General features: G+C 65.9%; 213 protein-coding genes and 5 tRNA genes (1 of these 218 cut by a window edge). 104 read left to right on the forward strand and 114 right to left on the reverse strand.

Features of this window, described 5'->3' with window-relative positions; translation table 11 throughout:
• Positions 1-279: 279 nt before the first annotated feature.
• Complete coding sequence (locus tag C8J39_RS01715; protein WP_243649683.1) at positions 280-1,458, forward strand: aspartyl/asparaginyl beta-hydroxylase domain-containing protein; 1,179 nt, start codon at positions 280-282, stop codon at positions 1,456-1,458.
• A 34-nt stretch (positions 1,459-1,492) separates the two neighbouring features.
• Here C8J39_RS01715 and C8J39_RS01720 read toward each other — a convergent pair whose 3' ends face one another.
• Together C8J39_RS01720 and C8J39_RS01725 are read right to left on the reverse strand one after the other, a co-directional pair.
• Complete coding sequence (locus tag C8J39_RS01720; protein ID WP_120299066.1) at positions 1,493-2,782, reverse strand: aspartyl/asparaginyl beta-hydroxylase domain-containing protein; 1,290 nt, start codon at positions 2,780-2,782, stop codon at positions 1,493-1,495.
• A 19-nt stretch (positions 2,783-2,801) separates the two neighbouring features.
• A complete protein-coding gene (locus tag C8J39_RS01725) occupies positions 2,802-3,065 on the reverse strand; it encodes a hypothetical protein (protein ID WP_056062779.1) in 264 nt (87 codons plus the stop codon).
• Positions 3,066-3,198: 133 nt separating this feature from the next.
• On the opposite strand from C8J39_RS01725, the gene C8J39_RS01730 reads away from it, so the two are divergent.
• Positions 3,199-4,260 carry a hypothetical protein gene (locus C8J39_RS01730; protein WP_243649684.1) on the forward strand — a complete coding sequence of 354 codons (1,062 nt, stop codon included), beginning with the start codon at positions 3,199-3,201 and terminating at the stop codon, positions 4,258-4,260.
• Between the two features lie 142 nt (positions 4,261-4,402).
• On the opposite strand, the gene C8J39_RS01735 is transcribed toward C8J39_RS01730, so the two are convergent.
• Positions 4,403-7,501, reverse strand: a complete 3,099-nt coding sequence (locus C8J39_RS01735; RefSeq protein WP_120299067.1) for a TonB-dependent receptor domain-containing protein — start codon at positions 7,499-7,501, stop codon at positions 4,403-4,405.
• A gap of 219 nt (positions 7,502-7,720) precedes the next feature.
• Here C8J39_RS01735 and C8J39_RS01740 point away from each other — a divergent pair, with 219 nt between their 5' ends.
• The 4 genes from C8J39_RS01740 (at position 7,721) to C8J39_RS01755 (ending at position 13,070) form a co-directional block, all read left to right on the forward strand.
• Complete coding sequence (locus C8J39_RS01740) at positions 7,721-8,260, forward strand: hypothetical protein (RefSeq protein ID WP_147420648.1); 540 nt, start codon at positions 7,721-7,723, stop codon at positions 8,258-8,260.
• A 209-nt stretch (positions 8,261-8,469) separates the two neighbouring features.
• Positions 8,470-10,392: a S9 family peptidase gene (locus C8J39_RS01745; protein WP_120299069.1), complete on the forward strand. Its 1,923-nt coding sequence runs from the start codon at positions 8,470-8,472 to the stop codon at positions 10,390-10,392.
• Between the two features lie 38 nt (positions 10,393-10,430).
• Complete coding sequence (locus tag C8J39_RS01750; protein ID WP_120299070.1) at positions 10,431-11,411, forward strand: MBL fold metallo-hydrolase; 981 nt, start codon at positions 10,431-10,433, stop codon at positions 11,409-11,411.
• 120 nt (positions 11,412-11,531) lie between these two features.
• Positions 11,532-13,070 (forward strand): L,D-transpeptidase family protein, encoded by a 1,539-nt coding sequence (locus tag C8J39_RS01755; protein ID WP_120299071.1) that lies wholly within the window; start codon positions 11,532-11,534, stop codon positions 13,068-13,070.
• On the opposite strand, the gene C8J39_RS01760 is transcribed toward C8J39_RS01755, so the two are convergent.
• Positions 13,067-14,401: a chloride channel protein gene (locus tag C8J39_RS01760; RefSeq protein WP_120299072.1), complete on the reverse strand. Its 1,335-nt coding sequence runs from the start codon at positions 14,399-14,401 to the stop codon at positions 13,067-13,069. The genes C8J39_RS01755 and C8J39_RS01760 overlap by 4 nt on opposite strands.
• Positions 14,402-14,545: 144 nt before the next feature.
• Here C8J39_RS01760 and C8J39_RS01765 point away from each other — a divergent pair, with 144 nt between their 5' ends.
• Positions 14,546-15,709: an endo-1,4-beta-xylanase gene (locus C8J39_RS01765; RefSeq protein ID WP_243649685.1), complete on the forward strand. Its 1,164-nt coding sequence runs from the start codon at positions 14,546-14,548 to the stop codon at positions 15,707-15,709.
• A 27-nt stretch (positions 15,710-15,736) separates the two neighbouring features.
• Here the strand turns inward: C8J39_RS01765 and proC are convergent, their stop codons facing one another.
• The 5 genes from proC to C8J39_RS01790 all read right to left on the reverse strand — a co-directional run bounded on the left by proC (position 15,737) and on the right by C8J39_RS01790 (position 19,019).
• Complete coding sequence (gene proC, locus C8J39_RS01770) at positions 15,737-16,540, reverse strand: pyrroline-5-carboxylate reductase (protein ID WP_120299074.1); 804 nt, start codon at positions 16,538-16,540, stop codon at positions 15,737-15,739.
• Complete coding sequence (locus C8J39_RS01775) at positions 16,537-17,040, reverse strand: YbjN domain-containing protein (RefSeq protein ID WP_120299664.1); 504 nt, start codon at positions 17,038-17,040, stop codon at positions 16,537-16,539. The genes proC and C8J39_RS01775 overlap by 4 nt, the downstream gene beginning before the upstream one ends.
• A 100-nt stretch (positions 17,041-17,140) precedes the next feature.
• Entirely contained in the window at positions 17,141-17,428 is a 288-nt protein-coding gene (locus tag C8J39_RS01780; protein ID WP_120299075.1) for an accessory factor UbiK family protein, read from the reverse strand.
• A gap of 51 nt (positions 17,429-17,479) precedes the next feature.
• Positions 17,480-17,998, reverse strand: a complete 519-nt coding sequence (locus C8J39_RS01785; protein ID WP_120299076.1) for a TspO/MBR family protein — start codon at positions 17,996-17,998, stop codon at positions 17,480-17,482.
• A gap of 220 nt (positions 17,999-18,218) precedes the next feature.
• A complete protein-coding gene (locus tag C8J39_RS01790) occupies positions 18,219-19,019 on the reverse strand; it encodes a TlyA family RNA methyltransferase (RefSeq protein ID WP_120299077.1) in 801 nt (266 codons plus the stop codon).
• Positions 19,020-19,204: 185 nt separating this feature from the next.
• Between C8J39_RS01790 and C8J39_RS01795 the strand changes: the two genes are divergently transcribed.
• A complete protein-coding gene (locus C8J39_RS01795) occupies positions 19,205-19,876 on the forward strand; it encodes an alpha/beta hydrolase (RefSeq protein ID WP_056047792.1) in 672 nt (223 codons plus the stop codon).
• A 146-nt stretch (positions 19,877-20,022) separates the two neighbouring features.
• On the opposite strand, the gene C8J39_RS18605 is transcribed toward C8J39_RS01795, so the two are convergent.
• Both C8J39_RS18605 and dxs read right to left on the reverse strand, forming a co-directional pair.
• Positions 20,023-20,190, reverse strand: coding sequence for a hypothetical protein (locus C8J39_RS18605; protein WP_165895102.1), 168 nt, complete (start codon positions 20,188-20,190; stop codon positions 20,023-20,025).
• Positions 20,187-22,109 (reverse strand): 1-deoxy-D-xylulose-5-phosphate synthase, encoded by a 1,923-nt coding sequence (gene dxs, locus C8J39_RS01800; protein WP_120299078.1) that lies wholly within the window; start codon positions 22,107-22,109, stop codon positions 20,187-20,189. The genes C8J39_RS18605 and dxs overlap by 4 nt, the downstream gene beginning before the upstream one ends.
• An 89-nt stretch (positions 22,110-22,198) precedes the next feature.
• Here dxs and C8J39_RS01805 point away from each other — a divergent pair, with 89 nt between their 5' ends.
• Positions 22,199-22,732 carry a GNAT family N-acetyltransferase gene (locus tag C8J39_RS01805; protein WP_404969311.1) on the forward strand — a complete coding sequence of 178 codons (534 nt, stop codon included), beginning with the start codon at positions 22,199-22,201 and terminating at the stop codon, positions 22,730-22,732.
• Positions 22,733-22,896: 164 nt separating this feature from the next.
• Here the strand turns inward: C8J39_RS01805 and C8J39_RS01810 are convergent, their stop codons facing one another.
• Entirely contained in the window at positions 22,897-23,364 is a 468-nt protein-coding gene (locus C8J39_RS01810) for a Fur family transcriptional regulator (protein ID WP_120299080.1), read from the reverse strand.
• 41 nt (positions 23,365-23,405) lie between these two features.
• Entirely contained in the window at positions 23,406-23,789 is a 384-nt protein-coding gene (locus C8J39_RS01815; protein ID WP_120299081.1) for a MerC domain-containing protein, read from the reverse strand.
• 306 nt (positions 23,790-24,095) lie between these two features.
• Here C8J39_RS01815 and C8J39_RS01820 point away from each other — a divergent pair, with 306 nt between their 5' ends.
• From C8J39_RS01820 to rpsI, 3 genes are all read left to right on the forward strand, one after another.
• Positions 24,096-25,148 carry a COX15/CtaA family protein gene (locus tag C8J39_RS01820; RefSeq protein WP_120299665.1) on the forward strand — a complete coding sequence of 351 codons (1,053 nt, stop codon included), beginning with the start codon at positions 24,096-24,098 and terminating at the stop codon, positions 25,146-25,148.
• A 124-nt stretch (positions 25,149-25,272) separates the two neighbouring features.
• Positions 25,273-25,752 carry a 50S ribosomal protein L13 gene (gene rplM / locus C8J39_RS01825; RefSeq protein ID WP_082441436.1) on the forward strand — a complete coding sequence of 160 codons (480 nt, stop codon included), beginning with the start codon at positions 25,273-25,275 and terminating at the stop codon, positions 25,750-25,752.
• Positions 25,752-26,309: a 30S ribosomal protein S9 gene (gene rpsI, locus C8J39_RS01830; RefSeq protein ID WP_082443995.1), complete on the forward strand. Its 558-nt coding sequence runs from the start codon at positions 25,752-25,754 to the stop codon at positions 26,307-26,309. Before rplM ends, rpsI begins: the two co-directional genes overlap by 1 nt.
• Before the next feature lie 413 nt (positions 26,310-26,722).
• Here rpsI and C8J39_RS01835 read toward each other — a convergent pair whose 3' ends face one another.
• A complete protein-coding gene (locus tag C8J39_RS01835; protein ID WP_120299082.1) occupies positions 26,723-27,706 on the reverse strand; it encodes a polysaccharide deacetylase family protein in 984 nt (327 codons plus the stop codon).
• Positions 27,703-29,601 (reverse strand): HAMP domain-containing sensor histidine kinase, encoded by a 1,899-nt coding sequence (locus tag C8J39_RS01840; RefSeq protein ID WP_259457488.1) that lies wholly within the window; start codon positions 29,599-29,601, stop codon positions 27,703-27,705. Before C8J39_RS01840 ends, C8J39_RS01835 begins: the two co-directional genes overlap by 4 nt.
• A 167-nt stretch (positions 29,602-29,768) precedes the next feature.
• On the opposite strand from C8J39_RS01840, the gene C8J39_RS01845 reads away from it, so the two are divergent.
• Positions 29,769-30,236 (forward strand): Lrp/AsnC family transcriptional regulator, encoded by a 468-nt coding sequence (locus tag C8J39_RS01845; protein ID WP_055880606.1) that lies wholly within the window; start codon positions 29,769-29,771, stop codon positions 30,234-30,236.
• A gap of 221 nt (positions 30,237-30,457) precedes the next feature.
• Here the strand turns inward: C8J39_RS01845 and C8J39_RS01850 are convergent, their stop codons facing one another.
• On the reverse strand, positions 30,458-31,750 hold the full coding sequence (locus C8J39_RS01850) for a hypothetical protein (protein ID WP_120299083.1): 1,293 nt from the start codon (positions 31,748-31,750) through the stop codon (positions 30,458-30,460).
• A gap of 163 nt (positions 31,751-31,913) precedes the next feature.
• Here C8J39_RS01850 and yaaA point away from each other — a divergent pair, with 163 nt between their 5' ends.
• From yaaA to C8J39_RS01875, 5 genes are all read left to right on the forward strand, one after another.
• The gene (gene yaaA, locus C8J39_RS01855) at positions 31,914-32,663 is read left to right on the forward strand and encodes a peroxide stress protein YaaA (RefSeq protein ID WP_120299084.1); all 750 of its coding nucleotides are present in this window, start codon (positions 31,914-31,916) and stop codon (positions 32,661-32,663) included.
• A complete protein-coding gene (locus tag C8J39_RS01860) occupies positions 32,660-33,346 on the forward strand; it encodes an SDR family NAD(P)-dependent oxidoreductase (RefSeq protein ID WP_120299085.1) in 687 nt (228 codons plus the stop codon). The genes yaaA and C8J39_RS01860 overlap by 4 nt, the downstream gene beginning before the upstream one ends.
• Positions 33,347-33,573: 227 nt before the next feature.
• The gene (locus C8J39_RS01865; RefSeq protein WP_120299086.1) at positions 33,574-33,858 is read left to right on the forward strand and encodes a hypothetical protein; all 285 of its coding nucleotides are present in this window, start codon (positions 33,574-33,576) and stop codon (positions 33,856-33,858) included.
• A 120-nt stretch (positions 33,859-33,978) separates the two neighbouring features.
• Positions 33,979-36,744 (forward strand): DNA gyrase subunit A, encoded by a 2,766-nt coding sequence (gene gyrA / locus C8J39_RS01870; protein ID WP_056062720.1) that lies wholly within the window; start codon positions 33,979-33,981, stop codon positions 36,742-36,744.
• A complete protein-coding gene (locus C8J39_RS01875) occupies positions 36,741-37,091 on the forward strand; it encodes a DUF952 domain-containing protein (protein WP_120299087.1) in 351 nt (116 codons plus the stop codon). Before gyrA ends, C8J39_RS01875 begins: the two co-directional genes overlap by 4 nt.
• Positions 37,092-37,345: 254 nt before the next feature.
• Here C8J39_RS01875 and C8J39_RS01880 read toward each other — a convergent pair whose 3' ends face one another.
• Positions 37,346-38,293 (reverse strand): alpha/beta fold hydrolase, encoded by a 948-nt coding sequence (locus C8J39_RS01880; RefSeq protein ID WP_207896921.1) that lies wholly within the window; start codon positions 38,291-38,293, stop codon positions 37,346-37,348.
• A gap of 118 nt (positions 38,294-38,411) precedes the next feature.
• Here C8J39_RS01880 and C8J39_RS01885 point away from each other — a divergent pair, with 118 nt between their 5' ends.
• Positions 38,412-39,341, forward strand: coding sequence for an alpha/beta hydrolase (locus C8J39_RS01885; RefSeq protein WP_165895103.1), 930 nt, complete (start codon positions 38,412-38,414; stop codon positions 39,339-39,341).
• A gap of 9 nt (positions 39,342-39,350) precedes the next feature.
• On the opposite strand, the gene C8J39_RS01890 is transcribed toward C8J39_RS01885, so the two are convergent.
• Positions 39,351-39,427: transfer RNA gene (locus tag C8J39_RS01890), tRNA-Arg, on the reverse strand.
• Between the two features lie 50 nt (positions 39,428-39,477).
• Positions 39,478-39,554 (reverse strand) — tRNA-Arg (locus C8J39_RS01895).
• Between the two features lie 94 nt (positions 39,555-39,648).
• On the opposite strand from C8J39_RS01895, the gene C8J39_RS01900 reads away from it, so the two are divergent.
• Positions 39,649-40,158 carry a hypothetical protein gene (locus C8J39_RS01900; protein WP_120299090.1) on the forward strand — a complete coding sequence of 170 codons (510 nt, stop codon included), beginning with the start codon at positions 39,649-39,651 and terminating at the stop codon, positions 40,156-40,158.
• A 41-nt stretch (positions 40,159-40,199) separates the two neighbouring features.
• Here the strand turns inward: C8J39_RS01900 and C8J39_RS01905 are convergent, their stop codons facing one another.
• From C8J39_RS01905 to hemB, 3 genes are read right to left on the reverse strand one after another with little or no spacing between them, the layout of a single operon-like run.
• Positions 40,200-42,440: a fused MFS/spermidine synthase gene (locus C8J39_RS01905; RefSeq protein WP_243649688.1), complete on the reverse strand. Its 2,241-nt coding sequence runs from the start codon at positions 42,438-42,440 to the stop codon at positions 40,200-40,202.
• The gene (locus tag C8J39_RS01910) at positions 42,433-42,972 is read right to left on the reverse strand and encodes a GNAT family N-acetyltransferase (protein WP_120299091.1); all 540 of its coding nucleotides are present in this window, start codon (positions 42,970-42,972) and stop codon (positions 42,433-42,435) included. The genes C8J39_RS01905 and C8J39_RS01910 overlap by 8 nt, the downstream gene beginning before the upstream one ends.
• On the reverse strand, positions 42,969-43,961 hold the full coding sequence (hemB, locus tag C8J39_RS01915; protein ID WP_120299092.1) for a porphobilinogen synthase: 993 nt from the start codon (positions 43,959-43,961) through the stop codon (positions 42,969-42,971). Before hemB ends, C8J39_RS01910 begins: the two co-directional genes overlap by 4 nt.
• A 91-nt stretch (positions 43,962-44,052) precedes the next feature.
• Here hemB and C8J39_RS01920 point away from each other — a divergent pair, with 91 nt between their 5' ends.
• Positions 44,053-44,937: a diacylglycerol kinase family protein gene (locus C8J39_RS01920; protein ID WP_056062698.1), complete on the forward strand. Its 885-nt coding sequence runs from the start codon at positions 44,053-44,055 to the stop codon at positions 44,935-44,937.
• A gap of 238 nt (positions 44,938-45,175) precedes the next feature.
• On the opposite strand, the gene C8J39_RS01925 is transcribed toward C8J39_RS01920, so the two are convergent.
• Positions 45,176-45,796, reverse strand: a complete 621-nt coding sequence (locus C8J39_RS01925) for a peptidylprolyl isomerase (RefSeq protein WP_120299093.1) — start codon at positions 45,794-45,796, stop codon at positions 45,176-45,178.
• Positions 45,797-45,910: 114 nt separating this feature from the next.
• On the opposite strand from C8J39_RS01925, the gene C8J39_RS01930 reads away from it, so the two are divergent.
• The 6 genes from C8J39_RS01930 to C8J39_RS01955 are packed head-to-tail and all read left to right on the forward strand — an operon-like array spanning position 45,911 to position 51,032.
• Entirely contained in the window at positions 45,911-46,816 is a 906-nt protein-coding gene (locus tag C8J39_RS01930; RefSeq protein ID WP_120299094.1) for a RimK family alpha-L-glutamate ligase, read from the forward strand.
• Positions 46,816-47,832 carry an LLM class flavin-dependent oxidoreductase gene (locus C8J39_RS01935; RefSeq protein ID WP_120299095.1) on the forward strand — a complete coding sequence of 339 codons (1,017 nt, stop codon included), beginning with the start codon at positions 46,816-46,818 and terminating at the stop codon, positions 47,830-47,832. The genes C8J39_RS01930 and C8J39_RS01935 overlap by 1 nt, the downstream gene beginning before the upstream one ends.
• Complete coding sequence (locus C8J39_RS01940; RefSeq protein WP_056062685.1) at positions 47,829-48,563, forward strand: methionine ABC transporter ATP-binding protein; 735 nt, start codon at positions 47,829-47,831, stop codon at positions 48,561-48,563. Before C8J39_RS01935 ends, C8J39_RS01940 begins: the two co-directional genes overlap by 4 nt.
• On the forward strand, positions 48,560-49,222 hold the full coding sequence (locus tag C8J39_RS01945; protein WP_060524190.1) for a methionine ABC transporter permease: 663 nt from the start codon (positions 48,560-48,562) through the stop codon (positions 49,220-49,222). Before C8J39_RS01940 ends, C8J39_RS01945 begins: the two co-directional genes overlap by 4 nt.
• Before the next feature lie 8 nt (positions 49,223-49,230).
• Positions 49,231-50,025 (forward strand): MetQ/NlpA family ABC transporter substrate-binding protein, encoded by a 795-nt coding sequence (locus C8J39_RS01950; protein ID WP_120299096.1) that lies wholly within the window; start codon positions 49,231-49,233, stop codon positions 50,023-50,025.
• A 38-nt stretch (positions 50,026-50,063) separates the two neighbouring features.
• Complete coding sequence (locus C8J39_RS01955; protein WP_120299097.1) at positions 50,064-51,032, forward strand: magnesium and cobalt transport protein CorA; 969 nt, start codon at positions 50,064-50,066, stop codon at positions 51,030-51,032.
• A 123-nt stretch (positions 51,033-51,155) separates the two neighbouring features.
• Here the strand turns inward: C8J39_RS01955 and C8J39_RS01960 are convergent, their stop codons facing one another.
• On the reverse strand, positions 51,156-52,145 hold the full coding sequence (locus C8J39_RS01960) for an NADP-dependent oxidoreductase (RefSeq protein WP_120299098.1): 990 nt from the start codon (positions 52,143-52,145) through the stop codon (positions 51,156-51,158).
• A gap of 141 nt (positions 52,146-52,286) precedes the next feature.
• On the reverse strand, positions 52,287-53,669 hold the full coding sequence (locus C8J39_RS01965) for a DUF2171 domain-containing protein (RefSeq protein ID WP_183037921.1): 1,383 nt from the start codon (positions 53,667-53,669) through the stop codon (positions 52,287-52,289).
• 236 nt (positions 53,670-53,905) lie between these two features.
• Between C8J39_RS01965 and C8J39_RS01970 the strand changes: the two genes are divergently transcribed.
• Positions 53,906-53,981: transfer RNA gene (locus tag C8J39_RS01970), tRNA-Ala, on the forward strand.
• A gap of 111 nt (positions 53,982-54,092) precedes the next feature.
• The gene (locus tag C8J39_RS01975) at positions 54,093-54,509 is read left to right on the forward strand and encodes an HIRAN domain-containing protein (protein WP_120299099.1); all 417 of its coding nucleotides are present in this window, start codon (positions 54,093-54,095) and stop codon (positions 54,507-54,509) included.
• Positions 54,510-54,534: 25 nt separating this feature from the next.
• On the opposite strand, the gene C8J39_RS01980 is transcribed toward C8J39_RS01975, so the two are convergent.
• Positions 54,535-55,293 (reverse strand): molybdopterin-binding protein, encoded by a 759-nt coding sequence (locus tag C8J39_RS01980; RefSeq protein WP_120299100.1) that lies wholly within the window; start codon positions 55,291-55,293, stop codon positions 54,535-54,537.
• A gap of 51 nt (positions 55,294-55,344) precedes the next feature.
• Between C8J39_RS01980 and map the strand changes: the two genes are divergently transcribed.
• The gene (gene map, locus C8J39_RS01985; RefSeq protein WP_120299101.1) at positions 55,345-56,172 is read left to right on the forward strand and encodes a type I methionyl aminopeptidase; all 828 of its coding nucleotides are present in this window, start codon (positions 55,345-55,347) and stop codon (positions 56,170-56,172) included.
• A 2-nt stretch (positions 56,173-56,174) separates the two neighbouring features.
• Here map and C8J39_RS01990 read toward each other — a convergent pair whose 3' ends face one another.
• Positions 56,175-56,573 carry a DUF1842 domain-containing protein gene (locus C8J39_RS01990; RefSeq protein ID WP_120299668.1) on the reverse strand — a complete coding sequence of 133 codons (399 nt, stop codon included), beginning with the start codon at positions 56,571-56,573 and terminating at the stop codon, positions 56,175-56,177.
• A gap of 200 nt (positions 56,574-56,773) precedes the next feature.
• On the opposite strand from C8J39_RS01990, the gene purL reads away from it, so the two are divergent.
• The 4 genes from purL to bfr all read left to right on the forward strand — a co-directional run bounded on the left by purL (position 56,774) and on the right by bfr (position 62,602).
• On the forward strand, positions 56,774-59,002 hold the full coding sequence (purL, locus tag C8J39_RS01995; protein WP_120299102.1) for a phosphoribosylformylglycinamidine synthase subunit PurL: 2,229 nt from the start codon (positions 56,774-56,776) through the stop codon (positions 59,000-59,002).
• Between the two features lie 1,478 nt (positions 59,003-60,480).
• Positions 60,481-61,731, forward strand: a complete 1,251-nt coding sequence (locus tag C8J39_RS02000; RefSeq protein WP_120299103.1) for a DUF418 domain-containing protein — start codon at positions 60,481-60,483, stop codon at positions 61,729-61,731.
• Positions 61,732-61,812: 81 nt separating this feature from the next.
• Positions 61,813-61,983 (forward strand): bacterioferritin-associated ferredoxin, encoded by a 171-nt coding sequence (locus C8J39_RS19015; protein ID WP_082441433.1) that lies wholly within the window; start codon positions 61,813-61,815, stop codon positions 61,981-61,983.
• A 103-nt stretch (positions 61,984-62,086) separates the two neighbouring features.
• Positions 62,087-62,602 carry a bacterioferritin gene (bfr, locus tag C8J39_RS02010; RefSeq protein ID WP_120299669.1) on the forward strand — a complete coding sequence of 172 codons (516 nt, stop codon included), beginning with the start codon at positions 62,087-62,089 and terminating at the stop codon, positions 62,600-62,602.
• Positions 62,603-62,672: 70 nt separating this feature from the next.
• Here the strand turns inward: bfr and C8J39_RS02015 are convergent, their stop codons facing one another.
• The 11 genes from C8J39_RS02015 to secG form a co-directional block, all read right to left on the reverse strand.
• Positions 62,673-63,113: an Hpt domain-containing protein gene (locus C8J39_RS02015; RefSeq protein ID WP_120299104.1), complete on the reverse strand. Its 441-nt coding sequence runs from the start codon at positions 63,111-63,113 to the stop codon at positions 62,673-62,675.
• An 84-nt stretch (positions 63,114-63,197) separates the two neighbouring features.
• Positions 63,198-63,419, reverse strand: a complete 222-nt coding sequence (locus tag C8J39_RS02020) for a sulfurtransferase TusA family protein (RefSeq protein WP_120299105.1) — start codon at positions 63,417-63,419, stop codon at positions 63,198-63,200.
• A gap of 2 nt (positions 63,420-63,421) precedes the next feature.
• Entirely contained in the window at positions 63,422-64,807 is a 1,386-nt protein-coding gene (gene der, locus C8J39_RS02025) for a ribosome biogenesis GTPase Der (protein ID WP_056062647.1), read from the reverse strand.
• Positions 64,808-65,002: 195 nt separating this feature from the next.
• The gene (locus tag C8J39_RS02030; RefSeq protein WP_120299106.1) at positions 65,003-66,325 is read right to left on the reverse strand and encodes a PQQ-binding-like beta-propeller repeat protein; all 1,323 of its coding nucleotides are present in this window, start codon (positions 66,323-66,325) and stop codon (positions 65,003-65,005) included.
• A complete protein-coding gene (locus C8J39_RS02035; RefSeq protein WP_120299107.1) occupies positions 66,322-67,062 on the reverse strand; it encodes a tetratricopeptide repeat protein in 741 nt (246 codons plus the stop codon). Before C8J39_RS02035 ends, C8J39_RS02030 begins: the two co-directional genes overlap by 4 nt.
• A 72-nt stretch (positions 67,063-67,134) precedes the next feature.
• A complete protein-coding gene (panB, locus tag C8J39_RS02040; protein ID WP_120299108.1) occupies positions 67,135-67,995 on the reverse strand; it encodes a 3-methyl-2-oxobutanoate hydroxymethyltransferase in 861 nt (286 codons plus the stop codon).
• Between the two features lie 48 nt (positions 67,996-68,043).
• Complete coding sequence (locus tag C8J39_RS19020; protein WP_243649690.1) at positions 68,044-68,298, reverse strand: hypothetical protein; 255 nt, start codon at positions 68,296-68,298, stop codon at positions 68,044-68,046.
• Positions 68,277-68,477, reverse strand: coding sequence for a hypothetical protein (locus C8J39_RS19025; RefSeq protein ID WP_243649691.1), 201 nt, complete (start codon positions 68,475-68,477; stop codon positions 68,277-68,279). The genes C8J39_RS19020 and C8J39_RS19025 overlap by 22 nt, the downstream gene beginning before the upstream one ends.
• Positions 68,478-68,673: 196 nt before the next feature.
• Positions 68,674-71,115 (reverse strand): TonB-dependent receptor, encoded by a 2,442-nt coding sequence (locus C8J39_RS02050; RefSeq protein ID WP_120299109.1) that lies wholly within the window; start codon positions 71,113-71,115, stop codon positions 68,674-68,676.
• Between the two features lie 124 nt (positions 71,116-71,239).
• Positions 71,240-72,874: a CTP synthase gene (locus C8J39_RS02055; RefSeq protein ID WP_093399282.1), complete on the reverse strand. Its 1,635-nt coding sequence runs from the start codon at positions 72,872-72,874 to the stop codon at positions 71,240-71,242.
• A gap of 85 nt (positions 72,875-72,959) precedes the next feature.
• Entirely contained in the window at positions 72,960-73,355 is a 396-nt protein-coding gene (secG, locus tag C8J39_RS02060; RefSeq protein WP_056050855.1) for a preprotein translocase subunit SecG, read from the reverse strand.
• 246 nt (positions 73,356-73,601) lie between these two features.
• On the opposite strand from secG, the gene C8J39_RS02065 reads away from it, so the two are divergent.
• The 8 genes from C8J39_RS02065 (at position 73,602) to eda (ending at position 81,007) form a co-directional block, all read left to right on the forward strand.
• Complete coding sequence (locus C8J39_RS02065; RefSeq protein WP_056050858.1) at positions 73,602-73,934, forward strand: MarR family transcriptional regulator; 333 nt, start codon at positions 73,602-73,604, stop codon at positions 73,932-73,934.
• The gene (locus C8J39_RS02070; protein ID WP_243649692.1) at positions 73,858-74,280 is read left to right on the forward strand and encodes an SH3 domain-containing protein; all 423 of its coding nucleotides are present in this window, start codon (positions 73,858-73,860) and stop codon (positions 74,278-74,280) included. Before C8J39_RS02065 ends, C8J39_RS02070 begins: the two co-directional genes overlap by 77 nt.
• On the forward strand, positions 74,277-75,200 hold the full coding sequence (argC, locus tag C8J39_RS02075) for an N-acetyl-gamma-glutamyl-phosphate reductase (RefSeq protein ID WP_120299110.1): 924 nt from the start codon (positions 74,277-74,279) through the stop codon (positions 75,198-75,200). The genes C8J39_RS02070 and argC overlap by 4 nt, the downstream gene beginning before the upstream one ends.
• Before the next feature lie 45 nt (positions 75,201-75,245).
• Entirely contained in the window at positions 75,246-76,709 is a 1,464-nt protein-coding gene (zwf, locus tag C8J39_RS02080) for a glucose-6-phosphate dehydrogenase (protein WP_120299111.1), read from the forward strand.
• Positions 76,710-76,757: 48 nt separating this feature from the next.
• Complete coding sequence (gene pgl, locus C8J39_RS02085; RefSeq protein WP_120299112.1) at positions 76,758-77,462, forward strand: 6-phosphogluconolactonase; 705 nt, start codon at positions 76,758-76,760, stop codon at positions 77,460-77,462.
• A 2-nt stretch (positions 77,463-77,464) separates the two neighbouring features.
• The gene (gene edd, locus C8J39_RS02090; protein WP_120299113.1) at positions 77,465-79,279 is read left to right on the forward strand and encodes a phosphogluconate dehydratase; all 1,815 of its coding nucleotides are present in this window, start codon (positions 77,465-77,467) and stop codon (positions 79,277-79,279) included.
• A gap of 154 nt (positions 79,280-79,433) precedes the next feature.
• Complete coding sequence (gene glk / locus C8J39_RS02095) at positions 79,434-80,402, forward strand: glucokinase (protein WP_056486103.1); 969 nt, start codon at positions 79,434-79,436, stop codon at positions 80,400-80,402.
• Complete coding sequence (eda, locus tag C8J39_RS02100; protein WP_120299114.1) at positions 80,399-81,007, forward strand: bifunctional 4-hydroxy-2-oxoglutarate aldolase/2-dehydro-3-deoxy-phosphogluconate aldolase; 609 nt, start codon at positions 80,399-80,401, stop codon at positions 81,005-81,007. The genes glk and eda overlap by 4 nt, the downstream gene beginning before the upstream one ends.
• Before the next feature lie 118 nt (positions 81,008-81,125).
• Here eda and mltG read toward each other — a convergent pair whose 3' ends face one another.
• From mltG to fabD, 6 genes are all read right to left on the reverse strand, one after another.
• Positions 81,126-82,094 carry an endolytic transglycosylase MltG gene (gene mltG, locus C8J39_RS02105; RefSeq protein WP_120299115.1) on the reverse strand — a complete coding sequence of 323 codons (969 nt, stop codon included), beginning with the start codon at positions 82,092-82,094 and terminating at the stop codon, positions 81,126-81,128.
• A gap of 109 nt (positions 82,095-82,203) precedes the next feature.
• Positions 82,204-83,466: a beta-ketoacyl-ACP synthase II gene (fabF, locus tag C8J39_RS02110; RefSeq protein WP_120299116.1), complete on the reverse strand. Its 1,263-nt coding sequence runs from the start codon at positions 83,464-83,466 to the stop codon at positions 82,204-82,206.
• 121 nt (positions 83,467-83,587) lie between these two features.
• Positions 83,588-83,824: an acyl carrier protein gene (locus tag C8J39_RS02115; RefSeq protein WP_031393971.1), complete on the reverse strand. Its 237-nt coding sequence runs from the start codon at positions 83,822-83,824 to the stop codon at positions 83,588-83,590.
• A 77-nt stretch (positions 83,825-83,901) separates the two neighbouring features.
• Positions 83,902-84,642: a 3-oxoacyl-[acyl-carrier-protein] reductase gene (fabG, locus tag C8J39_RS02120; RefSeq protein ID WP_120299671.1), complete on the reverse strand. Its 741-nt coding sequence runs from the start codon at positions 84,640-84,642 to the stop codon at positions 83,902-83,904.
• Positions 84,643-84,653: 11 nt separating this feature from the next.
• Positions 84,654-85,073 carry a GxxExxY protein gene (locus C8J39_RS02125; protein WP_120299117.1) on the reverse strand — a complete coding sequence of 140 codons (420 nt, stop codon included), beginning with the start codon at positions 85,071-85,073 and terminating at the stop codon, positions 84,654-84,656.
• Between the two features lie 33 nt (positions 85,074-85,106).
• Complete coding sequence (fabD, locus tag C8J39_RS02130; RefSeq protein ID WP_120299118.1) at positions 85,107-86,066, reverse strand: ACP S-malonyltransferase; 960 nt, start codon at positions 86,064-86,066, stop codon at positions 85,107-85,109.
• A gap of 201 nt (positions 86,067-86,267) precedes the next feature.
• Here fabD and C8J39_RS02135 point away from each other — a divergent pair, with 201 nt between their 5' ends.
• The 4 genes from C8J39_RS02135 (at position 86,268) to rplI (ending at position 88,066) form a co-directional block, all read left to right on the forward strand.
• Entirely contained in the window at positions 86,268-86,624 is a 357-nt protein-coding gene (locus C8J39_RS02135; protein WP_120299672.1) for an RcnB family protein, read from the forward strand.
• A gap of 172 nt (positions 86,625-86,796) precedes the next feature.
• Positions 86,797-87,231 carry a 30S ribosomal protein S6 gene (rpsF, locus tag C8J39_RS02140; RefSeq protein ID WP_056050884.1) on the forward strand — a complete coding sequence of 145 codons (435 nt, stop codon included), beginning with the start codon at positions 86,797-86,799 and terminating at the stop codon, positions 87,229-87,231.
• A gap of 2 nt (positions 87,232-87,233) precedes the next feature.
• A complete protein-coding gene (rpsR, locus tag C8J39_RS02145; RefSeq protein WP_031393978.1) occupies positions 87,234-87,458 on the forward strand; it encodes a 30S ribosomal protein S18 in 225 nt (74 codons plus the stop codon).
• A gap of 11 nt (positions 87,459-87,469) precedes the next feature.
• Positions 87,470-88,066, forward strand: coding sequence for a 50S ribosomal protein L9 (gene rplI, locus C8J39_RS02150; RefSeq protein ID WP_120299119.1), 597 nt, complete (start codon positions 87,470-87,472; stop codon positions 88,064-88,066).
• Positions 88,067-88,467: 401 nt separating this feature from the next.
• Here the strand turns inward: rplI and rmuC are convergent, their stop codons facing one another.
• The 3 genes from rmuC to recR all read right to left on the reverse strand — a co-directional run bounded on the left by rmuC (position 88,468) and on the right by recR (position 91,550).
• Entirely contained in the window at positions 88,468-89,919 is a 1,452-nt protein-coding gene (gene rmuC / locus C8J39_RS02155; RefSeq protein WP_120299120.1) for a DNA recombination protein RmuC, read from the reverse strand.
• 461 nt (positions 89,920-90,380) lie between these two features.
• Positions 90,381-90,905 (reverse strand): peptide deformylase, encoded by a 525-nt coding sequence (gene def, locus C8J39_RS02160; RefSeq protein WP_056062589.1) that lies wholly within the window; start codon positions 90,903-90,905, stop codon positions 90,381-90,383.
• A gap of 48 nt (positions 90,906-90,953) precedes the next feature.
• Entirely contained in the window at positions 90,954-91,550 is a 597-nt protein-coding gene (gene recR, locus C8J39_RS02165; protein WP_056052820.1) for a recombination mediator RecR, read from the reverse strand.
• Positions 91,551-91,602: 52 nt separating this feature from the next.
• On the opposite strand from recR, the gene fmt reads away from it, so the two are divergent.
• Together fmt and truA are read left to right on the forward strand one after the other, a co-directional pair.
• Positions 91,603-92,529: a methionyl-tRNA formyltransferase gene (gene fmt, locus C8J39_RS02170; protein ID WP_120299121.1), complete on the forward strand. Its 927-nt coding sequence runs from the start codon at positions 91,603-91,605 to the stop codon at positions 92,527-92,529.
• Positions 92,526-93,284 (forward strand): tRNA pseudouridine(38-40) synthase TruA, encoded by a 759-nt coding sequence (gene truA, locus C8J39_RS02175; protein ID WP_120299122.1) that lies wholly within the window; start codon positions 92,526-92,528, stop codon positions 93,282-93,284. The genes fmt and truA overlap by 4 nt, the downstream gene beginning before the upstream one ends.
• Before the next feature lie 55 nt (positions 93,285-93,339).
• Here truA and C8J39_RS02180 read toward each other — a convergent pair whose 3' ends face one another.
• The 11 genes from C8J39_RS02180 to dapA all read right to left on the reverse strand — a co-directional run bounded on the left by C8J39_RS02180 (position 93,340) and on the right by dapA (position 108,149).
• Positions 93,340-94,569: a class I SAM-dependent RNA methyltransferase gene (locus C8J39_RS02180; RefSeq protein ID WP_120299123.1), complete on the reverse strand. Its 1,230-nt coding sequence runs from the start codon at positions 94,567-94,569 to the stop codon at positions 93,340-93,342.
• Complete coding sequence (locus C8J39_RS02185) at positions 94,566-96,050, reverse strand: NAD(P)H-hydrate dehydratase (protein WP_120299124.1); 1,485 nt, start codon at positions 96,048-96,050, stop codon at positions 94,566-94,568. Before C8J39_RS02185 ends, C8J39_RS02180 begins: the two co-directional genes overlap by 4 nt.
• Positions 96,047-96,439, reverse strand: coding sequence for a hypothetical protein (locus C8J39_RS02190; RefSeq protein ID WP_120299125.1), 393 nt, complete (start codon positions 96,437-96,439; stop codon positions 96,047-96,049). The genes C8J39_RS02185 and C8J39_RS02190 overlap by 4 nt, the downstream gene beginning before the upstream one ends.
• Positions 96,420-98,141 carry a dihydroxy-acid dehydratase gene (ilvD, locus tag C8J39_RS02195; protein WP_120299126.1) on the reverse strand — a complete coding sequence of 574 codons (1,722 nt, stop codon included), beginning with the start codon at positions 98,139-98,141 and terminating at the stop codon, positions 96,420-96,422. Before ilvD ends, C8J39_RS02190 begins: the two co-directional genes overlap by 20 nt.
• Before the next feature lie 339 nt (positions 98,142-98,480).
• Entirely contained in the window at positions 98,481-98,831 is a 351-nt protein-coding gene (locus tag C8J39_RS02200) for a response regulator (protein WP_056062573.1), read from the reverse strand.
• 49 nt (positions 98,832-98,880) lie between these two features.
• Positions 98,881-101,256 (reverse strand): response regulator, encoded by a 2,376-nt coding sequence (locus C8J39_RS02205; RefSeq protein ID WP_120299127.1) that lies wholly within the window; start codon positions 101,254-101,256, stop codon positions 98,881-98,883.
• 414 nt (positions 101,257-101,670) lie between these two features.
• Positions 101,671-103,716: a M13 family metallopeptidase gene (locus C8J39_RS02210; RefSeq protein WP_120299128.1), complete on the reverse strand. Its 2,046-nt coding sequence runs from the start codon at positions 103,714-103,716 to the stop codon at positions 101,671-101,673.
• A gap of 120 nt (positions 103,717-103,836) precedes the next feature.
• Positions 103,837-105,915: a M13 family metallopeptidase gene (locus C8J39_RS02215; protein WP_120299129.1), complete on the reverse strand. Its 2,079-nt coding sequence runs from the start codon at positions 105,913-105,915 to the stop codon at positions 103,837-103,839.
• Positions 105,916-106,008: 93 nt separating this feature from the next.
• Positions 106,009-106,494 (reverse strand): DUF2062 domain-containing protein, encoded by a 486-nt coding sequence (locus C8J39_RS02220; protein WP_107963017.1) that lies wholly within the window; start codon positions 106,492-106,494, stop codon positions 106,009-106,011.
• Positions 106,495-106,572: 78 nt separating this feature from the next.
• Positions 106,573-107,055: an SsrA-binding protein SmpB gene (gene smpB / locus C8J39_RS02225; protein WP_055879372.1), complete on the reverse strand. Its 483-nt coding sequence runs from the start codon at positions 107,053-107,055 to the stop codon at positions 106,573-106,575.
• Between the two features lie 209 nt (positions 107,056-107,264).
• Positions 107,265-108,149: a 4-hydroxy-tetrahydrodipicolinate synthase gene (dapA, locus tag C8J39_RS02230; protein ID WP_120299130.1), complete on the reverse strand. Its 885-nt coding sequence runs from the start codon at positions 108,147-108,149 to the stop codon at positions 107,265-107,267.
• Between the two features lie 102 nt (positions 108,150-108,251).
• Between dapA and C8J39_RS02235 the strand changes: the two genes are divergently transcribed.
• The 4 genes from C8J39_RS02235 (at position 108,252) to C8J39_RS02250 (ending at position 112,190) form a co-directional block, all read left to right on the forward strand.
• Positions 108,252-110,237, forward strand: coding sequence for a lytic transglycosylase domain-containing protein (locus tag C8J39_RS02235; protein ID WP_404969302.1), 1,986 nt, complete (start codon positions 108,252-108,254; stop codon positions 110,235-110,237).
• A 90-nt stretch (positions 110,238-110,327) separates the two neighbouring features.
• Complete coding sequence (gene greB, locus C8J39_RS02240) at positions 110,328-110,804, forward strand: transcription elongation factor GreB (RefSeq protein WP_120299132.1); 477 nt, start codon at positions 110,328-110,330, stop codon at positions 110,802-110,804.
• A gap of 230 nt (positions 110,805-111,034) precedes the next feature.
• A complete protein-coding gene (locus C8J39_RS02245; RefSeq protein ID WP_120299133.1) occupies positions 111,035-111,415 on the forward strand; it encodes a DoxX family protein in 381 nt (126 codons plus the stop codon).
• 10 nt (positions 111,416-111,425) lie between these two features.
• Positions 111,426-112,190, forward strand: coding sequence for an NYN domain-containing protein (locus tag C8J39_RS02250; RefSeq protein ID WP_120299673.1), 765 nt, complete (start codon positions 111,426-111,428; stop codon positions 112,188-112,190).
• A 154-nt stretch (positions 112,191-112,344) separates the two neighbouring features.
• On the opposite strand, the gene C8J39_RS02255 is transcribed toward C8J39_RS02250, so the two are convergent.
• The 6 genes from C8J39_RS02255 to C8J39_RS02280 all read right to left on the reverse strand — a co-directional run bounded on the left by C8J39_RS02255 (position 112,345) and on the right by C8J39_RS02280 (position 121,462).
• A complete protein-coding gene (locus tag C8J39_RS02255) occupies positions 112,345-113,742 on the reverse strand; it encodes an MATE family efflux transporter (protein WP_404969312.1) in 1,398 nt (465 codons plus the stop codon).
• A gap of 585 nt (positions 113,743-114,327) precedes the next feature.
• Complete coding sequence (locus tag C8J39_RS02260; RefSeq protein WP_120299134.1) at positions 114,328-117,225, reverse strand: valine--tRNA ligase; 2,898 nt, start codon at positions 117,223-117,225, stop codon at positions 114,328-114,330.
• Between the two features lie 66 nt (positions 117,226-117,291).
• Positions 117,292-117,867, reverse strand: a complete 576-nt coding sequence (locus C8J39_RS02265) for a DUF2497 domain-containing protein (protein WP_183037922.1) — start codon at positions 117,865-117,867, stop codon at positions 117,292-117,294.
• Positions 117,868-117,902: 35 nt separating this feature from the next.
• The gene (locus C8J39_RS02270) at positions 117,903-119,432 is read right to left on the reverse strand and encodes a TolC family outer membrane protein (protein ID WP_120299135.1); all 1,530 of its coding nucleotides are present in this window, start codon (positions 119,430-119,432) and stop codon (positions 117,903-117,905) included.
• Positions 119,433-119,442: 10 nt separating this feature from the next.
• Positions 119,443-120,096 carry a protein-L-isoaspartate O-methyltransferase gene (locus C8J39_RS02275; RefSeq protein ID WP_120299676.1) on the reverse strand — a complete coding sequence of 218 codons (654 nt, stop codon included), beginning with the start codon at positions 120,094-120,096 and terminating at the stop codon, positions 119,443-119,445.
• A 343-nt stretch (positions 120,097-120,439) separates the two neighbouring features.
• Positions 120,440-121,462, reverse strand: coding sequence for an AraC family transcriptional regulator (locus tag C8J39_RS02280; protein WP_120299136.1), 1,023 nt, complete (start codon positions 121,460-121,462; stop codon positions 120,440-120,442).
• 244 nt (positions 121,463-121,706) lie between these two features.
• On the opposite strand from C8J39_RS02280, the gene C8J39_RS02285 reads away from it, so the two are divergent.
• A tRNA-Cys gene (locus tag C8J39_RS02285) sits at positions 121,707-121,780 on the forward strand.
• Positions 121,781-122,394: 614 nt separating this feature from the next.
• Positions 122,395-122,916, forward strand: coding sequence for a general stress protein (locus tag C8J39_RS02290; protein ID WP_120299137.1), 522 nt, complete (start codon positions 122,395-122,397; stop codon positions 122,914-122,916).
• A 206-nt stretch (positions 122,917-123,122) separates the two neighbouring features.
• Here the strand turns inward: C8J39_RS02290 and C8J39_RS02295 are convergent, their stop codons facing one another.
• From C8J39_RS02295 to C8J39_RS02310, 4 genes are all read right to left on the reverse strand, one after another.
• The gene (locus tag C8J39_RS02295; RefSeq protein ID WP_120299138.1) at positions 123,123-123,359 is read right to left on the reverse strand and encodes a hypothetical protein; all 237 of its coding nucleotides are present in this window, start codon (positions 123,357-123,359) and stop codon (positions 123,123-123,125) included.
• 197 nt (positions 123,360-123,556) lie between these two features.
• Entirely contained in the window at positions 123,557-123,784 is a 228-nt protein-coding gene (locus tag C8J39_RS02300; protein ID WP_082441427.1) for a hypothetical protein, read from the reverse strand.
• On the reverse strand, positions 123,784-123,975 hold the full coding sequence (locus tag C8J39_RS02305) for a hypothetical protein (protein WP_120299139.1): 192 nt from the start codon (positions 123,973-123,975) through the stop codon (positions 123,784-123,786). Before C8J39_RS02305 ends, C8J39_RS02300 begins: the two co-directional genes overlap by 1 nt.
• A gap of 139 nt (positions 123,976-124,114) precedes the next feature.
• Entirely contained in the window at positions 124,115-124,519 is a 405-nt protein-coding gene (locus C8J39_RS02310) for a BLUF domain-containing protein (protein ID WP_120299140.1), read from the reverse strand.
• A 273-nt stretch (positions 124,520-124,792) separates the two neighbouring features.
• Here C8J39_RS02310 and C8J39_RS02315 point away from each other — a divergent pair, with 273 nt between their 5' ends.
• The gene (locus tag C8J39_RS02315) at positions 124,793-125,116 is read left to right on the forward strand and encodes a hypothetical protein (protein WP_120299141.1); all 324 of its coding nucleotides are present in this window, start codon (positions 124,793-124,795) and stop codon (positions 125,114-125,116) included.
• A 378-nt stretch (positions 125,117-125,494) separates the two neighbouring features.
• On the opposite strand, the gene C8J39_RS02320 is transcribed toward C8J39_RS02315, so the two are convergent.
• Positions 125,495-125,935, reverse strand: a complete 441-nt coding sequence (locus C8J39_RS02320; protein ID WP_404969303.1) for a (deoxy)nucleoside triphosphate pyrophosphohydrolase — start codon at positions 125,933-125,935, stop codon at positions 125,495-125,497.
• Between the two features lie 31 nt (positions 125,936-125,966).
• Between C8J39_RS02320 and C8J39_RS02325 the strand changes: the two genes are divergently transcribed.
• Both C8J39_RS02325 and C8J39_RS02330 read left to right on the forward strand, forming a co-directional pair.
• On the forward strand, positions 125,967-126,170 hold the full coding sequence (locus C8J39_RS02325; protein WP_056062427.1) for a Flp family type IVb pilin: 204 nt from the start codon (positions 125,967-125,969) through the stop codon (positions 126,168-126,170).
• A gap of 126 nt (positions 126,171-126,296) precedes the next feature.
• A complete protein-coding gene (locus C8J39_RS02330; protein ID WP_056063336.1) occupies positions 126,297-126,470 on the forward strand; it encodes a Flp family type IVb pilin in 174 nt (57 codons plus the stop codon).
• A 100-nt stretch (positions 126,471-126,570) separates the two neighbouring features.
• On the opposite strand, the gene C8J39_RS02335 is transcribed toward C8J39_RS02330, so the two are convergent.
• The 4 genes from C8J39_RS02335 to C8J39_RS19030 are packed head-to-tail and all read right to left on the reverse strand — an operon-like array spanning position 126,571 to position 130,399.
• Positions 126,571-127,518, reverse strand: a complete 948-nt coding sequence (locus tag C8J39_RS02335) for an acetyl-CoA carboxylase carboxyltransferase subunit alpha (RefSeq protein WP_120299142.1) — start codon at positions 127,516-127,518, stop codon at positions 126,571-126,573.
• A 31-nt stretch (positions 127,519-127,549) separates the two neighbouring features.
• Positions 127,550-128,404, reverse strand: a complete 855-nt coding sequence (locus tag C8J39_RS02340) for a tyrosine-type recombinase/integrase (protein ID WP_120299678.1) — start codon at positions 128,402-128,404, stop codon at positions 127,550-127,552.
• A 41-nt stretch (positions 128,405-128,445) separates the two neighbouring features.
• Positions 128,446-130,281 (reverse strand): hypothetical protein, encoded by a 1,836-nt coding sequence (locus tag C8J39_RS02345; protein WP_120299143.1) that lies wholly within the window; start codon positions 130,279-130,281, stop codon positions 128,446-128,448.
• Complete coding sequence (locus C8J39_RS19030) at positions 130,265-130,399, reverse strand: hypothetical protein (protein ID WP_258191373.1); 135 nt, start codon at positions 130,397-130,399, stop codon at positions 130,265-130,267. The genes C8J39_RS02345 and C8J39_RS19030 overlap by 17 nt, the downstream gene beginning before the upstream one ends.
• Before the next feature lie 103 nt (positions 130,400-130,502).
• Between C8J39_RS19030 and C8J39_RS02350 the strand changes: the two genes are divergently transcribed.
• Genes C8J39_RS02350 through C8J39_RS02360 form a run of 3 tightly spaced genes read left to right on the forward strand, consistent with a single transcriptional unit; the run spans position 130,503 to position 132,303 of the window.
• Entirely contained in the window at positions 130,503-131,066 is a 564-nt protein-coding gene (locus C8J39_RS02350) for a shikimate kinase (protein ID WP_120299144.1), read from the forward strand.
• A complete protein-coding gene (aroB, locus tag C8J39_RS02355) occupies positions 131,063-132,163 on the forward strand; it encodes a 3-dehydroquinate synthase (RefSeq protein ID WP_120299145.1) in 1,101 nt (366 codons plus the stop codon). The genes C8J39_RS02350 and aroB overlap by 4 nt, the downstream gene beginning before the upstream one ends.
• The gene (locus C8J39_RS02360; RefSeq protein WP_082444318.1) at positions 132,163-132,303 is read left to right on the forward strand and encodes a DUF2256 domain-containing protein; all 141 of its coding nucleotides are present in this window, start codon (positions 132,163-132,165) and stop codon (positions 132,301-132,303) included. Before aroB ends, C8J39_RS02360 begins: the two co-directional genes overlap by 1 nt.
• An 84-nt stretch (positions 132,304-132,387) precedes the next feature.
• On the opposite strand, the gene C8J39_RS02365 is transcribed toward C8J39_RS02360, so the two are convergent.
• The 7 genes from C8J39_RS02365 to radA form a co-directional block, all read right to left on the reverse strand.
• A complete protein-coding gene (locus C8J39_RS02365) occupies positions 132,388-132,717 on the reverse strand; it encodes a DUF423 domain-containing protein (RefSeq protein WP_120299146.1) in 330 nt (109 codons plus the stop codon).
• Positions 132,714-134,477 (reverse strand): cation:proton antiporter, encoded by a 1,764-nt coding sequence (locus tag C8J39_RS02370; protein ID WP_120299147.1) that lies wholly within the window; start codon positions 134,475-134,477, stop codon positions 132,714-132,716. Before C8J39_RS02370 ends, C8J39_RS02365 begins: the two co-directional genes overlap by 4 nt.
• Positions 134,477-134,908 carry an iron-sulfur cluster assembly scaffold protein gene (locus C8J39_RS02375; protein WP_120299148.1) on the reverse strand — a complete coding sequence of 144 codons (432 nt, stop codon included), beginning with the start codon at positions 134,906-134,908 and terminating at the stop codon, positions 134,477-134,479. Before C8J39_RS02375 ends, C8J39_RS02370 begins: the two co-directional genes overlap by 1 nt.
• A complete protein-coding gene (locus C8J39_RS02380) occupies positions 134,905-135,471 on the reverse strand; it encodes a CvpA family protein (RefSeq protein ID WP_120299149.1) in 567 nt (188 codons plus the stop codon). The genes C8J39_RS02375 and C8J39_RS02380 overlap by 4 nt, the downstream gene beginning before the upstream one ends.
• Before the next feature lie 59 nt (positions 135,472-135,530).
• Complete coding sequence (locus C8J39_RS02385; RefSeq protein WP_120299679.1) at positions 135,531-136,091, reverse strand: YkgJ family cysteine cluster protein; 561 nt, start codon at positions 136,089-136,091, stop codon at positions 135,531-135,533.
• Positions 136,092-136,139: 48 nt separating this feature from the next.
• Positions 136,140-136,472 carry a hypothetical protein gene (locus tag C8J39_RS02390; protein WP_120299150.1) on the reverse strand — a complete coding sequence of 111 codons (333 nt, stop codon included), beginning with the start codon at positions 136,470-136,472 and terminating at the stop codon, positions 136,140-136,142.
• A gap of 366 nt (positions 136,473-136,838) precedes the next feature.
• The gene (gene radA, locus C8J39_RS02395; protein ID WP_093399340.1) at positions 136,839-138,209 is read right to left on the reverse strand and encodes a DNA repair protein RadA; all 1,371 of its coding nucleotides are present in this window, start codon (positions 138,207-138,209) and stop codon (positions 136,839-136,841) included.
• Between the two features lie 103 nt (positions 138,210-138,312).
• Here radA and C8J39_RS02400 point away from each other — a divergent pair, with 103 nt between their 5' ends.
• A complete protein-coding gene (locus C8J39_RS02400; RefSeq protein ID WP_120299680.1) occupies positions 138,313-139,464 on the forward strand; it encodes a glycosyltransferase family 1 protein in 1,152 nt (383 codons plus the stop codon).
• A gap of 138 nt (positions 139,465-139,602) precedes the next feature.
• Here the strand turns inward: C8J39_RS02400 and C8J39_RS02405 are convergent, their stop codons facing one another.
• The 3 genes from C8J39_RS02405 to C8J39_RS19260 are packed head-to-tail and all read right to left on the reverse strand — an operon-like array spanning position 139,603 to position 140,461.
• A complete protein-coding gene (locus tag C8J39_RS02405) occupies positions 139,603-139,896 on the reverse strand; it encodes a DUF2218 domain-containing protein (RefSeq protein WP_120299151.1) in 294 nt (97 codons plus the stop codon).
• Complete coding sequence (locus C8J39_RS02410; protein ID WP_404969304.1) at positions 139,893-140,318, reverse strand: PadR family transcriptional regulator; 426 nt, start codon at positions 140,316-140,318, stop codon at positions 139,893-139,895. The genes C8J39_RS02405 and C8J39_RS02410 overlap by 4 nt, the downstream gene beginning before the upstream one ends.
• Before the next feature lie 8 nt (positions 140,319-140,326).
• Entirely contained in the window at positions 140,327-140,461 is a 135-nt protein-coding gene (locus tag C8J39_RS19260) for a hypothetical protein (protein WP_404969305.1), read from the reverse strand.
• Positions 140,462-140,748: 287 nt separating this feature from the next.
• Here C8J39_RS19260 and C8J39_RS02415 point away from each other — a divergent pair, with 287 nt between their 5' ends.
• The 4 genes from C8J39_RS02415 to C8J39_RS02430 all read left to right on the forward strand — a co-directional run bounded on the left by C8J39_RS02415 (position 140,749) and on the right by C8J39_RS02430 (position 143,382).
• The gene (locus C8J39_RS02415) at positions 140,749-142,068 is read left to right on the forward strand and encodes a replication-associated recombination protein A (protein WP_120299681.1); all 1,320 of its coding nucleotides are present in this window, start codon (positions 140,749-140,751) and stop codon (positions 142,066-142,068) included.
• Positions 142,065-142,406: an MmcQ/YjbR family DNA-binding protein gene (locus C8J39_RS02420; RefSeq protein WP_120299152.1), complete on the forward strand. Its 342-nt coding sequence runs from the start codon at positions 142,065-142,067 to the stop codon at positions 142,404-142,406. The genes C8J39_RS02415 and C8J39_RS02420 overlap by 4 nt, the downstream gene beginning before the upstream one ends.
• Positions 142,390-143,265, forward strand: a complete 876-nt coding sequence (locus tag C8J39_RS02425) for a hypothetical protein (protein ID WP_183037924.1) — start codon at positions 142,390-142,392, stop codon at positions 143,263-143,265. Before C8J39_RS02420 ends, C8J39_RS02425 begins: the two co-directional genes overlap by 17 nt.
• 41 nt (positions 143,266-143,306) lie before the next feature.
• A tRNA-Thr gene (locus C8J39_RS02430) sits at positions 143,307-143,382 on the forward strand.
• Positions 143,383-143,554: 172 nt separating this feature from the next.
• On the opposite strand, the gene C8J39_RS02435 is transcribed toward C8J39_RS02430, so the two are convergent.
• Positions 143,555-146,578 carry a TonB-dependent receptor domain-containing protein gene (locus C8J39_RS02435; RefSeq protein WP_243649694.1) on the reverse strand — a complete coding sequence of 1,008 codons (3,024 nt, stop codon included), beginning with the start codon at positions 146,576-146,578 and terminating at the stop codon, positions 143,555-143,557.
• 246 nt (positions 146,579-146,824) lie between these two features.
• Here C8J39_RS02435 and C8J39_RS02440 point away from each other — a divergent pair, with 246 nt between their 5' ends.
• The 6 genes from C8J39_RS02440 to nagE all read left to right on the forward strand — a co-directional run bounded on the left by C8J39_RS02440 (position 146,825) and on the right by nagE (position 155,211).
• Entirely contained in the window at positions 146,825-147,847 is a 1,023-nt protein-coding gene (locus C8J39_RS02440) for a N(4)-(beta-N-acetylglucosaminyl)-L-asparaginase (RefSeq protein WP_120299154.1), read from the forward strand.
• Positions 147,844-148,644 carry a copper homeostasis protein CutC gene (locus tag C8J39_RS02445; RefSeq protein WP_259457490.1) on the forward strand — a complete coding sequence of 267 codons (801 nt, stop codon included), beginning with the start codon at positions 147,844-147,846 and terminating at the stop codon, positions 148,642-148,644. The genes C8J39_RS02440 and C8J39_RS02445 overlap by 4 nt, the downstream gene beginning before the upstream one ends.
• Positions 148,645-148,785: 141 nt before the next feature.
• A complete protein-coding gene (locus C8J39_RS02450; protein WP_243649695.1) occupies positions 148,786-149,802 on the forward strand; it encodes an SIS domain-containing protein in 1,017 nt (338 codons plus the stop codon).
• The gene (gene nagA, locus C8J39_RS02455) at positions 149,799-150,941 is read left to right on the forward strand and encodes an N-acetylglucosamine-6-phosphate deacetylase (RefSeq protein WP_120299157.1); all 1,143 of its coding nucleotides are present in this window, start codon (positions 149,799-149,801) and stop codon (positions 150,939-150,941) included. The genes C8J39_RS02450 and nagA overlap by 4 nt, the downstream gene beginning before the upstream one ends.
• A 74-nt stretch (positions 150,942-151,015) precedes the next feature.
• Positions 151,016-153,511: a phosphoenolpyruvate--protein phosphotransferase gene (gene ptsP / locus C8J39_RS02460; RefSeq protein WP_120299158.1), complete on the forward strand. Its 2,496-nt coding sequence runs from the start codon at positions 151,016-151,018 to the stop codon at positions 153,509-153,511.
• Positions 153,508-155,211 (forward strand): N-acetylglucosamine-specific PTS transporter subunit IIBC, encoded by a 1,704-nt coding sequence (nagE, locus tag C8J39_RS02465; RefSeq protein ID WP_120299159.1) that lies wholly within the window; start codon positions 153,508-153,510, stop codon positions 155,209-155,211. The genes ptsP and nagE overlap by 4 nt, the downstream gene beginning before the upstream one ends.
• 147 nt (positions 155,212-155,358) lie before the next feature.
• On the opposite strand, the gene galA is transcribed toward nagE, so the two are convergent.
• Both galA and C8J39_RS02475 read right to left on the reverse strand, forming a co-directional pair.
• Complete coding sequence (galA, locus tag C8J39_RS02470; protein ID WP_120299160.1) at positions 155,359-158,271, reverse strand: beta-galactosidase GalA; 2,913 nt, start codon at positions 158,269-158,271, stop codon at positions 155,359-155,361.
• Positions 158,272-158,292: 21 nt separating this feature from the next.
• The gene (locus C8J39_RS02475) at positions 158,293-159,030 is read right to left on the reverse strand and encodes a GntR family transcriptional regulator (RefSeq protein WP_120299161.1); all 738 of its coding nucleotides are present in this window, start codon (positions 159,028-159,030) and stop codon (positions 158,293-158,295) included.
• A gap of 251 nt (positions 159,031-159,281) precedes the next feature.
• Here C8J39_RS02475 and C8J39_RS02480 point away from each other — a divergent pair, with 251 nt between their 5' ends.
• From C8J39_RS02480 to C8J39_RS02520, 9 genes are all read left to right on the forward strand, one after another.
• The gene (locus C8J39_RS02480) at positions 159,282-161,603 is read left to right on the forward strand and encodes a beta-N-acetylhexosaminidase (RefSeq protein ID WP_120299162.1); all 2,322 of its coding nucleotides are present in this window, start codon (positions 159,282-159,284) and stop codon (positions 161,601-161,603) included.
• Positions 161,603-164,188 (forward strand): glycosyl hydrolase 2 galactose-binding domain-containing protein, encoded by a 2,586-nt coding sequence (locus tag C8J39_RS02485; protein WP_120299163.1) that lies wholly within the window; start codon positions 161,603-161,605, stop codon positions 164,186-164,188. The genes C8J39_RS02480 and C8J39_RS02485 overlap by 1 nt, the downstream gene beginning before the upstream one ends.
• Positions 164,185-166,719: a glycoside hydrolase family 3 C-terminal domain-containing protein gene (locus C8J39_RS02490; RefSeq protein WP_120299164.1), complete on the forward strand. Its 2,535-nt coding sequence runs from the start codon at positions 164,185-164,187 to the stop codon at positions 166,717-166,719. Before C8J39_RS02485 ends, C8J39_RS02490 begins: the two co-directional genes overlap by 4 nt.
• Before the next feature lie 11 nt (positions 166,720-166,730).
• Entirely contained in the window at positions 166,731-168,161 is a 1,431-nt protein-coding gene (locus tag C8J39_RS02495; protein WP_165895146.1) for a glycoside hydrolase family 125 protein, read from the forward strand.
• Positions 168,158-170,455: a GH92 family glycosyl hydrolase gene (locus C8J39_RS02500; protein ID WP_120299165.1), complete on the forward strand. Its 2,298-nt coding sequence runs from the start codon at positions 168,158-168,160 to the stop codon at positions 170,453-170,455. The genes C8J39_RS02495 and C8J39_RS02500 overlap by 4 nt, the downstream gene beginning before the upstream one ends.
• A 19-nt stretch (positions 170,456-170,474) precedes the next feature.
• Positions 170,475-172,397, forward strand: coding sequence for an alpha-L-fucosidase (locus tag C8J39_RS02505; protein ID WP_120299684.1), 1,923 nt, complete (start codon positions 170,475-170,477; stop codon positions 172,395-172,397).
• A gap of 51 nt (positions 172,398-172,448) precedes the next feature.
• Positions 172,449-172,742, forward strand: a complete 294-nt coding sequence (locus C8J39_RS02510; RefSeq protein ID WP_120299685.1) for a DUF1330 domain-containing protein — start codon at positions 172,449-172,451, stop codon at positions 172,740-172,742.
• Positions 172,743-172,871: 129 nt separating this feature from the next.
• Positions 172,872-173,168 carry a hypothetical protein gene (locus tag C8J39_RS02515; RefSeq protein WP_120299166.1) on the forward strand — a complete coding sequence of 99 codons (297 nt, stop codon included), beginning with the start codon at positions 172,872-172,874 and terminating at the stop codon, positions 173,166-173,168.
• 77 nt (positions 173,169-173,245) lie between these two features.
• Entirely contained in the window at positions 173,246-173,797 is a 552-nt protein-coding gene (locus C8J39_RS02520) for a glycine zipper 2TM domain-containing protein (protein ID WP_120299167.1), read from the forward strand.
• 135 nt (positions 173,798-173,932) lie between these two features.
• Here the strand turns inward: C8J39_RS02520 and C8J39_RS02525 are convergent, their stop codons facing one another.
• Positions 173,933-176,062, reverse strand: coding sequence for a prolyl oligopeptidase family protein (locus C8J39_RS02525; RefSeq protein WP_120299168.1), 2,130 nt, complete (start codon positions 176,060-176,062; stop codon positions 173,933-173,935).
• A gap of 58 nt (positions 176,063-176,120) precedes the next feature.
• Here C8J39_RS02525 and C8J39_RS02530 point away from each other — a divergent pair, with 58 nt between their 5' ends.
• On the forward strand, positions 176,121-177,536 hold the full coding sequence (locus C8J39_RS02530; protein ID WP_120299169.1) for an MFS transporter: 1,416 nt from the start codon (positions 176,121-176,123) through the stop codon (positions 177,534-177,536).
• A 277-nt stretch (positions 177,537-177,813) separates the two neighbouring features.
• On the opposite strand, the gene C8J39_RS02535 is transcribed toward C8J39_RS02530, so the two are convergent.
• Positions 177,814-179,538 (reverse strand): DUF885 domain-containing protein, encoded by a 1,725-nt coding sequence (locus C8J39_RS02535; protein WP_404969306.1) that lies wholly within the window; start codon positions 179,536-179,538, stop codon positions 177,814-177,816.
• Between the two features lie 140 nt (positions 179,539-179,678).
• Here C8J39_RS02535 and C8J39_RS02540 point away from each other — a divergent pair, with 140 nt between their 5' ends.
• Positions 179,679-180,503: an alpha/beta fold hydrolase gene (locus C8J39_RS02540; protein ID WP_120299171.1), complete on the forward strand. Its 825-nt coding sequence runs from the start codon at positions 179,679-179,681 to the stop codon at positions 180,501-180,503.
• Between the two features lie 140 nt (positions 180,504-180,643).
• Here C8J39_RS02540 and C8J39_RS02545 read toward each other — a convergent pair whose 3' ends face one another.
• Together C8J39_RS02545 and eno are read right to left on the reverse strand one after the other, a co-directional pair.
• On the reverse strand, positions 180,644-180,970 hold the full coding sequence (locus C8J39_RS02545) for a septum formation initiator family protein (protein ID WP_055878455.1): 327 nt from the start codon (positions 180,968-180,970) through the stop codon (positions 180,644-180,646).
• Positions 180,971-180,995: 25 nt separating this feature from the next.
• A complete protein-coding gene (eno, locus tag C8J39_RS02550; protein ID WP_120299172.1) occupies positions 180,996-182,276 on the reverse strand; it encodes a phosphopyruvate hydratase in 1,281 nt (426 codons plus the stop codon).
• Between the two features lie 175 nt (positions 182,277-182,451).
• On the opposite strand from eno, the gene C8J39_RS02555 reads away from it, so the two are divergent.
• The 5 genes from C8J39_RS02555 (at position 182,452) to C8J39_RS02575 (ending at position 184,442) form a co-directional block, all read left to right on the forward strand.
• A complete protein-coding gene (locus C8J39_RS02555; protein WP_120299173.1) occupies positions 182,452-182,940 on the forward strand; it encodes a hypothetical protein in 489 nt (162 codons plus the stop codon).
• Between the two features lie 4 nt (positions 182,941-182,944).
• On the forward strand, positions 182,945-183,298 hold the full coding sequence (locus tag C8J39_RS02560) for a phage holin family protein (RefSeq protein WP_243649696.1): 354 nt from the start codon (positions 182,945-182,947) through the stop codon (positions 183,296-183,298).
• Positions 183,295-183,567, forward strand: a complete 273-nt coding sequence (locus C8J39_RS02565; RefSeq protein WP_056486297.1) for a hypothetical protein — start codon at positions 183,295-183,297, stop codon at positions 183,565-183,567. The genes C8J39_RS02560 and C8J39_RS02565 overlap by 4 nt, the downstream gene beginning before the upstream one ends.
• Before the next feature lie 103 nt (positions 183,568-183,670).
• Entirely contained in the window at positions 183,671-184,150 is a 480-nt protein-coding gene (locus C8J39_RS02570; protein WP_056486302.1) for a hypothetical protein, read from the forward strand.
• A gap of 64 nt (positions 184,151-184,214) precedes the next feature.
• Positions 184,215-184,442 carry a DUF4170 domain-containing protein gene (locus C8J39_RS02575; RefSeq protein WP_056051043.1) on the forward strand — a complete coding sequence of 76 codons (228 nt, stop codon included), beginning with the start codon at positions 184,215-184,217 and terminating at the stop codon, positions 184,440-184,442.
• A gap of 395 nt (positions 184,443-184,837) precedes the next feature.
• Here the strand turns inward: C8J39_RS02575 and C8J39_RS02580 are convergent, their stop codons facing one another.
• The 5 genes from C8J39_RS02580 to carA form a co-directional block, all read right to left on the reverse strand.
• The gene (locus tag C8J39_RS02580) at positions 184,838-185,488 is read right to left on the reverse strand and encodes a rhomboid family intramembrane serine protease (RefSeq protein ID WP_120299175.1); all 651 of its coding nucleotides are present in this window, start codon (positions 185,486-185,488) and stop codon (positions 184,838-184,840) included.
• Between the two features lie 5 nt (positions 185,489-185,493).
• The gene (gene greA / locus C8J39_RS02585) at positions 185,494-185,970 is read right to left on the reverse strand and encodes a transcription elongation factor GreA (protein WP_056052861.1); all 477 of its coding nucleotides are present in this window, start codon (positions 185,968-185,970) and stop codon (positions 185,494-185,496) included.
• A gap of 75 nt (positions 185,971-186,045) precedes the next feature.
• Entirely contained in the window at positions 186,046-189,378 is a 3,333-nt protein-coding gene (gene carB, locus C8J39_RS02590) for a carbamoyl-phosphate synthase large subunit (protein ID WP_120299176.1), read from the reverse strand.
• Entirely contained in the window at positions 189,378-189,602 is a 225-nt protein-coding gene (locus C8J39_RS02595) for a methionyl-tRNA formyltransferase (protein WP_120299177.1), read from the reverse strand. The genes carB and C8J39_RS02595 overlap by 1 nt, the downstream gene beginning before the upstream one ends.
• Before the next feature lie 37 nt (positions 189,603-189,639).
• A complete protein-coding gene (gene carA, locus C8J39_RS02600; RefSeq protein ID WP_120299178.1) occupies positions 189,640-190,941 on the reverse strand; it encodes a glutamine-hydrolyzing carbamoyl-phosphate synthase small subunit in 1,302 nt (433 codons plus the stop codon).
• Positions 190,942-191,081: 140 nt separating this feature from the next.
• Between carA and C8J39_RS02605 the strand changes: the two genes are divergently transcribed.
• The 4 genes from C8J39_RS02605 to rpoD all read left to right on the forward strand — a co-directional run bounded on the left by C8J39_RS02605 (position 191,082) and on the right by rpoD (position 195,977).
• Positions 191,082-191,549: a GatB/YqeY domain-containing protein gene (locus C8J39_RS02605; protein ID WP_120299179.1), complete on the forward strand. Its 468-nt coding sequence runs from the start codon at positions 191,082-191,084 to the stop codon at positions 191,547-191,549.
• 65 nt (positions 191,550-191,614) lie between these two features.
• Positions 191,615-192,097: an endonuclease domain-containing protein gene (locus tag C8J39_RS02610; RefSeq protein WP_120299180.1), complete on the forward strand. Its 483-nt coding sequence runs from the start codon at positions 191,615-191,617 to the stop codon at positions 192,095-192,097.
• Positions 192,088-193,950, forward strand: a complete 1,863-nt coding sequence (gene dnaG, locus C8J39_RS02615; RefSeq protein ID WP_120299181.1) for a DNA primase — start codon at positions 192,088-192,090, stop codon at positions 193,948-193,950. Before C8J39_RS02610 ends, dnaG begins: the two co-directional genes overlap by 10 nt.
• Positions 193,950-195,977 (forward strand): RNA polymerase sigma factor RpoD, encoded by a 2,028-nt coding sequence (gene rpoD / locus C8J39_RS02620; protein ID WP_120299182.1) that lies wholly within the window; start codon positions 193,950-193,952, stop codon positions 195,975-195,977. Before dnaG ends, rpoD begins: the two co-directional genes overlap by 1 nt.
• Before the next feature lie 81 nt (positions 195,978-196,058).
• Here the strand turns inward: rpoD and C8J39_RS18430 are convergent, their stop codons facing one another.
• Both C8J39_RS18430 and C8J39_RS18435 read right to left on the reverse strand, forming a co-directional pair.
• Complete coding sequence (locus C8J39_RS18430; protein ID WP_132833288.1) at positions 196,059-196,640, reverse strand: DUF6680 family protein; 582 nt, start codon at positions 196,638-196,640, stop codon at positions 196,059-196,061.
• A complete protein-coding gene (locus C8J39_RS18435; protein ID WP_132833289.1) occupies positions 196,637-196,960 on the reverse strand; it encodes a hypothetical protein in 324 nt (107 codons plus the stop codon). Before C8J39_RS18435 ends, C8J39_RS18430 begins: the two co-directional genes overlap by 4 nt.
• Before the next feature lie 379 nt (positions 196,961-197,339).
• On the opposite strand from C8J39_RS18435, the gene C8J39_RS02625 reads away from it, so the two are divergent.
• Complete coding sequence (locus tag C8J39_RS02625) at positions 197,340-197,879, forward strand: pseudouridine synthase (protein WP_120299183.1); 540 nt, start codon at positions 197,340-197,342, stop codon at positions 197,877-197,879.
• A 986-nt stretch (positions 197,880-198,865) separates the two neighbouring features.
• On the opposite strand, the gene rplS is transcribed toward C8J39_RS02625, so the two are convergent.
• Entirely contained in the window at positions 198,866-199,258 is a 393-nt protein-coding gene (gene rplS / locus C8J39_RS02630) for a 50S ribosomal protein L19 (protein ID WP_031395442.1), read from the reverse strand.
• Positions 199,255-199,986 carry a tRNA (guanosine(37)-N1)-methyltransferase TrmD gene (trmD, locus tag C8J39_RS02635; protein ID WP_120299686.1) on the reverse strand — a complete coding sequence of 244 codons (732 nt, stop codon included), beginning with the start codon at positions 199,984-199,986 and terminating at the stop codon, positions 199,255-199,257. The genes rplS and trmD overlap by 4 nt, the downstream gene beginning before the upstream one ends.
• 108 nt (positions 199,987-200,094) lie before the next feature.
• On the opposite strand from trmD, the gene C8J39_RS02640 reads away from it, so the two are divergent.
• Complete coding sequence (locus tag C8J39_RS02640; protein WP_120299184.1) at positions 200,095-201,000, forward strand: NAD(P)/FAD-dependent oxidoreductase; 906 nt, start codon at positions 200,095-200,097, stop codon at positions 200,998-201,000.
• 27 nt (positions 201,001-201,027) lie between these two features.
• On the opposite strand, the gene rimM is transcribed toward C8J39_RS02640, so the two are convergent.
• From rimM to ffh, 4 genes are all read right to left on the reverse strand, one after another.
• Positions 201,028-201,528: a ribosome maturation factor RimM gene (gene rimM / locus C8J39_RS02645; protein WP_056051068.1), complete on the reverse strand. Its 501-nt coding sequence runs from the start codon at positions 201,526-201,528 to the stop codon at positions 201,028-201,030.
• The gene (locus tag C8J39_RS18610; protein ID WP_156362298.1) at positions 201,506-201,649 is read right to left on the reverse strand and encodes a hypothetical protein; all 144 of its coding nucleotides are present in this window, start codon (positions 201,647-201,649) and stop codon (positions 201,506-201,508) included. The genes rimM and C8J39_RS18610 overlap by 23 nt, the downstream gene beginning before the upstream one ends.
• A gap of 233 nt (positions 201,650-201,882) precedes the next feature.
• Entirely contained in the window at positions 201,883-202,311 is a 429-nt protein-coding gene (gene rpsP, locus C8J39_RS02650; RefSeq protein ID WP_056062272.1) for a 30S ribosomal protein S16, read from the reverse strand.
• Between the two features lie 68 nt (positions 202,312-202,379).
• Positions 202,380-203,924 carry a signal recognition particle protein gene (gene ffh / locus C8J39_RS02655; protein WP_120299185.1) on the reverse strand — a complete coding sequence of 515 codons (1,545 nt, stop codon included), beginning with the start codon at positions 203,922-203,924 and terminating at the stop codon, positions 202,380-202,382.
• 323 nt (positions 203,925-204,247) lie between these two features.
• Here ffh and C8J39_RS02660 point away from each other — a divergent pair, with 323 nt between their 5' ends.
• From C8J39_RS02660 to C8J39_RS02675, 4 genes are all read left to right on the forward strand, one after another.
• Positions 204,248-205,873: a bifunctional diguanylate cyclase/phosphodiesterase gene (locus tag C8J39_RS02660; RefSeq protein WP_120299687.1), complete on the forward strand. Its 1,626-nt coding sequence runs from the start codon at positions 204,248-204,250 to the stop codon at positions 205,871-205,873.
• Positions 205,874-206,196: 323 nt separating this feature from the next.
• A complete protein-coding gene (gene mtaB / locus C8J39_RS02665) occupies positions 206,197-207,444 on the forward strand; it encodes a tRNA (N(6)-L-threonylcarbamoyladenosine(37)-C(2))-methylthiotransferase MtaB (protein WP_120299186.1) in 1,248 nt (415 codons plus the stop codon).
• Positions 207,441-208,376, forward strand: a complete 936-nt coding sequence (gene ftsY, locus C8J39_RS02670; RefSeq protein ID WP_056051078.1) for a signal recognition particle-docking protein FtsY — start codon at positions 207,441-207,443, stop codon at positions 208,374-208,376. The genes mtaB and ftsY overlap by 4 nt, the downstream gene beginning before the upstream one ends.
• Positions 208,377-208,491: 115 nt before the next feature.
• Positions 208,492-209,118 (forward strand): septation protein A, encoded by a 627-nt coding sequence (locus tag C8J39_RS02675; protein ID WP_259457507.1) that lies wholly within the window; start codon positions 208,492-208,494, stop codon positions 209,116-209,118.
• 121 nt (positions 209,119-209,239) lie between these two features.
• On the opposite strand, the gene C8J39_RS02680 is transcribed toward C8J39_RS02675, so the two are convergent.
• The 6 genes from C8J39_RS02680 to C8J39_RS02705 form a co-directional block, all read right to left on the reverse strand.
• Positions 209,240-209,854 carry a superoxide dismutase gene (locus tag C8J39_RS02680; RefSeq protein ID WP_107952266.1) on the reverse strand — a complete coding sequence of 205 codons (615 nt, stop codon included), beginning with the start codon at positions 209,852-209,854 and terminating at the stop codon, positions 209,240-209,242.
• 116 nt (positions 209,855-209,970) lie between these two features.
• Positions 209,971-210,768: an SDR family NAD(P)-dependent oxidoreductase gene (locus C8J39_RS02685; protein ID WP_120299188.1), complete on the reverse strand. Its 798-nt coding sequence runs from the start codon at positions 210,766-210,768 to the stop codon at positions 209,971-209,973.
• Positions 210,769-210,783: 15 nt separating this feature from the next.
• On the reverse strand, positions 210,784-211,548 hold the full coding sequence (locus tag C8J39_RS02690; RefSeq protein ID WP_120299189.1) for an SDR family oxidoreductase: 765 nt from the start codon (positions 211,546-211,548) through the stop codon (positions 210,784-210,786).
• A gap of 119 nt (positions 211,549-211,667) precedes the next feature.
• Positions 211,668-212,711, reverse strand: a complete 1,044-nt coding sequence (locus C8J39_RS02695) for a phosphotransferase family protein (protein ID WP_120299688.1) — start codon at positions 212,709-212,711, stop codon at positions 211,668-211,670.
• 17 nt (positions 212,712-212,728) lie between these two features.
• Entirely contained in the window at positions 212,729-213,811 is a 1,083-nt protein-coding gene (locus tag C8J39_RS02700; protein WP_120299190.1) for a Zn-dependent alcohol dehydrogenase, read from the reverse strand.
• Between the two features lie 126 nt (positions 213,812-213,937).
• Positions 213,938-215,221, reverse strand: coding sequence for an acyl-CoA dehydrogenase family protein (locus tag C8J39_RS02705; protein ID WP_120299191.1), 1,284 nt, complete (start codon positions 215,219-215,221; stop codon positions 213,938-213,940).
• A gap of 156 nt (positions 215,222-215,377) precedes the next feature.
• On the opposite strand from C8J39_RS02705, the gene C8J39_RS02710 reads away from it, so the two are divergent.
• Positions 215,378-216,622: a TetR/AcrR family transcriptional regulator gene (locus C8J39_RS02710; RefSeq protein WP_120299192.1), complete on the forward strand. Its 1,245-nt coding sequence runs from the start codon at positions 215,378-215,380 to the stop codon at positions 216,620-216,622.
• Positions 216,623-216,709: 87 nt separating this feature from the next.
• Positions 216,710-217,102, forward strand: coding sequence for a hypothetical protein (locus C8J39_RS02715; protein WP_132833290.1), 393 nt, complete (start codon positions 216,710-216,712; stop codon positions 217,100-217,102).
• 111 nt (positions 217,103-217,213) lie between these two features.
• Here the strand turns inward: C8J39_RS02715 and C8J39_RS02720 are convergent, their stop codons facing one another.
• The 3 genes from C8J39_RS02720 to C8J39_RS02740 form a co-directional block, all read right to left on the reverse strand.
• Entirely contained in the window at positions 217,214-218,515 is a 1,302-nt protein-coding gene (locus C8J39_RS02720; RefSeq protein ID WP_120299194.1) for an MFS transporter, read from the reverse strand.
• 661 nt (positions 218,516-219,176) lie between these two features.
• Positions 219,177-219,908: a hypothetical protein gene (locus tag C8J39_RS18615; RefSeq protein WP_165895106.1), complete on the reverse strand. Its 732-nt coding sequence runs from the start codon at positions 219,906-219,908 to the stop codon at positions 219,177-219,179.
• Between the two features lie 93 nt (positions 219,909-220,001).
• Positions 220,002-220,616 carry a glutathione S-transferase family protein gene (locus tag C8J39_RS02740; RefSeq protein ID WP_120299197.1) on the reverse strand — a complete coding sequence of 205 codons (615 nt, stop codon included), beginning with the start codon at positions 220,614-220,616 and terminating at the stop codon, positions 220,002-220,004.
• 74 nt (positions 220,617-220,690) lie between these two features.
• On the opposite strand from C8J39_RS02740, the gene C8J39_RS02745 reads away from it, so the two are divergent.
• The 5 genes from C8J39_RS02745 to C8J39_RS02765 all read left to right on the forward strand — a co-directional run bounded on the left by C8J39_RS02745 (position 220,691) and on the right by C8J39_RS02765 (position 225,809).
• Complete coding sequence (locus C8J39_RS02745; protein ID WP_120299198.1) at positions 220,691-222,268, forward strand: class I adenylate-forming enzyme family protein; 1,578 nt, start codon at positions 220,691-220,693, stop codon at positions 222,266-222,268.
• The gene (locus C8J39_RS02750) at positions 222,265-223,041 is read left to right on the forward strand and encodes a thioesterase family protein (RefSeq protein ID WP_120299199.1); all 777 of its coding nucleotides are present in this window, start codon (positions 222,265-222,267) and stop codon (positions 223,039-223,041) included. The genes C8J39_RS02745 and C8J39_RS02750 overlap by 4 nt, the downstream gene beginning before the upstream one ends.
• 113 nt (positions 223,042-223,154) lie before the next feature.
• Positions 223,155-223,664, forward strand: coding sequence for an EF-hand domain-containing protein (locus tag C8J39_RS02755; protein ID WP_165895107.1), 510 nt, complete (start codon positions 223,155-223,157; stop codon positions 223,662-223,664).
• 68 nt (positions 223,665-223,732) lie between these two features.
• On the forward strand, positions 223,733-224,452 hold the full coding sequence (locus C8J39_RS02760) for a response regulator (RefSeq protein ID WP_107952252.1): 720 nt from the start codon (positions 223,733-223,735) through the stop codon (positions 224,450-224,452).
• Between the two features lie 10 nt (positions 224,453-224,462).
• Positions 224,463-225,809, forward strand: coding sequence for a HAMP domain-containing sensor histidine kinase (locus C8J39_RS02765; protein ID WP_243649697.1), 1,347 nt, complete (start codon positions 224,463-224,465; stop codon positions 225,807-225,809).
• A 116-nt stretch (positions 225,810-225,925) separates the two neighbouring features.
• Here the strand turns inward: C8J39_RS02765 and C8J39_RS02770 are convergent, their stop codons facing one another.
• Together C8J39_RS02770 and C8J39_RS02775 are read right to left on the reverse strand one after the other, a co-directional pair.
• Positions 225,926-227,215, reverse strand: coding sequence for an MFS transporter (locus C8J39_RS02770; RefSeq protein ID WP_093399423.1), 1,290 nt, complete (start codon positions 227,213-227,215; stop codon positions 225,926-225,928).
• On the reverse strand, positions 227,215-227,999 hold the end of the coding sequence (locus C8J39_RS02775) for a M3 family metallopeptidase (RefSeq protein WP_120299201.1). It continues 1,348 nt past the right edge of the window; 785 of the gene's 2,133 nt are visible here — the last part of the coding sequence; the start codon falls outside the window, past its right edge — the gene reads right to left on this strand; it ends in the stop codon at positions 227,215-227,217. Before C8J39_RS02775 ends, C8J39_RS02770 begins: the two co-directional genes overlap by 1 nt.

Genomic DNA, 227,999 nt, shown 5'->3' on the forward strand with positions numbered 1-227,999 from the left:
CCCTGCCGCCCCAGCCAATTATTACCTAATTTTCGATCTGCTGTAATTGTCGGCAATGTGCGACCATCAGCCAGTCGAGTGTCGCAATGGCATCTTCGCGGACTGATCACCGCCTTGGCCGAGCTCCAGCCAGTTTATCGCCGCGGTCACATTTTTGGCGATCTGGAGCGACGCCTATCGGGGTCGTCACATCGCTTTCCTGGGCCGGAGCATGGCCTGCCTCAAGCTAGGTGAGACCCGCGCACTTGGCATCCGCCTCCACTTCGTTACGCTGGAGGAATGCAACTGACCCGGCCTCAAGCAGAAAATCTCGCGCGCGACGGGATGGCTGCGCTCCGCAACGGTAATGCGGCACGCGCCTATGAAACGCTGTCCCTCCTACGCGACGGTGCACCGGGCATGCCCGCGCCGTGGTTCCTGATAGCACAAGCCGCGCAGTCGCTCGGCCGCGACGACGAGGCGGAAACCGCGCTCGTGCATTTCCTGGCAGCAGAACCACGCCACCTGGCTGCGCTGTTGACGATGGCCGCGCTGAAGGTCCGGCGCGGCGACGAGCGCGCGGCGCAATCCTTTTATCGCACCGCGCTGAACGTGGCCACGCTGCCGGATGCCACGATCGCGCCCGTGCTGGTGCCGATGCTGAAGGCGGGTGAGGCGTTCCTGGCGGATTGCGCGAAACGGTTTGCCGCACATCTCGGCGATGCGCTGGCAGGTACTGGTCTTGCCGCTGGCGTATCGGGAGGGCGTACGCGATACGCGCTCGACCTGCTGCTCGGACGGCGTGAACTGTATCTGCAACAACCGTCGATGTTCTATTTTCCCGGGCTTGCGCAGCGTGCGTTCTTCGAGCGCGACGAGTTCGCGTGGGTTGCCGCCATCGAGGCCGCGACCGCAGATATGCGTGCCGAGCTGGAAAGCGTCGTCGCGGCCGAACGGGGCTTTGCGCCCTATGTCCAGTCGACTCCAGACCGCCCCGCGCCGGCCAACCCGTTGCTCGACGATCCAAGCTGGAGCGCGTTCCAGTTGTGGCGCGGTGGCGAGCGCGTGGAGCCCAACGCATCCTCCTGTCCGCATACCATGGCCGCACTCGAGCAAGCACCGATCCCGATCATCGCAGGCCGCTCCCCGATGGCGATCTTTTCGCTGCTGAAGCCGGGCACGCACATTCGACCGCATCACGGGATGCTCAACACGCGGCTGATCTGTCATCTGCCGCTGATCGCTCCCGAAGGATGCGCACTCCGTGTCGGGGCGGAAACGCGTGCGTGGCGGACCGGCGAAATGCTAATCTTCGACGATTCGTTCGAGCACGAGGCGTGGAACCGCGGCACGGAAACCCGGATCGTCCTGCTGTTCGAGGTTTGGCGACCCGAACTGACCGCCGACGAACGCGCCGCGTTGACCGACATCTTCGAGGCCATCGACACCTATCAAGGCGTGGCGATCGACACGGGCTGAGCATATCCCTGCGGGCCGCCCGTCGGCACCGGCTTCAGTCTGCAACGTCTCCGCTATTGCCGAGCTTGCTGCCGAGCGAACCGAACAGGTGGCGCAGCATCGTCGTCTCGTCGCGCGTCAGATGGGGGTTCCAGACGTCGACGATCAGGACGGCGCGGATCGTGTCGCTGTCATTCCAGGCCTCGTGCTCGATCGTATCGTCGAACACGAACGCCTCGCCGACGCGCCATTCGCGGGTCTCGCCGCCGACGCGGAAACCACATTTGTCGGGGACGATCAGCGGCAGGTGCACGACCGAACGAATGTTGCTGACCCCGGTGTGCGGCGGCAAATGCGTGCCCGGTTTGAGGACCGAAAAGAATGCGGTCGGTGCGCGGCCAGGAATATCCGCCAGCGGCAACGCATCGAGGATCGCCGCGGTCTGCGGACACCGCGCGCAGACCGCATCGTCGCGGACCCCGTAGCGCCAGAGATAGCGTGCACTCCACTGGTCCGAGCGATCGAGCGGGCTCCACAGATTAGCCGGCGTGCCGAGCGGCATCGCAACATAAGGCGTGAAGCCCGCCGACGGTTCGGCGAGCAACGCCTTCAGTTCGGCGAGAATGACGGGGGTCGCCGCCTCGAACTCGGCCAGCCACGCGAAATGGTCGCGGGCGAAGAATTCGTCGGCCGGGAGGAACGGGAAATGCATTCCGTGCGGCGCGGGTGCGTAGATCGTCCGACGCCCCAGCATCGCATCGACGCAGGCATCGAACCGGCGGCGCTGCGCAGGGTCCGCGCCTGCTCGCAGCGGCTGCATCGCGGCATCGACATCGTCCGACAGCGCACGCGCATGGAATGCGGTTCGCTCCGACGCGCGCGCCAGCAATTGATCGAGCGGTGGCGATCGGTCCGCCATCGACTGGACGATCGTCGCCACCCCGCCCCAGCGGAACGCCGCCTGCGCCGCATCGCCGGTCCGGTCGTGCAGTTCGGCGAGGCGCACGTTCGCCATCAGGTTGCGCTGGTCGAGCGCCAGCGCCCGCTCCAGCGCGGTCCGTTCCGCCACGGCATCGCCCAACCCGCGATGCGCGCTCGCCAGATTCATCCAGAGCGGTGCGGCGGCGGGATCGGCGGCCGCTGCCCGCGCGAAATATTCCGCCGCCGCGCGATCGTCACGCCCCAACGCCGCCATCCCGAGGGCGTTAAGCGCGATCGGATGGTCGGGCGCGATCGCCAGGATATCGCGAAACGCCGCAGTAGCCCTAGCCTTGTCGCCCGCGCGCTGCGCGCGATCGGCGTCGCGCAGCAGGCCGTCTAACCGCGAAGTAACATCGGCGTTCATAATGACCGTGAGGCTCTACTTAGTGGCCGCCCGCCGCGGACCGATCGACCATATCCTGGCCCGTCGCGCGAGCGGATTGCGCCATTTCGTTCCATTCCTCTCGCGTGTGGCAGTCACGACGCGTTTCGATCATCGACCCCGCCGGGGCCGATCGCTTGCATATCTTCGGGTGCGGCTTGCTGGCCGTCTTGTCAGCCACCTTGTCCGTGGTCGCCGGCTGCTGCGCGATAGCTGGGGCCGTCGCGAGGACGAACGCCAAACCGAACGTAACCTGCTTTATCATTGCCCACCCTTTTCGACATTTTCGATAAGACCGCCATCATGCCTTATTCGTGTCGGCGCACAATCCAAATCCGACGGTTTCGCAATGTACTTCGCCGATGGCGAACGCGAATGCGATATGCCATCCAATAGCGATGACCAGCCACGCTCGAAGCACGCCCCCCAAGAATCGAGACACGACCGGCAATGCCACACGGATCGCCGATCCCTGCTGGCTAGCGCACCGCTATGATCCGGAACACGACGCCGTGCATCTTGTCGCGGCGGATCGGGCGATGCGTGGCACAGCGACCTTCCTGACCGACGAACATCTACCCACCACAGCGAACCCCGTCGTCGTCGCCCGACGTGAGACCGTCGCCGCCGTACAGCGTATCGATCCGGTCCATTTCATCTTCCATTCGGCCTATTGCTGCTCGACCCTGCTCGCGCGAGCGCTTGATCGCGTCGGGTTCGCGTCGACGTTGAAGGAGCCTCTGATCCTCAACGATCTGGTCGGTTGGCGACATCGCGGCGGTGATCCCGCTCAGATCGCAGAGGTGCTAAACGACGCGCTTACATTATCGGCGCGTGCTTTCGTTCCGGGCGAGGCAATGATCATCAAGCCGTCTAACGTCGTCAACGCGTTGGCGCCGACGATGTTGAACCTTCGTCCCGACGCCCGCGCGGTGCTCCTGTATGCACCACTTCGCGTGTTCCTGACGTCGATCGCGCGCAAGGGGATGTGGGGGCGGTTATGGGTCCGCGAACTGCTGGCTAAGCAACTCGCCGACCGCATGGTCGATCTAGGGTTTGCGCCCGAGGATTACTTCCGGCTGACCGATCTGCAAGCAGCTGCGGTCGGCTGGATCGCACAGGCGGATCTGTTTGCGGCGCTTGCCCACCGCTTCCCAGGCCGGGTCCGGTCGCTGCAAAGCGAGACGTTGGTCGCGGCGCCCCGCGCGGCGTTGCACGCAATCTGCGATCTATATGCCTTGCCGATAAACACCGCCACATTGGATGCGCTGGAACATAGCGAAGCCTTTGCGCGCAATGCCAAGGACGGCACGACCTATCGCGCGGCCGACCGCACTCGCGAGCAGATGGACGGCGCAACCTTGTACGCCGACGAGATCGATAAGGTCCTGATATGGGCCGAAGCCGTCGCGCGCGGTGCCGGGGTGGCGCTTGATCCGCCGGCGCCACTGCTCGGCTAAAAGCCTCGAAGCCAACTCGAGCCCCTGGTCAAACCCATATCAGACGGGCTGGCGAGCACTGTGCCGTTACCGGGTCGCTCGAGAGCAGACAAAAAAAGGGTGGCTCCGAAGAGCCACCCCAGAAGTCGGATCGCAACCGATCCTAGAAGTGCAGGCGGGCAGCGACCGAGAAGCGACGGCCCAGCGCGTCGTACGTCGACGGATAGGTGTTACCGCTGTTGAAGCTGGTGGAGCCAACCGTCGAACCGACGAGCGGCGGCTGCTTGTCGAACAGGTTGGCCACCGTCACGGTCAGGTCGAAATTCTCGGCAACACCGATCCGCGTTGCCAGATCGATGTAATCGTACGCTGGAATACGCGTGAAATCGACGGCCTGACCAGCAAGCGCGCCACCCGAAAGATTGCCAGCGAAGGCCTGCCCGTTGCCGTTGGCGATATCGTCCGGCTCCTGACGAACACCATCGATGTGGCGCCACAGAACCGACAGGTCGATGTTGTTGTCGACCGTGAAGGTCGCACGCGTGTTCCAGGTGAATTCCGGCTGGATCGAACCAGAGCCCCCTGCAACCGCGCTGGCAGCGCCACCGCAGTTGATCGAGTAATAGCCGATGCATTCACGATTGATGAGGCCGGGCGCTGCCTGGAAGGTGGAGGAGTTCGCCCAGCTACCCTGGAACGCCAGCGCCATCTTAACGCCCTCGATCAGCGGCGTACGATAGGTCACGTTGAGATCGATACCGTCGGTCTTGACCGTCCCGAGATTCGAGATTGCCGCGACCAGACCACGGGTGGTCGCCGGATCGCCATCCAGACCGCCCGTCACCGGGTTGCGCGAGATCGCAAGGCAAGCCGGGCTCGTTGCGCTTGCAGCACCCAGATTGTCGAAGCACGCCGAGATGAGATCGCCAGGAGCATACTGGGAGATCGCACCCTTGATCTTGATGTTGAAGTAATCGACCGTGATCGACAGCCCGCGAATGAAGCTAGTTGGCTGGATCACGACACCAAGTGTGTAGCTGTCCGACTTCTCAGGACGAAGCGCGATGTTGCCACCGGAGGTGATGTTCGCCTGCCCTGCCGTCGGGTTGGTGATCAGCCCGATCGTCGACGCCGGCGCGCCCTGCGCAAGGCAGACTGCGCGGAGGTTCGCATTGTTGACCGGCGCCGCACCCGCGCAACGATCGGTCGACAGATTGGTGAGGCCCGTATTCACCGGCGAGAACAGTTCGCTGATGTTCGGAGCCCGCACGGCACGCTGATACGTCCCGCGCAGTTTCAGACCGGTTGCCGGCTCCCAGCTACGGCCGCCCTTGTAGGTGGTGGTGTTGAACGTCGGCGACGAGTCGGCAAGGATCTTGTAGTGCGAATAGCGGACGCCTGCTTCGAGAGTGAGGCTCTGGAAGAAAGGCTTGTCCTGGATCAGGGGCGCAATCAACTCGCCGAAGCCTTCGCTTACCTCATAGCCACCGTCGATGTTCGGCGCGGCGCCACCGGCACCACCGAGTTCGCCGGCGGTCTGCGCCAGCGTGTCCGAGCGCTGCGACGCACGATATTTGCGGTATTCGCCGCCAGCCGCAAAGCCAATTGCATCGCTTGCGAATGGCGAGGCAAAGCCGAAATCGCCGTTCAGAACCGCACGGGCCTGCGCCAGCGACGTCCGGACGGTCGTCGTGCTTTCGCCCGTGATGTAGTTGGTCATCGCCGGGGTAATCGAACCGTCTGCGCCGAAAATGTTGAGCGGAACGCAGCCGCTACCGGCGGTGATCGCCGCACCCTGTGGCGCATTGCCCAGGCAAGACGTGGTGTTGGTTGCATATACTGCCGAGCGGACTCGCGACGTCAGGACATAGCCCTGAAGCGTTTGAGTATTCTCGGATTCGCCATAACCACCCGAGACATCAAGCTTGATGCCTTCCGTGAGGCCGACCTTCACACCAACGCGATAATCGAAGATCGTCGTCTGGTAGTTCGAGATGCGCGGACCGACCTCGGTCGTACGCCGCGACAGGTTGGTCGTGATCGTGCGGAAGTTCGGATCGGTCGGGCTGGTCGCTGCAGCAGCAGCCGTGCACTGCGCTGCCGTGATTCCGGCGGCCGTGCAGAACTGCGAACGCGCTGCTGCTGGGAGATAGGGGTTCGACAGCGGGACAACCACCGACGAGTTGAAGACGCCCGACGGCGCGATGATCGTGTCGACGGTGTTCTTCGAGAACAGGCCACGGGTATAGACTTCGACCGTGTCCGACACGGCGTAATGGCCTGCGCCATACATGTTGAAACGCTCGAACGGCGTCTGGAAGATGTTGTACGGGTTGAAGTTGAACGGCGTTACCGCCGTCGACAGTGCGCCCGTGGTCGGGTTGATCTGACGGCGACCGCCGAGCGTGAACACGGATGGAGTGGTCGTACCCGAGCCGCTCGATGCGCCCGAGAACGAATCGTAGTTCTGGATCGAGTAAGGCCGGTCCCCCTGATAGACGGGATCCGATTGCTGATAGCCGACCGAGAAGACCGCGTTGCCACGACCATCGTCGAAATTCGCGCCGATCGTGATATCGCCGCGGAAATACGCGCCATCGCCACGCTCGGTGATCTGGTTGGACACCGATGCGTCGATCCCGGAGAAATCCGAGCGGGTAATGAAGTTGACGACGCCGGACACTGCATCAGCGCCGTAAGTCGTCGCCGCGCCGCCGGTCAGCATGTCGACGCGCTCGACCAATGCGAGCGGAATGTTGTTCAAATCGACGCGACCCAACAGGCCCGACGGAGCGATACGATTGCCGTCGATCAAAACGACGTTACGGAACGACCCCAGACCGCGAAGATCGACATACGATGCGCCGCCATTGCCGTTGTTGACGGCCGAACCGATGCTCGGCGTTGCGCCCGGCAACGTGCGAAGAACGTCTTCGGCCGTGTTCGACTGGCGGAGCCTGATTTCTTCCTGGCCAACGACCTGAACAGGTGCCGACGCAATCAGCGCAGGGTTCTTGATCAGCGAGCCCGTGACGACGATGTCGCCCTGGCTGTTATCATTGACAGGGGCCGCTTCCGACGTCGTCATGCCGACTTCGCCCTGGGCGTTCGCGCCCGGCGTGGTCGCCTGGGTTGCGGTCGCGCCGCCAGCGCGGATTCCCGAATTGTCACCCTGGACTTGTGCGAACGCTGGTGTGGCAAGCGTCGCCGCTCCCATGAGCAGCGTGGTCGCAAGCAGGTGTGCACGAGCAACAGATGTCATATTAGCCCCTTTTTGCCGGCGTATCGCCGTGCATTTGCCCCCGGAAAAGAACCGGCTCGGGAAGGGTGTATCGATCGCCATTACTGCACTGCAACGATTATCGTCGATTCGGCCCTTTTGGGTTCCGTTTGCGACAGTAGAGTGACATAAGCGCAACATAGTGTCCCCCGCCGGTGTCAACCGATAGATTCTTTCCTTTATTCGTCTCGAGGTAGTCCAATGCGTGATTTGCGTGCCTATTGCGTTCCGTTTGCACTCCTCGCTCTGGCGGGCGTCTCCTGCGGTGCACCGGCGACTGCCGCCCCCGATCGGACCTCGTCGCGAACATTGGACGCGCTTGCCGAATGCCAGCAGGTTGCGACCGATGCTGCTCGGCTGTCATGCTTTGACGCAGCCGCTCGCGAGATAGCGAGCGCGCGCAAGTCCGGCAGTTTGCTGGCGCTGGACCGCGCGGCTGTCGTCGAGCGTAAACAGCAGCGATTCGGGCTCGCAGATGCGGCAAAAAACCCCCTTGGCGGCGGCGAGGCCGACCGGCTCACGAGGGTTACCGAGGTGAAGACGACGATCACCGGTGTGAAGGCGTCAAGTTACGCGCGTTTCCTAATCCAGCTGGCCAACAATACGGCGTGGGAGACAATCGAGCCTTTGACGCTCGCACCGCGCCCCGGCACTGCGGTCATCATCAAGCAGTCTGGCTTCGGTGGGTTCAAAGCGTTGATTGACGGCGAACGACCGGTTTTGGTGAAGCGTCAGCGCTAGTGACTGTGGCAACATAAGCCAAAGTGCGTCTCTTGGATTTCACTGCCAGAGTTACCAGGTACGAACCCGCGATCACGGACGATTTAGACCCGCTACGGATGCCTGGCGGTCGCGGCGCGAGGTCTTTGAACGGCGTAGTCACGACACCGTCTTGCCGCAGGTCGGCCAAGCGCTAAGCAGGGGCAACCGCTGTTCTGCCGGAGCCCTCAATGCGTCTTACCGTCACCGCCGCCCTTCTTCTCGCGACCGCCGCGCCTGCGTCCGCGCAGACGCTCCACCAATATGGCGGGCTCGCACTATCTCCCGCGGGCGATCGCATCGCGACCATCGAGAGCAGCGGCGGGCACGGGGTAGTGACGCTGCGCAACGTCGCCGACGGGCGCGTGCTGCGGACGATCGATCCGTGCGCGACGTGCAGCTATGGGGGGCTGACCTTCGCGCCCAACGGCGACCTGGTGTTCCTGGTCCGCGACACCGCCGCAGGTAACGTCCGGCTGTCTTACGCCGACGCCAAGGCGACGCGCACCGTCGCGACCATAGCCGGTATCGCGCAGACGCCGCGTGTGTCGCCCGACGGCAAGCGGATCGCGCTGCTGGTGACGCTCGGTGCCGCCAAGGAGTCGGGCGCGACGCAGGCCGGCGTCCGGATGATCGGCGAGATCGGCGAGAAGAGCGATGAGCAACGCCTCGCCGTGTTCGACATCGCCAAGGCGACGACGACGGTGACGCCGCTCTCGCCGGCGGGGCGCTACGTCTACGAATATGACTGGACGCCCGATGGCCGCGGGTTCGTCGCGACGACCGCGCTCGGCAATGGCGACAACAACTGGTGGGTCGCGACGCTCGACGCGATCGACGCGCAAACCGGCGCGGTCCGCTCGATTGCCAAGCCGACGACGCAGATCAACCAGCCGCGTGTGTCCCCTGACGGCCGCACCGTCGCCTATGTCGGCGGCCTGATGAGCGACTTCGGATCGATCGGCGGCGACGTCTTCACGGTCGGGCTGGAGGGCGGCACCCCGCGCAACGTCACCGCCGGCGCCAAGTCGACGGTGACGACGATCGCCTGGACCCGCGGTGGCCTGCGCACCGTAACGCTGGCCGGCGACCAGATGCAGTTCGGCACGCTCACGCCCGGCCAGTCGGTCGCGCCGGGGTTTGCCAAGCCGGCAAGCTCGAGCGCAGGCGATGGCCGCGCCGTGTTCTCAGCGGACGGGCGGATCGCTGCCGCCGTGGTACAAGATTACGAGCACGCACCGGCGATCTACGCAGGTCCGCTCACCCCCCAGGGACAGGGCGTGAAGCAGATCACACACGACAACGACGCGATGCCCGCACTCGCCGCCGCACGGAGCATCAGCTGGCAGAACGAGGGCTTCGACGTCCAGGGCTGGCTCCTCGCACCCCGCCCCGCCTCGGGCACCGCGCCGGCTGGCAAGGCGCCGATGATCACGATCGTCCACGGCGGCCCATCGGCGGCCTCGACGCCCGGCTATCTCTATCCGACCTCGCTCAACGCCGCGCTGGTCAAGGCGGGCTATTACGTCTTCCTGCCCAATCCCCGCGGCAGCTACGGCCAGGGCGAGGCGTTCACCGCCGCGAACAAGCGCGACTTCGGCGGTGGCGACTTGCGCGACGTGCTGGCCGGCGTCGATGCGGTCGAACGCGTCGCGCCGGTCGACGACAAGCGCCTCGGCCTCGGCGGATGCAGCTATGGCGGGTTCATGGCGATGTGGGCCAACACGCAGACCAACCGCTTCAAGGGCATCGTCGCCGGCGCCGGCCTGTCGAACTGGGTCAGCTATTACGGCACCAACGGCATCGACCAGTGGCTGCTGCCGTTCTTCGGCAAGTCGATGTACGACGACATGAAGGCGTATGAGGACGTCTCCGCGATCTATCATGCGAAGACCGCCCGGACGCCAACGTTCATATATGTCGGCGAGCGCGATATCGAGGTGCCGCCGACCCAGTCGATCGAATGGTGGCACGCGCTGAAGGATCAGAACGTCCCCGTCAGCCTCGTGATCTATCCCGACGCCGGCCACTGCGTGACGAGCCCCGAACAGTCGGCAGACGTCCGCCAGCGGTCGATCGCGTGGTTCGACAAATACGTGAAGAACGCAAAGTAGCGTCTGGGCGGCCGGGCGGCTTCGGGCTAGGCAGGCACATGCCGCAGAACCGTTATTACCAGGGTCCCCCGTCCGACCATTTCGATGGTCTGCGGTTCTTCAATCCGGGGCAGGCGCCGACCGATCGCGGCCTGAAAGACGTGCTGCGGTGGAAGCTGGCGCGCGGTGTCGCGAAATGGCCGCGCTCGGTGCCGGTCACGCCGGCCAAGCCCGACGCGCGCATCGACGGGATCCGTGTCACGATGATCGGGCACGCCTCGATGCTGATCCAGGTGGCCGGGCTCAACATCCTGACCGACCCGATCTGGTCGGAGCGCGCGAGCCCGGTCTCGTTCGCCGGGCCAAAGCGCGTCGCGGCGCCCGGCATCGCCTTCGACGACCTGCCGCCGATCGACGTCGTCCTCATCAGCCACTGCCATTACGACCATTTCGACGTTGCCACTTTGCGCAGGCTCCAGGTGGCGCATACGCCCCTGTTCGTACTCCCACTCGGCAACGATACGATCTTGCGCGCCGCGGTGCGCGACGCCCGGTGTGTCGTCGGCGACTGGTGGGATCGCCTGCCGATCGGCGACGGCATCGCCACTACGATCACCCCCGCCTATCACTGGGCGAACCGCTGGCCGAGCGACGTCCGGATGGCGCTATGGGCAGGGCACTGGCTCGACACACCAGCCGGTGCGATCTGGTTCGCGGGCGATACCGCGTACGGCAATGGCGCGATCTTCGGCCAGATCCGCGAGCGTCTCGGCGCGCCCGACGTCGCGCTGATCCCGATCGGCGCCTACGCCCCGCGCTGGTTCATGGCCGGGCAGCATGTCGATCCCGCCGAGGCGGTGCGGATCTTCGGCGAGGTCGACGCGAAACAGGCGCTCGGCATCCATTGGGGCACGTTCCAGCTGACCGACGAAGCACGCGACGCGCCGCAAATCGCGCTGGGCGAGGCGCTGGACGCAGCGACGATACCCCGCGAAAAGTTTGTCGCGGCACCACCCGGCGGCGTCTTCGATTTCGGCTGATCGACGGGAGCCGAACCCAGGAACCGAGAAATCTGCCGCTAATGTGAGCCCATCGAACGGTCCAAACGTTATCCACCGATGACAGTACGAAATTTACGGGTGCGGCTCGCCACGGGTTGCATGCCGGTCTTGGCTCTGGCGCTCGGTGGATTTGCTCCCGCGCCGAAGCCCATCGTCCCAACAAAGGCCATCGCGGAAGGCCAGCCCCGCACCGCATCGAAGTCGGCACCAAAGGCAGTTGGCAAGGCCACTCCGACCAAGGCGACTTGGACTGCGGCAAACATCGCGGCCTTCGATCAAATCCTTGCCAACCGTGCGCGCCACGGCCTCGATCGGGTCGAGTTCCTTCCCGCACCCGCCGACGGCGCTCCGCCCGTCGACTATGCCGCGCGAACCAAGGCCGCACTCGACTATGCCGGCGCGCTCGCACAGGGCCGCGTCGACCCCGCCTCACTGCATCAGGTCTACACGCTGCCCCGCCCCAAGGTCGATCTCGCCACCGGGCTGTCGCGCGCGCTGGCCAAGGGCGATCTCGTCGCCTGGTTCGACGGTCTCCCACCGCAGGATGCCGAGTATAAACAACTCTCCGACGCGTATCTCGCGTTCAGCGCCAAGGCGTCGACCGCAACGCCGGTACAGGGGATCCCCTCCGGCGTCATCCGCGTCGGCAACCGCGACGCGCGCGTCGCCACGATCGTCGAGCAGCTCGCGGAGAGCGGATATCTTCCCTCGTCGACCGACCCGCTCGCCGTAGCGCCCGTACCGAAGCCCATTTCGCCGACGGCGACCACGCCGACGACCGCTGCACCAATGATCTACACGCAGGCAATAGCCGAGGCGCTGAAAGGGCTGCAGACCGACTACGGCATCGCCGCAGACGGCGTGGTCGGACCGGAGACGTTGAAGGTACTGAACCTTGGTGCGGGCGATCGTGCGCGCGCGCTCGCGGTCGGGCTCGAACGGCGGCGGTGGCTGGCACGAACGCCGCCGCCCACGCGGATCGACGTCAACACCGCCGCCGCACAGCTTCGCTACTACCGCGACGGCACGATGATCGATCAGCGCAAGGTGATCGTCGGCGAACCCGGCCGCGAGACCCCGGCGCTGTCGTCGCCGATCTATCGGCTGGTTGCCAATCCCACCTGGACCGTGCCCAAATCGATCCAGAACGGCGAGATGGCCAATGTCGGCGAGGAGTATCTGACTGCGCACAACATGGTCGTCCGCGATGGCTGGATCGTCCAGCAGCCGGGGCCGAGCAATGCGCTAGGCATGGTCAAGTTCGACATGGCGAACGATCAGGCGATCTATCTTCACGACACCTCCGCGCCGGGCTTGTTCGATCGCAGCCAGCGTCATCTTAGCCATGGTTGCGTCCGCGTCGAGGATGCGTTGGGGTTCGCGCGTATCCTTGCGGAGGACGAAGGCGTCGGCGAGGCGTGGCAGACGGCGCAGGATTCGGGCGAGACGAGCTTCGTGCCCCTGCCCCGCCGCATCCCGGTCCGGCTGCTGTACCACAACGTCTATGTCGACGACGTCGGCAAGGTCGCGTTTCGGACCGATCCTTACGGCTGGAACGATCCGATCGCGGAGCAACTCGGCTTCGCCAAGGCAGCCGCCAAACGGGCCGAGGCGCAGGCGATCGATATCGGGCCTTAAGGGGCTTTCGACGTTGCGGGCATCGCGAACGTCTTCGACAACCCGTGGTACAGCTTCTCGCGGCAAACCCATTGGCTGGCCGCATCGGCGATGAACGCGGTCGCGAACATCGGCAGCATCAGTCCGCGGCTGGCGGTCGTCTCCGACAGGATGATGACCGCGGTCAGCGGTGCGCGGACGACACCCGCAAAATACGCGACCATCCCCAGGATCACGATCGCGCTCGCGGGTTCGCTGGGAAACACTTCGCGGAGCAAATTGCCGACGCCGGCCCCGACCGCAAGCGACGGCGCGAAGATCCCGCCGGGCAACCCCGCGATCGCGGTCGCGGCGGTCGCCACGAACTTGGCGGGTCCGAACCACAAGGGTGCATCGACACCGACGATCATCGCGCGCGCCGCAGAATAGCCCGTTCCCCAGGTCAGGCCGGTGAACACGCCCAGCACCGCGACGACGGCGCCGCACGCTCCGGCGAACTTGACCGGGTTGGCGCGAGTCCAGGTCGTCATGCGGTTGCGGCTCTGCGCCATCGCCAGCAGCGTGCGGGAAAACAGACCGCCCGCCATCCCGCCGGCGATCCCGGCGACCGGTGCGACCAGCAGCGCCGACAGCAACGGCATATGCGCGCCGATCGCGCCGAAATAGATGTAGTCGCCCTGCACCGATTGCGCGACCATCCCGGCGATGACGATCGCGGCGAGGACCAGCAGCGTCACGCGCTGCTCATACGCCGACGCCAGTTCCTCGATCGCGAACAACAGCCCGGCGAGCGGCGTGTTGAACGCGGCGGCGACACCCGCCGCGCCGCCGGCGATCAGCACGCCGCCCCGCAACGGTACGCGGACCAGCCGGTGCGTCGCGCCCATCACCGCCGCGGCAAGCTGGACGGTCGGCCCCTCGCGCCCGACCGACGCACCGCCCAGCACTGCGCCGATCGTCAGCACGGCCTTGGCGGCGACGGTGCGCGGCGAGATCAGCGTCCGCGTCGCCTCGTTCGGATCGGCCTGTGCCGCGATCACCTGCGGAATACCCGATCCTCGCGCGAACGGCGCGTACCGCCGGGTCAGCCAGACCAGCGCCATGAACGTCAGCGGCGTCGTCAACAGCGGCAACCAGTGCCAGCTCTGCGCGTACCCGGCGAACACCCCAGCCGCCCAGTCCGCCGCTTCTGCGAACAGCGTCGCGACCACCCCGATCAGGATCGCGCCCGTCAGGATCGCCGCACGAGTGCGGAACTGCACGGACCGTGGTCCCCGTGCACGCAGCAACGCACGGTACCGCGACGGCGTCCAGCGTTTCGCCGGCATAAGATGATCCAAGAGCCCAGGCATGATGTCGATCTAGATCATGCCGGCCGCCACGTCACCCGCCTGCGACCCCGCGGTGCGCAGGCCCTGGCGGCCCGGTAAGCGATTGACATCGTCCCGATATCTAACAACGATAGCGCTATCACAAAAATATAACGAGGATGCTTCGTGGACATTACACGACGGGACGGACTGGGCATGCTGGCGGGGCTCGCGGCTGCCGGTGCTGCGGCGAATGCTCAGGCGCGATCGATCCTACGCCCGACGGGCGCCGACGAGAGCCTGCAATCGCTGGCAGCAGCCAAGGGCATGCGCCTCGGCTCCTGTTTCGCGTGGAGCGAACCCGGCGCGGACCGCGGCTCGTTCGCCAACCCGGCCTATGCGAGACTGCTGAAGCGCGACTGCGGGCTGCTGGTGCCCGAAAACGAGATGAAGTGGCAGGCGCTCCGCCCCAGCGCCACGACCTTCGACTTCGCGCGGTTCGACGCGATGATGGCGTGGGCCGATGCCAACGCGCTGCCCGTCCGCGGCCACAACCTCCTGTGGCACCAGCCGAAATGGATGCCGAAATGGGAGGAAAGCCACGATTTCGGCGCGACGCCCGCGCGTGCGGCGGAACAGTTGCTCGTCCGGCACATCACCACGGTATGCCAGCGCTACGGTACGCGCATCCGCAGCTACGACGTCGTCAACGAGGCGGTCACGCCCGCCGACGGCACGCTGTACACGACCGCCCTGTCCCGCGCCCTCGGCAGCCCCGAGGCGACGCTCGACCTTGCCTTCCACACGGCGCGCACCGCAGCCCCGCACGCGCAACTCGTCTATAACGACTATATGAGCTGGGAGCCGGGCAACGCACAGCACCGCGCCGGCGTCCTCAAACTACTGGAGGGGTTCAAGGCGCGCGGCGTTCCGGTCGATGCGCTCGGCGTCCAGTCGCACCTCGTCACGCAAGGCACCGACACCCGCGCCACGATCGCCGCGCTAGAAGGCGATTGGCGCCGCTTCATCGATGCCGTCACCGCGATGGGCTATGCCATCGTCATCACCGAACTCGACGTCCGCGACAACAATCTCCCCGCCGACGTCGCCGCACGCGACCAAGGCGTGGCCGACTTCACGCGCGGCTATCTGGACCTGATGTTCGCCTACCCGGCGCTAAAGGACGTGTTGTTGTGGGGCATGACCGACCGCTACAGCTGGATCGAGGGTTTCGAGCCGCGCAAGGACAAGGCTCGCCGCCGCCCCTGCCCGTACGACGCCGCATTCGCCGCCAAGCCGATGCACGCCGCAATCGCCGCTGCCTTCACCGCAGCAGCACCGCGCGGCTAGCAATTCCCTCGACAATCAAGACTGCCTCTAACGCGCCGCAGCCGCCATTTCGGCGTTGCGGCGTTCGGAGGCGGCAAGCGTTGCTGTGAGTAGCGCGACCAAGGCGTCGTCACGGTCGAGGACGTTCAGGCCCTCGCGGGTCGATCCGCCGGGGCTGGCGACGCGGTCGGCGAGTATGCCGGGCGATACGTCCGCTTCGGCCGCCATAATCGCGGAACCCTCCAACGTGGCGATCGCGAGACGCGCCGCCTGGTCTACCGGCAACCCGAGCGCCGCACCCGCCCTGGCGAGCGCATCGGCGAATCGGAACACGAACCCGGGGCCGGATCCGGCAAGCGCGGTCACCGCATCGAAATGCGCTTCGTCGGCGATCCATTCGTAATGACCGAGCGGCGCTGCGAACGCTTCCGCCGCCGCGATCGCCTCTTCCGACGCCCCAGCGGTGTAGAGCGACGTCACGCCCTTGCCGATCGCCACCGGAAGGTTGGGCATCGCGCGGACGATCGTGTCAGCCGCGAACCGCTGGGAGAGTGCCGCGTGGTCGACACCGGCGAGGATCGACAGGAGCAGCTGCGGCTTGCCTCGCATGGGCGCCAGCAAAGCCTGCGCCGCATCGATCTGCTGCGGCTTCAGCGCGAGCATCACGGTTGCGGGGGCCTCTTCGTCGGGAAGCGCCGTCAGCGAACGGACGCCTTGAGGCGCGCCCTGCCCGCTCCGCGTAATCACCGTAACGTTCGCCGGATCGAGCCCCGCGGCGATCCACCGCCGCAGCATCGCGCCGCCCATGTTGCCGCAACCGACCAGCCACAGCGGACCTGCCGGAAAGCTCATGCCTCGCCGTGCGTTTCGATCAGTGCGGCGGCGATCGCTTCCTTGGGGCTCTTCCCGCCCCACAGCACGAACTGGAACACCGGATAGAAGCGCTCGCACTCCTCGATCGCCGATTCGACCAGCAGTTCCGCCGCGTCGAGCGACATCGTGCCGTCGTCCCCGCCATCGACCATCGCCGCGTGCCGGAACAGCAGGATGCCGCTCGACGACCAGAGTTCGAAGTGGCCAATCCAGAGCTGTTCGTTGACCAGCCCGATCGTCTCGTACACCGCCTGGCGCCGCTCGTCGGGTACCTTGATGTCCGGAAAAGCGAGGAATTGCAGGACGCTATCGTCTTCGCGCCACAGCGCGCGCAGCTCGTAGGTCGCCCAGCTGCCCTTGACGGTCGCGACGATCTCGTCGTCGTGACGCTCATGCTCCCAGCCATGCGCAGCGTAATAGCTCTCGAGCATGTCAATCGGGGCGGCGTCTTCATGGTCGTGGTCGGCGTGTTCAAGCATCATAGGGTCCTGGCGGTCCTTATCGCACGACAAAGGGTGCCGAGGCAAAAACGCCCCGACAACCCCATCGGCCCCAATTCTGCGGAAAACTGTGGAAAAGTCAGTCGACCGACGCCCCGAGCGGTGCATTTACCGTCGACTGCGCCGCGAACTTGGCTTCGAGCACATCGAGACGCGCCTTCAACGCGTCGTTCTCGTCGCGTGCGGCCGATGCCATCGCCTTGACGGCGTCGAACTCTTCGCGGCTGACGAAGTCGAGCCCGCCAAGCCATTCGCGCGCACGTTCCCGCGCACCGGAACCGGCTTCGCGACCCACGCCCGCAAGCGTACCGGCAGCACCGTTCAAGACCTTGACGATATCGTCGAACACGCGGTTTTTGGACTGCATTGCTTCAAAATCCCAAAGACTGTCGCAGTGACTGTTACAGTGACTGCTGCATCACAGCATTTGGGACGTATGCGGCGCGGGTGCAAGGGTTTCGGCACCGGGGTTCAACTGCCCGATGCTGAACGCGAGCACGCCGGCAAAGCTGATCCACACCATGTACGGCACCATCAGCCACGCCGCGGCGGGGCGGATGCGCGCGAATACAAAGGTCGCGGCGATCGACAACGCCAGCATCGCGACGATCACGAGTACCGACAGTCCGATCTTGTGCGCGCCGAAGAACATCGGCGTCCAGGCGAGGTTGAGCAGGAATTGGCCGACAAACAGAGCTACGGCGAGCCCGCGCAACCGAGCTCCACGAGCATTGAGGATCATCGCGAGCGCTAGCCCGATCAGGATGTAGAGCGTGGTCCACACGACGGGAAATACCCAGCCCGGCGGGTTCAGCGCGGGCTTGGCGAGCGCCATGTACCAGGCATTCTCGCTGCCGACGCTGACGGATCGGCCGGACAGGAAGCCCAGCAGCAGGATCAGGGGCACGGTCACGACCGCCCAGCGGAGGAACGACATCCTCAACTGGCCCTTCGAAGCGATACCGCCCACACAAATCCTTCCGCCTCTACGCGCGCTCGTCCTGGCGCGCATTTTGCGATCGGTAAACCGAGTTTGGTGGTTAATCGTTCCGCTAGTGGTTCATTCCGGTACGCCACCTCCCCACGCCGTCATCCTGACGAAAGTCAGTATCCAGGATACCGAGCGCACCCAGTGTGGCTCTGGGTCCTGACGTTTGTCAGGATGACAGAGGCGTTTCGGGATCGTTTGGCGCGTCCGAGGCAGGCTGTTCCACCGTTAGACTCTCGCCATGCAAAGCCGCAATCAGGAACTCGACATTGCCCTCGGGCCCCGTGATCGGGCTCTCGACCACACCGACCACACTCCACCCCTGCCCCGTCAACCACGCCGCGACCTCGTCGCAGACGCGCTGGTGGATCGCGGTATCGCGGACGACACCGCCCTTCCCCACTTCGCCGCGCCCCGCCTCGAACTGCGGCTTCACCAGCGCCATCAGCCGCGCGTCCGGTTTGGCAAACGATATCGGCCGCTCCAGCACCTTCGCCAAGCCGATGAAGCTCGCATCGCAGACGATCAGGTCGATCGGCTCCGGGATATGCGCAGGCGTGAGGATCCGCGCGCTCGTCTGCTCGTGAACGACGACGCGGTCGTCCTGCCGCAGCGACCAGGCAAGCTGGTTCGTGCCGCTGTCGACCGCGTAGACCTTAGCCGCGCCATTCTTCAGCATGACGTCGGTGAAGCCGCCGGTCGACGAGCCGACGTCGATCGCCACCGCGCCGGTCACGTCCCAACCGAAATGCGCGAGGCCGTGCGCCAGCTTGATCCCGCCGCGCGAAACCCAGGGATGATCGCGACCGCGCACGTCGAGTTGCACGTCGTCCGCGAGCGTCTGCCCCGGCTTGTCGACCTTCTTCGTCCCCGCGAACACGAGGCCCGCCATGATCAGCGCCTGCGCGCGCGTCCGCGACTCGACAAGCCCCCTGTCGACCAGCATTTGGTCTGCACGTACCTTCACCATCCGCCCGCTATCGCCGGCCGATCCGATTGCCGCAAGCTGCCTTCCTTTCGCCGCAATGCCATTGCCTACCGAACGGGTAGGATTATCCTGTGCGCATGGGATCGTGACCAAATGGCGTGCCCTAGAGCGTCTTTCGGCCACGCTCCCGACCTCGCAGAACGAGGTTTTGGAGAAGGAGAAGCGCTGTGGGTTCTTTCGCACCGTATGATTCCGTCCAGCCGACGATCCTGACCGTGCCCGGCCTTGGTGGATCGGGTCCTTCGCATTGGCAGACATTATGGGAAGAGGCGCGGCCAGACACGGTCCGCGTCGAACTCGGCATGTGGAACACGCCGCACCGCAACGCCTGGGTGACGCGACTCGACGAGGCGATCCGGCAGGCACAGGCGCCGGTAATCCTCGCCGCGCACAGCCTCGGCTGTCTCGCGGTAGCGTGGTGGGCCGAACTGAGCCCCCAGCCTTATGGGTGGCCGGTAGCGGGCGCGTTGCTGGTGGCACCGGCGGACGTCGATCGCGGCGGCGCACAGGCCGAACTGAAGGGCTTCTCGCCGACTCCGCGCACGCCCTTGCCGTTCCCGTCGATCGTGGTGGCGAGCAGCGACGACCCCTGGGTCACGCCCGAGCGCGCGCACAGCATGGCGGCGGACTGGGGCAGCCACTTCGTCGATGCCGGGCCGCAAGGGCATCTGAATGCCGCGAGCGGAATCGGCTGGTGGCGCGAAGGGCAGGATCTGCTCGAGCGCGTCATCGCGGCAAGTGGTGATGGTCGAGGGCAAGCTCTACCGCCAAGCAAAGCGCGGTCGATCCTCGCGGTGAGCGCTACAGACGCCGCGCAAACGCACTACTTAGGCGGCTAACCTCACCTACCTGAGAAGGACACCACCCCGGCGGAGGCCGGGGCCCAATTGGTGAGGTCACAGTAACGAAGCACCGCGCTCCGTTACCAACGTCTCCCAATTGGGCCCCGGCCTTCGCCGGGGTGGTGGCTGCTACCGAAGTTCGCTTAAGAAATCCGCGTACCATCCTCATCGAACAGTTCCGGATTGGCCGCCTGCTCGGCTTTCGCCGCAGCCAGCCCACCCCGCATCCGCCGCCACATCGCAATATTCAACGACACCATCACGATCACCGCGAGCGCGATGATCACGATGGCCTTGGTCGGCCCGGTCATGCCCGCGCTTCGGCAACCCCGCCCGAATTGTGGCGGAGCGCCTTGAGCACGGTATCCACCAGCGCAGTCGCATCGAGCCCGGCTTCGGCATACTGGACTTCGGGCTTGTCCTGGTCCTGGTACACGTCGGGCAGACGCAGCGTACGCAGCTTGAGGCCGCCGTCGATCAGACCCTCGTCAGACGCCATCGTCAGGACGTGCGCGCCGAAGCCACCGACCGAATTCTCCTCGATCGTCACCGCGACTTCGTGCGTGGTCAGCAGCTTGCGGATCAGGTCGACGTCGAGCGGCTTGGCAAAGCGTAGATCGGCGACCGTGGTCGACAAGCCCTTGGCTTCAAGAACCTCGGCGGCCTTGAGCGCTTCTTCGAGACGCGTGCCGAGCGACAGGATCGCAATCTTCTTGCCCTCGCGCACGACACGCCCCTTGCCGATCTCCAGCAACTGCGGAGTCTCGGGCAGCGCGACGCCGGTACCGTTGCCGCGCGGATAGCGCACAGCGATCGGGCCGGTGTCGTACTGCGCCGCGGTGTGCGTCATGTGGACGAGTTCGGCCTCGTCCGCCGCCGCCATCACGACGAAATTCGGCAGCGTCGCGAGGTAGGTGACGTCGAACGATCCGGCGTGAGTCGCACCGTCCGCGCCGACGAGTCCCGCGCGGTCGATCGCGAAACGGACCGGCAGGTTCTGGATCGCGACGTCATGCACGACCTGGTCGTACGCGCGCTGGAGGAACGTCGAATAGATCGCACAGAACGGCCGCATCCCCTGCGCGGCGAGGCCGGCGGCAAACGTGACGCCATGCTGCTCGGCGATACCGACGTCGAAGAACCGATCGGGATACGCCTTGGCGAACGCATCGAGCCCGGTGCCCGACGGCATCGCCGCGGTGATCGCGCAGATCCGCGGGTCCTTCGCAGCCTCGGCGACGAGCTGCGCGCCGAACACGTTCTGGTATTGCGGCGGACCCGGCGGCGCCTTGGTCTGCACGCCGGAGATCACGTCGAACTTCTGCACGCCGTGATACTTGTCCGCGGCAGCCTCGGCGGGGGCATAGCCCTTGCCCTTCTTGGTGACGACGTGGACGAGGATCGGGCCCTCCTCGGCATCGCGGACATTCTCTAGCACCGGGATCAAGTGTTCGAGGTTATGCCCGTCGATCGGGCCGACATAATAGAAGCCGAGTTCCTCGAACAACGTGCCGCCCATCGTCATGCCGCGCGCGAACTCGTCGGTCTTGCGCATCCCGCTGGCGATCGGCCGTGGCAGCCGCTTGGCGAGTTTACGCGCGAGGTCGCGGAAGCCGAGGAACTCGCGGCTCGACACGATTCGGCTCAGATACGCCGACAGTCCACCGACCGGTGGCGCGATCGACATGTCGTTGTCGTTGAGGATGACAACGAGGCGGTTGCCCGCCTGCGCAGCGTTGTTCATCGCCTCGTACGCCATGCCCGCGGACATCGCGCCATCGCCGATCACCGCGATGCCCTTGCCGGGGGTGCCGGCGATCTTGTTGGCGACCGCAAAGCCCAGCGCGGCCGAGATCGACGTCGACGAATGCGCCGCGCCGAACGGATCGTATTCGCTTTCGCTACGCTTGGTGAAGCCGCTGAGCCCCCCGCCCTGACGGAGCGTACGGATCCGGTCGCGGCGTCCGGTAAGGATCTTGTGCGGGTAACACTGGTGGCCGACGTCCCAGACGAGGCGGTCGCGCGGGGTGTCGAAGACATAGTGGATCGCGGTGGTCAGCTCGACCACGCCGAGGCCCGAGCCGAGATGCCCGCCGGTGGTGCCGACCGCGGAAATCGTCTCGGTACGCAGTTCGTCGGCGAGTTGGCGGAGCTGGTCCGGGCGCAACTTGCGGAGGTCGTCGGGCGTCGAAACGGTGTCGAGCAGCGGTGTCGAGGGAAGGTCGGCCATCGGACGGGCTTAATGCAGCGCGCGTATCGTGTCGATTGTTACCGTGTCCTGGGCTAGCATTCGCACTGGAATCGCTCGGAAAGTGCACAATTATGAACTTTACGCACCGTGTGGCCGGTGAGGCGGATATCCCGGCGATCGCCGCGCTGATGGCACGCGCGATCGGCGCTTTGCAGGGAGACTTCCTCACGTCGGCACAGGTCGAGGCGAGCCGCGCGGTGATGGGGCTGGATACGCAATTGATCGCGGACGGGACGTATCTGCTAATCGAGGCGGAGGGTCGGCTGGCCGGGTGTGGCGGGTGGAGTCGGCGCGCGACGCTCTATGGCGGCGATCACAGCACGGCGTTGCGCGATGCGGCTCTCCTCGATCCGGTGCGCGACGCGGCACGGATCCGCGCGATGTATACCGACCCGGATTTTACGCGGCGGGGTGTCGGGCGGCTGGTGTTATCGGTTTGCGAGGCGGCAGCGCGAGAGGCCGGGTTTGCGCGGGCGGAGATGATGGCGACGCTGGCCGGAGAGCCGCTGTACCGCGCCTGCGGGTATCTGCCGATCGAGCGGATCGAGACGCCGGGCGAGGTCCCGGTGCCGATGATCCGGATGGGGAAGGATCTAGGGTAAAACCGTGCCAGGAGGGTGACGGCCTCCCCTCCCTGGAAGGGAGGGGCCGGGGGTGGGTCGGCTTCCGGATCAGGCGGCGCCGGCCAAAGCCAGCCGACCCACCCCTACCCCTCCCTTCCAGGGAGGGACGGCTCATCACAAAGTTACGCGTACGGGGTAAGCTTCTACTTCGCCTCGCACTCCGCGCAGCGACCGCGGACCTCGATCACCGGGCGAACCGGCGAGAAGCCCGCCGCCTCCGCCGCATTCCGGACGCCCTTGGTTATGACGTCATTATCGAGATGCGTGGTTTGGCCGCACGAGTCGCAGACCAGGAAGATGCAGTCGTGCAGGCAATCCGGATGCGCGTTGGCGACATAGGCGTTCGCGCTCTCGACTCGCCGCGCGAGGTTCGCGCCAACGAAAAGGTCGAGGATGCGGTACACGCTGTTCGCCGCGACGCGGCGGCCTTCGGCTTTCGAGACGGCTTCGGCGATGTCGTAGGCCGATGCCGGCTTCTCGAAGCTGGCCAGCGCGGCGAACACGCTGGCGCGCATTGTCGTCCATTGCTCGCCAGCCTTTTCGAGCGTCGTCTGTGCTGCGACGGTAAGATCGGCGCCCTGCGGTTCGGTGTGGTTGTGAGCGTGCGCCATGCTGGGTGAAGTAGGATGCCGGAAGGGTTCCAGCAACCCGCTCAGCTTTCGGCGCGACGGTTGAGATCGTGGCCGAATGCAAGCAGGCCGACGCCGACGATCGTCCACAACGTCTCCCCGCCACCGCTGTCGTGCGGCAGCGTCATCGCGCCCGCCATGATGCCGAGCCCGAGCGCACCCATCGCGGCAGGCATCATATAGCCGTGGTTCAACACGCCGCGACCGAGCGCCAGCGCGCCCAAAGCGATCGCGATCGTCAGGCCGACTTCGTGGAAGATCGGGTCGAGCAGGAAACCGCCGGCCGTCGACATCAGCGCGACCAGCACGGAGGTCGCCAGGCAATGCACCATGCACAGGCCCGACAGGCCGATCGCATAACGATCGAGCCCGGCGAAGCGGTGGGTATGCGTGGCCGAGGGCGTCATCGTCAGTCGGATATAGATGGGCGGCTGAAAGGATACAACATTACATTGCAGATTTTCTTGGGGGTTGGCGTCGGTTCCAAGGATAGCTTCGGGACCTGCGAGGCCCGGAGGTTTGCAACGCCACGACCCCCTGCTTGTTTCCCCGCGAAGGCGGGGACCCAGTCTGGGCGCCCGCCTTCGCGGGAGAACAATGAAGTAGAGGGCAGCGGCTACTGGGTTTTGGCCCCCGATCGGATCCGGCAACATGAAGCAACGGCGCACCACGAACCGATGGCGCCCCGCCTCGCAAACCACTATCTCCTCACCATGCTTCAACCCAGCGCTGCCTTTCTCAGCAAAGCCCGTCCTCGTTCCGTCGCCTTGTGGCTGTTCACGGTCGCCGGCCTGATCGTCGCGATGGTCGTCATCGGCGGGATCACGCGGCTCACCGAGTCGGGGCTGTCGATCACGCAGTGGAAGCCGATCAGCGGGATCATCCCGCCGCTCAACGACGCGCAGTGGCAGGCCGAGTTCGACGCCTACAAGCGCATCCCCGAATACGCCGCGTTCAACGCCGACATGACGGTCGGCGGGTTCAAGGCGATCTTCTTCTGGGAATACCTCCACCGGCTATGGGGCCGCGTGATCGGTCTCGTGTTCGCGGTACCGCTGATCTGGTTCGCGGTGCGAAAGCGCATCCCGGTCGGCTATGGCTGGCGTCTGTCGGCGCTGCTGGCGCTTGGCGCGTTTCAGGGCGCGATCGGCTGGTGGATGGTCGCGTCCGGCCTGTCGGTGCGAACCGATGTCAGCCACATCCGTCTCGCCGTCCACCTGCTGACCGCGCTGACGATCCTCGCCGGGATCGTGTGGACCGCGCTCGACCTAATGGCGCTGCACCGCAATCCGCTCGCCGCCCCTGCCCGCCTCGCGCCCGTGGCGATCCTCGCGCTCGCGCTGCTGTTCGTGCAGCTCGTCTATGGCGCGTTCACCGCCGGGCTCGACGCGGGCTATGCCTTCGCAAGCTGGCCGCTGATGGGGGACGGGCTGTTCCCCGCCGACGTGCCGATGGTGAACCCCGCCTGGAGCAACGCGGTCGACAACCCGATCGTCGTGCAGTTCATCCATCGCTGGTTCGCGTTCGCCGCCGCCGCCGGGCTCATCTGGCTGGCGATCAAGGCGACCAAGACCGGCAGCAGCGCTGGCTTCTTCGTCGTCGGGCTCGTCACGCTCCAGATCATGCTCGGCATCGCGACGCTGATGACCGGCGTGCAGATCGACGTCGCGGTCGCGCACCAGGGCAATGCCGCGCTCCTCCTGATCGCCGCAATGTTCGCCGCCCACGCAGTCGGCACCGCACCCCGCCTAAAGCAGCGGGTATAATAATACCCGTCAGGAAACCGGCGGAAAGCTTGACTTGAAGCCCCCCTTTCAGCATTAGGCCGGCATTCGCGCTGTGGGGCCTCCCCTTGGTGCGCTTGCATTCAATCTGGAAGGTCTAACGCCCATGAAGGCGCTCATGAAGACCACCAAGTCGGCAAAGCCGGCAGAGGTGGACAAGCAGTGGCATATCGTCGACGCGGAAGGTCTCGTCGTCGGCCGTGCCGCATCGATCATCGCCAACGTCCTGCGCGGCAAGCACAAGGTGTCGTTCACCCCGCATGTCGATTGCGGTGACAACGTCGTCGTGATCAACGCCGACAAGATCCGCTTCACCGGCAACAAGGCCGCGAAGAAGATCTATTACAAGCACACCGGTTACGCCGGCGGCATCAAGGGCATCACTGCCGCCAAGGTCCTCGACGGCCGCTTCCCGGAGCGCGTTCTCGAAAAGGCTGTCGAGCGCATGATCCCGCGCGGCCCGCTGGGTCGTGAGCAGATGCGCAACCTGCGTATCTTCAAGGGCACCGAGCATCCGCACGAGGCACAGAACCCTGCCGTGCTCGACATCGGCAGCATGAACCGCAAGAACAAGGTGGGCGCATAATGTCCGACAACCGCCAGTCGCTCGCCGATCTCGCGAGCCTGACCAACCAGCCCGCGCCGGCTGCCCCCGCCGAGCAGGCTCTGCCGACCAGCGAAGGCGATCTCGCCGCACCGGTCTCGAACGAGCCCGTCCGCGAGCCGATGCCGTTGCGCGAGCAGATCCTCGACAAGCAGGGCCGCGCCTATGCGACCGGCCGTCGCAAGGACGCCGTCGCGCGCGTCTGGGTCAAGCCCGGCACCGGCAAGATCACGATCAACGGTCGTGACCAGGAAGTGTATTTCGCACGTCCGACGCTGCGCCTCGTTATCAACCAGGTGTTCGGGATCACCGAGCGCGAAGGTCAGTACGACGTCGTCTGCACCGTCAAGGGCGGTGGCCTTTCGGGCCAGGCCGGCGCGGTCAAGCACGGCATCAGCCAGGCCCTGACCCGCTTCGAGCCGGTGCTGCGCGCCTCGGTCAAGGCAGCAGGCTTCCTGACCCGCGACAGCCGCGTCGTCGAGCGCAAGAAGTACGGCAAGGCGAAGGCCCGTCGCAGCTTCCAGTTCTCGAAGCGCTAATCTCGCTTTCAGTATTGCTTACCAAGAGGGCGGTCCGGCAACGGGCCGCCCTTTCTGGTTTTGGGGTACAGCGTGATGACGCCAGGGTGAGAGCTGCAACCAACCCCAAACCCCAACGATCTCCCCTCCCTGGAAGGGAGGGGTCGGGGGTGGGTCGGCCAGCTTGAGCCCCGACGGTTGAAAGTGCGGAAAACGACCCACCCCCTGCCCCTCCCTTCCAGGGAGGGGAGTCTGTTGGAGTTGGCGCGCAGTGTGGCTATTGCACATGCCACGGCGGTCGAACTTGTCGAACGTGATGTTCCCGCCAGATACGAAAGCGCGCCAAAGCCGCAGCGGCGCGGCCGTTTCTTGTTCTCCCGCGAAGGCGGGAGCCCAGTCTGGGTCCCCGCCTTCGCGGGGAAACAATCGACGCCTTACCCCAACGCCGCGATGATTTCTTCAAGCGAGGCGTTGCGGATCCCGCGGCGGTCGAACTCGTCCAGCATCGCGGTCCACCATGCATGAAAGCGCTTCAAGTCCGCCGCATCACGAACGTAAGGCGTGTGACCCGGGACCAAGGACGGCGAGTGGAAGGACAGGTTGAGCAACCGCAGCCCTTCGCCAACCGCCACCGCAACGGCCTCCAGAGCATCAGCGATCGGCATATCCTCGGGGGTGAGCGCGATCCTGGACAGCAGGTGCGCGCGTGCGAAGAGGCCCCTGCCCTTTGGAATGCGTCCGAGTGCCTGGTACAACTGCGCGCCACCCCGCCGTACGCCGCCCGTGAAGACCGTGGTCAGCGGCAACTCGACGATCCCCTCTGCGCGATACGCGCCGGCGTCGGCCACCGAGAAGTCGGGACCTCCGTCAGCACTGTAATCATAGCCGGGACGAACCGAGCTATCGATCCGATAACCGAGCCCGGCGAGCAGCGCGAAACTGTTCGGACCGATACCGTAGCGGCCAGCCCGGTAAGCGCGGGGGGCCTTACCGAACGCGGTCGTAATGGCCCGGGTAAGCGTTTCGAGCTTGGCGGCCTCCGATGCGCGCGGCAGGTTGCCGGCGTAACTCGATCCCGGCGGCGCGCTGTCCGGGAACGGCGGATTGACCCAGGCATGGAGCTGTGTGCCGATCTCCGACCGTCCGTCTTCGACGACACGCGACAAGATCGCGACGGCCGCCGGATCGGTAGCGACCGGATAGTCGACCATGCAGGCCAACGCGACGCCCCGTTCGGCGAACCGGCGATGCGCCTCTGGAAAGGCCCCCATCGCAGTCGTCGCGCGGTTGCGGCGATCCAGCGGGGCGTTCCAGTCGAATTCCTCTTCGACGTCCGCGAAGACGGTGAAGCGCGTGCCGAATTCCTCGGGCCATACCACGCGTTGTGCGTCGGTCGGGCGCGGGGGGCGATACGTCACCGCTGTTCGTCGGCGGTCCGCTCCGCATCGACAGTATCAGCAGCCGGAAGCTGAAGGGTCAGGCGGTCGGCTCCGATCGTCAGCACGCCCCCCAGTTCGACCGCAAGGTTCTGTGCCAGCCGCAACGCGAACCCGGTCCCAAGCAAGGGCGCGCCATCGCCGTCACTCTCATGTTCGGCATCGATGCTCAGCAGGACATCGGTGGCATGCGCGGCGAGCGCGGCGGGTCGGTCGAACTCGATCGTCACGGTATCGGCGACCGGCCGCACGACCACGCCGAGCTGCTCGCCCTTCCGCCCTGCCGAAACCAGCGCGGCGAGCAACCGGCCGATCAACCGCTCGACCGCACGATCGTCGCCGAGGATGTCGCAGTCGCCCGCCGGCATCGCTACGCCCAGGCTCGTGCCCCTCAAGGTCGCGAGCGGCTGAAGATCGCGGGCGACCCGGTCGAGCAACGCACGAACCGGCACCGTCGTCGGGCGCAGGTCGAGCGCACGCCCTTCGATCCGCGCGGCAGTATCGAGATCGTCGATCGCCGCGAGCAGGTCGCCCGCCTGCGTGCGGATCGTGGTCGCACGGTCGCGGTAGGTCGGCGATACCGGACCCAGCAACTGCGTCTCGATCAGCTCCGCGAACCCGGCGATCGCATTGGTGGGCGTGCGCAGTTCATGAACGAGCTGGCGGAGCGAGTCGGACACTGGTGACGAGACGCGAACCGGCTCGGCCGTCTCGTCGCGACGAGGGCGACGCCCCGTTCCGCGGAAGCCGATGAAGCGACCCGACGCATGTTCGAACGCCGGTACGCCCGACAGCCGCCACGATCCGAACGCATCGGACAGGCCGCCCACTTCGAGCCGCGCATCGCTGAACCGCGAGCGTCGGCGGAACGCGCCTGCTGCTACTCCGTCGAGATGCGCCTCCCCCTGTTGCGCCGCATAGGCGAGCGACACGCCGACCAGCGCCGAGCGCGCGACGCCGTCGACCATCCGGATGATGCCTTGCGCATCGGTCTCGAAGCGGAAGCCCTCGATTTCGGCGGCCGCGGGTGCTGGCGCAGCGGCGTCGACCGTGCGGTCGCGATTGAACGCTTCGATACGCGCGACGAGGTCGGAAATCTCGAACCGATCCGCCGGGGCTGCATCCTCGGGTGCCGGAACGGGAGGCTCGGTCTCGGCTAGCTTGGCGTGGCGAAACGCCTCGGCGACGAACGGCAGCCCGCGTGCGACCGCGCCGAGCGCCATGAACGGAGTTTCGCTCAGCGGCGCGGCGTATTGGGACAGCTCGGGAATGTCGGTGGGAGCCGGTTCCGGAAGCTTCGCGACCGGTTCATCGCGGACTGGCGCTTTTTCGATCGGCGCCGGTTCGAGAGCGATCGGCTCGGGCGCGATGGGCTCGGGCGCGACCGGTTCCGCCTCGGCCATCTCGATCGGCGCTTCGGGTTGCGGCAGCACGAAGTCGGTCGGACCGAAGCTCTGCAACCCACGCTGGACCTCGGCGGGCAGATCGCGACGATGGCGCAGCACGGATCGGCTGGGCGGCGTCAGTCGCGGGAGAAGCGCGAGCCAGTCGTCCGGCTCCAGCGTCGCCGTCCGCAACACCGGTGCGGCGATCGCCAGAACGTCCTCCGCGAAGAACCCGACGAGTCGCGCATCGGGCTTGGCAAACGCCAGCGCCCGCGCACTCGCAGCCCGGACCTCGACCGGCACCGCCTGGCGTAACAGCCGCAACCGCGCGATCGCCGGCTCGTCGACGACCGCACGACCGCGTCCCATCAGGTCGACCAGTTGCCGCCACGCCGATTGCGCACCGAAATCGGTGGCCATGTCGGCGGCAAGGATCGTCTTCAGGCTATCGTCGAACCGCACATCGTTCCCCGGCTTCAGCGGGCTTAGCACGCTCTCCGTACCGATTCCTTAACGCGCGCGGCGATGCGAAGGAACAACCCATTTCGGTAGGCAATGGCCTTCGTCGCACTGTGGGACAATTGCGTTTCGCCGCAACAATCTTATCGCTATGAAGAATGAATCGCTTGGTTTGCGATGCCCATCAGGAGTTGCGTGTAATGAGTTTTGACCGGATCGATCGGCAGATCCTGTCGCTGTTGCAGGCCGACGGTCGGATGACCAATGTCGACCTGGCCGACCAGGTGGGGCTCACTGCGCCGCCGTGCCTCCGCCGTGTCCGCGCACTCGAGGAAGCGGGTGCCATTCGTGGCTATCACGCCGATCTCGATGCCAGCCGCCTGGGCTTCCCGATCACCGTGTTCGCGATGGTTTCGCTACGCAGCCAGGCCGAGCATGACCTTGCCGCGTTCGAGCATCACATTGCCGACATTCCCGAAATCCGCGAATGCCACATGCTCAACGGCGAGATTGACTTCATCCTGAAGATCGTCGCCGCCGACCTGAAGAGTTTCCAGGAAATCCTGACGACGCACCTGACGCCGGCGCCGAACGTGGCAAGCGTGAAGACGTCGCTGACGATCCGGACGGCGAAGGCGCTGTCAGGCATCCCGGTGGTGGTCGACTAGTCTTCTGACTTTTTAGCCTTCGCCCCTCCCTGGAAGGGAGGGGTTGGGGGTGGGTCGGGTTCCGCTGGGTTCAGACCTTTGAGACACCAGCAGGCCAACCCACCCCCTGCCCCTCCCTTTCAGGGAGGGGAGTTCGGACGCCGCGCTTGGCCGCCCTTACCCCAAAACGAAAACGGGGCGGCATTTCTGCCACCCCGTTTCCTTGTTCAAGACGCCGTGGCTTAAGCCGCCGGTGCGCCGAGCCAGGTCGTCCACAGGCCAGCAACGTCCGCCTTCGGCGAAGCCTTGACCGCGGAGAACGCCGTCGCTGCGCCAGCCTTGTCGCCCGACCGGGCGAGCGCGATGCCCATATGCAGGTTGACGTCGTCGGCATCGACGCCGCCCTTGGTCAGCGCCAGGCGATACAGCTCGATCGACTTCGCATAGTTGTTCTGCCCCAGATAGGCATCGGCCGTACCTGCGGCGAGCTTGCCGTTGGGCGCGGCCGAAGCACGCTTCTCGAGGCCCGACAACGGACCGTCGTTGGCGATGTTCTTGCTCGCGTCCGCCAGCAGGCCCTTGGCCATCGTGTTCGACGCCGGGATCTTGCCCGACGCAAGACCTTCCTTGATCACCGCCTGCGCTTCGCTCGGCAAGCCGCGACGGTTCACGCTGTCGGCATACTGGAGATAGTCGGTCTGATCGGCGAGCGAATTGGTCGCACGCATCAGGCGGAACACGTCGACCTTCTGCGCTTCGTCGAGCGGGATCAGGGCGTTCGCCTGGATGCCCGACAGGATCAGCACGTCACGCCAGTTCTTTGCCGACGGGTATGCCGTGATCCACTTTTTCAGCCACGCCATCGTGTCGGCGTTGCGCTTGGCAGCGTAGGACTTGGCGATCGCGTACCGGTAATATTCCTCCGGCGCCTTCTGGCCCGATGCCGTCATCTGCGCGATGCTCGAGTCCAGGTCGGCGGTCGCACCGGCGACGTCGCCGCTGTCCATCTTCGCCTTGATGACCTGCAGCGGCAGGTTCGGATCGTTGTAGCCGAGCTCCTTCGCCTTGGCGAAATACTGGAGCGCGATCGGGTACTGCTTGCCGTTGAACGCGAGCGCACCACGGCGATAGGCGTAGCGACCACGATCGGCAGCTGGCGTCGCCGGGTTGGCGATCAGCGCGTCGAGCGGCTTTGCCAGCGTCGTCTCGTTCATCGGCGCGTTCGGGTTGGCGGTCTGCGCGGCAACCAGCTTCTCGTTCTCGAGCTGATAGCGGAGCGCGGCGCCGATATACTTCTCGTAGTCGGTCTTGGCGGCGGCATCGATCTGGTCGATCGCGGTCTGCGCGCCGGCGTAATCCTTGGCGGTCAGTGCGGTCTGCGCGGCAATGCCAGGCTTCTGGACTTCGGGGCTCAGCTTCATTGCCGGTGCCTCTTCGGCCTTCTTGTCCTTGGCGAACGCAGGCGCCGACAGCGCGAGGCCGCTCGTGCCGGTGGCAAACGCCGCAATCAGTGCAAGCTTGGAAATGGTCTTCATGCGGAAACTCTCCCTCTGCGTCGGCCCGCTTACGTAAGTGGCGCGCCGCGACGCTATATGGTCCGTGGTGCATACGTTCAAGCAAGCGGTCCGGATCCCCTGCCTGCAAATTAGCGGGTGAACGTCGATTGAACGCGCTCCCCGCCAACGCTAGATCGCGACGATGATCGCTGTCCTATCGCCCGCCAAGACGCTCGATTACGAGAGCGCGCTACCCAAGCTCGACCCGACCACGCCGCGGTTCGCCGACGAGGCGAAGACGCTGGCGCATGCCGCCGCGCACCTGACGCAGAAGAAGCTGTCCGAGCTGATGCATATCTCGCCGGCGCTGGCGAAGCTGAACGCGGACCGGTTCCGCGATTTCGACACGTTGCCCGAGCGGCCGGCGATGTTCGCGTTCGCCGGCGACGTCTATACCGGGCTCGAGGCGAAGACGCTCGACGAGGCGGCGGTCGATTACGCGCAGGATCACGTGCGGATGTTGTCGGGGCTGTACGGCTTGCTGCGGCCGCTCGACCTGATGCGGCCCTACCGGCTGGAAATGGGCACGCGCTGGGCGCCGCGGAAGACGAAGCTGACCGACTGGTGGGGGGACCGGATCGCCAAGCTGCTTGCGGAAGATGTCGAGGCGGAGGGGTCGGGGACGATCCTCAACCTCGCGAGCCAGGAATATTGGGCGGCGGCGGATGGGAAGCTGCCCAAGTCGATCCGCGTCGTTGCGATCGATTTCCGCGAGGGCGAGGCGCAGAAGTTCGTCAGCTTCCACGCAAAGAAGGCCCGCGGCATGGTCGCGCGGTGGCTGGTCGAGCACCGGGTCGACACGATCGAAGGGATCAAGGGGTTCGACAGCGACGGCTATGCGTATGACGCGGCGGGCAGCAGCGACGCGCAGTTCCGGTTCGTCCGCAAGTGAGCAGCGCGGTCGTCATCGGTGTGTCGGGCGGGATCGGCAAGGCGCTGGAAGAGGCGCTGATCGAGGAAGGGGCGTTCGATAAGGTCTACGGGTTCGCGCGGTCGGAGAACGGCGATCGGCATCTCGATCTGGAGGACGAGGCGAGCATTGCGGCGGCGGCTGTGCTGGTCGGGTCGCCGACGCTGGTGATCGTCGCGACCGGTCTGTTGCACGACGGCGACAAGGGTCCCGAGAAGGCGATGCGCGAGCTCGACCCGGTGTGGATGGCGCGCAACTTTGCGATCAATGCGATTGGGCCGGCACTGGTGGCCAAGCACTTCCTGCCGACGATGCCGAAAGCGGGGCGGATCGTGTTCGCCGTGCTGTCGGCGCGGGTCGGCAGCATCGGCGATAACAAGCTCGGTGGCTGGTACGGCTATCGTGCGTCGAAGGCGGCGCTGAACCAGTTGGTCAAGACGATCTCGATCGAGGACAAACGGCGTAATTCGAGTGGGATCGTCGTCGGCCTGCATCCGGGGACGGTCGACACCGGCCTGTCGAAGCCGTTCCAGGGCAACGTCACCCCCGGCAACCTGTTCAAGGCCGACCGTGCCGCGGTGCAGTTGCTCGACGTCATCGACGGCCTGCGCGCACCCGACAGCGGGAAGCTGTTCGCCTGGGATGGCGTCGAGGTCACGCCCTGACTGCTCCCCTCCCTGAAAGGGAGGGGTTGGGGGTGGGTCGGCCGGTTGCAGACCACGACCGCTAGCCAATGCGGAAGCCTACCCACCCCCTGCCCCTCCCTTCCAGGGAGGGGTGAAAAGCAGTCCCGCGCATGACGCGGATTTCACCTCGCCGCCACACTCTGTTCAGGTCCCCCGGCGCAGTCTCCCTGCATCGTCCACCAAGGCCGAAACGAGAGGATACCCGCATGAAGAAGTCCCTCCCCCTCGCGATCCTCGCCGGCGCTACGCTGCTGTCCGGCACCGCAGCCGTCGCCGCGACCCAGGCTCAGACCAAGACCGTCCAGCCGAAGACCGTCGCGACGCACACCACCACGACCAAGACCACCACGCCGATGGGCAACACCAAGGTCGCCAAGCGCACGACCACCGCCACCAAGGGCCGCATGGTCACCGCCAAACTCGCGAACGGCAAGTCCGTCACCTACAATTGCTCGCTCGCAGGCAACAAGACCAAGACCGCCTGCAAATAACCCGTAATTAACGATGAAACCTTGCTCCCTCGCGTGCGTACGCGTGCGCGGGGGTAGTAAGGTGCCCCCCCCTCGGCTAAGGTATGTCATCATACCGCAACAAGCCGAAAGCGTTCAGATTTGACCGACGAGACCATACTCGCCGAACCCCAGGGCGGCGAGCCCGCCGGCATCGCCACGATCTCGATCGTCGACGAGATGAAGTCGAGCTACCTTGACTATGCGATGAGCGTCATCGTCGCGCGCGCGCTGCCCGACGTCCGCGATGGCCTGAAGCCCGTACATCGCCGCATCCTGTACGGCGCGCACGAAAGCGGCTTCGTCGCCGGCAAGCCCTACCGCAAGTCGGCGCGCATCGTCGGTGACGTGATGGGTAAATACCATCCGCACGGCGACAGCTCGATCTACGACGCTTTGGCCCGCATGACCCAGGACTGGTCGATGCGCGTGCCGCTGATCGACGGCCAGGGTAACTTCGGCTCGATGGATCCCGATCCACCCGCGGCGATGCGTTACACCGAGGCGCGTCTCGGCAAGGTGGCGAACGCGCTGCTCGGCGATCTCGACAAGGACACGGTCGACTTCACGCCCAACTATGATGGCTCGGAGCGCGAGCCTTCGGTGCTGCCGGCGCGCTTCCCGAACCTGCTGGTCAACGGCGCGGGCGGCATTGCGGTCGGCATGGCGACCAACATTCCGCCGCACAATCTGGGCGAAGTCATCGCCGCGTGCCTCGCGTACATGGACAATGGCGCGATCACGACCGAGGAACTGTTCGAGATCGTCCCCGGTCCCGACTTCCCGACCGGCGCGATCATCCTCGGCCGTGCAGGCGCCAAGTCCGCCTACGAGACCGGCCGCGGTTCGATCATCGTCCGCTCGCGCCACATCGTCGAGGAGGGCAAGGGTGACCGTCGCTCGATCGTGCTCACCGAGATCCCGTTCCAGACCGGCAAGAACGGCCTGGTCGAGAAGATCGCCGAAGCCGCCAAGGACAAAAGGATCGAAGGCGTCAGCGACATCCGCGACGAATCGAGCCGCATGGGCGTGCGCATCGTCATCGACCTGAAGCGCGACGCGACCGTCGACGTGGTGCTCAACCAGCTCTGGCGGCACACGCCCGCGCAGTCGAGCTTCCCCGCCAACATGCTCGCGATCCGCGGCGGCCGTCCCGAACTGCTGAACCTGCGTGACATCATCGGCGCGTTCATCACGTTCCGCGAGCAGGTCATCACGCGGCGATCCAAGTTCGAACTCGCCAAGGCTAGAGAGCGCGCGCATCTGTTGCTCGGCCTCGTCATCGCGGTCACCAACCTCGACGAAGTCGTCAAGATCATCCGCGGGTCGTCCAGCCCCGCCGAAGCACGTGGCAAGCTGCTCGCGCGCGAATGGCCGGTCGAGGAGATCGCGCCGTACATCGCGCTGGTCGAGGCGGTCGAGGACAAGCAGGCCGACGGCATCTACAAGCTGTCCGAGCCGCAGGTCCGCGCGATCCTCGATCTCCGCCTGCACCGCCTGACATTGCTCGGCCGCGACGAGATCGGCGACGAGCTGAAGGCACTCGCCGCGACGATCGGCGAGCTGCTCCACATCCTCGGCGACCGTGCGAAGCTGTACGAAGTCATGCGCGGCGAGCTGATCGCGATCCGCGACGAATTCGCCACCCCGCGCCGTTCCGAAATCGCCGCCGCCGCCAACGGCATCGACGACGAGGACCTGATCGAGCGGGAGGACATGGTCGTCACCGTGACCATGCAGGGCTATATCAAGCGCACGAGCCTCGACACGTTCCGCGCGCAGGCGCGTGGCGGCAAGGGTCGCGCGGGCATGTCGACGAAGGACGAGGACGTCGTCACCGAGCTGTTCGTCACCTCGACGCACACCCCGGTGCTGTTCTTCTCGAACCTCGGCAAGGTCTATCGCTACAAGGTCTGGCGCCTGCCCGAGGGTGGTCCTGCCACGCGTGGTCGGCCGATGATCAACCTGCTACCGCTGGCGCCGGGCGAGACGATCTCGACCGTGCTTCCGCTGCCGGAGGATCTCAGCGAGTGGAGTCGCCTGCACGTGATGTTCGCGACGCAGCGCGGACTCGTGCGCCGCAACGCGATGGACGCGTTCACCAACGTACCGTCGAACGGCAAGATCGCGATGCGCTTCGAAGAAGGGTCCGAGGACAAGCTGATCGGCGTCGCGCTGCTCAGCGAGCATGACGACGTGCTGCTCGCGACCAAGCTCGGCAAGGCGATCCGCTTTGCCGGCGACGACGTCCGCGAGTTCCAGAGCCGGACGTCGACCGGCGTCCGCGGCGTCACGCTCAAGGGCGACGACGAGGTGATCTCGCTGTCGGTCCTGCACCGTGTCGGCGCGACCCCCGAGGAGCGCGAGACGTATCTCAAGTTCGCACCGTGGAAGGGCGAGCGCGAGGGCGATCACGGCATGGGCGCCGACCGCTACAACGATCTCAAGGACCGCGAGCAGTTCATCCTGACGGTCTGCGAGAACGGCTATGGCAAGCTGTCGAGCGCCTATGATTACCGCCGCACGGGTCGCGGTGGCCAGGGCATCACCAACATCGACAACATCGCGCGCAACGGCCCAGTCGTGGCGAGCTTCGCCGCAGCGAAGGGCCATCAGCTGATGCTGGTGACCAACCAGGCGAAACTGATCCGCACGACGCTCGCGTCGCTCCGCGTCATCAGCCGCAACTCGGCGGGCGTGAAGCTGTTCGACGTGGCGAAGGGCGAGCATGTCGTCTCCGCCGCACGGATCGAGGAAACCGAGGAAGACGCCGAGATCAACCTGGCGGACGCCGTGCCCGAGGTCGCTCCGGATACCGGCGCGACGATCGGCGAGGACGACGCAGCAGGCCCGGAGGACGGCGAATGAGCCGCGATCCGATCGCCTATAAAGTGCTGACGGGGGAGCAGTTGGCGACCTTGGAGAGCGGGAGCTTTGCGGGGGCGCCGGTGGATGTGGCCGATGGCTATATCCACCTGTCGACCGCGGAGCAGCTGACGGAGACGGTGGACAGGCACTTCGCTGGCCAGTCGGACCTGCATGTGGCTGCGATCGATCTGGAAGCGCTCGGCGACGACGTGAAGTGGGAAGAGTCGCGCGGGGGACAGCTGTTCCCGCACATCTATGGGGGCCCGTTGTTGTTAGAGGTCGTACTGTCCTACGGCCCCCTGGAACGCGACGAAGTCGGCAAGGTGAAGCTCCCCGTCGCGGGTTGACCGGTACTCAAACGCAAGCTTGTTCTCCCGCGAAGGCGGGAGCCCAGACTGGGCTCCCGCCTTCGCGGGAGAACAAGGTAGCAGGGAACATCGGTCGATTAGACCATGTCGTTTCCGACCATGCTGCCACCACCCCGGCGAAGGCCGGGGCCCAATTGGGGAAGGTAGCTAACGGAGCGCGGCCCTCAGTTACGCCGACCTTTCCAATTGGGCCCCGGCCTTCGCCGGGGTGGACAAACTACTGGAATAATCCCTCACCCAGCCGCAAACGCAGCCCTTACAAACCGCGCACAAGCCTCCGGCGCCGTAATCGGGATCATGTGCCCGCCCTCGATCGTGTCGATCTTAGCCCCCGGAATCACCGCCGCAGTCCGGTGCCCATTCCAGGCTGGATCCAGAATAGCATCCTGCCGCCCGAACAATATCCGCACCGGCAGGCCGATCTCCGCATACCGCCCGACCATCGCCGTCACATCGTCGTTCGCCCCGGCAAGATCCGCCGCCGCCGCCGCAATCGCGATCGGCCTCGCGGACAACGCGCCGCCGCCCCGCGTTATGAAATCCTCCGGCACAGCCTCGGGCGCGAACACGCCTTCCAGCGTCTTCTTCGCGGTCAACCGGCTGAGCGGCGTCCCCAGCACCTGCGCAAACGCCAGCCGCGCACCCGACGGGATCCGCGCAAGCCCGCGGAAACTCTCCGGCACCTGCTCCAGCGGCTGCGTCAGCGGTGCGATCAGGGCGAGCGCGCGGACCAGATGCGGATGGTCGAGTCCAACCGCGAGGCTCAGCGCACCGCCCAGCGAATGCCCGACCAGCAACGGCCGATCCAGCCCGAGCTTCTGGATGAAGTCGGCGATGATCGCGCCCTGCCCGATGATCCCCGGCATCGCCCCCGTCGCGGTCGAATAACCCGACCCCGGCCGATCGACGACGATCACGCGGTAGTCGTCCTTCAGCAGGTCGACGAGCGCATAGCTGAAGTTGCGCAACTGCCCGGCGAGCCCGTGAACCATGACGATCGCCGGCCCGCTGCCGACGTCGATATAATGCAGTCGAGCGCCCGCGACGTCGAGAAAACGCCCTTCCGCCGGCACCAGGTCCTCGGCAAGCCGCGCGACGCGGCTCGAATAGAGCGACAGCCCGATCCCCGATACCGCCGCCAGCAGCGCCCCGCCGATCAATCGCTTGCCCGTCCGCTTCATAGCCATCTCCTTCAAATCCTTAGTGCGCTGAACGCCCGGCCTTGTCCAAAGTCGCAGCCGCCCGCGCATGGAACCCGTCGTGGTCACCAAACGTCCGACCCGCGAAGGAGATGCGCCGGTGGATCCACAGGCTCGAACGATACTCGACACGATACAGACACTCGCCCCCAACGCCGATCCGCACGCCGACGACGTGCGGTGGCTGGCCGACTTCCGCTATCAGACCGCGCTGCTGAAGACCTTCTCCGGCGATCCGGAACCGGTCCACGCGATCACACACATCCTGCTGCCGTCCGAGTCCGGACCGCTGACCGTCCGGCTCTATCGTCCCAAACCCGGCCCGTTGCCGCTCCTGTTGCACATCCACGGCGGCGGCGCGATCGCCGGGTCGATCGACGGACACGACCCGGCGTTGCGCGCGCTCGCGAACCGGACCGGCTGGCTGGTCGCCGCGCCCGCCTATCGCCTCGCGCCCGAACACCGCTTCCCCGCGCAACTCGACGATAGCTGGACGGCGTTGCAAGGCCTCGTCGCGCAAGCCGGCGCTCTAGATATCGACCTGTCTCGGATCGTCGTCTCCGGGGACAGTATTGGCGGTACGCTCGCGACCGCCCTCGCCTCCCGCGCAGCGTCCGAAGGCGGACCAGCGCTACACGGCCAGATCCTGCTCTACCCGAACACCGACCTGCGCCGCGATACCGCCTACCCGTCGCGCCAAAGCGAAGACGGCAACATCATCGATGCGAAGTCGCTGGAACAGCAGATCGACCTGTACCTGGCCTCGGACGCAGACCACACCGATCCGCGCGCGTCACCCATCCTGGCAGACGACCTCGCCGCCCTGCCCCCGACGCTGCTGATAACCTGCGAGAACGACCCGTTACGCGACGAGGGCGAAGCCTATGGCCAGCGCCTGCGCGATGCGGGTGTCACCGTCGACCACGACCGGTTCGACGGCATGATCCACGCGTTCCTGCAAATGGGCGGAAGGCTGGACGCGACCGACCGGCTGCTCGATCGCATCGCCCGCTGGCTCGACGCCCGATGATAGGAAAAATGGTGCACCCAGAGCGATTCGAACGCCCGACCCTCAGATTCGTAGTCTGATGCTCTATCCAGCTGAGCTATGGGTGCATAGCCGTCCCGTGACCGGTTCGACAAGCCCGCCGTGAAGCGGAAAATCCTGGTGCACCCAGAGCGATTCGAACGCCCGACCCTCAGATTCGTAGTCTGATGCTCTATCCAGCTGAGCTATGGGTGCACTGGAGGGGCGCTGATAGCAGGCATTTTCGGGGGCGCAAGGGTTTGCCGCGATAAAGTTGTGTCGGGCGGCGCGGACGCATAGAGCGGTGGGCATGAAACTCGCCGCTCCGCTCCGCTCGCTGTCGCTCTTCGCCCTGCTCGCAGCGTCCGCGTGCAGCAAGGATACCACCGCCTATCCGTCGCTCGGCCTGCGCCCGGTCGAGAAGCTCGGATTCGCCGAGCCCGAGGTAAAGACCGCGGTGGCCGCGCCCGATCCCGCGCTCGATGCGGATATCCGGACGATATCGGGCAAGCTCGACGTTATCGCCACTGGCTTCACGCGCGACGCGGCCAAGACCGAGGCCCTCGCGCGCACCGCACGCGGCGGCGCAGTCGGCAGCGACGCGTGGCTCGCCGCGCAGACCGCCCTCGCCGGACTCGACGACTGGCGCGCGCAATCGTCGGCGCTGGTGACGGACATCGAACAACGCGCCACCGACCGCGCCGCCAAGCTGCAGCCCGACTATCCGGCGCTGGCCACGATCCGCGACAAGGCACAGGCGGAGAACGATCGCCAAGGCGCGACGATCACGCGCATCCAGGCGAGCCTCCCCGCAGCCTGAGCCGCTGCTGATCCTAGCCCGACAGGGGGAGGATCAGAACGCTAGAACCCCTTCAACAGCGGCAGGATCGTCGAATAATCGTCGGTCCATGCGGTGAAGCCCTTGCGCGGCACCAGCGGCGCCCACGCCGGGTCACCCGACCGCAACGCGGCAATCGCACGCGGATCGCGCGACAACGCCACCCAGTCCGACGCCGACGCGCGATCGACCAGCACGCTCGACGGGCGGTATTTCAGCTCGACCGCAGTCCACCCGCCCTCGCGCGCCGCCGCCGCGATCACCGGCTCGAGATCGATGAACCGGTTGGAGATATGCACCAGCAACAGGCCGCGCGGCGATAGCACCCGGCCATAGGTCGCGAACGCCTCGCGCGTCATCAGGTGCATCGGCACCGAATCCGAAGAGAAGGCATCGAGCGCGAGCAGGTCGAGGCTGTCGGGCTCGTCATGCGCCAACGCGATCCGCGCATCGCCCATCCGGATCTCGGACTTGGGCAGGCACCGGGACAGATAGGTGAACTGCCCGGTATCGCGCGCGATCCGTACGACGGCCGGATCGATCTCGTAGAACCGCCAGCGCTGCCCCGGTCGGGCGTAGCAGGAGAGCGTCCCTGTCCCGAGCCCGACCACACCGATCCGCGCCTGCGGCCCGTACAAGGCGGGTGCGGCTTGCATCGCCTGCCCGACGCCGGATCCTGCCGCGTAATAGGTGGTCGGCGTCCGCTCGCGCTCAGGCGAACCGCGCAACTGGATGCCGTGCACCGTCGTCCCATGATCGAGTTCGCGCGTGCCGCCGTTCGGCCCCGGCTCGTCTCGCACGGTGTAGACGCCGAAATAACTCCGCACCCGCGCGCCCGGATCGAGTGAGAACTCGAGCGACCGATACCCGCCGAACAGTACCAGCGCCCCCGCCAGCACGACCATGTACGGCCGCCGCGCGCCGATCGCGACGAATCCGATCGCCGCTATCACCAGGAACACGAGGCCCTGCCGCCCCTCGCCGAACACGCCATCGGGATTGCCGATCCGCAACCCGGTAAGGATGACCAGCGCGACGACGATCGCGAGCAACGCGACATGTCTCGCCGGCCCCTTGCCCATCCACAGCGCGCGAAATCGCCCGAACAGATACATCTGCGGCACCAGCGCGCCCGCTGCGAGGATCAGCAGCGGATACTCATACGTCCAGTCGAACACCACCGGCGCCACCAAAGCAGCGAACACGCCGCCGAGCGCGCCCCCTGCCGACATCGCGAGATAGAAGCCGGTCAGCCGATCGGGCGCCGGCCGCTTGCGGTACAGAGCAGTGTGCAGCGCGACCGAGATCATGAACAGCAGCACCAGCGCGATCCCCGCGCTGAAGAACGGCCGCTCGTTGACCCCGCCCATGATGATGCCACCAAACAGCAATATCGTGATCGGCGCGATCCGCGTGAGCAGGTTGGCGAGCCAGCGATCGTTCGCGAACGCCACGCTGAAGCTCAGCAGGTACAGCCCGAGCGGGATCACCCACAGCAGCGGCATCGCGACGATATCGGTGGTGATGTAGGTCGACGTCGCCAGCATCATCCCCGACGGCACGAGCGCCAGCGCGATCCAATGCGCGATCCGCCTGGCACCGGGCGGCGCGCTGGTCGCGGCGACGTGATCGACCGCCGCGGTCTTGGGCAGGCGCGTGGCGCAGGCGAGCACCAGCACGATCAGCAGCAGATACCCACCGCTCCACAACAGGCTCTGCCCGTGCACCGCCATCAGCGGCTCGACCAGCAGCGGGTACGCGATCAGCCCCGCGAAACTGCCGAGATTGGACGCGGCATACAGCGCATAGGGATCGCCGCCGCCACTCGCCGCACTGAACCAGCGCTGGATCAGCGGCGCCTGCGCGGAGACCGCAAAGAACAACGGCCCGATCGACAATCCGAGCAGCCACGGCACCCACAAGGCCGGCAACGCGTCCGCCGGCAGGTCCATCGCGATCAACCCGATCGGCAACCACAACGCCGCAACGATCAGCACGCCCAGATGGATCGCCGCCTGCGCGCGCGGCCTCACTCGCCCGAGCCAATGCGCATACGCATAGCCCGCGAGCAGCAACGCCTGATACACGAGCATGGCCGAGTTCCACACCGCCGGCGCGCCACCCAACCGCGGCAACGCCATCCGCGCCACCATCGGCTGGACGAGGAACAGCAGGAACGACCCCGTCAGGATCGTCGCGACGAACATCGTCCGGCACCAGCGCGCCATCAGGGGCCGCACTTCCATCGCATCGGTGTCAGACATAGGCGGGACGGTCGATCCGGTAGAGGATGTGGCGGCGAAGGCGGTCATCTTCGGCGAGCTTCGGGTGGTCAAAATCGCCATCGACCACGCGGGTCATCCCGAGCCTCTCCATAAGCGCGCGGCTGGCCGTGTTTGCAGGGACGGTGATCGCCCAGACCGTCGGCAAGTCCATCTCACGCCACCCCCAGGCGAGGGAAGCCTCCGCTGCCTCCCGCGCATAGCCCCGCCCCCATTCGGTCTGGACGAGACTCCAGCCGATCTCGGGCTTCCCCTCGATCGGCGTACCGACCGGGCCGGGCTTGATCCCGCACCAGCCGATGAACGCGCCGGTATCCCGTCGTTCGAGCGCCCAGAAGCACGCGCCGTAGTCGGCAAACATCGCCTTCTGGCGTGACACCACCGCGGCGGACTCGGCCGGCGTCGGCGCCGGCCCGAGATACGCCATCACCGCCGGGTCGGCGCACATCGCATGATGCAAGGCGGCATCGTCATCACGCCAGCCACGCAAGATCAGCCGTTCGGTCTCGATCATCCGCCGAGCAATTTCGCCGCATGCGCCGCGTGATACGTCAGCACGCCCGAACAGCCCGCGCGCTTGAATGACATCAGCGTCTCCAGCACCATCACGTCGCGTTCCGCCGCGCCCGCCGCGACCGCGTGCTCGATCATCGCGTATTCGCCCGACACCTGGTACGCGAACACCGGCACCTCGAACGCCTCGCGGACGCGGACGATGATGTCGAGATACGGCAGGCCGGGCTTGACCATCACCGTGTCGGCGCCCTCCGCGAGGTCCATCGCGACCTCTCGCAAGGCCTCTTCGGCGTTGGCATTGTCCATCTGGTACGTCTTCTTGTCGCCCTTCAGCAGACCGCGCGAGCCGACCGCGTCACGGAACGGACCGTAGAACGCGCTGGCGTACTTGGCGGCGTAGGACATGATCTGGACGTTGTGGTGCGACTCCGCCTCGAGCGCGCTGCGGATCATGCCGATCCGGCCGTCCATCATGTCCGACGGCGCGATGATGTCGGCGCCGGCGTTCGCCTGGTTGAGCGCCTGCGCGACGAGCATCTCTGCGGTGGTGTCGTTGACGACATAGCCGGCCGCGTCGACCAGCCCGTCATGGCCGTGGCTCGTGTAGGGATCGAGCGCGACGTCGGTCAGCACGCCGACCTCGGGCACCGCGTCCTTCAGCGCGCGGATCGCCTGGCACATCAGATTGTCGGGGTTCAGCGCCTCGCTACCGTCCTCGGTCCGGCGCTCGACCTGCGTATACGGGAACAGCGCGATGCACGGGATGCCGAGGTCGCGCGCCTCGCGACCGCGTGCGACGATCCCGTCGACCGACCAGCGCGACACGCCCGGCAGGCTGGCGATCGGTTGCTCGACACCCTCCCCCTCGGCGACGAACAGCGGCCAGATCAGGTCGGCGGGAGTCAGCACGGTCTCGGCATGGAGGCGGCGGCTCCAGGCGGAGGCGCGGGTGCGACGGAGGCGAAGCGCGGGATAGCTTGCGGTCATGCGGCGGGCTTTGCGGGATGCGCGGCGACGGATCAAGCGTTACGCAAAAGCGTTACGGGTGCGAAACCGCATGCCGTGCGTTGGGGGCCTTATGTCGAACGATACGATCACGTCCGCGGCGCTCGTCGTCAACGCCAAGTCGCGCAAGGGCCAGAAGCTGTTCAAGCGCGCCTGTGCGGCGATGTCGGGGTTGCCCTATGAGGTCGACGCGCATGCGGTCGAGGATCCGAAGGACCTTGAGGCGACGGTGCTCCGGGCGCTGGCGAAGAAGCCCGATCTGCTGATCCTCGGCGGCGGTGACGGCACGGTCAGCGGATTGGTCGACCTGATGGTCGGTCACGACGTGATCCTCGGCGTCCTCCCCCTAGGCACCGCCAACAGTTTCGCGCGCACGCTAGGCATTCCGCTGAATATCGAGGGCGCGGTCGAGGTGATCCGCACCGGCAAGCCGCGGCGGATTGATCTCGGCATGATCGACGGCGACTATTTCGCGAACTGCGCCGCGATGGGGATCAGCCCGAAGATCGCCGAGACGGTGCCGCACGGCCTCAAGAAGGTCTTCGGCAAGGTCGGCTATCTGGCGTGGGCGACGTATCAATACATGCGCTTCCGCCCGTTCACGCTGATCGTCGGCGAAGGCCCGACCGCGGTGAAGATCCGCGTCGTCGAGGTGCGGATCTCGAACGGGCCGTATCACGGCGGCACCGAACTGGTCGACGCGGCCGCGGTCGACTCGGGCGAGATCGTGGTGCAGGCGGTGATGGGGCATGTGAAGCGGCGACTGGTCCAGAACTGGTATGCCAGCGTGTTCCGGCTGGAATCTCGCCACGAGAAGGTGCGCGATTTCCGGGGGAAGAGCCTGAAGATCAACACGATCCCGCCATTGCCGATCTCGATCGACGGCGAAGTACTGGCGAAGACCCCGGTGACGGCGAAGGTCGCGGCCGGGATCATCCGGGTGATGGCGCCCGCCTGAGGCACGCTCGACCAGCCGGACCGCCCGCTTCCTTGTTCTCCCGCGAAGGCGGGAGCCCAGACTGGGTCCCCGCCTTCGCGGGGAAACAATTTGGGTCACGATAGGCCGCCCCACCAGCCGCCACCCCGGCGAAGGCCGGGGCCCAATTGGAAAGGCCGGAGTAACTGCTGGCGGTCCTACGTTAGCAACGCTCCCCAATTGGGCCCCGGCCTCCGCCGGGGTGGAAGCTGAGGTGGCGTTACTTGACCCGACGAACGGTCAAAATCTTAACCGGCGCAGCGATCATCTGCCCCTTCATCACCCCCACCCCGGCAGTAGGCGAAGTCGGCGCAGCAAGAATCCGCTTCACCACGTCCATCCCCTCCACCACATGCCCGAACGCCGCGAACCCGGCCGTGTCCCCGTTCCCCGCCGGGTTCGCATCGAGCGACAACACCGGCCCGACGGTAATGAAGAAGTCCGCCGTCGCGCTCCCCGGCGCGAACCGTGCCATCGAAATAGTCGCGTCGACGTGCGACAGCCCGGTCTGGCTGGTCGGCTCATGCTTCATCGGCGGCAACAGCCGCTTAACCTCGCCCTGCGGCCCGCCCTGGATCAACCCCGCGTCCGCCCCGAGCTTCATCGCCCGGTAGAACGTCACCCCATCGAGCCGTTTCTGATCCACGTACCGCAGGAAATTCGCGGTCGTCAGCGGCGCGCGCTCCTTCTCCAGCGCCAGCGTGATCGGCCCCTCGCTCGTCGTCATCACGATCGAGACGGTCGCCGGAGCAACAGGCGGCGACGCCGGCGGAGCCTCCTGCGCCGAGACGGAAACGGCGCCGAGGACGGCAAGAGCGAGCGTGACGAATCTGGAGATCATCCGCCACGCTACCGCGTCGCCCCCTTTCTGTCAGCGGCCCCGCGACACGATATTGCGCGCGGCAAAGTTTTGCTTGGGTTTGCACGCCCGCACGCAATGCGTATCCGGGGAGCGATGACCGATCTCGCCATTCTCTACGAGCACCCGCTCTGGTTCGAACCGCTGTTCGCCGCCCTCGACCGCCGCGGCGTCGCGTTCACCCGCGCCAAGCCCGACGGCTTCTGGAACCCCGCCGACCTGAGCGCCCCCGCCCCCGTCGTCTTCAACCGGATCGCGATGTCGAGCTTCCTGCGAAGCGGCGAGCATCCGATCTTCGACACGATGGCGATGCTCGATCACTGGCACCGAACGGGTGCGCGCGTGGTAAACGGCACCGACGTCCTCGCGATCGACGCGTCGAAAGCCCGGCAATTGTCGCTGATCGCCTCGCTCGGCCTTGCGATCCCCGAGACCCGCGTCGTTCACCGCGCCGCCGACGTCATCCCCGCCGCGCAGACGCTCCGCTTCCCGCTGGTCGTCAAAGCGAACATCGGCGGTTCGGGCGCAGGCATCATCCGCTTCGACAGCCTCGAAGAGCTGCGCACCGCCGTCGCCGATGCCGGACTGCCGAGCAGCGTCGACGGGGTCCTGCTGGTGCAGGAATACGTCCCGGTCCGCGACGGCGCGATCACCCGGATCGAGACGCTCGACCGCAAGTTCCTCTACGCGATCGACGTCGCCGGCGCCGGCGCGTTTGATCTCTGCCCCGCGGACGCATGCGTCGTCCCCGGCTCCGGCATCAAGATGGCCGCAGTCGAGCCTTCGCAGGCCCTGAAGGACGCCGCCGAAGCGATCGCCCGGGCCGTCGATCTCGACGTCGGCGGCGTGGAAGTCATGATCGACGACCGCGACGGCATCGCGCGCTTCTACGACATCAACGCGTTGTCGAACTTCGTCGCCAAGCCATTGGATGTGCTCGGCTGGGATCCGCACGACCGCCTCGTCGATTACCTCGTCGAACAGATCGAGAAGGCCCGCTGATGCGCTATGGTTACTGGACTCCCGTCTTCGGCGGCTGGCTTCGCAACGTCCCCGACGAGGGTATGGAGGCGAGCTGGGCGTACACCAAGGCGCTGACACAGAATGCCGAGCGCTGGGGCTATGACCTGACGCTGATCGCCGAGCTGAATCTCAACGATATCAAGGGTATCGAACAGCCCGCGCTGGACGCATGGTCGACCGCGGCGGCGCTCGCGGCGGTGACCGGCAGCATCGAGCTGATGGTCGCGGTCCGCCCGAACTTCCACCACCCCGCGCTGTTCGCCAAGGCGGCGGCGAACATCGACCGGATTTCGGGCGGACGCCTCGCGCTCAACGTCGTGTCGTCCTGGTGGGCGGACGAGGCCAAGCAATACGGCCTCCAGTTCGACCAGCACGACGATCGCTACGCACGCACCGCCGAATGGCTGACCGTCGTCGATGGGCTGTGGACCGAGGAGCGCTTCGACTTCGCGGGCCAGTTCTACACCACCGAACAGGCGATCTGCGCGCCCAAGCCCGCCAAGCGCCCGACCGTCTACGCGGGCGGCGAAAGCGAGAAGGCCAAGGCGATGATCGCCGCGCAGTGCGATGCCTACGTCATGCATGGCGACCCGGCCGACGCGATCGCGCCGAAGATCGCTGACATGGCGGCGCGGCGCGAAGCAGCTGGCGGCGCGCCGATGCAGTACGGCATGGCCGCCTACGCGATCGTCCGCGACAGCGAGGCGGAGGCGAAGCGCGAGCTCGACCGCATCACCAGCGTCACCGAACTCCCCGCCGGCTATGCGAATTTCGACCAGTGGCTGTCGGGCACGCAGCTCGAACGCGAACTCAAGATCCAGGAATACTCCGTCTCCAACCGCGGCCTGCGCCCCAATCTGGTCGGCACGCCCGAACAGTTGAAGGAGCGCGTGGCGGAGTACGAAGCCGCCGGTCTCGACCTGCTGCTGCTCCAGATGAGTCCGCAGGCCGAAGAGATGGAGCGGTTCGCGGTGCAGGTGATGGGCTCCGCATGATCCGCCTCACCGACGTTGTTAAAACCTACCCGGCAAGCGAAGCAGCAGCCCTCGACGGGGTCTCGCTGGAGATTCCAGCAAGCGGCGTGTTCGGCGTCATCGGCCAGTCCGGCGCGGGCAAGTCGACGCTGATCCGCCTGATCAACGCACTCGAACGCCCGACTTCGGGCCGGGTCGAAGTCGATGGCGTCGACGTAGCCGCGTTGTCCGCCGCGGATCTGCGCGCGCTACGCCGCCGGATCGGCATGATCTTCCAGAATTTCGGCCTGCTGTCGTCGCGCACGGTCGCGGCGAACGTCGCGTTCCCGCTGGTGCTCGCGGGCGTATCCAAAGCCGAGCGCGAGACGAAAGTCGCCGCGCTGCTCGACCGCGTAGGCTTGGCCGATCACGCCGCAAAATACCCTGCCCAACTCTCCGGCGGCCAGAAACAGCGCGTCGGCATAGCCCGCGCGCTCGCCACCGACCCCGACATCCTGCTCTGCGACGAAGCGACCAGCGCACTCGATCCCGAAACCACCCGCTCGGTCCTCACTCTCCTCCGCGACCTCAACCGAGACCTCGGTCTGACGATCGTCCTGATCACCCACGAAATGGACGTTGTACGCTACGTCTGCGACCGCGTCGCCGTCCTCGAACGCGGCCGCATCGTCGAGACCGGCGACGTCGCCGACATCTTCGCCAACGCCGCCCACCCGGCAACGCAGCGCATGCTGGCGGCGCTGGCGGCATGAGCTTCTTCGCCAACATCGACTGGTCGGACATCGGCCAGGCCTGCCTCGACACGCTGATCATGCTCGGCGGATCGCTGATCCTCACGATCGCGTTCGGCCTGCCGCTCGGCGTCCTGCTCTACCTCACCGACCGGGGCCGCCTGTCGCAGAACCGCGTCGCCAACGCCGTGCTCGGGATCATCGTCAACGTCCTCCGCTCGGTGCCGTTCATCATCCTGCTGATCGTGATGATCCCGCTCACCGTGATGCTCGTCGGCACCTCGCTAGGCGTCGCCGGCGCGATCCCCCCGCTCGTCGTCGGCGCCGCACCCTTCTACGCACGGCTCGTCGAGGGATCGCTCAAGGAAGTCGACCGCACCACGATCGAGGCGGTGCAGGCGATGGGCGCCACCACGCGCCAGATCGTCACCGGCGCGCTGATCCCCGAGGCACTCCCCGGACTGATCGCCGGCGCCACCGTCACCGCGGTCGCGCTCGTCTCGTTCACCGCGATGGCGGGCGTGGTCGGCGCGGGTGGGCTTGGCGACCTCGCGATCCGCTTCGGCTATCAACGCTTCCAGACCGACGTCATGGTCGTCACCGTCGTGCTGCTGGTCGTGCTGGTCCAAATCATCCAATATGCCGGCGACGCGCTCGCCCGCCACTTCACCCGCCGCTAGGAACCGCCATGAACCGCCGCACTTTGCTCGCCTCGTTCTCGCTGCTCGCGCTCGCCGCCTGCGGTGGCACCAAGACCAACGACGGCAAGACATTGACCGTCGCCGCGACCGCCGTGCCGCATGCCGAGATCCTGGAATCGATCAAGCCGACGCTCGCCAAGGAAGGCGTCGACCTCCAGATCCGCGTCTTCAACGACTACGTCCAGCCCAACCTCCAGGTCGAGCAGAAGCAGATCGACGTCAGCTATTTCGAGACCAAGCCGTATCTCGACGAGTTCAATGCCTCGCGCGGCACGCATCTGGTCACCTATGCCGGCGTCCATGTCGAACCGCTCGGCGCCTATTCGCGCAAGTGGAAGTCGATCGCGCAGATCCCCAACGGTGCGACCGTCGCGATCCCGAACGAGCCGAGCAACGGCGGCCGCGCGCTGCTGCTGCTGCAAAAGGCCGGGCTGATCACGCTCAAGAACCCGACCAATCCGCTGGCGAGCCTCAACGACATCGCCACCAACCCCAAGAACCTGCAGTTCAAGGAGCTGGAGGGTGCGACGCTGCCCCGCACGCTCGGCGAGGTCGATCTCGCGCTGATCAACACCAATTACGCGCTCGACGCGAAGCTCAACCCGGTCCGCGATGCGCTCGCGATCGAGGACAAGAACAGCCCCTACGTCAATTTCGTCGTCGGCCTGCCCGGTGGCGAGAAGGACCCGCGCGTTGTGAAGCTGATCGCGGCATTGCGCAGCCCGGCCACCAAGACCTTCATCGAGCAGCATTATCGGGGTGCGGTCCTCCCGGCGTTCTGATACCGGCGCGGGCCTCGTTAGCGTAATTCTGAGGCTCCATGACGGTCGTCGCCGCGTATCTCTATCGCCATGGCAAGCGCGTCCGCGCGGTCTCGATCGACGAAAAGGTCGATTGCCCCGCGGATCGCTCGGAGTTCGTCTGGATCGGCATCTGCGACCCGACCGACGCCGAGATGCGGACGCTGAAAGACCAGTATAACCTCCACCCACTGGCGGTGGAGGACGCGATCAAGGCGGACCAACTGCCCAAGGTTGACGTCTATGGCGACCAGCTCTTCGTCGTCGCCCGCACCGCGCAGCTCGAAGACGACAAGATCGCATATGGCGAGACCGCGATCTTCGTCGGCCACAGCCACATCATCAGCGTCCGCCACGGCTCGGCACGCTCGCACAAGGCACTCCGCGAACAACTCGAAGCCGCACCGACGTTGCTCATCAACGGCGTCGACTACGTCCTCCACGCGATCCTGGATTACGTGGTCGACGGCTATCTGCCGATCGTCGAGAGCATCGAGGACGAAGTGCTGGCGATGGAACAACGCACGATCGACGCATTCCTCGGCCGCGACGAAATCGTCCGCATCTTCGGGCTCCGGCGCGAGATGATCCGCTTCCAGAGAATCCTAGGACCGATGGGCGAGGTCGCGGGCAAGATCGTCCGCCTCGATCTCCCCTGCATCGATACCGAGGCGAAACCGTATTTCAGCGACGTGCTCGATCACGTCCGTCGCGTCCAGACGATGGTCGAGGGCCTGCGCGAAGTGCTGACGTCGGTGTTCGAATTCAGCAACTTGCTCGAACAGCAACGCACCGGCGCCATCACCCGCCAGCTCGCCGCCTGGGCCGCGATCCTCGCCGTCCCCACCGCGATCGCGGGAATCTACGGCATGAACTTCGAGAACATGCCCGAGCTGAAGACGGAATACGGGTATTTCGTCGTGCTGGGGGTGATCGGTGTCGTCTGCGCCGCCCTGTACGTGAAGTTCAAGCAGGCGAAGTGGCTGTAGCGGGGACCTAGCTTAGCTTGTTTCCCCGCGGAGGCGGGGACCCAGACTGTGCTCCCGCCTTCGCGGGAGAACAAGAGAGCGGCCGAGACACATGCCAAAGTTCATCCCCCGGCCGGCTCCCGCTCAAACCTTGACGAGCATCTTCCCCGTATTACCACCCGAGAACAGCCCCAGGAACGCATCCGGCATCGTCTCGAGCCCCTCGTGCACGGTCTCCTGCCGCTTCAGCGTCCCCGCCGCCAGCATCCCGCCCATGTCCTTGTAGAACTCCTCGGCACGATTCATGTAGTCGCTGACGATAAACCCGCGGATCTGCACGCGGTTACCGATCAGCCGCGCGAGGTACTTCAGCTGCGTCGCCGCGCCGCTGTTGTACACGTCGATCATCCCGCACACCGCGAACCGCGCGTGCATCCGCGCATGCGCCAGCGCCGCATCGAGATGCTCGCCGCCGACGTTGTCGAAATACACGTCGATACCTTTCGGAGCAGCCTCGCCGAGCGCCTTCACCACCGGCACGTCGCTCTTGTAATCGATCACCGCATCCGCACCGAGCGACTTCACCCACGCGCACTTCTCCGCGCCGCCGGCCGAGCCGACCACCGTCATGCCCTTGGCCTTGGCGACCTGCACCACGGTCGATCCGACCGCACCCGCCGCCGCCGATACGAACACCGTGTCGCCCGCCTTCGCCTCGGCAACCTGAAGCAGGCCGAAATACCCCGTCATTCCCGGCATGCCGAGCTGACCCAGAAACGCCTGCGCGGGTACGTCGAGCGCGGGCAGCTTCTGCACCTGCGCGGCCGGCACGACCGCCTCGTCGCGCCAGCCCGCCATGTGCAGCACCATGTCGCCGACCTTGATGCCGTCGTCGTTGCTCTCGACCACTTCGCCGACCGCACCGCCCTGCATTGCCTCGCCCAGCGCGAATGGCGGGACATAGCTCTTCACGTCGTTCATCCGCCCGCGCATGTACGGGTCGACCGACAGCCAGCGATTGGCGATCCGCACCTCGCCGGCGCCGAGCGTCGACTGGTCGAGATCGATCATGGCGAAGTCAGTATGCTTTGGCATGCCTTGCGGACGTGCCTTCAGGCTCCATGCACGGGCCATAAACTTGCTCCTGTCTTGATTATTCGTGTTGCGGGTATGGCGAAACGCACACCTTACGCAACCTGCAAAAAGGCCCGGACGTTTCCGCCCGGGCCCCTTTTCGGCTGACATCATGCGACGCCAGCCAACGCTTTCAACCAGTTAGTACGTGGTCGAACCCGACTTGCCGAGCGTGTCCGACGTCGTGCCAGTGGTGGTGCCGCCGGTCGTGGTGCCGCCGGTCGTGGTGCCGCCGGTCGTGGTGCCGCCGGTCGTCGTGCCGCCGGTCGTCGTGCCGCCGGTCGTCGTGCTGCCGGTGGTCGTGCCGGTGCCCGATGCCGTGCTGGTCGCCGTGCTGCCCGTCTGCGAGCTCGAAGCATAACCGCTGGTGCCGGCATCCTTCTTGTCGCCGCCCGTGCGATCGCCGTACTCGAACATCGCCGAGTTGCGCTCCTCTTCTTTCCAAGCCGCCTTGGCCTCATCGGCCGACTTCGACAACGTCACCTTGCCGTCGACGGTCTTGATCCAGCGCGACGGGATCGAGTGGTGCACGCCGCCTGCATCGCGGTCGTTCTTGGTCAGCAGGATCCGGTCGCCCTTCACCTTGTCGACCGTGCCGACATGGCTGCCGTCAGACCCGACGACTTCCATATGCTCGGTAACCTGCGACAGCGAGCTACGCTGACCCTGGCGCTCGTTGCGCCACGACGAGAATTCATTCTCGAACTTCGAGCGGTTCTCGCTACGATACTCGTCATAGTCGCGATCGAGCGCCGCGATCTGCGTGCTGCGCCAGCTATGGTAATGGTCGTCATGCGTGTTCGACGAGCGATTGCCGAACGCACGATTGTCCGAGTTGCCATAGGACCGCTCGTCATAGCGCGCATCGGCTTCGCGGCGGCGCTCGGCCTCGTCGTCACCGAACCACGAACGAACTTCGTCGCCTGCGCGTGCGATGAACCCGCGATCGTCATAGTCGTAACCCTGGGGCTGGCGACCATAGTCACGCCCCTCGTTACGGCTGCCGCCGCGCGAAGAGTTGCGGTTGTCGTCATCGGCGTCGCGGTTGCGGCCTACATCCTCGAAGCGGCGACCGTCCGAAGCATAGCTGCCATGATATTCGGTATCGCTCGAACCCTGGCTGCGCTGGCCGTAGGATTGCTGGCCATAGCGCTGTCCGGAGCGCTGCTGGCCATAGCCCTGCTGCCCGTAACCCTGACCCGATCCCTGGCCATAGCGCGACTGGCCGTAGCGATCGCCGCCCGATGGCTGCGAGCGGTCATTGTGGCCGCCATAATAGTCACGGCCGCCCTGCTCGCGACCATATTGATCGCCGCGTCCCTGGTCGTCACGCCCCTGATATCCCTGGTCGCGGCCGCTGCGGTTGTCGTCGCGGTCATATTCGCCAGCGGCTTCATATTCACGCGCGCTGGAACGACCATAGCCGCCACCGTCTGCGCGGAAATCGCGACCATAATCGTTCGAGTTCGGCCGACCGTAATAGTCGCCCGACTGGCGATCTCGGGTGTTGCGTTCGTAGACCATAGGAACCTCCTAATTGCTGTCCTGCGGCTGCCGGCCCCGTCGATCGCGGGGTCGTACATTCCGAGGACTACAAACGCCAAACTGGCGGAATGTTCCTGCGATTGCGGCGGCTTGACGGCGACCCGACGCTACGTTGCGACGACATGCCGGAGGCCGACTTGCGCAGCCTCACCAACCCGGTTGCAACGCCCAAATCGAGCCGCTAGATCACCATCCTGGCCTATGGCCAACCGCGCGGGGCCGTAGCTCAGATGGGAGAGCGCTGCAATCGCACTGCAGAGGTCCGGGGTTCGATTCCCCGTGGCTCCACCACGCGGCATATCAACAGCAAGTCGACGAGCATCCAACACGTCGCGTGCCTAAGCTGTACCCCACATCTGCCATGCGCCTTTCATGCGCGCAGTTGCCACGCTATCGTCCGGCATGGACGAATTGACGTGCAACGTGGTCGGCATCGACTTCCCCAACGCGGACAAGAGCAAGAGCAACCGCCGCATGGAATTGATGCTCTGCACTCCCGGCGAACCTGTCGACCTGCGTCGCGAGCCGAAGAATCCGTATGATGCGAATGCGGTGGCGGTGTTCAGCGGGCGCGGCGTGCAGATGGGCTATCTGTCCGCCGAACGTGCCCCGCTGATCGGACGGCGGATGCAGGAGGAGGAGCATTTTGCCATATTCCAGGCCCTGGTCGGCAGCTACGGCTATGTCCGCATCCGCTTCGGCGGCGGCGCACCGACACTGCCGGATCCCGAAGCACCTACGCCATCACAGCCCCGCCCGGCGTCGTTCGATCCCGACGCGTTCTACCCCGACCCCGAGGGTCCCGAATGGGGCGCGTGACGCATTCCCCCCCGAATGGGATGAACTAGATACCCTGCGCAGTGACCACGCGACCGGTCGCTTCGAGATCGCGCGTCAGGTCCGCGAGGCAGCGGTCGACCAGCGCCTCGTCCGAACTCCGCACGACGAAATTCGCGCCCGTCCTGCCGTCGCGGAAGAACGGATAGCTCCCGATCGCGACGCCCTCATGCGTCTTCTCGGCGTCGCGCAAGATGTCGGCGACCTCGCTCTCCGCGACCCAGCACCCGATCGTCTTCGACACCACCGGCCGCCCGCCCTCCAGCGTCCCCGTCAGCGCGTCGAGCATCCCCGCCGTAATGTGCGGCACGCCCGCCATGATGAAGATGTTGCCGATCCGGATCCCCGGCGCGCCCGACACCTTGTTGTCGATCAGGTCCGCGCCGACCGGCACCCGCGCCATCCGCGCCCGCGCTTCGGTCAGCCCGCCACGTATCGCATAATATTCCTCCAGCACCGCCATCGCCCGCGGATGATGCTCGACCGCGACGCCCAGCGCCTCGGCGATCGCGTCCACCGTAATGTCATCGTGAGTCGGCCCGATCCCGCCGGTCGTGAACAGGTAATCGTTGCGCGCGCGCAAGGTGTTGACCGCCTCGACGATCGCCTCGGTCTTGTCGGCGACCACGCGCACTTCGGCGAGGCGAATGCCCTGCACGTTAAGCCACGCCGCGATCTGCGCGACGTTCTTGTCCTGCGTGCGGCCCGACAGGATCTCGTCGCCGATGATCGTCAGCGCGGCCGTCCAGATGCGTTCCTCTACCATGTTCTTGGCATAGCCTCGCAAAACCGCGCCCGCCACGCTATATCGCGCGTCATGACCGAATATGTAACCGTCACCTCGGACCAGCCCGACGCGCGCACCGGCGCGATCAAGCTCCACGGCCCCGCCGCGTTCGAAGGCATGATGAAGGCGGGTCGCCTCGCCGCCGAAACCCTCGACATGATCGTGCCGCACATGGTGCCGGGTGTGACCACGGCCGAGATCGATCGGCTGATCTACGACTTCATCGTCGCCGGCGGTGGCGTGCCCGCGACGCTCGGCTATCGCGGCTACACGCACAGTGTCTGTATCTCGATCAACCATGTCGTCTGCCACGGCATCCCGAGCGAGAAGACTCTGAAATCGGGCGATATCGTCAACGTCGACGTCACGCCATTGCTCGACGGCTGGCACGGCGACACGAGCCGGATGTACCTGATCGGCGACGTGCCGATCAAGGCGCGCCGCCTCGTCGAAGTCACCTACGAATGCCTGATGATCGGCATCGAGCAGGCCAAGCCCGGCAACCGCATGGGCGACGTCGCCAACGCGATCCAGCGTCACGCCGAAAAGCACCGCTACGGCGTGGTCCGCGATTTCTGCGGCCACGGCGTCGGCCGGCTGTTCCACGACGCCCCCGAAGTCGTCCATGTCGGCAAGCCCGGCACCGGCCCCGAGCTTCGCCCCGGGATGATCTTCACGATCGAGCCGATGATCAACATTGGTCGCCCCGACGTGAAGCTGCTCGACGATGGCTGGACGGCGGTCACGCGCGATCGCTCGCTGTCCGCGCAGTTCGAGCATTCGATCGGCATTACGGAAGACGGCTGCGAGATCTTCACGCTAAGCGCCAAGGGCTACACGCAGCCGCCTTACGTATAGCGTCAGCCTGCGGACACGTTCTTCACCGTACAGTCGGTGATGACGTGGCCGCTATATTCGAACGAACCCTTGCCGTTCCAATCCTTGGCCACGGCAAGCGCGGCGCTGAAGTGGGCGAGATACGATCCGATTCCGGGTGGTGGCACCGAAACGACATATTGGCCGGTGACGTGCACGAGCAACGTATCGTGCCCGAACCCAGTGTGCAGGATCCCACCCGTGACATGGGGAATGACGGTCGTGCCGTAAGGTGGTGGCAATGCTTGCGTGATTTGCGCCGATCCGGAGATTTGTCCGGTCGGTGCATTCACGCCGAGATCGAGATGAAGCGTCGGCGCGCCTGCAAATCCGCCATGCTTGACGTCCAGCTTTACTTGGTAATATCCAACCGGCTCGGTCATGAGTATTTCCTCCTCCGGATCCATGCTGATCCGTTACTGGAGTTCCTCACGGGACGACTGTTGAGTCCAGCGGGATTGGGTCCGAAACGAACCGGTCGGGACGCGTATGGACTGGCCCCGAAACCTCTTACGTGGCTCCGCCACAGGAATCTGACGTACAAAGGGTGACGCGGACCGCCGGCACCGCTATCTGCCGCCCCATGACCGAGATCACACCGCAGATCGTCGCCGACCACGGCCTGTCCCCCGAAGAATATGAGCGCGTCCTGCGCGCCATCGGCCGCGAGCCGAACATGGTCGAGCTCGGCATCTTCTCGGTCATGTGGTCCGAGCATTGCAGCTACAAATCCAGCAAGATCCACCTGATGAAGCTGCCCACCAAGGGCCCCCGCGTCATCTGCGGCCCGGGCGAGAATGCCGGCGTCGTCGATATCGGCGACAACCAGGCGGCGATCTTCAAGATGGAGAGCCACAACCACCCGTCCTATATCGAGCCCTATCAGGGCGCGGCGACCGGCGTCGGCGGCATCCTGCGCGACGTCTTCACGATGGGCGCGCGGCCGATCGCCAACCTCAACGCGCTGCGCTTCGGCCGGCCCGATCACCCCAAGATGCGCCACCTGATCTCGGGCGTGGTCCACGGCATCGGCGGCTACGGCAATTGCGTCGGCGTGCCGACCGTCGGCGGCGAGGTGAACTTCCACAGCGCGTACGACGGCAACATCCTCGTCAACGCGATGACCGTCGGGATCGCCGACCAGGACAAGATCTTCTATTCGGCAGCCTCGGGCATCGGCAATCCGATCGTCTATGTCGGCAGCAAGACCGGCCGCGACGGCATCCACGGCGCGACGATGGCCTCGGCCGATTTCGGCGAGGATTCGGACGCCAAGCGCCCGACCGTGCAGGTCGGCGACCCGTTCACCGAGAAGCTGCTGATCGAAGCCTGCCTCGAACTCATGGCGACCGACGTCATCGTCGCGATCCAGGACATGGGCGCGGCGGGCCTTACGTCTTCGGCCGTGGAAATGGCGTCGAAAGGCGGCGTCGGCATCGAGCTGACGATGGACGACGTGCCGCAGCGCGAGACCGGCATGACGCCGTACGAGATGATGCTCTCGGAATCGCAGGAGCGCATGCTGATGGTCCTCAAGCCCGGCCGCGAAGCCGAGGCCGAGGCGATCTTCAAGAAGTGGGAGCTCGATTTCGCGGTTATCGGCCGCGTCACCGACACCGGCCGCATGGTGCTGAATTTCAAGGGCGAGACCGTCTGCGACATCCCGCTCGGGCCGCTCGCCGACGAAGCGCCGCTGTACGACCGCCCGCATGTTCCGACACCCAAGCCCGCGCCGCTCGCCAACGCGCCGCACAGCAGCGACATCGCCGCCGACCTGCTCACGCTGATGGGCTCGCCAGACGTCGCCTCGCGCCGCTGGATCTGGGAGCAATACGATCACATGGTCGGCGCCGACACCGTCCAGCGCCCCGGTGGCGACGCCGCAGTCGTCCGCGTCCACGGCACGCAGAAGGCGCTGGCGATGACCACCGACTGCACCCCGCGCTATTGCTTCGCCGACCCGGTCGAGGGCGGCAAGCAGGCGGTCGCCGAAGCGTGGCGCAACCTGACCGCGGTCGGCGCGCTGCCTTTGGCCGTCACCAACTGCCTCAACTTCGCCAACCCGCAGCGCCCCGAGATCATGGGCCAGATCGTCGGCTGCCTCGAAGGCATGAGCGACGCCTGCATCGCGCTCGACTTCCCGATCGTCTCGGGCAACGTCTCGCTTTACAACGAGTCGAAGGCGACGGGCGGCGGGTCGGCGATCCTGCCGACGCCAGCGATCGGCGCGATCGGCCTGCTGGCGGATTGGCAGAAGAATGCGACGATCGCGTTCAAGGGCTCGGGCGACATCATCCTCGCGGTCGGCACGCGCGGCGGTCATCTCGGCCAGTCGCTCTGGCTACGCGAATGCCACGGCCGCGAACAGCTCGACGCCGGCCCGCCGCCGCCGGTCGATCTGGCCGCGGAACGCCGCGTCGGCGACCTGATCCGTGAAGCGATCGCGCTGGGCCAACTGACCGCGGTCCACGACGTCTCCGACGGCGGCATCGCGGTGACGCTGGCCGAGATGGCGCTCGCCGGCGGCATCGGTGCGATGATCGACCGCAAGCAGCCGTTCGATTGCGCGCGCTCGTTCTTCGCGGAGGACCAGGGGGTCTACATCGTCACGGTCGACGACCATTCGCTGCTCGACTTCCTCGGTGCGGCACACGCCGCCGACGTCGAGGCGGAGCCGCTAGGCCGCACCGGCGGCAAGCGCCTGATCTTCGAACGCCCCGACCGCGATGACGTCATCGCGCTCGATACGCTGCGCACCGCGCACGAGGGGTTCTTCCCGAAGCTGATGGGCGTCGACGCCGCGCTGGCTTAAGGCAACGCGACGGCGGCCGAACTAGAACGCAGCCTGCCGCGGGCTACCGTTGCTTGCAACTGCCTGCCCCCACGAGCGCCACCCCGGCGAAGGCCGGGGCCCAGTTGGGAAGGCCGAGGTAACGGAGCACCGCGCTCCATCATCGCCGTTCCCCAACTGGGCCCCGGCCTCCGCCGGGGTGGTTCTTCTTCGGGGTAAGGGAGCAACCTCAAACCACAGAATGTTTCCCCGCGAAGGCGGGGACCCAGTCTGGGCTCCCGCCTTTGCGGGAGAACAAGGATGCGAGAGATGTCGTCCGATCGAGCCAAAGCAGAGCTCGGCGACGTCATCGCGCTCGACACGCTGCGGACGGCGCACGAGAGCTTCTTCCCGAAACTGATGGGGGTAGACGCGGCGCTGGCATGATGGATTCGGGGGCGATTGAGCGCGCGCGGCCAACAAGGAGGAACCACCCCGGCGAAGGCCGGGGCCCAACCGGGAAAGCCGCAGTAACGAAGCGCTGGCCCCAGTCACAACCGTCCCCCAATTTGGGCCCCGGCCTCCGCCGGGGTGGCAACACTGAGAAGCCGCCGCGCTTCCACCATGTTTCCCCGCGAAGGCGGGGAACCAGTCTGGGCTCCCGCCTTCGCGGGAGAACAACGAACCAAGAGATGTCGTCCGATCGAGCCAAAGCAGAGCTCGACGACCTCCCCCTCTCCGTCATCCCAGCGAAAGCTGGGATCTCCCGCATCGGGCCACAGCGCTCGCCAACGGCAATACCCCAGCTTCCCCTAGAGTAACGGGAGAGGCGGAGCGGCTCGGAGGACCACAAGGTACGGCAGGGCATCGCGCAGAAACGACAGTTGACGTAGATCATCGACCGGATAGCGGATCCGCCAAAACGACACGCCACGCTACCTAAGGTTCCCGTCAAAGCGCCCTGTCCTACACCACCGCGATATGCCAGCGTCGAACCATGACCGCATTACTCTCCTACCGCGCTACCAAGACGCCGCGCCCGAACCCAAGTGTCGATCAAGCGCTGCCTAGGTCCGTCCAACCCAGCCAAAGCCGACTACTCCTAAAGTGCAGCCGAACGCGACCATGTCATGCCTCTACCCCTGCAACAGCCCCGCGAAATACTGCGCCAGCGTCTGCACTTTGTGCACTTCCGGCGTTCCGCATGCCCCCCACCCCCTCCAAAATCGCTAATCTTGGCGTGCTCCACGGCGCCGACTCCGCGACAATTACCGACGTCGAAAGCCCCGCATTCCAACCAGCACAACGCTCCCGCGGAATGTTGCACCAGCGTCTGCACTTCGTGCACTTCCGGCATTTCGCATGACCCCCACCCCCACCAAAATGGCCACGCCAGACGTCCTCCACGGCGTCGACGCCACGACCATCGCCGGCATCAAAAGCCCCGCATTCCAACCAGCGCAACGCTCCCGCGAAATGCTGCACCAGCGTCTGCACTTCGTGCACTTCCGGCATTCAGCATGACCCCCACCCCCACCAGGATCGCCACGCTCGACCTCATTCGAGGCGTCGCCGTCATGGGTATCCTCGCCGCCAACATTGCCGCGTTCGGCTTCCCCGAATTCGCCTACATGACCCCCGCCTCAATGGGCGCGCCGAGCACGCCAGACCTGATCGCCTGGACCACCACCTTCATCGTCATCGACGGCAAGATGCGCGGGCTGTTCTCGTTCCTGTTCGGCGCATCGATGCTGCTCGTCATCGACCGGGCCGAGGCAAGCGGCGAAGACCCGGCGACCGTCCACCTGCGCCGCATGGCATGGCTGTTCGTGTTCGGCATCGCGCATTTGTACCTTCTGTGGTGGGGTGACATCCTCGCGCACTACGCTCTGGTCGGCGCGCTCGCGTACATGTTCGCGCGGTTGCCGGTCCGCTGGCTGATCGGCGTCGGGCTCGCCTGCATCGCGCTCCAGACGGTCGAGCTGACGACGCTCGTCGCCTATACGTTTGACCTTTACGCCGCCGCGCACCGACCCGGTGCAACGGCGCGGATCATCGCCAACTGGCAATCGCTGGCGGATCAGTTCGGCCAGCCCTCCCCCGCCGGCGTCGCGCGCGAACTGGCCGTCGGGCGCGGCGGATGGAGCGATATGGTCGCGTGGCGCTGGCAACACGCGGTCGGGCCGATCACGTCGCTGACCGCTACCGGCCCGGAAACGCTCGGCTTCATGCTGCTCGGCATGGCCGGGTTGCGATCCGGCTTGCTGACCGGCGATTGGTCACGAAAGCGCTATGCCGTCGTGGCCGCCGCCGGCATCACGATCGGCTGGGCCGCCTACGCCGCCATCGCGATTTTCGACATCGCCCACGGGTTCGACGCACGGTACGTTGCCCTGTCGTGGCTGGCGCTTGCGACCCCGCTTAGGCCGCTCACGATCATGGGCTATGCGGCCGCGATCATCCTGCTCGCACGACCCGGCGGCTGGCTGACGACACGTGTCTCCGCGGCAGGTCGGATGGCGTTCTCCAACTATCTCGGCACGACGCTGATCTGCACCACCATCTTCTACGGCTACGGCTTCGGACTGTACGGCGACCTCTCCCGCGCCCAGCTATACCTCGTCGTCGTGTCGATCTGGTTGCTGATGCTCGCCTGGTCGAAGCCGTGGCTCGACCGCTTCCGCTACGGTCCGCTCGAATGGCTATGGCGCAGCCTCTCCCGCTTCGCGTGGCAGCCGATGCGCGGTTCGGCGTTCACGGCCAACCGATGACGCTATTTGCGAATAAGACGCAAAACAGCTTGCGAGTGGTTCGCATTATCCGTATCCCGTGCTTACAGCTAGGGAGTTCCCATGGTCGTCTGCGTTTGCAATGCCATACGAGAATCCGACGTTCGCAACTGCGCACGCGGCGGTTGCACGACACCGTGCCAAGCCTTCCGCTCGATGGGCCGGAAACCCAAATGCGGCCAGTGCACATCGATCGCGCGAGCGATTATCGACGAGGAACGCGCCGCTGCATAAGCGTCGCAACAGCTAAGAAAGCCCGGAAAACCGCCATTTTTGGGGGTTGTGCTAATCTGTGTCAGCCCGCTACATGCTCCTCAGAGGTGACGGAGATATGGCCATGCGCGGCGACCCCCAAGTAATCGAATTCCTGAACGAGGCGCTCAAGAACGAGCTGACCGCGGTCAACCAATATTGGCTCCATTACCGGATGCTCGAGCATTGGGGCGTCTACAAGCTCGCCCAGTACGAGCGGATGGAATCGATCGACGAGATGAAGCACGCCGACTGGCTGTCGGAGCGCATCCTGTTCCTCGATGGCCTGCCCAACTTCCAGTTGCTCGGCCGCCTCCGCATCGGCGAGACCGTCGAGGAAGTGCTGAAGTCGGATCTGGCGCTCGAAGTCGAGGCCACCGTCCAGCTCAAGGGCGCGATCTCGTACTGCGAAGAGGTCAAGGACTATATCAGCCGCGACCTGTTCGCCCGCATCCTCGCCAGCGAGGAAGAGCATGTCGACACGCTCGAGCGCCAGTTCGAGATGATCGCGCGGATGGGTATCCACAACTACATCCAGCTCAACTCGATCTCGGAACATGATTCGCCGAAGGCCGGCGCGGCGCCGTATTTGAAGGCCTGATCCACCCCCCTGTCATCTCGCGGAAAGGTGAGATGACAGGGCTGCATTGTCCGCCAGTCTGGCGACGAATTTATTCCCCGCCGAACCCAGTCGGTACGGCGCGACGCCCAAACCCACCGCCCGCAACGGGCTTACGGGCCACGATCGGATTGGCCTCGCGCTCCAGCAGCGTCAGAGTCTCGACGAACAGCGGCCGCAACCGAACGATATGCTCCAACGCCTCGTCGGGCGTGTCCTGCATTTCCAGGCAATCGCGCGCAATCGTCTCGATCGCCTCCGCGAGATCGGCAAGCGGCTCCGCCCCGAACTGCCGCGCTTCACCCTTGAGCGTATGCGCGGGAATCACCATCGCCGCCGCATTGAGCGCACGCATCGCCGCCTCGATGGCAGCAACCGACTTCACGCCGTCCTCACGAAAATATCCGAGGATGCGGCCAAATCCCGCGCCAAGTTCGTTGCGCGCCTGCACGAACGCGGGCCAATTGATCAGGGTGCTTCCCTCGAACGCCACTGTCGCCTTCTCCCGTTAAGCAAATAGCGCCATGAAGGTCAGAGCCGTATCATACATAACCTAGGTAAACACAGTGTTGAAAAACTAACGACAAGTTACGACAAAGACTGAAATAGATACATTCAAAACGATTTCTATTGTTGCATTGGCGGACGCCGCGACCGCCGCGAGTTCGGTCGGGGCTTGAGGGTCGTCCGCTATCACCTCGACGCGGGTGGCACCGGCCCGCAACGCGCGGGCGAGCCGTACCGCGGGCCAAGGGCAACGCATGCCCCTGGCGTCGATACGGACCACGCCCGACACCATGCCTAGTGGCCGCCGCCGCCCTTGCCGTCGTCGTACGGATTCTTCGGCGCGCGGAACATCAGCCGGACAGGGACCGCCCCGAAGCCCAGATCCTTGCGCATCGAATTGACCAGATACCGCTCGTAGCTAGCCGGCAACTGATCGACGCGCGTGCCGAAGATGACGAAGCTCGGCGGACGCGTCTTGACCTGCGTGACGTAGCGCATCTTGATCCGCTTGCCGCCCGGCGCCGGCGGCGGTGTCGCCTCGATCGCGCGCTCGAACCAGCGGTTGAGTTCACCGGTGCCGACACGCTTGGACCATGCATCACGCGTGTCGAAGCAGGCTTGCAGCAATTGGTCGATGCCTTTGCCGGTCGCGCCGGACACGGTCATCACCGTGACGCCCTTTACCTGCGACAAGCCGTCTTCGAGTGCGCGCTTGACGCCGTTGAACAGCGAGGATGCGCTCTCGGCGATATCCCATTTGTTGAGCGCGATGACGAGCGCGCGGCCCTCCTGCAACACCTTGTCGGCGATGCGGAGATCCTGCGCCTCGAGTCCCAGCGTCGCGTCGAGCAGCAACACGACGACTTCGGCGAAATCGACCGCATGGAGCGCGTCCTCGACCGACATCTTCTCGAGCTTGTCCTGAACCTTGGCGCGCTTGCGCATGCCGGCGGTGTCGATCAGGCGCACCTTCCGCGCCTCGCCACCGGTCGGATGCCAGTCGTAGTCGACGCTGATCGAATCACGCGTGATGCCGGCTTCGGGGCCGGTGATCATGCGATCTTCACCGAGAATGCGGTTGACGAGCGTCGACTTGCCCGCGTTCGGGCGGCCGACGATCGCGAGCTTCAGAGGGCCCTCATATTCATTGTCGGGCTGTTCCTCGGGCGGCTCTTCCTTGCCTTCGAGTAGCGGGAGCAGGCCTTCGAACAGGTCGCCCATACCCTCGCCGTGCTCGGCAGAGAGTTGGACCGGGTCGCCGAAGCCTAGTGCGAGCGATTCGAGAATACCGTCTTCGCCTGCACGACCTTCGGCCTTGTTGGCAACGAGAAGGACGGGAACGTCGGCGGTGCGGAGCCAGCGCGCGATCTCTTCGTCGAGCGGGACAATGCCGGCGCGCGCGTCGAACAGGAACAGCGCGACATCGGCCTGCTCGACGGCGGCTTCGGTCTGCTGGCGCATCCGGCCGGGCAACGTTTGCGCGTCGTGGTCTTCATAACCGGCGGTGTCGATGATGCGGAATTCGAGGCCGATCAGCGATGCGTCACCTTCACGGCGATCGCGCGTGACGCCGGGCCGGTCGTCGACTAGCGCGAGCTTCTTGCCGACGAGGCGGTTGAAAAGAGTCGACTTGCCGACATTTGGGCGGCCGACGATCGCGACCACGGGGAGTTTGGACATGCCGTGCCCTTAGCGCGTGTCGCGCCAAAGGTCACCTAGTCCCTCGCCCCTCCGCGGAGAGGGAGGGAGGAGCCGTAGGCGACGGTAGGGTAAGGGGGAGTTGGGGTGAGCGATCTGAGCCTCATTCCCCTCACCCTTCCCACCGCAAACGCGGCGGGGCCCTTCCCCCTCCCCGAAGGGGCGAGGGAGTCTACGTCACCTGTACGCGGTGACCTTACCCTTCTGGTCAAGCGTATAAAGCGTCGAGTTCGCCACGATCGGTGGCAGCGAGAACGGCGTCTTCGTCTCGATCGTCGAGCTTACCGTGCCATCGGTCGGTGAAACGAAATTGATCTCGCCGCGCGAGTTGGTCAGGACGAGGTGGTTGCCGGCCAGGATCGGCCCGAACCAGGTGACCGCGTTGCTACGCTTCTTCTCGTTCTGGAACCGCTTAAGCTGCGCGATCCAGCGTGCCTTGCCGTTCGAACGCGACAGGCAGACCAGACGCGCGTCGTCGGTCACAACGAACAGCCACTCGCCCGCGATCCACGGGGTCGAGATGCCGGCGAAGTTCTGCTCCCACAGACGCTGTCCCGTCGACAGTTCGAGCGCGACCATGCGGCCACCCTGCCCGACCGCATACACGCGGCCGCCGTCGATGACCGGTGCGGCGTCGATGTCCGACAGGCTCGACACCGACGTCGTGATCGACGTGCGCGACAGCGCGTCCTGCCACAGGATACGGCCGTTCTCGTAGCGATACGCGCTGAGTTCACCGCTGGAGAAGCCGGCGACCACGGTACCCTGGCTCACGGCGGGTGCCGCGACGCCGAACACGCCCTGCGTCTCGAGCGTGCCCGACTGGACCCACTGAACCTTGCCGTCGGTCTGGTTGAGCGAGAAGACCTGGTTGTCCTGCGTGAGGACATAGACCGCGCCATTGGCGACGGTCGGCGAACCACGGAGCGGCGCGCCAGGCTTGGCGCGCCAGAGGATCTTGCCGTCCGCTGCGTTCATCGCGACGACGTCGCCGACACCGTCGGTGGCGTAGAGCTTGCCGTCGTCATAGCTGACGCCGCCGCCGAAGCGCGCCGCCTTGTTGATCTTGCCCTCGGTGATCCCCGCGCTCCACAGCGCGGCGCCGGTGTCGGCGGTGAAGGCATGGATCGTCGCGGTGACGTCGGTGACGAACAGCTTGCCGTCGGCGACGACCGGCGCCGCGCCAAGGCGCTCGCGGTTCGAGCCGCCGTCGATACCGGCCTGCCAGAGACGCTTGGGCTGGTCGGCGAGCGCGAGCTGGCCCATCGACTTGGCGGGGTTGCCGCCGGGCTGGGCCCAGGCGTCGTTGACCGCAGGCGCCGGCAACAGGACCTGGACGTCGGCGATCGTCTTGTCGGTCTCGACCTCGTTCTCCGACACCAGGATCGACACGCGGTCGCCGAGCGTCGGCGTCTTCTTCACGCTGCCCTTGAAAATCCCGCAACCGCTGAGCGCCACCAGCGCGGCGACGGCGACCGTCACCCGATATGTCTTCATCATTGCGCCTTGGTATCCTCGTTTGATGCAGCCGGAGTGATCACCCTGGCAGTAGCGCCCGTGCTGGCAACAGCGTCCACACCCAGTACGCCCGCCATCTGAACCGCGCGTTGACGGATCGTCTCGGGCACGCCGGTATCGCGCGCGACCTGGCCGAACATGGCCCCCGCCTGCTGGCGCTGGTTCATGCGGAGATAGGAGATCGCGACCATCTCGCCCGCGCTGCCGAGCCACGGACCACCGGGCACGGCCAGCGGACGAAGCCGCTCGACGACGACCTGCGGCTTCAGCGTGTCGAACTCGGCCGAGGTCTGGCGAACCAGCGCGAGATCGCGGAACGGCTTTGCCAGCGACGTATCCGCAGCGATGGTGCCCAGCTTGGCAGCGGCGCCCTTCAGGTCGTCCTTTTGGAGAAGGACGTCGGCCTGCGTGAACAGCGCGAGTGCGCGGTAGCCGTCGCGGTTCGACTTCGCGAGTTCGGCGAGCGGCTTCGACGCCGCCGCGGCGTTGTTCGCGCCGAGTGAATCGTAAGCGGCCTGAAGCTGCTCGCCTTCGACACCAGCGGCCTCGCCATTGTGATGCTGCCAGTAGAGAAAGCCGGCGAGAGCCGCGAGTGCGGCGACGACGCCGACCACGACCCATTTGCCCCAGTTCGTCCAGAACCCGGCGAGCTGGTCGCGTCGCAGTTCTTCGTCGACCTCACGCAGGAATGCTTGATCGGTTTTCGGCGGGAGGGCCAAGGAATGCTCCGGGAATAGTGAGGGGGTGGGCGGCGCGGACCTTAGCCGCGCCGGAACCGAAACGGAAGCGGATCAATCCTTGGGCGCGTAGACCTGCTCAGCACCCGGAAACGCGCGCGATCGGACGTCGTCCGCATAGGTCTGCGTCGCGGAGGAAATCGTGTCGGCGATGTCGGCGAACCGCTTCACGAACTTCGCGGTCCGGTCGAACATCCCGAGCATGTCCTCGGTCACCAGAACCTGACCGTCGCACTGCGCCGATGCACCGATGCCGATCGTCGGGCAGGCGATCGAGTTGGTGATCTCGATCGCGATCGGCTCGACCACGCCTTCGATCACCAGCGAGAACGCGCCGGCCTCGGCGATGCTTTGCGCGTCGGCGACGATCTTGGCGGCTTCCTCGGGCGTACGACCGCGGGCGCCGTAGCCGCCGAGGACGTTGACCGCCTGTGGGGTGAGTCCGACATGGCCCATCACCGGAATACCACGCTCGGTCAGGAACTTGACGGTCGGTGCCATCACGGTGCCGCCTTCGAGTTTCACTGCCGCTGCGCCGGTCTGCTTGAGCAGGAAAGCCGCGCTTTCGAACGCCTTTTCGGGTGAGGCTTCGTAGCTGCCGAACGGCATGTCGATGACGACCACCGCATGATAGCTGCCCCGCACCACCGCCGCGCCGTGCGCCGCCATCATGTCCAGCGTTACGGGCACGGTCGAGGGCAGGCCGTAGATCACCTGGCCCAGGCTATCGCCGACCAACAGCATGTCGCAGTGCGGATCGAGGAGTTGCGCCGTCCGCACGGTGTAAGCGGTGAGCATGACGAGCGGCGTCTTGCCCTTCTGGCGGCGGATCGCGGGGATCGTCAGGCGCTTGAGCGGCGCGGGCGTCGGGTTGGCGCGACTCGTCGCGGTGTCGAGGGTGTAGGTCGTGGACATGGCGGCGCTAATAGCGTGCGGCGTCGCGCTCGCCCAGTGTCGTGCGCGTCATACTGCCCAGCCCTTCAGCCGCGCATGGCCGACGAGCCAGAGCGTGAAGGCGGCAATCGCAATGATGACGAAGGGCAACCCCAGCGTCTCGCTCGCGCCCTTGTGCGCAACGATATCGGTCGAGGCGAACAGCCAGCCGAACTGTGCGATCGTCGCCACCAGCGATGCGATCAGGAACGGACGCGCACTGGCGCGCCGCATGAACAGCAGCACCGCACCGATCAGGCCGGTCAGGACCGCGACGGCGAACAACGGATCATACCAGTTGGCAGCGCCGCATAGAGCGCGCGGTCATAGGCGCTCGCCTGCCCCATCGCGTCGGCGCCGAGCCTAAGCTGTTGCAGGCACATGAAACATCCGACGAGGCCCCAGAGAACGAGCACGCCCGTCGTCATGCGGAACCACAAGGGCCCCTGTCGTACGAAGAACATGTCGCCGCCCCTGCCAGTTTCTCGGCAACAGACTGCGCGCAGTGGAGGCTACGCGCAAGAGCATGCGGGCATGCAAGATGTCTGGAATCCGGAACCGGAGGGACATCGGGAGCTTCCGACTGCGACGTCCCTCCGGGCCGTATTCAACACCTATCGCGGCCAACCTGAACGCGTCGTGACGCAACGCGGGTCGCGATCAGAACGATCGCGACACGGTCAGGCCATAGGTGCGCGGATCGCCGGGCTGTCCGACGACCAGGCCGGTGCTGCCGGACTGAAGCGCGAGCACTTCATAGTAGTTGTGGTCGAACGCGTTACGCAGCCAGCCGAACACGTTCCAGCTGTCCTTCGCCTTGAATCCCAAGCGGAAGTTGCTGAGCGCGTAGCCCTTGATGTCGGTATAGAGCGAGCGCGACGGGTTGGACGAGAAGGTCGAGCGGTAGCTGCCGTCATAGCCGAGATACACCTGACCATCGACGCCGCCGATCGTGGCCGGCAAATCATATTCGGCGCCGTACGAAAACGCCCATTTCGACACGCCGGGCAGCCGCTGGCCGGAGATGTCGCAATTGGCCGGGCTGACCGTCCCCGTCCCTGCCGGTTGCGCCGGGTTAGTCGCGGTCGGCGCGGATCCGCCAGAGAGCTCCGGCGGGCAAGGCGCGTCGACGAACTTCACGTATTTCGCGTCCGTATAGGCGCCATTGGCGTAGACGCTGAACCGGTCGGTGGGGCGGAAGGCCGAATCGAACTCCAGACCGCGAGTCCGCACCTTGCCGGCATTGGCGAGATAGCCGCGCAACACGCCGAGCTGGCCGTTGGTGACGGTCGCCTGGTAATCGCTGATCTCGGTCCAAAAGCCGGCGAGGTTGAGCGTCAGTCGGCGATCGAGGAACTGCGTCTTCAGGCCTAGCTCGTAGTGATTGACCTTCTCGGGCTTGACCGTGGCCGCCAAGAGGATCGGATTGTTGCTGCCGTCGAGCGGCAGGCCGGACAGGTTGATCCCTCCGGACTTGTAGCTCCGCGCGTAGGTCGCATAGGCGTGGATGTCGGAGGTTACGGTGTAGGCCGCCGTAATGTCGCCCGACAGGTTCCAGTTGTCGAAATCGGGCCGGTAGCTCTGCGGCGCGAGCACACCGCGCTGGTCGTTGAATCTTGCCTCACCGGTGACGAGTTCGCCGGCACCGGTCGTCACGACCGAGACATAGTCGCCCTTCTTCTTGTCGTAGTTGAGGCGCAGGCCCGGCGTGATCTGGAACCGGTCGCTGACGTTCCAGGTCAGCTTGCCGAACAGCGCCGCGCTGGTGTTCTTGAAGCCGATGGTGTTGCGCGCGGTCAGGCCGTTCAGTGTGGCCGGATTCTTTCCGCCCGTGCTGGTCGGGTTGAGCAGGAACGCGCTGGCCGCGGGCCCCTGGACCTGCAGGCCCTGCGTATCGATCGTCTGGTAGAAGTAGAATGCGCCGAGCACGTAATCGAGCGTGTGCTTGCCGTTCGAGGCGATCCGCAGCTCCTGGCTGTATTGCGTCTGTTGCGACGGATTGGCGGACACGGTGGTGATCGGCAGGCCGATGAAGTCGCGATCGTTCGACGGATCCCAGTGCCAGAACCGCCACGCGCTGACCGAGGTGATCGTGGCCGCGCCGAGATCCAGATTGCCGAGCAGCGAGACGCCGCCCAGTTCCTGCTTCGCACGCAAGGGCGTATCGACATCGGTCACCCGGTCGAACGCGTTGGTCGATGGTACGACATAGCCCTGCGCGGCAGCGAGAGCGGCATATTGCCGGATCAACGGCCGTTGAGTCGCGCCGGTGCGGACGTAATATTGGACGCAGCAATCGGGGTTCTGCTGGCCGTAATCGCCCGATAAGGCGAAATCGAGCGTCTCGGTCGGCTTCCAGTAGAGCTGTCCGCGGACGCTCTTATTGTCCTGTGCGTTGAGGTTCTTGCCGGTCACGACGTTGTGGATCGTACCGTCACGCTCGGTCACCGAGGCAGACAACCGGATCGCGAGCTTGTCGGGGATCAGCGGGCCCGACACCGACGCCTTGGCCTGGATGAACTGATAGTTGCCGGTCGTAAGCTCGATCCGTGCCTCGGGCGTGAAGCTGGGCTTGCGAGTCGTGATGTTGATCGCGCCGGCGGTGGTGTTCTTGCCGTAGAGCGTGCCCTGGGGCCCGCGGAGGACCTCGATCCGCTCGGTATCGGTGAAGTCGAACGTCGCCGAGGCGATCCGGCTGTAATAGACCTGATCGACATAGATGCCGACGCCCTGCTCGATCCCGTCGTTGGTCAGGCCGAACGGCGCGCCGAGGCCGCGGATGTTGGCGGCGGAATTGCGTGGGTTGGTCGAGTAGAATTGCAGCGTCGGCTGGAGCTGCGTCAGGCGGCTGACGTTGTACGCGCCAGTCTCGGCGAGCGCGGTGCCGCCGATGACCGACATCGCGATGGGGACGGTCTGGATCGTCTCGGCGCGACGACGCGCGGTGACGACGACATCGCCGCCACCGCCCTGCTGCTGGTTGCCGAGACGACCATTCGCCTGTGCGTCAGCCTGCTCGCCAGCGGCCGTCTGCGGCGGAACGGCCGGCGTTGATACGGTAGCGGCCTGACCGGCAAGCAACAGCGCAAGCGTAAGCGACATGATTGTTTTCCCCTGAACCTTGCCGCGCAAAGTCTAGCAATTCAGGGGATATTCAATGCGAGCATGTCTTGGGTCGCGGAAAGCGCGACTTGTCTCCCTCCCCCGCCGGGGGAGAGAGCGATATTCAGACCAGGCGGCTCTGCTTGACCGCGGCTTCGATGAAGCTGGCGAAAAGCGGGTGCGGGTCGAAGGGTTTGGACTTCAGTTCGGGATGGAACTGGACGCCGACGAACCAGGGGTGGTCGGGGCGTTCGACGATCTCGGGCAGCGTGCCGTCGGGGGACATGCCGGAGAAGACGAGGCCGCCCTGTTCGAGCGCTTCCTTGTAGCCGGTGTTGACCTCGTAGCGGTGACGGTGACGCTCCGAAATCTCGGTCCCGCCGTAGATCGACGCCACGACGCTGTTGCCGGTGAGCTTCGCATCATACGCGCCGAGCCGCATCGTGCCGCCCATGTCACCCTCGGCCGCGCGTGTCTCGAGGCCTTCGCGGCCCATCCATTCGGTGATCATGCCGACCACTGGCTCGTCGGTCGGGCCGAACTCGGTCGACGACGCATTGGGGATCCCTGCGAGATCGCGCGCGCCCTCGACGCAGGCCATCTGCATCCCGAAGCAAATGCCGAAATACGGAATCTTCCGCTCGCGCGCGAACTTGACCGAGGCGATCTTACCCTCCGCGCCACGCTCGCCGAACGCACCGGGGACGAGGATCGCGTCGCACGGCTCCAACTGCCCGGCGATGTCGCTTTCGGCGTTCTCGAACAGTTCTGCGTCGATCCAGCGGACGTTGACCTTCACGCGATTCGCGATGCCGCCATGGACCAGCGCCTCGTTCAGCGACTTGTACGCATCCTGGAGGCCGACATATTTGCCGACCACGCCGATCGTGACTTCGCCTTGCGGGTTGGTCAGGCGGTCCATGATCTCGGTCCAGCGCGACAGGTCGGGCGCCTCGGCGGGTTCGATGCCGAACGCGCGGAGCACTTCGATGTCGAGGCCTTCACCGTGATACTGGAGCGGCACCGCGTAGATGCTCTTCGCGTCGAGCGCAGGAATGACCGCGCTGGCGGGGACGTTGCAGAACAGCGCGATCTTGGCGCGTTCCGACGGCGGCAGCGGATGTTCGCAGCGACAGACCAGCACGTCGGGCTGCACGCCCAGCGCGGCGAGTTCGCGGACCGAATGCTGGGTCGGCTTGGTCTTCAGCTCGCCGGCGGCGGCGATGTACGGGACCAGCGTCACGTGGATGCTGATCGCGTTGCCGCGACCTTCCTCGTTCTTGAGCTGGCGAATCGCCTCGATGAACGGGAGTGATTCGATATCGCCGACGGTGCCGCCGATCTCGCAGAGGATGAAATCGATGCCGTCGGTCTCGGCCCGCGCGAACGCCTTGATCGCGTCGGTGACGTGCGGGATGACCTGCACGGTGGCGCCGAGATAATCGCCGCGACGCTCGCGCGTGATGATCTGCTGATAGATCCGGCCCGATGTGACGTTGTCCGACTGGCGCGAGGGAACGCCGGTGAAGCGCTCGTAATGGCCGAGGTCAAGGTCGGTCTCGGCGCCGTCGTCGGTGACGTAGACCTCGCCATGCTGATACGGCGACATGGTGCCGGGATCGACGTTAAGATACGGATCGAACTTCCGAATCCTGACGGTATACCCGCGTGCCTGGAGGAGAGCGGCAAGCGATGCCGCCATGAGACCTTTACCGAGCGACGAAACCACGCCCCCGGTGATGAAAATGTACCGAGCCATGGGAAGAGTCTCGTAGCGTGTGTTGGGGACGAACGACAAGAGCCCCGCGGATCACGCGGGGGCCTTTTATCGGCGAATGGAGTGTTTAGTTGGCTAGCGGGACCGCGCCGTTGTCGGCCGGCTTGGTCGTGCCGGCGGGGACGCCAGCGTTCTCGGCGCCACCGGCGAACGGAGCCGCATCACCCTTGGGCTGCGCAGTCGGAACGGCGGTTGCCGCCGCCGGGGTGCGGGCGAGCGACGTGTCGATCGTGGTGGTGCGGTGATTCGCCGCGAGAACCGCGAGCAGGATCGAGAACAGCACGAACATCGTCGCGAGGACGCCGGTCGCGCGGGTCAGGAAATCGGCCGCGCCGCGGGCCGACATCAGGCCGGACGGGCTACCGCCCATACCCAGACCGCCGCCTTCCGAGCGCTGCATGAGGATCACCGTGACGAGGGCGGCCGCGATGATCGCGTGGATGACGAGCAGAAAGGCGAACATTGCGCGGAAAACCCCGGAACTTTTGCGAAGGCGCGCACATAGGCGACGTCGCGGTTTCGATCAACCGGGCGATCGACCGTGGCGCTGCCTCCGCATATCGCAAGGCAATCGCAAAACTACGGAAACATGACGTCCGGGCGGCGTTGTGAACCCGTAATGACGCTCATGACTGGGTATCGTGCACACAAATTCAGATGGCGGATCAACGCTGTGGCATCAATGGCAGCCAATACCTTATCGACCTGGATGACCGCTCTGGTGGATTATGTCCGCTCGGGTGAACCCGATCTGACCAATCGTCAGATGGCGCTTCTTCTGCTCGTATATCTCAAACCGGGGCCGCATACGGTCCGCGGCTTGGCTCGTGCGCTCAACGTATCGAAGCCGGTTGTCACGCGCGCCTTGAACAGATTGGGTGCCCTCGGCTATCTGCGCCGGCAACGCGACGATAGCGACAAGCGCAACATCTTCGTCGCGCGCACGACCGAAGGGGCAGATTTTCTTGAAGAGTTCGGGCAATTCATCGGCGACGGCCCCGCCCCTGCCGGTTCCAACGGGCGCGCAGCCGCTCACGCTTGAGCCGTTCGACGACCAGGCCCGTACGAGCTTTTCGCTGACGGGCCGCTCGGTCGACCTCGACCCGCGTACGCACGCGGTTCGCCGCGATATCGCCGACATTCGCCTCGCCGAATACGTATTCGCTCCACACTATGCCGTGCCGATGATACGGCCCGTCGCGCGCACAGCTTTGTTGCGCAGCGCACGAGATGAAGCGAGCGATACGATGGTCGACCTCCACCCTGGCGACAGTTTCGAAGTGCTGGAGATCGCCGGCGTGTCCGCGTGGGGCGTTGCGCGTCCGAGCGGGCTGGTCGGCTATGTCGAGGCCGCTGCGCTCGACCTTTCGATGTCGGACGCGGCATGACGACGGTCTTCATCGATGGGGCTGTCGGCACGACCGGCCTCGAAATCCGCGACCGGCTTGCCGGACGGACCGACATCACGCTGGCGTTGCTGGCCGAGGACCGGCGCAAGGATCCGGCGGCACGGCGCGAGGCGCTCAACGATGCCGATTTCGTCATCCTCTGCCTGCCGGACGAGGCGTCGCGCGAAGCAGTCACGCTGATCGACAATGCGCGTACCCGCGTTATCGACGCATCGAGCGCACACCGCGTCGCTGCCGGCTGGACCTATGGCTTCCCCGAGTTGCCGGGCCAGGCCGAGAAAGTCGCGACCGCGATGCGCGTGTCCAACCCCGGCTGCTATCCCACTGGTTTCCTTGCGCTCGTCGCGCCTCTGGTTGCGGCCGGTCTCATCCCCGCCGACCTCCCACTAAGCGTCAACGCGACCTCGGGTTACTCAGGCGGCGGCAAGGCGATGATCGCGGCGTTCGAGAATGGCGAGCCTGCGACGGCCTTCCGCGCCTACGCGCTAGGCCTCGCGCACAAGCATATCGCAGAGATGACGCAGCATGCGGGCCTAACGCACGCACCGATCTTCGCACCCGCCGTGGCGAACACCTACCGCGGCATGGTCGTCGAAGTGCCGTTGCACCTCCACTCCCTGCCCGGCCGCCCGACGCTCGCTGCGATCGAAGACGTGTTGCGCGCTGCGTTCGATGGCTCGAAGCTCGTCTCGGTTGCGCCCGGCGGTATCGGCTCGGTCGATATCGAGGAGAACGCAGGGACCGATCGGCTGACGCTGCGCGTCTGCGGCAACGACGCGGTCGGTCATGCTCGGTTGGTCGCGACGCTCGACAATCTGGGCAAGGGCGCCGGCGGTGCCGCGGTCCAGAACCTCAACATCATGGCCGGGGTCGATCCCGTAGCCGGCCTCGTTTTCTAGGACCGGCGTTTTCCGCCCGGTCCATCGCCACATCCAGGAGCTTTCATGCACCGTAATCCCGTAGCCAAGCTGCTCCTGTTCGGCGCGACCGGCGATCTCGCGCAGCGCATGCTGCTGCCGTCGCTCTATGGCCTGCACGCCGACGGGTTGCTGCCCGAAGAACTGACGATCACCGGCGCCGCGCGTCACGAGCATGACGACAAGGATTACCGCAAGTTCGCCAAGAAGGCGCTCGACGAGTTCCTGCCCGAGGATCGCAAGGACGAGAGCGCGATCGGGACGTTCCTTGATCGTATCTTCTATCAGCCGACCGACCTGTCGGATCCGGCGAGCTTTCAGCCGCTGGCGGACAAGATCGGCGATATCTCGGGCGGTCTCGCGATCTATCTGTCGACCGCGCCGTCGTTGTTCGAAGCTGCGATCGAGGGTTTGCACAAGGTCGGACTCGCCGGCGAGACGGTCCGCGTCGGGCTGGAGAAGCCGCTGGGCTACGACCTGGAGACAAGCCGCGAGATCAACGATTCGGTGGCGAAGGCTTTTCCGGAGGACCGGACCTACCGGATCGATCATTATCTCGGCAAGGAAACCGTCCAGAACATCCTCGCGCTTCGCTTCGGCAATTCGTTCTTCGAGCCGGTGTGGAACGCGCAGGGGATCGACAACGTCCAGATCACGATCTCCGAGACGGTCGGGCTCGAAGAGCGCGCGGGATATTACGAGACCGCGGGTGCGCTGCGCGACATGGTCGCCAACCACATGCTCCAGCTGCTCGCGCTGATCGCGATGGAGCCGCCCGCGCGGTTCGAGGGCACCGATGTCCGCGACGAGAAGTCGAAGGTGTTCCGCTCGCTGCGCATGATCAAACCCGAGGAGGTGCCGAACGTCACGGTCACCGGCCAGTATGGCGAAGGCGCGGTGAAGGGGAAGTTCGTCAAGAGCTACTCGGACGAACTCGGCCAACCGTCGACCACCGAGACGTTCGTCGCGATCAAGGCACATGTCGACAATTGGCGATGGCAGGGTGTGCCGTTCTACCTGCGCACCGGCAAGCGCATGGCCACGCGCCGCAGCGAGATCGCGATCCAGTTCAAGGCGGTGCCGCACTCGATGTTCGCCGGGCGTGGCGGGTTGCTCCAGCCCAACATGCTGATCATCCGCCTTCAGCCGGAGGAATATATTCAGCTGCTGGTGATGGCGAAGGAACCGGGTCTCGACCGCGAGGGCGTCCGCCTTCGCGAAGTGCCGCTGAACCTCAGCATGGATGCCGAGTTTGCCGGCTCGCGTCGGCGGATCGCCTATGAGCGGTTGCTGCTCGACCTGATCGAGGGCGACCAGACGCTGTTCGTCCGCCGTGACGAGGTCGAGGCGCAATGGACTTGGATCGACGCGATCCGCGAGGGCTGGAAGGCCAACGCGATGAAGCCCAAGAGCTATGCGTCGGGCAGCTGGGGTCCATCCGCAGCGATCGCGCTGACCGAGCGCGACGGCGTGACCTGGCAGGACGACTGAGTTTTCGGGGAGGGAGCACCCTCCCCAAGGTTTTCAAGGAAAGATCGAATGACCGAAATCGAATGGTGGGAATATGACGACGCGAGCGAGCTCGCCAACGCGGTCGCAGGCGATATCCAGTTCGTCATCGAAAGCGCACTCGACGCGCGCGGCTCGGCGGTGATCGCGCTGGCGGGCGGCAAGACGCCGTTCGCCGCGTACGAGAAGCTCGCGCAGGCGAAGCTCGACTGGAAGAAGGTCACGATCATCCCCGGCGACGAGCGGATCGTGAAGCTCGGCGATCCGCTGTCGAACGTGACGGCGCTGGCGAAGATCTTCCTTCCCAAGGGCGCGCGCGTGAAGCCGATCGTTCCCGAGGCGATGTCGGACTACAAGGCTGCCGGTCGTTCGGCGGATGCGCTGATGCAGGACCTGCACTGGCCGCTCGACTTCTGCCTGCTCGGCATGGGTGGCGACGGGCATACCGCGTCGATATTCCCCGGCCCGGATTATGACGAGGCGCTGAGCGGTCCCAAGGAGCGTCGTGCGCTCGGCGTGATGCCCGATCCGCTGCCACCCGAAGCCCCGCTGGCGCGCGTGACGCTGTCGGCGGCGGCGATCGCATCGTCGAAGGCGCTGATGATCATGATCACCGGCGACGCGAAAAAGAAGGTCCTCGAAGTGGCGATCGAACAGGGCCCGTCGTCGTCCTACCCGATCGGCCGCGTGCTGGCCGAGGTCGAGCTGCCGGTCGACGTGCACTGGGCGCCGTGACGATGCTCAACGCCGTCGTCTCCGCGGTGACCGACCGGATCATCGAGCGCTCGCGCGACAGCCGGGCCGCCTATCTCGCCCTGATCGAGCGCGAGGCGGCGGCGCAGGTCCGTCGTCCGGGCCTCGGCTGCGCAAACCTCGCGCATGCCTATGCCGGGACCGAGGAAGACCGCGACGCGATGAAGGCTGATGCCGGCATGAACATCGGCATCGTCACTGCGTATAACGACATGCTGTCGGCTCACGCCGTCTATTATCGCTACCCGGAACTGATGAAGATCTGGGCGCGCGAAGCGGGGGCGACGGCGCAGGTCGCGGGCGGCGTGCCGGCGATGTGCGACGGCGTGACGCAGGGCTATCCGGGCATGGAGCTGTCGCTGTTCAGCCGCGACACGATCGCACTTAGCACCGCAATCGCTCTCTCGCACGGCACGTTCGAGGGCGCAGCGCTCCTCGGTATTTGCGACAAAATCGTCCCTGGCCTGCTGATGGGTGCGCTGCGATTCGGGCATCTGCCAATGGTGCTGATCCCAGGTGGGCCGATGCCGACCGGGCTCCCCAACAAGGCGAAGGCCGCCGTCCGCGAGAAATTCGCGGAAGGGCTGGTCGGGCGTGACGAGCTGCTCGAGGCCGAGATCGGCGCGTATCATTCGAAGGGCACGTGCACCTTCTACGGCACCGCCAACACCAACCAGATGATGATGGAGGTGATGGGCCTCCACATGCCGGGCGCGGCGTTCGTCAATCCGGGCACGAAGCTGCGCCAGGAATTGACGCGAGCGGCGGTTCACCGGCTGGCGAAGATAGGCGCGCGAGGCGACTCGTATCGGCCGCTCGGACACTGCGTCGACGAGAAGGCGATCGTGAACGCCGCGGTCGGTCTGCTCGCGACGGGAGGCTCGACCAACCATCTGCTCCACGTTCCGGCGATCGCTCGTGCGGCAGGGATCATCATCGACTGGGAGGATTTCGATCGCCTCTCCTGCGCGGTCCCGCTGATCGCTCGCGTCTATCCCAACGGCTCGGCGGACGTGAACGCGTTCGAGGCGGCGGGCGGCATGCCCTACGTTATCCGCGAACTGCTCGCCGAAGGGCTGCTGCACGGCGACATCATGACGATCGGTGGCGAGGACCTGTCGGCCTATGCGAAGACCGCGGTCGTCGAGGGCGACAAACTCGCCTGGCGCGATACGCCGGACAGCGGCGACGAGACGATCCTGCGCCCTGCGACCGCGCCGTTCTCGCCGGATGGCGGCATGCGGATTCTTGCGGGCAATATCGGCCGCGCGTGCATCAAGGTGTCGGCGGTCGAGCGCGAACGCTGGATCGTCGAGGCACCCGCGATGGTGTTCGACGACCAGCTCGACGTGATCGAGGCGTTCAAGCGCGGCGAGCTGGAGAAGGACGTCGTCGTCGTCGTCCGGTTCCAGGGGCCTCGAGCGAACGGCATGCCGGAACTCCACAAGCTGACGCCGCCGCTGGGGGTGCTGCAGAATCGCGGGTTCAAGGTGGCGCTGGTCACTGATGGGCGGATGTCGGGGGCGAGCGGGAAAGTGCCTTGCGCGATCCATTGTTCGCCCGAGGCTCTGCTCGATGGCGCGATCGGGTTGATTCGTGATAGCGACATGATCCGGGTCGACGCGGTCAACGGGACGCTGGAGGCTCTGGTCGACGCAGACGTGTGGGCGACGCGCAAGATGGTCGCGGTTCCGCCACCGGTAAGCGGCATGGGACGCGAGCTGTTCGGCATGTTCCGCGGGCTTGCCGACGAGGCCGAAAAGGGCGCGTCAGCGATGCTGGCGGGCGCAGGGCTTTAGAACGTCACACACGCCGCCGTAGCCTCAGCCACACCCCCGTCATCCCGGCGAAAGCCGGGACCTCGCTCCACGGGGACGGACTATGCGGCACGAGATCCCAGCGTTCGCTGGGATGACGGGTTGGCGGTAATGATAATATCTGACGGAGGATGACATGGAAATCGTAGCGGCAGATATCGGCGGAACGCATGCCCGCTTCGCGATCGCCGAGGTCGAGAACGGCCGCGTGGTGTCGCTCGGCGAGCCGGCGACGCTGAAGACCGCGGACCACGCGTCGCTTCAGACCGCGTATCAGGCGTTCGAGGCGGGGCTCGGCCGCCCCCTCCCCCGCGCGCTCGCGATCGCGGTCGCGTCGCCGGTCGCGAACGATGTCATTCGCCTCACCAACAACCCTTGGATCATCCGCAAGTCGCTGATCACGGAACGGCTGAAGGCCGACCAGTGGGTGGTTGTCAACGATTTCGGCGCGGTCGGTCATGCCGTCGCGCAGGTGCCGAGCAGCGACTTCATTCACCTCTGCGGTCCCGATACGCCGCTGCCGTCCGAAGGCATCACGACGATCTGCGGCCCCGGCACCGGGCTCGGCGTCGCGCAGCTGCTGCGACGCAAGGACGGCTATCAGGTTCTCGAAACCGAGGGCGGGCACATGGACTTCGCCCCGCTCGACGGGATCGAGGATGCCTTGCTGAAGCGGCTGCGCAAGACGTTCACGCGGGTCTCCGCCGAGCGTGTCGTTGCCGGGCCTGGCATCGTCGCGATCTACGAGACGCTCGCCGCGCTGGAGGGCCGCGCGGTCCCCAGCCATGACGACAAGACGATCTGGACCGAGGCGATCGACGGCACCGATTCGATCGCGCTCGCCGCGCTCGACCGCTTCTGCCTCGCGCTCGGTGCGGTAGCAGGCGATCTGGCGCTCGCACAGGGCGCCAAGGCGGTCGTGATCGCAGGCGGCTTGGGCTTCCGGATCAAGGATCGCCTGATCCGCTCGGGCTTCGACCAGCGCTTCGTCGCCAAGGGTCGCTTCCAGGGCATGATGGCGGCGATGCCCGTCAAGCTCATCACCCATCCCCAGCCCGGCCTGTTCGGCGCCGCGGCCGCCTTCGCACAGGAACATACGCAATGACCGTCACTATCGCAGACATCATGCAGACCAGCGCCGTCATTCCGGTGCTGGTAATCGAGGACGCCGCACTTGCCCGTCCGCTTGCCGAGGCGCTCGTCGCGGGCGGGTTGCGCGTACTCGAGGTGACGTTGCGCACTGGCGCCGCGCTCGAAGCCATTGCCGAGATGAAGAAGGTGCCGGGCGCGATCGTCGGCGCGGGCACCGTCGTCAATACGCAGCAGTTCACGCAGGTCCGCGATGCTGGCGCGGAGTTCATCGTCTCGCCGGGCCTGACCGAACGCCTCGCCACGCCGATCATCGAGAGCGGTATTCCGTTCCTGCCGGGGATCGCCAACGCGGCGGACATCATGACCGGGCTCGACCTGGGGCTGACGCATTTCAAGTTCTTCCCGGCCGAGGCGAATGGCGGATTGAAGGCGCTGAAGGCCTTGGCCGCGCCGTTCTACCAGTGCAGCTTCTGCCCGACCGGCGGCATCACCGAGGCGAGCGCGCCCGAGTGGCTGGCGTTCAAGCCGGTGCTCTGCGTGGGGGGGAGCTGGGTGACCGGCGGAACGATGGCCGAGATCGAGATCAAGGCGCGCGCGGCTAACGCTTTGCGGGGATAATCTCCTTCACCCCTCCCCTTCAGGGGAGGGGCCGGGGGTGGGGCCTTACCCCATACACCAGCTTTTCGTGGACACGCCCCACCCCAACCCCTCCCCTGAAGGGGAGAGACTTTAGAAATTACATCTCACCACGGGCTTTGCGGATGGCGTACCATTTCTTCACGTTGGCGTTGTGTCCAGCCAGCGTGTTGGCGAACACGTGGCCGCCGGTGCCGTCCGCTACGAAATAAAGCGCCTGGGTCTGCGCCGGGTCGAGCACCGCGTCGATCGAAGCGCGGCCTGGGTTGGCGATCGGGCCGACCGGCAGGCCGGCTTCGGCATAAGTGTTGTAGCCGTTCTTCGCGTGGAGTTCAGAGCGCAGGATGCGGCGGCCTAGCGGACGGCCCTTGGTGATCGGGTAGATCACGGTCGGATCGGCCTGGAGCGGCATGCCGTTGCGCAGGCGATTGCCGTAGACCGCGGCGACGGTGCGGCGTTCGGAGGGCTTGCCGGTTTCCTTCTCGACGATCGAGGCGAGGATGATCGCCTGTTCGGGCGTCGTCACCGCGATGCCGGGCTTGCGCGCGGCCCAGGCGGTGGCGAGGTAGGTCTTCATCGCCGCCTGCATCCGCGTAACGACCGATGCGCGGGTGTCGCCGGCCTGGAAGGCGTAGCTGTCGGGGAGAATCGAGCCTTCCGCCGGGACGGGCACGGCGCCGGTCAGACCGTCCGCCTTCGTCAGCGCGTCGTGCACGAGGACCGAAGGATAGCCTTCGGGGACGACGACGAGGCGCTGGACGACCTTGCCACCTTGCATCAGCTTGAGGATGTCGGACTGGCTGGTGTGCGCGGCGATGCGGTATTCGCCGGCCTTGATCGGATCGCCCGAGCCGAAGACGCGCGCGTACAGTCGGAAGCGTCGGGCCGAGGGGATCGCGCCGGCCTTTTCGAGGTCGGTGGCAGCACCGGCCAGCGTGCTGCCTTCGCCGATCTGCACGGTCAGCGTGCGGGCCGCTGGGCCGGCGCCGCCCCAGCCTTGGACGACCAGGAACAGCGCGACGACTGCCGCCAGGGCTAAGACGAGTCCGAAACAGCCGACCTTGCGCATTGGTACTCCTTGGATCCCCGCGAAGGCGGAGACCCAGTCTGGGCCCCCGCCTTGGGCCCCATCAAAGTACTACTTTGATGGGCGACCCTTCGCGGGGGAACAAACTACTTTACTGGACCTTCGTCATCACCAGCGACGCATTCGTGCCGCCGAAGCCGAACGAGTTGTTCAGCACTGCGCGGACTTCACGCTTCTTGGCCACGTGCGGGACGAGGTCGACGCCGACGCAGCTGTCGCTCGGATTGTCGAGGTTCAGCGTCGGCGGGACGATCTGGTCGCGCAGCGCGAGGATGCAGAAGATGCTTTCGACCGCACCGGCGCCGCCGAGCAGATGCCCGATCGCCGACTTGGTCGACGACATCGACAGACCCGAGATCGCATCGCCGAACAGGCGGCGGACTGCGCCTAGTTCGAGCTCGTCGCCAAGCGGCGTCGAGGTGCCGTGCGCGTTGATGTAATCGATGTCCTCGAGCTTGAGGCCCGACTTCTTGATCGCCATCTGCATCGACCGGAACGCGCCGTCGCCTTCGGGATGCGGTGCCGTCACGTGGTACGCGTCGCCCGACAGGCCGTAGCCGATCACCTCGGCATACATCTTCGCGCCACGCGCCTTCGCGTGCTCATATTCCTCGAGCACCAGCACACCGGCGCCCTCGCCCATTACGAAGCCGTCGCGGTCCTTGTCGTAGGGACGCGACGCCTTTTCGGGCGAATCGTTGAAGTTGGTCGACAGCGCCCGCGCCTGCGCGAACCCGGCGATGCCGAGCGGGCAGACGGTGCCCTCCGCACCGCCCGCGAGCATCACGTCGGCATCGTCCATCGCGATCATCCGCGCGGCATCGCCGATCGCATGCGCGCCGGTCGAGCAGGCGGTGACGACTGCGTGGTTCGGACCACGCAGGCCGTATTTGATCGAGACCTGACCTGAGATCAGGTTGATTAGGCGGCCATGGACGAAGTGCGGCGAGACGCGGCGCGGGCCCTTGGTGTGGAGCACGATCGATTCGCTCTCGATCCCCGGAAGCCCGCCGATGCCCGAGCCGATCGACACGCCAGCACGCCAGCTTTCCTCAAGCGTCATCTCGGTCAGCCCGGCGTCTTCCAGCGCCTGACCAGCGGCGTCGATGCCGTAGATGATGAACGGATCGACCTGGCGCTGGACCTTGTGGTCGACGCGCTTGGCCGGATCGAAGCCGTACTCATGGTCGGCCGGCTTCACCTCGCAGGCGATGCGGCACACCTGATCCGACGCGTCGAAGCGCGTGATCGGGCCCGCGCCCGACTTGCCGGCGAGGATATTCGCCCAGGCCGTTTCAACATCCGCCCCCAAAGGGGTGACCAGGCCTAGCCCGGTTACGACGACACGCCGCATGGCTTCAAACTCCGTCTGCTCTCAAAACGAAACGGCTCCCCGCCCTCTTTGCCCAAGGACGGGGAGCCGCTCAAATCACACCCTTCAGGGCAGGTCCAAAGGTTTGAACCCTAGACCCTGATCAGGCCTTGTGCTCGTCGATGTAGGTGATCGCGTCCTTGACAGTCGCAATCTTCTCGGCGGCATCATCGGGGATCTCGACACCGAACTCCTCCTCGAACGCCATGACGAGTTCGACGATGTCGAGGCTGTCTGCGCCCAGGTCGTCGATGAAGCTCGCGTCCTCGGTCACCTTGTCGGCTTCGACGCCGAGATGCTCGACGACGATTTTCTTCACGCGGTCAGCGGTCTCGCTCATGGTAGTTCCCTCTTCAAATCTGGGGGTTTTCGGTATTTCCTGAACGCACCTAGAACGCGGTAGTTCAGCGCGCAAGTTCAGATCATCGCCATCCCGCCGTTCACGTGCACGGTTTGTCCCGTGACGTACCCGGCTTCACGGCTAGCGAGGTACACGATCGCCGCGCCGATGTCTGCGCCTTCGCCGAGCCGACCGGCGGGAATCTTCGCGGTGAGCGCGGTCTTCTGCGCGTCGGGCAGCGCGTCGGTCATCGGCGAGGTGATGAAACCTGGGGCGACGCAGTTGACCGTGATGCCGCGGCTGGCGAGTTCCTGCGCCATCGACTTCGACATGCCGATGAGCCCCGCCTTCGACGCGGCGTAGTTCGCCTGGCCGGGATTGCCGGTGACGCCGACGATCGACGTGACCGAGATCATCCGGCCGAACCGCGCCTTCATCATCGGCTTGGCGGCGGCGCGCATGAGGCGGAACGCGGCTTCGAGGTTGACGCGGATGACGCTGTCCCACTCGTCGTCCTTCATCCGCATCGCCAGATTGTCGCGGGTGACGCCGGCGTTGTTGACGAGGATGTCGAGTCTGCCGCCGAGTGCCTCGACGGCCTGGGGGACGAGCGCGTCGACCGCGGCGGCGTCGGAGAGGTTGCAGGGGAGTGCGACATGGTCGCCGCCAAGGCTCGCGCGGAAGGCTTCGAGCTTGTCGGCGTTGGAACCGGACACGGCCAGGCGCGCGCCTTGGGCGGCCAGGGCCTTGGCGATCTCGGACCCGATCCCGCCGGACGCCCCGGTGACGAGGGCGGTCATGCCTGTGAGGTCGAACATTTTGGTCTCCATCAGATTTTGTTCACGCGGAGACGCGGAGCCGCGGAGGGGCGATGGTCGTTTACGATCCGTCGCACTCCCTCTTTTAGCGTTGCGCCACCGAAGTTGATCAGCAGCCCTACAGGCTGATGGGTTAGGCGTAAGTATGTCAGGAGTTGTTTGCCATGGGCGGCGTTCAGTTGCTCCACCGATTTAATTTCGACGAGGAGGCGTTCGTCGACGAGGAGGTCGATCCTGAACGCCGCTTCGAAGCGCATCCCCTCAAATTCGATGTCTACCGGCCGCTGCCGCGCCACTTGGTAACCCAGACCGGCTAGCTTACCCGCCAGCACCATCTCGTAGACGTTTTCGAGGAGCCCCGGGCCCAAGTCGCGGTGGATGCGGAGCGAGAGATAGAGCACATCGCCGCTGATCTGATCGATCTCTCTCAAATCTACTCTCCGCGGCTCCGCGTCTCCGCGTGATCACATCTTCTTCACGAATTCCTCGATGTCGTCCATCGTGATGACGCTCATCGTCTCGACGTCGGGGGTGATGCGTTTGACCATCGGGCTGAGCACCTTGCCGCCGAATTCGACGAAGTGGTCGACTCCCGCAGCGTGCATCGCCAACACTGATTCGCGCCAGCGGACCATGCCGGTGACCTGCTGGACCAACAGGTGACGGATCGCGCCGGGGTCGGCGACGGCGGTGGCGTCTACGTTGGCGAAGACCGGGACCAGGGGCGCGCGTAGGTCGGCGTCTAGCAGCGCCGCTTCCATCGCTTCGGCCGCGGGCTGCATCAGGGGGCAGTGGAAGGGGGCGGATACGGGCAACAATACCGCGCGCTTGGCGCCGAGGTCCTTGGCCAGTGCGATCGCCTTTTCGATGGCGAGGCGGTGGCCGGAGATGACGACCTGCGACGGGTCGTTGTCGTTGGCGACGGTGCAGATCAGTTCGGGGCCGCCTTCCGCGAGGATCGCGTCGACCGCGGCGCCAGCAATTACCTGCGCCTTTTCGAGGTCGGTGCCGAGCAACGCTGCCATCGCGCCCTCGCCTACCGGGACCGCCGCCTGCATCGCGCGGCCGCGAAGTTTCAGGAGCCGCGCGGTGGTCGACAGGTCGAGCGCACCGGCGGCACACAGGGCGGTATATTCGCCGAGGCTGTGGCCGGCGACATAGTCGGCCTTGTCGGCAAGGCGGATGCCGCCTTCCTTCTCGGCGACGCGCAAGGTCGCGATCGCGTTCGCCATGATCGCGGGCTGCGCGTTCTCGGTGAGGAGGAGGTCGTCGGCGGGCCCTTCGCTCATCAGGCGGAACAGGTGCTGGCCGAGCGCCTCGTCGACTTCGGCGAAGACCTCGCGGGCGGTCGCACTGGCGTCGGCGAGCGCCTTGCCCATGCCGACAGACTGGCTCCCCTGGCCGGGGAAGATGAACGCGCGCATGGCCTCTCCTCTGAGTTGGGTCTTTAGTTTGAGCGCGGGGCCTATAAAGGTGCGCGGCGAGTTGCAACCTGAACGAACCTTGCGGCCTTGCGACAATATGCGACCATTTCGCCGACCTTGCGACAAGCGCCTGCGACAATCGGCTCCCAGATTATGGAGGACGCCGCAGCAACGGCGCCGTGTTTCAAACGGGAGATTATCATGAAGAAGTTCATCCTCAGCGCGCTCGCCGCCACCCTCGTCGCCAGCCCGCTGCTTGCCGCCGCGCCGGCCGAGGCGCAGCAGCGCCGCGAAGTGACCACCGTGCGCCACAACGACAACGGCCGCACCGTCGTCACCAAGCGCACCGTCGTCCGCACGCCGCAGTATCGCAACTGGCGCGCCGGACAGCGCTTCGATCGTCGCCAGGCGCAGAACTACCGGGTGATCACCACGTACCGCAACTATCGCCTCGCCGCCCCGCCGCGTGGCAGCCAGTGGGTGCGCTCGGGTAACGACGCGCTGCTGATCGACGGGCGCGGCAACGTGGTCCAGGTTCGTGGCGGCGCGTTCCGGTAATAGGGCCGGTAAACCCAACGCCTACCTTGCCTTTCCCCGATAAACGGGTAAGGCCCTCTGCAACCGGGGTGAGAGATTCGCGTCTCTCGCCCCTGTTTGCATTCTAGACGACAGCCGGAGGGGTGCACGCATGGGGCGTGTATCAGCGATCGGCCAAGACGAAGGACAAGACATGGCTCTTTACGAGCACGTGTTCCTTGCGCGCCAGGATCTGGCACAAGCGCAGGTGGACGCACTGGCGGAAATCGCCACCAAGATCGTGAACGACAACGAAGGTCGGGTCGTAAAGACCGAGAACTGGGGCCTGCGTTCGCTGGCGTACAAGATCGCCAAGAATCGCAAGGCGCACTATGTCATGCTTGAGATCGATGCCCCGGGCAGCGTGATCGCAGAGCTGGAGCGCCAGACCCAGATCAACGAAGACATCATCCGTTACATGACGGTCAAGGTCGATACCCTCGAAGAGGGCCCGACCGTGATGATGCGCAAGCAGGATCGTGACCGCGAGCGTCGTGGCGACCGTGAAGGTGGCCGTGAGGGCCGTCCCGATCGTGGCGATCGTCCGGACCGTGGTCCCCGTCGTGACCGCGAAGAGGGAGCTGAATAATCATGGCACGTCCATTCTTCCGCCGCCGCAAGAGCTGCCCGTTCTCCGCCAAAGACGCTCCCCGGATCGACTATAAGGACGTCCGGTTGCTGCAGGGCTTCGTGTCCGAGCGTGGCAAGATCGTCCCGTCGCGTATCACTTCGGTGGCCGCAAAGAAGCAGCGCGAACTGGCCCAGGCCATCAAGCGTGCGCGTCATCTGGGCTTGCTGCCCTACATCGTTAAGTAAGGAGCGCCCACATGGACGTCATTCTGCTTGAGCGCGTCGAAAAGCTTGGTGCTATCGGCGACGTGGTGAAGGTCAAGGACGGTTACGCGCGTAACTTCCTGCTTCCCAACAAGAAGGCGCTTCGTTCGAACGAAGCCAACCGCAAGGTTTTCGAGTCGAACCGTGCGAAGATCGAATCGGACAACGCATCGCGTCGCAGCGATGCCGAGACCGAAGCGAAGACCTTCAACGACGCGACCGTGACCCTGATCCGTCAGGCGTCGAACACCGGTCAGCTCTACGGTTCGGTCGCGGTTCGCGATCTGGTCGATGCGCTGGTGGCCGACGGTCACAAGGTCGGCAAGTCGGCGATCGTGCTCGACAGGCCGATCAAGGCGATCGGTGTCTACACCGTCAAGGTATCGCTGCACCCCGAGGTGTCGGTGGCCGTCAAGGTCAACGTCGCCCGCTCGCCTGAAGAGGCCGAGATGCAGGCTTCGGGCGTCGACGTGATGTCGTCGATGTTCGAGCGCGACGAGGCCGGCTTCGTCGAGGATTACGATCCGAACGCAGAGCCCGGCGCGACCGCCGAAGCACCGCGCGACCAGGAGGAAGAAGCGCAGGGTTGATCCCTCGCTTTCTTCTTGGCTTGCATAGAAAGGCCCGCCCGGAGTGATCCGGGCGGGCCTTTTCTTTTGTGCTTTTGCGGTGGGTGTCAGGGGCAGGTTACGCAGGCACCGATCATCGCTGCGAAGGGGATCAGGGCGCAGAGGATGGGGACTAGGTGTTTCATGACCGGATGACTCTTGGGGATGTTATCCGGTTAATGCGCAGGGTCTGGAAAGGTTGCCGGGAGGTGAACGAATTTTGTACCGATCGGTTTTCGGTGGCAACCTAGCCGCCCTGCACCACCACCCCGGCGAAGGCCGGGGCCCAATTGGGAAAGCTTGAGTAACGGATCGCAGCGTCCATCATTCGGGTCCCCCAATTGGGCCCCGGCCTTCGCCGGGGTGGTTCACAACTGCTAGTCTCAGCTTTCGACATTCTCCGGCTTCTCGATCAGTGCGGGCCCCTCGCCTAACGCTAGCGCTTCTACCAGCGGCACGTCCTCAAGATCGCGTGGGCCCGTCTCGATATTCAGATCGCGAAATTTCCGGCCCGTGCCCATCAATCGACTATTGAACGAGTTGGTGAAGCCGTTGAAGTTCTTCACCGCGCTGTTGAGGCCGACGCCGACTTTGCGCAGGTCGTCCGCGACCTTGGCTAGGCGATCGTGCATTTCCTTGCCAAGTTCGCCGATTTTTCGCGCTTCGTTGGCGAGTTTTTCCTGGCGCCAGACCGCCGCCACGGTGCGGGCAATGGCGATCAGGTTGGTTGGGGTTGCCAGCAACACGCGCTTTTCGAAGGCGAAGTCCCAGAGCGTCGGGTCGTGTTCGAGCGCGGCGGAGAGGAAATGTTCGCCGGGGACGAACATGATGACGTAGTCGGGGGTGTCGGCGAACTGGCTCCAATAGGCCTTGTTGCCGAGGCCGTTGACGTGCGCGCGCATCGACGCTGCGTGGGCGGCGAGGCCGATCAGGCGCTCGGCGTCGTCGACCGCGCCGAACGCGTCCTGATACGCGTTGAGCGAGACTTTTGCGTCGATCACCAGGGCCCGACCGCCGGGGACGCGGATGATCGCGTCGGGGCGGAGGCGGGCGCCGTCGTCGCCTACTGCTACCGATACCTCGGTTTGGAAGTCGGTGTGTTCGCTTAGGCCGCAGGTTTCCAGGACGTTCTTCAGTTGTTGTTCGCCCCAGCGGCCGCGGGATTTGGGGGCGTTGCGGAGGGAGTTTACGAGTTTGGCGGCTTCGGTGGAGACCTTTTCCTGGCCGAGGCGCATCTGTTCGATTTGCCCTTTGAGGTCGCCAAATGCGTCTCGACGCTCGGCCTCGACCTTTGCGACGCCTTCCTCGTAGCGTTGTAGACGGTCGCTTACCGGCTGGAGCATCGACTTGAGGTTGAGGCCGGCGGACTCCTCGGACTGGCGAAAGCGGGCGTCGGCGCGTTCGAGGAAGGTCTTCTGCGCGTCGCTCAGCAGCTTGTTGGCGACGTCGCCGAACTGCGCGGCCATGACGTCCTTGGCTTCGCGGAGTTCGAGCAGGCGCGCTTCGAACGCCTCGCCCTGCGCCTTGATCGTGGCGATTTCGGTGCGGGCGGCGTCTCGGTCGGCACGGATCGTCGCGAGGTCGAGGCGGAGGCGATCGGTGTCGGTCGCGCGCTCTGCGTTCTGCGCGCGGAGCGTTGCGAGGTCCTGCATCGCAGCGTTGCGTTCGCGCTCGACGGCGTCGCGCGCGGTGCGGATGAGGTCGGCGTCGGCAAGCTTGGTTTGGGCGACGGCGAGTTCGCTGGCTAGGATTGCGGCTCCGCGGGAGGCCAGGAGCCAGCCGAGGAGGATGCCGGCGGCTAGCGCGAGGACTGCGATGATGGCGAACTCAGCCATTTTGCACCCGCGAATTTAGCTGGAAGTGCACAAAGTGCAGACGCTGGCGCAGCAATTTCAGGGGTGAGAATGCGCGCGCGGGCGGCTGGGTTCGGGAAGGAGATGGAGACGTCATGGGTGGAACATACGTCGAACGGTTGATGTAGGACAATCGGAATATGTTGTTCTCCCGCGGAGGCGAGAGCCCAGGGTTACGGGCGGTGGCGCTCGTGGTCCTGGGCCCCCGCCTTCGCGGGGGAACTAGAAAGGGGGCGCTCCGACACCCTCGCCGAACAGTACCACCCCGGCGGAGGCCGGGGCCCAATTGGAAAGGTCGCGGTAACGGAGGGATGCGCTCAATTGGCGATGTCCCCCAATTGGGCCCCGGCCTTCGCCGGGGTGGTAGCGTGTTGGGTGAACGGGTGCCCACTCTCAAGCGCTCGTGCTCGTGCTCGTGCTCGTGCTCGCCCCAGCCCCGCGCCTCACCCCAGCTTGCGCTGCTTCGCCAGCTTCTTCAGCACCATGTCGCGCTTGAGGCGGCTGATGTGGTCGATGAACAGCACGCCGTCGAGATGGTCGATCTCGTGCTGCATGCAGGTCGAGAGCAGGCCGTCGAAATCCTCCTCATGCGCAGCACCAGTTTCGTCGAGCCACTTCACGCGGCACCGCGCCGGCCGCGCGACCTCGGCATACTGCTCCGGGATCGAGAGACACCCCTCGTTGTAGGTGGAGACCTCGTCGCTGACCGACAGGATCTCGGCGTTGATGTACGCCTTGGGGTTCTTGATCGGCTTGTCGTCCTCGTCCTTCTCCTCCTGGAGATCGATGACGAGGACGCGCTTCTGCACGCCGACCTGGGTCGCGGCGAGGCCGATGCCGTTGAAGTCGTACATCGTCTCGATCATGTCGGCGACGAGCGTGCGGGTGGAGTCGTCGACCGTCTCCACCGGCTCGGCGACGAGGCGCAGGCGGGGATCGGGGACTTCGAGAACGGTCATGACGGTCATAGCGCGTCCGCTAAGGTACGCGTGGGCATCACGTCAAGCCGATGGGCGTCAAGCCATTGGCCTTCGGGCCCTTAATGCCTGCGCCAACGTCCCCTCGTCGAGATAGTCGAGTTCGCCGCCGACCGGCAGGCCGTGCGCGAGTTGGGTGACCCGGACGGGGAAGCGTTCGATGCGCTCGGCGATGTAGTGCGCGGTGGTCTGGCCTTCGAGCGTGGCGTTCATCGCGAGGACAACTTCGTCGATGCCGCCGGCTTCGATACGACGGACGAGGCTGTCGATGCTGAGATCCTCCGGACGGATGCCTTCGAGTGCAGACAGGCGCCCGCCGAGGACGTGGAAGCGGCCGGGGAACAGGCGGGAGCGATCTAGCGCCCAGAGATCGGCGACTTCCTCGACGACGCAGAGCGAACGCTGGTCTCGGCGCGGGTCGGCGCAGATCGCGCAGGGGTTGGTGGTGTCGACGTTGCCGCAGGTCGAACAATTCTCCAGCCGCTCGTCGACCGCGGTCAGCGCCTCGCGCAACGGCCCCAGCGCCGCGTCGCGCTTCTTGAGCAGATGCAGCACGGCGCGACGTGCGGACCGGGGGCCGAGGCCGGGGAGCCGGGCAAGCGCCTGCGTCAGCGCCTCGATCTCGGGGGATGCCATAGGGAACAGATAGGGGGTTGCGCGGCTCCCCGCCAGCGTGTTCGAGAGGGGCATGCGGATCATCTTCATGGGAACGCCGGACTTCGCTGTGCCGGTGCTGGAGGCCCTCGTCGCGGCGGGGCATGACGTGGTGGCGGCGTATTGCCAGCCGGCTAGGCCAGGGGGGCGGCGTGGGCGCGAACTGGTGCCTTCGCCGGTGCAAGTCCGGGCGGAAGCGCTGGGGATCGAAGTGCGGACGCCGGTGTCGTTCAAGGCATCTCTGCCGGAGGGGCTGGAGGCTCGCGAGGCGTTTGCCGCGCTGGGGGCGGATGTCGCGGTGGTCGCGGCCTATGGTCTTATTCTGCCGCGCGCAGTGCTGGAGGCGCCGCGGTTCGGGTGCCTGAACGTACATGGGTCGCTGTTGCCGCGGTGGCGCGGAGCGGCGCCGGTGCAGCGGGCTATCCTCGCGGGCGATGTCGAAACGGGCGTCGGGATCATGCAGATGGAAGTGGGTCTGGATACCGGGCCGGTTCGGCTCGAGGGGCGGACGCCGATCGTTGGCAAGACTGCCGGGGATCTGACGTCCGAGCTCTCCGCGATGGGGGCTCGGTTGATGGTCGAGGTGCTGGGCGATCTCGACGCCTACCCTGCCCGGCCGCAGCCCGAGGAGGGTGTCACCTATGCGGCGAAGATCGAGAAGGCCGAGGCGCGGATCGATTTCGAGCGGTCGGCGGTCGAGGTCGAGCGGCTGGTGCGGGCGATGAACCCGGCGCCGGGAGCGTGGTTCGAGGTTGCCGGCGAGCGGGTGAAGGTGCTGGCCGCGGACGTGTTGCCGTTCTCGTTCCTTGGGTGCGAGGGGCTGACGGTGAATGCCGAGCTGACGATCGGGTGCGGCGACGGGGCGATCCGGCCGACCTTGGTGCAGCGGGCGGGGCGCGGCGTGACCTCGGCGGAGGAAATGCTGCGCGGGTTTCCGATTCGCTCGGGGACGCAGCTTTGACGCGGTTCGCGTTGACGGTGGAGTTCGACGGGCGGCCGTTCATGGGCTGGCAGCGGCAGAAGCACGGGCCGAGCGTGCAGGCGGCGCTGGAGGCGGCCGTGCTCAAGATGACCGGCGAGACCGCGTCGGTGCAAGCGGCGGGGCGGACCGATGCGGGGGTGCACGGGATGGCGATGCGCGCGCATGTCGACATCGCGAAGCCGCTCGCGGCGTTTCGATTGATGGAGGGACTGAATGCGCTGGTGAAGCCGGCGCCAGTGTCGGTGCTGGCGTGCGAGGTGGTCGATGACGATTGGCATGCGCGGTTTTCTTGCGTCGGGCGGTCGTATGAATACCGGATCGTCAATCGGCGATCGCCGTTGACGTTCGAGGCGGGGCTGGCTTGGCAGGTACCGCAGTTGCTGGATGCGGACGCGATGGCGGAGGCTGCGGGGGCGCTCGTCGGGCGGCATGACTTCACGACGTTTCGGTCGGCGCATTGCCAGGCGGATAGTCCGGTGCGGACTTTGGACCGGCTCGAGGTGGTGCGGGAGGGGGAGCGGCTGTTCGTCTATGCGGCGGCGCGGTCGTTCCTGCACCATCAGGTGCGGTCGATGGTCGGGTGCCTGGCGCTGGTGGGTATGGGGCGTTGGGCGGTTGGCGATGTGGCTGCGGCGCTCGCGGCGAAGGATCGGGCGATGCTGGGGCTCAATGCGCCGCCTGACGGGTTATTCTTCGTGAGTGCGGTTTATCCACCCCCGTCATCCCGGACTTGATCCGGGATCCAGAGTTACAAGGCACGGCATCGGTGGCTCTGGATCCTGACTTTCGTCAGTATGACGGTTGAGGAGCGTTGCGGACGAACTTCGCGGCGAGTTCGACATGCGTCGACCAGCGGAACTGGCCGACCGGCTGGACCCAGTCGATCCGCCAGCCTGCATCGCACAGTTCCTTCGCATCGCGCGCGAAGCTGGCCGGGTTGCACGAGACATAGGCGATCACCAGCGTCTTGCACTCGGCCAACGCGGTCGCCTGTTCGCGCGCGCCGGAGCGGGGCGGATCGATTACCACGGCGTCGAAGCGGTCGAGTTCGGCCACCGTCAGCGGGCGGCGGTAGAGATCGCGGTGCTCCGGGTAGACCGGGCGCTGGGTGCGGTGCGCGGCGGCCTTTAGCGAGCCGAGCGCATCGCGCGCGCCTTCGGCCGCGTAGACCTTGGCGGGGATCGCGAGCGTGAAGGTGCCGAGGCCGGCGAACAGATCGGCGACCGTCGCGGGCTTGCCGATCGCCTCCAGGACAGCGGCGGTGAGTGCAGCTTCGCCATCGGGTGTGGCCTGGAGGAACGACGCGGGCGGGAGCGGCACGGGGACGCCGCCGAGCGTGATCGTGACCGCGTCGGGTTCCCAGCGCGTCTCGGGTCCGAGACCGTCGTCGAACGCCACCCGCGCGATCTTGTGGTCTTCGCAGAATTTGGTGAGCGCTTCGGCGGCGGGGAGGCCTTCGGGGGCGAATCCGGTGATCAGGATGTCGGCGCCCTGGTCGGCGAGCGTCAGGTGGATGTCGGCGCGGCGGCGGAAGTTGAGGCGCTTGAGCAGTTGGCGCAAGGGCTGGACGAGCGCGAACAGGCGCGGATCCAGGATCCAGCATTCCTTGATGTCGACGATCGTGTGCGCCTTCTCCGCGGTGAAGCCGAGCGTGATCTTGCCACCCTTGGCCTCGGCGTGGAGCGTCGCGCGGCGGCGGCTGCGTTCGGGCGAGATGTGCGGGGTGCGGATCGGGGCGGACAGGTCCTGGCCGTCCAGCGCGGAGGCAATGCGGTCGGTGACGAACTCGGCATAGGCCTGGTCGTCGAGATGCTGGAGCTGGCAGCCGCCGCAGGTCGGGAAATGCACGCAGGGGGGAGTCTGGTGGTGCGGGCCGGGGATCACGGTGCCGTCGGCGGCGAGCGTGTCGCCGGGGGCCGAGAAGGCGGCGTGGCGTCCGTCGGCGGTCATGCCGTCGCCGCGTGCCGCGACGCGGACGATCGTGTCGATATTCGGTTCAGAGGTCGAGTCAGTGGTCATGGGGCCGCTCTGGCCGACCGGAGCGCTTCCGCCAAGTCGTCGGCGATGAAAGCCGCGCCCAATCGGCGGGCAGCGTCACCGTGGAGCCACACTCCGGCGGCCGCAGCCTCCAGTGGTTCGAGCCCGGCGGCGAGCATCGCGCCGATCGCCCCGGTGAGGACGTCGCCGGTGCCGGCGGTGGACAGCCAGTCGCTGGCCCCTTGCGCGATGCGGACGCGGCCGTCGGGGGCGGCGATGACGGTGTCTGCGCCTTTGAAGACGACGATGGCATTAGTGCGGGTGGCGGCGTCGCGGGCTCGGGTGATCTTGTCGGTGTCGGATTTGCCGAAGAGCGCGTCGAACTCGCCGGAGTGCGGGGTGAGGATGACGGGGACGTCCAACGTCTTGATTCGGTCAGGGTCGAGCAGGCGGAGGGCGTCGCCGTCGATGATCAGCGGGTGGCCGGAGGTCAGCGCCACGTCGAGGCGAGCCCTGGCGATATCGTCGCGACCGAGGCCGGGGCCGATGACGAGTGCGCCGATACGGTCGTTGGCCAGTGCGTGATCGGAGAACGGCGTGCGGACGAGCGCATGCGGGGGGCCTTGGCTGTCGCCGAGCAGGGTTACGTAGCCGGCGCCGGCTCGCATCGCGGCGAGGGCCGCAAGGTCGGCGGCGCCGGACATGGTGCCGGCGATGATCGCGACCATGCCTCGGGTGTATTTGTGAGAGTCTGGGCCCGGGGTCGGGAGGATTGGGGTTTTAAGGACTTCGGCTAGGCTGGCCGTGGGAACGCCGATGTCGAGCAGGCGAAGCTCGCCGCAATAGCGCGCGGCGGGCTGGAGGACGTGCGCTGGCTTTACCGCGCCAAGCGCGAGGGTGAGGTCGAAGACGGGCGGCGTGCTGAGAGCCTCTCCTGAATCGGCGGCAAGGCCACTGGGCAGGTCGACCGCGATGCGGAGTTGGGCGGCGCTAGCAAGCGAATGCAGCCGCCCGACTATAGACCGTTCCCCCGCGGACGCGGGGGCCCAGCTAAGTTCCAAGGGCGTACCCAGAGGCTTACTCTGGGCCCCCGCGTCCGCGGGGGAACGGTTGGGGGTCGGTGTTGTACTGGCGTCGAGCGGGCGCGTGAGGCCGGTGCCGAACAGCGCGTCTACGAGGATCGGCGCGGATTTTGCCTCCGCCAGCGTTTCAACCGGGCTTGGCCACTCTGCCCTCGCCGACTTCGCCGCATCCGTCTTGGGTTCCGACAGCGCCGCGACCCTCACCGTAATGCCCATGTCCGCCAGCACGCGAGCCGCGAGATACCCGTCGCCACCGTTATTGCCGGGGCCGCAGAGGATCAGGACTTCGTTCGTACCCGCGAGCCGGCGGACTACCTCAGCAATCGCGGTGCCGGCGCGTTCCATCAGCGTCTCGACCGAGACGCCGGTGGCGATCACCGCATCTTCCGCCGCGCGCATTTCGGCGGCGGTCAGGATGGGTTGGCCTTCGATGCCGATCATGACGTCTTGACGGTCGCCGGGAGGCGGTAGCGGTTGCCGCCCAGCGCGACCTCTATGCCGTCCCCTTTCAAGATCGTGACCTTCGCGACCTCGGCACCGTCCGCCGCGATCACGCCGCGACCGTCCTGCGTTACCAGCAACCGGCGGAAGGCTCCGTCGGGATGGCGGATCGTCAGGATCAGGCCGTTCTTGCCCTGCGCCTGCTCGATCGTGCAGGTCGACGCGAACGCGGCGTCACCCTGCGCGCACGCGATGCGAGTATCGCTCGACGTATCCGCAGGCTGCTGTGCCGCGACCTGTTCGCTGGACGGCCCCCGCCCACACGCTGCGAGCGGGAGCGAGAGAAGCGCGGCAACCGCCAGTATTCGCTTAGATATCCGCGTAGACATGGGTTTCGGCTGCCGCTCCAGGATGCGTGACGGCACCCTTGTACGCGGGGCCGACGGTCTTCGCATAGCGCCAGAGTGCGCCCGAGCCGTAATCGTTGGTGCGCGGCACCCACGCGGCGCGACGCTCCGCCATCACGTTGTCGGGAACGTCGAGGTCGATCGTGCCGGCCTCGGCGTCGATGTGGATGATGTCGCCGTTCTCGACCAGCGCGATCGGGCCGCCGTCCGCTGCTTCGGGACCGACATGGCCGATACAGAATCCGCGCGTGCCGCCGGAGAACCGCCCGTCGGTGATCAGCGCGACGCTTTCGCCCATGCCGAGGCCGTAGAGCGCGGCGGTGGTCGACAGCATCTCGCGCATGCCGGGGCCACCCTTCGGCCCTTCGTAGCGGATGACGATGACTTCGCCTTCGTTGATCTCACGGTTTTCGACGGCGGCGAAGGTGTCTTCCTCGCAATCGAAGACGCGGGCCGGACCCGAGAACTGGAGGCGATGCATGCCCGCGACCTTCACGATCGCGCCGTCGGGGGCGAGACTGCCGCGCAGGCCTACGACACCCCCGGTGGGCGTCAGCGGGGTCTTGATGTCGTAGATGACCTTCTGGTCGGGGTTCCACGTCACCTGGTCGATGTTCTCGCCGAGCGACTTGCCCGTCACGGTCAGGCAATCGCCGTTCAAGAACCCACCGGCGAGCATCGTCTTCATCAGCATGTAGACGCCGCCGGCCTCGTACATGTCCTTGGCGACGTACTTCCCACCGGGTTTGAGGTCCGCGATGTAGGGCGTTGTCTTGAATATCTCGGCGACGTCAAACAGGTCGAACTCGATGCCTGCTTCGGATGCCATCGCGGGGAGATGCAGCGCCGCGTTGGTCGAGCCGCCGGTCGCAGCGACGACGCGGGCGGCGTTGATAAACGCCTCGCGCGTGCAGATGTCGCGCGGGCGGATATTGTCGGCCAAGCACTCCATGACCTGCGCACCGGCCGCCACGGCGATCTGTTCGCGCGTGGTGTAAGGTGCGGGCACCATGTTGCTGTTCGGGATCGACAAACCGATCGCTTCCGCGACGCAGGCCATCGTGTTCGCGGTGTACTGGCCGCCACAGGCGCCGTGGCCGGGGCACGCGACCTTCTCGATCGCGTGGACTTCGGACAGCGGGCACGCGCCGGCGGCGTATTTGCCGACGATCTCGAACACGTCGACGACGGTGACGTCGCGGTCCTGATAGCGGCCCGGTAGGATCGAGCCGCCATAGACGAACACCGACGGGATGTTGAGGCGGAGCATCGCCATCATCATCCCCGGAAGCGACTTGTCGCAGCCCGCGAACCCGACCAGCGCGTCGTAGCAATGGCCGCGGACCGAGAGTTCGACCGAGTCGGCGATGACTTCCCGGCTCACCAGCGAGGCCTTCATGCCCTGATGGCCCATCGCGATGCCGTCGGTGACGGTGATCGTGTTGAAGCGGCGCGGCATCCCGCCGCCCTGGATGACGCCGGCCTGCGCGGCATCGGCCTGCGCGTCGAGCGTGGTGTTGCAGGGCGCGGAGTTGTTGCCGGCGGACGCGAGCGCGACGAACGGGCGCGCGATCTGCTCCTCGTCGAGGCCCATCGCGTAGTAATAGCTGCGGTGCGGGGCGCGTTCTGGGCCGACGGAGACATGGCGGCTCGGCAGGCGCGATTTATCGAATGTGCGGGTCATGGCGAACGCCTATGTCGCGGGAGGGGGCATTTGCGCAAGAGAGTTGCGTCAAATTTTGCGTGCGGGGGACCGCTTCGATCTCGTCATCCCCGCGCAGGCGGGGATCCAGAACGGCAACGGTTCACGATCTTGTCAGTGAGGACTGCCAGTATGGGTTCCCGCCTTCGCGGGAATGACGAGAGGTGAATGAGATTGCTCCCCTCCATGGAAGGGAGGGGTTGGGGGTGGGTTGGCCTGTTGGCTGGCGTTGACCTGCCCAAGCGGCCTACCCACCCCCGGCCCCTCCCTTTCAGGGAGGGGGGAAAGAAGGGGGAGCGCTTGGAGAACCGCTAGCTAGTATCAGAGGCCTTCGAGGGCCTTCGCTACACCGTCCATCGTGAAGGGCTTCTGCAACCGCGGGCGGTCGCGAAATTCCGGGGCGACTCCATCGTCGCCGCCACCGGTGGCGAAGACGAACGGGACGCCTCTTGCCGCCAATGCCTCGGCGACCGCGGTGCTCTTCTCGCCGCCACGCAGGTTCACGTCGAGGATCGCGCCATCGACGCCGCCCTCTTCGATCCGCTTCAACGCGTCGGCGACGGTGTCGACCGAGCCCGCGACTCCCTTGTCCAATACCTCGAGGAAATCCTCCAGCATCATGGCGATCAACGGTTCGTCCTCGACGATGAGGATCTGTTGGGTAGCGGTCATATTTCTCGCATAGTCGGGATTGTTACGACTTGCCAACATCTTGTTCGAGTCAGCGTGCGGCAAGCACGTCTCGTGCCGCTTCGGCCAGCTCCTGCACCGAGAACGGCTTGGGCAGGAACGCGACGTTGTCTAGATCGATCGACTTGCGCAGCTGCTCCTCGGCATAGCCCGACATGAACAGGATCGGCAGGTCGGGGAATTTCTCGCGCGCGTGGCGCACCATCGTCGGGCCATCCATCTGCGGCATGACGACGTCGCTGATCAGCAGATCGGGGCGGCCGTGTTTCTCCAGCACTTCGAGCGCGATCTCGCCGTTTTCCGCGGTCAACACTGTGTATCCCTGCCGCGTGAGCGCGCGCTCGGCGACGGCACGGACCATGTCCTCGTCCTCGACCAGCAGGATCGTGCCGGTGCCCCACAGGTCGACCGGCTTCGGCGCAGGCTTGATGACCACGGGACGAGTCGCGGCGGGGGCCGAATGGACCGGCAGGTACATCGAGAAGGTCGCGCCCTGCCCCGGCTTGCTGTCGGCGAAGATGTAGCCGCCGGATTGCTTGACGATGCCGTAGACGGTCGAGAGGCCGAGCCCGGTGCCCTTGCCGAATTCCTTGGTAGTGAAGAACGGCTCGAAGATCTTGGGGAGCACGTCGGGGGGAATGCCGGTGCCGGTGTCCTGCACGATCAGCGCGGTATAGTCGGCGACGGGCAGGATATCGGACGCCATCTCGCGCACTTCGGCTGCGGGGACGGCGCGCGTGGTGATCGTGAGCACGCCGCCGCCGCGCGCGTTCGCCGAGACGATCGCGTCGCGCGCGTTGACCGCGAGATTGACCACCACTTGCTCGAGTTGGCCTGGATCGGCGCGGACGGGCCCCAAATTGCGGCCGTGCGTCATGTCGAGGCGGACGTTCTCGCCCATCAACCGCTTGAGCAGGTTGGACACCTCCGAGACTACGTCGGGGAGCTGGAGGATTTGCGGGCGGAGAGTCTGCTGGCGCGAGAAGGCGAGCAGCTGGCGGGTCAGGCTGGCGGCGCGGTTCGAATTGGTGCGGACCTGCTGGATGTCGTCGTAATCGCTGTCGCCGGGCGAATGGCGCATCAGCATCAGGTCGCAATGGCCGATGATCGCGGTCAGGATGTTGTTGAAATCATGCGCCACGCCGCCGGCGAGCTGGCCGACCGCCTGCATCTTGGTGGCCTGCGCGACCTCGCGCTTGAGGCGGCTCTCCTCGCTATTGTCCTTGAGGCTGAGCAGCACGGCGGCGTCGCCGAGACCGCGCGCGCCGGCAATGGTCAGCGCGACCGGCTCGTCGGGGTGATCCTTGAGGCGGACCGCCATGTCGGCGGAATGCGTCGCGCCGTTCGCGAACTTGCGGATTGCGTCCGCGACCGCGGCCTTGTCCTCGCGGACGACGAGATCGCCCGGATAGAGCGGCGGGGCGACGGAGTTGACGCCGGCCGCGCGCAGGAACGAATCGTTCATCTGCAGGAATCGACCGTCGCGGTCGACCAGCGCCATGCCGAACGGCATCATGCTAACGAGGCTGCGGACGTGCGCGGAGGCGCTGGCGCCGAGCGCGGGCGCGTCCTCCTCCTCGTCGAGCAAGGCGACCAGCACGGGGGCGTCGTCGCCGTCGAGGAACGGGATCTGGAGGACGCGGAGCGGCGTGCCTTCGAGGCCTTCGCGCTCGAAGCGGACGAGGCCGCGGCTGTCGGTGATGAGGAAGCGGGCAAAGTCGCGACCTTCGATCGTATCGTACTCGTCGCCGCACGCCCTCGCGCGCAGCACACGGTTGGCGGTGCGGACGCGACCATCGGGCGAGAGCAACGCGGCCATGATGCCGCTGCCGCCGAGCCGGTCTCCGGTCGGGCCGGTCAGCAGCGCGGCGAGCGTCTCGGCAAGATCGTGTTCCTGCGCGGTGACGAAGCGCCAGACGAGCATGTCGGCGTCGTCACCGGCGCGCGCGATCTGCGCGGAGAGGCAGACGTTGCGGGCGTTGAGGCGCTCGACCTGCGCGGTGCCGTCGCGCCACGCGGAACGGCCGGCGTCGGCGAGGGCTGCGTTGCCGGCTTCGTCGAGCGGCAGGCCGGGGGGTGTCGGGAAGCCTTCGAACAGCGCTTCGTAGGCGTCGTTGGCGCAAACCAGACGCCCGGCGCGGTCGGTGATCGCGAGTGCGTCGGTGCCGGCTTCGGCGACGATGCGGGTGAGGTCCCAGTCGACCGGGCGTGGCGCGTCCCTGGCGACGGGGTTGAGCAGGCGCCAGGCGATCAGCGCGCCGATGACGATGACGGCCGCGGCAAAGAAACCGGCGGCGGCGGTCCAGCTGCCGACGAGCAGCAGCACGATCGCCGCGGCGGCGACGCCCGAGGCTATGGCGACGAATGCTGCGTTGCGGGCGGGGGTGGGTAAAGCGAGCGATGCCATTGGGGGGAGTCATCCGCTGTTGCGGGGTTGGGCGTCAAGTGATGCGTGTGATGGGGGTGGCGCTAACTCTGATCCCGCCGCTTCTAGAAACGGCACCACCCCGGCGAAGGCCGGGGCCCAATGGGAAAGGTGGTAGTAACGAAGCGCCGTCCATCGTCAGAACCGTCCCCCAATTGGGCACCGGCCTTCGCCGGGGTGGTTGTTGTGCCTAGGGTAAAGTTGCTCCCCTCCCTGGAAGGGAGGGGTTGGGGGTGGGTCGGCCCGTTCGTGGACGGCGTGCTCTCCAAGCGGCCTACCCACCCCCTGCCCCTCCCTTTCAGGGAGGGGAGACCGTTGGGGGTTGGGCTGACTTGAGCGCTTTCCTCAGAAAGGCGCGCCCAGTTTCCGCTCCGCCCGCTATCCCAAGGGAAACTCTTACCAGATCCGAACGCGCTGCTCCGGCGTGAGGTACAGCTTCTGTCCGGCGGTCGGCTTGTACGCCGCGTACCAGGGGTCGAGGTTGCGCACGACCCACGCGCGCTGCTGCGACGGCGAGTGAGGATCGGTCAGCAACCGGTTGCGAAGGTTGGCTTCGCGGTAGTTGCGACGCCAGACCTGCGCCCAACCGAGATAGAAGCGCTGATCGCCGGTGTAGCCGTCGAGGACGGGCGCAGTCTTGCCGCCGAGCGCGGTGTGGTAGGCGTCGTACGCGACCGTGAGGCCGGCGAGATCGGCGATGTTCTCGCCCATCGTCAGCTGGCCCTTCACGTGCATGCCGGGGAGCGGTTCGTAGGCGTCATACTGCGCACCGAGCTTGCCGGTGAGCGCCTTGAAGCCGGCGATGTCCTTGGCCGTCCACCAGTCGGTAAGCTGGCCCTTCGCATCGTATTTCGAGCCCTGGTCGTCGAAATGATGGCTCAACTCATGGCCGATCACCGCGCCGATGCCGCCGTAGTTGACCGCGTCGTCGGCCTTCGGATCGAAGAACGGCGGTTGCAGGATCGCGGCGGGGAAGACGATCTCAACCATGCCGAAATTGGCGTAGGCGTTCACCGTCATCGGCGTCATGCCCCATTCCCAACGCTGCAACGGCTTGCCGAGCTTGGAAATATTATCCTGGTGCTGCCATTCGTTCGCGCGCCATTCGTTGCCGAACGCATCGCCCGAGGTGATCGTCAGACCGGAGAAATCCTTCCACTGGCTCGGATAGCCGATCTTGGGGGTGAAGGCGGCGAGCTTGGCGTGCGCCTTCACCTTGGTCTCGGGCGCCATCCATTCGAGCTTGTCGATCCGGCGGCCCATCGCGGCGAGGACGTTCTTGACGAGCTTGTCCGCCGCGGCCTTGGTCTCGGGCGGGAAATACTGCGCGACGTAGAGCTTGCTGACCTCGTCATCGAGCGCGCCGGAGGTGAACTGGACGCCGCGCTTCCAGCGGGCCTCCTGCTCGGGCGTGCCGCCGAGGACGGTGCCGTAGAACGCGAACTGTTCGGCGTCGAAGGCCTTGGGGAGGACGTCGGCATAGCCGTCGAGCGAGCGCAGGATCAGCTGGTCTTTCAGCACGCCGATCGGCGCGGTCGAGACGAGCTTGGCGATGCCGGTGATCGCGGAGGGCTGCGCGACGATGACGGTCGGGACGGGCGTGCCGATACCCTTGAAATACGCGACGAAATCGAAGCCGGGCGCGCGCTTGGCGAGGTCGGCGACGGTCATCTTGTTATAGGTCTTGGTGGCGTCGCGGCTGTCGACGCGGGTCCAGCTGACCTTGGCGATCTCGGTCTCGAACGCGAGCAGTGCGGTGGCGCGCGCCTCGGCATTGGGTTCGCCGGCGAGGGTCAGCATCTTGACGATGTGAGCCCGGTAGGCGTTGCGCGCTTCGACCAGCTTGGCGTCGGTGCTGAGGTAATAATCGCGGTCGGGCAGGCCGAGGCCGGACTGGCCGAGCGAGAGCGCGTATTGTTCGGGGAGCTTGTCGTCCTGACCGACGCCGGCGCCGAACGGGCCGCCGATCCCGGCGCGGTCTGCTTCGGCGAGGAGGGCGGGATAGCCGGCGCGGTCGTTCAGCGCGGCGATCTTGGAGAGCCACGGCTTGATCGGCGCGAGGCCCTTGCCTTCGATCGTTCCGGTGTCAAGGAAGGTGGCGTAGGCGCGGCCGATCTTCGAGTTCGGGTCCTTCGCGGCGGTGTCGAGGATACCGCGGGTGCGCGTCTCGGACAGGTCGGAGAGGAGATTGAACGAGCCGTAGTTCGACTTGTCCGCGGGGATCGGGTTGGTCTTCGCCCAGTTGCCGTTGGCGAAGGTGTAGAAGTCGTCGCCGGGCTGAACGGTCTTGTCCATGCCCTTCTCGTCGAAGCCGAACGTCCCGTATTGCGCGCCGGTCGGGGCTGCGGGAGCGGGCTTGGGTTCAGAGGTTTGCGAGATGGCGGCGGTGACGCCGGTGATGGCGGTGGCGGCGAGTAGGCCGGCGACGATGAAGGACTTCATGTTTCTCTCCAGACTTCGTCATCCTGACGAAAGTCAGGATCCAGAGCCCACAGCGTTACCTGCGTGGCTCTGGATCCTGGGTCGAGCCCAGGATGACGGGGCTCTGTTGGGCGGTGTTGATTACCAGATGCGGACGCGGTTGGCGGGGGCGAGGTAGCTGGCCTCGCCCGGCTTGGCGCCGAACGCGGCGTACCAGGGGTCGAGGTTGCGGACCGTCAGGACGCGCTGGTGGCCCGGCGAATGCGGGTCGGACAAGAGCGTCTGCTGTAGCGCGGCGTCGCGGAACTTGGTGCGCCAGACGCCGGCCCAGCCGTAATAGAAACGCTGGTCGCCGGTCGTGCCGTCGATGATCGGCGCCTGCTTGCCGCCGAGCGATTTGTGATACGCGTCGTACGCGACCGTGAGGCCCGCCAAGTCGGCGATGTTCTCGCCGAGCGTCAGGCCGCCCTGGATGTGCTGGCCGGGGAGCGGTTCATACGCGTCGTACTGCTTCACGAGCGCGTCGGTGAACACCTTGAAGCGCGCGACGTCCTGCGGCGTCCACCAGTCGGTGAGCTTGCCGTTCAGGTCGTATTTGCGGCCCTGGTCGTCGAAGTGATGGCTGATCTCGTGACCGATCACCGCGCCGATGCCGCCGTAATTGACCGCCGGGTCCGCCTTCGGATCGAAGAACGGCGGTTGCAGGATCGCGGCCGGGAAGACGACCTCGTTCATCGTCGGGTTGGCGTAGGCGTTGATCGTCATCGGCGTCATGAACCACTCAGCCCGATCGATCGGCTGGCCCAGCTTCTTCAGGTCGCGATCATATTCGAACGCGTTGGCGCGCGACACGTTACCGACGAGATCGCCGCGCTGGATCTGGAGCGCCGAATAATCGCGCCACTTGTCCGGATAACCGATCTTCGGGGTGAAGGCGGCAAGCTTGGCGAGCGCCTTGGTCTTGGTCTCGGGCGCCATCCATTCGAGGTTCCGGAGGCGCTCGCCCATCGCCGCGATGACGTTCTTGACGAGGTCGTCGGCGGCCGCCTTTGACGCGGGCGGGAAATACTTGGCGACATATTGCTGGCCGATCGCCTCGCCCATCGCGCCCGACACGGTCGTGACACCGCGCTTCCAGCGGACCTGCTGCTCGGGCGTGCCGGACAGCGTGGTGCCGTAGAACGCGAAGTTGGTCTTGTCGAAATCGCTCGACAGATACGGCGCATACGAACGCAGCACCTTAAGCATCGCATAGTCCTGCAACACGTTGATCGGCGTGTCGGCGAAGACCTTCGCCTCGCCGGTCAACGCGCTCGGCTGCGCGACGAGGTAGAACGGACGGCCGGTGACGCCCATCGCGGTCATGTACTGCGCCCAGGGGAAGCCCGGCGCCTTCGCGGCGAAGTCGGCGGCGGTCCATTTGTTGTAGGTCTTGTCGGCGTCGCGGCTTTCGATCCGCGTCCAGTGCGCGGTCGCGAGGCCCTTCTCCATGTTGAAGACGGCAGCAGCGCGAGCGGCGGCGTTCGGCTCGGCGGCGAGCGTCAGCATGCGCGTGAGATACGCCTGGTACGCGGTGCGGATCGTCGCGAGCTTCGCGTCTTCCTTGAGGTAATAGTCGCGGTCGGGGAGACCGATGCCGCTCTGGCCGAGGCTCACGACATAGGTGGTCGGATCCTTGTCGTCCTGCTGCACGCCGACGCCGACGAGGCCGCCGACGCCCTGGCGCTGGAGCTTGGCGATCTCGGTGACGAGTGCGGTCTTGTCCTTGGTCGCCTTGAGCGCGGCGAGCATTGGCTTGACGGGGGTAGCGCCCTTCGCGTTGACCGCAGCCTCGTCCATGAAGCTGGAGTAGAAATCGCCGACCTTGTCGCCGGGCGTCTTGGCGGAGACGTCGAGGATCGTGCGGGTGCGTTCGAGCGACAGGTCCTGCAGGACGTGGAACATGCCGTAGGACGAGCGATCGGCGGGGATCGGCGTGGTCTTCACCCAGCCGCCGTTCGCGTAATCGAAAAAGTCGGTGCCCGGCGTCACACTGGTATCGCGGCCGGCCATGTCGAAGCCGAAGTCGCCGATCTGCGGCTTGTTGGCATCCTTGGCGGCAACAGGGCCCTTCGCAGCCTTGGCGAGGGTCGGCGACGGGGTGTTCGGCCCCGTTTGCGTCTGCGCGAAAGCCGATGCGGCGGACGCGAGCAGGATCACGGTAACAATCGACTTACGCATCAAGAACCTCGGAGAAAGATCTTCAGGATGCGGTGTGTTCTACGCCGATAGGACGGTCCGTCAATTCGGGTAGGTCAATATTAGTGACGATTGTTACGATCCGCGATTGTCGTGGCGATTGCGCCACTTGCGCGCGATCCACAACCGCCAGCCGAGCGCGCTAAGCGCATAGCCCCCAACCGAACAGACGACCGTGATGACCAGCAGGCCGAGCGCGGTGGCGGGGCCAGCCTGCATCAGCCACGGGATCCATTCGGTGCGGGCAGCCGCATCCGCGACGGGCTGCCCGGGGACGTGCGCGTCGAGGCGGAGCAGCGAAGAGCCGATCCAATAGGCGGCGATCCAAAGCGGCGGCGTGGTCAGCGGGTTGGTTATGAAGGTGGTCAGCGCCGCGGTCGGCACGTTGGCGCGGAACGGCAATGCGAAGATCGCGGCGACCGGCGTCTGCGCGACCGGGATCAGGATGCCCGCGACCATCCCGAGCGCGACGCCGCGCGGGACCGAGCGACGGGTGAAGCGCCAGAGCTCGGGCGCGAGCACGCGGTGCGCGACGGGGCGGAGAAGACGGTTGCGCTCCATCGATTCGCGGGTCGGCAAGTTGCGATGCGACCACGCCGCGAGGCGCCCGAAGATACTGCCCGGCGCCTTCGACACAGGCTATCCGCGATCCCGCATGATCCGGCCCTGCTCGCGCTTCCAGTCCTGTTCCTTCACCGAATCGCGCTTGTCGTGGTTCTGCTTGCCCTTGGCGAGCGCCAGTTCGATCTTCGCACGGCCCTTCGAATTGAAGTAGATCATCAGCGGGACGAGCGTCATGCCCTGGCGCGCGACCGCACCGAACATCTTGTTGATCTCGCGCTCGTGGAGCAGCAGCTTGCGGGGGCGCTTGGGCTCGTGATTGAAGCGGTTGCCGTGGCTGAATTCGGGAATGTTCGAATTGACCAGGACGACGTTCTTGCCCTTCACCTCGGCATAGGCCTCGGCGATCGATCCCTCGCCGCCGCGCAGCGCCTTCACCTCGGTGCCGGTGAGCGCGATGCCCGCCTCGAACACCTGCTCGATATAATAATCATACCGCGCGCGCCGGTTCTCGGCGACGATCTTGGTCTTCTCGAAGGTCGGGGGTTTGGGACGTGCCATGGGACGCGCGATGTAGGAGGTCGGAGGGCTTAGGGGAAGCGGTGGTGGCGACTTCTTATCAGTCCGGCCCCCTCGCCTTCTTTCGTCCCTCCCTGGAAGGGAGGGGTTGGGGGTGGGTCGGGTTCCGCATATCCGAACCGTCGTAGCTCGAACTGGCCGACCCACCCCCTGCCCCTCCCTTCCAGGGAGGGGGGGCCGTTGTGGCCTGCTTAGATGAGGCGGGCGTGTTCGAGCGCTGCGTCGACCGCGGCGCGCGAGGCCTCACCGGCGGGGGTCATCGGCAGGCGGAGCGTCTCTGGGAAGCCCGCCCGCACCTTCGTCATCGCGTACTTCACCGGGCCGGGCGACGCGTCGGTGAACAGCGCTTCGTGCAACGGATAGAGCTGATCCTGATAGGCCAGCGCCTTGACGAAATCGCCGGCCTGGCACGCCGCCTGGAACTCGGCGCAGAGCTTGGGCGCGACGTTGGCGCTTACCGAGATGCAGCCTGTGCCGCCCATGACGTTGAACGCCAGCGCGAGGTCGTCATTGCCCGACAGCTGGCAGAAATCCGGGCCGCATGACGCACGGTGCTGCGACACACGGGCGAGCACGCCGCTGGCATCCTTGACCCCGACGAACACGTCCGGGAACGCCGCGACGATCCGGGCCAAGGTCGCGGGCTGGATGTCCGTCACCGTCCGCGCGGGGACGTTGTAGAGGATGATCGGCAACGGGGTCGTCTGCGCGAGGGCCTCGAAATGGCGGAAGATGCCCTCCTGCCCCGGCCGGTTGTAATAAGGCGGGACCATCAGCGCGGCATCTGCACCGGCGTCCTTTGCGGCGCGCAGGTTCGCGGAAGCGACACGCGTGTCGTTCGAGCCTGCACCGGCGATGACGGGCACGCGGCCTTTCGCTTGGTCGACGCAGACGCGGACCACGTGGAAATGCTCGTCGTACGACAAGGTCGCCGCCTCGCCGGTCGTCCCGCATGCGACCAGCCCCCAAGAGCCCTCGGCGATCTGCCACTCGACGAAATCGCGATAGGCGAGTTCGTCGAAGCTGCCGTCGGCGGCGAACGGCGTGACGAGCGCCGGAATAGATCCTGAAAACATGCGGTGGCCTGCGGTCCTGTTGCGCCGGATGTCTTGCAAAATCCGGATTTCGTTCAGGACAGATACGGGTTCGGGGCGTATGCTGTCCACATGGTAGCATCGATGTTTAAAACGAGCCTTCTCCTTGCAGTCGTGGCGGGGACGGTCGCCGCGTCGGGAGGCGGGCAGCAGACGCTGGATCGCTACAGCACGCAATTGGCCAATATGGGCCCCAACGCGCAGCCGATGGCGACGGACGGCGCGATCGCCTCCACCATCGCGCAGTGGCGGGCGTTGCAGCAGACCGATGCGCTGCCGTTCGACAGCTATGCGGGCTTCCTGATGGCACATCCGGGCTGGCCTAACGAGACGGCCAACCGGCGTGCGGCGGAGCGCAAGGCTTCTATGGGCTCGCCGACCAGCGTCGTCGCGTTTTTCCGTCGCTATCCGCCGCAGTCCGCGTCGGGCGGTGTCGCGTATGCGCGGGCTTTGCAGGCGTCTGGCGCGCGGGATCAGGCGTATGCGGCGGTGCGGACGGCGTGGCGGAGCAGCGGACTGACGCCGACCGACGAGGCGATGGTCGTGTCGGGCTTTCCGGGTGCGCTGACGCCGGACGATCAGGATGCGCGGATGGATGCGCTGTTGTGGGCGGGCCAGACCGGCGCGGCGCAGCGGCAACTGGTCTGGACGAGCGCGGCGCGGCGGCCGATCTTCGAGGCGCGGCTCGCGTTCCGGACGAATGCACCGAACGCGTCGGATATCTCGGCTTCGACGCAGACCTTGTATGCGAACGACGCGGGCTATGTCGCGGACCGGGCGCAGTGGTTGCGCAATTCCGGCGCGAGCCCGTCGGCGCGCGCGTGGCTGGCGCGGCCTCGGTCGTTGGTGACGCGGCCGGGCAACGCCGCCGAGTGGTATGAGGTGCTCGTCACCAACGCGAACGGCGCGGCGAACGACGGGCAATATCAGGTGGCCTACGACATCGCGCGGCAGATCGACGATGCGTATCCGTTTGGCGCGGACATCGCAGCGAAATCCTATGCCGAGCGCGACGAATATACCAACCTCGCCTGGCTCGGCGGACGAGTGGCGATGAAGCAGCTCGGGCGACCGGCGGACGCGATGACGCTGTTCGACCGGTATGCGCGAGGCTCTCGTTCGCCGCAGGTGCGGTCGAAGGGGTATTACTGGGCGGGGCGTGCGGCGGAGGCGGCTGGCTTGGCGCCTCAGGCGGCGGCGTTCTACGGCCAGGCAGCGGGGTACCGCGATCAGTATTACGGCCAGCTGGCGAACGAGCGGACCGGTCGGGCGCTGGTGGCGCCGCCCTCGGTCGCTTCGGTGGCGATCGATCCGGCGACGCGCGCGGCGTTCGATCGGCGCGAGACGGTGCGTGCGGTCAAGTTCCTCGGGCAGATCGGCGACTGGCAGGACCAGACCGCGTTCGTCCGTCAGATCGCGGCGGACGCGACGACCGATACCGATCACTTGCTCGCCGCCGAATTGTCGAAGAGCATCAACCGCCCCGATCTCGGCGTGATGGTCGGGCGGAGTGCACTGGCGAACGGGCTCAGCGATTATTCCGCGGTCGGTTTCCCGATGGTGTCGGTGCCGGCGGGGTATGAGGATAACTGGACGATCATCCACGCGATCTCGCGGCAGGAGAGCCAGTTCGATCGCGCCGCGGTGAGCCACGCCGGCGCGCGCGGGCTGATGCAGCTGATGCCGGCGACCGCGCGCGAGCAGTCGGGGAAGATCGGCCTCGCGTATAACCAGGCGGCGCTGACGACCGATCCGAACATGTCGATCATGCTCGGGTCCAGCTATTTCCAGCGGGTGTATGCCAATTACGGCAGTTATCCGCTGGCGGTGGCGGCGTATAATGCGGGCGGCGGCAACGTGAACAAATGGCTCCGCGCGAACGGCGATCCGCGGACCGGGGCTGTGGACATGGTCGATTGGGTCGAGGCGATCCCGTACCAGGAGACGCGCAATTACGTGCAGCGCGTGCTGGAGAATGCGGTGGTGTACGATTTGATGAACCCTGCGCGGGCGAAGAGCCGGGGGGCGGCTCGGTTGTCGTGGTATCTGGGGAAGAACCGGCCGGGTTGAGGTCTCGCTACCTCATAAGATTGTTCTCCCGCGAAGGCGGGAGCCCAGACTGGGCTCCCGCCTTCGCGGGAGAACATGGTAGGGCGCCGCATGGATCGCCCCAACTACATCACCCCCGCCGGCTACACGATTCTTCGCGAGGAATATGAGCACCTGCTCGCTGGCGAACGGCCGAAGCTGGTCGAAGTCATCTCCTGGGCGGCAGGCAACGGCGACCGGTCCGAGAACGGCGATTACATCTACGGCCGCAAGCGCCTGCGCGAGATCGACCGGCGGCTCGGCTGGCTGTCGAAGCGGATGAAGGCGGCCAAGGTCGTCGACCCGGCGGTGCAGGAAGACCGCTCGCGCGTCTGGTTCGGTGCGTGCGTGACGGTTGCGGACGAGAATGACGTCGAGCGGGTCCTGACTTTAGTAGGCGACGACGAGACCGACGCGAGCAACGGGCGGATCGGCTGGAACTCGCCATTCGCACGCGCCTTGCGCGGCGCTGCGATCGGCGATGTGCGACGAGTGGATTTGCCCGCTGGGGAGCGCGAGTATGAGGTGATGGCGATCGCCTATCCGTAATTCGCGATCCTTCCCCGCCAGGGGGAGGTGGCTGGCGCTTGCCAGACGGAGGGGGAGGTAAGGGAAACCGCTGTTCCGTGTCCTCCCCCTCCGTCACCTGCGGTGCCACCTCCCCCTGGCGGGGGAGGATCGTGAGTTGCCCGTCAACGATCCGTTTCGATCTACGCGAATTGACCTCGCGCCGCCCCCGTGTGACGTTTCGCCCACGCAACGACACTCGAGGATACCCCATGCCGATACCCGCCACCTGGTCCGCCCGCCTGCTCAGCGTCATGCGCATCGTCGTCGCGCTGGTGTTCTTCAGCCACGGCATCTCGAAATTCTTCGGCCTGCCCCCCTTCCCGATGCCGATGAACCCGCTGCTGACGGTTGCCGGCGCGCTCGAAGTCGTCGGTGGCGGGCTGCTGATCGTCGGCCTGTTCACGCGGCCGGTGGCGTTCGTGCTGTCGGGCATGTCGGCGGTCGCGTATTTCATGGCGCACATGCCGAAGGGCCCCTTCCCGATCGCCAATGGCGGCGAGGCGGCGGTGCTCTACTGCTTCGTCTTCCTGTACCTCGCCGCGGCCGGTGGCGGCGCGTGGAGCGTGGACGCGCAGCGCGGGCGCGGCTAACCTTGCGCGCATGATCGATACCACAACGCGCAACGTCGCCCTCCTGATCGACGCGGACAATGCGTCCGCGGCGACCCTCGACCCGGTACTGACCGTCCTCGCCGAGCTCGGCACGGTCAACGTCCGGCGGGTCTATGGCAACTGGTCGAAGCCCGCGCTGAAGGCGTGGAGCGACATGTCGATCAAGCACGGCATCGAGCCGCAGCAGCAGTTCGACCTGACCAAGGGCAAGAACGCGACCGACATGAAGATGACGATCGACGCGATGGACCTCTTGTTCCGCGGGCGCATCGACGGCTTCGGGATCATGTCGTCGGACAGCGACTTCATGCCGCTCGCGACGCGTATCCGCCAGGACGGTATCCCGGTGTACGGCTTCGGCACCAGCCGCACGCCGGAAGGTTTCCGCCAGGCGTGCACGCGGTTCATCGATGTGGGGGCGCTGAACGAGACGTCGCAGGCTATGCCCACGCCGACACCTGCTCCGGTGGCTGGCGAGAAGCCCGCTACACCCGCGCCGGTCGCTCGGCCGAAGACCGCGCAGCCGATCGACGAGCAGGTGATCAAGCTGCTGATCGACGCGTACAATGCGGTGAAGCGGGACGAGAAGGGCTATGCGAGCGTCGCCGAACTGGGGCAGCTGGCAGGGAACCGGTCGAGCTTCGACGCGCGCAACTACGGGTTCAACCGCCTGTCGGACCTGATCGAGACGATCCCGAACTTCCAGCACGAGCGCCGCGAAGGTGGGCGTTCGTTCGTGAAACGGCTGCGGTAGGCCCCGTCGACAACTACCATTGCGTGCGTGCACCACCCCGGCGAAGGCCGGGGCCCAATTGGAAAGGTCGTAGTAACGAAGCGCTGGCCTCTGCCACCGTCGTTCCCCAATTGGGCCCCGGCCTTCGCCGGGGTGGTAGTTTAGGTCGAGCGCCTTAACCGGTCGGCTGCAACCGGCCGCCCGGTTCGCTCATCCCGTGCGCCTGTTCCTCGCTGTCGTCGGGCACCACCAGCGCACCCTTCCGCCAGTTGCCGTAGCGGTAATACCACGCGGCGATCGCCAGCGTCGCGAGCGATCCCAGCGGAAAGCTCCACCACAACGCATCCGCCCCGAGCCACGGTTTCGCGAGCAGCGCGAAGCCGATCCGCACCGGATACAGCGCGACGATCAGTGCGATCAGCGGCGCGATCACGGCCCCGTTCGCGCGCACCGTCGAGAACAGCACCATCGTCATGCCGAACAGGATGAAGTTCCAGCTCGCGATCAGCTGGATATGCCGCGCGATCGGCAGCGCGGGGCTCGCGCCGCCGATGAACAGCGTCATGACCGGACGATCGAACAGCAGCACGACGGCGACCATCGCGCCCGTCAGCGCGACGTTGAAGAGCAGGCCGTATTTCGTGATGTCGCCGACCCGGTCCCAGCGGCCAGCTCCAATATTCTGCGCCGCCATCGAACTGACCGCCGCGCCGATCGCCAGCGCGGGCATCTGGATATAGGTCCACAACTGCTGCGACACCGCGTAGGCCGCCGCGGTATCGACGCCGAGCCGGTTGACCAGCCCGACCATCGCGAGGCCGGCGGTCGACATGACGAGCATCTGCGCGCCCATCGGCAGGCCTTTCCGGACGATCGTCCCAGTCAGCGCACGCTCGGGGATGAGGTAGCGGAGTTCGTTGCCGCGTAGCCTCAGCGGCAGGTCGCGCTTGTAGATGTAAACGATCAGCCCGAGCAGGGAGACGTGGCTCGCGACCAACGTCGCCATTGCCGAACCGGCGATTCCCATCTGCGGGAACGGACCGATACCGGCGATCAGCAGCGGGTTGAGCCCGCTGTCGAGGATCGCGCTGAGCAGCATGAACCACAGCGGCGTCATCGAATCGCCGGTCCCACGCAGGCCCATCATCAGCAGCACCATCATCATCGACGCGGGCAGCCCGAGGAAGATCACGCGGAGGTACGCGAGCGCGAGCGGCATCGCGTCGCCGGGGGTGGCGAGCAAGTGAAGGATCTCGGGCGCGAACACCCAGCCGAGCGCAGCGATCACGATCGCCCCGCCGAGGACCAAACCGACCGCGGAGCCGAACGCCCGGCGCGCGCCCTCCAGATCTTGGCGGCCGAAGCTCTGGCCGACCAGGATCGTCGCGGCCATGCCGAACCCGAACACCGCGCCGAAGGTCAGGAACATGATGATGTTGGCGTTCGAGGTGGCGGCGAGCGCGCCTTCGCCGAGGTAGCGCCCGACCCAGATCGCGTTGATCGAGCCGTTGAGAGACTGGAGGATGTTCGAGCCGAGTGTCGGCAGCGCGAAGGCGAGGAGCGTGCGGCCGATGTGGCCGGTGGTGAGGTCGCGTTGGCCTGGCTTGCCGCGGGGGCGGTCGGGGGGACTGGTATTGGAAAAGTCGGGGGCGCCACCACGCTGCCGATCGGATTGCAGATCGCTCACACAGTCACTCCGTCATGCCGGACCCGGTCCGGCATCAACCGGATGAACACACGCGCCCCTATCTGTCGTACGCCTAGCCGCGGAGTGAACGTCGGGACAAGCTGGTAGGTCCCCCGCTCCGAACCTAGTGCGCTATGTTTCCCCGCGAAGGCGGGGACCCAGACTGGGCTTCCGCCTTCGCGGGAGAACAAGATGGCAGGGACATACCCTACGCAGTAGAGCCGCCCCTCCCGAACCGTCACCCGAGCGAAAGCTGGGGTATCCCGTTATCGGCCGGCCGGTGTAGTTACTTACTGGGATACCCCAGCTTTCGCTGGGGTGACGGGTTGGGTTTGAGTGAGACGGCGGTACGGCACACATTCCCCTCCCGCTCGCGGGAGGGGTCAGGGGAGGGCGGGACGTACGTACTGGCGTCCGGCTTTTGAGGCACGCCCCTCCCCCAACCCCTCCCGCAGGCGGGAGGGGAGCAGGTCAGCCCAAGCGTCCCAGTGCCGCTTGCAATCGCGCAGCCTCGGCGGCCTTGTCGGCGTGGTCGGCCTTGGCCTTTTCCACCGCTTCGGGCTTGGCGCGTTCGACGAAGCTGGCGTTGCCCAAGCGGCCCGACAGCGCATCGCGCTCCTTCTCCGCCGCCGCGATGGCCTTGGTCAGGCGGGCGCGCTCAGCGTCGATGTCGATCACACCCTCAAGAGGGAGGATGAACGTTACATCGTCGACGACAATCTGTGGACCCAACACCTTGGCGCTTGTTTGCTCACGAGTGCGATCAAGATGCTCACCCGTATCCAAATCAATCTCAGTCCCAGTATTTATAAACACTGCGTTATCAATTCGGGCGAGACGTCGAAGCGGAGCACGCAGTCTTTCGATCCGCTGGATCAGTTCAGTGGGCACAGCAGGAGGTGCGTCCGCAGAATACCCAGCATAGGGCGTTGTAAGTACCATCAAGTCGGTTCTTGCACCCGGTGGTACATTCGTCTCATTCCGCGCGGTGCGGATTTCCTGAACGAGTCGGATCAGCCAGTCGACCTCCTTGCTCGCCTCGGGATCGAGCGCGCGCGCGTCCGCCATTGGCCATTGCGCGACGATCAGGTCGTGATTGCGCGGGCCCATCGCGTGCCACAGTTCCTCGGTGATGAACGGCATGAACGGGTGGAGCAGGACCAGGATCTGGTCGAGCACCCAGCCTGCTACCGCCTTCGATTCATCGTCGATGACGCCGCGCTCGTCGCCGACCATCTGCGGCTTGATGAGTTCGAGATACCAGTCACAGAAGCGGCTCCACGCGAACTGATAGATCGCGTTGGCGGCGCCGTCGAAGCGGTAGTCGGCGAGCGCGAGGTCGACCGTCTGGACGGTCGCGATCGTCTCGGCGATGATCCATTTGTTGACCGCGAGGTTCGCGCGCGGTGCCTCCAGATTGGTGCTGGCGACGATGCCGTTGGCCTGTGCGAACCGCGCCGCGTTCCACAGCTTGGTGGCGAAGTTGCGATAGCCCTCGACGCGCTTCTCATCCATCTTGATGTCGCGGCCCTGGCTTTCCATCGCCGCCATGAAGAAGCGCAGCGCGTCGGCGCCGTAGGTGTCGATCAACCCGAGCGGGTTGACGACGTTGCCCTTCGACTTCGACATCTTCGCGCCGTCCGCCGCACGGACGAGGCCGTGCAGATAGAGCGTGCGGAACGGCACGTCCTTCATGAAGTGCAGCCCCTGCATCATCATCCGCGCGTTCCAGAAGAACAGGATGTCGAAGCCGGAAATGAGCACGTCGTTCGGGTAGCGCCCGCCTAATTGGCCTCCCCGCCCGCTTGCGGGAGGGGATTGAGGGGTGGGCTCGCGCTCGCCTTCCGGCGTAGCGTTCGAGGTGAGCGCGTGCCCACCCCCGGCCCCTCCCGCTTGCGGGAGGGGGGAAGAACCGTCCCAACCAAGCGTTGCGAAAGGCCAGAGGGCGGACGAGAACCACGTATCGAGGACGTCCGGGTCTCGCGTGAGGCTCACGCCTTCTCCTGCCAGAGCCTGCGCTTCCGCCTCGGTTTCGGCCACATACGGCGTACCGTCCGAGCCGAACCACGCCGGAATCTGGTGCCCCCACCACAACTGGCGCGACACGCACCAGGGCTGGATGTTGTCCATCCAGTTGAAGAACGTCTTCTCCCAGGTCTTCGGGACGATATCGATCGCGCCGGTCTGGACCGCTTCGATCGCCGGCTGGGCGAGCGTCTTCGCATCGACATACCATTGGTCGGTCAGCCACGGCTCGATCACCACGCCCGAACGGTCGCCATATGGCGTCTGGATCGTGCGCGGTTCGGCGTCGTGCTCTTCACCGTCTTTGTCGACATGCGGGATCAGGAAGCCTTCGTCCTTCAGTCGCGCGACCACGGCTTTCCGCGCCTCCGCGGTCGTCAGCCCGAGCAGCTCGGCCGGGATCAGCCCGTCCGAAACCTGCACCACCCGCGCCTTCGCATCGAGCATGTTGAGCATCGATCCGGCGGCCATCCCTGCCCGCTTGCCGACCTCGAAATCGTTGAAGTCGTGGCCAGGCGTGATCTTCACCGCGCCCGAACCCAGCTCCGGATCGGCATGGTCGTCGGCGATGATCGGGATCAGGCGTCCGGTGATCGGCAGCTTCACCTGCTTGCCGATCATCGCGGTGTAGCGCTCATCCGCGCCGTTCACCGCCACCGCCATGTCGGCGAGCATCGTCTCGGGCCGCGTGGTCGCGACCTCGATGAAGCCCGATCCGTCTTCGAGCGGATAGCGGAGGTGCCAGAAGCTGCCCTTGATCTCGCGCGTCTCGACCTCGAGGTCGCTGATCGCGGTGCCGAGGCCCGGATCCCAGTTCACGAGACGCTTGTCGCGGTAGAGGAGGCCCTGCTTGTGCAGGTCGACGAACACTTTGAGGACGGCCTTCGAGAAGCCCTCATCCATCGTGAAGCGCTCGTTCGCCCAGTCCATCGAGCAGCCGAGCCGACGAAGCTGCTGCGTGATCTCGCCGCCGCTCTCTTCCTTCCACGCCCAGACCTTCGCGACGAACTCCTCGCGCGTCAGGTCGGTGCGCTTCTGCGGCGGGGTCAGCGCGCCCATCTGGCGTTCGACCACCATCTGCGTCGCGATGCCGGCGTGATCGGTGCCGACCACCCACAATGCATCCTTGCCCTTCAGGCGCGCGTGGCGCGTGAGGATGTCCTGCAGCGTGTTGTCGAGCGCGTGGCCAATGTGCAGCGAGCCCGTGACGTTGGGCGGCGGGTTGACGATCGTCCACGGCTCGGCGTTCGGACGGTCGGGGCGGAACTGGCCGCTCGCCTCCCAATGCGCATACCAGCGCGATTCGATGGAGGCCGGGTCGAAGGTTTTGGGAAGCTCGCTCATGCGGCGAGCCTTAGCGAGCGCGACGCGAGGAAACCAGCCTCGCGTCCGCGCCCGTGACTTGAGAGCCTAGGGCTGCTGGTTCATGATCTTGGCGATTTCGCGCGAGACCATGTCCTCGACCATGTTGGGAAGGTTGGCGTCGATCCACTCGCGCAGCATCGGGCGGAGCATTTCGCGCACCAGACCCTCAAGCGTGCCGTCATTGCCTGTCTCGGGTTTTACCATCATCCGCGTCAACGCCTCGAGCGGCGCGCGCGTTGCAGCGGCGGTGTGGCGCGAGACGATCGGCTCGGCCGCGGCATCGGTGGCCGGCTGCGGCTTGGCACTCGGCGCGGGCTTTGGCGATGTCATCTGGGGCGTCATTTGCGGCGCGGCGTGGCGTGGTTCGGGCGAGGTATCGGCGGCGCTGAGCACCGGGGACTTGGGCGGACGCGGCGTACGATCGGGCATGGGGTCGCTCAGTTCGAGAATCTCGTCGTCGTCGTGGTCGTCGTCGAAATAGGCGGGATCGAGATCGACCGGTGCGGACGTCGCGCGCGCAGGGCGACGCGACCGGCCGGGCGTATCGCCCTCTTCCGCGATGATGCGTTTGATCGACGAGAGGATTTCCTCCATCGACGGCTCGCCGTTGACATCCCCCATCCGGACCATCCCAAACCCCGTAGCCCCGCGCGCCCCTATTGGCGGCTCGGCGCATCCTTACCTGTCGTCAAGGCGGGGTTCCTGTCAACCGGCGTATCGAGCAACGGGTCGTACTGCGCCTGGACCGTGGCGTTCTGCGCGGGCGACTGCGCGGTGCGGGTGGCGATCGGCACGGGCTCGCCGTCGCCGCCGAAATCCCAAATCTTGTGGCGGACGCGGTTGTAGTTCGCGACCGGATCGTAGAGCACGCCGCCGTCGAGCCCAAGGTCGCGCGCCTCGGCCTGGCCCATGGCCGCCAGCAGCGCGAAGCCTGCGACATACGCATCGCGCCGCGCGGTCACGAGCGTGACCTGGCTGTTGAGCAATTCCTGCTCGGCGTTGAGGATGTCGAGGATCGTGCGCGTGCCGACGCTGTTCTCCGCGCGAACGCCTTCGAGGCTGAGCTTGTTGGCGTTGACCGCGGTTTCGGACGACTGGATCACCTGTTCCGACGAGCGCCAGATGGCAAAGGCGGAGCGCGCCTGCGCGATGACGTTGCGCTCGGTCGCGGTGACGTTCTCGATCGCGCGCGACTGGTACGCCTCGGCCTGGCGAACCTGCGCGGCGGGGCGCCCGCCCTGGAACAGCGGCAGCGTCAAAGACAGCCCGGCCTGCACCGCCTTGTTGGCGTTGGGGATGCCGTTGACGCCGCCGGGCACCGACGCGATCGAGCCAAGATAGTTGGTGTAGCTCGCGCCCCCGACCGCACTGATCTGCGGAAGCCGGCTCGCGCGGGCGACGCCGACGTCGTAGCGGCTCGCGTCCCGCTCCTTGGCGGCGGCGATCAGCACTGGGTTGTTGTCGATCGCGACGGTCACGGCCGAGGCCGGACTGTCGGGCAGATGCGGCAACGTCGGTGGCGTGTCGAGCGTGCCAGGCGGTGTCCCGACGAACTGGATATAGCTTTCGCGGCTGGATATCAGATTGGCTTGTGCGGACTGAAGCTGCGCGCGGGCAAGCGCGAGCCGCGCTTCGGACTGGGCCACGTCGGTCCGGGTCAGGTCGCCGACCTGGAAACGGTCGCGGCTGGCCTGGAGGTTGACGTCGAGAACGCGGACGTTCTGCGTGTTCAAGCCGACGATCGCCTCGTCGCGGATCACGTCCATGTACGCCGCGACGACGTTGGTGAACAAATCGGCTTCGGTACTCCGCAGCGTCGCGCGGCCACCCTCGACACGGGTCTTTGCCGCGGCAACCGAATTGCGGACCTGCCCGCCCTGGTACAGCGGCACCGACACGTTCGCTCGCGCAACGCCCTGACGCGGCGGCGCGAGGAAGTTGTTCTGACCAGTGACGAGGAATTCGGTGAGATCGCCGGTCGCGTTAGCCGACGGCAGCCCCGCCGCGCGGGCGATCGGCACGTTCTCATCCGTCGCGCGCAGGGTAGCGCGCTGCGCCGTGATCGTCGGGTTGGTGTTGTACGCCTTGACCAGCGCCTCTCGCAGCGTATCCGCATGGAGTGGTGCAGCGCTATACGTCAGCGCAACACTCAGGAGCAGACTGCGGAGAAGTGCGGCGCGGGCCATGGTTTTCTGCTCAGAACCGGAAGGGTTTGGGGGCGTCGAAGCCGGGCAGGCTCACGCATTCGACATCGACGAACGCCGAGAGCGCAAACCCGCCATCGGTCTTGCGTCCCGATGCGAGCCGGGTCAGTCCACGCTCGGCGATCCCTGCGGTCACACGACCGCCCGACTTGACCTGGGCGATCAACGCGTCGGGCACGGTCTCGATCGCCCCATCGACGATCAGCACGTCATAGGGCGCGCCGGCGGCGTGGCCGTCCTGCATCGGTGCCTCGACGAGTTCGACGTTACCGGTTCCGGCAAGCGCCTTCCGGGCGATCGCCAGCAAGGCAGGATCGCTCTCGACCGCGACGACCGAGCCGACGATCTCGGCCAGCACCGCCGCGGTATAGCCGGTCGCGGCACCGATCAGCAGGACGCGGTCGGTCGCGGTCAGATAGGCTTCGGTGAGCAAACGGCCGGTCGCCATCGGCAGATTGGCGTAACGCCCGCCACCCAGCGGGATCGTCGCGTCGCGGTAGGCGAGCGCGCGGACGTCGGCGGGCATGAACGCCTCGCGCGGCACCCGTGCCATCGCCGCGACGACACGCTGGTCGTTGACCGCGTTGGTGCGCAACTGGCTCGCCACCATCGCGTGACGCATCGTGTCGAACGTTGCGGGAGCCATGGACACGGTAGTCCCGCCGATCTCATGGGTATCGGCTGCGAGCGAAGGAGTATCGAGAGTCGTCGTCGTCATGGCGCATCCTGTCGCACAACTGTTTTAGCCACGCAATACACTTGTTTCGGATCGCTCCGATATCGCGCGGCCGGATATGTTGCGTCTGTTATCGCGTGGGCGCGGCGACGCCAAGCATCGGTTGGTCGGATTTCGCCACGATTCACAGGGGCGTCGGCGGCGGGCCTGCGGGGGACCGGGAGACGCCCCGCCCGCCCGTGTGACACCGAGATGCCGCGAACGGGGCGTCGAGGGCGCACGAGAAATCCCGGCAACACCTCTGCGCCTGTCCCTAGCACCCGATCGCGGAACCGTCCCGCGAAATGACCCGCTGTTGCGTCGCGCGGGTCGAGTCGCGCGGCTGCGCATCGCGCGCCGGCGCCTTTTCGATGTCGTGCAGCACCTGCGTCGGCGATCCCAGCACTGCATTCCGCGCCCGCAGGCTTGCCTTCAGGAACGGCTTGGTCAGCGCCATGAAACGCCGCGGGGTCATTCCCAGGAACGTCGCCGAATCGCGGAGGAAATGCGACGCATCGAAATAGGAGCGATCGATCGTCGCATAGTCCGCCTCGCCCCCGGCCATCATCAACCGGACGAACGACCGCAGGAACCGCGCGCGCAACAGCAGCATCTTGGGCGGAAATCCGAAATGGCGCACCGACAATCGCCGCAGCGCGTGCGTCGGTATGTCGAGCTGTGCGGCGACGGACGCGATGTCGGTCGGTCCGTCGCTCGCGAGTATCTCCATCAATTGCCGGATCTGCGGCGCATCGGCATGCGGCGCCCCCAGCCGCGCCAGCAGCATCGCATCAAGGATCGGCGCGACGGCCGCATCGTCCGGGGCATTCTGCAAGGCAGCCACCAAGTCGCGCGTGAAGGCCTTCCCGAGCACGTCTTCCAGCGGCACGATGCGGTTGCGGAAATCGCCGGCCGATCGCCGAAACAATCGCGCCCATCCCAGCGCGCTGATCCCGAAGCCGATCATCACGCCGCCATGCGTCACCGCCTTCAACGCCTGGTTGGTCGGCCCGAACAGGCTCGCCACAGGCAGCGGGTCGTAGGTCCGCCGACCGATCGATACCGCGATCGGCCCGGCATCGATCGCGATCCGCACGTTGGCGGTCGCCGGCAGGAACCAGTCGACCTGCCCCGCTTCGCTACCCGTGTCGGTTCGATAGACGTGATAGCCGGTGATATAGTCGGCGAGCGCGGCGGTGGGCCGGTCATACCGGATTGCCATGCCGGACGGCATCGCGAACACCTCGTCATCGACACCCGTCGTATTCGTGCCGCCTGCAATCCTGTCCGTCTTCAAGCGCCCGCCCCTAAAAGCCATTAACGTCCTTGCACTTAACCTTAAGCAGAGACGCTTTCATGCGCGAGTCACGATACGGGTCCACGCGCGAAGCGCCATAGGGGGACCATCCCGATAATGTCGGACGGAAACCCTGCATGGCGACACGGCGATCCGGTCCCGGCGGATTATTCCGCTGCAGACCGCAACTGCCGGTTGACCGCGGCGGAAAAACGAAGCATTTGCGCCGCCTTCACGCAATCGGGGCCCGATGGCGGAGTGGTGACGTAGAGGACTGCAAATCCTCGCACCCGGGTTCGATTCCCGGTCGGGCCTCCAGTGAATGCCGGTTTTGATCTCGGGCTGCCCAAGATTTCGTAATGAGAAATGCCGGCCCCCACCCTGGTGGCGGGGGTGATCGTCCAGACAGCGACGTCATGACCCTTGTTGTTTAAATTACCGGGCCTCCGGCATCCAGGACCGGCAGCCCCAGCGGAGCATTGTCCGCAGCGGCGTCTCGATCTGGATGAACCGCAAAGTTTGCCTCTTGTTCGTGCCGCTGCCTGAATGACGTTCAGAAACCATGGCTGCCCCCAAAAGCTTTGCCGCGCGTTGAACCGGCGAGGAGATGACCATGATCGACGATCCGAAAACCGACGACTCAACCCCCGCCGAAGAGGCAGAGGAGATGGAAAAGGTACAGGAGGACGCCGCCAAGGAGCGTGAGGAAAACGGCGGCTACCAATAGGCTTCGATATCCTGTCAGCAATCGCGTTACTTTCTGTAAGCACGATCGCTGAACCCTCTGTCCGTTCGACCCAGAGACGCGATTCTAGTCGGCCACCTTACCCGCACCATTCGAAGTTAACGTGCCGCTAACTCTCATTTTCCGGAACGTTAGGCCTTCGATGCGGCTTCTACGCTCATCTACAACCTGTCCCAGACTGGAACTGATGATGAGCACGAACCTGGTATCCGCGGTTTTCGATAATCATGCAGACGCCGAGCGCGCCGTATCCGAACTTCGCGCGGCCGGGATCAACGACAACGCGATCTCCATCGTTGCCCAGCATGACGGCAAGAACACCACCACGGACGGCAACGGCGATACCCAGGAGTTCGTCGGCAAGGTCGCGGCCGGCGCAGGCATCGGCACGCTGCTCGGCATCGCAGCCCTTGCCATTCCGGGAGTAGGCCCCCTCGTCGCCGCTGGCGCGATTGCATCCGCGGCCATCCCAGGCGCTGCGATCACGGGCGCCGCGCTCGGTGGCGCCGTTGGCGGGCTGGAGAAGGTTATGACCGATCACGGTGTCAGCCGCGTCGATGCCAGCTATTATGAAGGCCGCATTAATGAAGGCGGCGTGTTCGTTTCCGTCGATACCAGCGCTGCCGGGATCAATGCTGAAGATGCCGCCGACGTCCTCTATCGCTCGGGTGGGCACACGTCGACGCGGACGAAGGTTTCGATGGCGTAATCGCCAACGTCTTCAACGCCGACATAGCTAAAGGGGCGTTCCGGTAACGGGACGCCCCTTTCAGTTCGAACTTAATAGATCGGTCATCCTACCCTGCTCCAGACGCATTCTTGCGCCCTCGGGCCAACTCCTGACGTATCGACGACCCTATCCGATACTGCCGCCGATACGGCCCCACCGAACCGCCGCATGACGACCAGCACCGTTTAGACGGCCATCCAATCGCTCTCGGCATCGTCGATCGCGGCGAAGGCGTCACCGTCGGCCTGCTGCTTGCGCAAATGTGCGCGCACCGCCTCCGGATCGCCGTTCTTGGGAAAGGTCCGATCCGCACGCGCCGCGTCGGCGATACCGTCGACCCAATCGCCGCGGTCGCGCTGTGTCAGCAGCCACTTGCCAAATGCGGGCTTCGGCTCCCGCTGGTCGTCGTCGTAATCGGCCATGATCGTGTCCTCGAATCGTTGGAACGCTCATCGCATCGGATTGATGTTCCTGCAATGTTCTTACGAATCAAACTGGATCAGGTTTGCTAAATACAGGCCACGACCGGCAACCCGATAAGCCCAAAGGAAAGCTGCGGTCGGAAATGCGGTCCCCCGGCACGGGCGACCGACATCTCCCAATTCAACTTAGCGTGCGCCTAGTTCACACCCTGTTTGCGCGCGCCGACAATCATGCCCTTTGCGATCTTGCGAACGGCTTCGTCGTCCTTGGTACCGTCAGTCGCCGGATCGCCGAGGTGGTCGAGGCTCTGTTCCATGAAGTCGAGGAGCCCGGCGTGCCGCGCTTCGACATATTCCATGAGTTTGAACAGCAGATGCTCCGTGGCAATCTCGCGCTGGCGGGTCTGTGTCGCGTCGTCGGACATCACAATGCCTCCGTCGGCGTTGGCGCGCCTAGTTTCTGCGCGACTCGCGCTACTTCTTCGTCTTTCGGCTCCTCCGGCAGCTCTTCGCCCGGCAAGAGTGCGTCATCGGGAATGCCAGAAGCCGTGCCGGCAATCGGTTCGTCGATGGCGCGCTCGTTCGCACCGTCCGTGATCTTCTCTCTCGCTACCATGTCCGTCTCCTTCGTTGCGCTCAAACGCACAACGGGCGGTACGGAGCCACGTCATGACTACGGATCGTAGATAAGGCAGACCTAGAGATCGATGGCTTGGCGCGGCGCATGCAATCTTAAGCCGCCGGCATCGAGTGCTTCAGGCGGCGTGCTTCTTGGCGAACTCCGCAAAATACGCGTGCATGGTGGGATCGGCGATCGGCGCGATCAGCCTAGCCACATCGTCTGCAACTGCACCGTCACCGCGCAAGGGTCTGCCAGGCTGATGGCCCATTGCCCAGTCGGGAAAGCTGCGCTCGGCAATCGGGCGGTTGTCGAGTGTCACGGCGGCGAAGTGGCGTCCGTCGGCCTTGATACGATCGTATGTCTGCACAACAGCATCCGCCGGTCCTTCCAGCGCCTGCAGGAACCGACGTCCGCCGACAATCAACAAGCCCGTCACGCCGACCGCCGCATTGTTACGCCGCGACGCGCGCAGCACACCCTCGAGCTCAGCCGCCGACAACTCGGAGCGGGCGGTACTGATGTAGATGAGACGTATCAACGCGAACTCCTTCGAGTCCGACGTAACCGCCGAATCTAAACGTCAAATTAAACAGGAATTGCGGCGGTGTGATCGGGACAGATCAGCGCATTCGCCCGTAGAAGCGCCGCCCCCCGCACCGTCATCCGACCCACCGGACATGGTCGCTGCCGACAGAAATCGAGTATCGACCACGGCGCGAATGGCTGTTATTCGGTATCACGTCAGTCTCGAGATAATACGTCACACGGCCACATCCTTGCTTTTGATGCCGATCTCGGCTGTTGCCCGGCGATGAATATTCCCGCGCTGTATCATTCGGTTATTCTCTGGATCGGAGACGGCACCGGCCTGCCCGATGCGATCCTCCATATCCATGCCGGGCTCATCATCCTCATGCTCGTACGGCTCGTCAGCGGCCGGTCGTTGGGGACGCTCATCCCCTTGCTGGTCGTCGTCCTGGCGGAACTTGGCAACGAGACGCTCGACTACCTCAACTACGGCATGCGCTGGGCCGACACGCTTTCGGATATCGGCAACACGATATTCTGGCCCCTGGTCATCAGCCTGGGCGTGAGATTGCGTCCCATGGTGCGACGAGATCAGATCGTACGGTAAGAAACGCGAGCGTCAAATCCGACGGTGCATCGCGGTGGTTGGACGAAAGTAGATGCATGGAGCCGGATCGTTCGAGATCGGTGTTCCGTGATCGACGGAAACGGCTCGCTCGAGAAAAGGGAATAACGCGCGCGAGCCGCAGTCCGGATGGCCGGATACGGTCTTGGGACGTAGCCGGCTCGGATTTCATGCGCCTGCAAGCGTCCGGGATCAAGCGCTTTTTTGAACTCGGAGTATGCCGACCCGCCTTGGTGACGAGCCAAAGATTACGACGAGCCGACATACCCGCGCATCAACCAACGGACGGGCATGTCGGGCGCATTGTTCGAGACATCTGAATGCGTTGCGGCGGATCCCCTTATCGAAGGCGCGACCCAATCAGATCAGCGCATCCAAGAGGCCGATCAACGGGCGGTCGGCAGGGGGCATCGGTAGCGCGTGCATCTCGTTCGGCCTTACCCAGCGCAACGCGGTCGCTTCGAGCGCGCGCGGCACGCCGGTCCATTTGCGCGTGATGTAGAGCAACAACAGCAAATGGCGATCGCCGAGCGGCGCGCTGGCGAACGTGGCGGGCGCGAGGCAGGCTTGCGGCACCGTGATCGCCAATTCCTCCTCGAGCTCGCGGATCAACGCCGCCTCGGGAGACTCACCGGCCTCGACCTTGCCACCGGGGAACTCCCACAGACCCGCGAGCGACTTGCCTTCCGGACGTTGCTGCAAGAGCACGCGGCCTTCGAGATCGACCAACGCGGCCGCTACGACAGGCAGCAGCAAGGGCGCAGCGGGCATCGGTCCCGATACGGACGGATCGTTGGTCATTCCTTAATTTCCCCGCGACTAGACCGCATCTATGAGCCCTATATCCGTCGCGACGCATGCCGTCATCCGAACGATCGCGCGCGTAATGCGCGAAAGACGGGGGGCGACCGCGATCGAATACGGGCTCATCATCGCGCTGGTCGTGATCGCGATGATCGCCGGCCTCACCGCGCTTGCCGATACGACGACGGGCATGTGGGGCAACGTCAACTCCAAGGTCGCCAACGCGCGCTGATCCGCAAAAGAAACGGCGCTAACCTTAAACCTTTCTCAACCAACCACTTGTATCCCTCAAATCGCTGATCCGGTCCGTCCGGTGCAGCCGGGTGACACAGACGCAATCGAAACGATGGAGACCGGAATGAAGACGATCCGCAAGTTTTTCAAGAATTCCAAGGGTGCGACCGCAATCGAATACGGCCTGATCGCCGCGCTGATCGCAGTTGCCGCGATCGCCGCGATGCAGGGCCTGGGCACCAGCCTGACCAAGACGTTCAACAACGTCTCGACCAAGCTGAACACCTCGACCACGTAATCATCGCGCTGGAGAGTGGCGCAATCGCGACCGCTCTCCGGCACGACTTGCGAGTTCAAAGGGCGGCGGAACCTCGGTTCCGCCGCCCTTTCTGCGTGGCTCAGAGACGGCCCATCTTGAGGAACTTGGCCTGGCGGTCCTTGCGAAGTTCGCTCGGTGTGAGCGGGGCAAGGTCCCTGAGCGCAGACGACAGCGCATCGGCCAGCGACTCGATCGCGGCCGCGCGGTCGCGGTGCGCGCCACCCAGCGGCTCGGGGACGATATCGTCGATCACGCCGAACGACTTTAGGTCCTGCGCAGTGATCCGCATCGCTTCGGCCGCTTCCGGTGCCTTGTCCGCGGTGCGCCACAGGATCGACGCGCAGCCTTCAGGGCTGATCACCGAATAGATCGCGTGTTCGAACATCAGCACGCGGTTGCCCGCGGCCAGCGCGACCGCGCCGCCCGAGCCGCCTTCGCCAACGATCGCCGAGACGATCGGAACGCCGGCGTTGAGGCACGCTTCGGTCGAGCGGGCGATTGCCTCCGCCTGACCGCGCTCTTCGGCCTGGATGCCGGGGAACGCACCGGAGGTGTCGACCAACGTGATGATCGGCAGTCCGAATCGGTTGGCGAGTTCGACTAGGCGGATCGCTTTCCGGTAGCCCTCGGGCTTGCCCATGCCGAAATTGTGGCGGAGGCGGCTGGCGGTGTCGTCGCCCTTCTCGTGGCCGAGCACCATGATTTTCCGCCCGCGGAACGTCGCGAAGCCGCCAATGATCGCCTGGTCGTCGCCGAAGGCGCGGTCGCCGGCGAGCGGCACGAACTCGTCGAACAGCGCGGCGACGTAATCCTTGAAGTGCGGACGATCGGGATGGCGCGCGACCTGCGTCTTCTGCCACGGAGTCAGGCGCGCGAACGTGTCCTTCAGCAGCTTGTCGGACTTCGCCTGCAAGCGGGCGATGTCGGTGGCGAGGTCGACGCTGCCTTCGGCGGCGGTGTCGCGGAGTTCGTCGATCCGGCCCTGGAGTTCGGCGATCGGTTTCTCGAAGTCGAGGAAGCTTGGCATCAGCGGCGGTTACGGCGCGGGATCGCTCGCGTCAACGCGGCGGCATATCCGCGAGCGGGTGACGCGTGTTGACGAGTTCGACGAGGCGGCTCGAATCGACGTGCGTGTAGATCTCCGTGGTGGCGATATCGGCGTGGCCGAGCATCGATTGCAGCGCGCGCAGATCGGCGCCGCCTGCGAGCAGATGCGTGGCGAAGGCGTGCCGAAGGACGTGCGGGCTGACGCGGTCGGGGGGAATGCCTGCCTCGGCGGCGATCGCCTTCACGAGTTGATATAGGCGGATGCGCGAGAGATGGCCCTTGCCCGATGGGAACAACCAGAGACGATCGGTCGCGACATGGGTGCGCCAGACGGCGACAGCGGCGCGCGCCCGATCGGAGATGGGGACGAGCCGTTCGCGCCCGCCCTTGCCGCGCAGGATGAGGAAAGGGCGGTCGGGGTGGACCGCGTTGCGCGGCAGGCTGACGAGTTCGGTCGCACGCAGGCCGGAGCCGTAGAGAAGTTCGAACAAGGCGGAAAGGCGCAGGTCGTTGGGGTCGAGCGGATCGCGGGCGGCACGCTCGGCGATCGCGGCGAAGAGGCGGTCGACGTCGGCGTGGCTGAGAATCTTCGGCAAGGTGCGTGCTGTGCCCGGCCGCGGAAGCGCCTTGCCGGGATCGTCGGCGCGGTGGCCTTCATCGGCGAGGAACGCGAAGAAGCGGCGGAGCGAGGCGGACTTTCGCCCCACGGTCGAACGGGACAAGGCCGACCACCCGCTCGCCAGCTTGGCCAACGCGTCGGCATCCGCGTCGGCCAATCCGCCTTCCAGCGCTTGCGAGGCGAGCGTCAGGTCACTGCGATACGCCGCCACCGTGTTGGCCGCGGCACCGACCTCCGCAGTCATCATTTCCAGGAACCGGTCGATCAGCGCGCGATCGCTACCGTGGCTCACGCGCGCGCGATCGCCTCGGCCGCGATCATCCGCGCTTCGCCGTCGAGACCAACGCTGCGCAGTGCGCCGACGATGCGGTACAGCGCCTCCGGGGGGATGTCTTTCCAGCTCCCGGCCTGCATACCGACGGCTGCGAGCAGGACGACCGTCCCGGCCTGGCCGTCGCGCGCCGCACGATCGAGCGCCCGCGTCCAGGCATTGTCCGCGCCGATCCGGACGCCGAGCGACTGTGCCGCGCGTTCGATATCGCCCTGGTTGAGGCGACCGAGGCCTGCCAACCCTGCAAACAGCATGCGCTGCTTCAACGCCGAATCGCCCTCGCCACCGGTATAGGACGCAAGGTCCGAATAGCTCAGGCGGCGATTGACGTCGGGATCACTAAGCACGATCATCGCCCAGGCGTCGCTGCCGGCGGGTACCGAGCTCAGCCAACGCGCCGCGGTGCGATCGAGCCCGGCGGACAGCATCGATGCGACCAGCAGATCCGCGTCAGCCTTCGCCAGATTGGGGTTTAACCGTGCCGCCGCGCGCGCGGTCAGCACGAGACGCGCATAGCTCGGACGCGCGTTCGCACCGCCCCACAACTGACGCAGCGCGGTGAGTCGCGAATCAGGGTTGCGGTCGGCATAGGCCGTCTGGAGATCGTTGGCAGTCGCGGTCGCGCCGCTCTGCGTATCGTCGTCGGTCGCAGCCGCAGCATAAAGATCGACGAGCGCCGCGCTGGACAGCACCCCCTGCCCCGCCGCAGCCTCCGCCGGGGCCAGTCGATCGCCGAGCGCGACGGAGGGCGACAGCGCCTGCCAGTATTTCACCTGCGGACCCGCCGTGCCGTACAACTCGTCGGGTACCGTAACGCCGGTCGCCATCGCGAGGCCGAACCGCCACGCGGTCAGCCGGTCGACGCCGTCCCATTCGATCGTCACGGCCTGACGCCCCTGCGCGCCCGCACCGACGACTTTCTGCGCGAGCAGCAGGTCGACGCCGCTGGCGACGTTGCGCCGCTTGGCGGTCGCGATCAGCGGGCTCGCCTGCGCGGGATTGCCCGACAGCCCGGCGCACATCGCCTGCGCCATCGTCCAGCCGCGCGCCGGGGCGTAGCGCATCGCACCCGTGACCAGCGGACACAGGCCCGCCGGATCGCCCGTCGCCAGCGCGGTGTTCATCGCGACCTGATAGAGTTTCGGCGTATAATTGTCGGTGTCGACGGTCTGCGCGACCGCCCGCGCGGCGACCGATTCGCCCATCCGCAGCAACAGCCACGCGCGCTCGGCGGCGAAGTCGGCGCCGTTGGTGCGGCTGGGCGTATCGACATGCGACACCAGCGCGCGGCGCAACAGGATCGACATCCAGCGCGACGGCAGCGGTGCACTCAGGCGGCGCATCAGCATCTCGACATACTGGCCGTCCGCTTCACCAAAGGCATCGGTATCGAGACCGCCTTCGCTCGCCGTGACTGGCCCTACCGTCGCGAGCGAGCGCCGCGCGGACGCCGGCATCTCGTACTGCGCGAGCACGGCCGGATCGACCGGCGCCGGCGTCGCGGCAGGGGGCACCAGCGGCGCATCGCCCGGCGTCGTCGGCGGCAACGGCTGGATCATCGCACCCGGTTGCGCGGGTGCCGGAGCCGGAGCGGCCGGCTGCGCGGGATCGGTCGGACGGGTCGGCTGCGTACCGGCAGGCGGCGTCGGTCGTGGTGCAGGAGCGGGCGTCGGTTCGCCGAACCCCGGCGGCAGGATCGATTCGGGCCGATCCTGCCCGATCGCCGGTGCCAGCGCGACCAAGGCTCCGACGGCAACCGCCGCCGCTAAGGATGCCTTAAGAGAGGTTCGCAAGCGTCACGGCCTTTTCGACGTGGCTCTGCGGACGCTCGGTCGCGCGTCCTGCCAGCAGGAACAGGCCGCCGACCACGACCACAAGAACGACGACGACCGAGACGATGAAACGGGACATACGACGTAACCTTGTAGTGGACGGGGGTAGTGAACGATCGGCGAAATATCGCGCGCCAAGAGCTTTTGCCCTCGCGCGGTGCCGCTGTATAGCGCGGGCTACGATGTTGCAAAGCCACAACCCTTCCGGCGGACCTTCGGGCGGTCGCCGCCCTGCCCCGATCGATCGCCCGATCGTGCTCGTCGGGTTGATGGGCGTCGGCAAGACCACCGTCGGCCGCCGCCTCGCGCTGCGCATGAACCTGCCGTTCGTCGATGCCGACCATGAGATCGAGGCCGCATCGGGGATGACCGTCGCCGAGATCTTCGCCAAATACGGCGAGGACTATTTCCGCGATGGCGAGCGCCGCGTGATCGCACGGCTGATCGACGGCACGCCCAAGATCATCGCGACCGGCGGCGGCGCGTTCATCAACGACGACACACGGGCGCTGATCCTGCGCGATGCAGTGTCGGTGTGGCTCAGCGCGCATCCCGACATCCTGGTCGAACGGGTCGGCCGGCGCGACACGCGTCCTTTGCTGCGCAACCGCGACGCGGGGAAAGTGCTCGCCGAACTGGCGCGCGTCCGCAACCCGATCTACGCGCAGGCGCACATCCATATTGTCAGCAACAAGACGCCGCACGAAGCGACCGTCGCCGCTATCCTGAGAGCGCTTGGCCGATGAAGACCGTTACCGTCGAACTGGGTGCGCGGACCTATCCGATCCATATCGAAGCGGGGATTCTCGCGCGGGCTGGCGAGTTCCTTGAGCCGCTCGCGAAGGGCCGGCGGGTGGCGATCGTCACCGACGAGAATTTGTCGGTGCATCTCGCGACGTTGCAGGCTTCGCTGACCGCTGCGGGGATCACGTCGGAGGCGATTGTCCTCGCGCCGGGCGAGGGCAGCAAGAGCTGGGCGACGCTGGAGATGCTGTGCGACCGGCTGCTCGAACTCGGTGTCGAGCGCGGCGATCACGTCGTTGCGCTGGGTGGCGGCGTGATGGGGGACCTGGTCGGGTTCGCCTGCTCGATCCTCAAGCGCGGGTGCAACTTCGTGCAGATCCCGACGAGCCTGCTCGCGCAGGTCGACAGCTCGGTCGGCGGCAAGACCGCGATCAACACGAAGGCCGGCAAGAACCTGATCGGCGCGTTCCATCAGCCGGTGATGGTGCTGATCGATCCGCAGGTGCTCGACACGCTGCCAATCCGGGAACTGCGCGCAGGTTACGCGGAGGTCGTGAAATACGGCCTGATCGACGACTTCGCGTTCTTCGAATGGTGCGAGGCGAACGGTGCCGCGTTGCTGGGCGGTGACATCGGGCTGCGTGAGTACGCGATCGCACACAGCGTTTCGGCCAAGGCGCGGATCGTCGCGGCTGACGAGCATGAAACGAACGGCATCCGAGCGTTGCTCAATCTCGGGCACACGTTCGGCCATGCGCTGGAGGCGGAGACCGGGTTCTCGCAGGCGCTGATCCACGGCGAAGGTGTCGCGGCGGGCTGTTCGCTGGCGTTCGGGTTCTCGGCATCAAAGGGGATTTGCTCGGGTCAGGATGCGGAGCGTGTTGCCGCCCACTGGCGCGACGTTGGGCTCCCGGACGGTCTCGCGGCAGCGAAGATCGGCGCGAGCGGTGAGCGGCTGGTCGATCACATGCGGCACGACAAGAAGATGGCGGCGGGCACCCTCCCCTTCCTGCTCGCGCGAGGGATCGGCCAGACCTATCTCGACAAGACCGTCGACCTCGCCGACGTCGAGACCTTCCTCGACGCGCAGCCCCGCTGATGCCCAACGGTGTCGCCAAGCAGAACCTGCCGACGAAAGTGTGCCCGGCGTGCGAGCGGCCGTTCACTTGGCGCAAGAAGTGGGCGCGAGACTGGGACAGCGTGATCTACTGCTCCGACGCGTGCCGGAAGAAGCGGTAGCGTTCCAGTACCCGCAAGAGGTTTGTTCACCCGCGAAGGCGGGTGCCCAGACTGGGTCCCCGCCTTCGCGGGGAAACAATTCTGCTAGGGGCGAGCCGCACTCCAAGCCAGCCACAACCACCCGCCGATCAGCAACGCCCCGCCAATCGGCGTTATCGCGCCGAACCACCGCGGCGCACCCAGCGCCATTGAATACAACGTCAACGCGAAGATCGCCGCGCCGACCACGAACAGCCAAGCCGGCCCCCGCGCCTCCATCCGGATCGCCACCAGCGCCGCGACGACGTGGACGAGTTGATACTGCGCCCCGGTCTTCAGCCATTCCGCCGCCGACCCACTCGCGCCGTGCGCCCCGAAAGCCCCAGCCGCGACCGCGATCGCGCCGGACAGCGCCGCCAAGATAGCGATAATCATTGCGTATCATTCCCCCAGGGAAAGCGTTTGGCGGTCTCGGCACGTGCCGCGCGCATGTCACCGGAGTCGATCTGCAACTGCAACCGCTCCTTGTCCCGCGCGCGGTATTGCTCCTCCGCGCGGTCGATATCGGCCGGTGCGATCTCGAGCCCGCGCATGACCAGGCGCGCCATCTTCACCGCAGACTCCATCACTTCGCGCACCACCGCGGTCGCCGACGTGTTCTTCAACTTGACCAGAGCGCGGCGATCGAACGCACGCACGTAGATGGCGGCATCCGGGAAGGCCTCGTGCACACCCTCGATCGTGTCCGGATCGAGCTGGTCGCCGTCCATGCAGAAGCAGATGATCTCCGCCTCCGACGCGCCCGCCTGCCGCAACAGGTCGAGCCGCGTGCCGTCGCCGTAATAGACCTTCGCACCGAACTCGCCGGCGATGTCGATCATCTCGATATCGGTGTCGATCAGCGTCACCGGGATATCCTGCGCGAGCAGCATCTGGCCGACTGTCTGGCCGAACCGCCCATAGCCGACGATGATCGCGTTCGCGCCGTCGACCTTGGGGCCGTCGCGCTCCTGCCCCTCGGCGATCGGCTCGGTCCGGAAGCGCCGCGTGATCCCCATGAGGAACGGCGTCGTCGCCATCGACAGCGTGATGATCGCGCCGAACAAGCTCGCCGCCTGCGGTTCGATCAGCAGCCCGGCCTGCGCCTGCGCGAACAGCACGAAGCCGAACTCGCCGCCCTGGCTCAGTAACAGCCCCAGCGCGAATGCCTGCCGCCACGTCATCTTGAACGCCATGCCGATCAGCATGATGACGCTGGTCTTGGTCGCGATCAGCGCGGCGGCCATCGCCATCACGAAGAACGGGCGTTCGGCGATCGCGTTGAGATCGAGCACCATCCCGACCGCGAGAAAAAACAACCCGAGCAGGATCGATCGGAACGGCTCGACATCGGCTTCGAGCTCGTGGCGATACGGACTGTCCGCGAGCATCACGCCGGCGATGAACGCCCCGAGCGCGGTCGACAGCCCGAGCCATTCCATGATCGCGGCGCTGGCGATGACCGTGAACAGCCCCGCGAACACGAACATCTCGCGCTCGCCGAGATTGCCGATCAGCCGGAAGAACGGCCGCAGCAGGAAGCGTCCCGCGACGACGAGGCCGACGACCGCGAGCACGGTGTAGATCGCGAGCAGCCAGCCGGGGGGCGCATTCGCATCGGCGGGGTTGCGGCTCATCGCTGCCACGATCGTGATGAGCGGGACGATCGAGAGGTCCTGGAACAGCAGGATCGAGAAGGCCCGCTCACCGAACGGGGTCTTCATCCGCCCCGACGAGCGGAGCATCGGCAGCACCTGCGCAGTCGACGACAGCGCCAGCGGCAGGCCGAGCGCGAGCGCCGCGGGGAGCGAGAACTTCGCACCGACCCAGACGATCCCGGTGATCGCGAGGCCGCAGATCGCGACCTGGAGCAGGCCGAGACCGAAGATCTCCTCCTTCATCTTCCAAAGCCGCGACGGATTCAGTTCGAGACCGACGATGAACAGCAGCAGCGTAATGCCGAGTTCGGCGAACCCGAGCTTCGACTCAGCATCGCCGACCAGGCCGAGCACATGCGGCCCGACGACCGCACCCGCGACCAGATACCCCAGCGTCGCACCGAGGCCGAGCCGGCGGAACAGCAGCACGAACATTAGCCCGAACCCGAGCAATACGACGCCGTCGCGGAGCAGCGACGGTGCCGTCCCCTCCGCCATCAGACTTTCGCCTTTGCAGCGGTGTCGGCAGCCTCGGCCGCGGCTTCGAACGCGAGCCGGATCGAGGGATGGCGCGCGGTATAGTCGAGCGCGGGGGTGAAGACGTCCATCCCCGGCCAATCGGGCGCGTCGCCCTCGCGCGCAAGCCATGCCGTCAAAGCATCGCGTACGGCGGCGAGTTCGGCGGGGGTGCGGCCGAGGATGTTCGACGCCAGCAGCGACGACGATGCCTGGCCTAGCGCGCAGGCGCGGACCAGCAGGCCGACCTCGCTGACCTTGCCCTCGTCGTCGACCGCGACGTCGATCGTCACACGGCTGCCGCAGATCGGCGAGCGTCGCTCTGCGGTCGCCATCGGCTCAAGCAGGCGTTCGTGATGCGGGATCGTCGCGGCGAGGCGTAAGATCTCGGCATTGTAAAGGGGCGCGCTCATGGCTTCGGTTCGCTTGCGTTATCGGATTTGGAAGGCGGCGTAGTCGCGCCGAAGACGGGTTTGCCGCGGCGGCGGCGGTCGACGAAATCGGCGATCCCCGCACTGGTCGCGTTGAGCAGCGGATAGGTCCGTGACGTCGTCATCCAGCCCGGCCGCCGCGACGGGCCGCCGCTCATCGTGTCCATGACGAGCGTCGCGAGCAGGAAAACGAGGCTCGCAAGGATAAGCCCCTTCAAGGCGCCGAACCCGAAGCCGAGCGCCCGGTCGACTGGCCCCAAGATCGACGTCCGCGTCCGCGCCCCGATCGCGTTGGCGACCAGCCGCCCGCCGATATACGTGACCCCGGTGATGATCGCGAAAGCGAGCACCGCGGCGCCACCGACGGTGCCGACCATAGGCGACAGCGCGGCGGCGAGCGGGATGTGGAACAGCTTCAACATCGCCACCATCGCCACCCAGGCGAACATCGACAGCACTTCGGTGACGAACCCGCGCACGAGCCCCAGCACCGCGGACCCGGCGACGGCGATCAGGACGACGATGTCTAGGGCGGTGAGGTTCATGGTCTCTGGAATAGGGACGCTCGGCGCGAACCGCTAGTGCGCGCGGCGACCGACGCGCTCTAGTGGTTCAAACCGAACACACCGTAGCGCTCCCGCCACGCGGCGACTTCGTCCTGCAGATGCGCGGGTGCAGCCTCGCCCGAGAGGACGAAGCGGGCGACGTCGGTGTCGGGATGCATCAGCATTTTCTTCGACCCGTCGCTGAACCAGACCGGGACCAGCTGGTCGCACACGCTGTCGAGCACCGCGGCCGCCATGCCGTTCGCGATCGCGTCGCTGCCGGCGAGGACGCGGACATTGATCGAGACGCCTTCGAGGCAGTTCTGCGGTTCCTTGACGAAATTGAGCGACACGAGAAGCCCGGACCGGTCGGGCCGTGCCTCGTCGGGCAGGCTCGCGACCCGGCGCCAGGCGCAAAACCAGGTCCGGCAGATGCGCGGGCGGACGGCGTGGATTCCGCACCCCTTATTGGAGAGGTGGATGCACGGCGTTCCCGCGGGCTTGGCGAACTCGGGGGTGTCCACGGTCAGTTCGGTGCAGCACGCGGTGCAATCTCCGCACTCTCGATCGGGCAGGATCGGTCCCAGCAGCGCGGTTTCCACGTCGGTATGGGGTTGCATCCGCGTGCGTGCGTCCGTCGGGGTCGGGGTTTCACGCCGATCCACGGTTCAATTTCCTTCGGAATCCACCGTGAAGACCATCGGCTTGCCGCGCGACATCGGCTCCCATCCCGCGGCCAACGCCGCCCGCACACCGCGAGCGATCGTCGCGTCGTCGATCTGGAGCCGCCCGCGCGGCAAGCCCTTCAACAGGCGTTTCGGCGCCGGGAACTCGAGCAGGGCTTCGCGCTGGGCATCGTCCTGCAACAGCGAGATCGTCATGCCCTTCCAGCCTTCGGCATCCGTGTGTTGCGGTTCGCGCTGAAGGTGCCAGTCGTATCGGGTGCCATCGACCTCGACGGTACCGGTATTGCTTTTCGTGTTCGCCATGCGGGCGGCCATAGCATGGCTGTCGCGAGAGGCCATGCGTTCGCCGCTTGGCCGAACCTGCCCGCCACGATGACGTCGTGTGCAGCTCAATCGACCGATGACCGACAACGGTCCTCACTACACCACCCCGGCGGAGGCCGGGGCCCAATTGGAGAGGTCGTGATAACGAAGCGCAGCGGTCGCCAGCAGCGTTTCCCAATTGGGCTCCGGCCTCCGCCGGGGTGGTGACTAGGAACGTTGATGACGAACCGGAGCTATCCCCGTCGTAAAGGTACTGACCCAACACCGTCACTAACGCTGCCTTGTTCTCCCGCGAAGGCGGGAGCCCAGTCTGGGTCCCCGCCTTCGCGGGGAAACAAGCTGCCTTCCTAGAGTGGGTTACCCCCGCCCCATCATGTGGTCGACAAACGACGCCAGCGTCTTGAACCCCGACAGCTTCATCCCGCTCTTCTCCCCCGTCATCGACGCCGGCACCAAGGCGCGTTCGAAGCCGAGCTTGCTCGCCTCCTTCAATCGAAGCGGCCCATGCGCGACCGGGCGGATCTCTCCAGACAGCGCGACCTCGCCGAACGCAACCGCGTCGACCGGCACGGGCCGCTCCGACATCGCTGAGATGAGTGCAGCCGCCACCGCCAGATCCGCCGCCGGATCCTGCACGCGGTAGCCGCCCGCGATGTTGAGATACACTTCGGCATTGGAGAAGCTCAGCCCACACCGCGCCTCCAGCACCGCCAGAATCATCGCAAGACGTCCCGAATCCCAGCCGACCACCGCGCGCCGTGGTGTTGCCCCTGAAGCCAATCGGACTGTCAGCGCCTGAATCTCCACCAGCACCGGCCGAGTCCCCTCCAGCGCCGGAAATACCGTCGCCCCCGTCATCGCATCGTCGCGGTGCGTCAGGAACAGCGACGACGGATTGCCGACCTCTGCCAGCCCTTCGGTCTGCATCGAGAACACGCCGATCTCGTCGGTCCCGCCGAAGCGGTTCTTGATCGCGCGGAGGATGCGGTATTGATGGCTGCGCTCGCCCTCGAACGACAGCACCGTATCGACCATGTGCTCCAGCACGCGCGGGCCGGCGATCGATCCGTCCTTCGTCACGTGCCCGACCAGCACCACGGCCGTCCCGCGCTCCTTAGCGAACCGGATCAGCTCCTGCGCCGACGCGCGCACTTGGCTCACTGTCCCCGGCGCGCCCTCGATCAGGTCGGAGTGCATCGTCTGGATCGAATCGATCACCAGCATCGCGGGCGGCCGCGTCTGCAACGTCGTCAGGATGTCGCGTGTCGAGGTCGCCGCCGCGAGCTGCACCGGCGCATTGCCGAGCCCGAGCCGTCGCGCGCGCAGACGCACCTGATCCGCCGCTTCCTCGCCAGAAACGTACGCGACCGACTGGCCGGCGAGCGCCATCTTCGCAGCCGCCTGCAACAACAGCGTCGACTTGCCGATCCCCGGATCGCCACCGATCAGCGTCGCCGAGCCCTCGACGAACCCGCCCCCCAGTGCGCGGTCGAGTTCGGCGATACCCGTCGCCATCCGGTCGGGCAGCTTGATCTCCGCATCGAGCCCGACAAGCTGGATCGCGCGCCCGCCGGTCTGGAGATTATGCTTGGAATGGAACGGCGTAGCGGCGGTGTTCGCCTCCTCGACCAGCGTGTTCCACTCGCTGCAATCGGCGCACTGCCCCGCCCAGCGGTGCGACACCGATCCGCAGGCCTGACACACATAACGCTTCTGGGGTTTCGCCATCCGAGTGATGTACGAGAACGATACGGGAACATCAATGGCTGGCGGCCGTCCTGTGTTGCGGATTTAGTGGCGCTTGACGGCACACGGCGTTATCCGCGCGACGATGCACGCCACCGACCTGCGCATCGCCCTGTTCAGCGGCAACTATAATTACGTACGCGATGGCGCAAACCAGGCGCTGAATCTGCTCGTCGGCCATCTGCTGTCGAAGGGCGTGACGGTGCGTGTCTATTCGCCGACGAACGCCAGGCCGGCCTTCCCGCCGACCGGCGATCTGGTCGCGGTGCCGTCGCTGCCGCTGCCGGCCGGGCGTGGCGAATACAAGATGGCGCGTGGGCTGCCTGCCGCAATCCGCCGCGACCTCGATGCGTTCGCACCGAACATCGTCCACGTGTCGGCGCCCGATTTCCTGGGGCATCGCGCGATCAGCTATGGCCGGCGCAACGGCATCGCGACGGTCGCGTCGCTGCACACGCGGTTCGAGACATATTTTCGCTATTACAAGATGGCGTTCTTCGAGCCCGTGATGGTTAAGATCCTCAAGCGCTTCTACAACCGCGTGGACGAGGTGCTGGTGCCGGGACGCGGCATGGCGGAGATCGTGCGCGACTGGGGCGTGACGACGCCGACCGCGATCTGGTCGCGCGGCGTGAACCACGATCGCTTCACGCCGACACGCCGGGATCTTGAGTGGCGCCGCGCGCGCGGGATTGCCGACGGCGAGGTCGCAGTTGGGTTTCTCGGGCGACTGGTGAAGGAAAAGGGGCTCGACGTCTTCGCCGACGTGATCCGCGAGCTGGAACAGCGCGGCGTGCCGCACAAGGTGCTGGTGATCGGCGAGGGCCCCGCGCGCGAGTGGTTTGCGAGCCGCGTCCCGGGCGCGGTGTTCGCGGGGTTCCAGTCAGGCGACGATCTCGGCCGCGCGGTCGCGTCGATGGACGTATTCTTCAATCCGAGCGTGACCGAGACGTTCGGCAACGTGACGCTGGAGGCGATGGCGGCAGGTGTGCCCGTCGTTGCCGCCCGCGCGTCGGGCGCTGTCGGACTGGTGGATGATGGCGTGACGGGGTTTCTAGTGCCGCCAACGGATATTGCCGGGTACGCGGATGCGATCGGGCGGATCGTGTCGAAGCCGGGCCTGCGCGAGACCATGGGGTGGGCCGGGCATGACAAGGCTGCCGGGTATCTGTGGGATACGATCAACCAGACCGTGCTGGATACGTATCTCGCGGTGATGGCGCGGCGGGGTAAGTGATGCCCTGACCTGCTCCCCTCCCTGGAGGGGAGGGGTTGGGGGTGGGTCGGCTTCCGCATGTTCAGGGGTAGATGGCTCAAACCGGCCTACCCACCCCCAGCCCCTCCCTTTCAGGGAGGGGAGCAGGTTGCACTATGCCTAGGGCGCCGTAACCCAGTCGAACGTCAGCGGCGCCTCGCGGAAGGCGAAGCGGTCGAGGTGGCTGGAAACCACTTCCCGCATCCGGTCGACGTCCCCGCCCTCCGGTACCGTCAGCCCGACATCGAGCGATTCGCTGTCCGCGCGCATCTCCAGCACGGCACTGTTCGGGAAGGCGATGCGGCCCTCTTCCTCCGAGAAGGTGACCTCCATCTTGTGGCTCCAGTGTTTGGCCAGCTGCTGGAGATACTTGCTCGCCGAATGCGTCGGCACGCGTGCGACCGAGACGCTCACTTGAGCCGCTCGATCTTCTGTGCGGCTTCGTCGAGCAATGCCGCGACTTCGTGCAGCGTATCCTCGTTGACGTCCTCGCGCATCAGCCGGTGCTGGAGCACCTGCCGCAGATTACCCATCGCCCGCCGAATCGGCGCACCATCGGTCCGCTCGGACTCCGCCCCGACCGCCGCCAGCCGCGCGAACAGGCCGTCCACCACGGCCGCATTCTCGGCGAGATGCGCTCGGCCCTCGTCGCTGGCCGCAAAGCGCTTCTTCGCGCCTTCCGACTGCTGCTCCTCGATCAGCCCCATCTCGTCGAGCATGCTAAGCGTCGGGTAGACGACGCCCGGGCTCGGCGCATAGCCACCCCCGGTCAGCCCCTCGATCTCGCGGATCAGGTCGTAGCCGTGTCGCGGCGCATCCGCGATCAGCTTCAGCATCACGAGCTTCAGCTCGCCGCCATCGAACAGCCGCCGCCGACCACCAGGGCCGCCGCGTCCGTGTCCATGTCGACCATGACCTTCGTGACCCGGCCGACCCCGGCCTTCGCCATCAGCCCGCGGGCCACCGGTCCAGGCTCCATATCCCATACCAAAACGCATTTGAGTGTTCTCCGATATATCTTCATTCATAAGTTGCGATATATCGCAGACTGTTTCCGGTTCAAGAGGTACGCGGTAATTTTTATGTCTCCTTCCCCTGTCATCCCCGCGGAGGCGGGGACCCAGACCCTCGAACTGAGCGAACATGCATGCCGTCAGCCAGTATGGATCCCCGCCTCCGCGGGGATGACGATACGGGGGAGGGGGACGATTACGCTCGGATGGCAGACGGATGGGCAAACCGGCCCCCGGCCCCTATCTTCCCTCGATGGCCGACCTCTTCGCGGGCTTCGAACCCGCCGCCCCCATCGAAACGCATCCCGAAAACGCGCCGCTCGCCGACCGCCTGCGTCCGCGCACGTTGAGCGAGGTGGTCGGGCAGGATCCCATCACCGGCCCCGAAGGCGCGATCGGGCGGATGGTGTCGGCAGGACGGCTGTCCTCGATCATCCTGTGGGGCCCGCCCGGCACCGGCAAGACGACGATCGCGCGGCTGCTCGCCGACGCGGTCGACCTGCGGTTCGTCGCGATCTCGGCGGTGTTCTCCGGCGTGGCGGACCTGAAGAAATCCTTCGCCGAGGCGCGCGAGCACGCCAAGATCGGCAAGCGCACCTTGTTGTTCGTGGACGAGATCCACCGCTTCAACCGCGCGCAGCAGGACGGCTTCCTGCCCTATGTCGAAGACGGCACGGTCACGTTGGTCGGCGCGACCACCGAGAACCCGTCGTTCGAACTCAACGCCGCACTGCTCAGCCGCGCGCAGGTTTTGATCCTCGAACGCCTCGGCCGCGGTGCGCTTGAACAGTTGCTCGACCGAGCCGAAACGGAGATGGAGCGCCCCCTGCCCCTCACCCCGCCCGCCAAGGATGCGCTGATCGCCAGCGCCGATGGCGACGGCCGCTTCCTGCTGAACCAGGCGGAGACGCTGTTCTCGGTCAACCTGCCCGAACCGCTCGATCCCGCCGGGCTGTCGAACTTCCTGCAACGCCGCGTCGCGGTGTACGACAAGGATCGCGAGGGGCATTACAACCTCATCTCCGCGCTCCACAAATCGATCCGCGGGTCGGACCCGCAGGCCGCGCTCTATTATCTCGCGAGGATGCTGACCGCGGGCGAGGAACCGCTGTTCCTGCTCCGCCGCCTGACGCGCGCCGCGGTCGAGGATATCGGCCTCGCCGACCCACAGGCGCTGGTCCAGTGCATCGCCGCCAAGAACACGTACGACTTCCTCGGCAGCCCCGAAGGCGAACTCGCGATCGCGCAGGCGTGCGTCTATCTGGCGACCGCGCCCAAATCGAACGCGGTCTACAAGGCGCAGAAGGCCGCCTGGAAATCGGCACGCGAGACGGGATCGCTGATGCCCCCCGCGTCGATCCGCAACGCGCCGACCAAGCTCATGCGCGATATCGGCTACGGCAAGGGCTATGCGTATGATCACGACGCGGAGGATGCGTTCTCCGGCTCGGATTACTGGCCCGACGAGATGAGCGCACAGACCTTCTATACGCCGACCGAACGCGGGTTCGAGAAACGCCTGGCGGAACGGCTTGCCTATTGGGACGGCCTGCGCGCGGAAAAGCGCTCGTGAAGGATTGGGCTGCGGTCGCGCAGTATGCGCTGTCGCTGCCCGAGACCGAGGCGTCGACCTCGTACGGCCAGCCCGCGATAAAGACGCGCGGCAAGATGTTCGTCAGCGCCGGCCATGTCGATGGCAGCTTCCACGTTTGCAGCCCGCATGACGAGAAGGTCGTCCTGATCGCGACCGATCCCGACAGTTTCTGGCAGACGGCGCATTACGAGATCTGGCCCGGCCTGCTGGTCCGCTACGGCGCACATGATCCCGAGCGCGTTGCCCGCGTGATCGGCCGCGCATGGTGGGATCAGGCATCGGCCAAGCAGCGGAAGGCGTATGGCGATCGCCCCTGACCGCTTCGGCCATTTCGCCGCGATCGACTGGTCGGGCGCAGTCGGTCCCCGGCAATCGGGGATCGCCGTCGCGATCTGCGCGCGAGGGGTCGCTGCACCGACGCTGATCGCAGCCGAGGGCGGCTGGTCGCGCACCGCCGCGCTCGATTGGCTGGCGAACGCGATGCCACCGGATACGCTGGTCGGGCTCGATCTCGGGCCATCGCTTCCGTTCATCGACCAGGACGCCTTCTTTCCCGGCTGGGCAGAGAGTCCGTCAGATGCGCGCACGCTGTGGGCGTTGGTCGAACGGATCTGCGCGGACGATCCGCATCTGGGGGCCAGCAGCTTCGTCGATCATGACGAGGTCGCGCGGCATCTGCGTCGCCACGGCGGGCGCAAGGGCGAATTCTTCGAAGGGTCCGGCCGTCTCCGCGTGACCGAGGAGGCACAGCGGCGGCAAGGGCTGAGCCCGACCAGCAACCTCAATCTCGTTGGCGCGGCGCAGGTCGGCAAGTCGAGCCTGACCGGGATGCGCGTGCTACACAGGCTGGCCGGCCACGTACCGGTCTGGCCGTTCGATCCGGTGCCGTCACAAGGTCCGCTGATCGTCGAGATCTACACCACGATCGCCGCACGCGCCGCCGGCATCCGCAAGGGGCTCAGCAAAATCCGCGATGCCGAAGCGCTCGACGTGGCGCTGGCCGCGATCGGCAGCGACCCGCACGCACCGCTTGCGCGCTACGACGACCACGCCACCGACGCGATCCTCACCGCCGCCTGGCTCCGCGCCAATGCCGATCGCCCCGAACTCTGGCACCCGGCAGCGATGACATCGCATATCGCGCAAACCGAGGGCTGGACCTTCGGCGTATCTTGAAGCATGGGGTCGCGACGCACCGGGCAGCGCCCGACGCAAGGGCCGGTTTAGCTCAGTTGGTAGAGCGCCAGTTTTGTAAACTGGATGTCGCGGGTTCGATTCCTGCAACCGGCACCATTTCCGACTTTCGATAAACGATGTCGCCGCCGCCACCTGCATGGCATCGTTCGGTAGCGCTCGAGCTCCACCCCCCGCATCCCCGACATGAAAAATCCTCCGCGCCCCAGGGCACGGAGGATCTTCATTCGGCCCCATTGGCTCGCGTCGACTGACGCGAGCCAGAGTTGGATCAGAACCGGACGGTCGCACCCACCGCCAGGTTGCGGCCCAGCGAGTCGTAGCGCTGCGGGATCGTGTTCGTGCGCGCGAGGGCGACGTTGTACGAGTCCGGAACGATCGGCGCGCTCTTGTCGAGCAGGTTGTTCGCGATCAGGCGCAGCGAGAACTGCTTGTCGATCGCGAAGTTGAGCGCGAGGTCGAAGTAGCTCTTCGGCGAAACCCGGTAGTAGCTGGTCCGCGCGCGCGCGTCCGTGCCACCGATCGCCTCGTCGCCCGAATTGTCGGCATTGGTCAGCGAGCCGACATAGCGCCAGTTGAACGAGGCGCTGAAGCCGCGGTCGAGCGTGGTGTAGGTCGCGCGCAGGCCGTGCGACCATTTCGGGAGCAGCTGTCCGCAGCCATTACCATAGTATCCGGCGCAGTTACGCTCCGGCTGGACCGGCGAGTCCTGGCCCCCTGCGAAGGTCGCCAGCGACCCGTTGAAATTCCAATCGATCTTGCCGGCGCCGGCAAGGTCGAGCGTGTACTGCGCCTGGAAATCATAGCCGCGCGCGATCGACGTGTAGTAGTTCGTCGTGCCTTGGCGAATGAAACCAGTCGATGGATTGCTGCCGGCCGTCGAATACAGCGTACCGGTGCCGGGATTGCGGACGATGCCCTGGCAGAAGAACGCGTCGCCGTTCGAACGCTGACAGCCATCGGTGTAATAGCTGAAGTCGTTATAGCCGAGCGAATCGTTGATCTTGATCTGGTAGCGATCGACCGAGAACACCAGCCCCCGCACGAACCGCGGCTTCACGATCAGGCCATAGGTCTGCGTGTAAGCGGTCTCCGGATCGGCGGTGTAGCCGCCCGAGCGCACGGTGCATGCCGCCGAGCCGTTCGGCGCGGTGCCGTTGCTGCACAGCAAGGTCTGGCTGCCGTAAAGCGCATCCGACAGGCCGGTTGCACGGCACACTTCGCGCGACGCGATCGGCGCGCCGTAGGTCACGCCATTGGCGCCGTTGACGACGGTCGGTGCGCAGAAATCGTTGAACGTGCCTGCGCCGCCCGACGCGAAATCGACGTTGGTCGCCTGGCGGATTTCGGTCACCGTCGGCGCGCGCTGCGCCTTGTTGAACGAGGCGCGGAACGTCAGATCGCTGACGGGGGCGTAGATGCCCTCGACCTTCCAGGTGTTGAACGTGCTCGGGTTGCTGCTGTACTTCGACACGCGGTAGCCGCCGTTCACCTGCAACAGGTCGGCGAAGCGCTTGTGCTCGACCAGCGGCGCCTGGACCTCGATATTGGCCTCCCAGACGTCCTGCTTCAGGTAGCTGTCGGTGCCGCCGAGGCCTGCACGATACACGCTGTCGGCGGTCGATTTCAGCGTATCCTTGCGATATTCCGTACCCAGCGCGATCGCGACGCCCTGCTCGGCGAACGGCGAGGTGATGCCGTATTTGCCGAGATCGCCGGTGACGTTGGCCTGAACGTCGTACAGCGTACCGGTGGTTGCCGCCGTGCCCTGGTCATACAGATAGTCGATCAGCGCCGGGTTGGTATTGCCAGCGCTGAACGCGTCGAAGGGAACGCAGGCGGGATCCGTGGTCGTCGCGCAGGTCGGTGCGGCGCGCGTGCCACCGACGTTGATCGAGTTCCGCAGGTTGGTCGCGTTGACGAAGCTCGGCGTGTAATCCTGGTGGTTGCGGGCATAGACGCCGCCGACGTCATACGTCCACGCGCTGCCGACCTTGCCGCGGACGCCGCCGGTCAGGCGAACGCCGGTGTTCAAATACGCGTCGGGCTGATCGTTGCCCTCACCAAGACGATAGCGAAGATCGATCGGTGCCGTCGCTACCGTGCCAGCCGCAGCACCGCAGATCGCGGTTGCCTGCGACGCCGACAGGAACGGGTTGTTGCAGTTCACCTGCACGCTACCGCCGGCGATCGCCGGGTAGTTGTTGTACGACTTGTCGCGGAACCAGATCCCCGACGCATAGAGCTCGGCGTCGGGTGCGATGTCGAGGCTGACGAAGCCGCCGGCGTTCACGCGCTCGGATGGGCGCTGATACGCATAGTTGCTGAAATAGTTCGAGGCGTTGCCGGCACCCGGACCGAACGGCACGAAAGTACGCGTGCCGTTCGGGTTGTTGACGAGCTGCGCGTTGGCGTTCGCACCGCTGAGCGGCGTGATGAGCCCGCTCGTCGAGCTGCTCGGGGTCAGGCCGCACGACAGCGGCGCGTTCAGGCTGGTCTGCGTTAGATAGCAGCCCGAGTTCGAGCGCGCCGACAACAACACTTCGTCGGTATGCTTGTAGTTGACGAAGCCGTTGATCCGCAGTGCGCCGTCGAACAGCTTCTTGCCCGCGGTCAGCGTGACGTCGGCACGACCGCCGTCGTTGGTCAGGCCGCGCGGGCTGCTGAAGCCCGACGAACGCGCCAGCGACGACACGACGGTGTCCTTGTTGTTGTGGTTGTAGAAATTATAGTTGCCGTCGAGCTGGATGCCTTCGAAATCCTTTTTCAGGACGAAGTTGACGACACCCGCAACCGCGTCCGATCCGTAGACCGACGAGGCGCCACCGGTCAGCACGTCGACCCGCTCGAGCAGCGACGGCGGGATGATGCCGACGTCCTGGCCGTTCTGCGTGCCGAGGCGCTTGCCGTCGATCAGGACCAGCGTGCGCTCGAACCCGAGGCTGCGCAGCTTGATGCGCTGGCGACCGTCGGAGTCGTTATAGGTCTGCTGGCTATCCGGCGCGATCTGCGGCAGGCGGTTCAGCACGTCCTCGACGTTGACCGCAGCCTGGGCGCGAATGTCCTGCGCGGTGACCGACGTGATCGGGGCCGCTGACGTCATGTTCGGACGCTGGATGCGCGATCCCGTAACGACGATCGTATCGTCCTTCGGCGCGTCGCGATCGACGGCGGTGGTTGCGGTGGTGGCATCCGCCTCGACCTTGGCTTCGGCGGGCGTGCTCGCGGCAGCCTGGGCGGGCGTCACGGCCTGCGCGGGCACGTCCTGTGCGAATGCCGTGGTAGCGGAAAACACGAGAGATCCGACGAGCGCGATCCGCGAAACAGAATGGCCGAAGTTCATACCTACCCCTAAAAAAGCCCGGTTGCGTGATAGCGCTATACCGGTTGCCCGTACTGGTTTCGTCAAAACGCGCCGCCAGTCAATGCCGAAGCAATACCGGTGTAGAACATTTGCGTTGGAATGTTGCAAATCGGCGTCACTACTGGCGGTCGCCATCTCGTTGCGATAGCGTGCACACAAGAACGCAAGGGGGATCTGATGGAGAACACGCGACGGTCGTTGCTCGCCGGCTTGGGCGGCCTGGGCATGATACCATTCGTAGCGACTCGGGCCTCTGCCCGATCGGGTGCCGCGAAGGACGCTTCGGCGACCGGTGCCATGGTCCTGTCGACCTGGGACTTCGGCGCCGCCGCCAACGCGGTGGCCTTCGCGGAACTCGCCAAGGGCGGCTCCCTGATCGACGCGGTCGAAGCCGGCGCGATGGTGCCCGAGGCGGATCCGACCAACCACAGCGTCGGCTATTCCGGCTATCCCGACCGCGACGGCCACGTCACGCTCGACGCGGTCATCATGGACGATGTCGGCGGCGTCGGGGCCGTCGCCGCGCTGGAGAACACGGTGCATGCGATCTCCGTCGCGCGTCGCGTGATGGAGCGGACGCCGCATACCTTTCTCGTCGGCGAGGGCGCGACGCGGTTCGCGCGCGACCAGGGTTTCCCACAACAGTCGCTGCTCACCCCGGAATCGGAAAGGGCATGGCGCGACTGGCTGAAGACCGCGAAATACCAACCCGAAGCCAATAGCGAGAACCGCATCACGCGCACGCCCGGCGGCGCGCTGGATCATGACACGATCGGCCTGCTCGCGCGCACGGCCGACGGGCGGATGGCGGGTGCCTGCACGACCTCCGGCATGGCGTTCAAGATGCGCGGCCGGGTCGGCGATTCGCCGCAGGTCGGGTCGGGGCTGTACGTCGAGGCTGGTGTCGGCGGTGCCACCTCGACCGGACTGGGCGAGGAAGTGACCCGCGTCGCTGGCTCGGCACGCGTCGTCGCGTCGATGCGCGGCGGGTCGTCGCCGCAACAGGCGTGCGAAGAGGTCGTCCGGCATATCGCCAAGCTGCGCGGCGACGCGATCCGCGGCGTCCAGGTCGGCTTCCTCGCGCTCGACACGAAGGGCAATGTCGGCGCGTTCTGCCTGCTGCCGGGCTTTACCTATGCAGTCACCGACGTGCGCGGCAAGACGACGGTGCTGAAGGCGCGGTCGCTGTTCCAGGCGTGAGCGTCGCGGAAGACGTGGATCGTGGTAACCGAACGATGCTCGAGGTCTGCGTCGAGGACCTGCACGGTATCGACGCGGCGATTGCCGGCGGTGCGGACCGCATCGAACTGTGCGCGGCGCTCAGCGTCGGTGGGCTCACCCCGCCAGCGTCGCTGATCAGGGCCGCGGCGGCGGCGGCGGAGTCCTCCGGCGTACCCGTCCATCTCCTGGCCCGGCCACGTGAAGGCGGCTTCGTCTATACCCCGCGCGAGCAGGCGCTGATCGCGGACGACATTCGCACGGCAGCCGAAGCCGGATTGGCGGGAATCGTCATCGGTGCGCTCGACGCCGACCACCGGCTCGACCTGCCCGCGCTTGCCGCTTTGGTCGCACACACCAAGTCGTTGGGCGATGCTCGCGGACGCCCACTCTCGCTGACGCTGCACCGCGCCTTCGATCTGTGCCGCACCATGCCCGACGCGCTCGAGTCCGCCGTCACGCTCGGCTTCGACCGGATCCTGACCTCGGGCGGCGCCCCGAAGGCGATCGACGGGGTAGAAATGCTGGCGGCATTGCACCGACAAGCCGCCGGTCGCATCATCGTGCTCGCGGGAAGCGGGGTCTCGCCGGAGACCTTGCCCACGATCCTCGCGACCGGTGTCCGCGAAGTCCACGCCTCGTGTCGCGCGCCCATGACGACCGCCGCCGATGTAGCCGAACTACGCTTCGGCTTCGCCTCGCCGGGACGCGCAGCCACGAACCGGGACGCGGTAGAGCGACTGGCGAACATGGTGGCCGGACATCCGGCGCTTGAATAATACCAATCCATAACTTACTCAAACCGGTCTGGGTCGGGGGGCCTCTCGCTCCTCGCCGAACGCCAATCGAAGCGAGCCGCCATGCACGACGCCACCCCGCCTCCGCTAACACCCCCGCCGATTGTGGAAACGGCAACGCTGATGTTCCGCGAGGCTGCGGAATCGTCCGAGGCCGTCGCGCGGATGCTCGCGACCAACGCCGCGGCGTTCGCGGCGCTCGGTGCGCGTCTTCGTAGCGCCCCGCCCGCGGTTGTCGTGACCTGCGCGCGCGGTTCCTCGGATCACTCGGCGGTGTACGGCAAGTATCTGATCTGGACGAAGACCGGCATACCGGTCGCCGCCGCGGCGCCCTCGGTCGTGTCGATCTACGACGCACCGCTCGGCGCGCGGAACACGCTGTGCATCGCGGTGTCGCAGAGCGGTCGCAGCCCAGACCTGCTCGCCGCGGTCGCCGCGCAGAAGGCTGCCGGCGCGCATGTCGTCGCGTTCGTCAACGACGAGACCTCGCCGCTCGCAGAGACCGCCGACACGCTGATCCCGCTGTGCGCCGGACCGGAAAAGTCGGTTGCAGCGACCAAATCCTACATCTGCTCGCTCGCCGCCTTCGCCGCGCTGACCGCCGAATGGGCCGACGACGACGCATTGCGTAGCGCCGTTGCAGCCCTCCCCGCCGACCTCGCACGCGCCTGGGCACTCGACTGGTCGGCCGCCGTCACACCGCTGCGCACCGCGACCAATCTGTTCGTGATCGCGCGCGGCATGGGCTTTGGCATCGCTAACGAGGCGGCGCTGAAGATGAAGGAAACCTGCGCGCTGCATGCCGAATCGTTCAGCTCCGCCGAGGTCCGCCACGGTCCGATGCAGTTGGTCGAGGACGGCTTCCCGTTGCTGGCGCTCGCGACCTCCGACGCGGCCGGTGACGGCGTGCGCGATGCGGCGCGCGAGTTCGCCGAGCGTGGCTCAGGCGTGTTGCTCGCCGATGCCGGGCTCGACGGCAGCAGCGACGACGGCGTCCTGCCCGCGTTGAAAGCGCATCCGGCGATCGAGCCGATCCTGATGATCCAAAGCTTTTATCGCATGGTCAACGCCCTCTCGCTTGCTCGCGGGTTCAACCCCGACGCACCGTCGCATCTCAGCAAGGTGACGCGCACGTTATGACGATCTTCCGGTTTTCGAATGGCCATGTGGTCACCCCCGCGGGCGTCCTGAACGACGCGACGATCGTTGTCGAAGACGGTCGCATCGCCCGGATCGGCGACGCGGCCTCCGATCTAACCGCGGATCACGCGATCGATCTCGACGGCGGCTGGCTGATGCCGGGCTTCGTCGATACGCAGGTCAATGGCGGCGGCGGCGTGCTGTTCAACGATACGCCCACGGTCGAGGGCATCGCCGCGATCGGCGCAGCGCACCGGCCGTTCGGCACCACCGCGTTCCTGCCGACGCTGATCAGCGACACGCCCGACGTGATCGCCCTCGCGCTCGACGCAGTCGACGCGGCGATCCTCGCAGGCGTCCCCGGCGTGCTCGGCATCCATATCGAAGGGCCCGTGATCAGCCCGGCGCGCAAGGGCATCCACGACCCGACGCGCTTCCAGGATCTCGACGACGAGCTGCTCGCGCTGCTGACCCGCCCCCGTCTCGGCCGCGTCATGGTGACGCTCGCGCCCGAGCGCGTGACCGCGGCACAGATCGCGACGCTGACCGCGGCAGGCGTGCTCATCAGCATCGGCCATAGCGACGCGGATCACGCCACTGCGAGTGCCGGGATGGCCGCCGGGATCACCGGCGTGACGCACCTGTTCAACGCGATGTCGCCGCTGGTCCACCGCGCCCCGGGCGTGGTCGGCGCGGTGCTCGACGACCAGGCGGTGTATTGCGGGATCATCGTCGACGGCTTCCATGTCGACGACGCAGTGCTGCGGATCGCGTTGCGCGCACGGCCGCACGACCGGTTCATGCTGGTATCCGACGCGATGCCCTGCGTCGGGGCGGCGGAGAAGTCGTTCGTGCTGCAGGGCCGCGAGATCCATGTCGAGAATGGCCGCTGCGTCGGTGCCGACGGCACGCTGGCAGGCTCCGATCTCGACATGGCGGGCGCGGTCCGCAACACCGTCGACCGGCTCGGCGTCGCACCCGAGATCGCCGCGGCGATGGCAGCGACCTATCCGGCGGCGTTCCTGGGGCTGTCGCAGGAGCGCGGCACGTTGCAGGTCGGCCGCACCGCCGACTGGGTCGTGCTCACCCGCGACCTGCATCCGGTCGGCACGTGGATCGGCGGGGCAAGCGCGGCCTGACCGCCTCCACCCTGCTTTTGCGCCCTTCCCTTTTTGGGATCGAGCCCATCCCTTCTTGTATCGAGAACGCACCCATGGCCTCCATCCTCCTGACCGCGCCGATGCAGGGCTGGGCAACGCCGATCGACGAAGTGCCCGACGCGGTGTTCTCGGAGAAGATGCTGGGGGACGGCGTCGCGATCGATCCGACCGGCGACTGTCTCTATGCTCCCTGCGCCGGCACCGTGCTGACCCTCTTGCCGAGCGGCCATGCGATCACGCTCGCCACGCCCGAGGGCGCGGAGATCCTGATCCACATCGGCCTAGACACGGTGGCGCTCGGCGGACGCGGGTTCAGCCCGTGCGTCGCGGTCGGCGACACGGTCGAGCGCGGTGCACCGCTGATCCGCTTCGACCTAGACCTGCTGGTCCGCGAGGCCCGCGCGGTCGTCACGCCGATCGTGATCGTGAACCCTGACCGGTTCAGCATCGTCCACGCCGTCTCCAGCGAACTGGTCGCGGTCGGCGATCCGCTGATGACGCTCGAACCCAGCGATGCAGTCGCACGCCGCGAGACGAGCCAGGACGGCGCGGCGCACGCACGCACGGTCGTCGTGCCCCTCCCCCACGGTATCCACGCCCGCCCGGCCGCGCGCCTAGCCGCAACCGCCAAGCGCTTCGATGCGGACGTGACGCTCGCATGTGGCGACAAGACCGCCAACGTCCGCAGCCCGATCGCCCTGCTCGCCCTGGCAATCCGCCACGACGACACGATCATCGTGACCGCAGCAGGTGCCGATGCCGCCTCAGCACTCGCCGCGATCTGCGACCTGATCGAGAGCGGCATGGACGAGCCGGCCGAAGCCCCCGTCCGCGCGCCCACCGTCGCCCCCTCGCCAGCCCGCCCCGCAGTCGACGGCGCGCTGACCGGCGTCACCGCAGCGCCGGGGCTAGCAATCGGCCGCGCCCGCTGGTTCCGCCCCGCCGACATCGTCGTCCCCGAGCAGGGCGAAGGCATCGCCGTCGAGGAGGCTCGCTTCGATGCGGCCGTCACGACGCTGTCGACCCGTTTCGCGGACCGTGCCCGCACCGCAACCGGCCCCGAACGCGCGATCGTCGAGGCGCATGCGGCGATGCTCGACGACCCCATGCTACACGAGGCGACGCGCGGCGGCATCGCTCGCGGCGAGAGCGCCGGTCATGCGTGGCGCGCAGCGATCCGTCCGCAGGCCGACGCGTTGCGCACCAGCACCGACCCGCGGCTCGCCGAGCGCGCCGACGACATGCTCGATCTCGAACGACAGTTGCTCGCGCTGATCGCCGGCGTCGAGACAACGCCGCTGTCGTTCCCGCCCGACACGATCCTGCTCGCGGACGACCTGCTGCCGTCGCACGTCCTGTCGCTCGACCGCGCGAACATCGTCGGCTTTTGCGTCGAGCGCGGCGGTCCGACCTCGCACGTCGCGATCCTCGCCGCGACGATGGGCCTCCCCGCGCTGGTCGCGATCGGCGCGCCGTTGAACTCCGTCACCGATGAGACGCCCGTGATCCTCGACGCCAGCGAAGGCCTGTTGCGGATCGATCCGGACGCCGACACGCTCGTCGCCACGCAGGTCCGGATCGTCCAGGCACAGGTCCGCCGCACCGAAGCCCTCGCGCGGGCCGGCGAACCCTGCCTCATGGCCGACGGCACCCGGATCGAGGCGTTCGCCAACCTCGGCGCGCTCGGCGACGCGCATCTCGCGGTCGAGAACGGCGCAGAAGGCTCGGGCCTGTTGCGCACCGAATTCCTGTTCCTCGAACGCGACGCCGCACCGACGGTCGCCGAACAAAGCGCCGATTACCAGGCGATCGCCGACGCGCTCGACGGCCGCCCGCTGATCGTCCGCCTGCTCGACATCGGCGGCGACAAGCCCGCGCCGTATCTGCCGATGGCGCCGGAAGAGAACCCCGCACTGGGCCTGCGCGGCATTCGCGTCGGCCTCGCGCACCCGAGGCTCCTGGAGGATCAGGTCCGTGCGATCCTGTCGGTAAAGCCCGCCGGGCAATGCCGCATCATGGTGCCGATGATCGCGAGCCTCGACGAACTGCGCGCCGTCCGCACGGTGGTCGACCGCGTCGCTGCCGAAATCGGCCATGGCGACCGCGTGCCCGTAGGCGTGATGATCGAGACTCCCGCCGCCGCCGTTACTGCCGACCTGATCGCCGCGGAAGCCGATTTCCTGTCGGTCGGGACCAACGACCTCACGCAATACGCGCTGGCAATGGACCGCGGCAACGCGGCCGTCGCGAGCGGGATAGACGGGCTGCACCCCGCCGTCCTCCGGCTGATCGCGCAGACCTGCAAGGGTGGCGCGGTGCATGGCCGCTGGACCGGCGTGTGTGGCGGGCTCGCCTCCGACCCGCTTGCCGTCCCGATCCTGATCGGGCTCGGCGTCACCGAACTCTCGTCCGCACCCGCGCTGGTGCCCGAGATCAAGGCACTGGTCGCGACGCTGACGATGGAGGCGTGCCGCGCGCATGCCGCCGCCGCGCTGCAATGCGGGTCCGCCGCCGACGTCCGCTCGCTCGCCCGGGAGTTCACCGCATGAAATCGATCCTCGAAGCCCTCCAGCCGCTCGGCCGCGCGCTGATGCTGCCGATCGCGGTGCTGCCGATCGCAGGCCTGCTGCTCCGCCTCGGCCAGCCCGACCTGCTCGACATCGCCTTCATCAGCGCGGCGGGCGACGCGATCTTCTCGCACCTCGGCCTATTGTTCGCAATCGGCGTCGCCACCGGGTTCGCGCGCGATGGCAATGGTGCCGCGTGTCTCGCCGGCGTCGTCTGCTTCCTGGTCGCGACCGAAGCGGGCAAAGTCCTGATCACCGTCGCACCCGAAGTATCGGCAGGGCTCACCGGCGTCTCCGCCGACCTCGCGATCGCAGCGTGGAAGGCCAAAGCGATGGCGCGGCTCGACGTGCCGATCGGCATCCTGTCGGGGCTCGCAGGCGGGACACTCTACAATCGCTATTCGACGATCAAGCTGCCCGAATATCTCGCTTTCTTCGGTGGTCGACGGTTCGTGCCGATCGTCAGCGGCGTGGCGGGTCTCGTGCTCGCGGCGGTGTTCGGCTTCGGTTTCTCGCTGCTGAGCCAGGGCGTCGACCAGTTGAGCGTCGCGATCACCGGTAGCGGTGCGATCGGCGTGTTCGTGTTCGGGTTGCTCAACCGCCTGCTGCTCGTCACCGGGCTGCATCATTTGCTCAACAACATCGTCTGGTTCGTCGCGGGCGATTACCACGGCACCTCGGGCGATCTGCGCCGCTTCTTCGCAGGCGATCCATCGGCGGGAATCTTCATGGCCGGCTTCTTCCCGGTGATGATGTTCGGCCTGCCCGCCGCATGCCTCGCCATGTACCATTCCGCGAAGCCCGAGCGCCGGAAAGCGGTCGGCGGCATGCTGCTCAGCCTTGCGCTCACCTCGGCGCTGACCGGCGTCACCGAGCCGATCGAGTTCAGCTTCATGTTCCTCGCGCCCGTGCTCTACGCGGTGCACGCGGTGCTGACCGGCCTGTCGATGGCGCTGATGGATCTGCTCGGCGTCAAGATGGGCTTCGGCTTCTCGGCGGGGCTGCTCGATTACGTGCTGAACTTCGGCAAGGCGACGCGACCGCTCGTCCTGCTCCCGGTCGGCGCGCTGTATTTCGTGCTGTATTACGGGCTGTTCCGCTTCTTCATCCGCAAGTTCGACCTCGCGACGCCTGGGCGCGAAGCCGAGACGGTCGCGGCAGTAGCAACCCCCGCGGCAGGCGGGCGCGGTGCGGCGTTCGCGCAGGCGCTCGGCGGCGGGGCGAATTTGACGACGGTGAGCGCGTGCACGACGCGGTTGCGGCTGATCGTGGTCGACCAGTCCGCGGTCGACGATGCCGCGCTGAAGGCGCTCGGCGCACGCGGTATCCTGCGCCCGTCGAACTCCGCGCTTCAGGTCGTGCTCGGGCCGATTGCCGATGTCGTCTCGATGGAAATCCGCGACGCGCTGGCGTTGGGTGGTGATGTGGCGATCAAGCCTGCCGCGCCCGTGGTATCGGACTCGATCGCCCTGTCGTCCGAAATCGAGACCGCGCTCGGCGGGGCGACGAATGTCCTCTCCGCCAGCCGCCACACCGGGCGACTGCGCGTCCAGCTGAGCGATCTAGCCCTGGCGGACGACGCGGCACTGGTAAAGCTCGGTATCCGCGCGATCGCCCGCCCCGCACCCGGCCAGCTTCACGCGCTGGCGACCGACGCGGTCCTGACGACGCTGACCCGCTAGCCCACTGATCCTCCCCCGCCAGGGGGAGGTGGCTGGCACTTGCCAGACGGAGGGGGAGGTAAGGGAAACGCCTGTTGCGTGTCCTCCCCCTCCGTCGCCTCCAGCGCCACCTCCCCCTGGCGGGGGAGGATTCAGTTAATCGCGGCGTCAGCGCGCCAGCGGTTCCAGCGACACCGGGCCAAGTATGCCCGAACCCCCCTCCGCGGCGGCTTCCACCATCAGCACGATCTGGCGCACGCCGCCGCCCGCCGGCAACGCCGCCTCGAGCGGTCCAGCCTCCACCCCGGTCTTCGACGCAAGCCGCCGGCCATCCACCCACAGCTCGGCCTTGCCCGCGATCGCGGCGAAGCGGATCGTGCCGCCCTCCGCACCGATCCGCCGCCACGGCGTCACGCTTGCCCGGTAAAGCCGCCAACGGCCCTCCGCCGCAGCCTGGACCGGCGTACCGCTCCGCACGAACGCCCAGCTATTATTGTCGCCATCGATCGGCGCCAGCGCAGGATCGGGCCGCGGGGCGAACGCTGGCGAGCGACGCCACTCCCGGATCGCCTGCCCACCATAGGTCGCGGCCATTTGCGCGCGCGGTACGATCGCTGCCCGGTCGATCACCAGCCGCGCCGGCTTCAATCCCGGCGCGGTCGCGGTCATCACGATCCGCCCTCGGCCTGTTCCCGCCTGTACGATGACCTGCGCCAGCCCGTTGAACAACGACCGCGCATTGCCCTTCTCCGGTTCGTGGCTGTTCGGATCGCCATTACCGACACCGATGATCGCCGCGCCATCGACCGAGAACTGCGTCGGCAGGTTCGCGGTCGGTACGTGACGCCCGGCGGCATCGATCGCATCGATCGTCACCGGCTGCGTATCCTCGTCGTCGCCCGCCATCACGGTCCGTGCCGGGGTCAAGCGCAACGCAACCGGCTTGCCGACGGTCTCGTGCGCGGCTGTTGCGACGATCTTGCCGCCGCGCATCGCGACAACTTCGATCCGCCCCGGCGCGTAGGGCACGCTGAACTCGTTGCCCATGATCCGGTCGACCGCCTGCTCGCCGACCTTCCGCCCGTTGAGCCGCAACTCGACGCGCTCGGCATTGCTCATCACCAACACGACGACCGGCTGCCCCTCGCGTCCCGGCCAAGTCCAGTGCGGCGTCAAACTGACGACCGGAACGTCGTCCACCCAGTGCGCGCGGTGGATGTCGAACGCAGTCTTCGGGAACCCGCACAGATCGAGAATACCAAAGAAACTGGAGATCGTCGGCCATTCATGCGGCGTCGGCTCGCCGTGATAATCGAACCCGGTCCACACGAACCCACCCGCGACGAACGGCCGGTCGGCGATCTTCTTCCACGTCGCGCGGTGCGTATCGCCCCAGCTCGCCGCCTCGACGTCGTAGGACGACTGGACATGCGCGGCCGGATCGCTCGCGAACGCGCCGCGCGTTTCATACGCGCTGGTATCCTCCGAGCTCGTCATCGGCTTGGTCGGGTTGAGCTGGTGGAACCGGTCGTAATCGCCTTGGTAATAGTTGAAGCCGACCACGTCGAAAATGCTCGACACGTTGATCGGATCGAAGAACGCGCCGTTCATCGCGCCCGTCACCGGCCGGCTGTCGTCGAGCGCATGCGCCGCGTGCGCCATCCGCCGCAGCATCTCGACGCCCGCTTCGGTGCCCTGCATCGGCTCCTCGTTGAACACCGACCACAGGATGACGCTCGGGTGGTTGCGGTCGCGGCGAACCATCCATTCGAGCTGCGCCATGTAATCGGGCGCGGGATTGAACTGGCGGTTCTCGTCCATCACGACGAAGCCCATCGCGTCGCATAGGTCGAGCAGTTCGGCGGCCGGCGCGTTATGCGAACAGCGGATCGCATTGCAGCCCATCGCCTTCAGCCGCTCCAGCCGCCAGCGCAGCAGCGCATCGGGGATCGCGGTCCCGACCCCGGCGTGATCCTGGTGCAGGCATACGCCCTTCAGCTTCACCGACTTGTCGTTGAGCAGGAAGCCGCGGTCCGCATCGAACCGGATCGTGCGGAAGCCGACCGGGATACGCCGCTCGTCGACGATCGCCCCGTCGCGCAGGACGTGCGTCACGACGGTATAGAGCGTCGGCGACTCGATCGACCAGATGCGCGGTGCAGGCACGGCCAGCGTCATCGTCGCAGTCGCGCGCTCCAACGGCAGGACCGTCGCGGTCACCTGCGCCCCCGCCACGCGCTTGCCCTCGGGATCCACCAGCGCGACATCCACCGTCACGCCGACCGACGCGCGATCGATGCTGCCGAGCTTCACTTCGACCGGCACGCTCCACGCGCCATTCACGGCGCGCCTCGGATCGCAGTGCACGCCGTCGGTCACGATCGCCACCGGCGCACGGCGGATCAGCCACGCATGGCGATAGATCCCCGCGCCTTCGTACCACCAGCCCTCCATCGCCTGCGCATCGACGCGCACGGCGATGACGTTCAAGTCGTCGCCGAACCGCGCGAACGGCGTCAGGTCGATCTCGACGCTGTTATACGCCGACCAGTTGTGTGCGACGACGCTGCCGTTGACCCAGACCGTCGCGTTGGTCGCGATCCCGTCGAACTGCAGCCCGATCGTCTTGCCGCGGTCCGCCGGATCGAGCCGCAGCGTCCGCCGGTACCAACCGATCCCCCGCGCGCGAAAGCCCTGCGACACGCTTGCGGTCTTCACGAACGGCTGCGCGGAGGCCCAGTCATGCGGCAAGCGGACCGACTGCCAGTCGGAATCGTCATACGCCATCGCCGCAGCGCCGAGTGCGTTACCCGCCTTCACGCTCAGATACGTCGCGTTGTGGCCTTCGGGCGGTGGCGCGATCACGTCGCCCTCGTGGAACAGCCAGCCGCGCTCGATCAGCGTCCGCGACGGATCCTGCACCAGCGCGCGCGACGGCAAGGTCCGCGTCGGCTGCGGCATCGGCAGCGCGCCGGCCGAACCCTGCGCCTTGACGCTGGCAGCAAACCCGGCCTCGATCGGCCCCACGACCAGAGAAGCACCGGCGCCCGCCGTGCCAACAAGAAGCTCACGTCGGTTCATCGGTACTCTCGGTATTAAAGGTCAGATATCGGCAAGTTCGGCGACGAAGTCGTACGCATCGCCACGGTAATAGGAGCGCGTGAACTCCGCGGCCCGGCCATCGCGCAGGAAGCCGCGGCGCTCGATCAACAGCCCGGCATGGCCCGCGTCGACGCCCAACATCCGCGCATGCTCGCCCCCGAACGGCACCGCGCGCAGGCGTTGCAGCGCGCGTACCGGCCGGCTCCCGGCGTTCTCGAGCGCGCTGTAGAGCGAGTCGTCGACCACCTCGACCGACGGCAGGCAATATCCCGCAATCGTCGAGAATTCGAGCGCCATCGCCTCTTCGTCGGCATAGCGTATGCGGTTGAAACGGAACACCGCCGCCCCCGGCGACAACCCCAGCGCCATCGCTTCCTCCGGGTTCACCTGCCCCGCCGAGCGCGAGATCCAGCTGCTGCTCGACGTCCGCCCGCGTGCCGCCATGTCCTCGCTGAACGACGACAGCTTCGAGAAGCTCTTCTCGACGCGCCCGGCGACGAACGTCCCCGCGCCGCGCCTGCGCGTGAGCAGCCCCTCCTCGACCAGTCCGCCGATCGCTTTCCGCACGGTGATCCGCGATACGTCGTACTCGATCGCGAGATCGCGCTCAGCCGGGATCGCATTGCCTTGTACCAACAGCTTCTCGCCGATCGCGTTGCGGATCAGTTCCTGCAACTGGAGGTAGAGCGGCGATGGATTTCCCTTGCGAAAGCGTCCGATGTCATCGGAAAACGCCATGTATTCCCCCTCCGACCGGCAGCTCAAAGCGAGCCTTGCCGCGTCCCTTATGGTAGCGTAGCCAAGGACCGCGTGGTGGGCAACCAGACTAAATCCATGGGCCATATTGGTATGTCCCCTGACCGCCCCACGTCCGATCTCTTATCAGAGCAGGACAAGCTTGCTGTCAAATGACGGGGTTGTGTCTGGACTTATATTGGTTACATTCCTCGACCAGCGGCCGTCAGGAGCCGATACAGGGAGCAGTCGACATGCGTGCAACCGCGAACCGAAATGCCGGGCGCTGGCTGACGGCAACGGCGCTGCTTCCCGCCGCTCTCTGCGCGATCCCGGCCCAGGCGCAGGACCGCCTGCCACTGGTACCGCAACCTTCGGCAATCACGCGTACCGCCGGCAGCTTCACGATCGACAACGGTGCAATGGTTGCGGCTGATCCATCCGACGCGGGTGCCGCCGCAGCCGCGCGCCTGCTTATCGCGCATGTGAAGACCGAGCGCGGGCTCGCTCTCCAGACGTCGCAGAACGGCACGATCCGCTTCGTCCGCGATGCCGCGATCAAGGGCGCTGAGGCATACCGGCTGGTCGTCGATGCTTCGGGCGCGAAGATCACCGCGTCGGGCGACGCTGGCCTCCTGTACGGAGCGATGACGCTCGCCCAGCTCATCAGCCCCGATCGCGCGTTTGGCCAGTCCGTGCGCATCCCGGCGGTGACGATCGACGACGCCCCCCGCTTCGGCTGGCGCGGGCTGATGGTCGATACCGCGCGGCATTTCCAGTCGCTGCCCTCGATCTACGCGATCGTCGACCAGATGGCATCGGTGAAGCTCAACACGCTCCACCTCCATCTGTCGGACGACCAGGGCTGGCGCTTCGAGGTGAAGGCCTATCCCAAGCTCACCGAGATCGGCAGCATCCGCACCAGCCCCTCGACCGGCGAAGCGCCCGGCACGCGCGTCGGTGGTTTCTACACGCAGGACGAACTGCGCAAACTGGTCGCCTACGCCGCCGAACGCGGCATCGTGATCGTCCCCGAGATCGACCTGCCCGGCCACGCACAGGCACTCGTCGCGGCCTATCCAGACCTCGGCGTGATCGGCGACACGCCTGAGGTCAGCAACGCGTGGGGCGTCAACCCGTACCTCTTCAACCCCGGCCCCAAGGGCATCGCCTTCGTCAAGACGGTGCTCGACGAACTGATGGCGGTGTTCCCCGGCACCTATATCCACCTCGGCGGAGACGAGGCGGTCAAGGACCAGTGGGAGCGCAGCCCCGAGGTCCAGGCGCAGATGGCGAAGCTCGGCATCAAGGACGAGAACGGCCTGCAAAGCTGGATGATCGACCAGTTCGGCGAATATCTCGCGAGCAAGAAACGCCGCCTGATCGGCTGGGACGAGATCCTCGAGGGCGGCCTGCCCGCATCCGCTTCGGTGATGTCGTGGCGTGGCGAGAAGGGCGCGGTCGATGCCGCCAACCAGAATCACGACGTCGTGCTGTCGCCCGCACCGACGCTGTATTTCGACAATCTGCAAAGCGATCGCCGCGACGAACCACCCGGCCGGCTCGCGATCCAGTCGCTCGCGACGGTCTATAACTACGAGCCGATGCCGGCGGGCATCTCGGCGGACAAGGCGCAGCACGTGCTCGGCGCGCAGGCCAATCTGTGGAGCGAGTACATCGTCACCCCGTATCAGATGCAGCACCTGATCTTCCCGCGCGCCGCTGCGCTCGCGGAGATCACCTGGTCGGGCAAGGACAAGCGCGACTTCGCCGGCTTCCTCGGCCGGGTCCAGCCGCAGATTCGACGCTGGCGGAAGTCGGGGCTGGAGGTCGCGGACAGTGCGTTCGCGGTCGGCTACACGCTCGACGGCACGCGCGGCGACGCGCTCCGCACCAACCGCGCGAAAGTCGTGCTCGCCACGCAGGCGCCGTACGGCACGATCCGCTACACGCTCGACGGCAAGGTGCCGACCGCACGCTCGCCCGCCTACACCGCGCCGCTTTCGGTTAAGCCCGGCGTGTCGATCCGCGCTGCCGCGTTCGATGCGAGCGGACAGCCAACAGCCGAACCCCGGCTGTTCGAGACCGGGCGACAGGCGCTGCTGACCCGCACGGCGTCCGACATGATCGCCTGCCCTGCCGGTTCGCTCATCCTCCGCCTACCGCTGACCTCCGAGGCACAGACCAACGCGCCGGTGTTCAACGCCGACATCTTCGACACCTGCACCGCCTACCCCGCCGCGCCGATGGATGTCGCCAAGGGGTTCACGATCGATATCGCCCGCCTGCCGCGCAACTGGGGCCTAGCGCACGACGTCACCAAGGTCCGCCAGCATTACAACGTGACGCCGCACGGCGAGCTGATGGTGCTGGTCGGCTGCACCGTGAAGGGCGCGAAACCGGTGATCGCCGGCACCTTCCCGCTGCCCGATCCGAGGACCGCGCCGACCCGCTTCAGCGTGAAGGGGAAATTGCCGACGATCACCGGGGACCGCGACATCTGCCTCCAATTTACCGCCCCCACGTCCGACCCGTTCTACGCGGTCGAGCGCATGACCCTGTCGGAGACACGCTGATGCGTCGCTGGTTCGTCCTTCCCCTGATCGCGCTCGCCGCGCCCGCGTTCGCCTCGCCCAAGACCGTCGTGCCGCTCGACGGTGCATGGCAGGTGCGGATCGACCCCACTGACACCGCCGCGATCGCCGCGCACAAGCGTGAGGCAAAGTGGCTGCCCGCGGCCGTCCCCGGATCGGTGCAGCAGGACCTGATCGCGGCGCACCGCGTGCCCGATCCGTTCAAGGGCACCAACGAGGCGGCGATCCAGTGGGCCGGGCTGACCAAATGGCAGTTCCGCCGCGTGTTCGACGTCACCCCGGCGATGATACAGCGCAATCACCTCGACCTCGTGTTCGACGGGCTCGACACGTTCGCGACGGTCAGCGTCAACGGCACGGTGCTGCTGACCACCGACAACGCGCACCGGCGCTGGCGCGTGGATGCGCAGCCGGTGCTGAAGGTCGGCCGCAACGAGGTGCTGGTGACGATCGCATCGCCGATCCGCACGCTCCAGCCGATGGTACTCGCCGAGAAGAACCCGCTGCCCGGCGAATATGACAGCGCGTTCGGCGACGAACCGAAGGGCAAGCAGACCTCGCCCTACATTCGCAAACCCAAATACAATTACGGCTGGGACTGGGGTCCCCGCATCGTCAACACCGGCATCTGGCGGCCGGTCCGGCTGGAGGTCTGGGACGACGCGCGGATCGAAACGCTCCGCGTCGACCAGGAAGCACTGACGCCGACCGAAGCGCGGCTGTCCGCCAAGCTCGATATCGCCGTCGAGACGCCCGGCGTCGCGACGATCCGCGCCGCGGTTACGGGGCCGGATGGCAAGACGGTCTCGGTCGACCGGACGGTGACGCTCGTCAAAGGCAACAACGCGGTCTCGATCCCGCTGGCGATCGCCGATCCGAAACGCTGGCAGCCGGTCGGCTACGGCGCGCAGCCGCTCTACACCGTCACCGCCTCGCTGGGCGGCGCGGAGCCGACGCCCGAGGACAGCGTGACGAAGCGGATCGGCCTGCGCACGGTCGAGCTGATCCGGAAGGACGGCAGCTTCGGGTTCAAGGTCAACGGCACGCCGATCTTCGCCAAGGGCGCGAACGTCATCCCGTTCGACAGTTTCCCGTCGCGCGTCACGCCCGCCTATATGGAGACCATCCTGAAGGGCGCGCGCGACGCCAACATGAACATGGTCCGCATCTGGGGCGGCGGGACCTACCTCGACGACGCGTTCTACGACATCGCCGACCGGATGGGCCTGATGGTGTGGCAGGACTTCATGTTCGGCGGCAGCGTCACGCCGCCCGACGCCGCCTTCCGCGAGAACGTCCGGATCGAGGCCGAGGAACAGGTCGCGCGGATCGGATCGCACCCTTCCGTCGTGCTGTGGGCCGGCGGCAACGAGGTGCTGTCGGGCTGGGAAAACTGGTCCGACCGGAAAGCGTTCAAGAAGGCGGTCGGCGCCGACGAGCAGGAGCGCATCGGCGCCGGCATGGCCGTGCTGTTCGACCGCGTGCTGCGCGAAGCCGTCACGCGCAACGCCCCCGGCACGCCTTATTGGCCGGGCTCGCCCTCGACCAATTACGAGTTGCCGGTCGACACCGACAAGGACGGCGACCGTCATTTCTGGGACGTCTGGTCGGGCTCCAAGCCGGTCGAGAACTATCTCGACAGCTGCCCACGCTTCATGTCCGAATACGGCTTCCAGGCGATGCCCGACCTGTCGACGATCCGCGAATTCGCCGGCAAGGGTACGCTCACCGCGGACAGCCCGGTGATGAAGGCGCACCAGAAGTTCCTCGCCGGCGAAGGCAATGAGCGGCTGATGATGTACCTGCGCGATCGGTTGCGCCCCGCGCGCGATTTCGCCGATCTCGTCTACCTGACGCAGGTCAACCAGGCCGAGGCGATCCGCATCGCCGCCTCGCATCACCGCGCCTGCCGCCCGGTGACGATGGGCTCGCTCTACTGGCAGCTCAACGACGTCTGGCCCTCGATCAGCTGGGCGAGCATCGATCATGCCGGCCGGTGGAAGCTGCTCAACTACGCCGCCCGGCGGTTCTTCGCGCCGCAAGCGATCGTCGCCGAGCGGAAAGATGGCGCGACGCGCATCTCGCTGATCTCCGACGCGACGACGCTGGTCGACTCCCGCTGGCGGGTGCGGACGATGACGATGGACGGCAAGGTGTTGAAGGACACCACCGCCGCGCTGATGCTCGAGCCGCTCTCGTCGAGGCTGGTCGCGACGCTGTCCGACGATGCGCTGTTCGGGACCGCCGCGCCGACCGCCAGCTACGCGGTCGCCGATCTGCAACTCGACAACGGCGGCACGAGCCGTGCGATCATCGAACGCGCGCTCCCGAAGGACATGGCGTACCCCGACCCCGGCCTCAGCGTTCGCTGGACCGGCACCGACGTCAAGATCACCGCGACCAACCTGGCCCGCGCCGTCATGCTCGATTTCGGCGCAGTCGCGGCCCAGCCGTCCGACGACGGCTTCGACCTGCTGCCGGGCGAGAGCGTCACCATCCATGTCGTCTCCGACGCCTCCGCCACCACCTTGCGAAAAGCGCTTATCCTGAGGACCCTCGCCCGATGATCTGGCTCCTGCTCGCGTCCGCCGACCCGGTGGCGACCGCCGTCGCGCAAATGTCGCTCGAACAGAAAGCGGCGCAGTTGCAGAGCACCGTGCCCGCCGATCCGAAGGCCAACCTGCCCGCGTACGACTGGTGGAACGAGGGTCTCCACGGCCTCGCGCGCAACGGCCACGCCACCGTCTTCCCGCAGGCGATCGGCATGGCCGCGACCTGGGATACCGTGCTGGTCGCGAAGATCGGCGACGTCGTCGCGACCGAAGCGCGTGCGCGCTTCAACGCGCAGGACGTCGGCGCCAACCGCAAGATCTACGAGGGGCTGACGATCTGGTCGCCCAACATCAATATCTTCCGCGATCCACGCTGGGGCCGCGGCCAGGAAACCTACGGCGAGGACCCGTATCTGACCGGTCGCCTCGGCGTCGCGTTCATCGGTGGGTTGCAGGGCCCCGACCCGCTCCACCCCAAGGTCATCGCCACCCCCAAGCATTTCGCGGTGCACAGCGGCCCCGAAGCCGGACGCGACAGCTTCGACGTCGATCCCAGCCCCTATGATTTGGAGGCGACCTACTTCCCCGCGTTCCGGCTCGCCGTCACCGAGGGCAAGGCGCAATCGCTGATGTGCGCGTACAACTCGATCCACGGCGTCCCCGCCTGCGCATCGTCGGCGTTGATGGTCGACCGGCTGCGGCGCGACTGGGGGTTCAAGGGCTTCACCGTGTCGGACTGCGACGCCGTGTCGAACATCAGCCTCTACCACCACTACCGCCTCGACGCCGCGGGCGCCGCCGCCGCCGCGATCAAGAGCGGCACCGACGTGAATTGCGGCAGCGCCTATGCCGCCCTCCCCGCCGCGGTCCGCCAGGGCCTCGTCACCGAAGCCGAAGTCGATACCGCGCTGATCCGCTCGCTCGAAGCCCGCCGCGCGCTCGGCACCGTATTCGGCGCCGCCAATCCGTGGCGCAGCATCGGCACCGACCAGGTCGATACCCCCGCGCACCGCGCTCTCGCACTCGACGCGGCGCGGAAATCGATCGTCCTGCTCAAGAACGATGCGAACCGCCTGCCGCTGAAGCCCGGCAGCCGGATCGCGGTAATCGGCGCGGACGCCGACGATCTCGGCGTGCTGCAAGGCAATTACCACGGCACCGCGGTCGCCCCCGTCACCCCGCTGGAGGGCATCCGCAAGCAGTTCGGCGCCGCCAACGTCCGATACGCGCAAGGCTCGTCGCTAGCCGACGGCGCGGCCGTGCCGGTCCCCGAGACCGTCTTCGCCGGCGGCCTGAAGACCGAGTATTTCGCCGCGCAGGCCGGCGTCGGCGCACCGACCCTGACGCGCACCGATCGCCACATCGACATCGACCACAACCGCACGAGCCCCGCCCCAGGTCTCGCCAAGACGTTCGGCGTGCGCTGGACCGGGACCTTCACGCCCCCCGCCGCCGGCACTTATCCGCTGGTCGTCGACGTCCCCGCCTGCTGGAAGGATTGCTCGACGCACGACGCAGTCCGGCTCTGGATCGGCGACCGTCAGCTTTCCGTTGGTGAGGTCAAGAAAGGCCGCGTCGAGGTCACGCTCACCAGCGACGGCAAGCCCGTCGCGTTCCGCCTCGAACTCGATCACCGCAGCGACGACGAAGGCGTCCGCCTGCTCTGGAGCCCCCCCGCACAGCCGCTGCTCGACCAGGCCGTCGCCACCGCCCGCGATGCCGACGTGATCGTCGCCGTGATGGGCCTCTCGCCCGATCTCGAAGGCGAAGCGCTCTCGGTCAGCGTCCCCGGCTTCGTCGGCGGCGACCGCACCGACATCGGCCTGCCTCCAGCGCAGGTCCGCCTGCTCGAAGCACTGAAGGCCACCGGCAAGCCCATCGTCCTGGTCCTCACCAGCGGCAGCGCGGTCGCGGTCGATCCGGCATCGGCCGACGCGATCCTCGCCGCCTGGTATCCCGGCCAGGCCGGCGGCACCGCGATCGCCGAGACGCTGGCGGGGCTCAACAACCCGTCGGGCCGCCTCCCCGTCACCTTCTACAAGACCACCGGCGACCTGCCCGCGTTCACCGACTACACGATGAAGGAGCGCACCTATCGCTACTTCACCGGCACGCCGCTTTGGGGTTTCGGCCACGGCCTGAGCTACACCAACTTCGCCTACGCCGCGACGAAGCCCGCGCTTAGCGTCGCCGCCGGGCAGCCGCTCACGGTCACCGCCAGGCTTTCCAACGCAGGCAACCGCGCCGGCGAAGAAGTCGTGCAGGCCTACCTCGTAGCGCCCGTCGCCAAGGCCGGCGGATCGACGACCCCCGTCCTCCAGCGCCAGCTCGTCGGCTTCGGCCGCGTCGCGCTCAAGCCCGGCCAGTCGCGCACCGTACCGATCACGATCGATCCCCGCTCGATGAGCAGCGTCGCACGCGACGGCACGCGGACGATCGTCCCCGGCGCCTACCGTCTCTATATCGGCGGCGGCCAGCCCGGCGACGGCGCGGGCCAATGGAGCGACCTGACGATCACCGGCACGACGGTGGAGTTGCCCAAGTGAGCGCGTCGACCATGGACCGCCGCACCGTTATGGCGGGCGGTGTTGCCGGGGGCCTCGCACTCGTCGGCACGCCGGCTTTCGCCGCCCGTCCCTCGCTCCCCAGCAAGCGCCCCGCGCTCGCCGACCGCAACTTTACCAGCCGCTCGGTCGAACGCGAGATCGCGCGCGTCTCCGCCCGGATCGGCGACCCGAAGCTGCGCTGGATGTTCGGCAACTGCTACCCGAACACGCTCGACACCACCGTCCGCATGTCGACGATCGGCGGCGCGCCCGATGCGTTCGTCATCACCGGCGACATCCCCTGCCTGTGGCTCCGCGATAGCTCCGCGCAGCTTCGCCCCTATCTCCATCTCGTCCGCGAAGACCCGGCGCTGCGCACGCTCTTCCGCGGCCTGATCGCGCGCCAGTCGCGCTCGATCCTGATCGACCCCTACGCCAACGCGTTCATGGAAAACCCGACCGCGAAGACCAACCTCAGCTGGGCGCTGAAGGACCAGACCGAGATGAAACCCGGCGTCGCGGAGCGCAAATGGGAGATCGACTCGCTCTGCTATCCGATGCGCCTCGCTTATGGCTATTGGCAGGCAACGCGTGATGCCACGCCGTTCGATGCGACCTGGGCCGAGGCGGCGCGCGCGAGCATCCGCACCTACCGCGAGCAACAGCGCAAGGACGATCGCGGCCCCTACAGCTTCCTCCGATCCTCGAACCGCAACACCGAGACGATGGCGCTCGAAGGCTGGGGCAATCCCGCCAAGCCCAACGGCCTGATCCAGTGCGGCTTCCGCCCCTCGGACGACGCGTGCGTCTACCCGTATCTGATCCCGTCCAACCTGTTCGCGGTCACCACCCTGCGCGAACTCGCGGTCGTCGCCAACGAAGCGCGTCATGACACCGCGCTCGCCGCCGATGCGACCGCGCTGGCGAACGAAGTCGAGGCGGCCCTCGTCGCGCACGGCCGGATGCGCCTGCGCGACGGCAGCGAGGTCTGGGCATACGAGGTCGACGGCTTCGGCAACGCGGTCTTCATGGATGATGCCAACGTGCCGTCGCTCTCCGCGCTCGCCTATATGGGCTGCGTCCCCGCCACCGATCCGCTCTGGCGCCGCACTGCCGATGCAGCATGGAGCGACGCCAACCCGTATTTCTTCAAGGGCACCAAGGCCGAGGGGATCGGCGGACCGCATGTCGGGCTCGGCCAGATCTGGCCCATGTCGCTGATCGTCCGCGCGTTGGCGGGCGCCGACGACGCGACCGTCCGCGCGTGCCTGCGGATGCTGCGCGACACCGATGCCGACACCGGCTTCATCCACGAGGCGTTCGACAAGGACGATCCCGCCAAGTTCACGCGCTCCTGGTTCGCCTGGGCCAACGGCCTGTTCGGGGAACTGGTCGTTCAACTTGCCAACACCCGCCCCGCACTATTGGCGAGCGCGTTATGAAGATCACCCGACGCGCCCTGCTCGGCTCCAGCGGTGCGCTGGCCATCACCGGCGCGATCCCCGCCGCCGCACGGTCCGCAAGAGCCAAGCCCAACCTCTGGATCGGCACCGGCGGTGACGGCCATACCTATCCCGGCGCGACGCTGCCGTTCGGCATGGTCCAGGTCAGCCCCGACACCGACACCGAGAATTGGGCGAACTGTTCCGGCTATCATCACGGCGACCCGACGATGATGGGCTTCTCGCACACGCATCTGTCGGGCACCGGCATTGCCGACCTGATGGACGTGCTGGTCGTCCCCGGTCGCGGCGCGGTCAAGCTGCTGCCCGGCGCACCCGACAAGCCCGGCGAGGGCTATCGCCAGACTTACACGCAGGAAGTCACCGAGCCCGGCTATTACGCAGTCACGCTCGGCAACGGCGTCCGCTCCGAACTGACCGCCGAGACGCGCGTCGGGTGGCAGCGTCACCATTTCCCCGCCGGTCCCGGCCACCTCCTCGTCGACCTCGGCAACTATCGCGATAGCCGCCCGGGCGAAGGTCCGCTGATCGACGAGAGCCGGATCGAGCTCGATACCGACGGCACGCTCACCGGCAGCCGCCGGACGTTCCGCTGGGCGAAGGGCCGCCGCATCCACTTCGCGATGCACGTGTCGCCAAAGCCCGACCGGATCACGCTCTACGCCGACACGCAAAACGTCAACGGCGCGATCGTTACCGCCGACCGCGTCCGCGCGGTGCTCCACTACGACAATGCCGGCGCCGCACCGATCGTCGTCCGCACCGCCGTCTCCGCCGTCGACATGGCTGGCGCGCGCACCAACCTCGCCGCGTCCTATTTCCGCGAGTTCGACGTCGCGCGACGCCAGGCGATCCGGAACTGGGCCGACACGCTGAAGGTCGTGAAGGTCGAGGGCGGCAGCGACGACGCCCGCGTCATCATGACCACCGCGCTCTACCACGCGATGATCGCGCCGACGCTCTTCTCCGACGTCGACGGCCGCTATGTCGGGCTCGATCGCGAGATTCACAGCGTGCCCGCAGGCGAGCAGGCGTACAGCACCTATTCGACCTGGGACACGTATCGGACGCTTCACCCGCTGCTCACTCTGGTCGCGCCCGACCGCGCGAAATCGCTGGTCCGCGACCTGATCCGCCAGACGCAGCAAAGCGCGTACGGCCCGCCCTGCTGGCCGCTCCAAGGGGTCGAGACCGGCACGATGATCGGCTGGCACTCGGTCGCGATCATGGCCGAGGCCGCAGCAAAGGGCATCGACGCCGACTATGCCGCCGCATGGCCCGCGATCCGAACCCGCGCGTTCGATCCGGCCGCGCCCGACCTCGTCAACAGCCGCGCGCGCGGTACGTACATCGAGCGCGGCTATCTCCCCGCGGACGTCGTCGACGAATCGGTCAGCCGAACGCAGGAATACGCCTATGACGACTGGGCGATGGCGACGCTTGCGCAGAAGGCCGGCGCGAAGGACGACGCCGATCGCCTGCGTCTCCGCAGCCGCAACTACCGCAACGTGCTCGATCCCGCGATCGGCCTCGCCCGACCGAAGCTTGCTGACGGTAGCTGGCTGAAGCCGTACGACCCGATCCAGCTCGGCCATACCAAGCGCTACCGCGATTATACCGAAGCGAATGGCTGGCAGACGACCTTCCTGAACCAGCACGATCTCTACGGCCAGATCGCGCATTTCGGCGGCGACGCGAAGTTCGCGAGCCGGCTCGACGCGCTGTTCGCCGCGCCGTCGACGCTACCCAAGGACGCGCCGCCCGACATCTCCGGGCTGCTCGGCCAATATGCGCACGGCAACGAGCCCGATCAGCACGTGCCCTATCTCTACACCTATGTCGGACAGCCGTGGAAGACGCAGGCACTGGTCCGCAAGCTGCTCGCCACGATGTACCGCAACGCGCCCGACGGGATCATCGGCAACGACGATTGCGGCCAGATGAGCGCTTGGTTCGTGATGTCCGCACTCGGTTTCTACCCGGTCGATCCGGTCGCAGCGGTGTACGTGTTCGGCTCGCCGCTGTTCACCCACGCCGAAGTCCGCGTCGGCAAGGGTCGCAAGCTGGTTGTCGAAGCCCCCGGCAACCGCACCGACACGCCCTATGTCGCGGCGGTCCAGTGGAACGGCAAGCCGTGGACGAAAAGCTGGATATCGCATGCCGATCTCGCGGCGGGCGGCACGCTCCGCTTCTCCATGTCCGCCACGCCGAACCCTGCATTCGGCGCCAAGCTCGCCGACCGACCGCCCTCGTTCGGCCAGCCCGCTGCCTGATACCCTCCCGGAGACGATGATGACCGAAGTTTCCCGCCGCCTGCTGCTCGCCTCGGGTTTAGCCGCCACCGCCACGCCCGCGATCGGTGCCGGCCGCGACACCGCGCCGAAGCCCTGGGGTGCGACACCCTCTAAGCGCCAACTCGCCTGGCACGCGCGCGAGCAATACGCGTTCGTCCATTTCTCGATCAACACCTTCACCGATCGCGAATGGGGCTATGGCGACGAGGATCCGAAGCTCTTCGACCCGACCGACTTCTCGCCCGACCAGATCGTCGCGGCAGCCAAGGCGGGCGGCATACGCGGCATCATCCTGACCGCCAAGCATCATGACGGCTTCTGCCTCTGGCCGACGATGCTGACCGAACACTGCATCCGCAACAGCCCCTACAAGGACGGCAAGGGCGACATCGTCGGCGAGATGGAACGCGCCACCCGTCGTGCCGGCCTCGATTTCGGCCTGTATCTTTCGCCTTGGGATCGCAACCACGCCGAATATGGCCGCCCCGCCTATGTTGAATATTTCCGAAAGCAGGTCGTCGAACTCTGCACGCGCTACGGCACGCTGTTCGAATTCTGGTTCGACGGCGCGAATGGCGGCGACGGCTATTACGGCGGCGCGCGCGACACGCGGAAGATCGATGCACCGAAATACTATAACTGGCCCTCGATCGTCGCACTCGTGCACGAGCATCAGCCGATGGCCTGTACCTTCGACCCACTCGGCGCGGACCTGCGCTGGGTCGGGAACGAGGACGGTGTCGCCGGCGATCCGTGTTGGCCGACGATGCCGAACCATCCCTATGTCCAGTCCGAGGGCAATTCAGGCGTGCGCGGTGCGCCGCTCTGGTGGCCAGCGGAAACCGACGTCTCGATCCGGCCCGGCTGGTTCTATCACGCCGACGAGGATTCGAAGGTAAAGACGCCCGCGCGCCTGATCAAGCTGCACGACGAGTCGGTCGGTCGCGGCACCAACCTCAACCTCAACCTGCCGCCCGACCGCCGCGGCCGCCTCGCCGACATCGACGTCGAGACGCTGAAGTCGTTCGGCACGGCGCAAGCCGCGACCTTCGCCACCGATCTCGCCAAGGGTGCCGTCGCATCGGCCAGCCACGTCCGCGGGAAGACCTATGCGGCCAGCACGGTGCTCGACGGCAACCGCGACACCTACTGGTCGACACCCGACGCCATCACCACGCCGACACTGACGCTCGACCTCCCGCCGGGCCGATCGTTCGACCTCATTCGCCTCCGCGAATATCTCCCACTCGGCATCCGCGTGACCCGGTTCGCGATCGACGCCGAGATCGGCGGACAATGGCGCAAGCTAGCCGAGCATTCAGGCATCGGCCCGCAACGCATCGTCCGTCTCGAAAAGCCGATCGCCCCCCGCCGCCTCCGCCTCCGCATCCTCGAAGGCACCGCCTGCCCCGCGATCAACGAAGTCGCGCTCTTCCGCCAGGTCGCACCCGCGCCCGTAGCGCCAGTCCGGAACACCGATACGACGACCGTCGTCACCAGCCGCTGGTCGATCGTCACCGCGACCGCACCGGGCGCCAAGGCGCTGCTCGACGACGACAGCGCGACCGCCTGGACCCTGCCCGCGCCGGCGCCCGGCACGCCCGCCTCGGTCACGATCGACCTGGCCGCGACCGAGACGCTCGCCGGCTTCGTCCTGATCCCCTCGCGCGCGGTGATGGCGAACACCGCCCCGCCCAAGGGATACCGGGTCGAGGCGAGCACCGACGGCAAGACCTGGCAGGACATCGCTAAGGGCGAACTCCCCAACATCGCCTACGCGCTCGCCGCGCAGCGTATCGCGTTCGCCCGACCGACCACCGCGCGCTACCTGCGCTTCTCGTTCGCCGAGACCGCGATCCCCGCACAACGGCTGGCGATCGCCGGCCTCGGCGCGTTCAGGCCGAAACCAGGCGCATTGTAACGGGCATAGGTATATTCGCTGCCACCCTGCCGCCGCAGAAGGAGAATGTTGATGACCGCCTATGTCGTATTCGTGCGCAACGAAGTTACCGATGCCGAAGAGATGAAGCAGTACCAGGCTAAGGCACCCCTCGCCCGCGAAGGCCGCACGCTGAAGCCACTGGCGTTCTACGGCGCGGTGGAGACGCTCGAAGGTCCCGCAGTCGAGGGCGCCGTGATCCTCGAATTCCCCGACGTGGCCGAAGCGCATGCCTGGTATGACAGTCCAGCTTATCAGGACGCGCTGCAGCACCGTCTAAAGGGCGCCGACTACCGCGTGTTCGTGATCGAGGGGCTCCCCGGCTGACATAGGGGCGGCTGATCCCCGGCTGGCGCACCCAACCTGTACGCCAGCCAACAACCCCGTTCAGGAACGATGTCTCTCGATAGCCGTATCAACGGCACATCCCGATTGTCGGGTTCGAGAGGACATCTCATGAAGTTTACGCATCTCATCGCTGCCGGGTTGGCCTTCGCGACACTCGGCCTCGGCGCCGCCGCTCCCGCAGAAGCACAGCGCGGGCACAGCCAGCAGTATCGCGACAACGATCACCGGGGCGACCACCGCGACCATCGTGGCGACCGCCGCAACTATCGCCACAACGACCATCGCGGCGATCGTCATGACGACCGCCGCTGGCGTGGTCGCGACCACGATCGTCGCAACTGGAACAACAACCGCCGCTGCCGCACCGAATGGCGCCACAACCGCCGCGTGCAGATCTGCCGCTGATAACTCTTGAAATCGTGTGGGCGGTGGCGCGATGCTGCCGCCCACTCTCGTTGTGACCTTTTAGAAGGACCCGGATCATGAAGCGTTTTCTCGGTACGGCTGCACTGATCGCCGCTACCTGCCTCTCCGCCACCACCCCCGCGCTCGCGCAGTCGCAGGCCGACGACGCGCGCTTCGCCGCGGCCCAGTCGCGCCTCGACAGCGAATTGCAGATCTTCCGCCAGGAATTCGATCGCTACCAGTCGGTCCGCGGCAACCGCGGCGGCTATGCGCCACAGGGCGGCTATCGCACCGCGCCAGATCGCAGCGGCGGCTATCAGGAAGCCTATCCGGACGAGCGCGACGAAGGCAATTACGATCCCTCGCGCTATTACCGCGCAGGCCCGAACTACCAGGAGCGCACGCTGGCGACCAACGACCGCGTCTATGCGGGCCAGGACGGCAAATATTACTGCAAGCGCAACGACGGCACGACCGGGCTGATCATCGGCGCGGCCGGCGGCGGCATTCTCGGCAACGTCATCGACGGCGGCCGTTCGCGGATCGTCGGCTCGCTGCTCGGTGCGGCTGCAGGTGGCCTCGCCGGGCGTGCAGTCGAGCAGAGCAACAGCCAGGTCCGCTGCCGCTAGGTTCAAGCCGCGAGGTAACTGTTCCCCCGCGAACGCGGGGGCCCAGGATCACAGGCGATACCGTTCGTGACCCTGGGCTCCCGCCTTCGCGGGAGAACGGCATGAAGTGGTGGGAGACGGCAGGAGCCGCACCCCCTACTTCGCCACCCCGACCAGCTTCTGCGTGAAGTACGTCATCTGCAAAGCCTGCAACCGGGCCCCCTGCTCGATATCCGCATCGCCCGAATGACCGCCCGCCGTGTCCTCATAATACAAATACGGCAGCCCATATTCCTTCAACCGCGCCGCGAACTTCCGCGCATGCTGTGGCCCGACCCGGTCGTCCTTGGTCGTCGTCCAGATATACGGTTCCGGATACGCCACGCCCTTCTTGATGTTCTGATACGGCGAGATCGTCTCGAGGAAAGCCTTCTCCGCTGGCACCGTCACCGAGCCATATTCGTCGACCCAAGACGCCCCAGCCGCGATCCCCTCGTACCTGATCATGTCGAGCAACGGCACCTGGATCGTCACCGCTTTCCACAGATCCGGATGCTGGTTGAACTCGACGCCCATCAGCAACCCACCATTCGACCCGCCATAGATCCCCAGCTTGGCCGGACTCGTCAGCTTCCGCGCAAACAGGTCCTTCGCCACCGCAGCGAAGTCGTCGTAGATCACCTGCCGCTTCGTCTTCCGCCCGGCGTCATGCCACTTGGGCCCGAACTCGCCGCCGCCACGGATGTTGGCGAGCACATACGACCCGCCCCGCTCCAGCCAGAGCTTGCCGGTGCTCCCCGAATAGCTCGGCGTCATCGACACCTGGAAACCGCCATACGCCGTCATGATCGTCGGCGTCGCTCCGTCGAGCGCAATGCCCTTCTTGTGCACCACAAAATACGGCACCTTCGTCCCGTCCGTGGACGTCGCCTCGAACTGCTCGACCACATCGTTCGACGCGTCGAACTTCGCTGGCAAAGTCTTGATCGGTTTTGGTGCTGCGGAAGAGGCCGCATCCAGCGAATAAAGCGAGGTCGGCGTCAGGAACCCGGTGACCGTCAGATACGCATCGTCGCTACGATCGGTCGTGCTGGCGACATCGATCGAGGCGTTGTCAGGCAGCGCGATCGGCTTGGCCGTCCAGCCCCCCGCCCCATGCGTATAGACTGACGCACGACCGCGAACGTTGTCCGACACGACCAGCAGCAACTTCGACCGGGTCAGCGCCATCCCGTCGACCGACTGGCGCGGCCCCGGCGCGAACACGATCGTCGGGTTGATCGTTCCTTTCTCCACCTCGGCCAGCGGCGCGGAGGCAACCGCCCCCTCCGGGATCTTGCCCCAAGGATCGCTGGTCGAGAAGATCACCTGTCCGTCGATCATCCCCGCCGGAAACGTCCGATCGGGCAGCGCCAGCGGCCGCGTCCCCGCCGGCGTCCACACGAGTTTGTCCGCGCCGAAGAACGTCTTCCGCCGCTGGATCACCACCAGCCGGTTACCCTTCTCGTCGGTCAGCACGTCCGCCCCGGTCGCCCCCTGGTCGGTCGCCGCACCGCGATACACTTCGGTCGCGGCGGTCAGCGGTGCCCCACGCTTCACCTGCTTCAACACGAAAGCATAGCCCGACTGCGTCGTCGTCCCCGCCCCCCAGTCGCGCGCGACCAGCAGCGTATCCTTGTCGACCCAGCTCGCATCCTGCTTCGACTTCGGCAGCGTGAACCCGTTCGCGACGAACGCCCCGGTCGACAGGTCGAACTCGCGATACGTCACCGCGTCCTCGCCACCCTCCGACAGCGCGACGAGGCACAGCCGCTCCTCGGGCTGCAGGCAGGTCGAACCCTTCCACACCCACTGCTTGCCCTCGGCCTTGCCCAGCGCATCGAGATCGAGCGCGGTCGTCCATTTCGGCGTCGCGCTCGCGTAATCCGCCGCACTCGTCCAGCGCCAAAGCCCATGCGGATGCTCGGCATCGCGCCAGAAATTGTAGATCCGCCCGAACATCTGGTTCGGCATCGGAATCCGGTCCTTCGCCGACGCGATCGCTAGCGCCTCGGCATAGAAAGTCTTGTAGCGCGGATCGTTCTGCAGCCGCGGCAACGTCTTCGCATTCTCCGCCTCGACCCAGGCCAGCGGCTTCGCGCCATCCTTGTCCTCGAGCCAGATATACGGATCGGCGGCGGTGTTCGTTTTGGTCATCGGTGCGACTTGGGCAATGGCTGCAGCCCCCGCAAGTCCGGCGCCACCGCTCAATATCGTCGCCGCAAGCATCGAAGCCAGAACCCGCATCACCGTATCTCCCTGATTTGCTTGGCGGGATACATGACGAGGTCTATCGCGGTCCGCAATGCAACCGGACCAGATATCGGCGGCCGACGGCCTGCCCAAACCCCGCCGCTTCGTCGCGATCGCCGCGATCTCGGCTGGCACTGCGCTGACGATCATCGACGGCGGCATCGCCACCGTCGCACTGCCGACGATCGCACGCGACCTGCACGTCGGAAGCAGCGCGGTGGTGACCGTCGTCACGGTCTATCAGTTGATCCTGGCGATGGCGCTGCTCCCATTCTCGGGGCTCGGCGACCGCATCGGCCTGAAGCGCATGTACCAATACGGCCAGCTGCTCTTCACCGTCGCGACGTTGCTCTGCTTTTTCGCGAAGAGCCTGCCGTTCCTGCTCGTCGTCCGCGCGGCACAAGCCTTGGGTGCCGCAGCCGCGCTCAGCGTCTCGTCGGCACTGATTCGCTCGATCTATCCATCGAAGCAGCTCGGCCGCGGGCTCGGCATCAACTCGGTGGTCGTCTCCAGTTCCGCGGCACTCGCCCCGACCATTGGTGGTCTAGTCCTCGCCATCGCCCCCTGGCCCTGGGTGTTCGCCAGCGCCGTACCGTTCGCGATCGCATCGCTGGTACTAGGCCGAGCGCTGCCCGAACCGCGAAAACACGATGAACCCTTCGACGTGCTCGGCGCGGTGATGTGCGCAGCGATGATAGGCCTCGTCATCGGCGGAGCCGAAAGCGCGGTCCACGGCGACAGCCCGATCGTCTCCGCCGCAATCGTGCTGACCGGCGCGGTGATCGGCTGGTTCTTCGTGAAGCGCGAGCAAGGCGAGACCAAGCCGATCCTGCCGATCGACCTGCTCGCCCGGCCCGTGCTCGCGCTGTCGGCGATCGGTGCCTACACCGCGTTCATCGCACAGATGACGCTGCTGCTGTCGACGCCGTTCCGGTTGACGCATGCTTACGGGTTCAGTGCGGCGGAGGTTGGTGCGGCAATCGCGCCGTGGCCGCTGGCCAACATGTTCGTCGCGCCGCTCTCAGGCTGGCTGTCGGATCGCTACCCGGCGGGGCTGCTCGGCGGGATCGGCATGGGCGTGTCGATCTGCGCGCTGTTGCTGATCGCCTACATGCCCGCAGACCCCGGCTATTTCGATATCGCATGGCGAATGGCGTTGTGCGGCTCGGGCTTCGGGATGTTCATGGCCCCGAACGCGCGGTTGATCATCGGCTCTGCCCCCCGCGAACGCGCCGCAGCGGCAGGCGGCCTCGTCTCCACGGTCCGCCTGGTAGGCCAGACCACCGGCGCCACCCTGGTCGCCGCCCTCCTGGCCATGGGCGTAGGCGCCGGCATGACCCCGCCGCTGGTCGCAGCAGGCCTAGCACTAGTGGCAGGCCTATGCAGCCTAAGCCGCCTCCGCCCCTCGATCCGCAACCCACCGACCGAAGAAACCCAGGACGTGCAGCCCGCCCAGCAGACGCGCTAACTGCTGCTCCCTCTCCCCGACGGGGAGAGGGAGCAGCAGAAGAAGCCGCGAAAGAAGAATGTTCACCCGCGAAGGCGGGTGCCCAGTCTGTGTCCCCGTCTTCGCGGGGACACATGCTTTGGTTTAGGACGCCTCACACGCAGATGCACCACCCCGGCGAAGGTCGGGGCCCAGTTGGCACGTCCGGAATAACGAAGGACGGTCCCTCATCACTACTGTTCGCCCAACTGGACCCCGGCCTTCGCCGGGGTGGCGTCGAAGAACTACCGGTGACCTCTCAGAAAGCAGCCGTAGCCTTAGCCTCCCCCATCATCGCCTTCCGCACCAAAGGAATCGGCGGCCCCCCAAAACTCAAGAACTGGTCATGGAACGCCTTCCAGGCCTTCCGCCCACCCCGCGTCGCAGTCCAATCCGCCCGCAACTTCCGGATCATCAGCTTACCCATAGTATAATTCAGATATGCCGGATCATACGTCCCCCGCGCCGCCTGTTGCTTCGCGTTCCCCTCGTCCTGGTAGCATTCGTCGACGAACATCCGGAACGACTGCTCCTGCGTCATCCCCTTCGCATGCATGCGTATCGCCGACAGATACCGGCAATCGCGCAACAACGCGTTCGAGATCTGCCCGACATGCGTCTCGGGATCGCCGTTGTTGAGCCCCGCCTCCCACATCATCTCCTCGGCATAATGCGCCCACCCCTCGGCAAACGCATACCCCACGAACAGCCGCCCGAAGAGCGAAGGCGAGCGGTTCGCGTGCAGGAACTGGACGAAATGCCCCGGCATCACCTCGTGCACCGACGTAAACAGCAGGTCGTTCTTGCCCGGCACGAACGCGTCCTGCACCGCCTTGGTCCAGCTCGGATCTGGCGGCGAGATGTAATAAATCGACGGCACGCCCTTATCGAACGGCCCCGGCGGATCGATATAGGCCGAGTTCTGCCGATTATACGGCGGCGATTCCTCGACCAGCGCCTGCTCGGTCCCCGGAATCGTCACCAGGTCGTGATCCACGACGAATTTCCGCAAGCCCGGGATCTGGCGCCTCGCCTCCGCGACCGGGCCGCCGACCGGCTTGTTAGCATTCATCTTGTCCATGCACGCGAGGATCGTCTGCCGCTTGGCGAACACCCCGCACGCCTGCACCAGCGCCGCCTGGTTGCGCTTCAGGTCGGCGACACCCGCCGCCTCGAGCTGGTCGAGCGGCGTATCGACGCCTTCGGTCATCGCCACCATCCGCGCGAACTTGTCCGCCCCGAGCGCGAAATCCTGCGTCGCGGTCGCGCGCTGGCCCTCGGTCCACGTCCCCAGATCGCGCATCGCCTTCGACGCCGCCTTTGCCGCATCGGTCAGCTGCTTCTGCGCCGCGGCATCCTTCACGCCAGCAAACGCCTTCACCGCGTCGCCCGCATAATAGTCCGCAAAGCCGTTGAACGCCGCCGTCCCGTAATTGACGTAGCTCAGCGGCATCGGCGTCTTGAGGTTCGCCTTGATGTTGCCCGCCGCCGCCGGGATCTTCTGCAGGAACCCGGTCAACGCCTTCATCCGGGTCGGCGCATCGGCATAGTTGCGCGCGATATACGTGTTCGGATCGAGCCCCGCGCTGACATACCAGGCCGGATTATGGTGCGGCTGGTCGGCATCCTCCAACCAGAACAGCTTCCCCTTGGCGACCTGCACCAGATAGTCGCGCTCGAACGCCTCGGTTGGCTTCAAATTCTTGAACGCCCCCGCCTTGTCGATCGCGCCATGCAGGAAGTCCGCCTGCCGCTTCAGCCCCGCCGCGCTCCAGTCGCCCAAGCCGCCGTCATACTCGTGCTTGCCCTGATAGACCGCGTTGGCCGGATCGATCTTGAACCAGCCGTCGATGAAGCCATCGCGAAACCCCGCCCAGTCGCCCGTCGCAGCGGTCGTCGGCCCAGCAGGAGCCTGCGTATTCGCGGTCGTCTGCGCAGGGCCGCACGCGCTCAAGGCGAGGACTGCGCCAAGCGCCGTCGTCATAAGTCCGATCCGCATCCTGTCTCCGATTCCGATTCGTCTGGCGCCATGCTGCCAGTCGAAGCTTCGGTACGCCAGCGTGCGGAACGGTGGGCGCGATGAGCCGTTGAGCGTGCATCTGCAAAGACAGACCGGAGACTTGTATGCCCTACGTAAAAACCCGTGACGGTACAGACATTTACGTCAAGGACTGGGGCAATGGTCGCCCGGTTATTTTGACGCATGGCTGGCCGCTCAACGCCGACAGCTGGGACGCACAGGCGATGGCGCTCGCCAACGCCGGCTTCCGCGCGATCGCCTACGACCGCCGCGGCTTCGGTCGCTCGGGCCAGCCCTGGACCGGCTATAATTACGACACGCTGACCGACGATCTGGCCGACGTGATGGAAGCCACCGGCGCGAACACCGACGCGACGATCGTCGGCTTCTCGATGGGTGGCGGCGAGATCGCGCGCTACATGAGCCGCTACGAGGGCAAGGGCGTGGTCGCCGCCGGGCTGATCTCGTCGGTGGTGCCGTACATGCTCAAGACCGACGACAACCCCGACGGCGTTCCCGAAGAGACGCTGGCGAGCATCGGCGCGGGTATCGAGGACGACCGCCCGGCGTTCTTCAAGACCTTCCTCCAGCAATTCCTCGGCGTCGGATTCATCACCTCGCCGGTCAGCGACGAGGTCGTCGACTGGGTGTGGAGCCTCGCGATGCAGGCGGGCCTGCATCCCACGCTGGAGTGCGCGAAAGCGTTCGGCCACACCGACTTCCGTCAGGATCTGGCCGCCTTCCGCGTACCGACGCTGGTCGTCCACGGTACCAGCGACAAGACCGTGCCGATCGACGCCACCGGCCGCGCCGCCGCCAAAGGCATCGCGGACTCGCAGTTGGTCGAATATGACGGCGCCCCGCACGGCCTGACGATCACCGAAAGCGATCGCTTCACCAACGACCTGCTGACCTTCCTGGGTCGGTAAACCTCCAACCGACCACACTTCTTGCCCCTCCCTGGAAGGGAGGGGTCGGGGGTGGGTCGGCTTCCGCGTGTTCGATCGGTGGCGGCTCAAGCCAGCCAACCCACCCCCAGCCCCTCCCTTTCAGGGAGGGGAGCAGAAGCTCAATTCCCCAGCGGGACGATAACCTCGTCCGGATGCGCGACGTTCAGTTCCTTGCGGACCATCTCGTCGACCATATCCGGGTTCGCATGATCCGGGTTCAGCAACGCTACCCGGTTCTTCAAAACCTCACGCTTGCGATCGAGCGCGGCATAGTCCTGCTCGCGCTTCGCAAGCTGGCGCTTGTAATCGCCATACGCGAACATCCCGTTCGGCCCGAGCACGGCATACGCGCCGAAGAACGCCATCAGCGTCAGTCCCAGCGCCGGCCACGCGGCCTTGCGCATCGTCTTCCGCAACTTGCTGGTCTTCGTCGTCACGCGTGCCATGCTCGTTCTCCCGGACTCCAGCCTATCAGCCCCCGATCAGGATGTCGCGACCCGCATAGCGCGCCGCATCGCCCAGCTCTTCCTCGATCCGGATCAGCTGGTTGTACTTCGCCAACCGGTCCGACCGCGCGAGGCTGCCCGTCTTGATCTGACCGCAGTTGGTCGCGACCGCCAGATCGGCGATCGTCGAATCCTCGGTCTCGCCCGAACGATGCGACATCACCGCGGTGTACTTCGCCCGCTGCGCCATCGACACCGCCTCCAGCGTCTCGGTCAGCGTGCCGATCTGGTTGACCTTCACCAGCAGCGAGTTCGCGATACCCTGGTCGATGCCGCGCTTCAGACGCTTCGGGTTGGTCACGAACAGATCGTCGCCGACCAGCTGGACCTTGTCGCCGATCAGGTCGGTCAGAGTCTTCCAGCCCTCCCAATCGTCCTCGCCCATGCCGTCCTCGATCGAGAAGATCGGATAGCGCCGCGTCAGGTCCGCTAGATATTCCGCCATCTCCGCGCTCTCGAGGATCCGGCCCTCACCCGAGATGTCGTACTTGCCGTTCTTGTAGAACTCGGTCGCCGCGCAATCGAGCGCGAGCATCACGTCCTCGCCGGGCTTGTACCCTGCCTTCTCGATGCTCGACATGATGAAGTCGAGCGCCTCGGTCGTGCTGCCGATGTTCGGTGCGAAGCCGCCCTCGTCGCCGACGCTGGTCGACAGGCCCTTCTCGCTCAGGCCCTTCTTCAGCGTGTGGAAGATCTCCGAGCCGCAGCGGACCGCCTCGAGGATGTTCGACGCGCCGACCGGCACGACCATGAACTCCTGGAAGTCGATCGGGTTGTCGGCATGCTCGCCGCCGTTGATGATGTTCATCATCGGCACCGGCAGCAGATGCGCCTGCACGCCGCCGACATAACGGTACAGCGGCAGGCCACGTGCTTCGGCCGCAGCCTTGGCGACGGCGAGGCTGACGCCGAGGATCGCGTTCGCGCCCAGCCGGCCCTTGTTCTCGGTGCCGTCGAGTTCGATCATCGCGCGATCGAGGTCCGACTGGTCCTCCGCGTCCATGCCGAGCACGGTGTCGGTGATCTCGTCGTTGACCGCGTCGACCGCGCCATCGACGCCCTTGCCGCCCCAGCGGCTCTTGTCGCCATCACGACGCTCGACCGCCTCGTGTGCGCCGGTCGAGGCGCCCGACGGCACGGCGGCACGGCCGAAGCTGCCGTCTTCGAGCAGCACGTCGACCTCGACGGTCGGATTGCCGCGGCTGTCGAGGATCTGGCGTGCATGAAGGTCGATGATTGCGGTCACGTAACGATGCTCCTACAAATCCCGGTGCCGGGTCGTTCGCGCCGCCTCTACCGTCTCACGCCATATCGGGCAATCGCGCGGACATCCGAGAATAGTGTCGTGCAATCGCGCGACGGTTCGGGAACCGTGCTCCAACGACGGTGTTGTGGGCGTAACAATTCTGAAAGGGACCGTCATGGCCGACTCCAGCGTAAACGACACCGTCAACGACCTGAAAACGACCGCGAACGAGGTCGGGACCGAGCTCAGCAAGACGATCGATAACGGCGATGTCTCGGCCAAGGCCGGCGACGCCAAGCAGGCGATCAAGGACGGCGCAAACAAGTATACCGCGCAGGCGACTGACAAGGTCCGCACCTTCGCCGAGGACGGCAAGGCACGTGCAAGTGGCGCGCTGGAGCAGGTCGCCAAGTTGCTGACCGACGCAGCCGGCCAGGTCGATGAGAAGCTCGGCTCGCAGTACGGCGGTTATGCCCGCAGCGCCGCCGACAGCGTCTCGGGTTTCGCCGACCAGGTGAAGGCGAAGGACATCGACGAGTTGTTCGACGACGCGCGCGAACTCGTGCGCAAGTCGCCAGCCATCGCTGTGGGTGCAGCAGCCGCCATCGGCTTCGTCGTCGCGCGACTGGTGCAGTCGGGCGTCGATGCCAACTCGAAGGTCTGACGTCTTGTCCGACCCACTGACGTTCGCGACCGGCGAAGACGAGAGCCTAGCGTCGATCGTCGGCCGACTGGCGACCGAGACGAAGAGTCTCGCGACCGCGGAAGTCGCTGTCTACAAGGCGAAGTTCGGCGAAACGGCGAGTGCGTACAAGTCGGCCGCGATGTTCTTCGCGGTCGCCGGCGTGCTGGCTTTGGCCGCACTGATCGCACTGCTGGTCGGTGCGATCTTGACGGTGGCGACGCTGGTGGGGCCAGGATGGGCGACCGCCATCGTCGTGGTGGCCGTCCTCGCAGTGGCGGCGATCCTGGCGATGATCGGCAAGTCGAAGCTTCAGACGAAGAGCGAGCCCGTATCATGACATCCGCCAAAGTCGCCGCCGCAGAGATCGAATCGGCCCTCGCCCGCCAGCGCGTCATGATGACGCTCGGGCAGTTGCAGGACCGCCTCAATCCGCGGAAGCTCGCGCTGAACGCCAGCCGCGACGTCGCCGATGCCGGCACCGCCGCGCTCAGCGCCAGCGTCGAGACCGTGAAGCGCAATCCGGGGCCGACCGCGGGGTTTGCCGCGGTCGCCGGACTGTTCCTCGCGCGTCACCGGATCGTCGGACTCTTCCGCCGCGGGCGGTGACCGCCCTGACCCGGGTCACCGTCTTGAAACCTAGAAGTCCCGGCTCGCGTTGAACCCTCATTGTATTGAACGGCGAGCAGCTTGCCACCAGAAGGACATTTCCATGACCGACGCAAAGACCACCGCTAACGAAGCCGCCCACGAAACCGAGAGCCGCCTGCGCGAAGGCCTCGACACCGTCCGCGAGACCGCGTCGAAGGTCTATCACGATGCCGGCGACAAGGCCTCCGAGGTTCTCGAAGTCTCGCGCGAGAAGACCAAGCGCGTCGTCAACAATCTCGAGTCCAACCCGCTCGGCATCCTCGTCGGCGGTCTCGCTGTCGGCGCGCTCGCCGGCGCACTGCTCCCGCGTTCGGCGCGCGAAAAGGAACTGCTCGCCCCCGTCGGCAAGCGCCTCAGCGAAACGCTCGTCGCGGCGACTGCGGCGGCGAAGGATGCAGGCCGGTCGGAACTCGGCGAACTCGGCCTGACCAAGGACAATGCTCGCGACCAGGCCAAGGGCTTGCTCGAAGGTATCGTCAAGGCGGTCACGACGGCCGGTACCGCAGGTGCGAAGGCGGTTTCGCAAAAGCCTACTGTCTAAGGGTTCAAACCGCGGGTCGAACACGCTAGGGAGGCGGCAACCCCCTCCCTAGGAAAGCAAGCGCATGAGCAAGCTCCACCTCGTATTCGGCGGCCGCGTCAGCGACCCGCGCACCCTGGATTTCAACGATCTGAGCAAGATCGAGTTCGTAGGCGTATTCCCCGACTATGCTAGCGCCGAAAAGGCTTGGCGTGCTGCGGCGCAGCGTACCGTGGACGATGCCGAGATGAAATTCGTTGTGGTGCATCTGCATCGGATGCTCGAACCGAATCTAGGCGCGACTGTAGCGTAACGGCTTTCTCGGTCATTCTCGCTAAGGCGGAAACCCATACTGGCTGACGTAGCGACCTGATCGCAACGACATAGGCTATGGATCCCCGCCTCCGCGGGGATGACGGATTTGACAGTACCTCTCTGACCATCAATTTCGCATAAAACGGCGCCTCCCCTCTCCCGTTCGGGAGTGGGAGAGGCGCCAAGGGCTCCCCCCTTCCCGTTCGTGCTGAGTAGAGACCGAGTAGGCTCGAAGAGCCGTATCGAGGGCTCGTATCGAAGCATAGGTTCCGCCCACCAACCTGTCCTTCGATACGCGGCTTCGACAAGCTCAGCAGCTACTCGGGACGAACGGTGTGGGCGTGGGTGTGGATCAGCGTGGGGCGGAGCGAACGCTTGTTAGGGACAGGCCGCTCAAGCCGCGCGGTAATGCCAAAGCAATAAAGGCCGAGCCAGCACCAGCCCCGCCAAGAACCCACCGATATGCGCGCCAATAGCAATCGGCCCGCTAGCCCCAACCGAAGCCCCAAACCCGGCCAGCCCCATCAGCAACTGGATCCCGATCCACGCCGCGGCAAGCCACACAACATGAACGACCCCAGCCGGCACAGGCCCGATCGCCTGCGCCCGCCGCTCGCCATACAAAAGTGCATAAGCCCCAACGACCGCCGAAATCGCGCCCGAAGCGCCGATCATAGGCGCGGTAGACTCAGGCCCGAACGCCCAATGCCCCGCCGCCGCCGCATACGCGCCCAGCACATACAGAACGACCAAACCGGCCGTCCCCAGCGCCTTCTCGACGAACTGCCCGCAATACACCAGCATCACGAGGTTCAACGCGATATGCGCCCAGCCGCCATGGATCAGAGTCGCGGTCAGCGGCGTCGCCCAGGACGGCACGACGAACATATGCTCGCTCGGAATACCGAGATCGGTCATTCGCAACGGGATGAACCCCGCGTTCACCGCCCAATACCCAAGCGATCCGCTAAGCACCAGAAATCCCGAGACGATGACCGTCACGATCGTGATGATCGCCGTCGCCCGCGTCTCGAAGAATTGCATAAGGCTCAGATGAACTCGATCTTGGAGACGACGTAATAGCGCTCGCCGGCCGGCACCGTGACCTCGACCTCTTCGTCGAGCTTGCGCCCGATCAGCCCGCGACCCAGCGGCGAATTATACGAGATCCGCCCCGTCTTCGCGTTAGCCTCGGTCTGGCCGACGATCTGATACTTCACCGGCTTGTCGTTCTCGTCGAGCAACGTCACCGTCGCGCCGAACACGACCTTGTCGCCCGACAGGTCCTTCGGATCGATGATCTGCGCGCGCGACAGCTTGTCCTCGATGTCCGAAATCGATGCCTCGACCTGGCCCTGACGCTCCTTTGCGGCATGATATTCCGCGTTCTCGCTCAGGTCGCCGTGCGCGCGCGCCTCTTCGATCGCGTCGACGATCGTCGGACGTTCGGCTTTCAGGCGCTTCAGATCCGCGCTCAGCGTCTCATAGCCTTCCTGCAGCATCGGCATCTTTTCGACGGTCGCCATCATCTCGTCCCCAAATCCATTTCCCCGCGCGGGGCCCTGTACCAGCCCCGCCCACACATCATTCTCATGTCGGGATCAGTCGTGCGACTGCGAATAATAGGATTGCAGCGGCCGTACTTCAAGGCTGTGCGTCGAAAGCTTGGCGATAGCCTTCGCCGCCTCGAGCGAAGCGGGCGCGGTCGTGAAGTACGGAATGCGTTGTCCTAGCGCCGATGCGCGGATCGGCTGCGAGTCCTTCAGGCTCTGCCACCCCTCGGTGGTATTGAAGATCAGCGCGATATCGCCGTCCTTGATCCGGTCGACGATATGCGGCCGCCCTTGCGCCACCTTGTTGACCTTCTCGACCGGCAGCCCCGCGCGTTCCAGATGATCCGCAGTGCCACCGGTCGCGACGATCGAGAAGCCGGTGTCGACCAGCGCCTTCACCGCCTCGACGATCATCGCCTTGTCGCCGTCCTTCACGCTGACGAAGACATTGCCCTTGGTCGGCAGGATCGTCCCCGCGCCAAGCTGCGCTTTCGCAAACGCGATCGTGAAATCCGGATCGATTCCCATGACTTCGCCGGTCGACTTCATTTCCGGTGACAGGACCGGATCGACGCCGGGGAACTTGTTGAAGGGGAACACCGCCTCCTTCACCGCATAATAGTCGATATGCCGGTCGATCTTCGGCAAATTGACCAGCTTCTCGCCCGCCATCACGCGCGCGGCGATCTTGGCGATAGGCGCACCGATCGCCTTGGCGACGAACGGCACGGTGCGTGATGCGCGCGGGTTGACCTCGATGAGGTAGACCAAGCCATCCTTCACCGCGAACTGGATGTTCATCAGCCCAACGACCGACAAGGCATGCGCAAGCGCCACCGTCTGCCGCTCGATCTCGGCGATGATCTCCGCCGACAGCGAATAAGGCGGGATCGAGCACGCAGAGTCACCCGAATGGACGCCCGCCTCCTCGATATGCTGCAACACGCCCGCGACCACCACATCGGTCCCGTCGCAGATCGCGTCGACATCGACCTCGATCGCATCGCGCAGATACTGGTCGATCAGCACCGGCGAGTCGCCCGACACCTGCACCGCGGTGGCGATGTAATGCTCGAGCTGCCCGATCGTGTCGACGATCTCCATCGCCCGTCCGCCGAGCACATACGAAGGCCGCATCAGCACCGGATAGCCGATCCGCTCCGCCGCCGCGACCGCCTCGTCCCGGCTCCGCGCAAGACCATTCGCCGGCTGCAACAGCCCGAGCTTGGTGATCAGCGCCGCGAACCGCTCGCGGTCCTCCGCCAGATCGATCGCGTCCGGTGTCGTCCCCAGGATCGGAATGCCCGCAGCCTCGAGCGCGCGCGCGAGGTTCAGCGGCGTCTGCCCGCCGAACTGCACGATCACGCCCACCAAAGTGCCGTTCTGCTGCTCGACATGCAGGATCTCCAGCACGTCCTCGGCGGTCAGCGGCTCGAAATACAGCCGGTCCGACGTATCGTAATCGGTCGACACCGTCTCCGGGTTGCAGTTGACCATGATCGTCTCATAGCCCGCGTCCGCCAGCGCGAAGCACGCATGGCAGCAGCAATAATCGAACTCGATACCCTGCCCGATCCGGTTCGGCCCGCCGCCCAGGATCACGATCTTCTTCCGGTCGGTCGGCTCGGACTCGTTCTCCGGCTCGCCGAAGCTCGGCGCCTCGTAGGTCGAGTACATATACGGCGTCTTCGCATCGAATTCGGCCGCGCACGTATCGATCCGCTTGAACACCGGCCGCACGCCGAGCTTCAGGCGATGCTGGCGCACCTCCTCCTCGGTCACGCCGCCGGTCATCGCCTTGACGACCTCGTGAATCAGACCAGAACCCCGCGCAACGCCGCGACTCATCCCCCGCAGATTCACCGACTGCAGCGCCAGCCACGCGAGCCGCTTGTCGCTGAACCCCATGCTCTTCAGGCGGCGCATGCCGGGCGCGTCGATCGGCAGGCCGTCCTTCATCACCTCGGCCTCGGCCGCGATGATCTCGGCGATCCGCTCCAGGAACCACGGATCATACTTCGCAATCGCGTGGACCTCGGCAACCGTGAAGCCCTCGCGCAACGCCTGCGCCGCGACCAGCAACCGGTCCGGCGTCGCAACGGCCAGCGCCGCCTCGATTTCCGCGCGCGGCGCACCGACCAGATGATCGACCTGGTTGAAACCCGACAAGCCCGTCTCGAGCCCGCGCAGCGCCTTCTGCATCGATTCGTGGATGTTGCGACCGATCGCCATCACCTCGCCGACCGACTTCATCGCGGTGCCGAGCGTATTCGACGCGCCCTTGAACTTCTCGAACGCGAACCGCGGAATCTTCGTGACGACGTAATCGATCGTCGGCTCGAACGCGGCGGGCGTGGCCCCCGTAATATCGTTCTCGATCTCGTCGAGCGTGTAGCCGACCGCCAGCTTGGCTGCGACCTTCGCGATCGGGAAGCCGGTCGCCTTCGACGCCAGCGCGGACGAGCGCGAAACGCGCGGGTTCATCTCGATGACGACCAGCCGGCCGTCCTTCGGATTCACCGCAAACTGCACGTTCGAACCGCCTGTTTCGACACCGATTTCGCGCAACACCGCGATCGATGCGTTGCGCATGATCTGGTATTCCTTGTCGGTCAGCGTCAGCGCCGGCGCGACCGTGATCGAGTCGCCGGTGTGGACGCCCATCGGATCGACATTCTCGATCGAGCAGATGATGATCGCGTTGTCGTTGCGATCGCGCACCACCTCCATCTCGTATTCTTTCCAACCCAGCAGCGATTCCTCGATCAGCACCTCGGTGGTCGGCGACAGGTCGAGCCCGTTGCGGACGATCGCGATGAACTCCTCGCGGTTGTACGCGATGCCGCCGCCCGAGCCGCCCATCGTGAAGCTCGGCCGGATGATCGACGGAAGCCCCGTCTTCTCAAGGCCTTCCAAGGCTTCCTCGACAGTATGGGCGATCGCCGAGCGGGCGCTTTCCAGCCCGATCCGGTCCATCGCATCGCGGAACTTCAGACGGTCCTCCGCCATGTCGATCGCATCGGCATCCGCCCCGATCATCGTCACGCCGAACTTCTCGAGCGTACCGTCATGGAACAGCGCCAGCGCGGTATTCAGCGCGGTCTGCCCGCCCATCGTCGGCAGGATCGCGTCCGGGCGCTCCTTCTCGATGATCTTTGCGACGATCGCGGGCGTGATCGGCTCGACATAGGTCGCGTCGGCCAGCTCGGGATCGGTCATGATCGTGGCGGGGTTCGAATTGACGAGGACGATACGATAGCCCTCCTCCTTCAACGCCTTGATCGCCTGCGTGCCCGAATAATCGAACTCGCACGCCTGGCCGATGACGATGGGTCCTGCGCCGATGACGAGGATCGAGGAGATGTCGGTGCGTTTTGGCATTAGAAGTGACGCTCCGCGACTAATTTAATAAAATCAAACGCTTCTTTGGTTAAGCGAATGGACTGGGATTGCTTATCGCCAATCTCGCGATCGGCAGATCCATACGTGTCGATCTGGACGAACTTCTCTCCGTCCGTATCGCCAGCTCTAACAACAGCTCGAACGTCACTATGCTTCGCCTCGCGAACGACAGGTTCGTAAGTGAACTCTCGGATCGTGGCCATTTGGAATCTTTCGGTAGAATTTCTGTGCTCGGACCGCTTAAGTTAACGACCCGACAAAGCGCTTGAACAGATATAGGCTGTCCTGCGGTCCTGGGCTCGCTTCCGGATGATATTGCACGCTGAATGCGTTCCGGTCGGTCAGTTCCAGCCCTGCATTGCTACCGTCGAACAGTGACACGTGCGTCTCGCGGACGTTCGCCGGCAGGCTGTCACGCTCGACCGCGAAGCCGTGGTTCATGCTGGTGATCTCGACCGCGCCGTCGGACAGGCGCTTGACCGGGTGGTTGGCGCCGCGGTGTCCCTGGAACATCTTCGTCGTGGTCGCGCCGACCGCGAGGCCGAGCAGCTGGTGGCCGAGGCAGATGCCGAACAGCGGCTTGCCCGTCTCCAGCAGCTGGCGGATCACCGGGACGGCGTATTCGGCGGTCGCGGCGGGGTCGCCGGGGCCGTTCGACAGGAAGATGCCGTCGGGAGCGAGCGCCATCACGTCGTCGAAGCTGGCGGTGGCGCTCACGACGGAGACCTTCGCGCCTGCCTCGACGAGGTTGCGGAAGATGTTGCGCTTCGAGCCATAATCGATCGCGACGACGTGGGGGCGGGCCTTCTGCTCCCCTCCCGCATCGCGGGAGGGGTCGGGGGAGGGCATGGCCTCAGGCGGGGTCGGCGCTGATTGGCCAGCCCCTCCCCCGACCCCTCCCGCAAGCGGGAAGGGAGCAGAAGCGCCCTCTCCTGCTTGCGCGCTGTCCCCGTAGCCAAACCCCAGCTTCCAGACACCGCCCGGAGCATCCTCACCCCAGCCATAATGCATCTCGGTCGACACGTCCTTGGCGAGGTCCATGCCCTCCAGCCCCGGCCACGCCCGCGCCATCGCCAGCAACGCGGCCACGTCGAACTCCCCACTAGCCGAATGCGCAATGACCCCATTAGGCGCCCCCGCCACCCGGATCCGCCGCGTCAGCGCGCGCGTGTCGACCCCCGAAAGGCCGATCCGCGCGTGCCGCTTCATCCAGCCATCCAGCCCCTCGACCGCGCGAAAACTCGACGGCTGCGTCACGTCCTCGCGGACGATGATGCCGAGCGCGTGCGGGTCGTCCGCCTCGACGTCGTCGGGGTTCGCGCCGACATTGCCGATGTGCGGGAAGGTGAAGCAGATCATCTGTCCGGCGAACGACGGGTCGGTCAGCACCTCCTGATAGCCGGTCATCGCGGTGTGGAAGCACACTTCGCCGACCGCACTGCCCTCTGCGCCGAACCCGCGACCCCAGATCACGTCGCCATTGGCGAGGACCAGGACGCCTGTTGCACCGGCAGGCATGGCTATAGGCTGGGCGTCGGCCATCAGGCTGGGCACTCTCTTTACGTTGACGATGTCGCTAAGTGGTGTCCGCTAAGGCCGGCGTGCCGCAGCGTCAATCTGTTAAACCGACGGCGGACGCGCTATCCCGTCGGGCTATCCCGAACCGCCTGAAAGACCAGTACATGATTCGCGACGACATCAAGGCTGCGCAGCTGACCGCCATGAAGGCCGGCGACAAGCAGAGCCGCAACGCTATCTCGTTGATCCAGGCCGCGATCAAGAACCGCGACATCGAGGCGCGTGCCCCTCAGTCCAGAGACGGGAAGGCCCCAGAGAGCGACGACGCGCTGGTGGTCGAAGTGCTCCAGAAGATGGTCAAGCAGCGCCGCGAGTCGATCGAGATGTTCTCGAAGGGCGGCCGTCAGGAGCTCGCCGATGCGGAGACGGCCGAGGTCGCGGTGATCGAACGCTTCCTGCCGCAGCAGATGAGCGAGGCGGAAACATCGGCGGCGATCGAGGCGATCAAGGCGGAACTCGGCGCGACCGGCATGAAGGACATGGGCCGAGTGATGGCGGAACTGAAGGCGCGCCACGCAAGCGAGCTGGACATGAGCAAGGCAAGCGGCCTGGTAAAGGCTGCGCTGTCGTAAATTCTGCTCCCCTCCCGCCTGCGGGAGGGGTCGGGGGAGGGCAGTGCCACAAAGGAGACGGAGCATTGGAACAACGCACCCAAATCCGAGCACTCCGCACCAACCCGACGCGTGCCGAAAGCGCGCTATGGCAACATCTCGCCGCGCGCCGAACGTCCGGCGTGCGGTTCAATCGTCAGGTCCCGATAGGTCCGTTCATCTGCGACTTCGTGTCCCGTGCTACGAAGCTCGTGGTCGAGGTCGACGGCGGCCAGCATGACTGGCAATCCGACGAAGATGCGCGCCGGACACGTTTTATCGAACACCAAGGCTACCAAGTGATCCGGTTCTGGAACAACGACGTGCTGGAGCGAATGGAAGGCGTGGTGGCCGAGATCGGGCGTGTGCTCGCGGAACGCCCCTCCCCTAACCCCTCCCGCAAGCGGAAGGGGGACTCGGTTCCGCTCGCCGCAAACGCAACTCCTCTTCTACTCCCCTCCCGCCTGCGGGAGGGGTCGGGGGAGGGCGTGGCCGCAAACACCCCCACCAAAGCAACCCCATGGCGCTAACCCCACAATTCCTCGACGAACTCCGCGCCCGCACCTCGCTCTCGGCGCTGGTCGGCAAGACCACCAAGCTCACCAAGGCCGGGCGCGAGCACAAGGGCTGCTGCCCGTTCCACAACGAGAAGACGCCCAGCTTCTACGTCAACGACGACAAGGGCTTCTACCACTGCTTCGGCTGCTCCGCGCACGGCGACGCGATCAAGTGGATGACCGACCAGCGCGGCCTCCCCTTCATGGACGCGGTCAAGGAGCTCGCGCAGGCCGCCGGGATGGACATGCCCGCGATGGACCGCCAGTCCGCCGCCAAGGCCGAGCGCGCCAAGGGCCTGCACGAGGTCATGTCGGACGCCGCCGACTGGTTCGTCGAGCAACTGGGCGGCCTCCCCGGCACCGAAGCCCGCGCGCTCCTCGACCGCCGCGGGATCAGGCCCGAAACGGCGCGCGCGTTCGGCATGGGGTTCGCCCCTGACAGCCGCGGCAAGCTCAAGACCGCGCTGAAGGACTATGGCGACCCGATGCTGGTCGAATCCGGCATGCTGATCTCGGTGGAGGGCAAGGACCCGTACGACCGGTTCCGCGGGCGCCTGATGATCCCGATCCGCGACCCCCGCGGGCGAACGATCGCGTTCGGCGGGCGCGTGCTCGACGGTGGCGAGCCGAAATACCTCAACTCCCCCGACACCCCGCTCTTCGACAAGGGCCGCACGCTCTACAATCTCGACAAGGCCGCCCCCGCTTCGCGCAAGTCGGGCCGCGTGCTCGTGGTCGAGGGCTATATGGACGTCATCGCGCTCGCGCAGGCCGGCTTCGGCGAAGCGGTCGCCCCGCTCGGCACGGCATTGACCGAAGCGCAGCTCGAACGACTGTGGCGAATGGTCGACGTGCCCCTGCTCTGCTTCGACGGCGACGGCGCCGGCCAGAAGGCATCGCTCCGGGCCGCCCACCGCGCGCTCCCGCTACTGGCGCCCGGCCGCAGCCTCGCCTTCGTCACGCTCCCGCAAGGCCAGGACCCCGACGATCTCGTCCGCTCGGGCGGCCCCGCCGCGTTCGAAACACTCCTCAAATCCCCCGAACAGCTCGTCGACCGGCTCTGGGCCTCCGAAGTCGCCGCCGAGGCGCTCGACACCCCCGAACAGCGCGCCGGCCTCAAGCGACGTCTCCACGAACTCGCGGAAGGCATCGCCGCCCCCTCGGTGAAGCAGCAATACCATTCCGAGTTCAAGAACCGCTTCTACGAGCATTTCAAACCCGTCCGCGCCCCCTTCGTCCCTCGCGGCGAGCGCCCGAAAGGCGGCTGGAAGCCCCCCACCGCGCCCGTCACCGAAGACGCAAAGGCCTTCCTCGCCACCGGCATCGACCGCGTCTTGGCCAAGGCGGTGCTCGCCGGCCTGATCCGCCACCCGGTCGAGATCGCGCGCCACATGGAGGTGCTCGGCTCCCTCCAAATGATCGACGGCGCGCTCGGTCGTTTGTTCGAAGCCGTCGTAGATGTTGCACTTGAGGACCAGAAGCTTGATAGCGGGCGCTTGCTCACCATATTGGCGAGGTCCGGTTTCAATTCAGTCGCGAGTGACCTGTTGAGAGCCGATACGATGCCCTACTCGTTCACGCAGACCACGGCCGATCCAGCCCGCGTCCGTGCCGACCTCGACGAGGCGATCGCGATCATGGTCGCCCGCCCTGAGGTAGACGCGGCACTCAAGCAGGCGACCGCGGCGATGCAGACGCACTTCACCGAAGATGCGTTCGAACGACAAGTGGCTATGGTAAGAGAGAAACAGGCGTTGGAAGTCCGACTTGCAAATCTTGTACAGTCGAACGAAGACGCCCGAGCGTTGGGTACCGAGGGCGATTGATGGCTAAGGCGAACATGGCGGAACCCGCCGAGACGAACGAAACCGGCGATGCGCCGCTGATCGACATGAACGATGCGTCAATCAAGAAGGTCATCGCGCGCGCCAAGAAGCGCGGCTACATCACCTATGAGCAGCTCAACGAAGCGCTGCCGCAGGGCGAGATGTCGTCCGACCAGATCGAGGACATCAGCGCTGCGCTGAGCGAGATGGGCATCAACATCGTCGAGAACGACGAAGCCGGCGAGGACGGCGAGACCGAGCCCGCCAAGGACGACGAGGACGAGCCGGAGGCTGCCGACGCGGATGCCGACACAGGCCCCGCGATCGAGAAGAAGAAAGAGACCATCGATCGCACCGACGATCCGGTCCGCATGTACCTGCGCGAGATGGGCGCGGTCGAGCTGCTCAGCCGCGAGGGCGAGATCGCGATCGCCAAGCGGATCGAGGCGGGTCGCGACACGATGATCCTCGGCCTGTGCGAATCGCCGATCACCTTCAACGCGATCATCGACTGGTCGACCGCGCTGAACGAGGGCACGATGCAGCTGCGCGAGATCATGGATCTCGACGCGATGCTGTCGAAGGACCCCGCGCCGGAAGCGATGGCCGAGGACGGCGAAGCCGACGACGGCGAGATCAGCGAGAAGAACGCCGGCCCCTCGTTCAAGGAAGAGGCCGAGCCCGAAGAGCCGTCCGCCGACGAGGACGAGGACGGCGAGCGCCGGGCCCCGCGCGCATCGGACGACGAGGAGGAGGACAACACCCTCAGCCTCGCGCAGATGGAGGAACAGCTCAAGCCGATCGCGCTCGAGCGGTTCGCCAGCATCACCGCGCTCTACAAGAAGTTCAGCAAGATCCAGCAAGCCCGCGTCGACGCGATGGGCATCGGCGGCGATTTCTCCGCCGCCGACGAGCGGAAATACCAGAAGCTGCGCGAGGAACTCACGGCAGAGGTCGAGAGCGTCCAGTTCCACAACGCCAAGATCGAATATCTGGTCGATCAGCTCTATGCCTATAACCGTCGCCTGACCGCGCTGGGCGGCCAGATGCTGCGCCTCGCCGAGCGCCACAAGGTGCCGCGCAAGGACTTCCTCGATCGCTATATCGGTCACGAGATCGACGAGAACTGGCTGGCGACGGTTAACAAGGTCGACAAGAAGTGGACTGCGTTCGTCGCTAACGAGGGCGAGGCGGTCGAGCGCATCCGCGCCGAGATCGCCGACATCACGCAGCAGACCGGCATGGCGCTCACCGAGTTCCGCCGGATCGTCAACATGGTCCAGAAGGGCGAGCGCGAGGCGCGGATCGCCAAGAAGGAGATGGTCGAGGCGAACCTGCGGCTGGTGATCTCGATCGCCAAGAAATACACGAACCGCGGCCTGCAGTTCCTGGATCTCATCCAGGAGGGCAATATCGGCCTGATGAAGGCGGTCGACAAGTTCGAGTATCGCCGCGGCTACAAGTTCAGCACCTATGCGACGTGGTGGATCCGCCAGGCGATCACCCGCTCGATCGCCGACCAGGCGCGGACCATCCGCATCCCGGTCCACATGATCGAGACGATCAACAAGCTGGTCCGCACCAGCCGCCAGTTCCTCCACGAGCAGGGCCGCGAACCGACTCCGGAGGAGATGGCCGAGCGCCTTTCCATGCCGCTGGAAAAGGTCCGCAAGGTGATGAAGATCGCCAAGGAGCCGATCAGCCTCGAAACGCCGATCGGCGACGAGGAGGATTCGCATCTCGGCGACTTCATCGAGGACAAGAACGCGATCATCCCGGTGGATGCCGCGATCCAGGCGAACCTCAAGGAGACGGTCACGCGGGTGCTGGCGTCGCTCACCCCGCGCGAAGAGCGCGTGCTGCGCATGCGCTTCGGCATCGGCATGAACACCGACCACACGCTCGAGGAAGTCGGCCAGCAGTTCTCGGTGACCCGCGAGCGCATCCGCCAGATCGAGGCTAAGGCGCTGCGGAAGCTGAAGCATCCGAGCCGGTCACGGAAGATGCGGAGCTTCCTCGACCAGTAAGCGGTTGAGGAATTTCTAATCGAACGAACGGGCCGCAGTGGAGACACTGCGGCCTTTCTCGTTTTGCATACTAGAATATTATCACAGCTTATTTTCGACCGGCTTTGGAGGCCATAACGATGCGGCTGGATCGGCAATATTCTGCTCTGGTGCAGCAGATCCAGTTAGTTGCTTCAATGTCGCCTGGCGCTGCAGAGAGCGCATTTCACGATCCTGTGCCAACGCATTCGGAAAGTATGTGCGAGCGAAGTCATCTAACCGTAGGGTATCTGCAATACCCAAATCCTGCGCCATTTCCCTCAGCAGCTTTCGTACGCGCTTATCAACTAAATGATTTTGCATTGGAACAATACCAAAAGCCTGAAACAATTCCGCCCAAGCTTCGCGTACCGGCACCGATTTGTTAAAAGCTACATCTATGGAATTTAGCGCCCGCACTGTATCCTCGGACGCTAACTCCGCTCTACCCTGCATTAGCAAGGCGAATACGTTTAGTTTGAAGCGCCGAGACTCCATTTCGTTGTCCCCCTGCCTCCGGAGGATTTCTGCGATCCTCGCCGCGGATACTGGTGCTCGCCATGTCGCAACCGCGGCAGCGATCGCAGCCACAGCGCTCAAAAACGCCGCAAGAACGGCAGGATTTGTCCATGTGTCTAGGCTCATTCAACCGCCCCCAGTTCACGGAGCTTTACCAAACGCAAGTTTACGGGCCCGAGCGGCGTTTCCAATTTTACGAAATCAAGAGCAAAAGTATTCGGTGAAAATTCAAGAACGACTTCGTATTTTATACCGGCAGGTCCCGCCGAGGCACCCTGAATAACCGTACCGCCAGCGGGAACCGAAACAGTCACTGTGCCAGCCAAAGAACCATCATTCTGGGTTTCATAGGTGCCGTCGAATTTTACTCCTAGCGGATCAGCTCCAGCTATCGCCCCATCGGCGAATATGAACAAAGCAAACCCCTGACCTTCGCTTCCGCTCATGTATCCGGAGTAGAAACCCTCCCACGATATTGACATATAAATGCTCCCCTCGACTAACTTACTCTAACAAGACAGAAACAAAAATAGTATTCCCTTATTGTTTTCTCGCTTGGCAATCGCGCAACGATAGAAATCACGATGGTTTGAACGCTCCAGTCTGGCGGAGATTGACTGAGCGATTTGCTATGAACCGTAGGTCGTCGGCATTGTTAGATCCTCCCCCGCCAGGGGGAGGTGGCGCCGAAGGCGACGGAGGGGGAGGGCACGGAACAGAGGTTACTCCTTACCTCCCCCTCCGTCTGGCAAGTGCCAGCCCCCTTCTCCTAGCGGGGGAGGAATTACGGTCGAACCCGATCGACAATCCCTCTAAACCCCCGCCATGCCCCGCGTAATCCTGTTCAACAAACCGTACGACGTGCTCAGCCAGTTCACCGACGTGAACAGTCCGACCCCGCGCGCGACGCTGTCGCAGTTCGTCGATGTGCCGGGCGTCTATCCGGCGGGGCGGCTCGACCGCGATAGCGAAGGGCTGTTGCTGCTGACCGACGACGGTCGCCTCCAGGCGCGGATCGCGGACCCGAAGTTCAAGCTGGCCAAGACCTATCTCGTGCAGGTCGAGGGCGATGTCAGCGAGGACGCGCTCGATCGGTTGCGGGGCGGCGTCCTGCTGAAGGACGGCCTTGCCCGCGCCGACGTCGAGCGGATCGCCGCGCCCGACCTCTGGCCGCGCGTCCCGCCGATCCGGGTCCGCGCGAGCATCCCCGATTGCTGGCTGAAGATAACGATCCGCGAAGGCCGCAACCGCCAAGTCCGCCGCATGACCGCCGCGATCGACCACCCCACGCTGCGGCTGGTCCGGTGGAGCATCGGCGACTGGACCGTGGCGGGTCTGGCGCCGGGAACGTGGCGCGACGCCTGAGGGGCGCTTGAGGCGGGCTCACGGGTGCCTGCAGGTACCTGAGGCGCGGGCGCTCATAATGTACGCCCATCAGCTGCGCAGCGTTGGTGATTACAAACGGAAGGCCTCCCCACCCACGCCGTCATCCTGACGAAAGTCAGGACCCAGAGCCAAGCAGCGCGGCGTTCGTGATCCTGGGTCCTGACGCTCGTCAGGATGACGGAGAAGGGCATGTTCACGCAAAGGCGCTAAGGCGCGGAGAGAAGCAGCTTATTTAGCGCACTTGCCCGGTCTTCTCTTCGCGCCTTAGCGCCTTCGCGTGAATCCATTCCTTGAGCTACGCTCCGTGGCGCAATGTGATCATAAGTCCCGAGGATAGGGTTCCCCGCCCGCGAGGGGAGTGCGTTGCGTGACGCGCCGAAATCGCATGGTGGCACGACGAAAACTCCCTCCCCTTCAGGGGAGGGTCGGGGTGAGGCATGCCCACGCGAGCGCGCTCAGCGTGGCAAAGCCCCTCACGCCTCAAACGAGCAGCTATCCCAATCCGCCAGCAAGACGTGTTTCCCCGCGAAGGCGGGGACCCAGACTGGGCTCCCGCCTTCGCGGGAGAACAAGGAAGCGGGCGCGCAAGAACAAGGACGCGGAAGTCGGCCTGCGAAGGAACGCGCGCGCCTGTCCGACCCGACAACCACCTCCGACGCCCAGGGCGGAGAGATCGCAGACACCACGGCCGCCGCTGGCCGACGTGCCAATCCGCTGTCCTACACGCGCCTCGGAGCGCACCCTCAGCGGATGCCCAACCCCGCCCCTATCCCGCATGCATCACCTCGGCCCAGAACACCCCTATCGACCCCCATATCGGGCGATGTGCAGAACGCTGTGAGACTGTGAACTTCGTGCACTTCCGCACTGCAGCATCGGCGCAAGACACTGATTTCAGGCGCACAACGAAAAAGGGCGCGGGGACCATCGCCCCCGCGCCCTTCTCCAACTCCAGCAGGCTCCGATTACTCGGCGGCTGCGGTGCCCTTGGCAGGGCGCATGTCGCGACGCTCGGCGATACGTGCTGCCTTGCCGGTACGGCCACGCAGGTAATACAGCTTGGCGCGACGCACGGCGCCCTTGCGGACGACTTCGATCGAATCGACGTTCGGCGAGTAGAGCGGGAAGACGCGCTCGACGCCTTCGCCGAAGCTCATCTTACGCACGGTGAAGTTCGAGCCCATGCCCTTGTTCGAGCGCGCGATGCACACGCCCTCGTAGTTCTGAATACGCGTGCGCTCGCCTTCGACGACCTTCACGCCGACCTTCAGCGTGTCGCCGGGGCGGAAATCGGGGATCGTCTTGTTGGCCAGGAACTTCGCGATGTTCTCGGCTTCGATCGTCTGCAACAGGTTCATGTCTCGTCCTCGTGTCGCTGCGCGCCAGAGGGCGACTGGACCCGAACGCCCTCATGGCGCTCCCAAAGGTCCGGTCGCCGTGACCGTGTATCGATCTCCGCCCGGCGTTTGCGCCATGCAGCGATCTTCGCATGATCCCCCGATCGCAGCACCTGCGGGATCGTGCGCCCTTCCCATTCCTGAGGTCGGGTATAATGCGGATATTCGAGCAGCCCCGTTTCGAAGCTCTCGTCATCCCCACTAGAAGCCGCGCCCATTACGCCGGGCAGCAGCCGAATGCAAGCATCGAGCAGCACCAGCGCGCCCATCTCGCCGCCCGACAGGATGTAGTCGCCGATCGAGACCTCCTCGATCTCCCGCGCCTCGAACAGCCGTTCGTCGAACCCCTCGAACCGGCCGCACAGAATGGTGACGCCGGGGCCCTGCGCAAGCTCGCGGACCCGCTCCTGGGTCAGCGGCTTCCCCCGAGGAGTCATGGCGAGCACCGGCCGCCCATCGGCAACGCTGTCGATCGCCGAGGCCACGACGTCGGCGCGCAGCACCATCCCGGCCCCGCCCCCCGCCGGCGTATCGTCCACCGACTTGTGCTTGTCCGTCGCAAAGTCCCGGATCTGCACCGGCGAACAAGACCACCGCCCCTCGCCCAATGCGCGCCCGGCAAGCGACGTCCCCAGCGGCCCCGGAAACATTTCGGGATACAGCGTCAATATCGTGGCAGCGAAAGTCACAGCGTCCAATTCTCTAAGCGTTTGCGCCAGCGTGCGGCGCCGAATGCGCCCAGCACCTATACGGATCGGCGCGACGGAACAATTACGCTGGCGAAACGCTCGCGGCGGATGGACGATTGCATCATCATCGGCGCCGGCCCGGCGGGCCTGACCGCGGCGATCTATCTCGCGCGCTTCCACCTTTCGATCCGCCTGTTCGATTGCGGCAGCAGCCGCGCCGCGTTGATCCCGTGCACGCACAACCATGCCGGCTATCCCGAAGGCATCCGCGGCACGGACCTGCTAGCCCGGATGCTGGCACAGGCGGAAACCTATGGCGCAGTCCGCGAGGGTGTGCGGGTCGACGCGATCGAGGTGGACGACGACGGCTTCACCGTACGGCTCGGCGGCCGCCGCGCGCGAGCCCGGAGCGTACTGCTCGCCACCGGAGTCGTGAACAACCGCCCCAACATGCCCGACGCAATCCACGACGAAGCGCTGGAGGCCGGGTTGCTCCGCTACTGCCCCATTTGCGACGGCTACGAAGTCACCGACAAGCGCGTCGGCATCATTGGCACCGACGACCACGGCATGCGCGAGGCACTGTTCCTGCGCGGCTACACAAAGGACGTAACGCTGATCGCCCCAGAGGGCGGCCATGAACTCGATCCCGCCTGCGAAGCCGCACTCGACGATGCCGGGATCGTCCGCGTCGGTGGTCCCTGCGGCAACTACGCAATCGAGGCCGACAAGCTCGCACTCGACACGGTCGAAGGACGATTGTCGTTCGACAGCATCTATCCAGCGCTCGGATCAGTAATCCGTTCGGAACTGGCCGTCGCAGCAGGCGCGCGCGCATCCGAGGACGGGTGCCTAGAAGTAGACTCGCACCAGCGCACATCGATACCCGGCCTGTTCGCAGCCGGAGACGTGGTGAAGGGGCTCGACCAGATCAGCCACGCAATGGGCGAAGCTGGCGTTGCCGCGACGACCATCCGCAACACGCTCGCCGAACAGCGACCGCTTCGACGGTAAACGCTACTTAACTTGTGAGAACAAGGCTTACTCAGCCGCGAACGAAGCCTCGACAATGAGCCGGTCGGCATCCCATTCGGGAACGGCTTCAGGGCGCATCGGTATCATGAAGCGCTTACCGGGCTTGTCGTCCACGGGCGGCCGTTCAATCTCGATCACGTCGCCCGCACCGAAATTGTCGATAGCAACGACGCGCCCGATCGCCTCGCCATCGGTCGAGACGACATCGAGCCCGATCACATCGGTGTGATAATATTCACCGTCTTCCAGCGGCGGCAGCGACGACCGCGGCACCGTCAGCTCGGTTCCGCGCATCGCCTCGGCAGCATTGCGATCGGCGACCTCGGCAAAGCGCGCGATCATACCATTGTTGCCGTTGCGCGCGGACTTCAGCGACAGCGCGCCATTGTTGAAGCTCTTATAGCTGCCGAAATTCTCGGCGAAGACCTTCAGCCGCACTTCGCCACCGATGCCGTGCGCACCGATGACGACGGCGAGCGTCACGTCAGCCTTGCGCGGAGCCTTCATCGCGGCCGGGGGTGTCGTCGGAGCCTTCGGCGGGGTCGTCGGCGGAGACGCCTTGGTTGGTGGCATCTTCGATGTCCTCGGGTGCGGGGGCTGTGCGGGGGTCGGTTTCGGGGGCCATCATGCGCTCCTGTTCGGGGTTACCGATCGAGAGAACGCATGAAATCCGGATCGGGTGCGGTTGCTCACCCTTAGGTGGCGAGGGACACTCAGGTCCACTCCGGTGCCGTCATCTTGGGCTTGACCCAGGATCCAGAGCAACGGAACGCTTTCGCCCGTGGCTCCGGATCCCAGCTTTCGTTGGGATGACGGGAAGAAAGACGGATCGGCCCAATCAGAACCGATCCATCCGCTGTCTTACGAAGCGGCTTCTTCGGTCTCGGCAGCGGCAGGAGCCTCTGCTTCGGCAGCAGGTGCTGCCTTCGCAGCGGCCTCGGCCTCGGCAGCTTCGGCCGCCTTGGTCGCACGCTCTTCGGCGCGCTCGGTGGCCTTCTCGCCGGGCTTGCCCTTGTTCGGGTTGTTGCGTGCCGAACGCTCGAGCACGCCAGCCTGGTCGAGGAAGCGCGCGACGCGGTCGGTCGGCTGCGCGCCGACGCTCAGCCAATGCTTCGCGCGGTCGGCGTCGAGCTGCACGCGCTGCTCGTTGTCCTTGGCGAGGAGCGGGTTGTAGTTGCCGATCTTCTCGATGAAGCGGCCATCACGCGGCGAACGCGCATCGGCAACGACGATCTTGTAGTAAGGACGCTTCTTGGAGCCACCGCGCGCGAGGCGAATGTTGATTGCCATGATATTTTCCTTCGTTTTCTAGATAGATCCCCGAGCGAAAGCCGAGGTGTCGTGGTTGGATAAGGAGGTTATTTCTTCTTCAGAAAATCGTCGAAACCGGCCGGCATCTGCGGCATCTTGGGGCCACCAAGCCCCGGCAGACCGCCGCCACCGCCGCCCGGCAGGCCACCGGCACCAGCCTTGTTGAGCATGTCGCCCATCTGCGGCCCGCCGATCGCATTGCCGATGCCGCCGAGACCGCCGCCCAGGCCGCCCTTGCCGAGCATCGCCATCATGCCCTTCATGCCGCCCATCTTCTTGATCTTCTTCATGGCGGTCGACATTTCGAGGTGCATCTTGAGCAGCTTGTTGACCTCCTGCACCGTGGTGCCGGAGCCCTTGGCGATGCGGATCTTGCGCTTGGCGTTGATCAGTTCGGGCTTGTTGCGCTCCTTGATCGTCATCGATCCGATCATCGCGTCCATGTGCACCAGCATTTTTTCACCACCGGCGGACGCGACCGCGCCCTGCGCCTTCTTCATGCCGGGGATCATCCCCGCCAGTGCGCCGAGCCCCCCCATCCGCTGCATCTGCGCCAGCTGGGCACGCAGGTCGTTCATGTCGAACTGACCCTTGGCCATCTTGGCGGCCATCCGCTCGGCGTCTTCGGCCTGGATCGACTCCGCGGCGCGCTCGACCAGGCTGACGACGTCGCCCATGCCGAGGATACGGCCGGCGACACGCTCCGGATGGAACGCCTCGAGCGCATCGAGCTTCTCGCCGGTGCCTGCGAACTTGATCGGCTTGCCGGTGACCGCACGCATCGACAGCGCCGCGCCACCGCGGGCATCGCCGTCCATGCGGGTCAGCACGATACCCGTCAGCGGCACTTGGTCGCTGAAGTTCTGCGCGACGTTGACCGCGTCCTGGCCGGTCAGCGAGTCGACGACCAGCAGGATCTCGGCCGGGTTCGCGACGTCGGCAACCGCCTTCATCTCGTCCATCAGCGCCTGGTCGACATGGAGTCGACCCGCGGTGTCGAGCATCAGGACGTCATAGCCCTGGAGCTTCGCCGCCTGCATCGCGCGACGGGCGATGTCGACCGGCTGCTGGCCCTGCACGATCGGCAGCGTCGCCACGTCGATCTGCGTGCCGAGCGTCGCCAGCTGCTCCTGCGCGTTCGGGCGATTGACGTCGAGCGACGCCATCAGCACCTTCTTGCGCTCGCGGCCGGCCTGTCCGAAATTGGCCTGCCCTGCCGCCAGCCGCTTGGCGATCTTGGCGGTCGTCGTCGTCTTGCCCGAGCCCTGGAGGCCGACCATCATGATAACGGCTGGCGGCGTGACGCCCAGCTCGAGTTCTACGGCATCCGAACCGAGCATCTCGACCAGCGCATCGCTAACGATCTTGACGACCTGCTGCCCCGGCGTGACCGAGCGCAGGACGTTCTGGCCGATCGCCTTCTCGGTCGCCTTCTCGACGAACTCGCGGGCGACGGGCAGCGCGACGTCGGCTTCGAGCAGCGCGACGCGCACCTCGCGCATCGCCGCGCGCACGTCCGCCTCGGTCAGCGCACCCCGGCCGCGAAGGCGGTCGAAGACGCCGCCAAGTCGATCGCTCAGGCTTTCGAACATCGAAATACTCCCATACACCGCTACCAAACGCAAAAGCGCCGGCGGGCGAAACCTCGCCGGCCAGCGTGCATCCTTGGATGCTCGTCCAATGCGCCCCGTAACGGAACGTGGCTGGCCCACTACTGGAAACCGGGTGGAAGCGCAAGACTGGTCCCGGCTTGCCCTGATTCCTCCGTCACCGCAGACTTGCTCCGGCATGACGAACGCCCGCAGCCAATCGCGCCCGCGCCTCGCCCCGTCCCGCCTACACGGCTTCTTAACATATCCTACACGTGTCGCATGCCACACCGCCACCCAAGCAAGAGACCGAACAGGCCAACCCCATGACCGTAAAGTCGGCGGCGACATTTTCGCTCCGCAACATCAGTCGGGAATTCATGACCGGCGCCGTAACAGGCGCCGCACTGCTTCTGTTCGTCGGCACCGCGGGTACCGCCGTCGTCAAGGCACTGGCACATTGGCACGGCAGCGATGCGGTGATCGATCACGGTCTGGTCGCGGCGCTGTTATTGAATGCGGCGCTGATCCTGTTCGGCTGGTTCCGATACCGCGCACTATCGGAAGAGCTGAACACCCTGTCCGACGCCGGCCGCCATGCTCACGCGCTTGCGCAGCGCGATCCGCTCACCGGCTTCCTCAATCGCCGCAGCTTGTCTGAAGACGGCGCGGCACTGTTCGCCAGTACCCGCCGCCGCGGCAAGGCTATGGCCATGCTGACGATCGACATCGATCACTTCAAGAGCGTCAACGACCTGCACGGCTATGCGGTCGGCGACCTGTTGCTCGGCCATGTCGCGGAGACGATCGCGGCGATCGCACCCGGCACCAGCCTGCTCGCTAGGCTGGGCGCAGATGAGTTCGCCTGCACCTTCGTCTTCGACTCCGCGCACGAGAACGTCGCCGACCGGATCGCCGAGCGCATGGTCGCAGGCCTCGCATTGCCGTTCCGCTCCAATGGCGCCGACATCCACAGCAGCGTCTCGATCGGTATCGCCCGGTCCGATCGCGACTGCGCCTCGGTCGACGCCTTGCTGCGCAACGCCGACATCGCGCTCCACGCGGCTAAGACCGCCGGGCGCAGTCGTCACGCGTGGTTCGACACGTCGATGGAGCAATCGCTGCAACTCCGTGGCGAACTCGAAGCGGGTCTCCGCAGCGCTATCCCGGCACAGGAAGTTGTTCCGTATTTCGAGCAGCAGGTCGACCTGACCACCGGCCTCATCACCGGCTTCGAGGTGCTGGCGCGCTGGGAACATCCGACGCGCGGCATGATCGCGCCCGACGTGTTCATCCCCATCGCGGAGGAAACCGGGCTCATCGGTGACCTGTCGCTGTCGATCATGCGCCAGGCATTCGCCGCCGCGCGCGACTGGGACGCCGGGCTCACCTTGTCGGTCAACGTCTCGCCGCTGCAGTTGCGCGATGCGTGGCTCGCGCAGAAAATCATTAAGACGCTGGTCGAGACGGGCTTTCCCGCCAGCCGGCTCGAGATCGAGATCACCGAGAGCGCCTTGTTCGACAACCTTCCCCTCGCGCAGTCGATCGTGGGGAGCCTGAAGAACCAAGGCATCCGCCTTGCACTCGACGATTTCGGCACCGGCTATTCGAGTTTGGCGCATCTGCGGGCGCTGCCGTTCGACCGGATCAAGATCGACAAGAGCTTCGTCTCGTCGATCCTGGACAATACGGAAAGCATGGCGATCGTGAACACGATCGTGCGTCTGGGCGACAGTCTGAATTTGCCGACGACCGCGGAAGGGATCGAAGACGCCGCGATTGAGGAGCGCCTGCGCGGCATGGGCTGTGCGAAGGGGCAAGGATATCTGTACGGGCGACCGCTCGGTGCGGCGCAGGTCAGGCAGTTGCTGGCCGAGAAGCGCTTGCTGGCGCAGCGGCCCGACCGGAGCGTGCCACCGCCTCGCGGTATTGCGCCGCGGTTGGCGGGGTAGCTGCGGGTAAGCGTACTTTGGAGCTACCCGCCCCTAACCGGCAGCCACCCCGGCGAAGGCCGGGGCCGAGTTGGAGAGGTTGCAGTAACGACGCACCGTCCTCCACCATCATCGTTTCCCAATTGGGCCCCGGCCTCCGCCGGGGTGGAGTAGGTAAATGGTCGCTGCGCGATCCGTTCTCCTGCGAACGCAGGAGTCCAGGACCGAGCAGCGCTCCTTCTAGTACCCTGGACTCCTGCGTTCGCAGGAGAACACGATGTCGGTCGCGCGCCCCACAACACCAACCGTAGACTTCCCCCCCCACCCCTCCTAAATCGCGCCGCATGCCATCTGCCCCGCAGCCAGAGGTCATCAGCCTCGGCTGCCGCCTCAACATCGCCGAAAGCGAGACCATCCGCGCGCTCGTCGCCGGGCGGGATATGGTCGTGGTCAACAGCTGCGCCGTCACCAACGCGGCGGTCAAGGCCACGCGGGTCGCGATCCGCCGCGCCAAGCGCGACCGTCCCGAAGCGGAGATCGTCGTCACCGGATGCGCTGCGCAGATCGACCCCGCCAGCTTTGCCGCCATGCCCGAAGTCGACCGCGTCATCGGCAATGCAGACAAGCTGACGTATTCAGCTTGGAAGGCTGATGACGCAGTGGTCGTTTCCGATATCATGCAGGTCCGCGAGACCGCGCCGCACCTCGCCGCGAGCTTCTCCGCCCACGCCCGTGCCTTCGTCGAGGTCCAGAACGGCTGCGACCACCGCTGCACCTTCTGCGCGATCCCGTTCGGCCGCGGCCCGAGCCGCTCGGTCCCCGCTGGCGCGGTCGTGGAGCGGATCGCCGGCCTCGTCGACGCAGGCCACCGCGAGATCGTCCTCACCGGCGTCGACCTCACCAGCTACGGCCCCGACCTCCCCGGCGCGCCGACGCTAGGCCAACTCGTCGAACGCATCCTGCATCACGTGCCCGCACTCGAACGCCTGCGTCTCTCCTCGCTAGACGGCATCGAGATCGACGACCGCCTCCTCGCGCTGCTGACGACCGAAGCGCGCATCATGCCGCACGTACACCTGTCGTTGCAGGCCGGCGACGACATGATCCTCAAGCGCATGAAGCGCCGTCATTCACGCGCCCAAAGCGTTGCCCTCGTCGAGCGCCTCAAGAAAGCTCGCCCCGACATCGCGATCGGCGCGGACCTGATCGCCGGCTTCCCGACCGAGGACGCCGCGATGTTCGCCAACACGCGCGCGCTGATCGACGACTGCCACATCGTTCACCCGCACATCTTCCCCTATTCGCCCCGCGCCGGCACCCCTGCCGCGCGGATGCCCCAGGTCGAGCCTGAAGTCCGCCGCCAGCGCGCCGCCCTCCTCCGCGACGCCGGCGAAACCGCGCGATCGAACTGGCTGCAAACGCTGGTCGGCATGTCGCAGGATCTGCTCGTCGAACGCCCCGGCGACCGCGGCCATATCGGCAATTTCGCAGAAGTCCTGCTGGACGAACCCGCCGTACCCGGCGACATCGTCCGCATCACGATCACCGGCGCCACGTCCGACCGCCTCAGCGCAACACGAGAACCATCATGAGCACCACCCCCACCTGGCACGACAAGCTGATCGGCGGCTTCAAGCGCACCTCCGACCGGCTCGTCGGCAACCTCGCCGGCCTCGGCGGCGCGCGGCTCGACGATTCGACGCTCGACGACATCGAAGAGGCGCTTATCGCGTCGGACCTCGGCCCCGAGACCGCCGGCCGCATCCGCCGCCGCCTTTCCGAAGGCAGCTTCGAACGCAACATGGAGGAGCTCGGCATCCGCGTGATCGTCGCGGAGGAGGTCGAGAAGGTCCTCGCGACGGTCGCGAAACCGATCGAGATCGACGCCTTCCCGCGCCCGCAGGTGATCCTCGTCATCGGCGTCAACGGCTCGGGCAAGACCACGACGATCGCCAAGCTCGCGCACCTCCTGATGGAGCAGGACTACGGCGTGATGCTCGCCGCCGGCGACACCTTCCGCGCCGCTGCGATCGGCCAGCTCCGCACCTGGGCCGAACGCGTCGGCGTGCCGATCGTGACGGGTCCCGAGGGCGGCGACGCGGCGGGCGTGGTCTGGGATGCAGTCAAGAAGGCGACCGAGACCGGCATCGACGTGCTGATCGTCGATACTGCCGGCCGCCTCCAGAACAAGCGCGAGCTGATGGACGAACTGGCCAAGATCCGCCGCGTGCTGGGTCGCATCAACCCCGAGAGCCCCCACGACATCGTCCTGGTACTAGACGCGACGACTGGCCAGAACGCGCTCCAGCAGATCGAGGTCTTCAAGGAGGTGGCGGGCGTCACCGGTCTCGTGATGACCAAGCTCGACGGCACCGCGCGCGGCGGCGTTCTTGTCGCGGCGGCGGAGAAATACGGCCTGCCGATCCACGCGATCGGCATCGGAGAGGGCATGACCGACCTGCGCCCGTTCGATGCGAACGAGGTGAGCCGGATCATCGCGGGCGTGGAGAGCGTTCGGAAGTAACGCCTTTCCACTCGCTCCACGCCCCCTCTTTTTCCGTTCGTCCTGAGCGTAGTCGAAGGACCGGCCCGTTTGTGGCAATGTCCTTCGACTTCGCTCAGGACGAACGGTATTCTGGATTGATCTCGTGACCCCAACCAAGCCCCCCCTCTCCCCCGGCCTTCGCATGGCGGTCGACTACGGCCCGCTCGCGATATTCTTCGCAGTGAACTTCCTCACGCCCGGCCTGCCGATCGTCCGCGTCGTCGCCGCGACCACCGCGTTCATCATCGCCACGGTCGCCGCAATGATCGTGTCGAAGGTCAAGACCGGCCATATCTCGCCGATGCTGTGGCTGTCGGGCGCGCTGATCGTCGTGTTCGGCGGGCTGACGATCTATTTCCACGACCAGCGCTTCATCCAGATGAAGCCGACGATCATCTACGCGATGTTCGCGGCGATCCTGACGTTCGGGCTCGTCACCGGCCGCCCACTGCTCCAGTCCCTGCTGGCCACCGCATACCCCGGCCTGTCCGCAGAAGGCTGGCGCAAGCTGACGCGCAACTGGGCGATGTTCTTCGTGTTCATGGCGGTGCTGAACGAGGCCGTGTGGCGCAACACGACCTGGGATTTCTGGGTCGGCTTCAAGCTGTGGGGCGCGATCCCGCTGACGCTGCTCTTCGCGTTTGCCAACATTCCGATGCTGCTGAAGCACGGATTACAAACGGGCGACAAAGCCGTCACCGACCTGCCGCCCGAAGGGTAATCTACTACTTCCCTCCCACCTGCGGAAGGGGTCGGGGGAGGGCCTGACCAACAGACCGGACGCCAGTACGTACGTCGCGCCCTCCCCTAGCCCCTCCCGCAAGTGGGAGGGGAATTCAGGGTCAGCCAGCAACCTTCGCGTAGCGCTCGCCGACGACGTCCCAGTTCACGATGTCCCACCAAGCCTTTAGATAGCCCGGACGGTCGTTCTTGTACGTCAGGTAATACGCGTGCTCCCAGACGTCGTTACCGAGCAACGGCGTGCCAGGCTCCTTGGCGTCGTCCATCAGCGGATTGTCCTGGTTCGGCGTGCTCGTCACCTTCAGCTTGCCGCTCGCATCCGCGATCAGCCACGCCCAGCCCGAGCCGAACTGCCCCGCACCCTTGGTGTTGAACTCTTCCTTCAGCTTGTCGAGGCTGCCGAAGTCGCGATCGATCGCCTCGGCGAGCTTGCCCGACGGTGCCTGGCCGTTCTTGGCCGCCATCGTCTTCCAGAAGAAGTCGTGATTCCAGAAACCGCCGCCATTGTTGCGGACCAGCGGCGGCTGGGACGAGATCATGCCGAGGATGTCCTCGATCGACTTGCCAGCCAGCGCGGAGTCCTTCTCGACGCCTTCGTTTAGCTTTGCGGTGTACGCCGCGTGATGCTTGTCATGATGAAACTTCATCGTTTCCTGGTCGATCACCGGCTCGAGCGCGTCATAGGCATACGGCAACGGTGGGAGTTCGAAAGCCATGGGGGTTCTCCTTATGGGTCGGACGCTCAACGTCCGCACGTCGCAAATGGTCCCGCAAAAGTCGTTGCGCAAGCGTATCCAGCGGCCGAAACGCCGCGACCCGACAGCATCATCGGTCAGGCGGCGGTCTTGCCGTATTCCTGCCGGGTGACGGGGTGACTTGACGAAAGGCCACCGTCGACCGCGATCGCCTGACCGTTGACGTAGCTGGCGTCGTCGGAGGCGAGGAACAGCGCGACCTTGGCGAGTTCCTCGGGCTGCGCGCCGCGGTGGAGCGGGTTGAGGCGGCCGACGCGGTCCATCTTGTTCGCCTCGCGTGCGTAGTCGAACACGGGTTTGGTCATCCCGGTCTCGGTGAGCCCGGGGCAGATCGCGTTGACGCGGACGTTCGAGCCGGTGAGTTGCTGGGCCGATACGGCGGCGAGGTTGATGACGCCGGCTTTCGAAGCGGAATAGGCAGGCGAGCCCGCCCCCGAGCGGATGCCGGCGACGCTGGCGGTTAGGACGATGGCCCCCTTCCCGCGTTCGGCGATGCGCGGCGCGGCGTGCTTGATCGCGAGGAACGGGCCGATCAGGTTGACGCGCAGCACTTCGGTGATGAGCGCGACGTCGGTGTCGAACAGGTTCGCCATGCCGCCCGAGATCCCCGCATTGGCGAACATCACGTCGAGCCCGCCGAAGCTGTTGCAGGCGAGCGCGATCGTGCGGATCACGTCCTCTTCGAGCCCCGCGTCGATGCGGATCGCCGTGGCCGTGCCGCCGGCTTGTGTGATGAGGTGTGCGGTCTCGTCCGCGCCCTCGGTCTTGTCGGCGACGACGACCCTGCCCCCTTCGCTCGCAAACAGGAGCGCGGCGGCGCGGCCGATGCCGGAACCTGCTCCGGTGACGATGATCGATTTGTCGGTAAAGCGCATCGCATGGTCCTTCGGTTAGATCGTGACGCCGCCGTCGATGACCATCGTCTGGCCGGTCATGAAGTTGCTTGCCGACGACGCCAGGAAAACGACCGCGCCCGCGATCTCTTCCGGCTCGCCGATGCGGCGGAGGGGCACGCTGGTGTTCGCCGCCTCGATCCGCTGCGGGTCTTCCCACAAGGCGCGGGCGAAGTCGGTCTTGATCAGGCCGGGGGCGATGCAGTTCACGCGGACGTTGGACGGACCGAACTCGACGGCCAGGTTGCGCGCGAGTTGCATGTCGGCGGCCTTGCTGATGCAATAGGCGCCGATCACCGGTGAGCCGCGCAGCCCGCCGATCGAGGAAATGATGATCATGCTGCCGCTGCGGCGCTCCAGCATCTCGGGCGCGACCATCTGGATCAGCCAGTGGTTGGAGACGATGTTGTTGTCTAGGATCTTCCGGAACTGGTCGTCGGCGATACCGGATTGTGGGCCGTAATAGGGGTTCGATGCGGCGTTGCAGACGAGGATATCGATGCGGCCGAGCTGGGCGCGGGTCTGGTCGACGAGGTGCTGAAGGCCAGCCTTGTTGGAGATGTTGGCGGCGATGGCGATCGCGGTGCCGTCGCCGTGCCTGGCATTGAGTTCCGCCGCGACGGTATCACAGGCGTCCTGCTTGCGGCTGGAGATCACGACTTTCGCGCCGTGTTCCGCCAGCTCGCGCGCGGAGGCGAGGCCGATGCCCCGCGACGATCCCGTGACGATGGCGACCATCCCGGTCAGGTCGAACTGCGACATTGTCTTCTGCTCCCCTTCCGCTTGCGGGAGGGGTCGGGGGAGGGCCCGATCTTTCCGCAACGTTTCATGCTGGGCAAGGTCAGCCCCTCCCCTGACCCCTCCCGCAAGCGGGAGGGGAATCAGGCCCCCGCCTTCACCGCGAAGCCCCAGGCAGCGTCCGCCAACCCGTGGATCTTCGCCACCGTCTTCTCCGCCTGAGCACTCGACGCAGTGCCGTCGACAATACGCTTCTTGATACCCTGGACGATGCCGGTCAGGCGGAAGAGGTTGTAGGCGAAATACCAGTTCAGATCAGGCACGCCATCGCGGCCGGTGGCAGCACAATAGCGCTCCACGACCTGCTCGATCGTCGGAATGCCCGTCTCGGGTCCAGTCATGCCAAGCACCCCCGAGCGCCCCTCGGGTTCGGTCACCCAACTCATCAACAGGTACGAGAAGTCCGCCAGCGGATCGCCGAGCGTCGACAACTCCCAGTCGAGCACCGCGACGACCTTCGGCTCGGCCGATGCGAAGATCATGTTGTCGATGCGGTAGTCGCCGTGGACGATCGAAGTGCGCGTCTGCTCGGGCAGCGTACGCGGGAGCCACTCGATCAGGCGCTCGACCGACTTCATATGCTCGGTCTCGGCGGCGCGGTATTGCTTGGTCCAGCGGCCGACCTGGCGCTCGAAATAATTGCCGGGCTTGCCGTACTCGCCGAGCCCCGCCGCCGCGTAATCGGTGTTGTGGAGCGCGGCGAGCGTGTCGACCATTGCCTCGTAATGTGCGGTGCGCTCGGGCGGAGTCGCGCCGGGCATCGCACCGTCCCAGATCGTCCGGCCCTCGACCATCTCCATGACGTAGAACGCCGAACCGATCACGTCCGGGTCTTCGCAAAGGTCGTAGGGTCGCGGCACGGGAAAGCCGGTCGGGTGGAGCCCGGCGATCACACAGTATTCACGATCGACGGCGTGCGCGCTCGGCAGGATCGGGCCGAACGGTTTCCGGCGCAGCACATAGGCGCGCGCCGGCGTGTCGAGGCGGTAGGTCGGGTTAGACTGGCCGCCGGCGAACTTCGCGTAGGTCAGCGGGCCGGTGTAGCCCGGCACATTGGCGGCCATCCACGCCCCGAGCGGGTCGAGGTCGAGCTTGTCGCGCTCGCCGACCTCTATCGTGCCGACCATGCTGGTCGATGCGTCGCTCACGAAAATGTGATCACGCTGCGGGTGGTGTCACCGCGACGAAGCTCGTCGAACGCGTCGTTGATCCGCTCCAGCGGCATCCGGTCGGCGATGATCGTGTCGAGATCGAGCAACCCGCGCATGTAGAAATCGACCAGCCGCGGGATGTCGACCGGAAAGCGGTTCGACCCCATGAAGCCGCCCTGCAGGCGCTTGCCCGACAGCAGGTCCATCGCCGACAGCCCGACCTTCTCGCCGAGCGGCATCATCCCTAGGATCGTCGCGGTGCCGCCGCGCCGCAGAACCTTGACCGCGGTCGCCGCGGATTGCGCGCGGCCGACCGCCTCGATCGCGTGATGCACGCCGCCCTTGGTGATCGCCACAACCTCGTCTGCCGCGGTATCGGACAGCGCATCGATGCTGTGCGTCGCGCCGAGTTTCTCCGCCATCGCGCGCTTCTCGGGCACCGGATCGAGCGCGATGATCTTGCCAGCGCCGGCGATCTTGGCCGCGTTGACCGCGGCGAGACCGATGCCGCCGCAGCCGACCACGCACACCGTCTCGCCCGGCGTCACGTCGGTAGTGTTGAACACCGCGCCCGCGCCGGTCGTAATCGCGCACCCAAGCAATGCGGCACGATCCATCGGCATGTCGCGGTCGATCGCGACGCACGCATGTTCGTGGACCAGCATCATCTCCGCATAGGCGCTGAGGTTGAGCATCTGCGCGATCGGTCGGTCGCCGAGCATGAGGCGCGGGGCGGCGCCCTTGGGACGGCGAACGCTGGCGTCTATGCACAGCGACATCCGCCCGGTAACGCAGAACTCGCATTGGCCGCAAAACGCCGAGAGACAGGTCACGACATGGTCGCCGACCTTCACGCCGCGGACTTCGTCGCCGACCGCCTCGACCACGCCGCAAGCCTCGTGCCCCGGGATGGTCGGCATCGCGTGCGGATAGGCGCCATCGACGAAATGCAGATCGGAGCGGCACACACCGACCGCGACCGTGCGGATCAGAACCTCGTGGGCCGTCGGCTTCGAGATGGTGACATCCTCGATGCTGAGCGGGGTGTTGGCTTCGAAAAGGACTGCGGCTTTCATGGGTAGTCAGGCTCCGAAAATTGGCGGGCGGACAATCAAAATTTCCGTTCGTCCTGAGCGCAGTCGAAGGACATTGCCCCAAGCGAGCCGGTCCTTCGACTTCGCTCAGGACGAACGGGGATGGGTTTACCGGCTCACCCCGACATCCCCGCTGGACACGCCGCCCTTGCGGAAGTCACCATATTTTCCGAACTCGTTCCGTGCGATCGAGCGGTTGTGGACCTCGTCCGGACCATCCGCGAACCGCAGGGTGCGCATTGCCGCCCAGTCGTGCGCCAGCCGGAAATCGCCCGACACGCCGCCGCCGCCATGCGCCTGGATCGCGTCGTCCAGGATCCGCAGAGCCATGTTCGGCGCTGCGACCTTGATCATCGAAATCTCGATCTGCGCGGACTTGTTGCCGGCCTTGTCCATCATGTCGGCGGCCTTGAGGCAGAGCAGCCGCGTCATCTCGATATCGATGCGCGCGGTCGCGATACGCTCCTCCCACACCGAGAAGTCCGCGATCCGCTTCCCGAACGCCACCCGGTCGAGCAGCCGCCGCGCCATCGCCTCGATCGCCGTTTCGGCCACCCCGATCGTCCGCATGCAGTGATGGATCCGACCCGGCCCAAGCCGACCCTGCGCGATCTCGAACCCGCGGCCCTCGCCAAGCAACACGTTCTCGACCGGCACCCGGACGTTCTCCAGCACGACCTCCCCATGCCCGTGCGGCGCATGATCATAACCATACACCGACAGCATCCGCTTGATCGTCACGCCGGGCGTATCCATCGGCACGAGGATCTGGCTCTGCTGCTGGTGCCGCGAGCCTTCAAAGCTCGTCTTGCCCATGACGATCGCGATCTTGCAGCGCGGATCGCCGACGCCCGACGACCACCACTTAGTCCCGTTGATGACGTAGTGATCGCCGTCGCGCACCATGCTCGTCTCGATGTTGGTCGCATCGGACGACGCCACCGCAGGCTCGGTCATCAGGAACGCCGAGCGGATCTCGCCGCGCATCAGCGGGCCGAGCCACATGTCCTTCTGTTCGCGCGTTCCATAGCGGTGAAACACCTCCATGTTGCCGGTATCGGGCGCCGAACAGTTGAAACATTCGCTCGCCCAGCCGACCTTGCCCATCTCCTCCGCGCATAACGCATATTCGAGATTGGTGAGCTGCGTGCCTTCGAACTCGAACGAATCGTCGACATGCGTCTGCCCCGAATGCGGCGGCATGAAGAAATTCCAGAGCCCGGCGGCCTTGGCCTTCTCCTTCATCTCCTCGATCACCGGAATCACCTTCCAGCGCTCGCCCTCATGCGCCTGCTGGTCGTAATCGGCCTGTCGCGGGCGGATGTTCTGATCGATGAAATCCCGGACCCGATCCCGGAAATACGTCTCTCGTTCGCTCAGCGTAAAATCCATGCGGGCTCTCCGTTCGTCATCGCTTTGAAGGCGAGGTAGACCATACCGCACATTCGGTAAAGCGTGTGGAGCGGTCAAGAAAGCATGTTTTCAAGTCCGCCCTGAAAGCGCCTAAAAAGCACTGTATCTTCAAATCGAAGCTGTTAGGGTGTTTCGATGAAGGTTCCGGCAGAGGCCAGCGACGAGAGCGAACAGGGGACCAAGCGCTTCCGTGCGAAGCGTGACGCGATCCTCGCCGCGGCGGCAGAAGCGATCAACGAACAGAGTGCCAAGGGCATGACGTTCGCGGACGTGGCGCGGCGCGTCGGGCTCAACACGACGAGCGTTACCTATTATTTCAAGCGCAAGGAAGACCTCGCGGCGGCGGCGTTCGAGAACACGCTCGAATCGCTGATCGCGATGCTCGACGTCGCGGCGGAAGAGGCAACGCCGGAGGACCGCGTTCGCCGCTATCTCGCGCTCAACATGGACCGGCTCGGGCGGATTCAGCGCGGCGAGGAGAAGGCGTTCGCGGTCCTGTCGGATCTGCGCGCGACCGAGGAGCCGATGCGCGGCCGGCTGATGGCGGGCTGGCGCGAGGTGTTTCGCCGCACCCGCCTGTTGTGGGGGCCGACTTCGTCGCGCGCGCAGACCGATCTCAACGGCGCACGCGCGCATGTGCTGCTGGAGAACACGTTCTGGCTGCCGATCTGGCTGACGCGGTACGAGCCCGACCAGTACGGCCGGGTCGAGGAACGGCTGATGGACGTGTTCGCGCACGGCATAGCGGGCAAGAACGCCAAATGGTCCCCTACCCTGCTCGATCTCAGCCATGACGAGGCCGAGCCGGGGCGCGAGGCGTTCCTGCTCGCCGCGACGCGCCTGATCAACGAACTCGGCTATCGCGGCGCCTCGGTGCAGAAGATCGCGTCCGAGCTGAACGTCACCAAGGGCAGCTTCTACCATCATCTCGATGCGAAGGACGACCTCGTCATCGCGTGCTACCGCCGCAGCTTCGACACGATCGCCGATGCGCAGAGCCGCGGCGAGGCCGAGGGCGGGAGCTATTGGCACAAATTGTCGAGCACGGTCGCGACATTGCTCGACGTACAGTTCGCCGAGCGCGGGCCGTTGCTGCGCACCACCGCACTCAGCGGCCTGCCGGTCGGCGTGCGCAACGCGATGGTCGATCGCTCGAACGGCATCGCGCGACGCTATGCGGGCATGATGATGGACGGCATCGGCGAAGGCTCGATCCGCGCGGTCGATGCGCTGATCGCGGCGCAGGCGCTGATGGCGCTCCAGAACGCGGCGTTCGACATGCGGAAATGGGCGTCGACGATGCCGCGCGAGCGGGCGATCGCGATGTACGCCTCGACGCTGATGTTCGGGTTGTTCGACGATCGGATGGCGACGGGCTGATCGCATTCGGGTGCGTTCGCATCCGTTACGGTTTCCTTACCTTGTGTTAAACTGCGCACGCCGATGCGACGTCTCAACGGAGGCGTCATGCATAGTATTACCACGGATCTCGGGTCGGGGATCATTGAAGTCGAGGCCTCGGGGTTCTGGACCATCGCGCATGTCGAGGACTTCCTGCGCGATCTCGAGCGGGAGGCGCATCGCGTACTGGCGACGGGCAAGCGCCACATGCTGCTCTGCAATTTCTCGAAGTCCGCGATCCAGCCGCAGGAGGTAATTACGATGCTGCAACGCGTGGCGGTGTCGATGCCGCTGAAGTCGCGAAGGGTAGCGCTTTATACCGAGGGCAAGCTGGCACGGTTGCAGGTGAAGCGGATTGCATCGGTACGTGAGGACATGGCGGTGTTCGATGACCGCGAAACGGCGCTGGCGTGGATGCTGGCGGATTCGTCAGCCCACCCACGCTCAATGCATCCGTGACTTGCCGCCCACGCCCGGTCACCCTGACGGAAGTCAGGACCTATAACTACGAACGCCGTCCCTCGTGATCCTGGATCCTGACTTTCGTCAGGATGACGAGGGAAGGGACAGTTACCTCGCAGCATCCTCGGCACGCTTGAGCAGGACCCCGGCGCGCCAATAGTGGAACAGCGCCCACGGCGTCATCAACACGATGATGATCAGCGCATAGCGTAATGAATCCTCACCGAACCCCGGCTTCAACAGATCGCTGAGCCAACCGACCAATGTCGGTCCAAGCCCCAACCCGACGAGATTGATCACCAGCAGCGTGATCGCCGCCCACATCGCACGGATCTGCAAAGGGGCGAGGTGCTGGATCAGCGCAAAGCTTGGCCCGAGATACGAGTTGGCGAAGATCAACGAGACGAAATAGCTGCCGATCGCGACTACCGGCGCGTCTATCAGGTAGAAGGCGAGCGCGAACGGGAGCGACAGGCCCTTCATCACGAGGACGACCCAGGCCTGGACGTGGAGCCCGTGACGCTTGGCGAGCACGTCGGCTATCTTGCCGCCTGCGAGCGCAGAGATCGCGCCGAACAACGCACCCGGCAACGCGATGTAGCGTGAGATATCAAGCATCGAGATACCCAGCGACCGCTGGATATAGCTCGGACCCCAGCCGGTCAGCGCGTAGCCGATCATGGAGGTCAACGTCACGCCGACCACCAGATGCCGCGCCGGTGCACTCGCCCACATCGACGCGAACCCCTGCGCGACGCTTGGCATCGGCGCGGCCACCGCACGGGCAGCGTCGGACAGGCCGCGACGGGGCTCGACCATGAACAGGCGCACCAGCAGGGCGAGCACGATCCCCGGCAGGCCGACGGTCATCATCGCAATCCGCCAGCCATAGCTGTGCGCGACGACGCCACCGATCAGCGTGCCGAAGCCTGCGCCGAGCACTACACCGAGCGAATACACCGCCATCGCACTGGCGCGCTTCTCGGGCGGGTAGAGATCGGCGATGATCGAATGGCTGGGCGGGCTCGACCCTGCCTCGCCGATGCCGACTCCGATCCGGAACAGCATCAGCTGCGTGAAGTTCTGCGCGAGCCCGCACAGCGCGGTCATGGCGCTCCATATCGTGAGGCTGGCGGCAATGATGTTACGGCGGCTGGTCCGATCGGCCAGCCGCGCGACCGGAATACCGAGCGTCGCATAGAAGATCGCGAACACGAGTCCGGACAGCAGCCCGAGCTGCGTATCGGTCAGCAGCAGGTCCGCCTTGATCCGCTCGAGCAAGATGGCGAGGATCTGGCGGTCCATGTAGCTGAAGAAATAGGTGAAGGTGAGCAGCGCGAGCGTCAGGCCCCGTCGCTTCATCGCCAACGCGTCGGCGATCTCGGGATGGGACTGATACGCTGCGGCCATCGGCAATACCTCGAAGTCGAAACAGGCCTTACGCTACGGCAAACCAAGCGTACCAGACAAGCTAAAGCTTCATTCCTGACCGACCTGCGACGAGCCGACGGCGTATGGATGACGAGCGACATTACCGCTGCGAAGCAATGTCTTACGGGTTTGACGGCGTTATCGGTGTTTCGCGAGAAGGACGGCGGAAGATGCGTCCTCGTTCGGGTCGCTCTTCCGCCTTATCCCCTCTCCAACGTCGTGGCCAGGCTCGTCTCCGCTTCAACAATGGAGCGGGGCGTCCGGGCAATCTGAATACCGGGTATGCGGCTCCCCTCGCATAGATTCGCGACGTTGCAAAGCGTATTTTCCTTACCGCTGAGCCAGGGATGGAATCCCCGGTAACGTCTCGCTTGCCGACCACGGCCCCTGCCCACCTCCGACGCAACCCAATCGCGGAGCATTCCTAAGATTGAATTTTTTAACCGGCCCTCGTCAAAACGGCACAAGATCTCGCTGCTTCCAGAAGAAGCCGGGCCCGACATCACGATCAAGGCGATTGCGGCTCGAGTGGCGACGATCGCCGCGTACGAGAGGGCAAGGCGATCGACGACAGCATCGAGCCTATCACCGACGAAGCGAAGGATCCGCTGATCGGGCAGAAGGCGGTACAGGCCGCACGTTAGTCGCTGATCGTCCACCCCAGCCGCGAATCACCACCGCGGACGGGTTGGGCGGCAGCCAATTTTTGGGCGAAACTGCCATCGGCGACGTAGGCTGGTGGAATGGCCATCGCGGCCGGTGGACTATAGGCCACGGTCGCGTAGGATGGCGACACTAAGGCCGGGCTTCGGGTAAAGGACATTGCCGGTGGCACGGCCAGCGGCGCGTACCGGGCCATGCGTATCGCCGGGCGCGCGATACGGGTCGCCTCGCCGGTAAACGCGGTGAACTGGCGCCCCTCCTCGAACACGGCGTTGTGCCCAGTGACGAAGGCCCCCGCCACGACACCTCCGACGATGATCGTGCCGATCGTCTCGCCGGTCCGGCCATCTCCGGCGGCGTGATAGCGACCAACGACGGGCACGCTGCGACCGCCCACTTCGACCGAGCGCAGTTCGATATCGAGCTTGCCGGATTTGCCGAACGCGCCCTTGCCGGTCCTGAAGGTGACCGCGCCGACGCCCGGAGCCCCCCGCGGGATCAACACCGCGCCATCGACGATCACGTCCCGCGCGACCGATACAGCGACGGTTTGCCCGACGCGTGCGCGATCCGACGCGATCTCCTCATCCAGGCGCAATACCATCTCAGTATGCGCCGGCACGACGATCGCCGCATCCGTCGGCGCGTCCTGCGCGGCTATGGCGGTGGGTAGCGTGCACAATGCCGCAACGACGATCAGCTTGTGCACTCGATTTCTCCCCTGCGGGCACGGTCTGTCCCGCGGCGGAGATAGCCGAGGAAGGACTTCTATCGTGTGAAACGAGTTGGTTAACTGTGCCTGTTACGCTTGGGCACTTGGTCGGGCGGAAGCACGGGCATGCCATGCCTTCAGATGTTCGAGATCGTCGGGCATCGCGATGCCGACGAACCTGGCGAAGTCGATCGTCGTGAGCAGGACGATATCGGCGATCGTGTAGCGCTCGCCATCGAGCCAGTCGCGACCGGCGAGCGCACGATCGAACTCCACCATCGCGGCGAGCACGCGCGGGCGCTGGCTCTCGCCAAACTCGGCATATTGCGGCTGGACGATCCGTACGGTCCAGGGATGCGTGTGTAGCCACACCATCGACAACGGCGTCATCAGCCGCAGTTCGATCCGCCGCGTCCACATGTCGATCTCGGCGATATTGTGCGCGCCGTGGCCGAACATCGGCGGGTCGGGATGGAGGATCTCGAAGTAACGACAGATCGCGACGCTCTCGGTCAGCACGCGGCCGTCGTCGAACGTGAGCGCAGGCGTCTGGCCGAGGGGATTGACCGCAAGGAATGGCTCCGCCTTGTGCTCGGCCTTGGGAATCGAGATTTGGGCCATCGGCACGCGGACATGCTTTTCGGCCAGGAAGATGCGGACGCGGCGCGGGTTGGGCGCTGGCAGTGCGCTATCGTAGAACAGCAAGAGCGTCTCCTTGGCATCTGTTTTCGAATATACCGTATGGCATTGCCGAACGCGTTCGCCTAGCGATGCGTCGCATGACGACCGCCGCAGACATGCTCGCCACGGGCTTTGCCACCCTCCCCGATTTGATCCGTGCGCATGCGGTGGAACGTGGCGACCGGACTGCCGTCGCCGACGCGCAGGGCAGTATCGACTATCGAACGCTCGACGCGATGATGGACCGGGTCGCGGCGGCGTTGCAGCGCGACGGGGTTGCGCCGGGGAGCGCGGTGGCGATCGTCGCGGCGCCGACGACCGACTATGCAGCGGTATTCCTTGGTACGGTACGCGCGGGGTGCGTCGCAACGCCAATCGCGCCGTCAGCCACGCCGGCGGCGATCGCGGCGATGATTGCCGATAGCGGCGCGCCGTTGGTGTTTCTCGATGCGGAGAATGCGCGGGCGTTGGAGGAGCAAACGCTCTCGGCCCGCCCCATCTTGTTCACCCGTGAAAGCGGGAGCCCAGCCTCGGCCCCCGCCTTTGCAGCGGAACGATCCTTCGAGACGTGGATGGCTCCCGCAGATGCCAAGCCGACCCCCGTCGCGATCGCTCCCGAAGACCCGTTCAACATCATCTACTCGTCGGGCACGACCGGTACGCCCAAGGGCATCGTCCAGAGCCACGCGATGCGCTGGGCGCACATCTCGCGTAACACGGCGGCGGGGTTCGACACCGCGGTCACGATGATCGCAACACCGCTCTATTCGAACACGACGCTCGTCAGCTTCCTGCCGACGCTCGGCTGGGGCGGCACCGTCGTGCTGATGGGGAAGTTCGACGCCCGCGCCTATCTCGAACTCGCGCAGCGATACCTCGCGACGCACACGATGCTGGTCCCGGTGCAGTATCAACGTATCATGGCGCTGCCCGACTTCGATACTTTCGACCTTTCGACGTTCCGCTTCAAGACCAGCACCAGTGCGCCCTTCTCCGCCGCGCTGAAGGCCGACGTCGTTGCACGTTGGCCTGGCATACTCGTGGAATTCTACGGCATGACCGAAGGCGGCGCGAGCTGTGCGCTGAACGCGACGGCCAACCCGACCAAGCTCCATACGGTGGGCCAACCGATGCCGGGCCACGAGATCCGCCTGATCGACGAGGACGGCGTCGAGGTCGCGCCCGGCGAGATGGGCGAGGTCGTCGGCCGCAGCCCGGCGATGATGAACGGCTATCACGGCCGCACCGAGGCCACCCGCGACGCCGAATGGCATGACGAAGACGGCAACCGCTACATCCGCCACGGCGACGTCGGACGGTTCGACGAGGACGGTTTCCTGACGCTGATGGATCGGAAGAAGGACCTGATCATCTCCGGCGGGTTCAATATCTATCCGTCGGACTTGGAGGCGGTTTTAGCGCAGCACCCGGCGGTCGCGGACTGCGCGGTGATCGGCGTATCATCCGAGGCATGGGGTGAGACGCCGGTAGGCTTCTACGTGCGGCGCGATGGCGTAATCGACGATGCCCCCGCGATTCTCGCCTGGGTGAACGGCCAGCTCGGCAAGACGCAACGCCTCTCCGCGCTCCATGTCGCCGACGAACTGCCCCGCAGCGCGATCGGCAAGGTGCTGAAGCGCGAACTCCGCGACAGGCTGGGAGCGGCCGCCGAATGACGAGTCTCAAACAGGCGATCGACGCGCTCGAGCCGATCGAGGGTGGCTGGCGCGGGACGGTGCCGGAGAATTGGTTGCAGGGCCGTACCGCATATGGCGGATTCTCGGCCTCGCTCGCTCTGCATGCTGCGCAGAAGTCGGACGTGGATCTGCCGCCGCTGCGGTCAGCGCAGGTGTCGTTCATCGGGCCGCTGTCGGGCGACATCGTGATCCGCGCGACCCGGTTGCGGCGCGGGCGCAACGCCGCGTTCGTCCAGGCGGATGTCGAGAGCGAGGCCGGGCTTGGGCTGCGCGCGACGTTCGTGTTCATGGGTGCGGTCGCGTCGCGAGTCGATCACCAGAGCGGCAGCGCGCCCGACTTTCCGATGCCCGGGCCGGAGACGCAGACGTTCCGTGGCCACAGTGCGGTGGCATTCTCGCGGAACTTCGACTTGCTCGATCGGCGGGATGACGGCGTCGGGCCGTCGGAATGGTTGCGCTGGGCGCGGCTGGCCGAGCGTGACGGGCTCGATCCGATGGTCGAGCTTGTCGCGGTCGCGGACTGCTTGCCGCCGTCGGCGCTGAAACTGCTGGGTGGCCCTGCCCCGCTCAGTTCGATGACGTGGCTGCTCAACATCCTTGGTCCGCAGCCGGTGACGCGCGACGGCTGGTGGTTGCTCCGCGCGACCACCGATTACGTGCGCGAGGGTAGTTCTAGCCAGCAGATGGCGATCTGGAACGCGGACGGCACGCCGGTCGCCGAACAGATGCAGAGCGTCGCGATCTTTGCCTGACGCCTGACATATCTTGCGACACAATGGTGGTGGGGCGGCAAAACGCTGCGACAACCGGAGTTTAGAACGACGGTCATTCGATGGGAATTCGTCCCACTCCGCCGGAGACCGACATGCGCAAGACCGTCCTCACCCTGATGCTCGCCGCCAGCGCGATCACGTCCGCTGGCGCGCAAACCGCCCCCGCGACCCCGCGCCCACCGATGCGTCAGGACGCGAACCACGATGGCGTTTCCACGCGCGCGGAAGCGATCGCGCAGGCCGACGCCCGCTTCGCACAGATGGATACAGACCATGACGGCCGGATCACCACCGGCGAGATGCGCGCCTATCGCGAGGCGCTGCACGACCGGATGGTCGCCAGCGGTCGCGACGTCCCCGTGCCGCCGCCGGGCGGTCGCAAGCATGACGGCATGGGTCGCCGCATGGATCCGAATGGCGACGGCAGCGTGACGCGCGAGGAGTTCGAGGCACGCGCGCTCAAGCGGTTCGACCGGATGGATGCCAATCACGACGGCACGATCGACGCGACCGAGCGCGCCAACGCCGCCGAGATACGCCACGTGGACCGGCGCGAACGCCGCGATGGCGGAACCCAGCCCGCACCTGCCCCTGCTCAATAATTCGGAAGAGGAGAGGCATCGGGTGTCGGTGCTTCCCCTGGACAGCCGCCATGCTAGACACTGCCCCGATGGGAGATATGCCGCACCTGCTGCTCGTCGACGACGAGCGCTCGATCCGCGAGCCGCTGGCCGTGTATCTTACCAAGCAGGGGTTCCGCGTCACGCAGGCGGGCGATGCGGAGGCGGCGCGGACGCGGCTGACGGCGTATGCGATCGATCTCGTCATCCTCGACATCATGATGCCGGGCGAGGACGGCTTGTCGCTGTGCCGCCACATCGCCGCGACCAGCGACGTGCCGGTGATTCTGCTGACCGCGCGCGCCGAGGAGACCGACCGAATCGTCGGTCTCGAAATGGGCGCGGACGATTATGTCGTGAAGCCGTTCTCGCCGCGCGAACTCGCGACGCGCGTGAAAGTTATTTTACGCCGCGCGACCGCGGGCGGATCGCGCCAGCATGCGCCGGAGAGCAGCTCCTACGGGTTCGCCGGCTGGGTCCTGAAATCGGGTGAGCGCGCGCTGATCGATCGCGAGGGCGTCTCGGTGCCGCTGTCGACCGGCGAGTACAACCTGCTGCTCGCGCTGGTGACGCGCCCGCGCCAGGTGCTCACGCGTGACCAGTTGCTCGACTTGACGCAGGGGCGCGAGGCGGCGGCGTTCGATCGTGCGATCGACAACCAGATCAGCCGGTTGCGTCGTAAGATCGAGGCGGATGCAAAGACGCCAGAGCTGATCAAGACGGTCTGGGGTGGCGGCTATACGCTGGCGGCCGAAGTCACGCGCCTGTGATCCGGTCCGTATGACGCGGTTCAAGCCTTGGCCGCGCAGCCTCGCCGGCCAGATGGCATTGCTGATCGCGCTCGCGCTGTTGGTGGCGCAGGTCATCAACTTCGGCATGATTCTGCACGATCGGTCCGAATTCCGCCTTGCCCAGGCGTCGCGACCGGTCGCGACGCGAATCGCCGACGCGCTGGACCGCGAGGCGCATGGCGGCCGCCCGCTGAGCCCCGACCGCGGCCGCGTACGCCGCTTGCCCACCAATCCGATCCCGCCAGCGATGTTCGAGCGCCATCCCGAGGTCGCCACCGAACTGCGCCGGCAGTTCGCCGATCTTGGACTGACCGTCGGGCGGATCGATACCGGCCTTCGCCCCGCCACCGACGAGACGAGCGACGCGCATCGCCGCGACGGGCTGCGGCGCGGCGATCGGCAGGGCGCGACGCTGCTGATCGCGATCGAGCAGCCCGGACGCGGATGGCTGGCGATCACCGCGCCTTGGCCGCAGCCTGGTTGGCGGCTGCTACTCGCGGTGCTGACGCAGACCGCGATCCTGTATATCATCGTGCTGTTGCCCGTTCTTTGGATCGTCCGACGGATCTCGCGCCCGCTCCAGGATCTGCGGCGCGCGGCGGAAAGTTTTCGGCCGGGCGATCCGGGCGCGCCGATGCCGCCGCATGGTCCCGACGACGTCGTCGCGCTGATCGCGGCGTTCAATGCGCTGAGGCTACGCGTCACGGGAATGCTCGACGAGAAGGACCGCATGCTCGGCGCGATCGGCCATGACCTGCGCACGCCGCTGGCCGCGTTGCGAGTGCGCATCGAGTCGGTCGAGGACGATGTCGATCGGGCGCGGATGATCGATACGGTGGCGGAGATGAACCGCACGCTGGACGACATTCTCTCGCTGGCACGGCTCGGGCGACCAAGCGAACCGCTGACCGATGTCGACCTTGCGGCGCTGGTCGATGCGGTGGTCGAGGATTTCCGCGATATCGGCAGCGATGTGAGCTTCGTCGAGACGGAGCGGCTGCGGATGCATCTGCGCCCGTCGCTGATCCGCCGAGCGGTGCGCAATTTGATCGAGAATGCGATCAAATACGGCGTGTCGGCGGAAGTGCGCGTGGAGGCTGATCCTCGATGCGTCGCGATCGTCGTGGCGGACCAGGGGCCGGGCATCCCGGAGGACCGGATGGGCGACGTGTTCGACGCCTTCACGCGGCTGGAGAGTTCGCGGAACCGGGAGACCGGGGGGATTGGGTTGGGCTTGGCGCTGGCCCGCGCGATCGTGCAGGAAGCTGGCGGTGAAATCCGCTTGGTCAACCGCCCGGCTCGCGGTCTCGACGCGATCATCGAGCTCCCGCGCTAATTCTGCTCCCTCTCCCCTACGGGGAGAGGGCTGGGGTGAGGGGCTGTTTTAGGTGATGCGCTGCTTGGCTGCCCCTCACCCTGACCCTCTCCCCGCAGGGGAGAGGGAGCAGAAGCTCAATCCTCGACGATTTGGCTGTTCGTCCGCGTATCCTTCATGCGGAGATAGACGACCAGCGACACCGCGATCATCGCTGTCACGTACCAGTAGAAGCCGCGTTCGAAGCCCGCGCCCTTGAACTTCAGCGCGACGAACTCCGCGGTGCCGCCGAACAGCGTGTTGGCCAGCGCATAGGGCAAGGCGACGCCCAGCGCGCGGATATGCGCGGGGAACAGTTCCGCCTTCACGACCGCGTTGATTGACGTGTAGCCGGTCACGATCACCAGCGCCGCCATCACCAGCAACCCAGCGTAGATCGGGTTGGTCGCACTCTCCAGCGCGGTGAAGATCGGATAGGTGAACAGCACGCCGGCAATGCCGAACCCGACCATCAGCGGTTTCCGCCCGATCTTGTCCGACAGCCCGCCCGCGATCGGCTGCAACAGCATGAACACGAACAGCGTCGCGGCGTTGATCTGGCTCGCCACTTCGCGGCTGAACCCGCTGGTGTTGACCAGGAACTTCTGCATGTAGATCGAGTAGGCATAGAAGGCGAGCGTACCGCCCGCGGTCAGCAGCATCACCGTGATCGTCTCACGCGGATGCTTGGTGATCAGCTGGATGAAGCCCGACTTCGGCTTGCCGTCGCCTGCATCGGCCTTGGCATTCTCGAAGCTCTGCGTCTCGGCGAGACCGCGACGGATGTAGAACACGACCACGGCGAGCACCGCGCCGATCGCGAACGGGATGCGCCAGCCCCAGGAATCGAGCGCCGCCTCGCTCATCGTCGATTGCAGGATGAGCAGCACGCAGATCGCGAGCAACTGGCCCGAAATCAGCGTGACGTACTGGAACGACGAGAAGAACCCGCGGCGGTTCTTGCCCGCCATCTCGGTCAGATACGTCGCCGACGCGCCATATTCGCCGCCGACCGACAGACCCTGCATCAGCCGTGCGATCACCAGCATCGTCGGTGCGAAGACGCCGATCGTCTCGTATCCCGGCGTGCACGCGATGATCAGCGAACCGGCACACATCAGCGTGACCGACACCGTCAGCCCGGCCTTGCGACCATGGCGATCCGCATAGATCCCCATGATCCACGCGCCGATCGGCCGCATCAGGAAGCCGACCGCGAAGACCGCCGCCGTGCTGAGCAACTGCGCGGTGCGATCGGTAGACGGGAAAAAATGCGGCGCGAAATACAGCGTGAAGGCGGAATAGACGTACCAGTCGAACCACTCGACCAGATTGCCCGTTGATCCACCGATGATCGCCTTGAGGCGCGTTTTCTGATCGGGTGCCATTACTTCGTCCCCTGCGGCGCTTGTGTCGGAAAGCCGCGCTTATTGAGCAGCGCGTTCACATCGGGATCACGCCCGCGGAACGCACGATACGCCTCGGCACGATCGGTCTCGTTGCCGGTCGACAACAGGATCCTGGCGAACCTGTCGGCGGTCGGCTTGTCCCAGGGACTGCCCGCCTCCTCGAATGCCGCGAAGGTGTCGGCGTCCATCGTCTCGGACCAGAGGTAGCTGTAATAGCCTGCCGAATAGCTATCCGACGCGAACAGGTGCTGGAACTGCGGCACGCGGTGACGCATCACCAGCTGCTTCGGCATGCCGATCTCGGCGAGCGTCGCGGCCTCGAACTTGTCCGGATCGATGACGCCGTCGGGCACGGTGTGGATCTTCATGTCGACGATCGCCGACGACAGATATTCCGCGGTCTTGAAGCCTTCGTTGAACTTGCTCGACTGCTCGATCTTGTCGAGCAACGCCTGCGGCATCGCCGCCTTGGTCTGGTAATGCCGCGCATATTTGTCGAGCACGTCGCGGGTCAGCAGCCAATGCTCGTTCACCTGGCTCGGATATTCCACGAAATCGCGCGGCGTGCCCGCGAGCCCCGGATAATAGACATTCTGGAGCATCGCGTGGATCGCATGGCCGAACTCGTGGAACAGCGTCTGCGCATCGTCGAGGCTGATCAGGATCGGCTCGCCCGGCGCGCCCTTGGCAAAATTGTTGTTGTTCGACGACAGCACGAGCTGCGCCGGGGCGAGGCCCCTTTGCCCACGATAGGTGTTCGCCC

The organism is Sphingomonas sp. PP-CC-1A-547 (assembly GCF_003610375.1).
Taxonomy (GTDB): Bacteria; Pseudomonadota; Alphaproteobacteria; order Sphingomonadales; family Sphingomonadaceae; genus Sphingomonas.

Excerpts from the sequence above, each read along its gene's own strand:
- fabD (WP_120299118.1), bottom strand. The coding sequence starts at position 86,066 with ATGCGCGCGTTCATCTTCCCCGGCCAGGGGAGCCAGTCTGTCGGCATG.
- carB (WP_120299176.1), bottom strand. The coding sequence starts at position 189,378 with ATGCCAAAACGCACCGACATCTCCTCGATCCTCGTCATCGGCGCAGGA.
- C8J39_RS02490 (WP_120299164.1), top strand. The coding sequence starts at position 164,185 with ATGATCTGGCTCCTGCTCGCGTCCGCCGACCCGGTGGCGACCGCCGTC.
- C8J39_RS02050 (WP_120299109.1), bottom strand. The coding sequence starts at position 71,115 with ATGTCGCTTACGCTTGCGCTGTTGCTTGCCGGTCAGGCCGCTACCGTA.
- rpsP (WP_056062272.1), bottom strand. The coding sequence starts at position 202,311 with ATGGCAATCAACATTCGCCTCGCGCGCGGTGGCTCCAAGAAGCGTCCT.
- C8J39_RS01930 (WP_120299094.1), top strand. The coding sequence starts at position 45,911 with ATGACCGATCTCGCCATTCTCTACGAGCACCCGCTCTGGTTCGAACCG.
- rpsI (WP_082443995.1), top strand. The coding sequence starts at position 25,752 with ATGTCCGACAACCGCCAGTCGCTCGCCGATCTCGCGAGCCTGACCAAC.
- C8J39_RS02605 (WP_120299179.1), top strand. The coding sequence starts at position 191,082 with ATGATTCGCGACGACATCAAGGCTGCGCAGCTGACCGCCATGAAGGCC.
- rplM (WP_082441436.1), top strand. The coding sequence starts at position 25,273 with ATGAAGGCGCTCATGAAGACCACCAAGTCGGCAAAGCCGGCAGAGGTG.
- hemB (WP_120299092.1), bottom strand. The coding sequence starts at position 43,961 with ATGACCGCAAGCTATCCCGCGCTTCGCCTCCGTCGCACCCGCGCCTCC.
- dxs (WP_120299078.1), bottom strand. The coding sequence starts at position 22,109 with ATGGCCGACCTTCCCTCGACACCGCTGCTCGACACCGTTTCGACGCCC.
- map (WP_120299101.1), top strand. The coding sequence starts at position 55,345 with ATGACCGAATATGTAACCGTCACCTCGGACCAGCCCGACGCGCGCACC.
- C8J39_RS02440 (WP_120299154.1), top strand. The coding sequence starts at position 146,825 with ATGGAGAACACGCGACGGTCGTTGCTCGCCGGCTTGGGCGGCCTGGGC.
- rimM (WP_056051068.1), bottom strand. The coding sequence starts at position 201,528 with ATGAAGGCTCCGCGCAAGGCTGACGTGACGCTCGCCGTCGTCATCGGT.
- C8J39_RS02545 (WP_055878455.1), bottom strand. The coding sequence starts at position 180,970 with ATGGCACGCGTGACGACGAAGACCAGCAAGTTGCGGAAGACGATGCGC.
- C8J39_RS19025 (WP_243649691.1), bottom strand. The coding sequence starts at position 68,477 with ATGTTCTTCGTACGACAGGGGCCCTTGTGGTTCCGCATGACGACGGGC.
- panB (WP_120299108.1), bottom strand. The coding sequence starts at position 67,995 with ATGTCCACGACCTACACCCTCGACACCGCGACGAGTCGCGCCAACCCG.
- C8J39_RS01760 (WP_120299072.1), bottom strand. The coding sequence starts at position 14,401 with ATGCCTGGGCTCTTGGATCATCTTATGCCGGCGAAACGCTGGACGCCG.
- C8J39_RS02295 (WP_120299138.1), bottom strand. The coding sequence starts at position 123,359 with ATGGCCGATTACGACGACGACCAGCGGGAGCCGAAGCCCGCATTTGGC.
- proC (WP_120299074.1), bottom strand. The coding sequence starts at position 16,540 with ATGAGCTTTCCGGCAGGTCCGCTGTGGCTGGTCGGTTGCGGCAACATG.
- carA (WP_120299178.1), bottom strand. The coding sequence starts at position 190,941 with ATGGCCGACGCCCAGCCTATAGCCATGCCTGCCGGTGCAACAGGCGTC.
- C8J39_RS02300 (WP_082441427.1), bottom strand. The coding sequence starts at position 123,784 with ATGTCCGACGACGCGACACAGACCCGCCAGCGCGAGATTGCCACGGAG.
- edd (WP_120299113.1), top strand. The coding sequence starts at position 77,465 with ATGCTCAACGCCGTCGTCTCCGCGGTGACCGACCGGATCATCGAGCGC.
- secG (WP_056050855.1), bottom strand. The coding sequence starts at position 73,355 with ATGTTCGCCTTTCTGCTCGTCATCCACGCGATCATCGCGGCCGCCCTC.
- C8J39_RS02555 (WP_120299173.1), top strand. The coding sequence starts at position 182,452 with ATGGCCGACTCCAGCGTAAACGACACCGTCAACGACCTGAAAACGACC.
- C8J39_RS02305 (WP_120299139.1), bottom strand. The coding sequence starts at position 123,975 with ATGGTAGCGAGAGAGAAGATCACGGACGGTGCGAACGAGCGCGCCATC.
- C8J39_RS02065 (WP_056050858.1), top strand. The coding sequence starts at position 73,602 with ATGACCGCTCTGGTGGATTATGTCCGCTCGGGTGAACCCGATCTGACC.
- C8J39_RS01910 (WP_120299091.1), bottom strand. The coding sequence starts at position 42,972 with ATGATCGAGACCGAACGGCTGATCTTGCGTGGCTGGCGTGATGACGAT.
- ffh (WP_120299185.1), bottom strand. The coding sequence starts at position 203,924 with ATGTTCGAAAGCCTGAGCGATCGACTTGGCGGCGTCTTCGACCGCCTT.
- C8J39_RS01750 (WP_120299070.1), top strand. The coding sequence starts at position 10,431 with ATGCCGCAGAACCGTTATTACCAGGGTCCCCCGTCCGACCATTTCGAT.
- C8J39_RS02565 (WP_056486297.1), top strand. The coding sequence starts at position 183,295 with ATGACATCCGCCAAAGTCGCCGCCGCAGAGATCGAATCGGCCCTCGCC.
- C8J39_RS01960 (WP_120299098.1), bottom strand. The coding sequence starts at position 52,145 with ATGGCCCGTGCATGGAGCCTGAAGGCACGTCCGCAAGGCATGCCAAAG.
- fabF (WP_120299116.1), bottom strand. The coding sequence starts at position 83,466 with ATGCGGCGTGTCGTCGTAACCGGGCTAGGCCTGGTCACCCCTTTGGGG.
- pgl (WP_120299112.1), top strand. The coding sequence starts at position 76,758 with ATGACCGAAATCGAATGGTGGGAATATGACGACGCGAGCGAGCTCGCC.
- C8J39_RS01880 (WP_207896921.1), bottom strand. The coding sequence starts at position 38,293 with ATGAAGCGGACGGGCAAGCGATTGATCGGCGGGGCGCTGCTGGCGGCG.
- C8J39_RS19015 (WP_082441433.1), top strand. The coding sequence starts at position 61,813 with ATGGTCGTCTGCGTTTGCAATGCCATACGAGAATCCGACGTTCGCAAC.
- C8J39_RS01780 (WP_120299075.1), bottom strand. The coding sequence starts at position 17,428 with ATGCAGTCCAAAAACCGCGTGTTCGACGATATCGTCAAGGTCTTGAAC.
- C8J39_RS02205 (WP_120299127.1), bottom strand. The coding sequence starts at position 101,256 with ATGGCATCGCTCGCTTTACCCACCCCCGCCCGCAACGCAGCATTCGTC.
- C8J39_RS02135 (WP_120299672.1), top strand. The coding sequence starts at position 86,268 with ATGAAGAAGTTCATCCTCAGCGCGCTCGCCGCCACCCTCGTCGCCAGC.
- C8J39_RS02275 (WP_120299676.1), bottom strand. The coding sequence starts at position 120,096 with ATGGCTCCCGCAACGTTCGACACGATGCGTCACGCGATGGTGGCGAGC.
- C8J39_RS01990 (WP_120299668.1), bottom strand. The coding sequence starts at position 56,573 with ATGACCGAGCCGGTTGGATATTACCAAGTAAAGCTGGACGTCAAGCAT.
- rpoD (WP_120299182.1), top strand. The coding sequence starts at position 193,950 with ATGGCTAAGGCGAACATGGCGGAACCCGCCGAGACGAACGAAACCGGC.
- C8J39_RS02540 (WP_120299171.1), top strand. The coding sequence starts at position 179,679 with ATGCCCTACGTAAAAACCCGTGACGGTACAGACATTTACGTCAAGGAC.
- dnaG (WP_120299181.1), top strand. The coding sequence starts at position 192,088 with ATGGCGCTAACCCCACAATTCCTCGACGAACTCCGCGCCCGCACCTCG.
- C8J39_RS02350 (WP_120299144.1), top strand. The coding sequence starts at position 130,503 with ATGTTGCAAAGCCACAACCCTTCCGGCGGACCTTCGGGCGGTCGCCGC.
- C8J39_RS02190 (WP_120299125.1), bottom strand. The coding sequence starts at position 96,439 with ATGTCTACGCGGATATCTAAGCGAATACTGGCGGTTGCCGCGCTTCTC.
- C8J39_RS02335 (WP_120299142.1), bottom strand. The coding sequence starts at position 127,518 with ATGCCAAGCTTCCTCGACTTCGAGAAACCGATCGCCGAACTCCAGGGC.
- C8J39_RS02485 (WP_120299163.1), top strand. The coding sequence starts at position 161,603 with ATGCGTCGCTGGTTCGTCCTTCCCCTGATCGCGCTCGCCGCGCCCGCG.
- C8J39_RS19260 (WP_404969305.1), bottom strand. The coding sequence starts at position 140,461 with ATGGAGCCTGGACCGGTGGCCCGCGGGCTGATGGCGAAGGCCGGGGTC.
- C8J39_RS02330 (WP_056063336.1), top strand. The coding sequence starts at position 126,297 with ATGAAGACGATCCGCAAGTTTTTCAAGAATTCCAAGGGTGCGACCGCA.
- smpB (WP_055879372.1), bottom strand. The coding sequence starts at position 107,055 with ATGGCACGTCCCAAACCCCCGACCTTCGAGAAGACCAAGATCGTCGCC.
- C8J39_RS02515 (WP_120299166.1), top strand. The coding sequence starts at position 172,872 with ATGAAGTTTACGCATCTCATCGCTGCCGGGTTGGCCTTCGCGACACTC.
- C8J39_RS01905 (WP_243649688.1), bottom strand. The coding sequence starts at position 42,440 with ATGTCTGACACCGATGCGATGGAAGTGCGGCCCCTGATGGCGCGCTGG.
- C8J39_RS02220 (WP_107963017.1), bottom strand. The coding sequence starts at position 106,494 with ATGGAGCGCAACCGTCTTCTCCGCCCCGTCGCGCACCGCGTGCTCGCG.
- C8J39_RS02200 (WP_056062573.1), bottom strand. The coding sequence starts at position 98,831 with ATGACCGCTACCCAACAGATCCTCATCGTCGAGGACGAACCGTTGATC.
- C8J39_RS02570 (WP_056486302.1), top strand. The coding sequence starts at position 183,671 with ATGACCGACGCAAAGACCACCGCTAACGAAGCCGCCCACGAAACCGAG.
- C8J39_RS02710 (WP_120299192.1), top strand. The coding sequence starts at position 215,378 with ATGAAGGTTCCGGCAGAGGCCAGCGACGAGAGCGAACAGGGGACCAAG.
- C8J39_RS18435 (WP_132833289.1), bottom strand. The coding sequence starts at position 196,960 with ATGAGCGGAAGCGAAGGTCAGGGGTTTGCTTTGTTCATATTCGCCGAT.
- C8J39_RS02640 (WP_120299184.1), top strand. The coding sequence starts at position 200,095 with ATGGACGATTGCATCATCATCGGCGCCGGCCCGGCGGGCCTGACCGCG.
- C8J39_RS01755 (WP_120299071.1), top strand. The coding sequence starts at position 11,532 with ATGCCGGTCTTGGCTCTGGCGCTCGGTGGATTTGCTCCCGCGCCGAAG.
- C8J39_RS01850 (WP_120299083.1), bottom strand. The coding sequence starts at position 31,750 with ATGAAGACCATTTCCAAGCTTGCACTGATTGCGGCGTTTGCCACCGGC.
- dapA (WP_120299130.1), bottom strand. The coding sequence starts at position 108,149 with ATGTTTTCAGGATCTATTCCGGCGCTCGTCACGCCGTTCGCCGCCGAC.
- nagA (WP_120299157.1), top strand. The coding sequence starts at position 149,799 with ATGACGATCTTCCGGTTTTCGAATGGCCATGTGGTCACCCCCGCGGGC.
- C8J39_RS01925 (WP_120299093.1), bottom strand. The coding sequence starts at position 45,796 with ATGATCTCCAGATTCGTCACGCTCGCTCTTGCCGTCCTCGGCGCCGTT.
- C8J39_RS01735 (WP_120299067.1), bottom strand. The coding sequence starts at position 7,501 with ATGACATCTGTTGCTCGTGCACACCTGCTTGCGACCACGCTGCTCATG.
- C8J39_RS02185 (WP_120299124.1), bottom strand. The coding sequence starts at position 96,050 with ATGATCGGCATCGAAGGCCAACCCATCCTGACCGCCGCCGAAATGCGC.
- aroB (WP_120299145.1), top strand. The coding sequence starts at position 131,063 with ATGAAGACCGTTACCGTCGAACTGGGTGCGCGGACCTATCCGATCCAT.
- C8J39_RS01845 (WP_055880606.1), top strand. The coding sequence starts at position 29,769 with ATGAGTTTTGACCGGATCGATCGGCAGATCCTGTCGCTGTTGCAGGCC.
- C8J39_RS02235 (WP_404969302.1), top strand. The coding sequence starts at position 108,252 with ATGTTTAAAACGAGCCTTCTCCTTGCAGTCGTGGCGGGGACGGTCGCC.
- C8J39_RS02580 (WP_120299175.1), bottom strand. The coding sequence starts at position 185,488 with ATGCAATTCTTCGAGACGCGGGCGACGGCGATCATCACGATCGTGACG.
- fmt (WP_120299121.1), top strand. The coding sequence starts at position 91,603 with ATGCGGATCATCTTCATGGGAACGCCGGACTTCGCTGTGCCGGTGCTG.
- C8J39_RS01865 (WP_120299086.1), top strand. The coding sequence starts at position 33,574 with ATGAAGAAGTCCCTCCCCCTCGCGATCCTCGCCGGCGCTACGCTGCTG.
- C8J39_RS01785 (WP_120299076.1), bottom strand. The coding sequence starts at position 17,998 with ATGTCGTTCCTCCGCTGGGCGGTCGTGACCGTGCCCCTGATCCTGCTG.
- rpsF (WP_056050884.1), top strand. The coding sequence starts at position 86,797 with ATGGCTCTTTACGAGCACGTGTTCCTTGCGCGCCAGGATCTGGCACAA.
- C8J39_RS01950 (WP_120299096.1), top strand. The coding sequence starts at position 49,231 with ATGAACCGCCGCACTTTGCTCGCCTCGTTCTCGCTGCTCGCGCTCGCC.
- C8J39_RS02385 (WP_120299679.1), bottom strand. The coding sequence starts at position 136,091 with ATGCAACCCCATACCGACGTGGAAACCGCGCTGCTGGGACCGATCCTG.
- C8J39_RS02595 (WP_120299177.1), bottom strand. The coding sequence starts at position 189,602 with ATGGCCACGATCCGAGAGTTCACTTACGAACCTGTCGTTCGCGAGGCG.
- C8J39_RS02505 (WP_120299684.1), top strand. The coding sequence starts at position 170,475 with ATGACCGAAGTTTCCCGCCGCCTGCTGCTCGCCTCGGGTTTAGCCGCC.
- C8J39_RS01935 (WP_120299095.1), top strand. The coding sequence starts at position 46,816 with ATGCGCTATGGTTACTGGACTCCCGTCTTCGGCGGCTGGCTTCGCAAC.
- C8J39_RS02755 (WP_165895107.1), top strand. The coding sequence starts at position 223,155 with ATGCGCAAGACCGTCCTCACCCTGATGCTCGCCGCCAGCGCGATCACG.
- C8J39_RS02410 (WP_404969304.1), bottom strand. The coding sequence starts at position 140,318 with ATGCTGAAGCTGATCGCGGATGCGCCGCGACACGGCTACGACCTGATC.
- der (WP_056062647.1), bottom strand. The coding sequence starts at position 64,807 with ATGTCCAAACTCCCCGTGGTCGCGATCGTCGGCCGCCCAAATGTCGGC.
- C8J39_RS02320 (WP_404969303.1), bottom strand. The coding sequence starts at position 125,935 with ATGACCAACGATCCGTCCGTATCGGGACCGATGCCCGCTGCGCCCTTG.
- argC (WP_120299110.1), top strand. The coding sequence starts at position 74,277 with ATGACGACGGTCTTCATCGATGGGGCTGTCGGCACGACCGGCCTCGAA.
- C8J39_RS02450 (WP_243649695.1), top strand. The coding sequence starts at position 148,786 with ATGTTCCGCGAGGCTGCGGAATCGTCCGAGGCCGTCGCGCGGATGCTC.
- C8J39_RS02500 (WP_120299165.1), top strand. The coding sequence starts at position 168,158 with ATGAAGATCACCCGACGCGCCCTGCTCGGCTCCAGCGGTGCGCTGGCC.
- C8J39_RS01815 (WP_120299081.1), bottom strand. The coding sequence starts at position 23,789 with ATGACGCCCTCGGCCACGCATACCCACCGCTTCGCCGGGCTCGATCGT.
- C8J39_RS01900 (WP_120299090.1), top strand. The coding sequence starts at position 39,649 with ATGAAACTCGCCGCTCCGCTCCGCTCGCTGTCGCTCTTCGCCCTGCTC.
- C8J39_RS02000 (WP_120299103.1), top strand. The coding sequence starts at position 60,481 with ATGACCCCCACCCCCACCAGGATCGCCACGCTCGACCTCATTCGAGGC.
- C8J39_RS02700 (WP_120299190.1), bottom strand. The coding sequence starts at position 213,811 with ATGAAAGCCGCAGTCCTTTTCGAAGCCAACACCCCGCTCAGCATCGAG.
- C8J39_RS01810 (WP_120299080.1), bottom strand. The coding sequence starts at position 23,364 with ATGGCGCACGCTCACAACCACACCGAACCGCAGGGCGCCGATCTTACC.
- C8J39_RS02745 (WP_120299198.1), top strand. The coding sequence starts at position 220,691 with ATGACGACCGCCGCAGACATGCTCGCCACGGGCTTTGCCACCCTCCCC.
- mltG (WP_120299115.1), bottom strand. The coding sequence starts at position 82,094 with ATGCGCAAGGTCGGCTGTTTCGGACTCGTCTTAGCCCTGGCGGCAGTC.
- C8J39_RS02715 (WP_132833290.1), top strand. The coding sequence starts at position 216,710 with ATGCATAGTATTACCACGGATCTCGGGTCGGGGATCATTGAAGTCGAG.
- C8J39_RS02575 (WP_056051043.1), top strand. The coding sequence starts at position 184,215 with ATGAGCAAGCTCCACCTCGTATTCGGCGGCCGCGTCAGCGACCCGCGC.
- C8J39_RS02210 (WP_120299128.1), bottom strand. The coding sequence starts at position 103,716 with ATGAAGTCCTTCATCGTCGCCGGCCTACTCGCCGCCACCGCCATCACC.
- C8J39_RS01920 (WP_056062698.1), top strand. The coding sequence starts at position 44,053 with ATGTCGAACGATACGATCACGTCCGCGGCGCTCGTCGTCAACGCCAAG.
- mtaB (WP_120299186.1), top strand. The coding sequence starts at position 206,197 with ATGCCATCTGCCCCGCAGCCAGAGGTCATCAGCCTCGGCTGCCGCCTC.
- rplS (WP_031395442.1), bottom strand. The coding sequence starts at position 199,258 with ATGAACCTGTTGCAGACGATCGAAGCCGAGAACATCGCGAAGTTCCTG.
- C8J39_RS18610 (WP_156362298.1), bottom strand. The coding sequence starts at position 201,649 with ATGATGGCCCCCGAAACCGACCCCCGCACAGCCCCCGCACCCGAGGAC.
- C8J39_RS18430 (WP_132833288.1), bottom strand. The coding sequence starts at position 196,640 with ATGAGCCTAGACACATGGACAAATCCTGCCGTTCTTGCGGCGTTTTTG.
- C8J39_RS02260 (WP_120299134.1), bottom strand. The coding sequence starts at position 117,225 with ATGAGCGAGCTTCCCAAAACCTTCGACCCGGCCTCCATCGAATCGCGC.
- C8J39_RS02055 (WP_093399282.1), bottom strand. The coding sequence starts at position 72,874 with ATGGCTCGGTACATTTTCATCACCGGGGGCGTGGTTTCGTCGCTCGGT.
- ftsY (WP_056051078.1), top strand. The coding sequence starts at position 207,441 with ATGAGCACCACCCCCACCTGGCACGACAAGCTGATCGGCGGCTTCAAG.
- C8J39_RS02720 (WP_120299194.1), bottom strand. The coding sequence starts at position 218,515 with ATGGCCGCAGCGTATCAGTCCCATCCCGAGATCGCCGACGCGTTGGCG.
- C8J39_RS02750 (WP_120299199.1), top strand. The coding sequence starts at position 222,265 with ATGACGAGTCTCAAACAGGCGATCGACGCGCTCGAGCCGATCGAGGGT.
- ilvD (WP_120299126.1), bottom strand. The coding sequence starts at position 98,141 with ATGACCCGCACATTCGATAAATCGCGCCTGCCGAGCCGCCATGTCTCC.
- yaaA (WP_120299084.1), top strand. The coding sequence starts at position 31,914 with ATGATCGCTGTCCTATCGCCCGCCAAGACGCTCGATTACGAGAGCGCG.
- C8J39_RS02765 (WP_243649697.1), top strand. The coding sequence starts at position 224,463 with ATGACGCGGTTCAAGCCTTGGCCGCGCAGCCTCGCCGGCCAGATGGCA.
- C8J39_RS02245 (WP_120299133.1), top strand. The coding sequence starts at position 111,035 with ATGCCGATACCCGCCACCTGGTCCGCCCGCCTGCTCAGCGTCATGCGC.
- C8J39_RS02770 (WP_093399423.1), bottom strand. The coding sequence starts at position 227,215 with ATGGCACCCGATCAGAAAACGCGCCTCAAGGCGATCATCGGTGGATCA.
- greB (WP_120299132.1), top strand. The coding sequence starts at position 110,328 with ATGGATCGCCCCAACTACATCACCCCCGCCGGCTACACGATTCTTCGC.
- C8J39_RS18605 (WP_165895102.1), bottom strand. The coding sequence starts at position 20,190 with ATGACCGGGCCGACCAAGGCCATCGTGATCATCGCGCTCGCGGTGATC.
- glk (WP_056486103.1), top strand. The coding sequence starts at position 79,434 with ATGGAAATCGTAGCGGCAGATATCGGCGGAACGCATGCCCGCTTCGCG.
- bfr (WP_120299669.1), top strand. The coding sequence starts at position 62,087 with ATGCGCGGCGACCCCCAAGTAATCGAATTCCTGAACGAGGCGCTCAAG.
- C8J39_RS01775 (WP_120299664.1), bottom strand. The coding sequence starts at position 17,040 with ATGCTTGAACACGCCGACCACGACCATGAAGACGCCGCCCCGATTGAC.
- galA (WP_120299160.1), bottom strand. The coding sequence starts at position 158,271 with ATGAACCGACGTGAGCTTCTTGTTGGCACGGCGGGCGCCGGTGCTTCT.
- C8J39_RS01875 (WP_120299087.1), top strand. The coding sequence starts at position 36,741 with ATGAGCCGCGATCCGATCGCCTATAAAGTGCTGACGGGGGAGCAGTTG.
- eda (WP_120299114.1), top strand. The coding sequence starts at position 80,399 with ATGACCGTCACTATCGCAGACATCATGCAGACCAGCGCCGTCATTCCG.
- C8J39_RS02290 (WP_120299137.1), top strand. The coding sequence starts at position 122,395 with ATGATGAGCACGAACCTGGTATCCGCGGTTTTCGATAATCATGCAGAC.
- C8J39_RS19030 (WP_258191373.1), bottom strand. The coding sequence starts at position 130,399 with ATGTCCCGTTTCATCGTCTCGGTCGTCGTCGTTCTTGTGGTCGTGGTC.
- C8J39_RS02520 (WP_120299167.1), top strand. The coding sequence starts at position 173,246 with ATGAAGCGTTTTCTCGGTACGGCTGCACTGATCGCCGCTACCTGCCTC.
- C8J39_RS02425 (WP_183037924.1), top strand. The coding sequence starts at position 142,390 with ATGGCGATCGCCCCTGACCGCTTCGGCCATTTCGCCGCGATCGACTGG.
- C8J39_RS02680 (WP_107952266.1), bottom strand. The coding sequence starts at position 209,854 with ATGGCTTTCGAACTCCCACCGTTGCCGTATGCCTATGACGCGCTCGAG.
- C8J39_RS01745 (WP_120299069.1), top strand. The coding sequence starts at position 8,470 with ATGCGTCTTACCGTCACCGCCGCCCTTCTTCTCGCGACCGCCGCGCCT.
- recR (WP_056052820.1), bottom strand. The coding sequence starts at position 91,550 with ATGGCATCCCCCGAGATCGAGGCGCTGACGCAGGCGCTTGCCCGGCTC.
- C8J39_RS01740 (WP_147420648.1), top strand. The coding sequence starts at position 7,721 with ATGCGTGATTTGCGTGCCTATTGCGTTCCGTTTGCACTCCTCGCTCTG.
- C8J39_RS02495 (WP_165895146.1), top strand. The coding sequence starts at position 166,731 with ATGGACCGCCGCACCGTTATGGCGGGCGGTGTTGCCGGGGGCCTCGCA.
- C8J39_RS01730 (WP_243649684.1), top strand. The coding sequence starts at position 3,199 with ATGACCAGCCACGCTCGAAGCACGCCCCCCAAGAATCGAGACACGACC.
- C8J39_RS02215 (WP_120299129.1), bottom strand. The coding sequence starts at position 105,915 with ATGCGTAAGTCGATTGTTACCGTGATCCTGCTCGCGTCCGCCGCATCG.
- C8J39_RS02030 (WP_120299106.1), bottom strand. The coding sequence starts at position 66,325 with ATGATGAAGACATATCGGGTGACGGTCGCCGTCGCCGCGCTGGTGGCG.
- C8J39_RS02265 (WP_183037922.1), bottom strand. The coding sequence starts at position 117,867 with ATGGGGGATGTCAACGGCGAGCCGTCGATGGAGGAAATCCTCTCGTCG.
- C8J39_RS02340 (WP_120299678.1), bottom strand. The coding sequence starts at position 128,404 with ATGATGACTGCGGAGGTCGGTGCCGCGGCCAACACGGTGGCGGCGTAT.
- radA (WP_093399340.1), bottom strand. The coding sequence starts at position 138,209 with ATGGCGAAACCCCAGAAGCGTTATGTGTGTCAGGCCTGCGGATCGGTG.
- C8J39_RS01725 (WP_056062779.1), bottom strand. The coding sequence starts at position 3,065 with ATGATAAAGCAGGTTACGTTCGGTTTGGCGTTCGTCCTCGCGACGGCC.
- rmuC (WP_120299120.1), bottom strand. The coding sequence starts at position 89,919 with ATGGCTGAGTTCGCCATCATCGCAGTCCTCGCGCTAGCCGCCGGCATC.
- C8J39_RS02660 (WP_120299687.1), top strand. The coding sequence starts at position 204,248 with ATGACCGTAAAGTCGGCGGCGACATTTTCGCTCCGCAACATCAGTCGG.
- greA (WP_056052861.1), bottom strand. The coding sequence starts at position 185,970 with ATGGCGACCGTCGAAAAGATGCCGATGCTGCAGGAAGGCTATGAGACG.
- C8J39_RS02325 (WP_056062427.1), top strand. The coding sequence starts at position 125,967 with ATGAGCCCTATATCCGTCGCGACGCATGCCGTCATCCGAACGATCGCG.
- C8J39_RS02370 (WP_120299147.1), bottom strand. The coding sequence starts at position 134,477 with ATGGCGGAGGGGACGGCACCGTCGCTGCTCCGCGACGGCGTCGTATTG.
- C8J39_RS02690 (WP_120299189.1), bottom strand. The coding sequence starts at position 211,548 with ATGTCGCAGTTCGACCTGACCGGGATGGTCGCCATCGTCACGGGATCG.
- C8J39_RS02365 (WP_120299146.1), bottom strand. The coding sequence starts at position 132,717 with ATGATTATCGCTATCTTGGCGGCGCTGTCCGGCGCGATCGCGGTCGCG.
- C8J39_RS01945 (WP_060524190.1), top strand. The coding sequence starts at position 48,560 with ATGAGCTTCTTCGCCAACATCGACTGGTCGGACATCGGCCAGGCCTGC.
- C8J39_RS01965 (WP_183037921.1), bottom strand. The coding sequence starts at position 53,669 with ATGGTCTACGAACGCAACACCCGAGATCGCCAGTCGGGCGACTATTAC.
- C8J39_RS01720 (WP_120299066.1), bottom strand. The coding sequence starts at position 2,782 with ATGAACGCCGATGTTACTTCGCGGTTAGACGGCCTGCTGCGCGACGCC.
- rpsR (WP_031393978.1), top strand. The coding sequence starts at position 87,234 with ATGGCACGTCCATTCTTCCGCCGCCGCAAGAGCTGCCCGTTCTCCGCC.
- C8J39_RS02390 (WP_120299150.1), bottom strand. The coding sequence starts at position 136,472 with ATGGCCGCCCGCATGGCGAACACGAAAAGCAATACCGGTACCGTCGAG.
- C8J39_RS02375 (WP_120299148.1), bottom strand. The coding sequence starts at position 134,908 with ATGAGCGCGCCCCTTTACAATGCCGAGATCTTACGCCTCGCCGCGACG.
- C8J39_RS02380 (WP_120299149.1), bottom strand. The coding sequence starts at position 135,471 with ATGAACCTCACCGCCCTAGACATCGTCGTCCTGATCGCCGTCGCCGGG.
- C8J39_RS02685 (WP_120299188.1), bottom strand. The coding sequence starts at position 210,768 with ATGCGCTTTACCGACAAATCGATCATCGTCACCGGAGCAGGTTCCGGC.
- C8J39_RS02475 (WP_120299161.1), bottom strand. The coding sequence starts at position 159,030 with ATGGCGTTTTCCGATGACATCGGACGCTTTCGCAAGGGAAATCCATCG.
- C8J39_RS02525 (WP_120299168.1), bottom strand. The coding sequence starts at position 176,062 with ATGCGGGTTCTGGCTTCGATGCTTGCGGCGACGATATTGAGCGGTGGC.
- C8J39_RS02510 (WP_120299685.1), top strand. The coding sequence starts at position 172,449 with ATGACCGCCTATGTCGTATTCGTGCGCAACGAAGTTACCGATGCCGAA.
- C8J39_RS02250 (WP_120299673.1), top strand. The coding sequence starts at position 111,426 with ATGATCGATACCACAACGCGCAACGTCGCCCTCCTGATCGACGCGGAC.
- C8J39_RS01980 (WP_120299100.1), bottom strand. The coding sequence starts at position 55,293 with ATGGTAGAGGAACGCATCTGGACGGCCGCGCTGACGATCATCGGCGAC.
- C8J39_RS02400 (WP_120299680.1), top strand. The coding sequence starts at position 138,313 with ATGCACGCCACCGACCTGCGCATCGCCCTGTTCAGCGGCAACTATAAT.
- C8J39_RS02270 (WP_120299135.1), bottom strand. The coding sequence starts at position 119,432 with ATGGCCCGCGCCGCACTTCTCCGCAGTCTGCTCCTGAGTGTTGCGCTG.
- C8J39_RS02530 (WP_120299169.1), top strand. The coding sequence starts at position 176,121 with ATGCAACCGGACCAGATATCGGCGGCCGACGGCCTGCCCAAACCCCGC.
- C8J39_RS01940 (WP_056062685.1), top strand. The coding sequence starts at position 47,829 with ATGATCCGCCTCACCGACGTTGTTAAAACCTACCCGGCAAGCGAAGCA.
- C8J39_RS02020 (WP_120299105.1), bottom strand. The coding sequence starts at position 63,419 with ATGGTGTCGGGCGTGGTCCGTATCGACGCCAGGGGCATGCGTTGCCCT.
- nagE (WP_120299159.1), top strand. The coding sequence starts at position 153,508 with ATGAAATCGATCCTCGAAGCCCTCCAGCCGCTCGGCCGCGCGCTGATG.
- C8J39_RS02360 (WP_082444318.1), top strand. The coding sequence starts at position 132,163 with ATGCCCAACGGTGTCGCCAAGCAGAACCTGCCGACGAAAGTGTGCCCG.
- zwf (WP_120299111.1), top strand. The coding sequence starts at position 75,246 with ATGCACCGTAATCCCGTAGCCAAGCTGCTCCTGTTCGGCGCGACCGGC.
- C8J39_RS02480 (WP_120299162.1), top strand. The coding sequence starts at position 159,282 with ATGCGTGCAACCGCGAACCGAAATGCCGGGCGCTGGCTGACGGCAACG.
- C8J39_RS02415 (WP_120299681.1), top strand. The coding sequence starts at position 140,749 with ATGGCCGACCTCTTCGCGGGCTTCGAACCCGCCGCCCCCATCGAAACG.
- C8J39_RS02625 (WP_120299183.1), top strand. The coding sequence starts at position 197,340 with ATGCCCCGCGTAATCCTGTTCAACAAACCGTACGACGTGCTCAGCCAG.
- C8J39_RS01820 (WP_120299665.1), top strand. The coding sequence starts at position 24,096 with ATGCTTCAACCCAGCGCTGCCTTTCTCAGCAAAGCCCGTCCTCGTTCC.
- C8J39_RS02180 (WP_120299123.1), bottom strand. The coding sequence starts at position 94,569 with ATGACCACTGACTCGACCTCTGAACCGAATATCGACACGATCGTCCGC.
- C8J39_RS01715 (WP_243649683.1), top strand. The coding sequence starts at position 280 with ATGCAACTGACCCGGCCTCAAGCAGAAAATCTCGCGCGCGACGGGATG.
- ptsP (WP_120299158.1), top strand. The coding sequence starts at position 151,016 with ATGGCCTCCATCCTCCTGACCGCGCCGATGCAGGGCTGGGCAACGCCG.
- C8J39_RS01790 (WP_120299077.1), bottom strand. The coding sequence starts at position 19,019 with ATGGTGAAGGTACGTGCAGACCAAATGCTGGTCGACAGGGGGCTTGTC.
- purL (WP_120299102.1), top strand. The coding sequence starts at position 56,774 with ATGACCGAGATCACACCGCAGATCGTCGCCGACCACGGCCTGTCCCCC.
- C8J39_RS02760 (WP_107952252.1), top strand. The coding sequence starts at position 223,733 with ATGGGAGATATGCCGCACCTGCTGCTCGTCGACGACGAGCGCTCGATC.
- C8J39_RS02705 (WP_120299191.1), bottom strand. The coding sequence starts at position 215,221 with ATGGATTTTACGCTGAGCGAACGAGAGACGTATTTCCGGGATCGGGTC.
- C8J39_RS02315 (WP_120299141.1), top strand. The coding sequence starts at position 124,793 with ATGAATATTCCCGCGCTGTATCATTCGGTTATTCTCTGGATCGGAGAC.
- rplI (WP_120299119.1), top strand. The coding sequence starts at position 87,470 with ATGGACGTCATTCTGCTTGAGCGCGTCGAAAAGCTTGGTGCTATCGGC.
- C8J39_RS02695 (WP_120299688.1), bottom strand. The coding sequence starts at position 212,711 with ATGGTCGGCACGATAGAGGTCGGCGAGCGCGACAAGCTCGACCTCGAC.
- C8J39_RS01955 (WP_120299097.1), top strand. The coding sequence starts at position 50,064 with ATGACGGTCGTCGCCGCGTATCTCTATCGCCATGGCAAGCGCGTCCGC.
- C8J39_RS01975 (WP_120299099.1), top strand. The coding sequence starts at position 54,093 with ATGGACGAATTGACGTGCAACGTGGTCGGCATCGACTTCCCCAACGCG.
- fabG (WP_120299671.1), bottom strand. The coding sequence starts at position 84,642 with ATGTTCGACCTCACAGGCATGACCGCCCTCGTCACCGGGGCGTCCGGC.
- C8J39_RS02535 (WP_404969306.1), bottom strand. The coding sequence starts at position 179,538 with ATGACGACGGCGCTTGGCGCAGTCCTCGCCTTGAGCGCGTGCGGCCCT.
- def (WP_056062589.1), bottom strand. The coding sequence starts at position 90,905 with ATGACCGTCATGACCGTTCTCGAAGTCCCCGATCCCCGCCTGCGCCTC.
- C8J39_RS02115 (WP_031393971.1), bottom strand. The coding sequence starts at position 83,824 with ATGAGCGAGACCGCTGACCGCGTGAAGAAAATCGTCGTCGAGCATCTC.